Source organism: Colwellia sp. KU-HH00111 (genome assembly GCF_040362745.1).
In the GTDB taxonomy this organism is placed as follows: Bacteria; Pseudomonadota; Gammaproteobacteria; order Enterobacterales; family Alteromonadaceae; genus Colwellia.
Genome location: NZ_BAABWO010000004.1, coordinates 57,672 through 288,357, shown reverse-complemented (window position 1 = coordinate 288,357; position 230,686 = coordinate 57,672). Strand labels below are relative to the sequence as shown.

Genomic DNA, 230,686 nt, shown 5'->3' with positions numbered 1-230,686 from the left:
CTATAGAATACACAGGTTTAAGACCTGGTGAAAAGCTTTATGAAGAATTATTGATTGGTAATCAGCCGAAAAAAACTTTCCATAAGCGCATTTTAAAAGCAAATGAATTTGCCCTACCTTGGCCCGATGTAGCAAAAATGATCACGCAACTAACTGATGCCATGCGTGATGAAGATGTCATTAAAATTAGAACGTTATTACAAGGGTTTCCGTTAGAGTATATGCCAAACCCAACAGAGCAAAAGGAAAAACGCACAGAGGAGTCAAAAGCGGGCATTCAGGCAACATCCGTTGAAGAGGTTAAAGAGGATGCCTTGTGCCTAACCTAAACAGGCTTAACAGCCATTGTGCCAGGCAGAAATTTCCGCAACAATTATTAATAAGTTCTAACCGCAACCCCCGCTGAAACTTACAGCGGAGTGTGTGATACCGATTTTATTACTTTAAAAAGAATCGATAAATTAGCTTATGTATCAGCTTCCCATAAGGAGGAAAAGCATTCGCCGCAGTATTCACTTTACCTTTTTTAAACACTGACTTTGCTTTTGAAAAGGTTAAAAAGCCTTCATGTCCATGATAATGCCCCATACCCGAAGGACCTATTCCACCAAAAGGCATATCATCTTGAACCACATGCATTGCTGCATCATTGATACAAACACCCCCAGCATGAGTTTGCTCTAGAATACGTTGCTGTGAATGCTCATCGTGACTACATAAATACAGTGCTAACGGTCGCGGCCTATCATTAACATAGGCAATAGCATCATCAAGTTGGTTATAACTAACAATAGGCAATAACGGCCCAAAAATTTCTTCCTGCATTAACAGCATATCATCATTAACATTGGTTACTAAGGTGAGTGGAACTTTACCCGCATTAGTACAGTCATGCTCACTATCCTTAGTTAACGACGTTAACACCGCACCTTTACTTTTAGCATCGTTGAGCCAATGGTTCAGGCGTTGTAATTGTGCTTCATTTATAATAGCACCATAATCGCTATTATCAGCCACACTTGGGTACATCTTCAAAAATTGTTGAGTTAATGCTTGCACTAACTCATCTATACGCCCAGCAGGACAGAGAATATAATCAGGTGCAACACAGGTTTGCCCCGCATTAAGGGTTTTACCTAAAATAAAACGTAATACAGCATCTTTAATATCAATGTCATTATCAATAATAGTTGGTGATTTGCCACCTAATTCCAACGTAACCGGCGTTAAGTTTTGAGCCGCTGCTGCCATCACTATTTTACCGACACGGGTAGAGCCAGTAAAAATAAGATGATCAAACGCTTTAGCAGAAAAGTGGGCCGCTACATCAGGCCCACCATTTATCACAGCAACTTTGTCATCAGTAAAAATGCTACTGAGCATAGATTTAATAACTTCGTTAGTTGCAGGGGTAAATTCTGACATTTTTATCATTGCTCTATTACCTGCTGCAAGTGCGGTAGTAAGTGGCCCCAACGATAGAAAAAGTGGGTAGTTCCATGGCGTAATAATACCTATGACACCTAAAGGTTGGTACATTACAAAAGCTTTAGCCGGCTGAAAAAGCAATCCAACATGCCGTTTGGAGGGCTTCATCCATTTTTTTATCTGCTTAATTGCATAATTTATCCCCATAACAGTTGGCATTAAATCACCCATTTTACTGTCATCAACACTACGACAGCCAAAATCTTTGGATAACGCTTGGAGAAGGGGGGCTTGATGCGAAAGAATAGCGTTTTTCAATTGAGTCAAATCATCAATACGTGCTTGAGCAGATAAATAGGGTGCATTCATAAACGCTTGTTTTTGTTGTAGCAAAGTTTCATCAATTAGATTTATTTGCTGTTGGTCTTCAGCTGCACTGTATGGGTTTTTAGCCACGATTTATTCCTCTCAATGTTGCGCTAGTGATTAGCCACGTAACGAATAATCATTGTTATTTTTGATAAGATTGATTAATTTACTAACAGAGCTTAAACATTTTTTCTGCCAGCTGATCCGATGAGCTATCTAAGCATATTATTTTGGCTATGGCGATAGCTTTTCACTCACTCAAAAAAGAATGACACCATGAAAATTGAAAATTTGATGAAAACAGCGCTGATCACCTTAACGATGGATGCACCATTAAGCAAAGCCAAAGAGGCTTTTGACAGTAATGATATCCATCACCTTCTTGTGCTTGATGATGAGGGAGTATTAGCAGGCATAATCACCGATAGAGATTTATATAAGCATTTAAGTCCCACCGTGAGTACTCGCCAAGAAACCCACAGAGATGCTGCTTTGATGCAAAAAAAGCTCCATCAAATTATGGCAAGAAACTTAGTAACAGCGACCACAACACACTCACTGAGCGAGGCAGTAGTGCTTTTTCACGATAATCATATATCTTGTTTACCTGTGGTTGATAAACAAGATAAACCCATAGGCATCATCACATGGCGAGATATTTTGAAAGTACTCGCCCTGCAATATAAAAAAAGAATAGCCACTGACTAATCCCAATATAGTCAGTGTTCAACAATTAGGAAACGATTAGAAAAACACTAATTATCTGTCTCTTCCATGCCATCTAGCGTAACACCTGCTAACCCGCCTGTACCACCTTGGTCATTACTACGTAGTTTAATCATCAACCGTAAATCATTAGGAGAATCAGCATGGTGCAGCGCATCTGCGTAAGTAATTAAACCACGGTCATATAAGTTAAATAAGGCCTGATCGAATGTTTGCATCCCTAATTCATTCGACTTTTCCATAACCTCTTTAATACTGCCAACATCGCCTTTTTTAATTAACTCACTAATGTATGGTGAATTAAGTAAAATTTCGATGGCTGCTACCCGACTATTGCCATCTTGAGTTGGAACCAGTTGTTGGGCAATAATACCGCGCAAGTTCAATGCCAAATCAAATAACAACTTACCGTGCTGCTCAGACGGCACTAAGTGCATAATACGGTCAATGGCTTGGTTAGCGTTGTTCGCATGCAAAGTTGCAATACATAGATGCCCTGTTTCAGCAAAACTGAGCGCATGTTCCATAATCTCTTGGCTGCGAATTTCACCAATTAAAATAACATCAGGAGCCTGACGTAGAGAACTTTTCAGCGCAGCATCAAATGATTCCGTATCTAAGCCTACTTCACGTTGGGTGATCATACTTTTAGCATGTTCATGCACATACTCAACCGGATCTTCAATGGTAAGAATATGACCCCGTGCGTTACGGTTTCGATAGCCAATCAGTGAAGCCATCGAGGTTGATTTACCCGTGCCCGTACCACCAACAAATAAAACTAAACCACGTTTTGACATCACCACATCTTTTAGAATAGGTGGTAAGCCAAGTTCATCGGTATCAGGTATGTCGGTGACAATACGACGAACAACCATGCCCGCCATATCACGCTGCCAAAATGCTGAGACACGAAAACGACCAATACCGTCAATGGCAATAGCGAAATTACACTCTTTTTCTTCATCAAATTGACGAACTTGCTTTTCATTCATCGCATTGTGAACCAACCCCAAGGATTGCTCTGGTGTAAGCGCATGCTCATCAATGGGTTGTAGCTCACCGTTAATTTTTGCACTAACCGGCAACTTAGCAGTCACAAACATATCAGAAGCGTCTTTAGCGACCATTTTTTCTAATAATTGATGAAAATTCATTAGGTATTCCTGTGTTAATTGCTTAAATATATATTAGAAACTTCTAAATTGATTTTTATCAACCGCTTTTTCCATCGCTGCGCCTTTGGTTATCATGCCGCGGTTGACTAAGTTTTGTAAACACTGATCCATAGTTTGCATACCATTAGACATCCCCGTTTGAATAGCCGAATACATCTGGGCAATTTTATCTTCTCGAATCAGATTACGAATCGCTGGGGTACCGATCATAATTTCATGAGCGGCCACTCGCCCTCCTCCAACTTTTTTAATTAACGTTTGAGAAATTACCGCGCGCAGTGACTCTGACAACATCGAGCGCACCATAGACTTTTCTTCCCCAGGGAATACATCAATAATACGATCAATGGTTTTCGGTGCTGAGGTTGTATGCAAAGTTCCGAAGACCAAATGACCCGTTTCTGCTGCGGTCATCGCAAGACGAATAGTTTCTAAATCACGCATTTCCCCCACCAAAATAACATCAGGATCTTCACGGAGAGCTGAACGTAAGGCTGCTTCAAAACTTAAGGTATCTCGATGTACTTCACGCTGGTTGATCAAACACATTTTATTTTCGTGCACAAATTCAATGGGATCTTCGATAGTCAAAATATGATCGTTTTTGGAGTCATTAATATAATCAACCATGGCTGCTAACGTTGTTGACTTACCCGAGCCTGTTGGCCCGGTAACTAGCACCAAACCTCGAGGAGTTTCTGAGATCTCTCTAAATATGTCAGGACAACCTAAATCATCAAGAGATAGTATTTTACTGGGGATGGTACGAAATACTGCAGCTGGACCACGATTTTGATTAAACGCATTTACCCTAAAGCGTGCCAGATTCGGCACTTCAAACGAAAAATCCACCTCAAGGTTTTCTTCATACTCTTTACGTTGTCGATCATTCATAATGTCATAAACAAGCGCGTTAACATCTTTAGCATCAAAGGCAGGGATGTTAAGCTTACGAACATCACCATCAACACGAATTGATGGGGGCGTCCCCGTTGATAAATGTAAATCTGACGCTTCATGTTGCACACTAAAGGCAAGTAGTTCGGTAATATCCATAAAAAACCTCGATGATGTTATCTGTTAAAATATCAGTTGTTAAAGTATTATCTATTAAAATTATAATGGTTAAAGTTTTCAGTTAAACACGATGAATGAAATCAAAGAAAATATCCAAAAAATCAAACGTCAAATTGCACAGGCGGCTGAGACTCGTATTCAAACACAAATGCCCTCTTCAAATAATAGACCAAACTCTATTACTTTACTTGCGGTGAGTAAAACTAAACCCTCATCTGCTGTAGAGCAAGCCTACCAAGCTGGTCAACGTGACTTTGGTGAAAACTATGTGCAAGAAGCCATAGAGAAAATCACAACATTGTCGCATTTACCTCACCTTTGTTGGCATTTTATTGGTCCTATTCAATCAAATAAAACCAAACAAATTGCTCAGCATTTTAATTGGGTTCACAGTGTTGACAGAGCCAAAATAGCACAACGATTAAATGCACATTTAAACACTGCTAACCAGAGCAATGAATGTCAAGATACCTCGCTAAACATTTGTTTACAAGTCAATATTAGTGAAGAAGCATCTAAATCTGGCATTATGGTAGAAGACCTGTTTTCTTTAGCTGAAGTTGTTGATAACTGTGATAAACTCACCCTTCGAGGCTTAATGGCTATTCCAGAAAAGAATGCAGGTGAAGCTAGTTATAAGAAAATGCAACACTTGTTTAACCAGTTACAGGCCCAATATCCAACGGTAGACACACTATCAATGGGGATGTCGAACGATTTAGCTATGGCTATCAAACATGGCTCAACTATGGTGAGAGTCGGTACTGCGATTTTTGGTGCAAGAGCCTAATCAACTCGCTAGAATTTATTCTGAATACTTAATAGTTCATAAAAGGTAAAATTTAATGAAAAAAATAGCATTTATTGGTGCAGGCAATATGGCGCGTGCCATTATTATTGGCTTAGTTAATTCAGGAGTAGCAGCTAAAAATATAATGGTTGCCAACCCATCACCAGAAAAAAGAGTGCAACTGAGCAATGAATTTGGCGTACTACATACCAGTGACAACGTTGAAGCTGCAAACTTTGCCGACATTATTGTGTTATCGGTGAAGCCTCATTTCATTTGCGATGTTTGTCAGCAACTCACTACAGCTATTGATATTAGCGATAAGCTTTTCATTTCGGTTGCCGCCGGAACAACCGTTGTGCAAATTCAACAAGCACTTGAATGCCAAGCCGCCTTAGTACGAGTGATGCCCAATACCCCCTCTCAACTAGGTATAGGTATGAGTGGCCTCTTCGCTTCTGTTGAAGTAACAACAGAGCAAAAGGCAGCAAGTGAAAAACTAATGTCTGCGGTGGGTAAAATAATATGGTTAGACACTGAAGATAAAATTAATGATATTATCGCAGTTGCTGGCTCAGCTCCGGCCTATTATTTCTTGTTCATGGAAGCCATGGAGAAACATGCGCAAACCCTAGGGTTTACTGCACAAGAAAGTAGAATGCTAGTACAACAAACCGCTTTAGGTTCAGCACAAATGGTTGAACATAATAGTGCTGCTATTAGTACACTCAGAGAAAATGTTACCTCAAAAGGCGGTACAACGTTTGCTGCCCTTGAATCACTGCGAAACAGCGGAATTGATGAGATGGTTAGTACCGCTATGGATGCTGCAATTGCAAGAGCAGAAGAAATGGCTGCTGGAAACTAGTATTCGAATTGCGAAAATAAACTAACGTATAATGATATAAATAGTCACTTAATTTTCCCTAACGCAAAGTCGTTAAATTCCGCAGATTAAGTTACTTAGGAGATACCATGGAAGCAATAATATATTTATTAAGATTTGCCTTTGACGCCTTATTAATGATTTTGATCATGCGCGTTTGGTTACAGTGGGTCAAAGCCGATTTTTATAACCCCTTAAGCCAATTTATAGTTAAAGTGAGTAACCCACTGGTGATTCCTTTACGGCGTGTTATTCCCGGCTTAGGCGGCATAGATTTAGCAACGATAGTTGTGGCCTACATTATTGCTACATTAAAGTTTTTCACTTTGGCAGCGTTAGCAGGAGAAAACTTAGGCGTACTTGCTTTTTATATCGGCTTATTAGTGTTAGTAAAACAAGCAGGTTTTTTACTGTTTGTTATCATGATCATCATGGCAATAATGAGCTGGGTCGTTCAAGGCTACAACCCTACCTTGGCTGTATTCCATCAGTTAACTGAGCCCTTTTTAAACCCAATTAGACGTTTTATTCCCAGTATTGGCGGTTTAGATTTGTCGATGATTGTGGCGTTTTTAGTGATGAATGTTATTAATATTCTACTGTCTAATTCCTTACCTTATTGGGCGGCGTTATAACTCGATTATTTTTAGGGTATCAGTATATTTTTTCAAGCCTGTTCTATAATAAACAGGCTACTTTTTCAATCAATCAGGAGTTCAACATGAGTAAATTCATCGTTAAACTATTGCTCGCGGTAACCTTTAGTTTTTTCAGTATTAACCATGCAAATGCTGAAAACATGAAAAAGCTAGGCTCGATGAATGTGCATTACATGGCTATTGGCTCGACCTTCTTCACGCCTGAAATTGCCAAAGCATACGGCATTACCCGCAGTCGGTATAATGGCTTAATTAATATCTCAGTGCTTGATAATACCAAAACAGGGAACCCAGCTAAAACGGTGAGTATTAGTGGCCAAGCAAAAAATAATTTAGGCCAATTTAAAACCTTAACCTTTGACGAAGTAAAAGAAGGCGATGCCATTTATTATTTAGCGCAAATAAGTTATAACGATGAAGAAACCTTTCATTTTACCTTAACCATCAATGATGGCAGTGAACAACAAATCTTAAAGTTTTCACAAAAATTCTATATTGATTAGCGCCTATTAGCGCAAGAAAAAATATCATTCTCGCTCTGGGGCTAATAATTCTCACTAGTACCTGTGCTATTTTTGCCGTATTATTAGCGCCCTTAATTCTTTGTCATAGTGCCAATTTTTCATGTCCAAAATAGTTTTAGCTACCGGCAACCAAGGTAAAGTTAACGAGTTATCAAGCTTACTTGCCACACACCAAATAGAAATCGTTCCACAAAGTAACTTTAATGTACCTGATGTTGACGAAACGGGTACAACCTTTGTTGAGAATGCCATAATTAAAGCTCGTCATGCAGCTAAAATAACTGGACTTCCAGCTATTGCCGATGACTCTGGCTTGGAAGTCGATGCATTAAATGGTTCCCCCGGTGTATACTCAGCACGCTATGCAAGTGATATTGTTGGTGAACATGTCACCGATGAGGACAATACCAATAAACTGCTTGAAGCATTAAAAGACATACCTGATGAACAGCGAAGCGCGCGTTTCCATTGCGTATTGGTGTATATGAAACATGAAAATGATCCCACACCTATTATTTGCCATGGTGTTTGGCAAGGCAGCATCAGCCGAGCCAAGCAAGGTGAACAAGGTTTTGGCTATGATCCTGTTTTTTGGCAAGCCGATCTTCAGCTATCTTCAGCACAATTACCACGCGACATAAAAAACAGACTAAGCCATCGTGGCCAAGCTTTAGCTCAACTAGTTAACAAGCTATCTGCTCAGCAGGCCTATAGTGCAGGTTAATAAACATTTTCTGACGTTGCCACCGTTATCATTGTATATTCACATACCTTGGTGTGTGGAAAAGTGTCCCTATTGTGATTTTAATTCTCATGCGCTCAAGGCCGAAATTCCTGAGCAAGACTACGTACAAGCCTTAATCGCTGATTTAGATGCTGACATAGCACGTTTTAATTTATCTAATAGGCCATTACATTCTATTTTTATTGGTGGCGGCACTCCTAGCCTATTCTCAGCACAGGCAATTGAAAGCTTGCTAAGCCAAGTGCTAGCACGTTTTGAACATAGCATTCCCCCAAAAAAATCCATAGAGATCACCTTAGAAGCAAACCCTGGTACAGTTGAAGCAGATAAGTTTATTGGCTTTGCCAATGCAGGGGTCACTCGTTTATCTATTGGCGTGCAAAGTTTTGAATCAGAAAAGCTAATAAAACTGGGACGAATTCATAACGTAAACCAAGCGAAGCAAGCTGCTGAGCTTGCGGTTAAATCAGGGGTGAGCAGCTTTAACCTAGATTTAATGCACGGCTTGCCAAATCAAAGCCTTGATAATGCTTTAGACGACTTAAAAACCGCTATTAGCCTTAAACCCGATCACCTTTCTTGGTATCAACTTACTATTGAGCCTAATACTGCTTTTCATTCAAAACCACCTACGCTACCTCAAGATGAAACCTTATGGAATATACAGGATCAAGGCTTCAAACTCTTAGCCGATGCAGGTTATCAGCAATATGAAATTTCCGCGTTTAGTCAACCCGAAAAACAATGTCAACATAACCTTAACTATTGGCGTTTTGGTGACTATCTCGGTATTGGCTGCGGCGCCCATGGCAAAATTAGCGACCTAAAAACAGGATTAATTCAGCGTACAGTCAAAGTGAAACACCCTAAAGGGTATTTAGACACAAACCGCGATCCCTTAGACCATTTAATTACAGTGCCCCATGAAGAGCTGCCTTTTGAATACATGATGAACCAACTCAGATTATTCTCTTCGTTCACCCTAGCACATTATCAACAGCGCACCGGATTATCATTAGATACAGTGCTGCCAGCTTTACAGCACGCACAACATAAAAAGCTTATGTCATGCACACCCGAGGCAAAAAAGCCTGGGCTGCTCAATGATTCATGGCAAGTAACCCCGCTAGGTCATAGGTATCTTAATGATTTACTAGAGCTATTTTTATCATGACTGTAGTAAATAACGCTGAAGATCTTCACTTTATGCACAAAGCCTTTGAGTTAGCTGAGCTAGCCGAGCAACACGATGAAATTCCAGTTGGTGCTGTGGTTGTTTATAAAGGGCAAATTATTGGCGAAGGTTTTAATCAATCAATCCGGCAAAATGATCCCTCAGCCCATGCTGAAATGATGGCTATTCGCCAAGCAGGTAAGTATCTTAACAACTACCGATTGCTTGATTGCACACTATACGTAACACTTGAGCCTTGCCCAATGTGTGCGGGGTTATTGGTACATAGCAGAATCAAGCGGTTAGTTTATGCGAGTGCTGATTTAAAAACAGGTGCTGCAGGGAGTGTATTTAACTTACTAAAAAATGCACAGTTAAACCACCAAATAGCGATCACTGAAGGTGTGATGAAGGAGCAATGTAGTCAGTTATTATCAAGCTTTTTTAAACGTCGACGACTTGAAAAAAAGGCACTTAAGCAAGCGCAAAAGCCACAGACTTCTAACAAGACGCAAGATTAAACATTTATCTCTGGTGCTGTAATTCTGCTTGAGGGATAACCTTTAGCTTAATTTGCTTTGGTTTGAATTTATGATGCTTGTGTAGTAGTTTGACTGCCTGCTTGATGAGCGATTTGATTATAAAAAAATTGACGTCGTGTATTTACTTTATGGTGGCGCATTTTTAAATGATTTCGTCTTGCAGTTGCTGATATTTGTCTTCTATTTTTCATATTTTTTCTACCTTTTAATGATTCTTTAATTTAGGTTATTTAATGTTGTTCACCGTCATTATTAATATTAATTGTGACAATGAGATGACATTACAATGAAAAAAGTATAAAAAATGTATTTTAATCACTAATGTATTTTAATCACTCACGCCTTATTTTTTATTACTCTGACACTTCTAATGCGGCAGTTGATACAGTTTGCTCTTGCTTCGACTTATTATCTAACCAAGTTAATGTATCGTAGTAACGGCGAATATTATCAACATAATGAACCGGCTCTTTACCACGTGCGTAACCATATTTGGTATGTTTATAATATTTTTTTTGCTGTAAAAGTGGTAAGCGAGTTTTCACATCTACCCAACGATCGGGGTCTCCGCCTTGCTGTTGTGTAATAATTCGCGCATCATTTAAATGGCCAAAACCGACATTATAAGAGGCTAATGCAAACCATATTCGATCAGGGTTTGGTATTCTATCGGGCATTTTCGCAATCATACGTTTAAAGTATTTACTCCCACCACGAATACTTTGCTCGGCGTCTAATCGGCTTTTTATCCCCATTTGTTTAGCCGTTGCAAGGGTTAGCATCATCATACCTCGCACACCCGTATGAGAGCGGGCATGCGGTCGCCAATGCGACTCTTGATAACTAATCGCCGCAAGCAAACGCCAATCAATTTCTTGACCATATTTTTCAAACATTGGCTGGTATTGAGGTAGCTTTGTTTCCACTGCTTTGATAAAAGTGCGCGTTTCAACGTAATTAAATTGCTCTATATGGCCATAATATTTGTCATCTAGGGCTAATAAAGTACCATTGTGATGCACTTGACCAAAAAACTCGACCAAGCTTGCTAGAATAGCGTCATCACTATTTTTACTCACCATCCATGCTAATGGCTCGGCTTGTTTAATAGTAAAACCAACACTCACTTCTGGATAATATCGGCGATTAACCGCCAAGGCATTACTATCAATAAGGGTGTAGTCTATCTCGCCTTCCAATAACTTAATTAACAACTCTTCACTGTCAAATTCTGAGGTTTCAATCCAAGTAAGATCAGGATTGTTCTGCTGTAACCTTTGTAAGTTTTCTGCATGGCTAGAGTTCGCGGTAACCATCAATGTACCGGTTAAATCATCAATATCTCTGGGCCTCACATTTCCTTGTTTAAATACTAACTTTTGGCTAACACTCTCATAACTTGGCGCAAAACGAAAACGCTCTAACCGTTTATCCGTTATCGATAACCCCGCTGCTAAAAAATCTACTTCACCAGTATTTAATTTAATAAATAACTCGTCAAGGGAGTAACTTGCTACAACTTTTAATTTTAGATTCAGGTAATCCGCATATTTTTTTGCCAACTCATACTCAAATCCAGTATAGCCTTCACCACGAATTTCATCGCCTTGCAAAGAAAAACTATTCGGACCATACAGGGTGCCAACAGTGACATAGCCGCGTTCAACCATGCGGGAAAAACTGGCTGACTGTCTTTTTTCATCGCAAGAAAAAACCCCGGTCAACAATAAGATAGTAATCACTATTCGCGTAAACGTCTGAGTGAAGTTGTTATTAAAATTAGTAAATATCATCATTCAATTGTGGCGTGTATTCCTCAGTTAGCCAAGTATTTTTTCATGCTTACTTTAAATAAAACTTTCGTGTGTCGATATAACATTAGCTCAGGTTCACTGATAACTTTTTTTTATTTCTCTTGCCAAGAAGGCACTAGCCTTCTTTAATCTTGCTTTTTCCATACGCAGTTGTTTGTTTTCTTTACAAAGTTTCATTAACACACTACGTTCATCATCAGCTAAAACTACAGCTGATTGCTTATCTTCAAATTACTACTTCCAACCATAAAGTAAGTTAGGTCTGCCCCCTAAAGACTCTGCTGGCTCTAGTACGTTAGAACCCTGTTCAATGACTAAAGTCATAGCTTCTTCACTGAAAGCTAGAGTGTAAGTTTTGTATTGTCGTTTTTGACTAATAAAACACCTCAAATAATTAGGATATTATCCTTTATCAAAGTGTCCTATGCCTTTAAACCAGATCAGACCTATGTGTAGGTATAATTCACTCATGAGTGATTGGCTAACAAGTTCATCAAGTTTTTTTCTGTCTTGGATAATTACCCTAAACCACGTAGAAGGAAATCATACCGTGACGAATTGGACGTTTAAACCTGAGCGAACAAGAAATATTACCGTATTTAATAACTTTTATTGATTTCAGGGTAGGCATTAGCTATACATGTATTAACAAAAATTTAAAAAACATATTAAAATCCATAACGAAAACATATTTTTATAGCGATAAATGCAGAAGAAAGATGGATGAATAAATGCAAAAAAATAAAAGCAATGATACCAGCGTCACAATTATTGACGAAGAAGTTTGTATGGGCGATGAACAATTTATTGTTAGTAAAACTGATTTACGTGGCCACATAATATACGCCAATCGAACTTTTATGGAAATGTCAGCTTTATCTGAAGATAAATTACTTAATATTAACCACAATATTATTCGTCACCCGGATATGCCAAAAGGCGTTTTTAAGTTTATTTGGATGACGATTAAAAAAGAAAAAGAGTTTTTTGGTTTTGTTAAAAACCTACGTAGTGATGGGCGATATTATTGGGTATTTGCAAACATCACTCCAGAATATGATGTGAATGGTAAGTTATCAGGTTATTTGTCAGTAAGGCGAAAGCCTCCTATTTCTGCCTTAGATGTAATAGAACCTATTTATGAAACAATGCTAGAAATAGAGGCTTCAGCAAGTTCGAATAAAATAGCTGAAGATAACTCAATTGATTATTTGCAAAAACAATTGAAAAACTTAAATGTTGAATATCAAGATTTTGTTATTGGTTTGTTTAACTCGCAGTAGAGGAATATATGGGGAATCATAAAAATAGTCGTGTCAACAAATCAACTAAAGTTTCAGCAAATATACCCTTATTAAAAACTAAACTTAAAATTTATGCGACTTTGCTTGGATTAATTGCAACCAGCATGTTTGCGTATATTTTTTTGGAACATGGTGCAGACTACTTCCTCTTAGGAATTGCTATTATGATAGGGGTGATGTCAGTAAAAATATTTATGAGTTTTAATAAGTATTTAACTACATTAAATAATATTAACCAAGTACTAGTTTTAGCTAATAGAGGCCAATTAACAAAACGGATCACGCAAACAAAAGGACAGGGCGAGGTTGGTAAAGTTGCTTGGGAATTAAATGAACTTTTTGATATTCTAGAAAATTACTTCAATGAAGTGAACACCTGTTTTCGTTACGCCGTAGATAATGATTTTTCTAGACCAACTTTTCCAACTGCTTTGCCTGGTTTATTAAAATCATCTTTACAGCATATCAATAAGTCACTTGAAGCCATGAATAAAAATGTTGAATTTATCTCACAAAATGCCCTAACAAGTGAGTTGTATGAGCTTAACACTCAAAATTTGATTGAAGATTTACGTGGAAGCCAGCAGGATTTAACAAAAATATCAACGGAAGTCACTGAAGTTGAGTTATTGGCTGAACAAAATGTCACTTCGGCCAAAGCGAGTAGTAAAGCTGTGAAGGACATTAATTTTTCTCTTAAAAATATTAATGAAAATGCTGAATCAGTTGCCAGTGTTGTAAAAGAACTTAACAAAGATAGCCAAGAAATTTCAAGCGCCCTTTCTGCTATTACAGCTATTGCAGATCAAACTAATTTACTTGCTTTAAATGCTTCTATTGAAGCAGCTCGTGCTGGAGAACACGGAAGAGGTTTTGCTGTTGTAGCCGATGAAGTCAAAGCCTTGTCATCTCGTACCAAAGAAATAGCCGATGAAATAGCAACAATTTTACAATCTTTTTCTAAACGTGTGGCTAATATTACCGATCAAACGGAGCAATCAGTGTCGTTAACTACTTCAGCTAATGAACTAATTGATGACGTTTATGAGAATATCGAAGCATTATTGGTTTCAGCTATAAAAACTACTACGTGTGTAAATACAGCAAAAGATCAAGCTGCAGGCTCTTTAGTTAAAGCAGACTTAATGGTATTTAAACAAAATGCTTATAGAGCTATTTCAAATAATGATGATGAACATGATGAAAGTCGTAAAATTGTGACTGCCGACCACCATGATTGTTTATTTGGGCAGTGGTATTTTGGTGAACAAGGTAAGCGCTTTGAAAATACAGAGAGTTTCTCAAAAATTGATTTGCCACATCAAAAGGTGCATCAATCTATTGTGCAAGCATTGCAGGGCTATGAAAAAAATTGGCAAGGAAATAAAAGCATTAGAGATGAAATTATTGAAAATGTTTGTAATATGGAGTCATCTAGCAAAGTATTACTTAGTAGAATAGATGAAATGGTCACAGAAAAAAATCCTAAAAAATCTAGCACAAAAACCCTTTACTAGAACAAGAATTATATGTGTAAAACACTAACTCTATTGTTTTGAAGTTTAATGCTATTAGTGAAAAAAAAAGATCCATTACCTTTTTCCTTTTAAAATGCAAACATCAAACTTTAGCGCTTACCAAAAAGGAAAATTTCTACTATAATACGCGCGAAATTTTCGGTTAGTTTTTGTCGAGTAAAAAACTTAACCAAAACCCCACACAAACTTGGTGATTACCCTATGACGATGCCCAAAACGACGTTAATAAAAAACCTTCGTGGCGCTCCAGCACTTTCTGAATTTAGAGTAAATAAATTATTAGCTCAATGTGACGATTTAGCTCTGCCAGTGACAGATATTTACGCTGAATTTGCTCATTTTGCACAACTAAAAGACGCGCTATCGCCTGACGAAGAAAGCGTATTAGAAAAATTATTAACCTATGGGCCAACAATTGAAGAACATGAACCAACGGGTCAATTTTTATTAGTTACTCCTCGTCCAGGAACGATTTCTCCTTGGTCATCAAAATCTACCGATATCGCACATAATTGTGGTTTAACCAAAGTTGAGCGCCTAGAACGTGGCATGGCCTATTATATTACGTTGGCAGAAGGAGCTAACTTATCTGCTGAGCAAAAAATGCAATTAAGTGCGCTGTTGCATGATCGTATGATGGAAAGCGTGTTCGCAGAATTTAGTGATGCTAGCCAGTTATTTGCCAGTTCAGATCCAGGTAAATTAACCGCTATCGATATTGAAAACGGCGGTAAAAATGCCTTAGAACAAGCCAATATTGAATTAGGGTTAGCCCTTGCTGACGATGAAGTAAATTATTTATTTGAAAATTTCAGTAAACTCGGTCGCAATCCGCACGATATCGAACTATATATGTTCGCTCAAGCGAACTCAGAGCATTGTCGTCATAAAATATTTAACGCAGATTGGACTATTGATGGCGTAAAACAACCTAAATCATTATTTAAAATGATCCGTAATACCCACGAAGTCAACCCTGACTTTGTCTTAAGTGCATACAAAGATAACGCCGCTGTTATGGTAGGCAACAAGGGTGGTCGTTTCTTCCCTAACCCAGAAACTAACGTGTATGGCTACAACCACGAAGATATTCAAGTTTTAATGAAGGTTGAAACCCATAACCATCCTACGGCTATTTCACCTTATCCGGGTGCGGCAACAGGCTCTGGTGGTGAAATTCGAGATGAAGGGGCAACCGGTATTGGCTCTAAACCTAAAGCCGGCTTAGTTGGCTTTTCAGTATCCAATTTACGTATTCCTGACTTTGAACAAGCATGGGAAAGTGATTTTGGTAAGCCTAATCGCATTGTTTCTGCCTTAGATATTATGCTAGAAGGCCCACTTGGTGGTGCGGCATTTAACAATGAGTTTGGTCGCCCGGCCATTTTAGGGTATTTCCGTACGTACGAAGAACAAGTCAACTCATTTAATGGCACAGAAGTTCGTGGTTACCACAAACCCATTATGTTGGCTGGTGGTTTAGGTAATATTCGTGATGAGCACGTGCAAAAAGGCGATATTATTGTTGGCGCAAATTTAATTGCCCTAGGTGGCCCAGCAATGAACATTGGTTTAGGCGGTGGCGCAGCATCTTCAATGGCTTCTGGTCAATCAGCTGAAAACTTAGATTTTGCCTCGGTGCAACGTGAAAACCCAGAAATGGAACGTCGTTGTCAGGAAGTGATCGATAAATGTTGGCAACTTGGTGATGCTAATCCTATTTTATTTATTCATGATGTGGGTGCTGGAGGCTTATCAAATGCTTTCCCTGAGCTGGTGTCTGATGGCGGTCGTGGTGGTGTGTTTGAGCTTCGTAACGTACCCAATGACGAACGCAGCATGGCACCACACGAAATCTGGTGTAATGAGTCACAAGAGCGCTACGTATTGGCAGTATCTGATGCACAATTAGCACAATTTAGTGATATTTGTGCCCGTGAGCGTGCACCGTTTGCTGTTGTTGGACGTGCCACAGAAGAAGAGCATTTAACCGTAACCGACGAACATTTTGCAAACGATGAAGCGTTAAATACCCCTATCGACTTACCTCTTGATGTATTGTTAGGTAAAACACCTAAAATCTTCAAAGATGTACAAAGTGCTAAAGCTGTTGGTGATATCTTAAATGTGAAAGATATTACACTTGACGACGCTGCTAATCGTATTTTAAGCCTACCAACTGTTGCTGAAAAAACCTTCCTGATTACCATAGGCGATCGCTCTGTAACAGGTATGGTTAACCGAGACCAAATGGTTGGCCCTTGGCAAGTGCCAGTAGCTGACTGTGGCGTAACGGCTTCAGCGCTTGATTCTTACCATGGTGAAGCAATGTCATTGGGTGAACGAACACCTGTTGCCTTATTAAACTTTGGCGCTTCTGCACGTTTGGCTGTAGCCGAATCCTTAATGAATATTGCCGGTACTGATATTGCTGGCTCAAATGGAGATAGCTTAAACCGCATTAAACTTTCGGCAAACTGGATGTCTCCTGCCGGCCATCCCGGTGAAGACGCAGGTCTTTATGAAGCGGTTAAAGCCATTGGCGAAGAGCTTTGCCCTGTCCTAGGGTTAACGATTCCAGTCGGTAAAGACTCAATGTCTATGCGTACCCAGTGGACTGAAGAAAATACAAATGAGAATGGTGAAGTCAGTACTGTTGATAAATCAGTAACCTCACCTATGTCATTAATTATCACCGCGTTTGGTGTTGTTGAAGACATTCGCAAAACTGTTACTCCACAGTTACGTAATGACCTTGGTGACACGCGTATTGTTGCCTTTGATTTATCAAAAGGTAAAAACCGTCTAGGTGGTTCATGTTTAGCACAAGTCTATAAACAACTTGGTAATGAAACCCCTGATGTTGATAGCCCAGAAGTATTAAAAGGCTTCTTTAACGCCATGCAATCTTTAGTACGTAATGAAAAACTAGTAGCGTATCACGATATTTCTGATGGCGGATTATTTACTACCGTATGTGAAATGGCATTTGCCGGCCATACGGGTGTTGATATTGATTTATCAGCGTTACCTGGCGACAACGTATCAGTGTTATTTAATGAAGAATTAGGTGCAGTTATTCAAGTTCGCGAAAGTGATATTGATGATATTCACGCTATTTTAGCTGAACACGGTGTTTTAGATTACGCGACTGATATTGGTCGTATTAACAACGAAGACACTATCCGTTTCTCACGCGATAGTGAGGTTGTACTAGAGAATTCTCGCACTTATTATCGTACTACTTGGGCTAACACCACTTACAAGATGCAATCTCTACGTGATAACCCTGAATGCGCACAACAAGAACACGATGTAAAGTATGATACTGAAGATCCGGGTTTGAATGCAGATTTAAGCTTTGATATTAATGAAGATATTGTTGCTGAGCTAATTGCAAAAGATGCACAACAAGGAACCAATCCTCGTGTAGCCATTTTAAGAGAGCAAGGCGTTAATTCACACGTTGAAATGGCAGCAGCCTTTGACCGTGCAGGTTTTGTCGCTGTTGATGTTCACATGTCAGATATCTTAGCAGGGCGAGCTGATTTAGCCGACTTTAATGGTTTAGTCGCTTGTGGAGGCTTCTCTTATGGTGATGTTTTAGGCGCGGGTGAAGGTTGGGCTAAGTCCATCTTATTTAACCCAAGCGCTAAAGCAATGTTTAAGGCGTTTTTCGAGCGTGAAGATACCTTCTCATTGGGTGTGTGTAATGGTTGTCAAATGATGTCTAACTTGAAAGAGATCATTCCAGGCAGTGAAGCATGGCCACGCTTTGTACAAAACAAATCAGAACGTTTTGAAGCCCGTTTCTCACTGGTTCAAATTCAAGATAGCCCATCGGTACTATTTAAAGATATGGCTGGTTCAATGATGCCAATTGCTGTTTCTCACGGTGAAGGTCGTACTGAATTTAGCTCTGATGAAGCTATTGATGCTGCTAATAATTCAGGTACTGTATCCATGCGATATGTAAATAACTACGGTGATGTAACTGAAACTTACCCTGCTAACCCAAATGGCTCAGTTGATGGTATTACTTCATTAACCACCACCGATGGTCGGGTAACTATTATGATGCCTCATCCTGAGCGTGTATTTAGAACGGTAGCTAACTCGTGGCATCCTGACAGTTGGGGTGAAGATTCACCTTGGGTTCGTATGTTCCGCAACGCTCGAAAATTCATCGGCTAGTCCAAAGCGAGTAACGAGCAACCCAACTCACTCTTATTTATGTATAAAGGAGGCAATGATGAAATTTACCGATAGTCATTGCCACCTTGATTTTCAAGCATTTCACCAGAGTTTACCTACCCTCCTTCAACAATGCCATGATAAACATATTCATCGCATTATTGTCCCCAGTGTTACCCCTGAGCGCTGGCAAAGCGTATTATCGCTAACTGAGCAATTAAAGGCCAAGGTTAATATTGCATGCGGCCTAGGTATACATCCGTGGTTTTTGATCCCAGGTAACGAGCTCAGTGCTGAAAATATCGACCTTGACTTTCAAACAAAACAGCTCAAAAAAACACTGAAAATAGCATTGGACAATAACCACCAGCAAGTAGTTGCAATAGGTGAGTGCGGTATTGATGTGTTTAAAGCGAAAAAGAATACTCACAATGAGCAAGCATTTGCTAAAAACATTGAGCTACAACAACAGTGTTTTGAAATGCAGCTTCAGCTCGCCCAAGAACACAATTTGCCGGTTATTGTGCATCATTGTCAGTCACATCAGTATATAGTGCCGCTTTTAAAAAAATATAATGTCAGTAAAGGCGGCGTTATTCATGCTTTTTCAGGTAATTATCAGCAAGCGAAAGCTTACCTTGATTTAGGTTACAAATTAGGAATTGGTGGCACTATCACCTACCCTAGAGCAAAAAAAACCATTAATGCTGTTAAGCGTTTACCTTTAGCCAGTTTAGTGATTGAAACCGACGCGCCAGCAATGCAGCCATTAGGGCAGCAAGGAATGAACAATTCCCCCTTAAACCTGCTGATAGTATTTCAAGCGTTAGTAGCAATAAGAGCAGAGTCTTCAGACGTAGTTGCCCAGCAATTAGAGCTTAATGTTGATCAGTTGTTTTTTGCCGATGAACGCAAACTTGGCGCACGATAGCCTTGGCGGCTAAAACGGTTTAAACCGCGTGTTAACAGAAAACCAATCAAACCGGCAACAATTAGTAACGCCCGAAACAATGTTTGACTTTCATTATGATTTTTAGTCAACGAAGAGGTTAAATATGACTTTTCAATGGTAAAGCGTAAATAGCCAATTAAGGTATCGGTACGAATTTCTTTAATAAATGGCACATATTGTTGACTTTTATCTAAGGTGGTCAAGCTTTCATCTATACCGTAAAGCAACTTAATTGAACCACTTGCTTGATCATTTATTTCAGAGCTAAGCAACAGCAAACCTGTTTTATCATACCAATGCACTTGTTTAATATGATCTGCACGGGCAAGGTTATTTAAATAAGCTTGTACTTGGGCATAACGATCTTTTTTACTGATATCGGCATCTTTTTGGCTCAGCAAAACTGAAATTCCAGCAACCCCTTGCTGCAAAAATTTGTCAGCAACATCCGTAAAGTACAGCTCTACCAAGCGATTGTTTTTTTCTGTGTTGGCAACCCAAAAGCTCATCAACAACACGATAAGCAAAATAGCACTAACTAATTGCAGAATTTTATTATAAATTGGCGATAGTTTAGGGTATAAAGGCTGTTCTAATTTATTCATCATAAACTTGCATGGCGAACTAAGACATGCACTTATAATAGAGAGTTAACGTGTCTTTTTCTACTAATGTATTACCCTTATCACTTGAAAGTTATTTTGCAACTAACCCAACCGACCTCGAACTACCTGTTGCTTTTGCCTTAAATGAGGATGCCTTAACGGTAAGTAGTGACAAAAACATTAAACCATCATGCGTGGAGCTAGTCGTTTTCGCTGACTTATCATTAGCCAATTTGCTTGCTTTACAACATCACTGCCAGCTTAATATTGAAATGTTGCAAGCCATCAATACGCGCAATAAGCAAACAAGTTATCGCTTTGGTATTTGTTGTGATGATTTTATTAGCGCACGCAAAGCACTGGCTGACTTTGCCCTAGCTCAAAAGTTCGAAGCTGCATTAGTTAAAAACGCACCAAGCCTAGCCCAACCGGGCTTATTAGTAATGGATATGGACTCAACTACCATTGAGATTGAGTGTATTGACGAAATTGCCAAATTAGCGGGTGTGGGTGAACAAGTTGCTGCCGTAACTGAGCTTGCCATGCAAGGTGAATTAGATTTTGCACAGAGCCTACATCAGCGCGTGGCAACATTAGCTAACGCACCTGAGCAAATTCTTGCCGATGTCGCTAAAAATATCCCATTAATGGCGGGGTTAGAACCCCTAATTACTGAACTTAAAAAACATAATTGGCGTATTGCAGTTGCTTCAGGTGGCTTTACCTATTTTGCTGATCACCTGAAAACACTATTAGCACTTGATGATACTTTTGCCAATGTATTAGAAATTATTGACGGTAAATTAACAGGAAAGGTATTAGGCTCTGTGGTTGATGCGCAAGTTAAGGCCGATTCGCTTAATCTATTAGCTGAGAAATACCAGATACCTGCTTCACAAACTGTGGCAATGGGTGATGGTGCAAATGATCTGGTAATGATGGCAGCAGCAAGTTTTGGCGTTGCTTTTCATGCCAAGCCCATCGTATTAGCACAAGCCGATACGAGCATTAACCAACAAGGGTTAGATTGCTTACTTCATTGGCTAGCCTAACGACAAGATACAACATTGTTGTTAGGACTTTACAGCCCATGACTAAAAACGACTTCATGGGTTATATCAACATATTGAATAGCCGCAACCACACTCCAAATCTCTTGCTCTAATTGCTTACTTCGATGAATGGCATAAGCGCTGATATAACTTAACTCAGCGTTTAAATATTCAATATTGGGCTCTTTAGTACGTGAAATGTTCAATGCTATTGCAAAAAAGTGCCCTTTTTCTATCGACTTCTTAATAAAAGCTTTTCTTATTCCTGAAGTCGGTAATTCACTTTCAAACCTCACGTTAATAGAACTATCTGCCTGCACCACCTTATTACTGATGGAAATATACAGTACCTGAGCAATAGGCTCTTGATTGATGATCAATTTTTTCAAACAACTTTCAAGATAATTATCTTTATACAGCTTACTTATGATGGGATAAAAATTATAAAAGCTTTTTCTATCACTTAACTTATGCAAGCATTGCAAAAACTCATCTGCTTCGTTGTTACTTACTAACACTTCAATCTTATAACGGCTGCCACTAGTTTGCACAATTAACGCTGGTATTTGCATGCTTTGTGCATAGTGGGTTCTTAATGCTTCCGCCAAGCCCGGTATTAATAACGAATAGTCATCGGTAATTAGTTTATCTTTATTTTTGTCAATTAATACTTTAAAAAATGATCGTCCAACATGCTGATGATCTTTGACATATCCCCTTAAATTTATGACGCTTTGTTTTTTATTGGTGCGAATAACTTCGTAAGGTATTAACCTTAAATCATGGGTAGAAGTAATTTTTTGTAAAGCAGGAAAAGTAATATTTACAATATCGCCCGCACACACATCTGCGCTGCTGTCTAACTCAACTTTTAAGCCTGAAATTGAAAAATCAATTGTCTTTCCTTGCCACTGTGTATTATTACACTCTAATGTCGTTGGTGTGTTATACAAATACCGGGGTGTTTGACGCTGATTTTTATAGGTAAGACCAAGCTCATCTACTGTTATTTTTTCTTTAGAGCGCTTATGACCAAATTGTTTTAACCGATTTCTATCAATGGCTTGGGTGCTAAAGTTTTTATATTGCTCAACCGCGGTAGAATGGGTTATATCACAGGCTACCACAGCAAAGTCTAAGGCTGTGATAGTATCAATGACAGAAGCCGAGGGAGGAAGATTTATATACTGCTTTGTCAATTCTTGGCTGTTAGCTAAGGCAAAAGGTAGATAAGCTTTAGACGGCTCTACAGGGAAATAGCTTAGTTGAGTGATCGCAAACGAGCTTTTATTTGCTGCAAACGTTAAAAATGTGGACAAAAATCCATCATCAGCGTCAACTTGGTCTTCGTCTAAGGTATAAAAGAAATCTTTACCTTGGTGTTGATGAATAAAGCTATACACTAATAATGGCTTACCTTGCCTCGTTTTTTTTAACAACCTCGCTAAACGCTCTTCGTTAACTAAAAACTGCAAATTTGAGTGACTTTCTTCATCTTGCCAATATTGAAAGGTTGACTGGTTGTTATTGGTGGTTAACGCATAACGTGGCAATATCGCTTTGTTTTTGTGCTGAAAGAAAATTGGCAACTCGTTCAACTTTGGTAGCACATAATGCTCAAAAGTTCTTGCTTGTAGTGTTGAAATCGTATTTTCTAGGTTGATTTTATAGCGGCGTTTATTTGCTTGAATATAGCTGAATAAAAACGCTTTAAAAGCATCTTCACCCTCCGCTTCAATACGCTGGCAACCAACAAGTTGGGTGTTGGTATCACTTTGAATATTTTTGACTTGATAAATCAACGCCTGATCTTTTTTAAATTGAAAATTATGGTGAAGCTCGTTAAAAGTAACTTTAATTAATTGTTCAATATGTAAGGGCGTCTGACTGTTTAGTCTAAATTTCAACCCCGATATACTGATATCGATACTACTCACTGTTTTACGTTGATTGTCATCTAACACAATGGTTAACGGGGTGACATAATTCATCCGCTCTTCGATACGATCAATAGATTGATTAAGCGAAAAGATCCTAACTGGGTATTGGATTTTGTCAGCAGATTTTTTTTGCGACGAGGTGGTTGTCATTGCCTCGCTGAGTTGACTATTCTTATTTTGTTCTTTTTGATAAATAACACGAAAATTATTTTCAGTGTTTTTCACCGCATCATAAACACCAAAAGTATAACCTTTATATTGTTCAATATTTTCTTCAAATACCTTTATGGCCACATCATCGAGAAAGTGACTTTGGCCGCTGTATTCATATAACTTACAATCACCATCAACTAAACCGCGCAAGTCAATAGAGCGCGTACAAGCACTAGCTAATCGTTTCAATTCCATTTTTAATAAGAATTTTTCCGTCTTAGCCATATTCGCGGTACTTTGATTAAACTTAATATCAAAGCTTGGCTTATTGGCTTCGCCACGGAAACTATTAATTAATTTTTGATATTTGGAAAAGTCTATATTCATGAAATAATATTTTACTAACTCTTGCTGTTAATACGATGCAAAATAGCATTATAATTTGAACCGTTTATATTCAACAATAGCATTAAACCTATAATCAGTTTAAATAATTGAGTTTAAGAATAAAACAATCCATTTATAAGCTTACAAATAAAGCAACTTTTGTGCCTAAAAGCAAATAATATCAAAGGAAAAGTATGGCAAAAGCTAAAAGCGCCTACGTTTGTACTGACTGTGGTTCAGAATACTCTCGTTGGTTAGGTCAATGTACAGATTGCAAGGCATGGAATACAATTTCAGAGTTTAGGCAAGCTAAACTGCCTGTTCGCGGTGGTAATTTCTCAGGCTTTGCTGGGTCTGTTGCAAATGAGCAAGCCAGTGTTCAAACACTGGATGCAATAGATCTAGCCGACTTACCGAGGTTCAGCTCTGGCTTTGTGGAGTTTGATCGTGTGCTTGGAGGCGGGATTGTTCCCGGCAGCGCTATTTTAATTGGCGGTGAACCCGGTGCCGGTAAAAGCACCCTGCTTTTACAAACCATGTGCGCCTTGGCAAGCAGCATGCCGGCTTTGTACATCACAGGTGAAGAATCGTTGCAACAAGTTGCAATGCGGGCAAAACGCTTAGGCTTGCCAACAAACCAGTTAAAAATGTTGTCAGAAACCAGTGTTGAAAATATTTGCCATATTGCGCTTAAAGAGCAACCCAAAATTTTAGTGATTGACTCAATTCAAGTAATGCACATGAGTGATATTCAATCCGCACCGGGCAGTGTTTCACAAGTAAGAGAAAGCGCCGCTTATTTGACGCGCTTTGCCAAACAGTACCACGTGGCTATTTTACTCGTCGGCCATGTTACCAAAGATGGCTCTCTCGCTGGCCCTAAGGTGCTTGAACATTGTATTGATTGCTCAATCATGCTCGAAGGTAGTACCGACTCTAGATATCGCACCTTGCGCGGCAGCAAAAACCGTTTTGGTGCTGTTAACGAGTTGGGGGTTTTTGCTATGACAGGCTCAGGCTTAAAAGAAGTTAAGAACCCTTCGGCCATATTTCTAAGTCGTACCGAAGAGCAGACCGCAGGCAGTGTAGTAATGGTGCTATGGGAAGGTACTCGCCCACTATTAGTGGAAATCCAAGCCTTGGTTGATCATTCAGCACTTGGCAACCCACGCAGGGTCGCAGTTGGCGCTGAGCAAAACCGATTATCTATGCTGTTGGCTATCTTACATCGCCATGGTGGTTTACAGCTAAACGATCAAGATGTATTTGTTAATGTTGTCGGCGGCATAAAGGTAACTGAGACCAGCATTGATTTAGCGCTGATCCTTGCATTGGTTTCTAGCTTTAAAGATAATGCCCTACCACAAGACTTGGTTATTTTTGGGGAAGTAGGTTTATCTGGTGAAATTCGCCCTGTACCAAGCGGCCAAGAAAGGATCAATGAAGCGGCTAAACATGGCTTTAAACGCGCTATTGTTCCCTTTAACAATAAGCCCAAACAAACCATTGAGGGCATGGAAGTTATCGGCGTAAAGAAATTAAGTGAAGCATTAGAAGTCATTTAAGCACTCGGTGCTTAGTAATGAGCTCTTTTTTAATACAATAAAATAATTTTTGGTTTATTCATGAAAAAACACATAAAACATTCTCTTATAGGCATTACCTCGGTACTTTGCTCTGCTTTATTCCATCATACGGCAGTTCAGGCAACTGAACCGACTGCAAGCACTATTAGTAAAACAAACACCCCCTTAACCATTGAGCGTATTTTTAGTTCTCCCTCATTAAACGGTGTCACTCCCAAATCTTTAAAGTTTTCCCCTGATGGCTCACGGGTAACCTACTTACAAGGGAAAAGTGATGATTTAAACCGTTATGATTTATGGGAGTACAACCTAGCAAGTAAAGAAAATAGATTGTTGGTTGATTCTCAAGCGCTGTTTAGTGGCACAGAAGTTCTTTCTGATGAAGAAAAAGCCCGCCGTGAACGACAACGTATTTATGGTTTTGGCATCATGGAATATAAGTTTTCAAGTGATGGCAGCGCATTGTTATTTCCACTCAATGGTGACGTTTACTATTATCATTTAGCGACTAAAGCTGCAAAACGTTTAACCGAAACAGCTGCTTTTGAAACTGATATTAAATTTTCCCCCAAAGGTAATTATGTTTCCTTTATTCGAGAGCAAAATGTCTTTGTTTTACACATTGAAAGTGGTAAAGAAGTTCAGTTAACCAAAGATGGTGGCAGCAATAACATCAAAAATGGCATGAGTGAGTTTGTTGCTCAAGAAGAAATGGATAGAATGACTGGTTATTGGTGGTCGCCCAATGAAAAACACATTGCTTTTTTACGGGTAGATGAAAGCCCTGTTAAAACCGTTATTCGTAATGAAATATATGCTGAAAACATTGAATTGATCGAACAACGATATCCTGCAACGGGTACTAAAAATGTCATCATTGAATTAGCGGTTACCGATATTAAAGGCAAGAAAACACGTTTTATTGACCTTGAACAAGCGAGTGGAGACAATAAGCATGATTTTTACCTGCCAAGGGTAAAATGGCTACCAGACAGTAAAAACTTATCTTATCAATGGCAAAGTCGCGATCAAAAAACCTTAAAGCTCAAAGCGTATAATCTTAAAAAACGCAAACAAAAAACCTTATTAACCGAACACTCAGATCATTGGTTGAATTTGCATAACGATCTGTATTTTTTAAGTGACAATAAAACCTTTATTTGGGCTTCAGAGCGTGATGGTTTTAAACATCTATATCACTTTTCTAATCAAGGCAAATTAATCAGTCAGTTAACTAAAGGCAATTGGGTAGTTGACCAGATTGAACACATTGATGAAGAAAAGGGTGTCATCTATTTTACCGGTCGTGCCGATACTCCACTTGAACGTCATTTATATCGCGTGCCGCTAAGTGGAAAATCACCTGAGCATGTTGCTAGAGTCACTAAACGTAATGGTTTCCATAGTATTAACTTTAGTAAAGATAGCAAAACCTATATTGATAGTTTTTCTAATATATCAACACCTAAACAAGTTAGCTTACATCAAGCCGATGGCCAGCATATCACATGGTTAGAACAAAATAGCATTGATGAGCAACACCCTATTAGCCCTTACTATAACGAGTTAATTGCACCTAAATTTGGCAATATCACCTCAAATGATGGTAAATCAACGCTCTATTACAAATTATATAAACCTAAGAATATGGTGCCGGGTAAGAAATATCCCGTTATTGTGAAGGTTTATGGTGGGCCTCATGCTCAAACCGTTAAAAATAGCTGGCAAGGCGCAGATATGACTCAATATATGTTGCAACAAGGCTATATTGTCTTTCAGTTAGACAATCGAGGCTCTAATTATCGCGGCACTGACTTTGAGTTTCCTATTTACGAAAAGCTAGGCCAAGTTGAAGTAGAAGATCAAATTTCGGGGGTTCAGTATTTACACTCTCTTCCTTTTGTCGATAAAGAGCGCATTGGCATTTTCGGTCATTCTTACGGGGGGTATATGGCGCTAATGACACTATTCAAAGCGAGTGATTATTTTAAAGCCGGTGTCAGTGGTGCCCCAGTAACTGACTGGTTACTTTATGATACTCATTACACAGAGCGTTATTTAAGCCACCCAGAAATCAATGCTGCTGGCTATGAAGCCTCTAGCGTATTTCCTTATGTTAGCGGCCTTAAAAGTCCGTTAATGGTCTATCATGGTATGGCAGATGATAATGTATTATTTACTAATACCACTAAATTAATGAAAACCTTACAAGATGAAAATAAGCAGTTTGAATTAATGACTTACCCCGGCAGCAAACACAGCATGCGGGGTAAAAAAGTGAAAGTGCATTTAAATAACACTATTATGAGTTTCTTTGATAGGCATTTTAAGCAGCAGTAAGAATAATCACGGTCAGTAAAATAGCGAGTTGCGAAGATACTTAAGATCATCAAAATAATTAAGATATTTTCGTAACTCGTCGCTAAATGTGCTTAGCTATTCTGGCTCATAATCTAAATTAGCTGATAACCACCGCTCAGTTTGCTCTAGTGTAAAGCCTTTACGCGAAGCGTAGTCAAGTACTTGATCTTTTGCCAATTTAGCGACAGCAAAATATTTTGACTCGGGGTGAGCAAAGTATAAACCACTAACCGCCGCACCGGGCCACATTGCATAGCTTGATGTTAACTCCATCCCAATATTTTCTTGTACGTTTAACAGTTTCCAAATCAAGCCTTTTTCAGTATGCTCAGGACACGCTGGGTAACCAGGGGCTGGACGTATTCCTTGATAGCTCTCACGAATTAACGCGTTATTGTCCAAGTTTTCATCAGGTGCATAACCCCAATATTCTTTACGCACTTTTTCATGTAGATATTCAGCACTCGCTTCTGCTAACCTATCGGCAACAGCTTTTAATAAAATACTATTATAGTCATCGTGGTTGACATTATAGGCTTTAACTAACTCATCAACACCAAAACCTGCTGACACCGCAAAAGCTCCAACGTAATCTTCAACACCTGATTCTTTTGTAGCAATATAATCAGCTAAGCAACGATTAAATTGTGTCGCTGGTTTTTTACTTTGTTGACGCAATTGATGCAGTTTCATTAAGGTATCCGCACGTGTTTCATCGCGGTAAACAATAATATCATCAACCTCTCTGTGGGCAGGAAATAAACCAAATACCGCTTTTGCTGTGATTTTTTTATTATTAATCACATCATCAATCATCGCATTAGCATCATTGAAAAGCTTGGTCGCTTCTTCACCAACGAGTTCATGTTGTAAAATTTGTGGGTACTTACCGGACAACTGCCAGGTCATAAAAAATGGCGTCCAATCAATATAGTTACGTACTTCATTAAGATCTAGGGAATCAATTACAGTCACACCTAACTTATTGGGCTTTGTTGGGGTGTAATCATCAAAACTGATAGGAGTGCGATTAGCACGTGCATCTTCTAGGCTAATCAAACTTGAACGAGGGCCTTTTTTATAATGACGAGCACGGACGCGCTCGTATTCCTCTTTTTGCTTGGCAACAAAGCCACCTCGTAATTCATCCGACAATAGGCTACTTACTACAGAAACTGAGCGAGAGGCGTTGGCGACATACACCACTGGATGTTGGTACTGAGGTTCTATTTTAACTGCAGTGTGTGCTTTAGAGGTAGTTGCACCACCAATAAGTAAGGGTAACTCAAAGTCTTGACGCTTCATTTCTCGTGCCACGTGCGCCATTTCATCTAACGATGGCGTGATTAAGCCCGACAAACCGATAATATCAACATTTTCTTCTTTAGCTACGCGTAAAATATCTTCACAAGATACCATGACACCCAGATCGATTATGTCATAGTTATTACATTGCAATACTACGCCAACAATATTTTTACCAATATCATGTACATCGCCTTTTACCGTTGCCAATAGCACTTTACCATTTGAACTTACTTCTGTTTTTTCAGCTTCAATATACGGGTTCAAATAAGCTACAGCTTGTTTCATTACCCGCGCAGATTTAACTACTTGCGGTAAAAACATTTCACCGGCACCGAATAAGTCACCAACGATATTCATACCGTCCATCAACGGCCCTTCAATCACATCAAGTGGTCGAGTAGCTGCAAGTCGCGCTTCTTCAGTATCTTCAACGATAAATTCATTGATGCCTTTTACTAGTGAATGCGCTAACCGTTCGTTTATCGGTAATTCACGCCAGGTTAAATCAGCCTTGGATTGCTGTCCACCTGCTTGACCATGATATTCCTGGGCAATATCTAATAATCGCTCAGTTGCACCGTCGTCACTATTTTGAATAACATCTTCAACCGCAATACGCAGTTTTTCTGGAATATCTGAATATATAGCCAGTTGTCCGGCATTAACAATCCCCATATCCATACCATTTTTAATAGCATGATAAAGAAATACCGCATGGATAGCTTCGCGAACAGGATTATTCCCTCGAAATGAAAAGGACACATTAGACACGCCACCTGAAATCATCGCATAAGGTAGGTTTTGTTTTATATCTGCAACCGCTTCGATAAAATCTACCGCATAGTTGTTATGTTCATCAATGCCCGTTGCCACTGCAAAAATATTAGGGTCAAAAATAATATCTTCGGGTGGAAAGCCTATTTCATCAACTAAGATATGATAGGCTCTTTTACAGATTTCATATTTACGAACACGGGTATCGGCCTGACCGTCTTCGTCAAATGCCATAATGATAACTGCGGCGCCATAGCGGCGCAGTAACTCGGCTTGATTGCGAAAGTTTGCTTCACCTTCTTTCAAACTAATAGAGTTAACAATGCCTTTGCCTTGAATACATTTGAGGCCTGCTTCTAATATATCCCATTTAGAGGAATCAATCATAATCGGCACTTTAGCAATATCCGGTTCACCGGCAATCAAATTCAAAAATCGAACCATGGCTGATTTTGAATCGAGCATGCCCTCATCCATATTAATGTCGATGATTTGCGCACCGTTTTCGACTTGCTGTAAAGCAACCGCGATCGCTTGATCATAATTATCTTCTTTGATCAAACGTTTAAAAATGGCCGAGCCTGTGACATTTGTACGTTCACCGACATTAACAAACAATGAATCTTCTTGAATCGTTAACGCTTCTAACCCCGATAACCGGCAAGCGATCTCTTTTGCCTCAATTTTCCGAGGTTTAATGCCCGCAACTGAATCAGCCATGCCCTTAATGTGTGCCGGCGTTGTACCACAACATCCGCCGATAATATTTAAAAAACCTGATGTCGCCCACTCGGCAACATGAGTATTCATATCTTCTACGGTGAAATCATACTCACCAAAGGCATTAGGCAAACCTGCATTGGGGTGTGCTGATACTGCCACATCGCTAATTCGGCTTAATTCTTCCACGTATTGACGCAATTCAACGGGGCCTAGCGCACAGTTTAAGCCAAATGAGATAGGTTTAGCGTGACGTAATGAATTATAAAATGCCTCGGTTGTTTGTCCTGACAGTGTCCGACCTGACGCATCGGTTATTGTGCCAGATATCATCACAGGTAAACGCACATTTAATTGTTCAAACACTGTCTCAACTGCAAATATTGCCGCTTTTGCATTTAAAGTATCAAAAATTGTTTCAATTAAAATAATGTCACTACCGCCTTCGATTAACGCGGTAGTTGATTCAATATATGCCGTTTTTAATTCATCAAAGGTTACATTACGAAATGCGGGATCATTCACATCTGGCGATATTGAGCATGTACGGTTGGTTGGCCCTAACACCCCAGCGACAAAACGCGGTTTGTTCGGCGTTTTAACATTATATTCATCCGCCGCTTGACGAGCAATTTGTGCCGCTTTTAAATTAATTTCAGCACTTAAATTTGCCATATCATAGTCAGCCATGGCAATAGATGTTGCATTGAAAGTATTCGTTTCTAGAATATCTGCACCTGCTTCTAGGTATTGCAGGTGAATGGCTTTAATCACATCACTTTGTGTTAACACTAATAAGTCATTATTTCCTTTTAAATCGCTATGCCAATCAGCAAAACGCTCGCCACGAAAATCTTGCTCTTCAAACTTATAAGCTTGGATCATGGTACCCATCGCACCATCTAAGATAAGAATATTGTTGGCTAGTTGCTGCTCAAGCAGGGAGAATGATGGTGATTTTTGCATAGTGTTTCTCAATTTTTATAGATAATTTTTTAAACCGAACAACCTTGTTATCACAAGATTATAATACTGATTTATATAACAGTATCTGGATGGATTGCTTTAATGTTTGAAGCATCCAACTTATAAGGTGTTATTTGATAAACGTAGTAATTAAGCCAGTTTGTAAATAATAAACTACCGTGACTTCGCCACGACCCTACTGGCGCTTTATTTAGGTCGTTTTCTTGGTAATAATTTTTTGGCAAAGCAATATTATCGCCCTGAGCGCTATCACGCAGGTATTCTTCATGTAATGTTGTAGTGTCATATTCAGGATGCCCAGTTAAATAAACTTGCTGTTTATTTTTGCTTGCCGCTAAATAAACACCTGCCTCCGCTGATTCTGCCAAAATTTGAATTTCTGGAATACTTTGATAATCAACTTTATCGATATACCCATACCGAGAGTGTGGTACGTTAAAACTCTCATCAAAGCCACGCGTTAGTAGCTCTTTTTCATCTAGGGTTGTATGTTTAAATACTCCAGATAGTTTTTCTTTTCGCAAATGACGGTTTAAACCGTAATGATGGTATAGCGCAGCATGAGCCGCCCAGCAAGAAAACATGGTTGACGTTACATTATTTTCAGCCCAATCAAATACTTCACAAATTTTGTCCCAAAAGGTAACTTGTGAGTAATCTAACAAGGCCAATGGAGCGCCTGTAATAATCAAACCATCGTATTGCCTGTGTTTAATGTCATCAAATAAATGATAAAAATTCTCAAGATGTTCTGTTGGCGTATTTTTAGATTCATTAGCATTAATTCGAATAAATTCGACATTAATTTGCAGCGGAGTGTTCGACAACATCCGCAGTATTTGCACTTCTGTTTCAATTTTATTTGGCATCAAATTCAATATCGCCACTTGCATTGGGCGAATTTCTTGTGAAATTGCTCTGTGCTCTGACATCACAAAGATATTCTCTTTGTCTAATACCGACAAAGCCGGTAATTGATCGGGAATTTTAATTGGCATAACGTACCTATCACTGGATAAAAAATTCAAATACAACTGAAAAATATAGCATAGCACTAGAATCATCATAGTACGTGGATTGCTAGATATGTCAACATCTAAACGTTTAGATGGCTAAAACAAAATATTATTAACTAGAATCAAAACGAAAAAAAACGCTATTCTACGTCTAGAATAGCGCTTGATATTGATGTTTTTATTAAATTTCAGTGTGATATGCTACAAACTCTAGCTAAGTATCAACTGACATAAAGGTATTATTACGGTTGTGCTACCGCTTCTTTCTCTGCTGGTGCGGTTTTAGTTAAAAACATTTCACGCAGTTTTACGTCAACATCTTTAGCCATTTCTGGATGTTCTTCTAGGTATTTTGCCGCATTCGCTTTACCCTGACCAATACGTTCGCCATTACAGCTGTACCAAGCACCGGCTTTTTCTACAAAACCATTTTGCACACCTAAGTCTATCAATTCACCTAAGTTATTAATGCCTTGACCATAAAGAATTTGAAATTCGGCTTGTTTAAATGGTGGCGCAATTTTATTTTTGACCACTTTAACGCGGGTTTCGTTACCGACGATTTCATCACCATTTTTAACAGCGCCAATGCGGCGAATATCTAAACGGACTGATGCGTAAAACTTAAGTGCATTACCGCCGGTTGTTGTTTCAGGGTTGCCAAACATAACACCAATTTTCATACGAATCTGGTTAATGAAAATTAACATGGTATTGGATTTTTTTAAATTACTGGTCAATTTACGCATGGCTTGCGATAACATACGTGCTTGAAGACCCATATGCGAATCCCCCATATCGCCTTCAATTTCTGCTTTCGGTGTTAATGCCGCAACCGAATCAACCACAATAATATCAATTGCTCCTGAACGTGTTAGCATGTCACAAATTTCAAGTGCTTGTTCACCCGTATCTGGTTGAGAAACCAATAATTCATTGATATTTACGCCCAACTTTTCAGCATAAATAGGATCAAGCGCATGCTCGGCATCGACAAAAGCACACACTTTACCTTCACGCTGCGCTTGTGCAATAACTTCTAACGTCAAAGTAGTTTTACCGCTAGATTCTGGGCCGTATATTTCAACCACACGACCAAAGGGTAAACCACCAGCACCCAATGCAATATCTAGCCCCAACGAGCCAGTAGAAATTGTTTCTACGTCCATCGTATTATTGTCGCCAAGTTTCATAATTGAACCTTTACCAAATTGACGTTCAATTTGACTTAACGCTGCTGAGAGTGCTTTTTCTTTTTCGTCTTTCATTGATTGCTCCACGAACCGTAATTGGTTATTTCGTTTTAATGAAACAAGTATACTGTAAGTTCGTACAGTATCAAGTTTTTTTACAATATTTTTTAATTTGTTATTTGTTTTTACAGACCGAGACTTTTATATTCTTGATTAATAAGAATTATAATGGCAAAAGTAACTTTTTACAGTTTGAATGTAAAAAGTTACTTTTGATATAATAAACCAATTTTTAAACTAAAAAATGTTACTTAGTACTATATTATTTTCGATTATATGTGAAAGGTATGTTTAATAATACGACATGAGAGTTATCCTTTGTTTACAATTCAACTTTTTAATGAAAGGTAATTTTCAAGGTGATTGATAAGATATAATCTGAACTAACACAATTACAAGTGACTGTTATTAATGTTCGTGCTCTTCTTCTCCAGATACACCAAGCCATGCTGCTTTACCTGGGTTGAATCCTAAGTCAAAATTACCGACAACTTCACCATCATGTAAGTCAATCGTTGTTATTTTCTTTCCATTAATGATATATACAAATTCATGTGCTTTTGATGCAATGATTATTGGCTTTGCATCATCAGTAGTAGGTTCAAAAACTTCAATACGACTTTCAAACTTCCAATCTGTTTCCGCAGAAAACAAGTTTAAATAGCCCTTATTATCAAGTATCAACATATGTTCATTATGACCATCAAAACCATACGTTAATGCAGTTAAGCTTTCTTCTTGTTGCCAATTAAATGACTTTATAGTTTGTCCTGATAAATCAACTAAAAAGAAACCCGCACGCGATGAACCAATCATGATACTACTTTCTGCACTACCTTTTAATGAGCCGATGCGGATTCCATCAGGCATATCAGTTGGATTATCTATTTTCTGAGGTGTAAAAACACTCCCTTGCTGCTCAATAGATAAAACTCCATCCCCACAAGCAAATGCTATATGTGTTTCTGTTTGAAAACTACCATGTAAAGCTGGGCAAAGTGTTTCAAAGACTTGCTCTTGATGAAAGTGGTCACTATGCACTTCTAATAAAACCACCTGATCCGGTAAACTACTTTCAGCATTATTATCACGTAATGTTGTTAGCACATAATCGCCCCGAATTTCCGCAGTGCCATGCATATAAGTTTCAAAGTCATACCCTGCAATGATCTTACTCAAGCTGATGCTTTCATCACTCAATATGCTTAAACTCGCATTTGCACCTGTTTCTTTATTACCATCAAAAAAAACGGCCGCTCTATCATCACGGGGAACATAATGCGTTGGTTTTACATCACTCAAAGTAAAGCTTATCAATTCAGGCGCATCGTTATGTTGATCATAATGATCTCCATGTAATTCTTGCCAAACACCTCCATCTATGAATTCGACCGAGTCTACTGAACGTTGCACAGCAACGGCATAGCGACCTTCTGGGCTAGCGTACAAGTATTCTGCTGGGTGCGTTAAAGATACAGACTCAACTAAGCTATTATCTTCTAAATCAAAAATATGTACAATTGCATGCTCAGCATCAGCTATCGCCAAACGACCTTTGCCAACTTCACCGCCATGATCGTGATCATGCTCATCCGTTGGTGTTGGTGTGATTTCAGTAATATTTGTTTCACTGTCGCCACAGCCTGCTAGAAATAAAGCAGAACAAGCGACTATTATTGTATTTAAACGAAACTTTTTCATGATTTTCCTTTGTTAAATTGTTGAATTATTTGTTAATTAGGTAAATTAAAATGACCCACGAATACCAACAGAAATTGAGCGTCCTGCCAGTGGCGTTAAATTTTTCAAAAATGAGGTGTGCACTTGAGCGTATTCATCGGTTAAGTTTTTACCCTTGAGGTAAACCGCTAAATCATGCTGTCCAACAGTAAAATGGTAGTTAATATTTGCATCAATCATAATGTAACCGTCTGTTGTGCTCTCTAGGGTTGCCGTATGAGTTTGCTTGAAGTAGTTACTAATGAATAAGTTACTTGAAATGTTCTCACCCTGGTAACTGAATTCACTTGTAATACGTGCTGGTGGTGTACGAGGTATTTCACCCCCTGCTTTTAATCTAGCCCTTATGATGTCGGCTTGAACTCGCCATGAGAATTCATCTGTTACTTGCCAAACTACTTGCGCTTCAAAGCCATGCAATTTTACGTCTTGTGAAGTAAAAACAAATAATGGTAGTGTGTGTGCTTCCTCCTCTTCTTCATGGTTTCCATGATCATGACCACTATGGTCATGTCCGTCGCCTGCATGGAAATGGGTAGATTGCTCATAATAATAGTCATCTATTTGGTTATAAAACGCATTAAATATGAAACCAAAATCACCTTTGAATTTACGTAAACTTACATCAATATTGTTAGCTGTTTCCATTACAATGTCGTTTTCTGTCAAACCAAAGTGTGGAATTTCATCATGGTCATCATGAAGTGAAAATAATGATCCCACCTCATAGGAACCTGTTCCTATGTGTGGACCAAATGACAATAGCTCAGATGCTGACGGTGCCCGTTTTGAATGAGATAAAGATATCCCAACGTTATACCCATCCATGAAATCCCACACTAGACCCGCTGATAAACTAACTGGCGTAAATACATGCTTAACGTCAAAATTACGGGTCACTCCTTCTTGCCCATGCTCGTCGCTGTGCTGTTCATGTTCATGTTCATGTTCATGTTCATGTTCATCACTATGCTCTTCAATAAGATCGAGTTCTGGCAAGCGTACTTTAGCTGCGGTTATTTCGGTACGTTCAATACGTGCACCTAGCTGTAAAAGAACATCATTAAAGTGACGCTCTTCTATCCAGGCTAATGCAATTGAATTTGTTTCAGATGGCGGAGTAAAAGCTTCTGCACCAACAGCAGTGAAATCACTTTTTTTATAATGAACACTTAAACCACCACGCCAGTTCCAAAAGTCTTGGTGTAAAAGTTCAATACGGGTTTCAACACTTTCATTGTCAAACGTTGTACCAACTACACCTACCTCTAATTCACTATGGCGATAATCTGTATAGGCAATTTTGGTATTAACTGATTTTATTATTTCATTTTCAAAATCAAGTTTACTGAGTAGTTGCCAGCGGTTTTGCTCCATATCGGCTAGTACAGCAACCTCTTCATCACCATGACTATGACCCGGAATACCATATTTTTGATCTAAACCTTGATAGGAGATGCCAACAAATCCATTATCGAGCAAATAACTTGTTCCAATTGTAAACCCACTTGACTTAGCAGCAGAGTTCGCAATTTCATCAATACCCTTCTTTTTTGGTACATGATAGTTTTCACTATCTCGATAGAAACCATCAGCATGAAATGCAATATTTTCTGAGCCACTATTAATTGAGCCTGATATTAAACTTTGTGCATTATTACTATTGTACTCGGTAAGCCATTCACCTTTATCCTCTATAGAGCTAGGAATTCTTTCATCCACAATATTTACTACACCACCAATAGCACCACTGCCATAAAATAGCGTCGCTGGCCCACGTAATACTTCAATTCGTTCAGTTGTTGACGTTTCTGTTGATACAGCATGGTCAGGACCTACACGTGATGCATCACCAGCATCGAGCCCATTTTGTGTTACTAATACTCTAGGCCCATCTAAACCACGTATTATGGGTGTACTGGCTACGCTGCCATGAAAGTTACTATGTACACCAACTTCTCTACTTAAAGTATCGCCTAATGTGTTTTCTTGGCGCATACGAAGACTCTCACCGTGCAACACAGTAATTGGCAATGCTGATTCAATATTTGAACTATGAAAAGGTGTTGCGCTAATATCAATAATTTCAATCGCTGACTTATCAAGCGATACACTTAACTGAGCATTTTTATTTTCAAAAACATTTACAACCACATTTTCATGAGCAAGTTTCTCGGCGGATACATGCAATTCGTAAATCCCTGGCTTAGTTTCTATAGAAAAAAAACCGTTTGCATTAGTTAGCGTACTGATGGTTGTGCCCATAAGTTTAACAGCAGCGCCAGAAACAACTTCGCCCTCTTTATTAGAGACAGTTCCTTGTATTTTCTCTGCGCATACTTGATTACTTGCTGAAAGGGCAAGTAATACGCTTATAATTTTCGATAAATTTTTCATGATACCTCTTAGTTACAATAAATATAAATGTTATAATATAACAACAAGAGAATGTTATAATATAACACTTATATTTACAACCACTATAAAAAGGCTTTCACTTTTACATAAATAAGTTAATTAAATTGACAATAAGAAAATCAAAATTTATTATGGAAATTCTACCGAAGCCTCATAAGTTTCATAACCGCCCACTGAAGATTAGCACATAGTCCCAAAACAAAGAGACAATAAACAAACCCATATAATACAATAAATTTAATCACTTATAAATTTAACTTTTATTAATTCTATTCTTCATAAAATAGTTTGACTAGGATTAATGTTGAAAATACACGTCTCTGCTTTACCTTCTTCACATCAATATACTCATTCAATATTAAGAGATAATGCCCATAAATCACTGCAAAGATATAATTAAACCACCAAAAAACAATGTTACTATATAACAACGCCGGATTATTCTGTCTTTTTCTGTACAATCCGCCTTATGTACAAAACCAACAATTTTTGTGAATGAACAAAAGAATAACTAAATAATCATTGTTAGGTTTCATTATTTTATTTGTTGGTATAATTTGAGTGCTTAATTAAAACCTGCTCTTCCTTTACTTATGGAGCCTAATAGACTTACTCAAGGTGTTGGTACAAGTGAGTTTTATAATTCATCACTGGCTCTATGTAGCTATCCAAAGTATTATTGCCTTAGTAAGTGCCACAAAATTGTGAGGTTTCATAGTTATTTAATATTGCTCATAATCTTTCATCAAACAGCACAATTCTTAAAAGAGAATAAAATCAAAAACAAATTAAACAAAAGCACAATAAAAACATGACAGATTTATCACAACACACCCCTATGATGCGTCAATACCTGACGATCAAAGCCGAATTTCCACATATTTTAATTTTTTATCGCATGGGGGATTTCTACGAACTATTTTTTGATGACGCAAAAAAAGCCGCAGATTTATTAGATATCTCACTAACCGCTAGAGGAAAAAGTGGTGGTAATGCCATTCCTATGGCTGGAGTGCCTTATCACGCCGTTGAAAATTACTTAGGTAAATTAGTACGATTAGGTGAGTCAGTTGCTATTTGCGAGCAAGTTGGCGATCCTGCAACAAGTAAAGGGCCCGTTGAGCGTAAAGTTGTCAGAATAATTACCCCAGGTACAATCAGTGATGAAGCGCTTTTATCAGAAAGACAAGATAACTTGATTGTTGCGATTACCGAAAACAACGCAAAAAATAAAAAAGCGTCCGATCCCGACTTTGGTTTAGCCTATTTAGACATGAGCAGTGGTCGATTTGTAATCACCGAGCCGCAAACAAGTGAACAATTACAAGCAGAGTTACAGCGGTTATCTCCAGCTGAACTCTTATATTGTGAGTCACTATCAAGCAAGGATTTTATTTCGAATTATAAAGGTTTGCGCCGACGTCCTGAATGGGAATTTGATCTCGAAACAGCCATTAGTTTACTTAATAAGCAATTTGCAACTAAAGAATTAACTGGCTTTGGTGTTAATGATAAATTATTGGGCTTATCTGCGGCGGGCTGTTTATTTCAGTATGTCAAAGATACACAACGCACAGCGTTACCACATATCCGCTCAATCATTTCTGAGTCCGCAAGCACTGGCGTAGTGCTTGATGCCGCAACTCGACGAAACTTAGAGCTAACACAAAACTTGCAAGGTGGCAGTGACAATACCTTGGCTGCGGTTCTTGATAAATCAGTCACTCCAATGGGCTCTCGTTTGCTAAAACGCTGGTTACATTTTCCATTACGTGATTTAACCATTCTAACCAATAGACAAAATGCAATAGAGCAGATTATTGCTTCAGATTTACATCTTGATGTGCAACCCATATTGAAAGGCTTAGGGGATGTCGAACGGATCGTTTCTCGTATTGCTCTTGGCTCTGCTAGACCACGTGACTTTGCTCGATTACGTAATACCTTGCAAGCGCTCCCTGAACTTAACGCCTGTTTAGCGACTTGTAAAACAGGTTATATAAATGCGTTAGCTCAATTAATGCCACCTATGCCTTCATTGCAGCAATTACTAGAACAAGCAATTGTAGAAAACCCTCCTGTACTTATTCGTGACGGTGGCGTTATTGCTCCCGGCTATCATCAAGAATTGGATGCGCTCAGGGATTTAAGCGATGGTGCAACTGAGTTTTTAGCACAACTAGAGCAAAATGAAAAAAAACGTACGGGGATTCAATCATTAAAGGTTGGCTATAACAAGGTTCACGGCTTCTTTATTGAAATTAGCCGAGCAGCCGCTAATAATGTGCCTGACGATTATATTCGCCGACAAACCTTGAAAAATAATGAACGGTTTATTACTCAAGAACTTAAGCAGCATGAAAATAAAGTACTAAGTGCCCAAGGGAAGTTTTTAGCGTTAGAAAAACAGCTTTATCAAGAATTGTTTGAAAAAATATTACCTGAGCTTGCGCCATTACAAACCCTGAGTCAGGCCGTTGCTGAGCTTGATGTGCTCAGTAACTTTGCCGAGCGCGCAATCACTTTACAGTATGTAAAACCTCAATTAACCCAATCTCCAGGCATTAATATCGATGCAGGTAGGCATCCCGTAGTAGAGCAAGTGTCTTCGACTCCCTTTATTGCCAACCCTGTTGTGTTAACCGAACAGCGAAAGATGCTTATTGTTACCGGTCCTAATATGGGGGGTAAATCAACCTATATGCGGCAAACCGCGTTAATCGTTCTACTTGCACATATAGGTTGCTTTGTCCCTGCCAATGCCGCCACTTTAGGGGTAGTTGATAGAATTTTCACTCGTATTGGCGCATCTGATGATTTAGCAAGCGGGCGTTCAACCTTCATGGTTGAAATGACTGAAACAGCTAACATCCTGCACAATGCAACTGATAGAAGTTTAGTGTTGCTTGATGAAATTGGTCGCGGTACAAGTACTTATGACGGCCTATCATTAGCTTGGGCATGTGCTGAAATGTTAGCGCTAAATACTAAAGCGTTTACCTTATTTGCTACCCACTATTTTGAGCTGACGCTGCTTGCGCAAGAAATTTCTACCTTAGCAAATGTGCATTTAGATGCGATGGAGCATGACGACAATATTGTGTTTATGCATGCAGTGCAAGATGGCGCCGCGAGTAAAAGTTTTGGTTTGCAGGTGGCTCAGCTTGCAGGTGTGCCTAAGGGTGTTATTAATCGCGCCAAACAACGGTTAGCCGAACTAGAAAATCAACAATCTCCCTCTATTTTGTCAGCAAAAATTGATAACTTTGAGCAATTACCCTTAGTTGCTGATGAGCACCCTGCACTAGATAAATTAAGAAACATTGATGCCAATGAATTAACCCCAAAACAAGCGCTTGATATGATATTTGAATTAAAAGCCAAGCTATAAAAAACACAACTAAAAAAGGCTGCAATGCAGCCTTTTCTTCACATGCTAATGCAGTTGAATTTACTGAGCTTCAAATAACGCTTCAATGGATAAGTTTTGTTGACTTAAAATATCACGTAGTCGTCTTAATCCTTCCACTTGAATTTGACGAACACGTTCGCGCGTTAGGCCTATTTCATGACCCACATTTTCTAGCGTTTCAGCTTCATAACCAAGCAAACCAAATCGCCTTGCTATCACTTCCTTTTGCTTAGAGTTTAGCTCATTGAGCCAATCAATAATGTTATTACTCATATCTTCTGATTGTAAGCTAGTTTCAGGTCCTGAGCTTTTTTCATCAGCAATGACATCAAGCAACACCTTACTTGAATCACCTGTAAACGGCGTGTCAACTGAAGCAATGCGTTCATTCAAACGAAGCATTTTATTAACATCGGCAACCGGTTTATCTAACGATTTGGCAATATCTTCGGGCGTGGGTTCATGGTCAAGTTTTTGCACAAGCTCACGCGAAGCACGTAAATAAATATTTAATTCTTTGACTACATGTATAGGTAAACGGATAGTACGCGTTTGGTTCATTATCGCGCGTTCAATGGTTTGGCGAATCCACCAGGTGGCATAGGTTGAAAAGCGAAAGCCTCGCTCTGGGTCAAACTTCTCTACCGCACGGATCAGACCTAAATTACCTTCTTCGATTAAATCTAATAGAGGTAAACCGCGGTTGTTATATCGTCTGGCAATTTTCACCACTAAACGTAAGTTGCTTTCTATCATACGTTTTCGTGATGGCTCGTCGCCTTTTAGGGCAAGCCGAGAAAAGTACACCTCTTCTTCAGCACTAAGTAAGGGTGAAAAACCAATTTCACTTAAATAAATTTGAGTGGCATCCGCACTCGATGCTTTTTCTTCTTTATCTTCTACTATTTTGGTTTGTTTTGTTTCTTTACTCATATTTGTTCTCCCAACGATAACAAAGTGGTACTTATTATTAACTATTCACACTGAACTCCAATTTTAATTGTCTGGTTATATTCTCTTAGGAATAACTCTTATTATCTTTTAGGTAGATACTTCAAAGGGTCGATAGATTTTCCGCGAAAGCGAACTTCAAAATGAAGCATTACTCTTTGCGCGTCGGTATCACCCATAGTTGCCACGATATCGCCGACTTTCACTTGTTGCTGTTCTTTTACTAAGATTTTATCGTTATGAGCATACGCACTAAGATAATCATCATTATGTTTTATAATAACTAGCTTACCATATCCTCGTAACGCATGACCTGCGTAAACGACTTTGCCACTAGCTGCAGCTCTAATTTTAGTGCCACGGCGTCCTGCGATATCTAACCCTTTATTACCTTGTAGCTTAGAAGAAAAATGTGAAATTATCTTACCCTTAACTGGCCATCGCCATTGTTTAATTTTTTGTGAAAAATTAGTCTTAGGTAACTCACTTTGTGTTCTTTTACTCTGTACTACATTTTTACCATACCCTTGCTTTTTTGAAGATGCAATAGTCTTTTTTACTACTTTTTTACTGGTCTGATTAGAGCTTTTAGTCTGATTTTGACTAGAGTGCTTAATACGTCTAGCTTTAGCATTTTTTCCTTTATTTTTAGACACTAAAATTAATTTTTGATTTGGATAAATATTATAAGGAGGTGAAATATTATTCAATTTAGCTATTTGGCGTACATCTGAATTTGCTCGCCACGCAATTGAATATAAGGTTTCACCTGCTCGCACTATGTATTCGTGGGTGTTGATGGTATTTTGCGTTTGCTTTGTTAACGGAGTGCTACCGTAAACGGTTACAACAGGTGCTGGCTTTTCTCTTGAAGAGCACGCCATTAGACTTAACGTAAATAATAGGCAACAAAGGATCTTGAAATATGATGTTATCGGCAGATACCTAATGGACATACCTTTATTTTGTTGACTGTTATAGTGAATATCTATCATGGTACTGACTATTACTTTTTTAGCGAAAAATGAAATAAGCACAGAGGATCAAAATAACGAGCAACCAACCGAGCACGTCAACCCATTGTCGTAATTTTTGCTCCATCGCACTTCCACCCCATTGAATAATACCGGCTACCAGAAAAAAACGCAGCCCCCGACCAACAGTAGAAGCAATCAAAAAAGGTAAGAATGCCATCTGTAAAAAACCAGCGCTAACTGTGAACAATTTATAAGGTATAGGCGAAAAGCCAGCAATAAATACCACCCATACGCCCCACTTTCCAAACCAAACCATTGCGGTATCAAAACGGGCTTGGTAACCAAATTCAGTAATTAATGGTTGTATCCAAGGCTCAAACATCAGGTAGCCAAGCATGTAGCCAACACATCCTCCTAAAATCGACGCAATTGTGGTAAGACTTGCTAACCGCCATGCTTTCTGTGGCTTAGCTAGCACCATAGGGGCAAGAAGTACGTCGGGGGGAATAGGAAAAAAAACCGACTCAGCAAAGGTTAATAAAGCTAACATTGCTGGAGCAAATTTGTGCTCAGCCCATTTTAGTGTCCATTCATAAATAGCAGAAAACAATTTCATTACAATAGTGCTCCAGGCACTAAAGGCACAAAACGAACCGCTTCGACTTGTTGTTCATTATAACGCTCACCATCACGGGTGATAATTTTTAAAATTTGGGTTTGCTCACCAATTGGGATGACTAAACGACCGCCATCAACCAACTGCTCTAACAAGGCTTGAGGTACACTTGCTGCCGCCGCTGTCACAATAATGGCATCAAAAGGCGCTTTGCTTGGCCAACCTTGCCAACCATCACCATGTTTCATTGAGACATTATGTAAATCCATTGCTCTTAAACAGCGTTTTGCTTGAAATTGCAGTGATTTAATACGTTCCACCGAAAATACTTTATCGGTTAATTGCGCTAAAATAGACGTTTGATAACCAGAGCCCGTGCCAATCTCTAAAATGCTTTTGGGTTGCTGCTGGTTATCAAGCAATAACTCTGACATTTTTGCCACTATATAAGGTTGAGAGATGGTTTGCCCTTGACCAATAGGCAACGCAGTATTGTCATAGGCTTTATGAGCTAATATTTCTGGAATAAAGGTATGTCGAGGTGAGTTAGCAATGGCCTGTAATACTTGTTGGTTAGTAATCCCCTCAGCTTGAAGTTTTTGCGCGAGTATTTCACCACTGCGTTTTAACTTACGCCCTGTTTGGCCTTTTTTTGTATACGTCATCATAAGGTTACTTCACTTATCCATTCTCTGATGTTAGTTATGCTGTTATGTGCTGTCATATCTACAGTGAGGGGGGTCACTGAGACGTAATTATTTGCCACTGCATGAAAATCAGTTCCTTCACCACCATCAAGCTCTTGCCCCAAGCTCCCATACCAGTATATATCTCGCTGCCAAGGGTCTTGCATCTTTTTCATCATTTCAGCTTTGTGCCTGTGACCTAGACGGGTAACTTTAATCCCTCTTATGTCATGCATCGGCACATCAGGGACATTAATATTGAGTATCTGATCATGCCCTAGCGGATGTAATTGAATACGTTTGATAATTTTTGCAGTAATGGTCGCGGCCGTTTGATAATACTGTTCATGCTTGCCAAGTAATGACACAGCAATAGCCGGAATGCCCATATGCCGGCCTTCGGTTGCGGCAGCAACGGTTCCTGAATATAAGGTATCATCACCTAAGTTTGGGCCTTTATTAATACCTGCAACCACTAAATCTGGTGTTGATGCAACCAACTGACTAACGCCTAAATGGACAGAGTCGGTAGGCGTGCCATTAACCGAGTAAAAGCCATTGTCTAGTGCCTGTGCTCTTAGTGGGTTAAGCAAAGTTAGTGAGTTACTTGCACCGCTACAATTCCTGTCGGGTGCAACCACGGTTACCTCGAAATGTTTAATCAATTCTTGTTGTAATACTTTAATACCTAAGGCATGCACACCATCGTCATTACTTAATAAAATTTTCATTAGATATTCTGGTCCACCTTAACATTTTCATTAACAACGACTCGTTGAGTGCAATCTTGGTAGTCAAGTAACTCTCTTAAGACTGTGGTTGCATAAGAGCCTGCGGCTAAGGTAAAACTAAGGGTTACCGCCGGTAATACATTGTTTACTGGATCCTCGCTAGGTAAAACATCAATACTTGGGTCTTGAACAATAAGTCGAATTCGACGACGTTCTTGCTTTAAACCAAAGCGAGGTAAGCCTTGAGACAACACTGAGTGACGTTCAGCAACGCTTTGCTCTAAAGTTTGGGGGTCGGCACTAGTCATTAACTCTCCCGCGCCCCACATTGGTGCCGTTATATCGATATCTTTATCTGCCAAACGCTGTTTGATACTATTGTCTACCTCATCTAGGTGAAATACTGACTGAGTTCCCGCTAGCATAACAACATCACCTACCCTTGGTTTGGCAAATAGGTTGTGATTAATACGTTCATTAATCGTAGCGTTGAAAATCAAAGAACGGGCAGCCGATAAATACATACCTCGCTTTTTCTTATCTTTAACCTTAGTACCTGAAAATAATGCTGTAGCTTTATCAATATTACCACCATCAATACCAAAACGTTGTTCACCAAAATAATTGGGTACGCCTTGTTCAACAATCGTTTGCCAACGTTGTTGCAATGCTTTCAGTGCCGTTACATCACGTAAGATCAATTCAAAGCGGTTGCCGGTTAATGCGCCTGTACGCAACTTTTTGTTATGTCTGGCATAACTAATGACTTCAACCCCCTCAATAACAAGATCGCTTAAGTCATAGTTCTTTTTACCCGGAACATGAATACCAAACCACTGTTCAGTTACCGCAAATCGGTCTTTTAAGCCCGCATAAGACACTAGTTGTTCTTTTACCTGAAAGTATTTGGCTAGCTCTCTTGCTACAAAAACAGTATTCGCGCCTGTTTTTCTGATATAAATAAGTAAATGTTCACCTTCTCCGCAGGGCAAAAAAGGTAACTGTTCAATTACTTTAAAATCGCTTTGCTTAACTCTGAGTAACCCCTTAGATTGTGGTTTGCCGTGCAAATACGCAAGTTCTGGTAACATCTTATTCCTTATAAAAGTGTATATGAAACGCTTTGAAAAATATAAATAATGAATTATGGCTAGCTCGTTTGAAGCAGCACCACACAATGAACAGCAATGCCTTCTTTTCTTCCGGTATAACCTAGCTTTTCAGTGGTTGTTGCTTTCACATTGACTTGTTCAATATCACACTGTAAATCTTCGCTTAAACATTGGCGCATGGCTAATAGATGGGGGGCTATTTTCGGTGCTTGAGCAATAATGGTAATATCGGCATTACCTATTTGATAGGCTTTTTCCTTCATTAATGCTACTACATGGCGCAATAGAATTCGGCTACTAATATTTTCATATTGACCATCACTATCTGGAAAATGATTACCAATATCCCCCAAACATAGCGCACCAAGTATCGCATCACAAAGTGCATGAATAGCCACATCGCCGTCTGAGTGCGCCACAAATCCCTGCTCATAGGGAATTGCCACTCCTGCCAACATTAATGGTCCTTTGCCACCAAATTTATGTACATCAAAACCATGGCCTATACGCATGTTTTATCCTTTGCCTTTTGCTTGTTCATTTAAATAAAAACGCGCCAGTGCTAAATCTTCTGGTCGTGTTATTTTTATATTGTCTCGTCGCCCTAACACTAAGGCACTTGGTAAACCTGCACTTTCAATCGCCGAAGATTCATCAGTAATGAGCACCCCATTAGTTAATGCTTGCTCTATTGCTTGCTTTAATTCATTGGTTTTAAACATTTGTGGGGTAAATGCCTGCCATAAACAGCTGCGATCTATGGTGTTATGTACCCGCAAGCAGCCTGTTTCATTACTCTGTGGCTTAGCAGCAACTTTCATGGTATCAACAACTGGTGCAGCCAAAACTCCACCTTGGTTATTGACCAAGCAATGGTCAATTAGGTTATCTATATCTTGATGAGTAACACAGGGCCTAGCTGCATCATGGACGAGTACCCACTCCGCTTGTTGCATCACTTTTAAACTATTGAGTACTGAATCTACACGCTCTTTACCACCACAAACACAAATTACATCCGGGTTTTGAGCTAAACTAGTTGCCGCAAAATACTCATCAGTTTCACTGATGGCTACAATCACTTTGGCTATTCGTTGATGCGCCAGCAAACGATTGACTGTATGACTTAACACACTTTGATTATTAATCGTTAGGTATTGCTTAGGACATGATGCCTGCATGCGTTTTCCAACGCCAGCAGCAGGAACAACCACAACAAACTGTTGGTTTTCTGATAACAACAACGGATTACTCACAACTAAAGCAACTCCTGGGTTGTGCGGTTTTTGTTTAAATTTTCTTTATTGGGGATTAATCTAAAAAAGGTTTCATTTTCTTTGATCATACCAAGTTCATTTCTTGCACGCTCTTCTACTGCTTCAGTACCTAATTTAAGATCATCGGTGTCTGCATAAAGCAACTTATTACGTTGTTTAAGTTTTTCATTGGCTAACTGCTGGCGAATAACCTCATCTTGCAACGCTAGATAATCAGGCACACTGTTTTTACCGAACCACAGTCGGTATTGCAATAAGCTAAAAACTATCAATAACAGTGCTGTAAAAACGCGCATGATTACCTAAAAGAAATAAACTATGGTTAGTATTATATGGGCTTATTATTTATAAGGCTAATGGTTGTTTAAAGTCTTTCCAGTTAATCGCGCAAGAAACTAATAATTCTCGCAAGCTAAGCATGGCTGGCCTTAATTTCATAGTACTGTCGTGATGTTGCCAAGTATGTCCAGCACAAGCCGCAAGCATCACTTTTTTGTTGGGCTTTAATAACCTTGACGTTTTTTTACCGCCCTCATTACTTGGTGGCATAAGTGAAAACCAGCCTAACGTATTGGTGTGAATGCGACGGTTTTGATCATCAATCCTATCAATACAATCTAAACTGATGTGCTGACTATTAACAATTGGCACTACTAAACCTAGTACTAGCTTATCAGATAAATACCAGGAACAAACATCATCTGTTGATTGGTTATTGAGGGGCAATTTCGCCGCCTGTTTAGCTGACCAACTGGCATTTTGAATATCTAACGTTAACGGAGAGCCACCTTGCTGATGCACTTGCGTCATCAAATTAGCCGTGCGATTAATGTAATAAGATAAACTTTTGATACGTCCTTGAATTTTTTTCACGCTGTCAATATTTGCATTGGCAAGCAAACGCAATTCCCGCTCATAAAGCGCATTACAAATTTCTGCAAAATCATTATTTTGCTTTTGGCTTTGCCACAAGGAGTTTTGGGACATCAATTAATAAATCAATAAGTTATGTTTTAACCTTTAAGCATACTTGATAGATGATAAAAAATACAATGTCAGATAAAGAAAAACCGAGCCACTGCTGACTCGGTTTTATTTTTTTGACCCGCACTAATACGATTAATCTGATTACTTTAAGAAAAAAGTCATCAAGTTAATCGTTATTGGCCTTTAATTTCACTTAGGCCATTATAAACCGCTTTATCACCTAAAAATTCTTCAATACGTAATAACTGGTTATATTTAGATACACGATCTGAACGACATAAAGAGCCTGTTTTAATTTGACCCGCCGCAGTACCTACCGCTAAATCAGCAATGGTAGCATCTTCAGTTTCACCGCTGCGATGTGAGATTACTGCAGTATAACCAGCGTCTTTCGCCATTTTAATGGCAGCTAAGGTTTCGGTTAATGAACCAATTTGATTGAATTTAATCAAGATTGAGTTAGCAATATTCTTATCAATACCCTCTTGTAAAATCTTAGTGTTAGTAACGAACAAGTCATCACCAACAATTTGTACTTTATCGCCTAATAAGTCAGTTTGATATTTAAAGCCATCCCAATCCGACTCATCTAAGCCATCTTCAATGGACACAATAGGGTACTCTTTACAAAGCTCTCCTAAGAAATCAGAAAATTCATTTGAGGTAAATTGCTTACCTTCACCTTTAAGATCGTAAATACCTTTTTCAGAGTCAAAAAACTCTGAAGCAGCACAATCCATTGCTAAGGTTACGTCAGAGCCTAAGCTATATCCAGCAGCAGCAACCGCTTCTTTAATCACAGCGAGTGCGTCAGCATTTGACGCTAAATCAGGGGCAAAGCCACCTTCATCGCCTACAGCAGTATTTAAGCCTTTATTTGACAGCACTTTTTTCAAGGCGTGAAAGATTTCAGCGCCCATACGTAACGCTTCAGTAAAGTTTTTAGCGCCAACAGGTTGCACCATAAACTCTTGTATATCAACATTATTATCTGCATGCTCACCACCATTGATGATGTTCATCATAGGGACAGGTAGACTGTAAACACCCGGCGTGCCATTTAAATCTGCGATATGTTCAAATAGTTGTACCCCTTTATCGGCTGCAGCAGCTTTTGCTACCGCTAGTGATACCGCTAAAATAGCATTAGCACCAAATTTTTCTTTGTTATCTGTGCCATCCAATTCAATCATGATGTTATCGATATTGGTTTGTTCAAGGGCACTTTGTCCAACTAACGCTGGGGTAATGTCATTGTTAATGGCAGCTACCGCATTTAATACGCCTTTACCTAAATAACGTGACTTATCACCATCACGTAATTCTAGTGCTTCACGAGAGCCTGTTGAAGCGCCAGAAGGTGCAGCTGCACGCCCCCAAGCACCTGACTCTAGATACACATCGGCTTCAACTGTTGGGTTACCGCGAGAATCCATGATTTCACGTGCTAAAATTTTACTGATCTTTGACATTATCTTTCCTTTAAATTGAAAAAACTAAGGCACTGGTAAGAATTACAGCGCTCGCATAAAAGAGATCATTCTTTTAGCGGGTACTCATACTTACAGTTTGCGTATTTATAAAAACAAAAAGCCGCAACATAGATTACGGCTTATTATAGAATATTGATTAACTTGATTGCTGTTTTTGATGCTCAAACGCTGCAGCAACAAAGCCTTCAAATAATGGATGTCCATCTCGTGGAGTCGAATTAAACTCAGGATGGAACTGTCCGGCAATAAACCAAGGGTGATCGGCTATTTCAATCACCTCAACCAAACTTTTATCGGTTGATAAGCCCGAGAAGATCAAACCGGCTTGGCTTAATTGTTCTCGGTAGTTATTATTTACCTCATAACGATGGCGGTGTCTTTCATAAATTGTTTCACTGCCATATACGTCGCACACTTTGGTGTCTTTCACTAAGTGACACAATTGTGAACCTAGACGCATGGTACCACCTAGATCTGATGCCTCACTTCGGTATTCAACTTGACCTTCTTCATCCAACCATTCACTGATTAAACCAACCACTGGGTGTGGTGTTTCTTCATTGAATTCAGTGCTGTGGGCATCTGTTAAGCCAACCACATTGCGAGCATACTCAATTAAAGCGACTTGCATGCCTAAACAAATACCTAAATAAGGTACCTTGTTTTCACGGGCATATTGAGCCGTTAAAATTTTACCTTCAACGCCACGCTCACCAAAACCACCTGGAACTAAAATAGCATCTAAGTCTTTTAAAATGTCAACGCCTTTAACTTCAACATCTTGAGAATCAACATATTTAATATTAACGGTGACTTGGTTTTTTAATCCTGCGTGTTTTAACGCTTCATTTACCGATTTATAAGCATCTGGTAGTTCAATATATTTACCAACCATGCCGATAGTAATTTCACCTTTAGGGTTTGCTTCATGGTAGAGCACTTCTTCCCATTCAGTTAAATCAGCTTCAGGCAAGTCAAGGCCAAAGCGATTGGTTACTAACTCATCGGTTCCTTGCGCTTTTAATAAAGCTGGGATCTTATAAATACTGTCAACATCACGCATCGACACTACGGCTTTTTCTTCTACATTACAAAACAATGCTATTTTAGCGCGTTCTGAATTAGGTAAAGCGCGGTCTGAGCGACAAACTAAAATATCCGGAAAAATACCAATAGAGCGCAAGTCTTTAACCGAATGTTGAGTTGGCTTAGTTTTGATTTCGCCTGCTGCTGCAATATAAGGCACTAAAGTTAAGTGCATAAACATGGCACGTTCACGCCCCACTTCAGTAGCTAATTGACGGATAGCTTCTAAAAAGGGTTGCGATTCAATATCTCCAACCGTACCGCCGACTTCAACCATTGCTACATCGTAGCCTTCGGCTCCTTCAATTACCCGACGTTTAATGTCATTAGTAATATGAGGGATAACCTGTATGGTTGCGCCCAAAAACTCACCTTTACGTTCACGCGCTAAAATATCTTGGTAAATACGACCTGTGGTAAAGTTATTTAACTTAGTCATTTTGGTGCGAATAAAGCGCTCGTAATGACCTAAATCTAAATCTGTTTCTGCTCCGTCTTCGGTTACAAATACTTCTCCATGTTGAATTGGGCTCATAGTGCCGGGATCAACATTAATATAAGGGTCGAGTTTCAGCATAGTTACTTTTAAACCACGCGCTTCAAGGATTGCTGCCAATGAGGCTGCCGCAATACCTTTACCAAGAGACGAAACTACGCCGCCAGTAACAAATACATATCTAGTTGTCATGTCTACACCGATGTAAGGAAAACAGAAATTATGTGCTTTATATTTTATGGATTCTGCCAAGTAATACCGATAATGTTAGTCAACATCAGACTAAAAAACGAATATAAAACGAGGTAAATGCAAATAAAGCAGGACGGGAAAGTATTATACGTAAAAGCAAGGACAACAACAATAACAACCCGCTATTGAATAGTAAAAATAAGCATTTTTTTCTATCCAATTAATCGTTATGATATTGCTATTATTTTTTTATATGATGCCGCAATGACAAATCAATTAACTCGTGTTTTATCCGCTATTGACGAAATAAACCGTCAAGACACTAACTTAACAACCATCGACGGTGTAGCACACCCCAAAGAGTTACTTTATGGGCAACGAATGAGCGCTTGCCTAGCACAACATTGGCCGCAAGCAAGTGAGCTATTGCAAATAGCGGTTCGTGCTCAGCACATAAAACGCTGGCATTTAAAACGCACTGACTTTGCCACCGGCAAGGCAGGTTATTACCAATGGCGAATTGCTTTAGGAAAATTTCATGCTGAGCTCACGTCAACACTTATGCTAGAGCAAGGTTACAGCCAAGTACAAGCAACGCAAACAGCGGCGATTATTCGTAAAGAGCAATTAAAGACTAACCCTGATAGTCAGACTTTAGAAGATGTGGCTTGTTTAGTGTTTCTTAGTCATTATTTTGATGATTTTGCGCGTAAATATTTAGCACAAGACAATGAAGCTAAAGTTATTCGCATTGTACAGCTGACGTGGAAGAAAATGTCTGAAGAGGCGCATACTATTGCACTTAAACTGAGCTTACCTGAGCATTTAGCCACATTAGTAAGTAAAGCCTTAGCTTAGGGGCTTTAAAAGCGCTATTTACTCACAGGTAAACGCCACAAAAAAACAATGGGCCAAATAACCAGTAACACGACCAGCATTGTCAACATCAGATCTTGTAATAAATAGGCAGACCAAGCAACTGAAAGCACGATCATCAACAGTGCAATTCGTTTAGACTTTCTTGGAATACTGCGGTGTTGCTGCCATTCATTGATTAATGGTCCAAAGGTTTTATTGTTCAATAGTTTTCGTTGCATTCTGGGTGATGATTTAGCAAAACAAGCGGTAGCCATAATCAAAAAAACTGTAGTTGGCAAAATGGGCAGGATGGCACCTAGAATAGCGAGCCCAATACAAAAAACACCGGTTGCTTTCCACAATAACACCTTGATTTTACCCCGTGAAGAATGAGGTACAGGGCAGGCATCAAGGCTAAGTGTGGTGTCAGGCTTACTCTCTGTATTAGCATCAGCCTCACTGTTTTTTGCTAGCGATTCTTGGTTTAAATTCACAACTCGCCCCTTAGTACTAGCCATTGGTTAAATGATGAGAAGAGCACACTTTAACCTTGTTATTGGTATCTCTGCTTTTTCTTATCAAAACATTATCACTGTGCATTTGCTTGCTGTTAACTAATGATTTAGCTAAACGGTCATATAATAAAACATTAACTGAAGCAGCTAAGTTCATACAACCTAAAGTGGGCACATAAACCACTTCATCGGCACTATTGATCACACCTTGGCTAATGGTTCCGTCTTCGGGGCCAAAGATATAAAGTGCTTGCTCTGGGTGTTGAAAGTGCGGCAACGGCGTTGCGCCTTCAACTAAATCTACACAGATAATTTTAGTGCCTTCGGGTAAGTTTTGCACTTGTTTAGCGCTTTTAAAGTCATCAATGGCTAATAGCGGTATGATATCACGGGCATTTTTGGTATCGGTATTGAGCTTGTTTCCGCTAAATTTAGCCGCTTGTGCATAGCGATTACCCGTGTAGAGCACTTGATCAACGCCATAACAGCCTGCAGCACGCATCACTGCCCCAACATTACTAGGACTCTTAGGGTTAGTTAAGCCGACAGCCACGTGACTATCAGGTAAAGATGGTGTTTTGCTCATACAAGGCGTCTACTCTTTTGTTTTGCTTGCTAATAATTTTTCTTGGACTTTAACCTGTTGCCAATACTGCTCTAATTGCGCTAAATCATGCGCTAAAAAATCTTTACCTGACGCTTCTACTTGTGCCTCAACCCCATGAAATCGCTTGGTAAACTTCTTATTCGCTTGACGTAATAAGGTTTCAGGATCCTGTTTGACATGACGACATAGGTTAACCACTGCAAACATTAAGTCACCAAGCTCTTCGCCAAGTGCTACTGGGTTAACCTCTTTTGCTTCTAACTCAACTTTGACTTCAAGTACTTCTTCTTCAATTTTAGCAAATACATCCTTGGTATTATGCCAATCAAAACCAACATGCGAACAGCGTTTTTGAATTTTGGCTGCTTGCGATAGTGCCGGTAAGTGCTTTGGAATATCAGCCAAGACACTTATTGATTGTTGCTGGTTTTTTATTTGACGCTCTTTGGCTTTTTCATTTTCCCAATTAGCTTTTATTTGTGCGTCACTGGTGAGCGCTGCATTGGCAAACACATGGGGATGACGGCGAATAAGCTTCTCGCAAATAGATGCTACCACGGAATCAAAATCAAATAATTGCTGCTCTTGCCCCATTTGGCTATAAAAAATCACCTGAAATAGCAAATCCCCTAACTCTTTATTGAGTTCGGTAAAGTCCTGTTGCTCAATGGCATCAACAACCTCATAGGCCTCTTCAATGGTGTGGGCGGTAATTGAAGCAAAATTTTGTTTTATATCCCATGGACAACCTGTTTCAGGATCACGCAATTGTGACATTATCCAGCGAAGTTTTTCGATTGATGGTTTTTCTTTTAACATTTCACCTTATAACCTTTTAACGTCAATAATATCATCAAGTTGATGAAGCTTTTCTAATACTATCGTCAACAGCTCGCTGCTAGTAACTTCCATCGTTATCTTCATACTCATGGTTTGTTTGGCACTATCAGTGTTACTTTCAATACCGATAATACTAATTTTTTCATTAGCGATAATAGTTGAGATATCACGAAACAACCCTTGGCGATCACTCGCAATAATCAATGCACTTGCTTGGTAACTTTGTTTATCATCAAGCCCCCATTGCACTTCAACTAAACGCTCGGCATGTTGTTCAAGTAAATTAGCCAGTTGCTCACAGTCAGCACGATGCACCGAAATACCTCGACCTTGGGTTATAAAACCGTGTATTGCATCGCCAGGAACCGGCGAGCAGCACTTTGCCATATGCGTTAATAAATTCCCCACCCCTGAAACCGTTATACCATTATTATCTGTGCTAGGTTTTTTACCAACACTTGATTCTCTCACTAAGCTTTGCGGATCAAGCTCCGGCGCAGGCTTTAACTTTTCATCCAGTTGTTTAAAGTAATTTATTACTTGTTGCAATCGTGCATTTCCTGAACCAATTGCAGCATATAAATCATCAACACTTTTTACATTAAAGCGCTCGGCGGCGTCTTTAAGTTGACTAGAGGTTAGGGTTAAATTAAATTTTGCTATTTCAGCATCAAATAATTCTTTACCTTGTGCCAAGTGTTTGTCTCGGTCTTGCAACTTAAAAAAATGTTGCACCTTGGCACGTGCCCGGGACGAGTATATATAATTTAAACTAGGATTAAGCCAATCGCGGCTTGGGTTAGGCTGTTTGCTAGTTAACACTTCCACTTGATCGCCTGTTTTTAAGCGATAAGTAAATGGTACTATTTTATCGAATACTTTAGCACCAATACAACAATGTCCGACGTTAGAGTGAATATAGTAGGCAAAATCTAACGGTGTTGAGCCCATGGGTAAGTCAATAACATCTCCTGACGGAGTAAACACATAAATTCTATCTTCAAACACTTGGCTGCGCAGTTCATCAAGTAATTCACCACTTTCTGCCACGTCATCTTGCCATTGTAATATTTTCCGCAACCAGCCAATTTTATCATCAAAGCCGTTGCTTTTACCGCTTGCATTGCCTTCTTTATAACGCCAATGTGCAGCCACACCTAATTCAGCATCATCATGCATTTGCTGTGTTCTAATTTGCACTTCAACTGACTTCCCTTCAGGACCAACAACCACAGTGTGAATGGATTGATAGCCATTCGCTTTCGGAGTAGCAACGTAATCCGAAAACTCCTTAGCCAAATGACGCCATTGGGTATGTACTACTCCTAATGCAGAATAACAATCTTGCACTTTCTCAACCACAACTCGCACCGCACGAACATCAAACAGTTGTTCAAAATCTAACGATTTTTGCTGCATTTTTTTCCATATACTATAAATATGCTTAGGACGTCCATAAACCGTGCCGTTAATGTTTAAATCTTGCAATTGTTGATTTAAATTATTAACAAAGTCATTCATATATTGTTCGCGTTCAAGGCGTGTTTCATCAAGCAGCTTAGCAATTTTCTTATAAACTTGAGGATGAAGATAACGAAAAGAAATATCTTCTAGCTCCCATTTTAATTGTCCAATACCAAGACGGTTAGCAAGTGGCGCATAAATATTAGCACTTTCTTTTGCCGCTAATACTCGGGTTTCTTCATCGTTATTTTTTTGCTCACGAAGATCACATAAACGTTCGGCTAATTTGATAACGACCGCACGTACATCTTCTACCATCGCCAATAACATGCGGCGAATATTATCAACATTGCCCGCACTGCTTTTCTGATTCAGCCCCTTTATCGCGGCCATTTGCTCCACGCCTTGGCACAGTAGCTTAATATCCTTGCTACAGTTTTCTTGTACCCATTCTTGGTCAATTATATTGCTATCAAATAATGGCGTTAAAAACGCAGCGGTTAATGAATCAGCATCTAGATTAAGTTGAGAAAGGATCTCAACCATTTCCATTGACTTCAATAGGCTAACTTGTTGTTGCTGAAAAAACGGCGCAACTTTTTCCCATAGCTGCACTAACGCTGTTTCTTTTGCTGCGGTTAAAGATTGCTCTTGCAGCCAGTGATTAAAATCAACACTGACAACTTGGTGAGATTTACGCACCGAAACCATGACTATTCCTTGATTTTTGCTCGAATAAAGTGTCCTATGATATCAATCAAGCGACACGTTACTTTGATGAATGTAATCGTTTTAACAATACCATAGTCTCCACATGCTTTGTTTGAGAAAACATGTCAATTAAACCGATTTTTTCTATTTTATAGCCTTGAGATAGCAAAATCTGGCAGTCTCTGGCTAATGTGCTAGGTTCACAACTTACATAGAGCACCGTGGGTATTGCCATTTTGGCAATTTGCTCAACGGCTATTTCGGCGCCAGCTCTCGCTGGATCTAACAGTACTTTAGTAAAATGGTTGTTTACCCAAGGGTGTAAGCTTTCAGCCGCCAACCACTGGCTGTTTAAATCGGCTTGAAAAAAGCGGCAGTTATCCAATTTATTGTAAGCAGCATTCGCACTGGCTTTGTCTACCATCTGCTGTACACCTTCGACGCCAATAACTTTGCTTACCTTACTCGCTAGGGGCAAACTAAAATTTCCTAGGCCGCAAAATAAATCTAGTACATGATCATTGGCTTCTGGCATTAGCCAATTTAGCGCTTGCTCAACCATAGCGACATTGACCGCTTGGTTTATTTGCACAAAATCATCACTTGAAAAGCGAATGTTAATATTTTCAATTAACGGATAACTCAACTGGTTTTTTGTATTATAGCTTAGTGCAGTTTCCTCATTTTGGTCGGACTCTTGAAAACAAACCTGCCAGTGATGTTTGACCGCATATTCATGCCAAATTTGTCGATCATGATCATTAATCGCTCTGATCTGACGAACAAGCAAAACCAGTTTTTTTGCAGAGTTAGCTCCGCCTTGATTACCCAGCATGTACTCAGCATCATCTGCATATAACACTTCAATATGACCAATGGCTTTTTTTACCGTCAATCGGTCAATGAGCGTTGACAATAAGGGAAAAATATCTGCTGCTGCCTCAACCAATACCGGACATGATTTAACCGCAACAAGCTGGTTAGTGGCTTTTTGTCTAAAGCCAATAGTGGCTTTGGCTAGCTTATCAAATTGCACACCTATCCGCGCTTTTCTGCGATAATGCCATGGCGCACTCTTAATGGGAGCTTGCCAAGGTAGATGTTGGACAATCTTAGCGTCGATATCGCTACGTGAAAATAGCGAGCTTACTTTGCTATGTTTAAAATTCAGCTGCTCTGTGTACTCAAGGTGCTGTAAGTCACAACCACCACATACACTAAAGTGCTGACATTTGGCTTCTACTCTACTGGTGCTCGCTTTATTGACTGAAAGCAACTTGCCGCGCGCATATTTGTTTTTTTGTTCTACTAGTCTAATATCAACACTTTCATTAGGTAAACTGCCAGAAATAAATACCGGTTTTTTTCTATAATAAGCGACACCACAGCCATGGGAATCTAATTTATCTATATTGACGGTTAAAATATCTTTTACTTGGGGTGATGCTGGCTTGTTTGTCTTTGCTTTAAAAAAATTTGCCATGTTAGTTTGCCTAAGGTGTTTTCTTTATGCCTAACCTAAATAGCTAAAACTGAACTCAACTAAAAAGTGTAATTTATCTAAGCATATGACATTATACTGTTTATCAGGATGATCATTTTACACTAGTTATGATATGAAGTACGACTGAAAATGTATAAAATAAACCTCAAAGATTGGGTGATTTTGCTTACTATAATACCAACAGCCTTTATTGGCTTTGGTTTAGCTGGCTATTTTTCCTATATACGCAGTGTCGAGCTAGATCAATCTTTAAATTTAAGAGCGCAAAGCATTATTGAGCCTTTAGCAATCACGAGTAAAGGCGCGCTTGTTAGCAACAATCGAGCACAACTTAGAGCTATTATCAGTGAAGCCCATCGGAGCCAATCAAACTTAGTTAAAAGCATCACAGTGTTTTCTTTAGATAACCAAATGTTTGTTACCAGTGCATACAATGGCAGTAGCCATTTACTCAGATTAAAGCCAGGAGCGCAAATTCCTGCTTATACTCAAGGAGAACATGTTAACAACGCTATTATTTTCCGCACCCCAGTCATTGAAGAGAATATCGGCAATAAAGATGTTGCTACGCCTTTAGGTTATATTGCTGTTTACATTGATAAAAGTGCGATCAAATTAAAACAACAAAGTCAGTATATTATTGCCTTTTCCATCGCTATATTTTCTATTTTCCTCAGTAGCATTTTTGCACTCAAGTTAATGAAAAAAGTCACAAAACCTATCAACTCTATGGTGCATGCCATTGATCGAATTCGAGAAGGAAAACTTGAAAGTCGCGTTAGCGGACAATTGGTGAGTGAGTTAAATTTTTTAAAAAATGGTATTAATGCTATGGCACAGTCCTTAGGCAACCATCAAAATGAGATGCAAAGCAATATTGATCAAGCAACACTAGATTTGCGAGAAAGCCTAGAGCAATATGAAATACAGAACGTAGAATTGAGCATAGCGAAGAAAAAAGCACAAGAAACAAATAGAATAAAATCTGAATTTTTAGCGAATATGAGTCATGAATTACGAACACCATTAAACGGTGTTATCGGTTTTACCCGACAAGTATTAAAAACTCCCTTAAATGACTCTCAACGCGATTACTTGCAAACTATCGATCGTTCAGCACATAATTTACTCTCGATTATTAATGATATCCTCGATTTTTCAAAACTTGAAGCGGGGAAAATGGTCATTGAAAGTATTCCTTTTTCTCTCAGGGACTCACTGGAAGAAAATTTAACTTTACTAGCCCCAAGCGCCCACAAAAAAGACATTGAATTGTCTATAAACATTGACCATGCAATCCCTGATTCATTATTAGGTGATGCCATGCGCGTCAAACAAATCATGAATAATTTGGTCAGCAATGCCATTAAATTTACTGAATATGGCTCGGTAACTATTGATGTGACCTATAAAATTATTAATGCCAAACGTGCAGCGATAAAAATAACCGTTGCTGATACCGGTATCGGTATGGACAACGAGCAGCAGCAAACAATTTTCAAAGCCTTTGCACAAGCGGATCAAAGTATTACCCGACTATACGGCGGTACAGGTTTAGGTTTAGTTATTTCTCAAAGGTTAGCTTATGAAATGAAAGGCGACATTGGTTTTAGCTCTGTTGAAGGCCAAGGTTCAACTTTTTGGTTTGATTTTGAGTGTGGCTTCAACACCTTGGCGCTAGCTAGTGAGCATGAACATTCACGTTTAGCTAATAAGTCTATTTTATATTATGAGCCTCACTCTCATAGTAGAGCTGCCACAAACCAGACCTTACTTAATTGGCAAATGCAAGTCACCACAGTAGAAAGTATTGAGCTATTAAACCAATTATTGGATCAAGATAGCAGCGACCCTGTAAAATTTGACTTTGCCTTAATCGGTCATGACCATACATCCACCGCATTAAGTAGCTTAAAAAAACTCATCGTCCAGGTTAAAGCCAAAATACCTGAAGTACATATAGCGATTAACAGTAACTCACCTAGCCTGCATGATGCGCTCATTGCTAGTGGCGCACTCAGTTGTTTAAGTAAGCCGATAATAACCAAAGAACTTCATACTGTTTTACTCGCAGAGCCAGAAAGCTTATCTGCGCCAACGAAACAAATTTTACCAATAAAAGTATTAGCCGTGGATGATAATGAGGCTAACTTGAAATTGATCAATGCATTATTACTTGAACAAGTTACTGATGTTGTGCTTGCTGAAAACGGCATGAAGGCATTAACATTATGCCAGAGTGAAGTATTCTCCTTAATATTTATGGATATACAAATGCCGATTATGGACGGCATTACAACACTCAAAGCCATCAGAAATAATTCTTATAATGAACAAACGCCGATTATTGCTGTAACGGCTCATGCGTTAAGTGGTGAAAAAGAAAAAATGCAAGAGCAGGGCTTTAACGCTTACATGACCAAGCCTATTGATGAAACTATGCTCAGCCATATTATTTATGAGTATTGCGATGTTAGCTACTTTCTAAAAAGTAAACATTATGCCATACCTGAACCTGCTGCGAAAAAACTACCAGCAATTCCAGCCATTAGCTCTGATACCAGCGCCATTATTGACTGGTCCTTAGCACTAACAAGGGCCAACAATAATCAAGACCTTGCTAAAGAAATGTTAACTGGGCTTATTGCCGAGTTGCCTGCCAATCAAACAAATATTACCAGTGCGCTTGAAGCACAAGATAGCGTTGAATTGAAAAGACTCATCCACAAATTAAATGGGGCTTGTAGTTGTACAGGTGTGCCAGGATTAAGCGCAATTTGTCATGAACTAGAAACGCAATTGAAAAAAGAGGTTGAGGTCAGTGATTTAGAGCCTGAGTTTTTCGAAATTTTTGAGCAAATAGCATTAGTGTTAACGCAAGCACCTAAAATATTGTCACAGTTAACATAGAACACAATTCAATACTGATATTAGCGCTATTTGAGTAAAGCGCTCATTATGATAGCTATGCTCACATTGCTATTGTTTTTCTCGAGTTTCCCCCTTAATAATAGCGCCTGATACTAATCCCTAATATTAATCTCTAATATTAATATCAGGCGATGTATTTATATCACCATCTTCGGTAATTACTGCTACTCCTGAGCTACAGGTTAACACAGCAAGGCTGTGACCATTGTCATTGCGCACAAAAGATAATTCGTAACCAAATTTTCCAAGACTGCTAGCAGAAAATTTTTGAGCTAATGATAACTTGTTCCACCAAATAGATTGCTCAGGCGCACGTTGCCGCCTTTCGACCATGGGCTTTTCTTGTGCATGCATAACAATTCCTCATTTTCATAGCTTGGTCATATCAATCACTAAGATATGCACCTAGACTAAAGACCAGAATATTCATACTCCGATCAAAGTATAGTACATAAAACAAGCAAAAAGAAATTTAGCCTAAGTTTTTATTAATAACGGGTATAAGCCTATGAAAGTGTGACAAAAGCAGTGGCATAACGTTTTTCATCAGCAAGGGATATATGCCAAACATTTGCATTAAGTGCATGAGCCAGAGCTAAAGCTCGGCATGACAGCTCAAGAATAGGCTGTCCGCTAGCCAATGTTTTGATCTCGATATGTTGAAAGGAAACGCCATCAGCTATCCCTGTACCTAAGGCTTTTGCAGTTGCTTCTTTGCCAGCCCATCGCTTGGCAAGATAATGAGCTGCACTTATGATAGAAAGTGCATTCTTTTGACAAAAGTATTGATATTCATTAGGGGTAAGCACACGCTTAGCTAGGCGATCACGCGTCACCTCGCTCATTTCTGAAATACGGCTAATTTCTACAATGTCAGTGCCAATACCAACTATAGGCATTTTTATTCCTTAATAGCGTTAGGTGTTTACACAAAGTTGTGTGCTAAAGGGTACTTTTACATCCTAGCTTCAAGCATTAAAGACTTCATATCACGCACCGCTTTATCTAGCCCGTCAATTACCGCTCTGGCAATAATTGCGTGCCCTATATTCAATTCTATAATTTCTGAAATTGCGGCAATAGGTTTAACATTAAAGTAATTTAAGCCATGGCCAGCATTCACTTTTAAGCCAAGGCTATGCGCATATTTAATGCCTTTAATTAAACGCGCTAGTTCAGCTTGTTGCTCTGCTTCGGTTGGAGCATCAGCATATTGACCCGTATGGATCTCAATATATGGTGCACCGCTAGCTAACGCCGCATCTATTTGAACGGTATCAGCATCAATAAACAAGCTTACTTGTGTGCCAACTGCCGCTAATTTTTTAACTGCTGCTGTTACTTTATCTAGCTGACTGACTACATCTAATCCACCTTCGGTAGTAAGCTCTGCTCTTTTCTCAGGCACTAAACAGCAAAATGCCGGTTTAACATCACAGGCTATGGCAACCATTTCATCTGTAACCGCCATTTCAAAGTTCATTCGGGTATGCAGTGTTTGTTTGAGCACGTGAATATCGCGATCTTGAATATGGCGTCTATCTTCACGTAAATGAACCGTTATACCATCGGCACCAGCATGCTCAGCTACACTAGCAGCATAAACAGGGTCTGGATAATTTGTACCCCTAGCTTCACGTAATGTGGCGATATGGTCAACATTAACACCTAAAAGTAAGTCACTCATTTTATTCTCTCTATCTTGGGGTTATAGTTTGGTATGAAGTTACACAAGGCATATTATCTTTTTTCAAACAGTTTGCGACTGTTTAGTGGTTTACCATCAAGTAAATGATGAATAACATCACGCATTAACAACTTAAACGTTTGCTCTATTTCATTACTTTCTAGCACTTTACCATGATAAATATGTTCAGCAATACCCTGTAAGTGGTGGGTTTTAAACCAAGGTGTGGTAATCGTATTTATGGCATACTGATAAGCGGGTACAAAACCTTGCTCAGCAATAAAATAAAAACCCATCACCTGTTCACTGTATTTGTTAAACACCGGGCTAAAATCAAACGACAAGCCGAGTTCGGCTAACAAGCTTAATTCAAACTGCCTTAGCTGGGGCGCTATTGGCAAACCTTGAGCTAGCCCCTGCAATGTTAACTGATATTGTTGAAATAGCCCTTCACAAACAATATCATCATTTAGTAATCGTACGAGTAGTTCATTCAGATAAAAACCACTATAAAGGCTATTTTTACTTAAAGTAAAAGCATTTGCGATTGCATCAATTTGAGTTAGTCTTTTTAACGACGTGTTTTGGTTTTTGTAGCTAATTTTTAATGGTAAAAAAGGCTGTACCATACCTTTTTTAATTGAGCGTTTAGATTGCCCCACATACACAAGGCCAGATAGTTTCCCTTCATGTTCTGTCAACAATTCCAATAGTTGCTGATTTTCCTGAAACGGTCGAGAATGCAGAACAAAGGCATGTTGCTCTATTAATTGCTTAGACATAGCGTTGATGGAACATTATTTGTGACCCTATTAATCTAACGCAATAATTATAGCTTCTAACGATTAGCCGGAATAATCATCGCCATAACCTAAGCTCCTCAATGCCCGCTCATCATCAGCCCAACCAGACTTTACTTTAACCCAGGTTTCTAAAAACACTTTGCTGTCAAATAAGTTTTCCATATCTCGTCTGGCTTCTTGACCAATAGTTTTCATGCGTTCGCCTTTATTACCAATAACCATACGTTTTTGACTTTCACGCTCAACCAAAATCAAGGCATTAATATGGATGACTCCTTTGTCATCCATTTTAAATTGTTCGATTTCTACAGTAGTTGAATAAGGTAATTCTTCTCCTGTGAAACGGATCAATTTTTCACGAATAATTTCTGATGCCATAAAGCGACTTGATCTATCGGTTATGTGATCTTCTGGAAACCAAAAGACACTTTCAGGCAAACTCGCTAAACACAGTTTACTAATAGTATCCACACCATGGCCTTTACTAGCAGAAATAGGCACTATTTCACTAAAGTTATGCATGGCGCCAAGTTTTTGTAAATGAGGTAATAATTCATCTTTATCGGTAATATTATCGGTTTTGTTCACTACCAAAATACAGGGTGCGCCACTTTTTTTAATCTTATTCAGCACTAATTCGTCATCTTCTGTCCAATGCGTACCCTCAACCAAAAACACTACCAGTTCTACCTCAGCAATAGAGCTAGCGGCAGCACGGTTCATCAAACGGTTAATAGCGCGTTTTTCATCAGAATGTAAACCTGGGGTATCAACTAACACAGCCTGTCTATTTTTTTCGGTCAAAATACCTAAAATTCGATGACGGGTTGTTTGTGGCTTGCGAGATGTGATACTAATTTTTTGACCTAGTAAGGCATTAAGTAAGGTTGACTTACCTACGTTTGGGCGACCGACGATAGCGATTAACCCGGCGTGGGTGGTTTCATCATTCATTAACTATTTTACCTTAAGATTTAGCTTTTTATGTTTACTTTTGGTTGATTTTTTTTTCATTGTTTGACCAAGCTTAACAGCGTTTTTTTTAAGTTTAGTCTGCTTTTGTTGCTTAAGCACCTGCTCTAGCAATATTAACACTTGTTGAGCTGCAGCTTGCTCCGCTTTTCGTCTACTAGTTCCTTCGGCGATAACTTCATTGTCAATCACCTCAGTAGTACAACGCACAGTAAACTTTTGATTATGAGACTGTCCTTGGGTGTCGATCACATCATATTGCGGCAATGGAATTTTTCGCCCCTGAAGATATTCTTGTAAACGCGTTTTAGGGTCTTTTTGCTCGTTTCCCGGCTTAATTTCACTAAGGCGCTTATCGAACCAATTTAAAATTAGCTGCTTGCACTGTGTAATATTAGAGTCCAAATACACAGCACCTATAATGGCTTCAATGGCGTCTTCTAAAATTGACTCTCGTCTGTGACCACCACTTTTCAATTCACCCGGACCTAAAATTAGGTGTTCACCTAATTTAAAGTGCCTACCTATTTCTGCCAGTGTTACCCCTTTAACCAAGCTTGAACGCATACGTGTTAAGTCGCCTTCATCATGGTTGGGGAATTGCTCAAAAAGCGCTTCGGCTATGACAAAACCCAAGATAGAGTCACCTAAAAACTCTAATCTTTCATTATGTTGACCTTTTGCACTTCGGTGCGTTAATGCTTGTATCAGTAGCTCGGGCTCAGAGAAGTGATAACCAAGCCTTTTTGACAGTTGGCTTATCGCTAAAGCGTTTGCTTGGCTTTTATTGTTCATTAGTTAATTGCGCCAATACGGTGAAAGCGTACATTCGTTGGAACCCAACGAGGTAAAAAGCTATCCGCTGGACGCTCAAAATCAAAACTCATCCAAATAGCAACCGCTTCACCTACTAAGTTTTCTTCGGGCACAAAACCCCAAAAGCGCCCATCTAATGAATTATCACGGTTATCGCCCATAACAAAGTAATGACCTGCAGGCACCAAAAACTCATCGGCTGCGGTGCCAGCTTGCTTAAAATAATGCCCAGTTCGAGGCATAGTATATTGATCATTTAAAATGTTATGCGTTTTATTAAGCATTACTGCTTCAAATTGATTCATGCCATCTTCAGCATCAGGGCCTTGATATTTGTCGGTAAACGTATTGACAACTTGTTCAAATTCAGGACATTTGGCATCAGATGCTTGACAAGCAGCTTTGATATACAAAGATTTATTACGGTAAATAACACGATCGCCCGGCAAACCTATAACCCGCTTGATATAATCAATACGTGGGTCACGAGGGTACTTAAACACCACGACATCACCGCGCTCAGGCAAGCCAACCTCAAAAAACTTATTTCTAGCTACCGGATCTTTTAAGCCATAGTTAAATTTATTAACTAAAATAAAATCGCCATCAAGTAACGTTGGCATCATCGAGCCAGAAGGTATTTGAAAGGGTTCATAAATAAAAGAGCGTAATATCAAAACAAATGCGATAACAGGAAACACTTGCACTGAGGTATCAACTAAGGGAGATGGCTCCATCAGTGTTGCAATAGTATCAGCTGGCAAATCCGAAGCGCCTTGAGCTTTAGCTGCACTTTGAGCTTGTGCTACTTTTAATTTACGTTGCGATGCTAAATAAAATTTATCTGCACACCAAACTATGCCGGTAAGCACAGTAATTACCACTAAGATTATTGAAAAATAAACGGCCATATTGGTCCTAGTATTGTGTTGTTAAGCTAAGGCGCTAGGTAAAACAAGCACCATAAGCAATCGTTCACTTTATAAATTTGTCACTAATTGTCTAATTTAAGCACAGCTAAAAACGCTTCTTGAGGCACTTCAACATTACCTACTTGCTTCATGCGCTTTTTACCTTCTTTTTGCTTCTGTAGTAATTTTTTCTTACGACTAATATCACCACCGTAACATTTAGCTGTCACGTTTTTACGCAATTGTTTAACGGTAGTGCGGGCAATAACGTTATTACCAATAGCAGCTTGTATTGCAATATCAAACATCTGACGGTGAATAAGTTCTTTTAATTTATCAACTAACAGGCGACCACGGGAAACAGAATTACTTCGATGCGTTATCATCGCTAAAGCATCGACGCGATCGCCATTAATCATCACATCAACACGAACCATGTCAGCCGCTTCAAAACGGACAAATTGATAGTCAAGTGAAGCGTAACCGCGGCTAGTTGATTTTAACTTGTCAAAAAAGTCCATAACTACTTCAGCCATAGGTAATTCATAGGTTACTGCCACTTGATTACCATGATAAATCAGATCTTTTTGCACACCGCGTTTTTCTATACATAGGGTAATAACACTTCCTAAGTATTCTTGAGGCACCAAAATATTGGCTTGAACAATCGGCTCTCTAATTTCATCAATATTATTAAGAGCAGGTAAATCAGCCGGGTTATCAATAGATAACACATCACCATTAGTACAGGCAATTTCATAATTAACCGTTGGTGCAGTAGTAATTAAATCAAGATCATATTCACGTGCTAAGCGCTCTTGAATAATTTCCATATGCAGCATTCCAAGGAAACCGATACGGAAACCAAAACCAAGCGCCGAAGAGTTTTCTGGTTCAAAAAATAATGAGGCATCATTAAGGCTTAATTTATTTAGCGCATCACGAAAGTTCTCATAATCATCTGAGCTAATCGGGAAAATCCCTGCATACACTTGCGGTTGCGCTTTTTTAAAACCGGGCAACGGCGCATCTGTTTCTTTTTTGCTGATGGTAATGGTATCACCTACCGGTGCACCATGAATTTCTTTAATGCCGGCGATAATAAACCCAACTTCACCAGCACGTAATATATTGGTTTCTTTTTGCTTAGGTGTAAAAATACCAACTTTATCAATTTGGTGAACTTGGCCAGTAGACATGACTAACATTTTGTCGCCACGCTTTACTTCACCATTCATCACCCTTACTAATGACACAACCCCTTGGTAATTATCAAACCATGAATCAACAATTAACGCTTGCAGGTTTGCATCATAGTCACCGATTGGTGCAGGTATATTCGCAACAATCGTTTCTAAAACATCTTCAATACCAATGCCTGTTTTTGCTGAACACGTCACCGCATCAGTAGCATCAATACCGATAATATGTTCAATTTCTTCACAAACACGCTCAGGATCGGCTTGGGGTAAATCTATTTTATTTAAAATGGGCAAAACTTCTAAGTCCATTTCAATGGCGGTATAGCAGTTTGCAACTGTTTGGGCTTCTACCCCTTGCCCGGCATCAACGACTAATAATGCTCCTTCACAAGACGCTAGAGAGCGAGACACTTCATAAGAAAAATCTACATGCCCAGGTGTATCGATAAAATTTAATTGATAAGTTTCGCCATCTTTTGCTTGATAGTCTAAAGTAACACTTTGTGATTTAATAGTGATACCACGTTCGCGCTCAAGGTCCATTGAATCAAGCACTTGCGCTTCCATTTCACGATCTTGTAAACCTCCACAATGTTGAATTAGACGATCAGAAAGCGTAGATTTACCATGATCGATATGGGCGATAATTGAGAAGTTACGTATGTTTTTCATAAATGGAGTTCGAATAAAAAGTTATAAATTCAAGAATGGCGTGATTTTAACGAATTTAGCGCGCTGGGGCTATCTTTTGTTCAGAATATTCGCAACACATCAAAATTATTGCTTACATTTTAGCCATCACGTCTCTACATCCAGCGGCTTGGGTAAAACCCGTAATACTTTAGGTTGTAACTTTTCGCGCATAACTGGTCGGCTCTGCAAATACTTAGCGAGCCTATAACCTAGATACCCACCTAAGACACTAAAAGGGAGTGCAAATAACTCATGTGTAAGTATTTGTGCTTGTACCAACCATTGACCCACAGCAGAAACGCTAAAAAGCCCGACAATTGGTAATAAATAAACTTGCAATGCACTTTGTAACACATCTACTTCAGGTAACGTTAAGATCACACAATCCCCAACGTTAATATTTTGCATTGCTAAGGACTCTGTAGTGTGTAAAGTAAATGAAAGCTTTTTATGAGGGATGGCTTTAGCTACTTGGCCACTGGCGCAGGTTTCTACCTGTGAGCAACTATTACAACTTGATTTAATTTGGCTCACTACTGTAATTTTGCCATTTTCAATTGCAGTAACAGTGGCTAACTCTTCCATTAGGGTATGATCGCTTGGCGAGTAAAACTGACTGAGTTAAGAATTTTATTGGCTGTTTCCGATGGAATTTTTCCAACCACACTTACTTCAATATTATTGAGTACCTGATTCATCACTAAAGTCGCACCATCGTTGGCGAACTCTACTGCTCTTTGTTTTTCTTTACTTGGGTTCACATAGACAGAAATATCAACTAAACCATCATTAAAAAGCATAAACTCTACCGTTTGTTTACTGATATCCATACGATGTCTATCTGATTTAATCGGCGTAAAACCATCAGGTAACCAGTTCACTTGCCATGATAAATGAGTGTTTTGTTCTTGCGCTGAAACATCAATCACTTTAGGTAATTCGGTCGCTTGTAATTGTTTTAAATTTTCAGAAATGGTGTCTGTTACTTCAATGTGAGTAAATTGAATTTGCTCAAGTAATTTACCCGTGTTGGTGATCACTGCTAGTTTTAATAACAAACTACTTTTTTGATCTAACCATACCCAGTAACCAAAACGGTGAGCGTCTTTGGGAACGATACGAATCAATTGCGCAGCACGGCCTAGCACCCTATTTTTTCCTACAGAAACAAAGTGATAATTATTTTCTAAAACACTAACATCTTGGCCAAAAACGGTTGGAATTGGCCCAACTATTTGTTCGGCTTTAATAGAATAAGGTGCATATTCAGGCTCAATATAACTTACCGTATCATTAATACGTAAAATGTCGCGACGAGGGCCATTGAGCAAGGCAAGTACTTCTAGCTCTGTACTTTGTGTTGTTGTTGGTTCATTTTCATGTTCAGCACTAGACTGCTCAATAATCCCATGCAGCCAATGATAAGGCTCTGCTTGGTTATTTTTCACCACAACAAAGGAGGTGTTAAAGTTTAATTGGCGTAATGATTGAGAGAGTTGTTTAAATGATTCTTTAGCAATTTCAGCATCAGCTGAAATCGCACTAAAGCTAATCAATAAGCTAACAACAAAACTAGTAACACAACGGGAGAAGGATGAAAACGACTTCATATTTGCTCAAATACTATAGATAGTAAAAATGAATAACTGAAAGCATAATATCAAGTTATTCATTTTTTATATAGGGACTAATAAACAGGGTTAACACCCGTGTTTATGTTTAAATTATTTTTTCACTTCACTTTTTACATCTAATTCAGGTTTATTACCTTCATTAGCTTTCAATGCGCTCAGCTTAATTTGTTGTTGATGATCAGACAATAGCGCTTGAAAACGACGTTGTTGCTCAATTCTTTGCTCAAGTGCTGCTTGCTGCTTTGATTTGGTATTTTGTTGATAATTGAAACTTACCGGATTAGCAAACCCCGCTAAAGGTCGAGTTTGTACTGTTTGACTAGGAGTGATAATTTCATTGGTATCGGCTGTGTTTTGCTGAACGCCAATAATCATTAAACCTGCAGCTGAAGCGGCAATAGCCAATTGACCTACCGGCTTGATAAATTGAATAATTTTCGCTTTAACAGTATTACTTGTTTGGCTAGTTGTGGTATTTGGTGCAAGTATGGTTGGTTCTTCGTCAATAGCTGCGGCAATTTGTGCGGATATATCTAATTGTAATGTTTTGGGAATCTCATCTCGCATGACGTCACCAATTAAATGATAACTTTGCCATGTACTTGATAACTGTTCATCCTTGAGCATTTCTTCTATAGCTTGCGTTGATTGTTCATCAGTAGCACGATAATTATCAACTAACGATGAAATGGTCTCAAACTTACTTTCACTCATACTTGAACCTTTGATTTTGTACGCGATTAACCTAATTAAGTTCTACTAGCTCATCGGTACTAAAAAATTAATATATCTTTCACTTGCTGCTAACCCCACTTAAGAGGTTTTCAGCAACGGTGTTATTTTCTTATCTATGGCATCGTTATTTTCTTATCTATGGCATCACGAGCTCTAAATATTCGTGAACGTACTGTGCCCACAGGGCACTCCATAATTACCGCTATTTCTTCATAACTTAAACCTTCAATTTCTCGAAAGTTTATTGCAATTCTCAAATCATCTGGTAATTGCTCAATCGTATCAAAAATAACTTTTTTAATTTCTTTGGTCAGTAGAATTTTTTCAGGTGATGCATTCTCTCTTAAGGCGTCACCACCTTCATAGAACTCAGCATCTTCTACTTCAACATCATTACTTGGTGGTTTTCTTCCTAAAGCGACACTGTGGTTTTTAGCACAGTTAACTGCAATACGGTATAACCAAGTATAAAATGCACTTTCCCCTCTAAAATTTGGTAAAGCACGATAAGCCTTAATAAAAGCTTCTTGCACTATATCTGGCACATCGCTGTGATTACTAACATAACGAGAGACTAAATTAGCCACCTTATGCTGATATTTTGTTACTAACAGGTTAAAGGCGTTTTTATCACCCCGTTGAACCCGCTCAACCAATAATTGGTCGACGTTCTGTTCGCTCATTTGAGCCATTTCTCCTAATAATACCCACTTAAACGCTAGGGTAAAAAAACATTTTACACATTTGGCTCATAACAAACGCATCAATTAAGACTACGCATTTTGAAAAAAGTTCTGTTTTTATTTCATTTATTTTTGTTTTTAAACTTATTGTCCGTGATTAACGCTATTCTCACACCATAATAAACGTTAATATTGCACTATATTACCTGATTATCCTTGATATAGAAATCAACTCGGTTATGAATCAACAAAACAATTGTGACGTTTTAATTATTGGTAGTGGTGCTGCAGGGTTAACGCTTGCATTGCATTTGGCTAGACATGCTGATGTGGTTATTTTAAGTAAAGGTCCTTTAAATGAGGGATCTACTTATTATGCCCAAGGTGGCATAGCTGCTGTTTTTGATGAAAATGACAGCATTGCTTCTCATGTTTCAGATACGGTTATTGCCGGAGCGGGTTTATGTGATGAAAGTGCGGTGCAATATACTGCAGAAAATGCAAAGGCCTGCCTTAATTGGTTAATAGAGCAAGGGGTAGCTTTCGATAAGGAAGATAAAACTGAGCCAGCGTCGCAAAAATACCATTTAACACGAGAAGGCGGACATAGTCACCGTCGTATTCTTCATGCTGCTGATGCCACTGGCAAAGTAATACAGACCACACTAGCTGAGCGAGTGAAGCAACATTCACGTATACGCGTGTTCGAGCGCTACAATGCTATTGACCTTATTTGTGAGCCAACTAATGACAACAATGATAAAAAACAATGCATTGGCGCTTACATTTGGAACAGAAACAGTGAGAAAGTAGAAAGTATTTATGCTCAAAAAACAATTTTAGCCACAGGTGGAGCTAGCAAGGTTTATCAATATACCTCAAACCCTGACGTGGCTAGTGGTGATGGTATTGCCATGGCATGGCGCGCTGGATGTCGTGTTGCCAACATGGAGTTTAATCAATTTCATCCAACCTGCTTATTTCATCCTGACGCCGGCAACTTTTTATTAACAGAAGCGTTACGCGGTGAAGGAGCAAAATTACGGCGCCCTGACGGCAGCCGCTTTATGCCTGCTTTTGACAAGCGTGCAGAGTTAGCACCCCGAGACATTGTGGCTAGAGCAATTGATTATGAAATGAAGCGCTTAGGCGTTGACTGTATGTATCTCGACATTAGCCATAAACCTAGTGAGTTTATTAAGCAACACTTTCCAACAATATACCAACGTACCAAAGACTTAGGTATTGATATTACCAAGCAACCTATGCCTATTGTGCCCGCAGCTCACTACACTTGCGGCGGCGTTATGATAGACCAACATGGCCGAACTGATATCCACCAACTCTACGCTATTGGTGAAATGTCCTACACGGGACTGCATGGCGCTAACCGCTTAGCAAGTAACTCTTTATTGGAATGTTTAGTGTTTGCGCGCGCAGCCGCATTAGAAATTAGCGATTCTTTAGATCATAATAATTGCTTTAAAATATTGCCTCGCTGGGATGAAAGCAGAGTCACCGACTCTGATGAAGAAGTAGTTATTCAACATAATTGGCATGAGCTTAGATTATTTATGTGGGATTATGTTGGTATTGTAAGAACCACTAAAAGGCTTGAACGAGCCCTACATCGTGTTGAGTTGTTGCAACAAGAAATTGAAGATTATTATCGTAACTTCAAAGTCAGTAACAACTTACTTGAATTAAGAAATTTAGTACAAGTCGCGGAATTAATCATCCATTGCGCACTTGCGCGAAAAGAAAGCAGAGGTTTACATTACACCTTAGATTTTCCTGATACTTTGGCAGAAGCTAAACCCACTATTTTATCCGCCAAAAGCCGCCCTAATAAAAGTTTAGGGCCTAATGCGGACAAGTCATCTGAGTAATAACACGGGTTATGCGAGCAAAATCTTGCGCACTCAAACTATCCCGGAAAATAAAAAGCACTTTTTTAGCTTTATTTTTTTCCGAGTTAGTATGCAATTGATTATTTGAGATTAATTGTAAAACTAGCCAACAACCTAAAAAACTAAAACGGCTACTGGCCTGAACTTGATAGATCTGTTGCTGATCAAAGCAGCATAGTCCTTGGCTTGTTAACTCAAACATTGAAATACATGGCTTTTTGCTGACGTTAACCTGCTTAAAGCCACTTAATAATAGCACTGTAACAAAGGCGCCAGCTAAAGCGAGATGATAAGCATAAGTAAAAAGTACCACACTCATTAATAGTATGAAGGTAGCACTTCCTGCATAAAGCAAGGCTTTATTGCGCGACCGAGTCAGTGAAATACTATACTTTGACTCGGTTAAGAATAAATTGCACCATGGCGTTAAGCTCACTGTCTTCACAAACTTCATGCCCCATAAACCAAGCAAATAAGTCAGGGTCTTGCTCGGTAAGTAATCGTTCAAAAATGCGCTGTTGAGCCGCAGGTAACTGATCGTAGGCTTCATCCACAAAAGGGATAAAAAGTACATCTAACTCTAACATTCCTCGTCGACATGCCCACTTTAATCGCGCTTTGTTAACTATAGGTTGGCTAGCGGCAGATTGCGAATCAGAATTTTGAGATTTTACTTCGATTGACATATTAATTACCTAAAAAAGGATTTACGGTTTGGTGTTGCGTTCATGGCTTGGCTATAGTGTAACAACAACTGCAGTTTACTCGCTATTTAATTATGTCTTTTTTGGCCACTAAACTTGATTTTTTAACACCTAATCCCTATTTATCTTTTATCAATCCTAGTATAGCGCTCATTTATGTCATTAAATATAGAAGCAAACCTACCCAGCCTTGAACAATTACCGAACGCCTACTTAGTGGCTTTGACACATTATAGTGCTATTTCGTTGCATGGCGAAGAACAAAGCAAATATTTACAAGGGCAAGTAACCTGCGATGTTACCACCAGCACAGAACATAGTTTACTCGTGGGTGCGCACTGTAACGCAAAAGGTAAAGTATTTAGTGCATTTCGTTTAATAAATAGAGACTCAGCTCATCTATTAATTCAACCTAAAGCCAGTATCACCGCCTCTCTAACAGAACTAAAAAAGTTTGGCGTTTTTGCCAAGGTTGACATTACAACTACCGATGAATTGAGCTTTTTTGCCCTTGTAGGAGAAAGCAGTACTCGCCTTTTACAACAACGTTTCTCGCGCATACCTGATAGTTTAAACCCTGTGGTGCAATCAGAGACCACTACCCTCGTATACCTAGCAGGCAAACAAACACGCTACCTACTAATTGACTCAACAGCGACACTAACTGATATAGTTGAACAAATGAACTTGCCTATATACAGCGGCCCTGTATGGAATTTACTTGAAATCAATGAAGGTTTTGTACAACTATCTCATGAAAGCAGCGATGAATATGTGCCACAGATGCTTAACTTACAAGCTATTCATGGCATCAGCTTTACCAAAGGATGTTACTTAGGCCAAGAAACCGTTGCCCGTATGCAGTATTTAGGTAAGAACAAAAAAGCACTTTTTTGTTTAACAGGCTCATTAAATCAACCATTAACTCATGATGAAATCATTGAAAAACAATTAGGTGAAAACTTCCGCAAAGCAGGCGATATTTTGTGTGCTTATCAAGCCGACGATGGCCATTGTTATTTTCAAGCGGTTATGGGCAATGATGTCAATGATCAGGTTCAGCTTAGGCTGAAATCTCAACCGGACACTCGGCTAGCTATTCAAGCATTACCCTATACACTTAGTATTGAAGAATAGCCAAACAGCCGCTAACTAATTTAAACAATATTTAACACAATGTGGAATTATAAATGAAAATTACCAACAACTCTGTCGTCGTCATGCATTATGCAGTATCAGATAGCGAAGGCACATTAATCGATAGCTCTTATGATCATAAACCCATGTCAACGATTCAAGGCACGGGCTATTTAATTCCTGGGTTAGAAGAACAATTGCTTGGCCATCAAGCTGGCGAAAAATTTGAAGTAGCCGTCAGTGCCGACAAAGCCTATGGAGATCGCCATGATGACTACGTACAAACTGTGCCAAAAGAGTTACTTCAAGGCGTAGAAGACCTAGCTGTTGGTACACAACTACGCGCTACTACCGATGATGGCGAACAAACTGTCATTGTTATTGATGTAACTGATGAAGAAGTGACAGTTGATGGCAATCACCCATTAGCTGGGCTTGATTTACGCTTTGATGTAGAAATTTTAGAAGTGCGTGAAGCAACACCTGAAGAGCTAGCTCATGGCCATATTCATAGTGATGGCGAATCATGCTGTGGCAGTGATGACGGCGATGAAGCACAGCCTGCAAGTGAAACAAAGTCAGATTGTTGCGGTGGTGGTAGTTGCGGTTCAATTCATTAACCTGTGATAGCCAGTTTAATGGCGTGCCACTGATGAGACGTTTTTACATGGTCAATGGTCGTTGTAGCTGATCGATTTAACCAAACGGATTGCATAATCCGTTTGGTTGCCTTTTACCTGATAACAATTGATATATACAGTTAACTTTCTCTCATAATATAATCAAAAGCAGATAATGAAGCTTTGGCGCCTTCTCCCATAGCAATTACGATTTGCTTATAAGGCACGGTTGTAACATCGCCGGCAGCAAAAATACCTGGCGCACTAGTACTACATCGCTCATCAATCACCACCTCACCCTGTTGAGTTCTTTCAACAACTCCTGCTAAGAATTTGCTGTTTGGTACTAAGCCAATTTGTACAAATACCCCCGAAAGTTCATGGTACTTAACTTCGCCACTCGCTCGGTCTTCATAAGCTAGCGCCACCACCTTACCTCCCTCTGCTAAAACCTCTTTGGTTGCAGCATATTTAATGATAGTAATTTTTTCATTTGCTTGTGCTTTCTCAACCAGCACTTTATCGGCTTTTAACTCAGGTAAAAATTCAAATACCGTAACATGTTTAACCATACCCGCTAAATCTAACGCGGCCTCAATACCTGAGTTTCCACCTCCGACAACGGCAACATCTTTACCCTTAAAAAAAGGGCCATCACAGTGCGGACAATACGCAACACCTGAGCCAATATTTTCTCTCTCACCCGGTACCCCTAGCTCTCGCCATTTAGCCCCGCTAGCTACAATTACAGTTTTAGATTCAATGGCTTCACCACTTGATAAGTGTAGTGTTTTCCAGGCGGTTGAATCAGCCGTGTTCTCAATGCTTTCAACCCGTAAAAACTCTTTTATAGTGATATCATAGTCATTCAAATGCGCCTGCATATTGCCAGTTAACTCTGTTCCCGTTGTTTTAGGTACAGAAATCAAGTTTTCAATACCCACGGTATCTTTTACTTGTCCGCCAATACGGTCAGCAATCAAGGTCACATTGAGACCTTTTCGTGCCGCATAAATGGCTGCTGCTACGCCAGCTGGACCAGCGCCTATCACAGTAACATCTTGCAAAGGTAATTGTTCACTGTCGTCTGAGCCTACAATATAAGGGAAACGCTCAATTAATTTATCAACTAATTGCGCCGTATCTATTTTACCATTGGCAAATAGCTCACCATTTAAATATACGCTAGGTACACCTTGGATATTACGCTCTTCAATTAACTCGGGATATAACCCTCCGTCAATCATTTCACTGCTAATGTTGTTATTAATTAAGGCGAATTGGTTTAGAGACTGGACAACATCGGGACAATTGTGACAACTTAATGAAATAAACACCTCAAAATGCAAAGGCTCTTTAATTTTTGTCACCATATTGGTTAGGCTTGGATCAAGTTTATGTTCGGTACCTGACATATGCAATATTGCTAAAATAAGTGAATTAAACTCATGGCCGCTGGGGATGCCTGAAAAATGAATACCGCTATTTTTTCCATCAATGGCTAAATAGAAAGTGATAGGACTTCTTAAGTCTTCATCACACTCAACTAACGTTAAATGCTCAGAAACTGAGGCCAATTGACTCAAAAACGCCTTTAATTCTGTACGCTTGGCATGTTCACCTGTTTGTAAAACAAATGACACTTTGTTTTTCATTGTTGCAGTATAGGTTTTAACTGCGTTTAAAATATCGTTACTTAACATAATACTACCTTAAAATAATTGAATTAATGATGGGTCGAGGAGCGTAACTTTGAGCTGTTGGAAGATGGCGGAGCATATTAATTAAAGGTGCAAGTCCGCCAAAAAAGAGATTTTCAACTGAGCTTTTTCAGCTGTTAACTAAACAACATTAGCTAACAACTGAATATACACAGGTTTAGATTTTACCTACTAAATCTAGGCTTGGTGTTAAAGTCGCTTCACCTTGCTCCCATGCTGCAGGACAAACTTCACCGTCGTTTTCACGAACATACTGTGCCGCTTTCACATTACGAACCATATCTTTTGCACTGCGGCCTATGCCACCGGCGTGAATGTGTGCAACTTGAATAACACCGTCAGGATCTGCTAAAAATGTGCCACGGTGAGCCATATGATCTTCTTCAATCATTACATCAAAACCGCGGGTAATATGACCTGTTTGGTCGCCAATCATAGGGAACTTAATCTTACCAATTGCCTCTGAAGAATCGTGCCATGCTTTATGTGAAAAATGGGTATCAGTTGATACAGCGTAAACTTCAACACCTAATTTTTGCAGCTCTTCATACTGGTTTGCCATATCTTCAAGCTCTGTTGGACAAACAAAGGTAAAGTCGGCAGGGTAAAATAAAAAGATTGACCACTGACCTTTAACGCTTTCTGATGATACTTCTACAAACTCGCCGTTGTGAAATGCTTGTGCTTTAAATTCTGGGATTAATTTGCCTATTTGAGCCATGAGTTGTTTCCTCGTTTATGTGATAAATAATATAGCTAAATGTATTTTTCTTCGTTCAGAAAGCAGGTTTGCTTTCGATGGGGATATAATAGAATAGGCTGAATGATTAATATAATTTAAAAAATAGATGTTTACATTCTGTTTTTTTGAACGTTATTTAGCGTTTTACACATATTTGCAACTAACTCAAACAGGTAACTTACCCTGGTAACTCTGCAATCACTTATAGATAATTTTCTAAAATCCATTAAAATAACAATAAGGTTCAATCGTATGAATAGCTTAAAATGGTTTCAATAAAACAACTCACCTATGCCTTGGCAGTTGAAAAAACACTACACTTTAAAAAAGCGGCCGAGCTTTGTAATGTATCTCAATCAGCATTAAGCACCGCAATCAACGAGCTAGAAAAACAGCTAGGCACACTAATTTTTGAACGCAACAACAAGCAAGTATTAGTGACTAACAATGGCAAAAAAATACTGATTAAAGCCCAGAAAATTAAACTTGAACTCGAAGAGCTGATGCAGATATCTCGAGCCAATCAGCAGCCTTTCTCTTCTGCTATGACTATAGGTGTTATCCCCACCATCGGTCCCTATCTTTTACCCAAGGTATTACCCGAAGTTAGAAAACAATACCCCGCATTTAAATTAAAAATTATCGAAGAGCAATCACATGTATTAGTCGACAAGGTGAGAACCGGCGATATCGATGCCGCGATCCTTGCACTACCCTACCCTATAGAAGGCTTAATGAATTTTGATTTTTGGCAGGAAGATTTTTACTGGGTTTGTCATAAAGATGAAACACCGGCCAAGGTACAAGAAATCACCAGTGCTGAATTAGTTATAGACAAGTTAATGCTGTTAAAGGATGGTCACTGCTTAAAAGAACATGCATTAGCAGCGTGCAAGCTTCAAAATCAAAAAGAAGACTCAGACTTTGACTCTGCCAGTTTACATACCCTCGTACAAATGGTTGCCGGCAAACTTGGTACAACCTTAGTACCTCAAATGGCGCTAGATCAATTAATTCATAACGCTTCTGAACTAAGAGCAATTCATTTAAATGAGCCTGGCCCTCATAGAACTATCGCCTTAGTAATCAGACCAAACTATGTACGAACCGATGAATTAACCTTACTGAAAACTATTTTTACTGAGCAGCTTTCAGCAAACGTTCACAATGCTTAAGCTTACTTTAAATTACTTTAAATTAGTTTAAATTAATTTTATTGAACCCTATTATCTATTTTATCTAATTTACCCTGTTATAAATTTAAACAACAATAGTGTTGTCTTTAACAAACAAGGTGAATAGTATGAATAAACTTATCGCATACATAAAATCGACTTTCCGCACTGAAGCAAATCCTATAGAGCAACTTAGTTGTAACTATGCCAATAACTATTATGGCGATCAATGCTGCCAAGCCAAACAGCTAGTCAATGAAAAAAGAACCTGATAGAGACTCCCTGTTTTGCAGGGAGGTATTTTAATTTGCTAATCTCAGCCGCTTTCTTTATGGGCTGTGGTGCCAGTTTTAGCGGTATGCTGTCTAACTGCCTGAGCCATACCATTGTGCTATGGCATACGAGGTAACGGTTAATCTTTAAAGTTAGTAAACTGAAAAGATTGCTCTAAATCCGCTTTTTTAACAGCTTGCATCACGGCTTGTAGTTCGTCACGTTTTTTTCCGGTCACTCTAACTTGTTCGCCTTGAATCGCAGCTTGGACTTTAAACTTTTCTGCTTTAATTAATTTAACCACTTTTTTAGCGACACTTTGTTCAATGCCTTCTTTAAAAGTGACTTCTTGGTTCCAATGCCTACCCGAAGCTGATGCATCGCCAACGGTCATTGCTTTAGCATCAACATTACGTTTAGTTAATTGACTGCGTAACATGTCACATAGCTGTTTCAGTTGAAAATCACCTTCTGCTTTTAATTTTATCACTGGGCTTTTCCACTCAAAGCTAGCCTCAACACCACGAAAATCAAATCGTGTTGATAATTCACGATTAGCGTTTTCAACCGCGTTACGCACTTCTTCTAAATTAGTTTCTGAAACGATATCCATAGAGGGCATAATTTTTCTCTTCTTATTAAATTTCAAATTATCGTTATTATACCTAGCGAACCATGCCAAACAAGCAAGCGTTTACAAAAATATCATCCATAAGAAGGGTTGGCATGATAGTATCTAGCTACCATCTATTAATGCCCTATTATTTGTGAAAGCACAACACCATTTAATCTTTTTTATTATTATCCTAACTAGCGCTATTTTATTGTTTTTTTCCAGTGAGTTACTATTACCTGACACATTAAAGAAGCTGGTTTTTCGCTCTCCTCAAATCGATACTATTGGACATTTCATTGGCTTTTTTATCCTTACATGGGTGATTGCATCATTATTAAAAATGTCATTAATGGTGACTTTTTTCACCTTAAGTTTATATGCAGCATTGAGTGAACTCGGGCAATATTACTTAGGATTTCGCAATGGGGAATTAAGTGATTTTTTTGCCGATATAGCCGGCATCACCCTATATCTGCTGTTAAAGTTTTCTTACTTAAAATACAAAATCTTTATATTAAAAAAAATAATACTAACCAAACAAGCAGCCAAGGTTAAACCAATCAATACCATCATTGTTGGTCAAGGCGCTATGGGGCTGTTGTGGTATCACCATATTCAACAAGTGATAGCAAGTGACCGTCAATATCGAAACAATCAATTACATTTATTAGCGTCCAATAAAGCCCCCTCCCTTGAAGGAAAAGTCAGTACTGAGCCATATTATTTTACCGATTTGCAAGGCGTGAGCCAGCAAAATAGCGTTCACTATGCACAAATAAACACCATTCAATCGGCTGATGTAGTGTTACTGTTTGTCAAGTCGTTTCAAGTCTCGGCTGCATTAGATAGTATTGCAGCTAGGTTAAAACCCTCAGCCGCTATCATACTTGCGCATAACGGTATGGGTACATTAACTGAATTACCCGCAAGTATCACAGCAAAACATAATATCTACGCCTTACTCACAACTCATGGTTGTCTTCGTACCTCACCGTTAACCATCACACATACTGGCACTGGCTCTACTGATATTGGTTTGCTGTCAGGCGTGAAGGATGTGGGTCAACAACAAAGCATTATCGCTTTACTTAGTGCATCGCTGCCACCGGCAAACTATCATCAAGATATCAAACAAAAGCAATGGCTAAAACTTGCCATCAATTGTGTTATCAACCCATTAACGGCACTTAATGATATTGAAAACGGTCAAATAACCCATAAACAATATACTCAGCTAATACAGGCATTACTCAAAGAAGTTGTAGCGGTTGCAGCAGCAGAGGGAGTCAATTTAATACCTTGTGAATTAACACAAACAGTTGTAAACGTAGCGCAAGCAACGGCGTCAAATAGCTCTTCCATGCGCTGTGATGTGCACGCTAAACGACAAACAGAAATTGATTATATTAATGGCTATATCGCTAAACTTGGCATACAACATAATATTGCCACGCCTGAAAATGATAAACTGTGGAAGAAAGTAAAAAACCTAGCATAAAAATATGTCTGCTAGGCTTTAATACCAATAAGTACCTTAGTAGGTATTTAACTCAATTAAGGACGGTAAACTTTGACGTTCTTATAACCATTATCGATTAAGTAAAGTGCTTGTAGCTTACTCATGACGCCATGATCGCAGTAAAGCAAATACTCTTTACTCATATCTAAGTCACCAAATTGGGTCGCTAATTTATAAAAAGGAATATGCTTGATTTCAACATCATCAAGGGATAATGGTTGCTCTTCTTCTTCTTCTGGACTACGTATATCGACAACAACCGCATTCGCCGGAATGTTTTCCACCAGATCAACCGCATGAATTTCTTCTTCGGTTTCTTTGCCAATATCTCGAATATCAAACACCCGAGTTTCACTAACAACCTTATCTAGAATATCAAAATTAAAATGGCTTTCTTCTTCTTCCACTTTTGATAAAACCGCTTTAACCGTTGGCTTTTTAGAAATCACACCGCAATATTCAGGAATAGTTTTAGCAAAATCTTCTGTGCCTATGCGACGGGCAATATCAATAATATCTTGTTTATCATACGCAGCTAACGGACGTAAAATTAAGGTATCAGTAACACGGTTGATCACATTTAGGTTAGTTAACGTTTGACTAGAAACCTGACCAAGGCTTTCTCCAGTAACGAGCGCTTGTACCTTTCCTTTTTTGGCAATTTTAGCAGCCGCACGCATCATCATGCGCTTTAAAACTACGCCCATTTGGCTATTTTCTACTTGCTCTAAAATTTCAGCCACCACTGGTTCAAAGTCTACAGCAAAGAATTTCACTTTATGAGAAGCGCCAAATTTATTCCATAAATAATAGCTAACCTGTTTAACGCCCACTTCATGCGCCGAGCCACCTAAATTAAAGAAACAATAATGCGTGCGCGCTCCTTTTTTGATCATTTGATAGCTAGCAACGCCAGAATCAAATCCGCCTGACATCAGTGATAACACATCTTCTTGGGTGGCAATAGGAAAGCCGCCTAACCCTTGATGACGTTGGGTTACAATAAACAGATCTTTATTTTTAATTTCTACTCGAATGGTAACGTCAGGATTGCTGAGTTTAACTTTGGCACTATCTACCGCTTGATTTAAACCACCACCAACATATTGCTCAACTTTTAATGAGTTAAAGTCGTGCGTGCCAGTACGTTTAGCACGCACACAAAAACTTTTATTTTCGATAGTTTTAGCATGTACCGCTAATGTTTTTTCATAAATATCATGAACGTCAACAAACTCACTTTGCTGCACTTCTAAAAACATCGGTACGCCGGGAATACATTTAAGTGCTTGCACTAAACGTTCTCGGTTTTCAGGACTGTTGTTTTTCGTATTTACCTCAACATTATCCCAATTCATTCGTGTGGTAATTTGTTCATCAACACGACGTAACACATTTTTAATATTCGACTCTAATATTTTAGTAAATCGTTTACGAACCGGACGTGATTTAATGGTGATTTCAGCTTGCAGCTTTACGATAAATTTCATCGATAGTGGCCTAATAAATAGTAACAATAGAATAATGGCGCACATTATACACAAAAGCCGCCAGTTTTATGCTTTTAACTGACAGCTTTTTGATCCGATTAATATTTGATGACCGTGATTAATCGATCACTTGAATAGGGGCACTTTCTTTTGCCTTGCCTTGGTTAATAGCAATTTCAACACGGCGGTTGCGGCGACGATTTAAGGCGTTAGTATTGGGGACAAGCGGTCGGGTATCGGCATGACCTGCAACCACTAAACGGCTTTGTTCAAAATTTGGCACTTTAATCAACTCATGAGCGATAGCAACCGCCCGTTTGCTTGATAAATCCCAATTTGAATCAAATAGTTCAGAGTCTACACCACGATTATCGGTATTACCCGACACCATAATTTCACCGGGCATGGTATTTAACAACTCACCAATTCTTCTGATAATAGGCCTAAACTTAGGTTGTAAAAAAGCAGACCCCGATGGGAATGAACCGTTTTCTCTAATACGGATAATCACCTGTTGGCCTAATGACTCTAGCTCTACAGCACCATCTTGAATTTCTTTTTCCATCTGTTCAGCGATTTTTTTAACGAGATCATTCACATGCTCTTGTGCCGCTTTTTCCAGCTGCTCTTGAGCTTGTTGAATTTCTTGGGCTGTTAACGCATCTTCGGTATTTTGTGATTGACCACCTCGCTCTTCACCACGTTGCTCTTGCCGTCCTCCAGCAGAGGTTTCATCACCGGCTTGAAACTCTAACATTTGTTGAGTCATCTCTTGGGTTTGTTGCTGAATCACTTCAATAGGTGTTGGCTCAGGTTTTCCAGGGCGAAACTCTTGAGCGATAATGCTGGTGCCTTTAGGAATATCCTTGACTTCAATTTTGTTTTGGACACCAAAAGCAAATTTCATTGACCCTGCAATTTGTTTAAATTTCATCACATCCATTTCAGAAAACGACAATAACAAAACAAAGAAACACATCAATAACGACATTAAATCAGCGAAGGTTCCCATCCATGCAGGCAATCCTGGTGGTGGGCATTTACATTCGTCAGCCATGGTTACCCCTTACTAACCTTCATCCGTTGTGCCGATTTGGCGCTTGCCTTCAGCAAGGTAGTTTTTCAACAATCCTTCAATTACCCGCGGATTTTGCCCATCTTGAATACCTAACACCGCATCAAGTACCAACTCTTGGTTCATTTTTTCTTCTGCCATACGCAGTTGTAATTTAGATGCTAGCGGAATAGCAATAACATTGGCTAAGAAAGCACCATACAGGGTTGTTAATAACGCTACCGCCATCGCTGGGCCGATAGACTTGGGGTCATCCATGTTAGATAACATAGCAACCAAGCCTATCAGCGTGCCTATCATCCCCATAGCTGGCGCAACATCGGCCAGTGCCATTAACATATTTGAGCCTGTTTCATGACGTTCAGTGGTTAAATCAATATCTTTTTGTAACGTCGCTCTCACCACGTCTGCGTCATGCCCATCAACAAGCATGTCAACACCCTTTTGCATAAAAGCATTGGTGATTTCGGCTTCTTCTAGGGCTAAAAACCCCCCTTTTCGAGCTGCATCTGCCATATCAACCGCCTTTTCAATCAGCTCTTCAGGTTTTTCAAGCTTGAACATAAAAGCTTTACCAATGATTTTGCCTATGCCGAAAAATTGCCCCAAATTATAATTAGATAAGACAACAAAAATTGAACCACAAAATACGATCAGCACTGATTGTGTATCGGCAAACATCATGATATCGCCAGATAACACCATGGCCATTGCCAGCAAACCTATCGCACCTACTATGCCAATTAACGTTGCTAAATCCACAGAACTCTCCTAAAACTACAAAATCTACACGACCTATTAAAATAATAGTACATGATGAAATAATTATTCGCCATTACTTCTGTCTTTATTATCGTCCTTATACTCAATAACTTAATAGGGTCTGTTGATCTTTGCTGATTATTTTTGCAGCAGTTTATTAGCCTTTTATACAAGGCAGAGCTTATGTTGTGTAGTTGTTCTACTCTAATAAGCGATAACACAGTAGAAATGGCTAATAAACGCTGTCCTACGGATTCGTTTAAATGCTTCTTGCTCTTTGTTGCGAGGAATTTAAATAGAATAACTATTCTACATTCCTAGCGCCGCGACCAAAAAGCATTTAATTCGAACAAAATTTAAACATGAAAGGTCAACAGACCCTAGCTGATATAGAATAAATTTTGTTGAAATAAATAATCGCCACATTGACCATTGCGCCTAGCTAAGGTAAGTTTGCGCTTAGAGTTTAACTAGGGTTAAAAACATGGCAAAGAAAAAAATAGAAAACCTAAGTTTTGAAGAGTCGCTTAATGAATTAGACACCATAGTTCAAAGTCTCGAACAAGGTGATTTAAACTTAGAAGAGTCAATGGCACTTTTTGAGCGTGGTTTATCGCTAAGTAAACTCAGCCAAAATAAGTTGAACACCGCAGAGCAAAAAGTAAAAATATTACTTGAACAGCAAGGTGAGCAACAACTGCATGATTTCGACGTATCAACTAACGATTCATCTTTAGGTGAGCCTTTGTGAGTGATTTAGTTAATCATGAGTTCTTGCAACTGCGAATTAATCAGTATTTAGAACAGCAGCTTAATAAACTAACCGTTAACGATGATAGACTCCACCAGGCAATGGCTTATGGCTTGCTTATTGGCGGTAAACGCATTCGTCCATATTTAGTATATATTACAGGAGAAACCCTAGGCGTTAGCTTAGCTGACCTTGACGGTATTGCAGGTGCATTGGAATGTATTCATGCCTATTCGTTACTGCACGATGATTTGCCCGCAATGGATGACGACGACTTACGCCGTGGTAAACCTACCTGTCATAAAGCCTTTGATGAAGCAACCGCCATTTTAGCCGGTGATAGTTTGCAAACGCTAGCTTTTGATATTTTAGCTAATCATAGTTTTTCTGCCGCAACTCAGCCTAAACAACTAGCATTAATCAAGCAACTTGTTACCGCCGCTGGCTACCAAGGTATGTGTGGTGGGCAAGCGCTTGATTTAGCTGCGACCGATAAATCAATCAACTTAACTCAACTTGAGCAATTGCATTCGTTAAAAACCGGGGCACTGCTTGAAGCTTCGGTATTAATGGCGGCAGAGTGCGCCCCAGCAATCACTGAACAAGATAAGCAAGCACTAAAAGAGTACGCTCAATTGATTGGTCTCGCCTATCAAGTTCAAGACGATATTATTGATATCACATCAACGCAAGAACAGCTCGGAAAACCTTGTGGCTCAGACCTAGCTGCAAATAAAAGTACTTACCCTGCGCTCTTGGGTTTACAAGGCGCACAACAAAAAGCTGAAAACTTATTTCAACAAGCGCTTCAAGCTTTAGCTCGTTTGCCTTACAATACCCAATCCTTGGCTGATTTTGCTACTTTCATTATTAAACGTAGCCACTAATGGCGGCCATAAATCAGTTAATATAATGAACTAATATCGAAAAACTATGACTACAAACCTTGCTGATTACCCATTACTCGCACAGATAAATTCGCCAAAGGACTTACGAAATATTACTGCTGACCAATTAACAAAAGTCAGTAACGAATTGCGTCGCTTTTTATTAAATTCTGTCAGTAAAAGTAGTGGTCATTTCGCTTCAGGTCTTGGCACTATTGAACTCACCGTTGCCTTGCACTATGTTTATAACACTCCGTTCGATCATCTTATTTGGGATGTTGGCCACCAAGCGTATCCCCATAAAATTTTAACGGGTCGTCGTGATCAACTACATACTATTCGACAAAAAAATGGCTTGCATCCATTTCCTTGGCGGGAAGAAAGTGAATACGATACATTAAGTGTGGGTCATTCTAGTACCTCTATCTCAGCAGCTTTGGGGTTAGCCGTTGCGGCAGATAAAGAAGCAAAAAACAGAAAAACTGTTGCTGTCATTGGTGATGGCGCTATGACCGCTGGGATGGCATTTGAAGCGCTAAACCATGCCGGTGATATCAAAAAAGATATGCTTATTATTTTAAATGATAATGAAATGTCTATTTCAGAAAATGTTGGCGCGTTAAACAATCATTTTGCCAAAATGCTATCGGGCTCTTTATATACTGGTCTGCGAGAAGGTAGTAAACGCTTACTTGACAATATTCCTCCGATAAAAGAATTAGCCAGTCGCGCAGAAGAACATCTTAAAGGTATGGTAGTACCAAGCACCTTTTTTGAAGAACTAGGTTTTAATTACATAGGCCCTATTGATGGTCATGATGTTAACGGCCTAGTCGATACCATTAAAAATATGCGCAACCTGAGTGGCCCACAATTACTGCATATTGCCACTAAAAAAGGCAAGGGTTATCATGCTGCTGAACAAGACCCGATTAAATACCATGCGGTACCTAAATTTAATCCTTCCGATACTAATTTGCCAAAATCAAAGCCCAGTTTACCAAGCTACTCACAAATATTTGGTGATTGGCTTTGTAAAACGGCGCAAACAGACAAAAACCTAGTTGCAATAACCCCAGCAATGCGAGAAGGCTCAGGTATGGTTGAATTCAGCCAACGTTTTCCTGACCAGTACTTTGATGTTGCGATTGCCGAGCAGCATGCAGTAACTTATGCCGCAGGTCTAGCTATTGGTGGACAAAAGCCAGTAGTTGCTATCTATTCAAGCTTTTTACAGCGTGGATACGATCAATTAATTCATGATATTGCTATTCAAAATTTACCCGTTTTATTTGCTGTTGACCGTGCTGGTGTTGTCGGTGCTGATGGCGCTACGCACCAAGGCTCCTTTGATTTAAGCTTTTTACGTTGTATTCCTAACATGGTAATCATGGCTCCAGCGAACGAACGTGAATGTCAATTAATGTTAACGACAGGCTATCAGCTTAATTCACCGGCAGTAGTACGCTACCCCCGTGGAAATGGCACAGGTGAGCTACTCCCTGATGTAGATGAAACCATTGAAATAGGTAAAGCGAACGTTATTCTTAAAGCTGAAGGAGACCAGCCAAAAGTCGCTATTTTAAGCTTTGGTACTATGTTAGCCCAAGCGCATCAGGCAGCGACTGAACTTGGTGCAACACTGATTGATATGCGTTTTATTAAGCCACTTGACGTGCAGATCATTGATGAAACACAACAAACCCATGATGTAATTGTAACCATTGAAGACAATGCAATTGCCGGTGGTGCAGGTTCTGCCGTAAATGAATATGTTTTATCTCAAGGTGTTGCGACAAAGATATTAAATATCGGCATTCCAGATCATTTTATTAAGCATGGTACCCAAGAAGAAGTCCATCAGGAGTTAGGGCTAGATTCTATAGGGATAATAGCTAAAATTAGTAGCTTTATAAGTTAAGCTGATCTCGGCTTAATTCAAAGCTATCGATGAAAGGCAGATGTATTGAAAAAAATAATAATATAATCATAATGTAATTGATGAAAGTACTAGTGAAGCTGATTATAGAGTCATTAACTGTTTTCAAAGGAATGGCTTGAGTTGTTATAGTTACAAATAATTTAAATAATATTAAGGACGATAAAATGGTAAGAATACATGTATGGACAAAAAATGAAACTCACATTGGTCATGCTTCGTTAACAATAGGCACAACTTATATTAGTTTTTGGCCAGAAGGCGATGCTGTTAAAAAAGACCTAAAAATTAAAAGAAGCCAACCAGGATCTTTTATGACAAGCCTTGAAGATGACATTTATAGCGAAGGAAACCGACAACCAATAACAGTAATAGTTAATAATTTAGATGAAAAAGCTATTCTAAATTTTATCAAGGATCTCCAAGTCTCCATTCCAAGATATCAATTAGCACGAAATAATTGTTCTCATATTGTTGCTCAATGTTTACAAGCAGGAGCAACTAAACCAAGCTTTACTCCAACAGCTAAAGAATATGGTAAATTGGGTTCAATAATAGGGTATGGTATTTGGACCCCAGAGCAAGTGTTAAGATATGCGAGAGAGTTAGTATGATACATGTGTTTTATGATGATAAATTTAATATTAATTTAGGTGTTTTGAACTACTTGCATCCGTTTGATGGGATAAAATTTAAAAAAATATTTAATTCTATCAATTCAAATAAAAACATTGAAATTCATTCATCAATAGCACCTATATCTATGGATATAGTCAATGAATTTACAAATGAACTTGTCCGAATGCTCATAGTTGAAAAAGTACCTGTATTGAGGGCATTAGAAGTTCCTAATATACCATTTATTAATTTTAACTATTTAGATAGAAAAGTTCTTTTACCTATGAAATGTGGAGTAAACGCCACCTTAAAAGCGGCAAAACTAGCATTGACAGGAAAATATTGTTGGAATCTTGCAGGTGGTTATCATCATGCAAGTCAACATAGTATGGAGGGTTTTTGTATCTATAATGATATAGGCATTGCCTACCAAGAATTAATGAAATCAGGTGAGTTAACACCAGAAGATAATGTATTAATTATTGATACAGATGCTCATCATGGCAATGGTAACGCAAGAACCTTTATAGATAATGATAAAATAAAAATACTTGATGTTTATAATGAATCAATTTATCCATTAACACACTCAACCCGTGAACGAATAAATTTTCCAGTCCCTTTGCCTTCAGGGGTAAAGTCTGAACAGTATTTATTTTCTTATCAAAAAGCATTAAATGCATTAAATGCAGATTATAAAATAGCATTTATAGTCGCAGGAACTGATGTGCTTAAATCTGATAGGTTAGGTGGTATGAACTTAACTATAGGTGATGTGGTAAGAAGGGAGCATTTAACTCTGTCTAGGTTGAAAGAATTAAAACTCCCTGCTGTTTTTCTTGGTGCTGGAGGATATTCAAAAGATAGTGCTAACGCTACTGCTGCTTCAATAAGGGAATTGAGTCAAGTGTAATAGTTACCTACCCTTTCTATTTTAAATATTAGCTTTTCACCACAAAAACATGTCTACATCACTACAAGTTTTCAACATCTATTTTATTTTGCAAATTTTGCTCTAACGCGGCTTTTCGTTCGCGTTCTTGACGCTTCTCGCAGGGATTATCGCAGTTACAGGCTTTTTCAATACCTACACTGCCTAAACCACCACAACTGCCAGCAAGGGTTTTATTTTGAAAAATATACCCTACGGCCATAGCTGCGCCAACGACTAGAAAAAAACCAAAGGTGATTAAAAAGATCATCATAATAACTGCATGCCTATTAATAATTCGAAAAATTGCCAGGCTATCGCCTAACCTTTATAACTAGTATTACTTTAAATATTGCTTAAATTTTACCGTAAATTGCTCGGTAAAGCCATGCTCGGTTTTTGAAATAAACAAGGCGGCGAGCTCATGCTTCACTGCAAACTTCATCCCTTGCTCTGTCCCCATTACCATTAACGCGGTAGATAACCCATCAGCGGTCATTGATGAAGGTGCAATTACGGTAACCGAGACGAGGTTATGATTGATTGGTTTACCTGTTTGAGGGTCGATAATATGTGAAAAACGCTGACCGTCTGCTTCAAAATAATTGCGGTAGTCACCTGAGGTTGCAACGGCGTTATCTTTAGGGATGATCACTTGTTGTATTGCTCTTTGCTCACCTGAGGGGTCTAAAATCGGCTTCTCAATGGCAATAGCCCAAAGCTCTCCCGTATGTTTAAAGCCCCGTAGACGCATCTCACCGCCTATTTCCACCAAATAGTTAGTAATGCCATTCGCTTCTATTAATTCGGCCACGACATCAACGCCATACCCTTTAGCTGTGGTAGAAAGATCAACGTAAAGGTTGGGGATATCTTTTGATAACTGCTTAGCATTTAAATGCAAATTAGTTAAACCAACACGTGCATGTGTCGCAGCTAACAGCTCATCACTAGGGGCTTTTTCAGGACGTAACTCAGGACCAAAACCCCATAGGTTAACTAAAGGCCCCACGGTAATATCAAGTTTACCGCCGCTTAATTCACCGATACGAATAGACTCTTGTAACACCCTTGCAAAGCCATCAGAGACTTCAATAGGGTCTAGCGAAGTTGATTGATTAAAACGAGAAATTTCTGAATCAGCAATATAGGTCGACATTTCCTGATTTACTTGCTTAAGCGCGTCATCAATTTTCTGTTGTAGTTTCAGCGCTTCCAACTGCTTGAGGGTAGCAACCACCTTAATATTATAGGTAGTGCCCATAGTACGACCCTGCAATAAAATTTCAGTTTTGCCTGAATTATTACTGGGAAAGCAAGCGGATATACTAACAGCTAACAGCACAAGCAGCAGTTGTTTGAATTTGTTCATTTTAGTTTTCCAAATTTATTATTTATATAACCACTCTAGAAACGCCAGATTTAGATTCCGGCTTAAGAGACAACCGGAATGACGCCAAGTGCAGGTAAAGCTGTTATATAAATAATAAAGACGACCGAGGTCGTCTTTATTTAACTGTGTAATTTCCAGCTTAAGTAGCTTTTCAGCTCAAAGCTAGTTCGTTTTAGAGCAAAGAGAAGGCGCGGAGTTGACGATAGTCAATGAGCACCTTCGATGCAGCTATTAAGCGAAATAGCAAAGAGATAAAAGTTACAATATATTAGCCGCCAAAATCATCGAGTAGTATATTCTCGTCTTCTACACCTAAGTCTTTCAACATATGAATAACCGCAGCATTCATCATTGGTGGACCACACATGTAGTACTCACAATCTTCTGGTGCTTCATGATCTTTCAAATAGTTTTCATAAAGTACATTATGAATAAAGCCGGTCATACCATCCCAGTTATCTTCTGGTTGAGGGTCTGAAAGCGCAACATGCCATTCAAAGTTATCATTTTCAGCAGCAAGCATGTTGTAGTCATCTTCATAAAACATTTCACGAAGCGAACGTGCACCATACCAGAAGCTCATCTTACGTTTAGACTTAAGACGCTTAAGCTGATCAAAGATATGAGAGCGCATTGGCGCCATACCTGCACCACCACCGATAAATACCATTTCATTATCAGTTTCTTTGGCGAAGAATTCACCAAATGGACCTGAAATTGTTACTTTATCGCCTGGCTTAAGGCTAAAGATAAACGATGACATTTTACCCGCTGGTAAATGTAACTTTCCTGGAGGCGGCGTAGCAATACGCACGTTCAGCATAATGATGCCTTCTTCTTCAGGATAGTTAGCCATTGAATAAGCACGTAATGTATCAGTATCTACTTTAGATTCTACATCAAAGAACCCAAAATGCTCCCAATCACCACGGTACTGGTCTTCAATGTCAAAGTCTTTATATTTAACATGATGCGCTGGCGCTTCAATTTGAATATAACCACCGGCTTTAAATGGTACAGATTCACCATTAGGAATTTGTAGCTTAAGCTCTTTAATAAACGTTGCTTTGTTATCATTTGAGATAACTTCACATTGCCATTGCTGAACACCGAAGATTTCATCTTCAACTTCAATTTCCATGTCTTGTTTAACAGCCACTTGACATGCTAAACGGCAGCCTTCTTTTGCTTCACGCTTAGTAATATGACCTAATTCAGTAGGTAGGATATCACCGCCACCTGAATGTACTTCTACACGACACTGACCACAAGTACCACCGCCACCACACGCTGAAGGAATAAAAATACCTTTATCAGCTAAAGCGCCTAATAACTTGCCACCGGCAGCAGTTGTTACTGCTTTGTCGGCATCGCCGTTAATATTGATCGTTACGTCACCACTAGAAACTAGTTTAGATTTAGCAAATAAGATTACTAAAACTAGCGCCAGTACAATTGCGGTAAACATCGATACGCCGAGAATAATTTCCATCGACTTTTCCTTTAAACTTCTCTAAGGGTGTAACACCGAAAATCAGCATTACACCAACCAAACTTATAGGGAAATACCACCGAAAGACAAAAAGCCAAAAGCCATTAGTCCAGCAGTAATAAACGTAATACCTAAACCTTTCAAACCATTGGGTACATCAGAATACTTCATTTTCTCACGAATACCCGCAAGTAAAACAATCGCTAATGCCCAACCGATACCAGAGCCAATACCGTAAACAACTGATTCACCTAGTGTTAAGTTTTTAGCTACCATAAAAGACACAGCACCAAAAATCGCACAGTTAACAGTAATTAACGGTAAGAAAATACCCAGTGCTTGATATAAGGCAGGGAAGTATTTATCTAGTACCATTTCAAGGATTTGAACAAGCGCAGCAATTACACCAATGAAGGTAATAAATGATAAAAAGCTCAAATCAATAGATTCAGTAGGGTCGGTAATACCTAGTACACTGTCTAACGCACCTGGTGCCAAAACAGCTTGGTAGATAATTTGGTTAGCCGGTACTGCAATACCTAGTACTACAACAACCGCCACACCCAAACCAATGGCTGTATCGACTTTTTTAGATACCGCTAAGAATGTACACATACCTAAAAAGAATGATAGTGCAATGTTTTCGATAAAAATCGTTTTAACTAATAGACTTAAATAATGTTCCATTGCGATTAGTCCTTCTCTACTTGTTCAGGTTTCCACTGGCGAATAGCCCAGATAATAAAACCTATAATGAAGAATGAGCTAAATGGTAATACTAATAAACCATTCGCTTGATACCAACCGTCATTTTGAATTAATGGCAGAATTTCAACACCAAACAAGGTGCCAAAACCAAATAATTCACGGAAGAAAGCGACTGTCATTAAAATAACACCGTAACCTAAGCCGTTACCAATACCATCCCAGAAACTTACAACCGGTTTCTCTTTCATGGCAAATGCTTCAGCACGACCCATAACGATACAGTTGGTGATAATCAAACCAACAAATACTGATAGCTCTTTTGATAACTGATAAGAAAACGCTTTTAACACTTGGTCAACCACAATTACCAATGATGCAATAATCGCCATTTGCACGATAATACGTACACTTGATGGGATATGATTACGAATAATTGAAATAAACAAGTTAGAGAAAGCTGTTACTAAAACAACGGCTAACGTCATAACTAACGCATTGGCCATTGAGCTTGTTACCGCTAATGCTGAACAAATACCTAATACCTGTAAGGCAATAGGGTTATTGTCAACAATCGGTTGAGTTAATACCTTTTTTGCTTCAGATGACATTAGTTAACACCCCCTGCACGATATTTAGCAATGAAAGGTGCGTACCCTTCTTCACCAAACCAAAATTGTAATGTGCGAGTAACACCATTACTGGTTAAAGTGGCGCCTGATAATGCATCAACACCATGCATATCTCCGGCTTTCGCACCGCCTTTAACTAATCTGGCTTTTACTTCGCCTGCACTGTTGTAGATTTTTTTACCCGGCCATAGCGCTTTCCACTTAGGGTTCATTACTTCAGCACCTAAGCCTGGAGTTTCACTATGATCTGAGTAAATAACACTGCGTACGGTATTTAAATCAGCCTCTAAGCCAACATAGCCATACATTAGGTTCCATAAACCAGAGCCAACAATAGGTAACACCACTGTTTCAACTTTACCTGATTCATTACGCACCAAATAAACAACTGCGTCATGTGAGCGGCGATTGATACCCGCTATATCATTTTCTGGCTTATCTGATTTAGTGACATCACGTGCATTACGACGCTCATCAAATAACTTTGGGTTACCTTCGATGAATTCACCTGTATCTAAATCAATCATTTTGGCTTCTACTAGTTTAGCAAAAGTTGCTTTGATCGCTTTAGAGCTACCATCAGTGGTTGCTAATAAACCTGAAGCTTCTAAAATTTTAGTTTGCTGATCAAGTAGTTTATTTTCTACTTGAAGTGGCTTTAACTGAACAGCTGCAATCGATACTAGTGCCGCACAAACTAAACACACAACGAATACAAAACCAACCGTTTTGCCGAATGTTTCTTTATTACTAGACATTACGTGCAAGCCTCCGTTTAATGTTGCCTTTAACTACAAAGTAGTCAAACAATGGCGCAAATAAGTTAGCAAATAAAATGGCTAACATCATGCCCTCTGGGAATGCTGGATTGACGACGCGAACTAATACCACCATTACACCTACTAATGCACCAAACCAGTATTTACCGGTATTAGTAAAAGAAGCAGATACGGGGTCAGTTGCCATAAACATCATACCAAAAGCAAAACCACCAACAACTAAATGCCAGTACCAAGGCATAGCAAACATTGCATTAGTATCACTGCCAACAGCATTAAACAAGAATGCTGTTACTACCATGCCGCCAAACACACCTAGTACTATGCGCCATGAAGCAATCCCCTTATAAAGGATGTATGCACCACCAAGTAAAATAGCAAAAGTAGACACTTCACCAACAGAGCCAGGAATGAAGCCCCAGAATGCGTTCCACCAATCGGCATTCATTGAATATTCAACTAAACCTTGGTTAGCAGCACTAAGTGCTGTTGCACCTGAGAAGCCATCAGCAGCAACCCAAACCGCGTCACCAGATATTTCGGCAGGATAAGCAAAGAATAAAAACGCACGACCCGCTAATGCTGGGTTTAAGAAGTTTTTACCTGTGCCACCAAAAATTTCTTTGGCAACAACAATACCAAAAGTAATACCAATGGCTACTTGCCATAAAGGAATGGTTGCAGGCACGATAAGCGCAAACAATATCGAAGAAACGAAGAAGCCTTCGTTGACTTCATGTCCGCGTACGGCTGCAAAAAGTACTTCCCAGAAACCACCTACTATAAAAGTAACGGCATAAATAGGAAGAAAGAACATAGCACCGTAAAACATCATACTGAACCAACCAGATTCAGCGGTTAGCGTTCCACCTAACATGGTAAACAAAGCTGTTTGCCAAGTGTCAGGCATCGCATATCCAGCAACTAACGCGTCAACTGCTTGGAAACCAATGTTGTACATACCAAAGAACATGGCAGGGAAAACCGCTAGCCATACTGTGATCATGATACGTTTTAAGTCAATGCTATCACGTACATGGGTTTTACCTTTGTTTACTTGCCCAGGGGTAAATAAACCAGTAGCAACCGCTTCATACAAAGCAAACCACTTCTCATGTTTGCCGCCTTTTTCAAAATGCGGCTCAATATCTTCAATAAACTTTTTCAAGCCCATGACTAACCTTCCTTCTCAATTGTGGTTAGGCAATCACGAAGGTATACGCCGTAATCTGTTTTGCCAGGGCAAACAAATGTACAAAGCGCTAAATCTTCTTCGTCTAGCTCTAGGACACCAAGTTGTTGTGCTGTGTCGGTATCACCGGCAACTAAATCACGCAATAACATGGTAGGTAAAATATCTAATGGCATAACACGTTCAAAGTTACCAATTGGCACCATAGCACGTTCACTACCATTGGTAGTGGTGGTCATATTGAATAGTTTCTTCGGGAAGAAATGAGACATATAAGCACGTGTTACTGAGAATTTATTTGGCCCTGGGTACATATAGCCAATAAATTCTTTTTCACGACCCTCAAGGATCAACGACACTTGCACGTGATAACGACCTAAATAAGCGTGAACTGCCTTGGCTGTCGAGCCCATTAATAATGAACCAGAAACCACACGTAATTCACCTTCGGTTGCTTCACCTTGGGTTAATTCAGCTGTGCTAGCACCTAATACGGTACGCACTAAACGCGGGTTCTTTGCTGCAGGGCCTGCAAGCGAAATAACACGCGTATTATCAAGTTCACCTGAGGTAAATAGTTTACCAAAAGCAATAACATCTTGATAACCTAAGTGCCAAACAAATTTATCCGCACTGGCAGGCTTTAAAAAGTGAATATGTGTACCCACTAAACCTGCAGGGTGTTTGCCGGCAAATTCGTTGACTTGTACAGTACTTGCTACAGGTATATTAGCTCCTGGTGCTTTACTGACGAAAACATCGCCGTCGGTTAATCGCGACAAAATGGTTAAACCATCTTTAAACGCTTGCGCTTGCTCACCAATAACTACTTCAGGGTTAGCCGCAAGAGGATTAGTATCCATAGCACTAACAAAAATAGCTGTTGGGATAGCGTCTACCGCTGGTATTTTGCTAAATGGGCGAGTTCTTAACGCAGTCCACAAACCTGACTCAACTAAGTTATTTACCACATTGACACGTGATAACGTCGCTAGTTCACTGGTAGGGTAACTGGTAAATGTGATTTGTTCATCGCCATCAATATCGATAACGACTGATTGCAAAACACGTTTTTCGCCACGGTTAATTTCTTTAACAACACCGGCAGCTTGAGCTGTGAATTTAACGCCTGGGTTCTTTTTATCGCTAAAAATCACCTGGCCTTTTTTAACACGATCACCCACTTTTACAAACATGGTTGGACGCATACCCACAAACTCTTCACCTAATGTTGCGACGGTTTTGATGGACGAACCATCATGGATTACCTGCTGTGGTGCCCCTTTTACAGGAACATCTAAGCCTTTTTTTATTGTAATCATAAACACTTGCACTACTTTTGATGGGAGTAAAAAATCAATGTTCTATCGTTACTTGATGGTTGATACAATCCAACCAACAGCAATTAAGTAATTGATTTCAGTGTATTTCAGTAAAGAGCTAATTATTTTTTATAAAATAAAAAGACCCACTGACTCTAAGTTAAAATTTTCTGGCGCGAATATTACCACAGATACCCTTTTTTATTCTACGGTCATAACAAATATTTCTTTACAATTTAGACCATAGTTGCATTTTTTGTACAAAAAACAACCACATTATTTTTTTTAGCAACTTTTTAGTGAAAATTTCGCTCCATCAAGGAGCATTTTTTATTTAACGCACCATTTTAATGCAGTAAAAGTTACCGGTTTTTTGCCTGTACTGAAACAAAAAAACCGATGACTAAGCATCGGTTTTTGTAAATAATTCTTATTAACTAAAACATTAGCTTAAGTTATTAATTTCAACTTCTGGGCTAACGTCAGCATCGTAATCAACGCCATCAACCCCAAAGCCAAATAGCTTTAAAAACTCGTTGTGATAGCCAACATAATCAGTCATCTCATCGATAGTATCAGTATCAACAGTATGCCAAATATCTGTCACTCTTTGCTGCACACTATCTTCAAGTTCTTTATAGTTTTGTCGAAAACGTCCTTGCTCATCAAGACGAGGACTTTCACTATAAATATTCTCTTTAAATAGGTTAGAAATCTGTTCGATACACCCCTCATAGGTACCGTCAGCTTTCATCACTTTAAACATGGCTGAAATATATAAAGGCATAATTGGAATCGCTGAGCTGGCTTGGGTCACTACCGCATTTAATGAAGTAACACGGGCTTGCCCATTAAGACTAGCAGTGACTGAATTGATCGCGGTAGCTGCACGGTCAAGATCTTCCTTTGCTTTACCGATAGTAGCATGACCATAAATTGGCCAGGTTAACTCTTTACCAATGTAGGTATAAGCAACCGTTTTAACTCCTTGAGCTAAGACGTCAGCATCTTTTAGGGCATTTAACCATAACTCCCAATCAGCACCACCCATCACATCAATAGTGCCTTGAATTTCATCCTCATTCGCCGCTTCTACCGACACAGAGTCAATAATGCGTTTTGAGGTATTCAAGTTTTTGGTAGTAACACTTTTACCAATAGGTTTTAATGTTGAAGCATACACTTCACCAGTATCAGGATCAGTTCTACGAGGCGAAGCCAGCGAGTATACAACTAAATCAATTTTACCCATATCGGCTTTAATCGCTTCAATGGCTTGTGCCTTAATTGCGTGAGAGAATGCATCACCATTAATATTCTTAGAATAAATACCGGCTTCATCAGCCGCCTTTTGAAATGCCGCTGTATTGTACCAACCAGCTGAAGCCGTCTTCTTCTCTGTTGGTGGCTTTTCAAAGAAAATACCAAGGGTCTTCGCTTGATGACCAAATGCTGCTGTAATACGTGATGCTAAACCATAGCCAGTAGAGGCACCTATAACAAGAACATTTTTCGGCCCCTTGTCACCGTATGCTTGACTTTTCACATAAGCAATTTGCTCATTCACATGAGCTTCACATCCTGCTGGGTGTGCATTAGTACAAATAAAACCGCGAATTTTTGGTTTGATAACCATAAGAAAACCTTTTTAAATTGTTTTTATAAAGAATAACTTTTTATGTGCCGCCATTGTACCTTGCAATCAAATTAAAGAGGTACTACCAGACGGATAATAACGAGAATAAAAGTAACAAAGTATTTATCTCGTTGATAAAGAGCCTCGAAACTTATTTATTTAAGACTTGCAATTTGTAGTGACTTATCCACCCATACAATTGGGTGATAATGGTGCATTGCCAGCAATGTTTTGCCACTCATCTTCAGTGTAAGTATGTAACGCTAACGCATGTACTGTTCCCGCTAATTCTTCAGACAATACTGAATTAACAGCACGGTGGCGTTTAATTAATCGCTCGCCGTCAAATCGGTTAGAAACCAGAGTCACTTTAAAGTGTGATTCGCTATTGGGCGGCACATTATGATTGTTGCTTTCATTAACAACTTCTAAATGTAAAGGGGAAAAAGCAGCACGTAATTTTTCTTCAATGGTTGAGGCTATAAGCATTATCTTTCTCGGTATAATATGAACTACTGTTGAATTTCGCTAGTTTAGCCTTATCTTACCGTTATGAAAAGCCACAATCAGCTAAGTTATTCAATAAAGCAGCGTAATCTCTAGCAACAAAAACACACACGTTAACAATCAATTTATGTCACAATAGCCTATCTTTAGCCATTATTTATTATATCTACCTTTACTTATGTTAAGTCCGTTTTCTGTTAATGATAAACAATTAATTCTGTCTCGATTTCCGTTAGCACAAGTTAATCGCAGCCTACAAGCATGGGATTCAGCAGACGAATACTTGCTTAATCATTGCCAGGCGCAACAATTAATTGCCCCGAATAGTCGAGTGGTTATTTTTAATGATGCTTTCGGTGCATTGACCACACACTTTTGTCAGTTTGAGCATGACGATAGCGCCGACAACAATAAAATTGATGTTTATTGTGTTAATGATTCTTATGTTAGCTGTCAGGGCATTGCTCACAATATCAAACAAAATCAGTTAACCAATGAAAATTTAACCCAGTTATATTGTTTAGATGAATTGCCTAAAAATATTGACCTTATTTTATTCAAGATCCCAAAAAATAAAGCCTTATTAATTGAGCAGCTGATCAAAATTAAAAATACTGTCAGTGAAAAAACAGTTTTTATTGCCGCAGATCGCGCTAAAGACATTCATAGCTCAACTCTGAAATTATTTGAAAAATACTTAGGTACAACCACCACCTCGCTTGCGGTTAAAAAGGCACGATTAGTGTTTTGTCAGTTAGATCAACCCCAATCTTTTACTTCTCCTTTTCCCACCGTTTGGACATTACCTAACACCGCCTTAAAACGCGATTTTACAATCAGCAATCATGCCAATGTATATTCAAGAGAAAAATTAGATATTGGTGCACGGTATTTTATTGAAAACCTACCTGAAGTAGCAAAAAACAGTAAAGTGATTGATTTAGGTTGTGGTAATGGTGTCATTGGTTTAACTATTTTAGCAAGCCAACCAACAGCAAGTATTCAGTTTGTGGATGAATCACAGATGGCCATAAGCTCTGCCAAATGTAATGTTGAAACCAATTTGCCCGAGTTAAGGTCGCAGTGCCAGTTCCACCTAAATGATTGTTTAACAGAGGTTGAAAGTAATAGTGTAGATTTAATTTTATGTAACCCGCCCTTTCATCAGCAAGCGGCAACCACAGATCACATTGCTTGGCAAATGTTTAAAGATAGCCATAGAGTTTTGAAAAAAGGGGGAGAGCTACGCATTATTGGTAACCGACAGCTTGCGTACCATATAAAATTAAAACGTATTTTTGGTAACGAAACACTTATTGCCAGTAACAACAAGTTTGTCACCCAGTCGGCCATTAAATAACGATGTAATCTTAAAACGATGACTAAACGAGCATTTATTATGATAAGAAAATCACTTTTTATTAAGCTTTACTCCGCCATGCTAGTGTTAGCTATCACCAGCTGTGCGTCTTTACCAAGCCATGTGATCATTGCCCCAGACATAACTGCCAGCTCAGCCATCAATCATCACAACAAGCTGGCACAACTTAATGTGGTTGATATGCGCACCGCTAATCATATCGTGCAAATTGTACGAGAAGGTGATGCTGCCATTATTTTATCTGCTCAACAGCGGCTTGAAGATACCCTCAGCGAAAGCTTAACTCAGCAGTGGCTTAAACAGGGGTTAACCTTTGATGCAAATGCCAGTAATCAAATTAGTATTGCGATAGAGCAGGCACTTATTCGTGTAAATCAAGAAACCTTTAAATATCAAGCTCAAACTCATATAATCCTCAAGGTCACCCTCAACAATGGTGAAGAAACGCTCACTACCACCTTCAAAAATAGCGGAAATAGTAACGGCCCTCTGCAAGCAGATATTGCCGTGTTAGAGCGTAATTTTAATCAACGTTTAACTAACGTATTACAACAAATATTGATGAATGAACAACTAAACCACTTTTTTAAATAGCCGCTTTGCCACTAGAGATTGACCTAATGAAAAACTTATCCTACTACTTTACTCTATGCCTACTTTTGTTCAATGCCTGTTTGTTTAGCAGCGCCAGTGTAGCAAAAAATATCGCCATCGATCCCACTAACATTTATCCCAAAGTAAAATTAGAAACCTCTCTTGGGATTATTATTGTTGAGCTTGATCGGGTCAAAGCGCCGATCACCGTTGATAATTTTTTAACTTATGTAGTAAGTGGTGAATATAACAACACCGTTTTTCACCGTATAGTGGAAGATTTTATTGTCCAAGGTGGTGGGTATGACGCTGACTTTGTCCCCAAAAAAATACTTGGTGACATCATTAATGAATCGGGAAATGGGTTAAAAAATGAAATTGGTACTATTGCTATGGCCAAAGAAAGCCGCCCCCATACAGCTAACCGACAGTTCTTTTTTAACATCAACGACAACAGCAATTTAGACCCAGGAAGAAGATGGGGTTACGCGGTTTTTGGTGCCATTGTTGAAGGTGAGGAAGTGCTTGAAGCCATGGCAAAAACAAAAACAGATTATAATGATACTTTAGGGTGGGAAAATGTGCCTTTAACACCGGTAATGTTAATAAAAGCATCTTTATTACCGGCCGAATAAAATGCTAAATAAGATCATCAACTAATGTTTCTATTACCATAAAACCTACTTTTTATTACAAAAAAACTCAGTTTTTTTTGACAAAATCACAATTATCAACGATAACTAAGTTAGACGCTAATCGTTGTAGCTAGTAGCTTGAAGTTTACTTTTGTTAAAAAATCTTACCAAAAAATAACGTGTCTCACTTCGCTATCGGTTTATTAAATTTATCTAAAACATGTTGGAAAGCTACTTACGCGTCCTAAGGGTTATTGATGATAATCGAGCGGTTTATCACTGAAAAAATATCGCAAATGTGTGCCTACGTAAGTGCGGTTATTAATAATAACTTGCATTACACCGAGCTAGATCAATTCATTATCGAAACTATGGAAGAATGGGCCTCATTAAATGTAACTGATGAAACACCCAGTAGTGCTCAAGAACGGGTTTTTTGGCACCTGATACATGAAGTCAGTTTACATGGCGGACAAGCATTGCAACAAAACCTTTTCTTCAAAAGTGAAATAAGCACCTGCCTTGATTTCTTTAACGGTATTGGTAGCTACCCTATTGATTGTATTGGTTGGCGACCAATTCCTTAATATTGCTTATTTCTCTTCTGCTTATCACAACTCTCTGATAAGCTGGAATTTATAAACTAATTTTCATAAAGTAAGCTGTTCATGCCCACCTCTTCGTTTAAACAAGCCATTCTAAACAAGCGTATGCTAATTTGTATTTTTACTGGTTTTAGCTCTGGTTTGCCTTTATTTGTCCTTTATCAATTGGTTCCTGGCTGGCTTAGAGATCAAGGCGTCAGCTTAGCTGAAATAGGGTTGTTTTCTTTAATTGGTATTCCCTATGTATGGAAATTTTTATGGTCTCCTTTAATTGATAGATACTCGTTAGGGGGCTTAGGTCGAAGGCGCAGTTGGATGTTAGCTACACAAATGCTTTTATTATTATCTATTGCCGCTTTTGGTTATGTAAATCCAGTCGCTAATATCTGGTCAGTTGCTTACTTAGCAGCAGCCGTTGCTTTTTTTAGTGCTAGCCAAGATGTGGTGCTTGATGCTTATCGCCGCGAATTATTACCCGATAATGAATTAGGGTTAGGCAACTCTATTCATGTACAAGCCTATCGTTTATCGGGCTTAGTCCCTGGATCACTCGCATTTATTTTGGCTGATCATATTAGTTGGCAAGCAGTTTTTATGGTCGTTGCCGCCTTCATGATACTTGGAGTGATACTAACCTTATCTATTAAGGAATTAGATACTGAGCACAATGCTCCTAAATCATTACAAGCAGCAATAATACTTCCCTTTAAAGACTTTATTCACAGTAACGGCTTAAAACCAGCTTGTTATACTTTAGCATTTCTAGTGTTATATAAATTAGGAGATAATATGGCCACTGCGCTACAAACCCCTTTTTTTATTGACCTTGGTTTCACTAAAACAGAAATTGGCGTTATTGCTAAAACCGCTTCTTTAATTGCTATGACTATAGGGATAATTGTTGGCGGGATAGTGATGATTAAGCTCAGCATTAACCGAGCCTTATGGTTATTTGGTTTTGTGCAAATCGCCAGTATTTTAGGCTTTGCTGCCCTTGCTGAAATTGGTCATAATAACTATGCTTTAGCCATAGCGATGGGCTTTGAATACTTAGGTGTTGGCTTGGGAACAGCCGCATTTACCGCATTTATTGCCAGAACAACTAACCCAGCATTTGCTGCAACACAAATTGCGCTTTTTACCGCTCTGGCGGTGTTACCAAGAACTTTTGCTAACGCTACAACCGGTTTTATAGTTGAACAAATAGGTTGGACACAATTTTACTTTTTATGTACCGCACTGGCCGTTCCAGGAATGTTAATGCTATTTAAAGTGGCTCCATGGCATGAGAACAATCAAGATAAACCGTTTGAATTTAATTCAACTAACCCTGAATCAACAAAATAAGCAGGATTTCCAATGATCAAACTATTCTTTTTGCTACCAATTATCATGTGTACCATTTGGTGGTGGTATCTCAATAATCATGGTTATAGTGTTAAAGAGGGTCTCAAAGGTTTTATCTATATTTTATCGTTTAATACCGTGATCATACTCTTTTTTGTCGCCATGATTTATGTCACCAACTAAGGCATAGCTAACTATGTTTCCATACGTTTAACAAATGCAGTAGCAAAACGACCCGCCGCGTCGGCATCCATATTAAAATACAGTGAAGGCTCAATTAATTCCGCTTCCATTAAAGCAAAGGGTTGTTCACTGCTATCATCAGCAACACGCACAAAATCAACGCGCGCATATAATGGCATTTCACCGGTTAATGCTGTGATTGCAGCTAGAGTACTCTCACCTTGAATAACAAGTTTCTTTTCTGGGGTAATTGTTTTCAGGCGCCCACCATGCTCTTCCTGTACTCTAAAGTCATCTGCCTTAGGTGTCTTTAAAATCGCATGACTGTAGTCACCATTAAAATAAAATAATGAGAATTCACCTTCTTCGATAACACTTTCGATGAAGGGTTGTACCATGAACTCGCTATCAGAAAAAACCGACTCTAGTGCAGTGATTGAGTTTTCAGCAGTCGCTTGTTTCAACCAAAAAGTATTATCAGCATTAGCACTTATCCTTGGTTTTACTACCAGCTGTTGGCAGTTAAAATGTGAGAAAAATGATTGCAAATGTTGCGCAGAAAATTTGGATTGCCATAAGGTAGGCACAATATTCACGTGATGCTCAGCTAATGATTTCAAATAGATTTTATCGATATTCCAACGTACCGTATTTAACGAATTTTGCAGTAAAGCACTAGAGCTATCAATATCCTCAAGTACAGAGATGAAGGCACTTGCGTCTTCTTGGTAATCCCATGGGCTGCGAATAATCACCGCATCGAACTGCTGCCAATCGACATGGTTATCTCGCCATGGAACCAACTTAGTCAGCCAACCTAACTGTGCAAGCGGCTCATCGAGTAAAACATCATAACATTCAAAATCAGACAAATTGTCCATAGTTAAAATAGCACACTGCTTCATTTCAGCCCTTAAAGATATACTGTATAAAATAGTGATATTAGCAAAATAATCCGCTGTATTTAAGGTTTTTATAACAAAAATGGGTTTTAAGTCGGGTTCGCGCTTTATAAATGACCAAGGCTGGGCGGATATGACGAGATAACTAAGATAAGCAAGATAAGCAACATAACTAGGATAACTAGGATAACATTGGGTAAAAATTATAAGTTATGAGTGAATTTTGACCATGAAAGCAGTAATTGCCTAAAGTCATCAATGCCGCAGGCAGCATTTTCATTTTGATCAATATGAATATGATCATCAGTTAACATTTCAGATAATGGCTCAGCACCATTTAAACCAGCATTGGTTTGTATTTCAACATCTCCATCGCTAATAGCTACCGAATATTCATGACCCGTTATCACCACCTCATTTTGGTGGCCTTTCTCAACATTATCGATGGCAACTAACAGCTGCTTCAACTTTTCACTATCATGACCTAGCTCGACTTCAAGCCAAGGACCTAACACTTCATGTTCTAAAGAAAAGCGAGCGCGAGCTTCACCAGTAATTGCATCATGTATAAATTCATATTCCATACTAAGGCTACTTTTATTGTTTCTTACCTACAGTAATTGTAGCAAAAAATAGCGCTTTAAACGTCTAAAATAGGGAATAAGCTGCAAGTTATTCATTAGCCAATGAATTAATTTTAGCAAGAGTAGCGTAATAAAGAGCGGTTGTGGTTTTCATTAGCCTTAACAGCCATGTAAATTCAATAAATAAGACGAAAGCAAGTAACCAATACATGCTAGGTAAGAGAATGGTTACAAGTAAAGTCCCCCCTGAAAGCAAGTGCAAATAGAATAACCACTGCCCCTGTTTTTTATTCAAAAAATCATGCATGTTAGGTAAATATTGCATGGCTAAAAAGTTACTAACACAACGCTGCTGAAGGTGAGTAAAACTTAAAAATGGTAATATTTTTAATAGCATTCCTTGGATAACAGCGACTAAATACCAGTAAAGATAAAGTGCTGCAATTAATATCACCTTCTTTTGTGCTAAATTGTCAGGTAAATATTGCTCTGGCATAAAATAAAAGACATTAATAACTAATAACGTCACTGCTGATGCCTGCCAGTACCAAATACTAGTATCAGCAATTTTTCGTTTGCGTTTTGCGATAACCCACAACAAGCTGACGGCAAATATTCCATGTATTGCCACAATAAAGGTCATCAATAGCTTAGGCTGAATAGCATAAAGCACCAGTAACACAAACAAAGCAGCAGGTAAAAACTGACTGATTCGTTTTGGAAAAGATGGTGCCACATGAAACATAGGAATGACTTGAAAACTAACCGAGATGATTAATAAACTCACCCATCCCACCAAACCTAAAATAGCATGATTATTGGTGATTGCCTTCCCCGAAAGTGCCGCAGGTAAAAATGATATGTCTATTGTGATTGGCAAGGCTTGACCGAGCATTAACACGCCAAGTAGCAGTACAATAAATAAAGCAGCAATCGATAACCGAAAACCTATAATAGTATCTCCTTGGCTAAGTTTTTTAACCAATACCAAGGTCAATGCAACAATATACACACCTAGACCGCTAGCTAGTAACAACATGGTCAGCGCGGTTAATAGCACGCTAGGCCAGAGAAAATTTGCCATTAACCCTAGTGTACCCATAACCATTGCGCTATAACACACAGCAACGATTAACCGTGGTTTAGCAATACCAACGCCACCAACTACAGGTAATAATTGCAATAAAGCCCCCATCATCACCATGGTCATAAATCCCAAAGTGAAACCATGAGTTAGTGCTAACATACTTGGTTGCCAACGGCTTAGCCATAATGATTCACCGGTTAACAAGATCAAGACGGCACACAAGATAACAAAAACTGGTGCGGTGAAAAAAAATCGAAACGGTAAGTCTATGGGAGGTAAAGCGTTAAAGGACAAGCCATTCATTTATTAAGGCCTTCGCTTGATACCAAATTAACTAAATTTTGTTCAAAAGCTTGCTGATCACAATGATGAAAAATATACAAACTAATATGATCAAGGCCATGCTCAATACAGTGATATGAAAAACCTGCTTCTTTAAGTTTCACATACAGCGGAAAAGGCTGTCGCCGGTGCTTAATGACTAAGCATTGGGATTGGGTAAGCGTGGCTAAATGCGTTAATATCACCGTCATAGGCTCGGGTGGCGCTAACGCACTTACGTCTATATTAATAAACTGTAAATTTGAGTTCATGATTCTTATTGAACGTTATACATCGATAATCTGGCTTAGGTATTATCAAGTAATTAAATGACTGAACTTGCTTTAAATGATTCAATGATTTGCTCGCCCTCGGCAATATTTTGTTCCATCATAGGATAAAGCATCATTTCTTCTTTCATATTATGTTGCTGCATAGTCACCATTAAGGTTTCAGATAAACCTAAATATTCATCTTTTTGTTTAGCCGCTAATGCGTTATCCAAGTCTTGAACAATAGCACGCATTTGTTGATGTTCCATACGCATAACTTGTGTGGGACCAGCGGTCATACCTGTTGCTTGTTCAAACTTAGGAAATAACACCTCTTCTTCTTGATTAAAGTGCTTAGTTAGCTCTGAAGCAAAACCTTGCCACTTAGTCAAAGCCAAAGGCCAATCCTGTTTTGCAACAGCAGCTTCTGCTTCACTAAACAGTTCGTCACACTCACGATGCATATGGGTCATAAATTCAGGAATAGAGGTCATAGAAAATCCAATCGAAAAGTAGTTTGCAATAAACCTATTGGCACATTGCGTGAATAATTGAATTTTAACTGATAATGCAATAAATGCTTTGACCTGTATTAACAAAATAAAAAAAATCACAAAGGATTAGGATATATATTAAAGCGATAGCACTAACTCATAAGCGAAAACATAACCTGACTAATTAATACGGGTAGTTCTAACTGACTGTTCTTACTGACTGCTCTTAACGCCTAATAACTCACGAATAGAGTGGCATATTTCTTCAATACGTTCGACTTCTGCCGGAGCAATAAAAATAGTATCGTCGCCAGCAAGCGTACCTAAAATACCTGCCGACTCACCCATACTGTCAAGCATTCTTGATATCAATGGCGCACCACCAATACCGGTTTTTAAAATGATTTGCATACCATTATGCTTAACACTTAACACCACAGATTCTATTGAATTTTTTGACTTAGGTACCGCAAGCTCATCAGGTAAAATGTAGATCATTTCGTTATTAGCATTACGGGTCTTCACCGCACCTAATTTAGATAACAAACGCGATATTTTAGCTTGCGACATATTGTCAAAGCCCTGTTCAGATAATGCTAGAGCTAACTGTCCTTGCGAACCGTAACACTGATCTTTTAGTAATTGTCTGAACGCATGCACCAAGTTCGATTCGTTTTGTTTTCTAAGTGTGGTCATTTTAAGGCAGTCTCAAAATAAGTTAAGTACAAAAATATTGACACTATTCTACACTATTTAACGCCAATTAGCATAGCTTGCTTGACTGTACATAAAGACTAGATCAAACTGTTTTAGTAAAATAAATAATAACATAGTAGTAACATTTAAATAACAAACTGACTTCTACTAAATTACCGAGAATTTCCACTATGAAAAAAATAGCATTATCCTTACTTTCTAGCGTCTTATTTTTAGGTGCTAACACAGTGAGTGCAGATGAAGGTATGTGGCAACCTAATCAATTACCGACCATTGCCAAACAATTAACCAAAGCCGGACTTAAACTTAACCCAGAAGATTTAACCAACTTAACTGGCTTTCCAATGGGTGCTATCGTAAGTTTAGGCGGTTGTACTGCTTCTTTTGTCTCAGATCAAGGCTTAGTGGCCACAAACCATCATTGTGTTTATGGCTCTGTTCAATACAACTCTACGGCAGAAAACAACTTACTTAAAAATGGTTTTTTAGCAAAGTCATTTAAAGAAGAATTACCGGCAACTCCAGGTAGCCGGATTTATGTGACCGAAGAAATTAACGAGGTAACACAATTAATCAATGCCAGCTTAACAGACACCATGTCAGGAAGTGAACGTTATAAAGCCATTGATAAAAACTCTAAATCTTTAGTCGCTGAATGTGAAAATGATGATAGATACCGCTGTAGCGTGGTAAATTTTCATGGCGGCCTAGAGTACTATTTATTTAAACAACTCACCATTCGTGATGTGCGTTTAGTGCATGCACCAGCCAGTAGTATTGGTAAATACGGCGGCGATATTGATAACTGGATGTGGCCACGTCACACGGGTGATTATGGATTTTACCGTGCTTATGTAGGTAAAGATGGACAACCTGCTGATTACAGCGAAGATAATGTACCTTATCAACCAAAGCATCACTTAAAAGTGAATAAAAGCAGTGTTGATGAAGGTGACTATATTATGGTGCTAGGTTACCCAGGTAGAACCAATCGCTACCGCACCGCGTATGAAGTTGAAAACCAATTTACTTGGGTGTACCCGCAAGCAAAAGCTTACCGCGAAGAAATAATTGAGCTAATACATCAGCACTCTGAAGAAGGTAGCGAAGCACGCATTAAATATGAAAGTACCCTAGCCGGTTTAGCCAATTATGCTAAAAATTACGGTTCGATGATTCATAGTTATAACAAAGGCAGTTTTTATACGCGTAAACAAGCGCTAGAACAAAACTTAACTGCCTGGTTAAACGCTGATAGCAAGCGCAAAGCTCAATATGGTGATTCACTAACTGGATTGAACGAACTACTAAAATCGGACAACAAGCAACAAGCCCGTGATTTAATTTTAGGATACCTTCGTTATAGCAAAATGTTAACAACAGCCAATAATTTATATCGATTAGCTATTGAGAACGAAAAACCAAATATTGAACGCGAACGTGGTTACCAAGAGCGAGATATTGCTCGATTTGAACAAGCAATGAAAGCCGTTAACCGCCGTTATGATGCTAATATAGATCAAGAAATCATTGTGGCTATGCTAAGCCACTATATCGCATTACCAAAATCAGATCGCTTGAGTTCAATTGACAAGTTCTTTGGTTTGAAAAATGTTTCTGCGGCAAACTTCAATGAAAAGAAATTACGCAAAAAACTATCGCGTATGTATAAAAAAACTAAGCTTGATAATCAAGAGCAACGTTTAGCTTTGATGAAAAAAACCGTAAGCGATTTTGAAAAAAGTAAAGACCCGTTTATCAAATTAGCGGTTGCCAGTTTTGAGCAACGTAAAGCAATTGAAGATAAATCAAAAGAATTAGCAGGGGATATACAAGCCTACCGTCCTAAGTACATGGCTGCGCTTATTGCATATTTTAAAGATAACAATATGCCCGTCTATGCCGATGCTAACAGTACTCTGCGTATTACTTACGGTAATGTGAAAGGTTACTCACCACAAGATGGCTTAACAGCAACCCCTTACACTACCTTAGAAGGCATTGTAGCTAAGGACACAGGCGTAGCTCCGTTTGATGCACCAAAGAAACAATTGGATTTAATCAATAGTAAACACTATGGTGAGTATGCCAAAAAAGCGATTGGCTCGGTTCCAGTTAATTACCTTGGCACCTTAGATATTACCGGTGGTAATTCAGGCTCACCAACACTAAACGACAAAGCTGAATTTGTTGGTTTAGTGTTTGATGGTGTTTATGAAAGTATAATTGGCGATTGGGATTATGACACTAAATTGAATCGTTCAATTCACGTTGATATTCGTTATATGCTTTGGGTAATGGAGCATGTAGATGGGGCAACTAATTTAATTGAAGAAATGGATATTGTCGAATAAGTATTGCTTCTAACGTCAAGTTTACAATATAAAAAATCCGGCAAATGCCGGATTTTTTTTGACCGCTGTATGACTCCACTCCTGCTATTTAACAGCTAATTATTCTTTTGATTTATCCGTCACATCACCCTGGGGTTGCTTTCTTTGTTGTTTTGCAACCACCACGGTTTCAACCGTTCTTTCGACAAAAGGATCGGGACTAAACATTTGCACAAAGATACCAAAAGCAACAGCAATTCCGCGCCGTTTTTTAGCAAAATTAATTAATACTTTCGCCACTAACGCAAACACAATAAACACAAGCCAAGGGGCTAGTACGATATATAAAGCATTTTCCATTTTAAATTCTCTCAAAAAATTGAAATGTTCCCTCTATTGTTGAAGGACACAAATTGTGTTCAATTAAATTAAGAAATGATCAATGCTATTTTTTGTCGTGCTGCTTGATAAGCCTTCTGACTATGAAAGCTAGAATTTTGTTGTGCTTGAAATGCACTTAAAACAGAGTTTTGTTGTTGATAATAATGTTGATACGCTGCATTTTCACAACGGTCAAATGATATTAAACAATCACTGTTAATGAGCTGGCTCAGCTGCTGAAAAACACTTTCAAACTGAGACGAAGATTGGTTTTGGAGTAATTCTATGAGCTGAATGTGAGTGTTGTGTTTAACTTCACTTTCATTTGCGTTAATCACAAACGCATCAACAGATAGCGTTTGTTGTTCAGCGCTATCAACAGCCAAAGAAGAAGGCGTATGACTGCCATTAAAGAATAATGGAATAGCTGCAACTGTTTGTGCTGATACCACAGAACAAATAATAATTAAAAATTTTATCAAAAGCTGTTGCAAGCTATCCCTCTTACCTTGTTAACATTACCTCTATAAATAACATAGGGATGAGTAGCGTTAATTCAAGTAACCTAACTGATATTTTCCATCAACACTCGCCTTACTCTGTTAAAGTTTGCCACTGTGTCATCGCCTCAGGCTGACCATTTTTAGCTTTGATATATAAATTCAGTAGTCTCATTTCATTGCTTTGTTTTGATTCAACCGGCTCAGCAAGTACTTCAATTAGTGACACACCAGCACGCTGCTGAAAATCTAAAAAGCAGCTTTTAAAGTCAGCTACTGTGCTGCAGGTTTGAGATTGGCCTTGGTAAGCTGAAATAATATGGTGTACATCAAAGTTTTCATCGTTGCAGTGATAAATTTTTCCATCACCACTTTTACCTAGATGGAAAATATTATTACGCATATAAATAATAGTAACATCGGTCTGATCCTTTAAAAAATGAATCAACTCGTTGAGCTGAAAATGAAAACCGCCGTCACCTATAATAACCACTGCACGCTCTTGTTTCGCACCATCGATACTTGCCTGTTCTTTTAGTCGTTGACTGACAACACGCGCATAGGGTAAAGCTGTTCCCATTGCGCCATACCATGGGTTAGTCAGCCAAGAGCGCCCTAACACCGATGCTCTTACCTTTAAGCTATAACTAGCAAAATAAGAGTTACCTACTTCTGGTAAGTACACTAATGGCATTGGCTGCTGCGCCTGAATTTCATTTAAAGTGCTTGCTAGGTTATTAAAGTCAATTTTATCGTCTGCTGGCACTGGCTCAACGTGCTCACTCAGTGGTTTAAAATCAAAGGTATTGATGTCACTACTAAGTAATAATTCAAACACCTCTATTAAATCTTTTTCTAATAAAGCGCCACCTTTCAACAAGGTTTTATTTGCAAAATCTTCAATACAATGCGTGCCGGTAGCAAACGCAACATTACTGTCTTGCGAAAAAATACTGGTGGCAACATCAATGACATAATCAACGTCTTTTTCAATGTAGTGTCGTCCAGCAGTTTCTGTAAATATCCCATTATAAGATCCTAAACATAAAGGCGCATATTCATCAAATAAGCCTTTGGCAAACCATGTGGTGGCATAGGGAATATTGAACTTCTGAGAAAATTCGAGAATAAGCTGTTTGAGTTTTTCGTTGTGCTTTAGTCTGTCACCAAGGTATAACAGCGGTTTTTTCGCGTGTTGTAATTTACCAACAATTATATCAGCCACTAACGGACTTCCCGATAACACATTATCACCCGAACAAATAGTTGCTTTATCGCTTGGCAAGGTCATGGGTTGAGTTTTTGAAGCAATTTGATCTCGAGGTATTTCAATAAAAACTGGTTGCTTATTTCTATAAGCTTCTGCCACTATTTGATAAAACCGTTGTCCGGCAAGATTCGGCTGGCCCGGTACTCGTTGGCCTTGTAGTCGCTCTACGCGCATTCCTAACGCTGAAAAAGCTTCTAGGGCATTATCATATTCCATTTTCCATGAAGCATTGGGGTGAATAGTATGGTGAATCGCTAATTGATTGACTTCACTCTCTGCCGGAGCTCCTGAAATAAATACCACAGGTAAACTCTCTGTAACCGCTAACGCTGCGGCACTGGTACAAGGTAAACTGCCAACCATATAGGTAGTTAAACAAAAGCCTATGCCATCAATTTCTGCTTGCGCACACGCAGAAAAACCAGCGTGCATTTCATTACTTGATGGGTAGACATCAACTTTTCCCTCCAACGCGCCAATAATATTGGCAGCAAAATCCCCGCCAACACCATAGATATGATTACCACCAAAAAACTTAATCACTTGGGCCATGGTATCGCCTAAGCTAGGCAGTTTCTCATTATAATCTTTACCAAAATTCATTTCATAGGGCATTATTTTTTCTCACACTTTCATAACTTTTATTGCGGTTACTCTAATATGAGGAATAAATAAATCTGTGATCAGGATCAAGTTTTTGTCTGGTGAAGGCAAGACAACTTTTTTCAGAGTGTTCTCTCTTGTTTACAGCCAGCGTAAACTACCTTGAATCTTTAGAGGAAGTTACTCAGAATTTATTGAGCCATAATGACGAGTATAAATCTTTTGGTATAGGGCTTTACCATTAATACGCTCGAATGCGCGATCATATCTTTTAGCAAGTGCTAAATGCTTAAAGTTTTTATGTTTTGAGAACAATGAATACAGCTTCATAGGTGCTTCAGGTAATCGAATAATTCTAATGCTATCGAGCAGGTTCATTTTACCAGCAACATAACTCATGTTCGCATAGATGGGTGAGTACGCCGCATCAATATGCCCTTTTAATAGTCTCTGAATGTTGCGCTCCCAGGTGTTATTCCCGTAAATTTCTGTAAAAACAATATCATTGCTTTTCATAAAAGGAGAAACAATGGCCCCTTTGACATATCCAATAGATAAATTAGCAATATCATCAACCGATTCAATTTGAGTAAGCGGGTGCTGATTTAAAACAGTAATCACCGGATGCATAGAAATATAACTATTACTGGGATAAGAAAAATCCTCAGCTCTTGCAGACGTGTGGCCAAATAATGCGGCTCCAGCAATTTGGCCCTCTTTCATCGTTTTAAGTATTCTAGCCAAAGGCATATTAACCAAGTTAAACGTGACGCCCATTGAGGGACCAATATGTTCAGTTAAAAACTCGGGTAAGGGCCCTTGAGCCTGGCCTTCTGCGTTTGCATAAATATGAGGACCTAAAACGAAATATCCCAAGGTTAAGCTTTCAGCTTTTGCTGTAGATAACTGTAATAAAAACAATAAAAGCAATAAGATGATGCTCCTTAGCATACTGTCTCCCTTGCTCTGACGCTACTCACTTAAGTATGAATGCTTTTTTTCATTTGGCAATAATTATTCACCCCCCCTCAGGCGTCTCATCCTGAAATGAAGTGGTTTGGCTATTTTACATTTTCTGACAAATCCCAACAGTTTTTGCACATTTCATTTACTGATTTAAACACGCTTAATTCCGATAATAAGCATCATATAAAAACAGTCGACACGACAGGAATCATCATGACATTAACTCGAATCAGCAAAGCACTCACATTAACCAAGAAGGCAATGCTCAAAACAAAAGAAAACAACGTCTATTTAAGCACAGTAGCGAGTGCGGTTATTTTTAGTTTGTATACTGCACCAGTCTTATCAGCTAAACAGCTTGAACAAAATACTGACCCTAGCAGCCTTAATTCTGCTGTAAAAAATGATAGTGATAATCCACATGAAGTTATACAAGTAATTGGTAGACGTAACCAAGCAAACAGTGAAATGAGTTCAGCAACAGAGCAACTAATGAGTGTTGCCGGCATTGGTAATGATCCGCTGAGTGCTGTTTATAGTTTACCCGGTATTGTTTACGCCGGAGGTGATACTGGCGCACCGGCAGTGCGTGGCTCTTCTCCTGACGATAATGCTTTTTATATTGATGATATGCCCGCTGGCTATATTTTCCATTTATTTGGCGACAGTATTTTTAATGAAAATTTAGTGCGTGATTTTAGCTTAAAGCCAGCAGCATTTGGCAGCGCCTATGGTAATGCTACCGGCGGTGTGTTTGATGTTAAACTGAGAGATCCACGCCATCAAGATATTGAAACAACGTTAGATCTTAGTATGTTAAAAAGCAGTATAATGGCCGAAGGCTCTGTCAGTGAAAATTCAGCTTTTTACCTTTCATACCGTCGTAGTCAAATTCATCTATTTTTACCCGAAGGTGAAGAAGATGAAGGCTATACCATTTTTAAAGCCCCGATCAGTGATGATTATCAAGCAAAATACCAATGGCTAATTGGTGACGCCCACAAACTTACGTTCAGTGCTTCAGGTGCCAGTGATACTGGCGGAGTTAATATTTCTGAGAACTCTGAAACAGGTCGCATTGATCCCGACGCGATTGGGGATTTAAAAATATCAACACGCTTTGATGGCCAAAATATTTCATGGCAGTACTATGGTGACGACCATAAAATGATGCACTTGATTCTAGGGCACAATGTCAACAACACCAAAGAGCAATTTGGCCAAGGACAATTTGCTGATGTAAATGAAGAAAGTTATGATCTGAGGTTTTTCTATCAACTTGCTTGGCTTGAAGATCACAAGCTAGGGTTTGGAATTGATTATAGTAAAACTGACGTTAAGTATAGCTTTGATCTTATTCCTTATTTCTGTACTGAATTTGATAGTGATTGTAATTTATTTAAAGGGGAGCGAATTCAAGACAACACATCGCTTACTGAGCAAAACATCGCTATTTATCTCGATGAAACTTGGGATATGAACCCTAACTGGCAACTTATTATCGGAGCAAGGGCAGAACGTAATGATTATACCGAACAAAGTTTTATTCACCCTCGATTTTCTCTTAACTGGTTAGCCAGTGATAACTTAACCATAAAAGCAAAGGCAGGAACTTATAGCCGCTTCCCTGATGTTGATACCGCGATAAAAAAATTGGGTAACCCCAAAATCAAATCGCCTAAAGCCACCCATTACTCACTTGGTTTTGAATATGATATCAATGACTTATGGTTTGCCTCCATTGATATCTATCATAAATCGTTAAGTGCGTTGCCCCGCTCTACCGATGCGCTAACCATAAATTCAGCCACTGATGAAGATTTACACTACACGGCAGATACTTCGGGCACAGCTCATGGCGTAGAATGGCTAGTAAGACGTGAGCGTCAAAACGGCTGGTTTGGTTGGGCATCATTAAGTTGGTCTCAAAGCGACCGTACCGATGATTTAACTAAGGCAACCACTGATTATTATCTTGATACCCCTTTGATTGCTAATGTGGTAGGAAATTATCAATTAAACGCTCGTTGGAACTTTGGCCTGCGCTTTACTCTGCGTAGTGGTGCTAAATACACACCGATCACAGGACTTAGAGAAAATCCAGATTATGACGATCATTATTTAGCAAATTATGGTGAAGTTAACTCAAAAACTTTGCCTGTCTACCATCGCTTAGATTTAGAGGCTAATTACAATACAACTTACGGGGGCTATGACGCACAATGGACCTTTGCTGTTATAAATGCTCTTGGTCAAAAAAATGTTTCAGGTTATTACTATGAGCCTGAGGATAACGATAGCCCAACTAGCTATAAAGTGAGCGGTGAAGAAGATATTGGCATATTTCCTTATATTGGTTTGAAGATGACTTTTTAATATTGGCAAGGATTACACTTTTTATTCACTATCACGCTTAAACCTAGGTCTATTTCTAGACCTAGGTTTAAGCTTAGTTGTCATAAAATATTAAAGATAACCTAACTCAATGTTATTTAAAAAAACCAGGAGATAACAATGAAAACTTTAATTTTAACGTTAGTATTTCTCACGGGTTGTTCGAGTCAAGGAATAGACAGAGCAAACCAAAACAAAATCACCAAAGAGTTCTTCGCTTTGGTAATCTCAGTTGAGCAGGTGAAGCTATCTTCAGAGCTGTCATCAGGTATTATTGGTGGAGCAACAATTGGTGTTCTTGATGAACTCGATGGTAATCATGAAGAAATGATTGCCGGTGGACTTGCTGGAGCATTGGTTGGCGGTTTATTAACAGCACTGTTTGAAGGCAACAATAAAGCGTATCAATATAAGTTAAATTCTGAGCAAGAAGGTGATTTTAGTATTATACAAAAACAGTACATTGAGACAAAAACCGATTGCGTAAAAGTGACAATAGCCAATAAAGCGTCAATATTAGCGGTGCCAGAAGATAACTGCAAAACACTTTAAATGGTATAATGTAGCTTTATTATGAATAATAATTAGCCGTGTCTTTATGTTGAATAGCAAGCAGCACTTTTCAAACACAGAAAATATAATAAATAAGATACCTTAGTTGTATGATAAATAGTTTCATTAAAATCGGCATATGTATAATAACATTACTATCACTTAGCGGTTGTAGTAGTGCCTCATTCAACGATTTATTTAGTCACTACAATCAACAAATGCTGGGTGTCAAACAAGCACAGCAACAGGGCGACTTTCAAACTGCCATCAAGCTAATTCCTTCACGTAGTCACAATAATGCCAGCTACGGGTTAAGCTTGCTTGAAAAAGCCCGTTTAGCATATTTAGCAAATAACCATGAACAAAGCCAAAAATATTTTGCACAGGCCTATTCGCTTATTCAACAAGCTCAACAAGCCGCTAAAATAGAGCTTAGTAGAAGTGTTGAAAATGTGGCAGCGGTATTGAGCAACGACAATGCTACTCGTTATGACATTCCGCTTTACGAGCAAAGCATGTTAAATAGCTACCAAGCATTGAATTATTTAGCTCAGCAAAATTTATCTGGCGCCTTGGTAGAAATAAGGCGTGCTAATTTAGTTCAACAACAGGCGTTAAAAGACCACGCTCATCTTATTTACCGCAGCGAAGAGAATATGACAAAGCAAGGGATAACGATGAACGGTTTAACAAACCAATACCCTGCAATGAATGAGGCAATTGGTCAGTTAAAAAATGGTTTTCAAAATGCGTATACTTTCTATTTATCTGCGCTAATTTATGACGCTGTAGGGCAATATAACGATGCCTATATAGACTATAAAAAAGCGCTAGAAATATACCCTAACAACTATTACCTTCAACAAGATATCTGGCGCTTAGCTAATAGTTTACAAATGACAGACGACATCAGCCAGTTTAAAAAAAGCTTTAGACGAGATGTTACCCTAGTTGACAATTTCACGTTAAAAAATCAAGGGCAAGTGGTAATTATTGTTGAAAATGGCATTGTACCTGCTAAACAAGAGCTGTCATTAAATTTACCGATTTACACTAGTCATAATGAGATGCGTTACTACAGTATTGCTGTCCCTAGTTATCAAAACTACTTGGAGGCATATACACCAGTAATGCTTAACTATCAGGGTAAACGTTATCAATCTGAAGAAATTGTGCGTATATCATCATTAGCGGCAAAACAATTAAAAGATCAGCTGCCAAGGTTAATAACCAGACAAATAGTGCGCTTGATCGCAAAAGAAAAAATAAGAAAACAGATGGAACTCAAAGGCGGTGATATCGGCAATATTTTTGCGAATATCTATAATATGGCAACAGAAAAAGCTGATACCCGGAGTTGGAGCACATTGCCCGACAGTATTCATATATTGAAGGTAAACCTTGACGCCGGCCAACATGAATTAGGGCTCAATATTAATGGCATACATCAAGGGGTAAACGTTACAATTAATACCAATAAAACCACCTTGGTTAGGCTTACAGCTATAGGTTCTTACGTTGATCATCAATCACTGAATTTATAGTATCTCTATTGAAAAATTATGTAAAAAACAGGAGCATCACATGAATAAGCAACACTGTATTATAGTCATACTAATATGCCTAACTCTAGCAGCTACTGGCTGTAAGAACCTACCACCGGTGACATCAGGGATAGGTAGTAGTCAAATACTTCCGGGGCAAGCGTACGCTGAGTACCTAAAAGTAGACAATGAAAAACTAGCAGCAAAGCTTTATATTAGCGATATTAAAACGCGAACTAATAATGATTTATTGGCAATAAACTTGAGCCTGAGCAGTCACTATAAAAAGTCGCAGCAACTACAATATCAATTTCAATGGTTTGATCAAGCAGGCTTTATTATTGAAGCTGGCAAAAGCCCTTGGCAACCACTCGAATTACATGGCATGCAAACCATAACGGTGGCAGGCTTAGCGCCAACAACACAAGTAGTAAAATTTAGCCTTTATGTACGTGAAGTACCTGAAAAGTTTTTTAAATATTAATCTCTATCGCATTGCATAGAATAAGGACAATATTATGAATAAATTAGTTTTCGCCACCGCCATCACTTTAGCGATGATTTCCCTGAGCGGTTGCACCAATAAATCAGTAGTACGTTATGGTGATGCGACAGCAGTAGAAACCAACGATATTAATTTTGGCTCAACTGATTTACAAACAGTTGCGGGTCAAATGACTGATTCTTTATTGCTATCACCCGTTGTTGGTACCTTAACAGCTAATACACGGCCAATTATTTTTGTTGAAAGTCTTAAAAACAAAACCAGTGAACATATTGATACTGAATCAATCACTGATTCTATTTCAACCAAATTATTACGCTCAGGAAAATTTCGTTTTGTCGATATGGGTCGTGTAAAAGCCGCGCAAGCGCAGATGGATTTTCAACATAGCAGCGGTATGGTAGATACCAGTAAAGCGGTCGCATTTGGTAAACAAGTGGGCGCGCAATATATGCTGTATGGCAACCTTGCTAGCATTGTTAAATCAAATAAAGACCAAGCAGATGTTTATTATAAATTTACCCTTCGTTTAATGGATTTACAAAGTGGCTTAGTTGAGTGGGCTGACGAAACTGAAATTCGTAAAACCAAAGGTAAAGAATATATTAGTTGGTAGAGTATTATGAAATCATTAACCATGAAAACCTTTGTTGTATTGGCTATTTTACTGGTGTTCAGCAGCATCAATAACGCCAACGCAGATTACAATAGAAACAAAGCGGTACCAGTTGAGAAGGTACTATTCGGCCATGTTATCTCTGTGCGTAACATTAGTTATGAAGAACTAACAAAAGATAGCAACAATGGCTGGCATACCTTTGGCGGAGCACTGGTTGGAGGCATTATTGGCAATCAATTTGGCGGCGGCAGTGGCAAAGATGTTGCCACTATTTTAGGCGCTATTATTGGCAGTTCTATGGCTAAAAATCGCCATCATCCACCTAAAAAAATCACCATAAACTTAGTTGAATTGATGATTAAAGTCGAAAGTGGTGAGCAATTCATGGTGATTCAGGATTTTGATAAAAACATGGTGTTTCATCCTGATGATAAAATCAGAATGATCTACCTTGCAAACAACACGGTCAGAATTGATAAACAACGCTAATTTTTTACACTTTTTAAACACTTTCAACACCTGCAAATGATAAGAATAGCAGTACAGTGTGGTAACCTATCAAGTTCTATTTGTTACTCACTTATTTGCTATCCTATGTTGAACAAGCTCACTGACATGCGCCATTTAAAAACTTTTTATAGCGGTTTATTAGGGCTGCTTTACTTAATAGTAATCAGCACCAGCTATGCTAACCAAGCGCAGAGCATCAACATATCCGACGCTAACGCCCCGATGGTCAAAGATGACTTTCAATGGCAATTTATGGTGGATCTTTCCCTAGTTGACAGCCAAATAATCTTAACAAATGTAGAGCAAACTGAGCCTTGGGACTATTTTCAATTAGGGCTATTGCTAGATATTTCCTATAAAGGTTTTTTCTTACAAACAAACTCTAGACGCTCTTCTACTGTTTTTGGTGGTGGTGAGTTTGGCTATCAAATTACCGTGCAAGACGATTGGCAACTTGATCTCATTATCAAAGGCTATATTCAAGGGTATAACCCTGCTGACATCATTAAAGATCAACAAGAAGACATCCCACAGCTTTCAGGGCTGGTGGTTCGAAACCCTACCGGTGGTATTGCATTACGCTATTCACATTTTTTTGATAACGCTGTTTTTTATGTCGACCTTGCTGCCGCTCGTGCTTTAGGCAATGACAATAGAGATGGTGCTCGAGGAATCATTGTCGATAGTTTTTATAGTTATTTATTGCCTTATCGTAATTGGGACTTCTATCTTGGTGCGGGACTTACCTATTATGAGCAAGCACTTGTTGACTATTATATTGGTGTTGATGCGAGTGAGGTGACTAACAGCCGTTCTTTATATGAAGCAAGTGGCGGATTTAGAGGGCAACTAGAAATTTACGCACAATACCCTTTATCGCAAAGCTGGTTTTTTAATGCCAGCGTCACGCAAAACTTTTACAATAACAAAGTAAAACAAAGCCCATTAGTAGACAAAAACCGGTTAACCCAATTAATGGTTGGGGTATTATATGTATTCTAGCGTTAGCAAAGGAATTGCACTGCTTTTTTATATAACCTTCACGCTGCCTATACCGATAGCTAACGCAGCAGAACACCCAGTAACTGTTGATGAAATTCAATTCAAAATGCAACCACAACAGTGCGTGACACTGCGCCAAGGGCGAGCGTGTTTTGCCACCATCACAGTACAATGGCAGAAAAACACACCGCAATCAGTCTGTCTATATCAACACAATAAGCAGCAGCTAGGCAATAAACAACCATTGCACTGCTGGAAACCAGATCGACAAGGTCTAACAACAATCGAATTTCAATCAACTAAGAGCCTAACTTACCAATTGCGTGCTCAAGAGAGTAATACCTTGCTTGCTGAAACAGAAGTTATGGTAGGCTGGCTGCATAAAAACACCAACAGAAGGCGTCACTGGCGTTTATTTTAATCATTGTACAGGTAACAGTATGACTACCATCTTATTAGTTGAAGACGATATTAGCTTAGCCAGCTGGGTAAGTGAATTCCTAACAGAGCAAAATTTTACTGTTATCCATCTAGCACGTGGTGATTTAGTGCTTGATAAAATTAATAACCATCCAATAGATTTAGTGCTCCTTGATGTTATGTTGCCCGGTTTAAACGGCATTGAAGTTTGTCGCCTTATTAGGCAACACCGCCAAGTACCCATTATCATGTTAACCGCCCGAGCCGATGAATATGACGAAGTTATTGGGCTTGAAGCAGGTGCTGACGATTATGTTATTAAACCAGTTAGGCCCAGAGCTTTATTGGCGAGGATCACGCGACAGTTATCCAATCAACAACAAGAAACCAATACAAAAAACATTATGACTTTCGGTGAACTCACCATAAACCAAGAGGCTAAACGTGTTACTTATTTAAAAAAAGAAATAGAGCTATCTTCGAGCTTGTTTTCCTTTTTAACTTTTTTAGCTGAACATGCAGGCACAGTGGTCGATAGAGATTCCGTGTTTCTAGCACTTAGGAAGCGTGAATATGACGGTTTAGACCGACGCTTTGACGTAATGCTATCCAGTTTACGAAAAGTCTTTAATGATGATCCATTAAAACCCAAAAAATTTAAAACCATTTGGGGCAAAGGTTATTTGTTTGTTGCCGATGCTTGGGGAGCAGATGTTGAAATAGAGCAAATACAACCCACGAACAAGCAAGAAAGCTAACCATGCGCGGCCTTTATCTAAGTATTATGTTTACAGTACTCGGCTCCCTGTTTTTTGTCGGTTGGGGGTTAGATAAACTCGCACAGCACGCAGGTTCAGGCCAAGACGGTAAACAAGAAAACCAAATCACCCTACTCTATCGCCAGTTAGCACAAGGGTTAACGCAGCAACTTAACTCGCTACCTGAAACAGCTCTAACAACTACCGTGCATCAATTTCAGCAGCAATATCAAATCCCTAGCCATCTTGTTCTTAGTGCTGATATTGCTTTGCCTAACACCTTATTAACTCAACTTGAGCATGATGGTAGCCTGTTACTTGCCTCACAAAATGACCAATATTTATTGGGAAAACTTGATCAGCATCCAACCTATATGTTGCAACTGCACTTCCCTTTAGAGCAAGAAGAAAGCCAACCTTTTCACTACGTGTTGACCATAGCTTTATATTTGGGTATTTGTGCCATCGTGCTTTTATGGGTGTTTCCGTTAAGCAGACGATTATTTTTATTAAATAATGCCGCAGCAAAAATTGGCAATGGCCAGCTAAATGTTCGCATCGCACCCAGTCGGTTTTCTTATATAAAAATGCTAGAAAACAGCTTTAATACTATGGCCAGTCAAATTGAAAAATTGGTTGCCGACAACAAAATTCTCGCTCGTAGTTTATCTCATGATATCCGCACGCCCATTGCTTGCTTACGCTTTGGTTTAGAAGCCGCACTTGACAGTAAAACCTTGGCTAAGAAAGATAATTACCTCACGCGTATGGATAACGAAATAACCAACATGGAAGATATGACTAGCGCTTTTCTCGAATACGCTTCCATGGAACGTCAAGCCTTTCACTTAAATAAACAAAATACCGATATCAAGGCATTAATAAACTCAGCCATTGACGATTGCAGCATATTAGCTCACAAAAAAAACATCTCGGTACGCCTAGTATCAACAACACCAAATATTCAATGCGCTGTTGATAATCATTGGTTTTATCGCGCGCTAGTTAATTTAATCAGCAATGCGATTGGCTTTGCCAATAAACACGTTCTATTGAGCCTCAGTTACCGCAACCAAGCACTGATATTAACCATAGAAGATGATGGTAAAGGGATTGCAAGCGACAAGCTTGATGTGATTTTTACGCCCTTTGTTAAGCTAGAAGCCGAGCGCTCACGTGAACAAGGTCACTTTGGTTTAGGATTAGCCATATGCGTTAAAGTTATTGACTGGCATCAAGGCACCATTACTGCAAGTAATGCTCAAAAATTACCGGGTGCCTGTTTTACCGTAACGCTTCCTACTACTCTCTAACCTGCGAATCCCGAACTAGTAAATTAGCATGTTTTCATTCCTTTAGTTCTCCATAATTTTGTGGTGAATTTTGTTGTGGTGAATTTTGTTGTGATAGTTTCGTGATAATTAAGTAATCAAACCGTGATAAGTCCGTGATCTTGTCGTAACAACTCCCCTGCATACTTTCCATTGAGTTCTAAAACAAACCGAAAACAACACTTAAAGAGAAGGTATCCCTGTCATGAAAACAATAACCAGAAACATCACAACTTTACTTAGCGTTAGCGCAATAGCTTTTACAAGCTCAGCTGCTATGGCGCAAGACTTATCAATTACCATCACTAACTTAACACAAGGCTTACACTTTACCCCTGTAATTACTGCAGCACACACCAGCGACAATCATATGTTTATGATTGGCACTGCGGCAACAGCTGAGCTACAAGCTATGGCAGAAGGTGGGGATATTTCAGGTTTAGCAAGTATATTAACTAACGCCGATGCCAATATTAGCGAAAACCCAGCTGGCGGGTTATTAGCGCCGGGCATGTCTACGAGTTACACCTTAAGCAATGATGCAGCCAATACGCATTTGTCAATGACCACTATGGTACTTCCTTCAAACGACGGTTTTGTTGGTTTAGATAGTTGGAAAATTCCAACCGAGGCTGGGACATACACAATAATGTTAAATGCTTATGATGCCGGAACCGAAGCCAATAACGAATTAGTAAACGGTGGCGGTGCTCCTGGTGTGTTAGGTATTCCAGCCGCGCCCGGTGGCGACTCAGGTAGTAATGGCACAGGCGTTACCGACACAGAAAGTAACACTATGATTCATATTCACCGTGGAAGTTTAGGTGATGATATGTCAGATGGCGGTAACAGTGATTTAAATAATAGTATTCACCGTTGGTTAAACCCTGTTGCAAAATTAACCGTGACTATTCAATAAGGAGTAAATCATGTTGAGCCTTTCTTTAAAAAATATAAACTTTTTGCATCTTGCCAGCAATAGCGCAGCAACTAAACGTAAAACGCTGTTGGCTACTTCCTTGCTACTCGCTCTATCTGCTTGTGGTCACGATGATGATAAAACAATTGAAACACCAACACCGCCAACAGCTCCAGCTGAATACAGCTACAGTGTTACCTTAACTAATTTGACTTACGCACAACCCTTATCCCCACTTGGCGTTGTTCTACATGCTGACACCAAAATGTGGACAGTAGGTCAAGCCTCTTCTGTTGCCTTAGAAAAATTAGCCGAAGGTGGCGACAATACAGATTTCATTGCCGATACGGCTGCACTGGCTTCAAACAGTGGCGATGGTGTAGTTTTACCGGGAACAGCAAGTACGATAGAAGTATCGACAACCGACCGAAATGCAACTTTTTTTACTGCGGCAACCATGTTAGTGAATACAAATGATGCTTTCTCTGGTCTAACTGGTATAGATATTTCAACAATGGCAATAAATGACTCTACATCCTGGAACTTAGCTGTTTTTGATGCGGGTACAGAGGCCAACACTGAAATGATGGGAAGCATTCCTGGGCCTGCAGATGGTGGGGTTGGTTTTGATGCAATTCGTGATGATGTTGACTTTGTTGCCTATCATTCAGGGGTTGTTAGTCAAGATGATGGATTATCTAGCTCAGTTTTAACGCAGGCACATCGTTTTGATAACCCAGCGATAAAAATAACTATAACACGAATAAAGTAAGGTGAACTTGGCCAGTTAGCTTGGTTCTACTTACTAACTGGCCAAAATATGAAAGACAAAGTTTTAATTGTTGAAGACGAATATGATATTGCCAATTTAATTCAAGTGCACTTATCAGAATTAGAAATTGATAGTGACATTTGTTGTCATGGGCAGCAGGGTTTAGAGCAAGCACTAAAACAAAACTATCAACTAGTGATGCTTGATGTGATGTTACCAGGCACTAATGGTTTAGATATTTGTCGCCAGTTAAGACAAGAAAAACCGTTACAGGCTATTTTAATACTGACATCAAAAACATCAGAAACCGATAGGATTTTAGGACTTGAATTAGGGGCTGATGACTACATGACCAAACCCTTTAGCATTAGAGAACTACAAGCAAGAGTGCGTACTCAATTAAGGCGTGTTCATGCTTTAATAGAAAGAAGCAATGGGATTGTCAATGAATCCAGCAGCCAAAACGCCCAGCAACAAAATGGCAGTACATGCTTGGGCAAGCTGTTAGTGGATCAACGTTATCATCAAGTGACATACAACGACAATGCCATAAACTTAACAGCAACGGAATTTGAATTACTCGACTTTTTATGTAAAAACCCTGACCAAGTATTTTCCCGTTCGCAACTATTAGACGGTGTTTGGGGTTATAACCACAGTGGCTACGAACACACAGTTAATTCTCATATCAACCGATTACGCAATAAATTAGAAGAAGATTGCGCCGAGCCGAAAATAATCCAAACCGTATGGGGCGTGGGATATAAATTAAACTCTGCTGGCGTTCATTAAGCACTATTACAATTGAGTTACTCTATGAAAATATCACTATATCAAAAACTTGCTTTATCAGTGTGCGTCTCCTTTATGGTACTAGCATCATTGCTTTTTTATTGGAGTAATTCATTAGCAGAGCATTCAAAATTTCAAGCCGAGCAAAAACTACATATTCAACTGGCTGAACATTTAGCCCACGATAATCCCTTGCTGCAAGATGGGGTTTATGACAAAGCCGCATTAGAGAACTTGTTTCATACCCTGATGCTATTAGGCCCTGCGTTTGAGTTTTACTTTCTTGATCCTGCTGGCAATATCATCACCTATTCTGCCGAAGCCAGTAAAATAAAGCGTAAGAATGTTGAATTAAGTCCCTTAGTCAATTTAATTGCAAACCCTACTGCTGTGCCAGTTTTTGGTGATGATCCACGTGACTTAAACAAGCAAAAAATTTTTTCAGCCGCGCCTATTTATCGTGGTGACAATTTGCAAGGCTACTTGTATGTCATTATTGGTGGAGAAATTTATGACTCTATTTTTAGCCAAGTTAAAAATGATGAGCACCTGCAACAATTTGGAGCGCTATTTATTGGCGCAGCTATGCTATTGCTACTGATTTTATTAGCCGTGTTTCGTTATTTCACTGCACCTATTAAAAAGTTAGTGACTGAAATGCAAGCACTCAAATCGGTCAAGTTTGATCAAAATAAGGTAACCCTCAGTCATTGGCAAACGAATCAACACAATGAAATTGATATGCTCGGAAATACGTTCAATTCAATGGTTGAACAAATCAATCAGCAACTGAGCCAATTAACCGAAAATGATCGGGTCAGGCGAGAGCTGTTAGCGCATTTATCCCATGATTTACGCACCCCATTAGCAACTATGCAAGGATATATTGAAACACTCGTCATCAAAGGTGAAGCTGTTGAGGAGCCAGAACGTACAAATTACCTCGCAACGGTGCAACGCAATAGCATGCAATTAAAACGATTAATCGACCAAATTTTTGAACTTGCACATCTAGAAGACGGTCAAGTTAGCGTTAACTTAGAAACCTTTGCCATTGGTGAGTTACTACACGACATCATGGCAAAGTTTTCACTTAAAGCAAAAAGTAAACATATCCGTTTGAGCTTACAGCCCCAACAATGCCGTTTTATTGTTTACTCAGACATAGCTAAACTTGAACGTATTATCACTAATTTGTTAGAAAATGCCATAAGACACACTGATAAAAATGGCGAGGTTGCTATTATTGTTAGCCAACACACAGACAAAATAAAAATTTGTGTTACTGATAACGGCTCAGGTATCAGTAAAGAAGATATCGCCTATATTTTTGACGCACGCTATCGTGCTAGCAATGCGATAGAAGATAGTACTACCCATGCAGGTTTAGGGTTAGCGATTAGTCAAAAACTCAGCAAAATCCTTAACTCTGAGTTGTTCGTCGACAGCAAACTCGGCCAAGGCAGTCGCTTTTCATTATCGCTACCGTTAGTCTCTCATTAATCACAGTGCTAGCGACAGCCCTATTAAAAAAGGCAAGTGTACTAATACTGATTTTGCGCGGTTAAGGCTAAAATGTTTTCTTGCGCATCAACGAGTTGTTTATTCACCATTTTATGATGTTTGACCGCTTGCGCTAATGCAATATGACAAATAGCGCTATGTTGCTCAGCAATCATAATACCTGTCTCACCATCAATAATAGCTTGCATGGCAGCAACACCCATTTTAGTTGCTAGTAATCTATCCTTAGGGACTGGCGAGCCGCCGCGTTGAATATGCCCCAACACACAGGCAGTACACTCAATGGCGGCTTGTTGTTTCAACTCTTTTGCTAATTCCATAGCCCCTCCGGGCCATAAATTTTCGGCAATGACTATAATATAACTACTATGGCGATTTTCTTGTGCGCATTTAATTTCATCAGCCAGTTGTTGCAGTTTTGCCTGCTTATCATCAACTGAGAAATTCTCAAAAGAAAGCACTTGTTCTGCACCACAGGCAATGCCAACATTAAAAGTAATATGACCACTATGACGGCCCATTAATTCAACAATAAAAACTCGCTCAAACGCATCGGCAGTATCACGAATTTTATCAATGGCCTCAATACCGGTATTAACCGCTGTTGCAAAACCAATAGTAAAATCAGTACCATCAAGATCATTATCAATAGTACCGGGAATGCCAATTAATTGTCCCTGCCAATGCTGTGCTAAAGAGAGCATGCCATTAAAAGAGCCATCACCACCAATAACCACCAAAGCATCAATATTATGTGCAGTTAAGGTTTTAGCGGCTTGTTTAATACCTTGTTCGCTATACATTTGCTGACAACGAGCACTTTTTAAAATAGTGCCACCGCGATGAATGATGTTACTAACATCATCTAAGGTTAACTTGATTGTAGGTTGAGTATTATCAGCGCAAACTAGACCATTAAAGCCATGATAAAACCCAATGACGTCAATGTGATAATGATGGGCAGCTAGTACAATTGAGCGAATAGCTGCATTCATTCCTGGCGCATCGCCACCACTGGTTAAGATCGCAATACGTTTATGTTTTGCCCTACTAGTCATACCGATATTCCATTTTCTCAAAAACACTTAATTTAAGAAAACTATATCAGCCTAGCAGAAAAATCGCTTTGTTTTTTTCATACTGTTTTGATAGGATAAGCGTCCTATTTAATTGGATTAAATTATCAACTCAACAAGGATATGAAATGAGTGAAGTCATTCTCTGTAATAAACCGTTTAACGCCTCCCTTTTTAAACAACAATGCGCTATTGACACCGACCCTGTTGGCTCGTGTGACATGCCTGAATTATCATTGCTAAAACCCTATAGACCTTATCAATTAAAACCCAGTCAAAACCACTTGTCACGCTCGTTAGTTAATCAATTATCGGTAGGTAATAGAGCCAAAACCATCACGGATTTTTCATTGGCAATGGGTAGCGAAGCAGTAACTGCCTTAGCCAAAGTAAAAGACGACTTTAAAAATCAAGAATCTGCTTTTATTGGCTCAGGGGTAGGAGTGGCAAGTAGTCGTTTAGACGGTTTTGCTAAAGCAGTTAAAAGATATGAAGAGGCATTAAATCGTTACCAACAGAATAAAAACACAGGTAATCGTATGCATGTTAAAATGGCATATAATAAAATGTCATTACAATTCAGCCGTGAATTTAATCACGCGCAAAATCAAGCAACAAATGCTAATCGCTCACCTTTATTTAACATGAAACGAGCATTAAACATTGCCAAAGATAGTCGCAATGAGAGCAGTATTGCTAAATTACAAGTAACGAACCAAGCACAAGTTAACTCATTAGCGCGCTTTGGAAGCCACGCTAAATTTCTAACAAATAACCTTGCAGCGATTGATTTTACTTCTCGTAGCGCAGGTATCATTAACACGGCGAAATATGGAGGCAACTGGCATAAAGAAATGTTTGTTGAATCCAGTGGTTTTGCTGCAGGTGGTGGTATGGGCATTCTTGCTTCTAGGGTCGGTTTTGGGCTTGTTAGTGCTTTACCAATGGTCGCTGCGTTAACACCTATGGGATTAGTTATATTAGTAGGTGTAGGTTTAACTGTGGCTAGCATGTCAATTCTAACAGACAGTGGCTCTAAGGAACTTGCAGAAAGTTACTATGACAGCATTATGAAATGGTTGCTAAATTAATGGTTGTATATAAATGGATAGAAGGATTTGCTTTTTTTGGCATGTTATTCAGTTGCTTACTATGGGTGATATTTGCTTGGGTAACTATGCGAAAACTGCGTAAAAATCCTGACATCAAAAATAATTTGGGTATGGAGTTAATTAGTGGTTACGATGCTTTTAATGTCGCTCATGCACTTGTTTTTGATAAATATAGAAATAAGAAAGTAAAGTCTTCACTTGATGTTTTTGATGCTGACTTACCTTTGATCTATAAGCATACTACAAAGTTTGATAGGTTATTGGCACGAGTTTTTTATCTCTTAATGCTGTTATCAGGTTCTTTATTATTTTTAGTTAGTCTTATTAATTTTTTCATAAAACAATAAATGCTAACAGTAAATAGTATTAAGAGTAACTAACCGACACAGGAATCGTTAGCACCTTACTACCTTTATGTTTCAGCCAGAAGTAAATCCCAACAAAACTCACAAATACACCAACAATATATATACTGGAGAGCAAAGGTGTCGCTAAAAAGTTACCTACTTGGAAGCACAAGGTTGCCATTAAATAAGCCAGCACAAAACTCCAAATAGCGGCAAAACCTGCCCAGCGCGCGCCCACTTCATTTTTGATTGCGCCCATAGCTGCAACACATGGCGTGTACAACAAGATAAAGAGCAAATAACTAAATGCACCTAACTGACCAACAAATGCAGCTTGCATGACTTGATAAGTGGTTAATTCAACTTGTTGTTCTTGAGCTACCACCGCTAAATCACTTAAATCTCCTACATCAATCCCTAAAGGATCATCAGGGGCTATACCTAGTAAGTTTTCTTTAATGCTGGCGGTTGCCTCATGCCAACTAGCGATTAACGAAGGCTCGGCCCCATCTTCAGAAGAGGTTGGCGAATATAAACTATTAAACGTTGCAACCAAGACTTCTTTAGCAAAAATACCGGTAATTATACCCACACCGGCTTGCCAGTTATCTTCTTTTATACCCATAGGTGCCAATACTGGCATCACCACCTGTGCGCTTTGGCTCAATATTGATTGTTCACTGTCTTGGTGTCCAAAACTTCCATCAGTGCCAATAGAATTAAAGAAATTAAGTAAACACACCACAATAACAATGGTTTTACCCGCGCCAGTAACAAAGCCATAAGTACGCTGCCAAACACGTTTAGTCATTGCGCCAAAGCGAGGCACTTCATAAGGCGGTAACTCCATAATATTCAATGAGCTAGTACCACAAAGTACCGTTTTCTTTAATAAAAACCCGGTAAAAATAGCGGCAGCAATACCGATTAAATACAATAAAAACACTAAGTTTTGGCCACTATCAGGGAAGAAAGCGGCAGCAAATAACGCATAAACAGGTAAACGCGCACCACATGACATAAAGGGTGCCATCATAATGGTAGTAATACGCTCACGTTCACTATCTAGCACGCGTGCCGACATGACCGCAGGCACAGTACAGCCAAAACCAACAATTAGCGGCACAAACGCTTTACCGGGTAAACCAATTTTTTGCATCACACTATCAACAACAAAAGCAGCCCGAGCCAAATAGCCTGAGTTTTCTAACAACGACAAACCGATAAATAAACAGGCAATCACTGGAATAAAGGTAGCCACCGTTTGTATACCACTACCAACACCTTCAACAATGGTAAGCACCCACTGCGGCAAGCCTAAAGGGTCAAGGTAGTGCAATGGATAATCAACAAACAAGGTACCACTTAGAATATCAAAAAAGTCGATAAATGCACTGCCAACATTAATAGCAAACATAAACAGCAAATACATCATGGCGAAAAACACTGGGATACCGACCACAGGGTGGAGTACAACATTGTCTAATGTATCAGAAAAACTCGCACCACCACGTTCACTACTAACTCTTAAAAGTAGATCCGCAATGTAATCTTGCCTTGCTTGAATACTTGCACTGGTTTCAGTAATGACAGGTCGACCTTGTTCAGCTTGTTCTTTGTCATTAGTGTGAGTAGCAGTTGGTACTTGTAATAACGCTTGCTCGACTTGCACTAAAGCGTTTTTATGTTGGGCACTAATAGCCACAACCGGACAGCCTAACTCATCACTTAACTTGTTAATATCGACCGTTTGATGTTGTTGTTTGTCTGTTTTATTAAGCACTACAATCATAGGCATGCCTAATTCAAGTAGTTGTGTTGTTAAATAAAGGTGACGACTTATTTGATTGATATCGACCACATTAATTAAACAATCAATATCATTTTTTTGAATGAACTGCTGCGAAATTGTTAAGTCTTGTCCTTGCTCGCCACGCTGGGTAAGAGAGCTTAAACCGGGTAAGTCAGAAAGAAATGCATCAACACTATTGAGTGTTAATTGTGTTTTTTTTGCCGCAACGGTAATACCAGAAAAATTACCAACATTCTGTTTAGCCGCATTTTTATCACGAGATGATAATAAATTAAAAAGCGTGCTTTTACCTGAATTAGCAAAACCAACCAGCGCATAATGCCGACCAGGTAATGGCATGGAATTCTGTGCACACGACGAAGAATTAGAACAACAACTCATGAAAATAACTCGTATAACGTTTACTGAAGGTCAGTTAATTTAACTTAATATAAATGCACAGTAGGGGCAAAATCAAATGCGCAAGCAACTAGGCAACAGCCACCTGAATTTGCTCTGCAATAGCACGTTGAATGCTGATTTTAGTATTGTGAAGTTTATACGCTAAAGGGCCATTAAAAGGTGCCTTGTGGGCAAGTGCGACTTCAGTGCGTAACGAAAAACCTTGCTCTAGTAATTGGGCAGATAACGCTTCATCCTTGGGTAAGGCACAAATTTTAACAACCTGATTTTTTGCTACATCAACTAAAGTCATTTTATTACCTTTCTCAGTGCACTTATCATGGCGAGATTTAACTAACTTGCATGATCAGTAAAATACCTAGGGGAACTCTCATTCTTAATGAGAATTACTATTATTTGCATTTTACACTGAGATTGATAAAGACACAATGAAAATAGTTATTATTTACATCATAATTGATACTGATCAATGAATTTTAACTAATATGAACCTTGGTCTGAGCTCAATCGCCCAGACCAACATCCATTTTATTCATCACCATCGCTTGAGCCTAACGCCACAGCGTCTGTTGCTTCAAGCTTAGGTAATTCAATCTCAATTTGGTCGACACGCTGTAAGCCTCGAGGTAGCTTATTGCCTCGTCGTCCTCTTTCACCACGATAATGGTCAATATCGGTTGCTTTTAACGTCAATTTGCGACGGCCCGCATGCAAAGTTATCGATGCGCCATCAGGCACAATAGCCAGTAAGGTGACATACTCTTCACGTGCTTTTGACCGTGCTGAAGGAATGTTAATAATTTTATTACCTTTACCTTTGCTGAGTAAGGGTAGGTTTTTAACTGCAAAGACCAACATTCGCCCTTCTGTGGTGATGGCCAAACAAGCATCATCATCAATATTCTCAACTAACTGCGGCGTTAATACTTTTGCTGATGGAGGAAGAGAAATTAATGCTTTACCATTTTTATTACGACTGATCATGTCACTAAAGCTACTAATAAAGCCATAGCCTGCATCACTGACTAACAAGTACTTGGCCTCATCTTCAGCCATAACACAATGAACAAAGGTTTCACCAGAGGCTAAATTAAAACGTCCAGTTAAGGGTTCACCTTGGCTCCGTGCAGTTGGTAAAGTATGTGCATCTGTGGTGAATGCCCGGCCAGATGAGTCAATAAAAGCAACAGGTCTGTTACTGCGCCCCTTGGCTGAGCATAAATAATTATCGCCAGCTTTATAGTTAAGGCTTGTTGCATCAATATCATGACCTTTGGCACATCGAGCCCAACCTTTGTCAGATACCACTACCGTGACTGGCTCGCTTGGCACCAAATCTTTTTCTGTTAAGGCTTTTGATTCACTGCGTTCAACCAGTTTAGAACGACGTTCATCGCCATATTCTTTGGCGGCTGCAAGGATCTCTTTTTTCATTAAGGTATTCATACGTGCTTTTGAATTGAGCGTTTTTTCTAGATATTCTTGCTCATTTCGTAACTCATCTTGTTCGGCACGAATTTTAATTTCTTCTAATTTGGCTAGCTGTCTTAATTTTATTTCTAAAATTGCATGGGCTTGTATTTCAGATAAACCAAAGCGAGACATCAATTCAGCTTTTGGTTCATCAAAACTTCGAATAATGTCAATTACTTCATCAATATTTAAATACGCAACCAATAAGCCATCTAAAATATGTAAACGGGCGAGTACTTTGTCTAGCCGATATTGTAAACGTCTACGCACTGTTTCACGACGGTATTCAAGCCATTCTGATAAGATTTCTCTCAAGTTTTTAACCGCGGGACGATTGTCTAAGCCGATCATGTTAATATTAACGCGATAGCTTTTCTCTAAATCGGTACTAGCAAATAAATGTTGCATTAATTGCTCAGTATCAACGCGATTAGAACGAGGCACAATCACCAAACGAACCGGATTTTCATGATCAGACTCATCACGAAGATCAATTACCATTGGCAGCTTTTTAGCCGTCATTTGTGCCGCAATTTGTTCTAATATTTTCCCACCTGAAGCTTGATGTGGCAAGGCAGAGATCACAATTTCACCTTGCTCAACCTCATACACTGCCCGCATTTTTATGCTACCACGGCCGGTTTGGTATATTTTTTCAATATCAGTTTTTGGGGTTATTATTTCTGCATCGGTTGGATAATCTGGTCCCTGAACATGTGCCAACAAATCAGACACTTCCGCTTTGGGTTGCTCAATTAAATGCACGCAAGCATCAGCAATCTCACGCACATTATGAGGTGGTATATCGGTTGCCATACCAACAGCAATACCTGTGATACCGTTAAGCATAATATGAGGTAAACGCGCAGGTAACGTTTTAGGCTCTTTCATAGTGCCATCAAAATTTGGCACCCAATCTACCGTACCTTGACCTAGCTCTGCGAGTAATACTTCACTAAACTTAGATAAGCGAGACTCAGTATAACGCATGGCAGCAAATGATTTAGGATCATCTGGAGCCCCCCAGTTACCTTGGCCATCAACCAACGGATAACGGTATGAGAAGGGTTGTGCCATTAACACCATGGCTTCATAACAAGCACTATCGCCATGGGGATGAAATTTACCTAATACATCGCCCACAGTACGTGCCGATTTTTTATATTTTGCAGCAGCTGATAGCCCTAGCTCTGACATAGCATAAACAATACGGCGTTGTACTGGCTTTAAGCCATCACCTATATGCGGTAAAGCACGATCCATTATTACGTACATGGAATAGTTTAAATAAGCTTCTTCAGTAAAGCGTCTTAGCGGGACTTGTTCAACCCCATCTGGACTATATTCGAGCACATCAGACATGAAATGACTTCCTAGTATCGCATACTTTCATGCGATTAATTCTTCTTATAAATTGTGATAAATACCTGTATCAAATACAGCTTATATGATTTTAATAGCCAAGTGAATTCAAAACATTAGCGTTGTCGCCTTTCTTGCACATCGCTAATAGTTTCATAACTAACCATTTGATTTTGCCCTTTAGCTTTTGCTTGATACATTGCCAGATCAGCGGCATGAATAATATCGTCAAATACAGCCTTAGTCTCTTGCAAATTGGCAACACCAATACTAATGGTTAACTGATAATTGACTCCTTCTTGGTCAAAAGCGTGTTGCGTTATTTTTTCAATCACTCTTACGGCAATGGCTTTGGCCTTATCCATATCAGTATTAGGCAGTATAGCAACAAACTCCTCGCCGCCTAAACGGGCAAAAACATCACGAGAGCGCATAGTTTCGCTGACTAACCCAGCGATTTTTTTTAACACTAAATCACCAATGTGATGACCAAAATCATCGTTAATTTGCTTAAAATTATCAATATCAAAAAGTACAACGCTTAACGGTTGCGCTTTTTCATTCGCAAGTTCAACCAACTTAGCACCTTTATTAAATAATTCTGTTCTATTTAATAAACCTGTTAAATTGTCAGTTTTAGCCAAAATAAGTAGCTTATGCCTGATTCTCAACTGACGTAAAAAAAGCAAAATAAACAGTAAAATGGTACAGAAAATTAAAATAAAATTTCGCTGTTGATCTTTTTGCTGCTGGTTTACATCACCAATTTGCAGCGCCTTTAACTGGTTTTGATTATCTAATAACGCATTGGCTTCTTTTTTATGGGCAATTTCATACTTTTGAGTCAAGGATTTTACAGTATTTTCACGCTTAGCATCACTGTAATTGTTATATTCATCAACAAAAGCTTTTTTAGCCAAATAAGCATTATTGTAATCTTCTATCGCTGCGTAACTATTAGCTAAGATCAGATTAGCATGAGAAAAAAACGGCGTATTAAGTTGTTTTTCAACTATATGCTTTCTTAATGACTTTGCTTGTTCAATTAATGAGATAACCGCTTGATGTTGTTGCTCTTCTTGCTTAATAGTTGCTTTCGCTAATAGAATTAAATACTGCTCAGCATAATTAAACATGGCACCTTCAACATTAATTTGCTGTAACAAGCTGCGTGTTTTGATAGAGCCTTTTGTTACAGCCTCAGCTAAAACCTGTACTTGAGCGTTAAGTGGGTATTCACTTACTTGAGTTAAGCCGGTACTTTCTTGTTTTTCATCCGCTGCAGCTAAGGGGTATGAACAAAGTGCTATTAACAGCCCAAAAATCACTCTGATTGAACATTTACTCATAAACTGCACACCTTATTTTTCCCTTGCTTTTTAGCAAGATAAAGCAAGTTATCCGCTTGATTAATTAATGCAGTTAACTCGTACTTTTTATCTAGCGGCACATCAGCACTACAAACAACGCCAATACTTACACTGGTAGTTAAAGGGGCTTGTGAACTATCTTTTAGCTGCCACTGATAGCCTTCAACCGAAGAGCGAAAACGTTCCGCAATCATTTTAGCTTGCGCGGTTGAGGTATTAGGCAAAAATACAATAAATTCTTCACCACCAAAACGACCAAATAAATCAGTTTTTCGTATAAAGGTAACACCAAGCTCTGCAACTTTTTTCAAAACTTGATCACCAACACTATGGCCAAACCGATCATTTACTTTTTTAAACTGATCGATGTCAATCATGATGACACTAAAATCTGCCTTTCTAGCTTTAGCCTTTTGTAGTAACTTCCGCCCTTTTCTCATCAATTTTCTACGATTAGAAATCCCGGTTAACATATCAGTGCTTGATGCTTTGTATAGCCTTCGTTGACCTTGAACCAGCTTAGCTAATAGCCAAGCAAAAATTAGCGCTACAATAGCGATAAGAAATAAATAGCGCTTTTGTTGAGACTTTTTTTGCTCTGCTTCTTGCAAAGAAACCTCTTGTAGCGTTTGCTTATTTTTTAGCACTTGTTTGTGTAAATCAGCTTGCTTGGCTTCTAAAGCTAAACGTACTTCAGCAATAGACTGCGTATGTTTTTTTTCACGTAACAGCTGAGTCAGCGATAGCCGCTGTGCTTGCAACTCATAGGCCTGTTGATAACGTCCTAGTTTATGAAATGTTTTAGATTTCAAGTTGATAATATTGATACGGGTATACATTTTAAGCTGACTTAAAGGCATGTATTGCGCCAGGATACTTTCTACTTTGGACATGCTTTCAAGTGCTTCTTGGTAATGTTCAAGCTCATATAGCACAAATGCTTCATCGGTATAATATTGCAGTTTAATATCATATTGCTCAATGCCTTCCATGTACTGCTTTGACAATAATAAATACTGATAACTAGCTTCATGATTAGGGTTTTCTTTTTTTAAATTTGCCCATGACAGTCCAGAATAAGTGCTATACATCAATTGATTAAGCGCTACGCCTTCGGATTCTTTAATGATAGTTTTGTATATACTTATTGCTTGTTCATATTCTTTTTCATACAAGTGATTCATGCCAATATTGACTAATGCACTCAAAGAAGAATTAGTTTTTTTTGCTTTTTTATAATGTTGGTAGGCTTGATGGTAGTAAACCATGGCTTGTTCACTTTGGTTTAGATACACATATAAAATGCCTAGCTCAGAATTTACCATGCCCTTTAATTCATCATCATCTGTTTGCTTGGCAATATTGTAAGCATCATTTAACACAATTAATGAGTTTTCATAACGATCGGTCAGGTAATAAATTGCGCCTAAATTCGCCAATCCTGTGGCAATTAGTACGTTATCATGAAGTGATTTAGCTAATTCAAGCCCATTTTCATAATCTTTAGTGGCTAATTCTGTCTCACCTATACTTTCATAAGCAAAGCCACGACTATAGAGTAACTCAGAAATTAACAAGCTCGGGCTAGAAAGTTTTAAGGTTAGCGCTAAGCCGTCAGATGCCGACTGTTTAGCTAAATGATATTGTGCCTGTAACAGGTAAGTATCGGTTAATAGGTTTTGGTAGGTGATTTTTTGTTTTAGCGATAATTGCTGAAACTGTTTTTCAAACCGCTTTAATTGCGTCTGCGCTAATGGCACATTACTATCAATTAAGGTTTCTATTTTTTCTGCTGCCTTATCAAAAGCAGGAACGCCTGCTTCTGCCCCTTGAGGTACAGCAGCCATACTCGTTTGAATAACGATAAAACAATAAAACAGACTGAGTAACAATTTTACCAAAAATTTAACCGTCAAGGCAGTAACCTTTCAATATTATTATTGTAAAGTCAGTATAAATCTTTTTATCTACGAATTAAAAGCTAAACCCGCTTAATAAAAAAAGCAGCTGCTAATGATAGTAAAAAAGAAGCTAACAAACACGCCAGCAAGCCTTGTTTATCGGTATACAAGGCTTGATAAAGTAACCCAGAAAGCACTGTACCTAATAAACGTCCCAGCGCATTAGCGGTATAATAAAACCCCACATCCATTGAAACGCCATCTTCTTTTGCCAGCGCAACAATAAGATAGCTATGCAACGATGAGTTGATAGCAAAAATACCACCAAAAACTAATAGCCCGAGTAATATAACAATTTCAGCATATGGGCTGATAGCCAGGCTAATAAAAACCATCAAGATGACAACAGCTAAAATTGTTGACCATAAGGCAATTAAACGACCATTAACGTCAATTTTTTCTGCCGTGTCGCCATTGCGTTTTTCTCCATTGAATAAGTTAGGCGTATAAGCCTGTACCGCACCATAGGCAATTATCCAAAGCGCAAAGAACGCGCCAACACTTTGATGTTGCCACTCTAATTGACTAGCCAAAAACACCGGCAGAGCGATAACAAACCAAACATCGCGAGCAGCAAATAAACATAATCGCGCTGCTGACAGGTAATTTAGCGAACGATTTTTAGAGAAAATATCGGTAAATTTAGGTTTGAATTTTGCTATGCCAAAGTCTTTTTTAAGTAACGTGACACTCAATAGGGCAACAACAGCCAATACTGCGGCCATTAATAGCACTCCCCCTTGAAAGCCTAATGTTGTTAGTAAAAAGCCCCCTAGAAAAAAGCCAACCCCTTTTAACGTGTTTTTAGAGCCCGTTAGCAAGGCCACCCACTTAAACAAGGTGCCTTCACGATCTCCCGCTGAAACATTGGCAACCAACAGTTTAATACTGCTTTTGGCGCTCATTTTATTGAGATCTTTAGCCACACCTGACAACGCTTGTGCCGTCATTAAGTATATAACTGACAAATACTCGCTTGGTATCGCCAGCATTAACAAGGCAAACACCTGCATGAACAAACCAATATTCATGGTTTTATTCAAGCCCACGCGTGCGCCCAACCAGCCACCAATAAGGTTAGTAATAACCCCAAAGACTTCGTAAAAAACAAACAGCATTGCTAAGGCTAAAGGCGCGTAACCTAGCTGATAAAAGTGCAATAATATCAACATGCGCAATGCGCCATCGGTTAGGGTAAATGCCCAGTAATTACCGGTAATTACTGCATATTGTTTAACAGCTAACGGTAGGTTTTGTATTTTTGCAAACATTTACACACTTAACGCAATTAATTTCATTAACTCTGCGCTTCTATTGGCATAACCCCATTCATTGTCATACCAAAGATACATTTTGAGCTGAGTATCACTAACCACCATGGTAGAGAGTGCATCAACAATTACCGATCTCGGATCGGTTTTATAATCTACCGACACTAATGGGCGCTCTTCATAACCTAAAATATTTTTTAATTCACCTTGTGCAGCTGTTGCCATTAGCTGATTTATTTCATCAACGGTCACGGCACGTTGCATTTCAAAGACACAATCAGTTATTGATGCATTTGCTAAAGGTACACGCACTGCATGGCCGTTAAGTTTGCCTTTTAATTCAGGAAAAATATCGGTAATGGCTTTGGCCGAGCCGGTTGACGTTGGAATGAGTGATTGTCCGCACGCCCGAGCACGACGTAAATCTTTGTGCGGCGCATCTAAAATGGTTTGGGTGTTGGTGATATCGTGAATAGTGGTCATGCTACCATGTTTGATCCCGATATGATCTTGTAGCACTTTGACTACAGGGGCTAAACAATTAGTTGTACATGAGGCTGCAGTAATAATAGCGTGCTTGTCAGCTTGGTATAAATGCTGATTAACACCCATCACTATATTCACAACATCTTGGTCTTGCTCTGATACTTTCATTGGTGCCGTAACCAAGACCTTTTTAACACCTTGGTCAAAATAGGCTTGCAGCTTATGTTTGTCACGCATCACCCCAGAGGCTTCAATAACTAAATCACAGTGCGACCAATCAGTGTCTGAAATAGCGCGATTATTTGAAATAGTAATACGCCGATCATTAACAAGTATTTGACCCTTATGTGCTTCGCCCTCACCTCTCTGCTCGCTCTTTGCCTCAAGGTGCCAACGTCCATGGATTGAGTCAAAATTAAGTAGATGCGCTAAGGTTGGAGCATCTCCAGCGGGATCGTTAATCTGAATGAAATCTACTTCAGGCCAGTCAAATGCTGCGCGCATGATCAACCTTCCCATACGGCCAAAACCGTTAATACCTACTTTTATAGTCATGATTTTTCTTTTTAAAGGTTATCTAAACAAATAAACCCAATGGATAATAAGGGTTTACACATGAAATAATTTTAGCGCATTTTTATAACATAATGATATGACAAAATTATGACATTGATTGTTTATAACAAGAAATAAAGCACGGTAGGAATAGTTGCCAAACTGGCTAAATTACCGATTAACACGATTGATGCAACTTGTTTAGGTTGCTGATTGTATTTTTCAGCCACCATAAAGTTAAGCACTGCTGGCGGTAATATTCCAAAAATCAATAACTGGCCATATTGTAATTCAGTTAAATGTAAAAACGGTGCAACCAATAACACCAAAATAATCCCCGTGACCGGGCAAATAATGGCACCAACTAGCCCTATTTTCCAGTCTTGTAGGTTTACAGACGTTAACCTTACCCCAAGCGAAAATAACATTAAGGGAATAGAAACCATACCTAACATCTCTATTGAAATAGTAACTACTTCAGGTAACACTAAACCGCTAACACTTAAGCACAACCCCACCACCACAGCAAAAACCATAGGAATTTTTACGATAGAAAATAGCGAAATCTTCCTATCCATCATTTTCATACCTAAACTAAAATGTAAGGTGTTTTCCACAATAAATAACATCACCGCGGCAGGAAGCGCTTGCTCCCCAAAAGCAAACAAAGCTAAGGGCAAGCCAATATTACCAGAATTAGAAAACATCATTGGTGGCACAAAGGTTTTAACATTAAAGCCCATGAGTTTAGCAACCGGCCACGCTAAAAACCCAGAGAATATCACCACAAACGCGCCCCCTATAGCGAGTTGTGAATAGGTGTCAACTTGAAAACTTTTGTCAGCTAATACATGTAAAATTAACGCAGGAACAAATATATCTAAATTAAGTTGGTTAGCCGAAACCATGTCGGGTGCATGCTTTCTACCATAAAAAAAACCAATGGAAACAATAGCAAAAAGCGGAAAAATAATGGTGAATATTTGTGAAAACATGGTTACTCTTTATAAACGTTTTAGCTCAATTACACTACCGCCATATCACCCTTAGTTTGCAGCCATTCTTTGCGATCACCTGATCGTTTTTTAGATAGCAACATATCCATCATTTCAATGGTTTCGCTGTGTTCATCATCAAAGGCAGTCAGTTGAACTAAGCGGCGAGTATTGGCATCCATAGTGGTTTCTCTAAGCTGTAGCGGGTTCATTTCACCCAAACCTTTGAACCGTTGCACGTTGACTTTACCACGCTTTTTCTCCGCTTCTATTCTATCAAGAATGCCGTCTTTTTCAGCTTCATCAAGGGCGTAAAAAACTTCTTTGCCCACATCTATTCTGTACAATGGCGGCATGGCTACGTATACGTGCCCTGCTTGTACCAAGGGTAAAAAATGCTGGGTGAACAAGGCACAAAGTAAGGTGGCTATGTGCAGACCATCCGAGTCAGCATCTGCTAGGATACAAATTTTACCGTAACGTAGTTCTGATAAATCGTCGCTGTCGGGGTCTATCCCTAGGGCAACTGAAATATCATGTACCTCTTGTGAGGCGAGTATTTGTCCTGATTCAACTTCCCAAGTATTTAAAATTTTACCGCGCAGCGGCATAATGGCTTGTGTTTCACGATCGCGTGCTTGTTTTGCACTGCCGCCCGCTGAATCGCCCTCTACTAAAAACAATTCAGTGCGCGATAAATCTTGGCTACCACAATCGGTTAATTTACCCGGTAATGCCGGCCCTTGGGTAATTTTTTTACGCACAACTTTTTTGCTAGCACGCATGCGTTTTTGTGCATTACTGATACAAAATTCGGCTAAAAGCTCAGCAATATCGGTATGTTCATTTAACCATAAACTAAACGAGTCTTTGACAACGCCTGTGACAAAAGCAGCACATTGGCGCGAGGATAAACGCTCTTTGGTTTGCCCGGCAAATTGTGGGTCTTGCATTTTAATCGAGAGGATGTAACTACACTTATCCCAAATATCATCGGGAGTTAATTTGACTCCCCGAGGAATAAGGTTGCGAAATTCACAAAATTCACGCATAGATTCTAATAAACCTTGGCGCAAACCATTTACATGTGTACCGCCAGCAATAGTGGGAATTAAATTTACATAACTTTCACCAATACCTTCCCCGCCTTCGGGTAGCCAAGTTACCGCCCAGTCGGCTGCTTCATTTTGCGCTGAGAAAGTGCCAACAAAAGGTTGTTCAGGTAAGCTCACATAATCTTTAACCGACTCTTTTAAATAGTCTGTTAAGCCATCTTCATAGCACCATTGATACTTTTTGTTTTCAGTTTTGTCATGAAATTTAATCGTTAAACCTGGGCATAAAACGGCTTTGGCTTTGAGTAAGTGTGTCAGTTTTAAAACCGAAAACTTTGGTGAATCAAAATAGCTGGGATCTGGCCAAAATTTAACTCGAGAGCCAGTGTTACGCTTACCTACCGTGCCTGTTTCAGTAAGCTCTTCAACTTTGTCTCCATTCTCAAATGCCATTTCAAAGACTTTACTATCACGCTTAACAGTGACATCAACCCGCGTTGATAGGGCGTTAACCACTGAAATACCCACACCGTGCAAACCACCGGAAAATTGATAGTTTTTATTGGAGAACTTACCACCCGCATGAAGTTTACAAAAAATAAGCTCGACACCTGACACTCCTTCTTCTGGATGAATATCGGTTGGCATGCCTCGACCATCATCAATAATTTCAAGTGATTGATCCGTATCTAATACCACCATAATATTTTGCGCATAACCTGCCAGCGCTTCATCCACAGAGTTATCTATAACCTCTTGGCCTAAATGATTGGGACGAGTGGTGTCTGTGTACATACCAGGGCGGCGGCGAACAGGCTCTAGGCCGCTAAGAACTTCGATGGAATCTGAATTATATTGGTCGGTCATGGTTTATCTATCTTATTATTTTTTAAGGCTATGTCGTTAACTCTGGTTCAAGGGGGGTAAAACATCCCCACACAAAATATCACATTGAGCCTGAGCTAAGTGCATAAGCACCTTGTTTTTATGTTGGAAATTATATAACTAAAATTAAGTTATAACTGCAAAAAATCAGCAATTATCGGTAATTTTGTTTCAAAGCCAACAAAGCTATGATCACCACCCTGCTCTATTATTAGACGGCAGTGTTGATACTTTTCAACGGCTTGTTGATAATCTAACACTTCATCACCTGTTTGTACCATTACTAGGTAATTATTTTTTTGTTGTTCATCAATATTAGGTGCGCTTTGTTCAATCATTTTTAGATCGTGCATATGTTCTGTGGTTACTTGATAGGTAATTCCAGTGTAAGGATTTTTTTGCTCGCCAATATAGTCTTCCAGTAGCTCATAGGGTTTTATCGCGGGGTTTATCAATACCACAGCTAATTGGTATGTGTTAGCGAGGTAACTAGCAAAATAGCCTCCGAGTGAAGAGCCTATTAACAACCATTGAGTAGCTTTAGGGCCATCATGAGTACCCAAAGGCGTAGCGTCTTCTATTATTGATTCTAGCTGCAAAATAGCGGCTTTAGGTGAGGTTGCCAATTGCGGACAAATAAAATTAATACTGGGATAGTATTGCTGAAAATATTGACGTGTGAGCTCAGCTTTATGTGATAAAGGGGATGAATTAAAACCATGGATAAAAAGGATATTTGTTTGCATATTAGTTTGGATTCCAGCTTAAAACACTACTAAAATGACGCTTTAGGCCACTCCACAGATGTGACATGGTTTGTTATGGCGAAATAATTTCACTTTCAATCGCCCCGTTGCAATGCAAGTAAAATAGCCGGTAACTTGGCTCGATTGAACCGGGCTTCTCCTTAGTTTCACCAAATTGGATTGAGGTTGCAGGACAAGTATAAATATCAATATTCTGTTTAGACAATTTACTCGCGCGGTGAACATGACCGCATGCAATTGCTTTAATATTACCCTTGTTTTGATTTAACTGAGTAATGTTTTGCCAAAAACCATCTTGATTTAATAAACCATGTTTATCAATGTAGTAGCCAATATTAATGGGATGATGATGCATCATCAGTAATTGATGTTTATCAGGCTCTATACGTTGTGATAACCCATACAAACTTTCGTCATTCACCAAACCTGATGGCGTATCACTTTTACTGTCAATTAATTGAATTTGCCAATTGTCATGATTAATCGTTCTTTCACTATTAAATGCCGGGGCTTGCAGGTACTTGGTTAATAACTGCTTATCATCGTGATTACCTGCCAAAAAAAATACTGGCATTGCGAGTTGTGCTTGTTGAACCGCATCTACAAAATGTTGATAGGAATGTTCAGAGTGATCTTGGGTGAGATCTCCGGTAAAAACCGCACAGTGAACATTACTACGTTTTTTAAGATCCGCCAAAACGGTTAATAAGTTTTGCCAAACACTGGCGCCAAGGTGTTTAGCCTGCTTGTCAGCAAACAGATGACAATCACTGAACTGGGCGATAATAAGCGGGGAATTTTGATTAGTTATTGACAATTTTTGAGCTCTACCTTGACTTGACCATGGGCTAAACAGAGTTGCAACCATTCATTTAAAAATTGATTGATTTGCTGCTTTTCATCTTGCTGGTGCATATGCTTATTGGGGTAATCATAACGAGGTTTTACCTGCTGAATACCTTGACTACTAATCACTTCTGCCATGCGTGCATCATGATATAAGCGGATAGACATTCGTGGGTGATATGAATGTTTACTTAGTTGTTGGGTAGGTGTTTTTTGTTCAAATGTTAGCAGCGAAGTATAGGGGGTTACTTCTTTTACAACAATAACATAGGCTAAGCGATCATTAATAAAAAAGTCGCGTTGCTGGTGACGTTGTGTCTTATTGGCCTGCAATTTCAATAGCAAATTATAGTTATTAGCGCACAGTGTCATCAAACTAACAAGGTTAGGTTGATAGCGCTGACGGCTATTGACTTTACTATTTGGAAAAAAACTCAATTATTAACCCCTTAACGTACTATAGTTTATCGTTTCGATTGTCGGATTGAAATCCGCCCTACATTGGTTGTTCATCCTGTAGGGAAATGCATTACTCGTGTTCCTAGTGCTCCTAGCGCCTCTAGTGACTCTGTTGTATTTGTCGGATTGAAATCCGCCCTACATTGGTTGTTCATCTTGTAGAGAAGTGTATTACTCGTGTTCCTACTGCTCCTAGCGCCTCTAGTGACTCTGTTGCATTTGTCGGATTGAAATCCGTCCTACATTGGTTGTTCATCTTCTAGAGAAAATGTATTGCTCGTGTTCCTACTGCTCCTAGCGCCCCTAGTGACTCTGTTGCATTTGTCGGATTGAAATCCGCCCTACAAGTTTTGATAATTTAATGCTAACCATTGTAAGCCAATTACCGTGGCAGCGTTACTAATTTTCCCTTGGTTTAATAACGCTAATGCCTGTTCTCGGGTGATTAGATGTAACAAAATATCTTCATTTTCATCTTCTAAACCATAAATACTGCCCGGTATGACCTGCTTGCTGTCAAACCTTGCCCAATATAAGTGAATACGCTCGCTCATACCACCGGGGCTAGATAAGTATTGCATTATTGGCTGCACATCCGCAGGTGCTAAGCTAATATTAGCTTCTTCTTTTGTTTCGCGCACAGCAACATCTACTGGGCTTTCGTTTTCATTGAACATGCCCGCGACAAATTCTAGCATCCACGGAGTTTCGCCAGAACGTATCGCACCTGCCCTAAACTGCTCTAATAACAGAAGCTTATCTTGAGCTGGATCATATAACATCACAACTACAGCATCACCACGTTCAAATACTTCTCGGGTAAAGGTATCACTTTGTTTTTGAGCAAACAGCTTATGGCTGAGCTGGTATTGGTTAAGCTTGAAAAAACCCTGATATTTTGTGTCGATTGCCGTTATTGATACATCCTGCAGCCCATATTGCAATATCAAGGGGCGTTCACTCTTAATCTTTTGCATAAACACTCTCTTTTTAATAATAATTTGTTACACTAGTAAACACTTATTTTATTTGGTTAATTTTAAAACTTCGGTAACATAACCTCGCATAAAAACAACATTGTAAAATTATATAAGGGGAACAAAGCTCCCCAAGGGACGTTCTACTCATGAAAAAAACATTAAGCACACTAATTATAGCCATTGCGAGTGCGTTAACAGTTAACACCGCACAAGCCGACGATTTACTATCAGTTTATCAGCAAGCATTATTAAACGACACGGTAGTGTTAAAAGCACAAGCCCAATCTGAAATAGTAAAAGAAGATATTATTAAAGCACGTGCGGCACTATTACCACAAATAAGTGCCTATGGTAGCTATAGTGATGGCGAAACAGAAAGTTACAACGAAGGCAGTGTAATAACAACTGAATTTAACTCATTAGGTTATGGCGCTAGCTTGAATATGCAACTTTACCACCATGATACATGGTTAGGTTTAGATATTGCCGAAAAAACAGCTCACCAAAGTGATTTAAGCTATCAGGTAGCCAAGCAGGATCTTATCGTCAGAGTCACACAAGCCTATTTCAATGTGTTAAAAGCCAAAGATGACTTAGTTTTTGCTCAAGCTGAAAAAGCAGCCATCGCTCGCCAGCTTGAACAAACCAAACAACGCTTTTCTGTGGGCTTAACCGCCATAACCGATGTGTATGAAGCACAAGCACAATTTGACAACGCGGTAACTGAAGAAATTCGTGCAAAAAATGCTATTTTTAGCGCTGAAGAGTCATTACGTGTAATTACCAATGTCTACCCTGACAATATTAATGCTTTAAACACCGAGCGTTTTAGTACAACGCTACCAAGTCCGAACAGTGCCAATGCTTGGCAACAAACCGCTGAAGCAAAAAATCTGGATTTAATTACAGCGAAAGTAGGCATTGAAATTGCGAAGCAAGCCATTGATTCAGCCAGAGCAGGTCACTACCCTACCCTAGATTTTGGAGCTACTTATGATAGCAGTGACGCCGAATCAAAAGGGCCTTTAGGGCAATTTGATAACCCTGCTTTAAATGACTACTCTATTGGCCTAAGACTTAACGTACCACTTTATTCAGGTGGTGCAATTGAGAGTAGTGTTCGTCAAGCTCAAAAACGCTTTGTGCTAGCTAATCAAGACTTAATGCAAGCACATCGCAACGTTGTTCGCACTACTCGCAATGCATACAATACCGTAGTGGCAACCATTTCAGGCATTAAAGCATTTGAACAATCAGTATTAAGTGCTGAAAAAGCACTAGAAGCAACTGAGGCTGGCTTTGAAGTAGGTACTCGTACAATTGTTGATGTATTAGATAGCACGCGTAATCTATATAATGCTAAACGTAACTTATCATCTACTCGTTATGCTTATATTCAAAATGTTTTATTATTAAAACGTGCTGGCGGCAGTATTACCGAAGACGATATTACCGCAATCAATTCAGGTTTAATTGCCGGTAAGTAAAACCCTTTTCAGGGCGAGACTTCTAATTAAACAAAAAGCCGCTGACCTTAGCATAAGGTTAGCGGCTTTTTTATTGCCAGATAGGTTCAGCTACAACTGTGATAACACCAGAATATTTATCAAGTACCTCAATACAGCATTTACGACAATTGCTCTGCTATGCTCAAATAGGCTTTATTTAATCTTTTGAATAATGTGTTACTTTTTTGTATGGTATAACAATAAGAAATGATAACAATTGGATAAAATGTATCATGGGTTTTTGGATTAGAAACGCTATTATAGCAGTCATACTAATTGGGCTTGGGGTTGCCTTTTTTCTTTACCAAGACGTGTTACTTGGTGATAACACCTCTGAGCCAAGCACTGTTGCCTCATCACCAAAAAATGAAGAAACGCAAACCTCTGATGAGGATGCAAAAAAAACAGCTAATGCTGATAGCAATACAACGGAATCTGCACCTAAAAAGCCAAAAAAAAAATCAACTAACGCTGCTGCAGATGGCCTTTCAAACTTTTATGCTAAGGTCTATGGCGAAAGCAGTGAAAGAAAAATTAGAAACAATGTGATTTTTTTACCCGAACCCGAAGGCGATTTAATTAAGATATTACAAGAGAAAAAAACAAAAACTCGCCCATTCAGCACAAGTTGGGGCGGCAGCAAAAAATCTCGCCCTTTTCGAAAAGGAGAAGCGCTTTATCAAAAGCTTTCTGAATTCTCAACGGCTGAAGGGCTTGATATTATTTGGTGGATCAATAAAGACTTTATCGTTAAAGATTACTTTCGCATCAATAACAACCTATTAAAAACAGCCAAACAAGTGGGTCAAGCCATAGCCGGCCACTTTCCTGAAGGGGTAAACTGCTATTTTTGTTATCAACAACGTACTTTAGTTTTTGTTAACGAGCCGCCCAGTTATCTAAACGATGAGTGTATTTTGCTATAACAATCAAGTATATACTAAGCATGTTATTGTTAGATAAACTTTTGCCATAATGCCATCACCTTGTCTTGCCCTGTTAAAGCAGATTTTTCCATTAGCGAACTGTTATTTTGCAAGGTTGCTTTATGGCCATACATTCTGAGCGTTTGATAACCATCAATCAACAAGTCGCGTTCGGCTGTTGTCAATATATTATGACGGGCTAGCGCTTTAAATATGCCAACATTGTCACAACGCTCGGTTAAGCTTGTATGCTCATAACTGTTAGCTAACACAAGATATTGCGCTAAAAACTCGATATCAACTAAGCCTCCTTCGCCTTGTTTTATATCAACTAGATCATCAGTAGACTTATCAAGGTGATTACGCATTTTTTCACGCATACTTTTTACATCAGCTTTTAATTGTTCAATCTCTCTAGGTTGTCGTAAAATTTGCGTTCTAATTTTGATAAACTCATGTTCAATAACTTGATTACCATAAACAACGCGAGCACGAACTAAGGCCTGATGCTCCCAAGTCCATGCATCTTGCTGCTGGTATTGTGCAAAGGTGTTTATGTGTATCACTAACACCCCAGAGTTACCCGAGGGACGTAAACGCATATCTAATTCATATAAAATACCACTGCTCATCCGAGTGTTAAAAATATGCATAATGCGTTGTGCTAGTTTCATATAAAACTGGCTTGCCGGCACCACTTTATCACCACTTGCTAAGCCAGTTGTTTCATCGCCTTCAGGGCTATGATGAACAAATACTAGATCAAGATCAGAGCCATAGCTTAATTCATTGCCACCTGTTTTACCGTAAGCAATTACCGCAAAGCCTTTAGAGTTGGTGCCCACGGTTGATTTTGGCACACCGAAACGGTTAGCAACTTGTTGCCAGGCAATATTAATCACTTCATTGATGATAGCTTCTGCTAACGCCGTTAAGTGTTGGCTGACATGCTTAACATCTAAGGCGCCAGTGATATCGGCCGCCGCAATACGTAATTGCTGGGCTTGTTTAAAAAGGCGTAGCCCATCCATTTGCGCTTCAAGATCTTCTTCTGGGATCCGCAGCATACTTTCACGAAGTTCAAGCCCATAAGCAGATAACTTAGGCGGGTTATGTAATAAGGTTGGATCAATCAACTCATCAAGTAGAATTGGATATTTAGCAATGTAGTCGGTTACCCAACTACTAGCTTGACATAAATGTATGAGCTGTTTAAGTGCCCCTTCATTTTCAAATAACAACTCTAAATAAGCAGTACGGGTGACTATTTTTTTAAATACATGAAACACCCGTTCAAGCACAAATTCAGCTTGGTGGGTTTGTTGAAGGTGGCAAATTAATTGCGGAATTAATTTATCTAATACTTGCCGACCTCGATTACCAATGCTTCGCTTGCCAACATCATCTCGAAAGTCTGACAACAAACGCCAAACTCTATCACTTTTCCAAGACTCACCTTGATGATCCAATTTTTCTTGTTCAAGCCAGGCTATAGACTCTTCATCACTCCAACGACTATTCCACAGAGTACTCCAGTGCTGATCTTCCGCTTGATGATTTGGACTATCGATACCAATTAACTGTTCAAATTTTTCATGAACGTTATTCATATGCTCTTGTAATACCTGCATAAAATCATGCCAACAGCCAATATTTAATACCGTTAGGATTCGCTGTTTGTCTAACTCACACTCAGGTAACGTTTGCGTTTGTTTGTCTGCTAAGGCTTGGATAATATTCTCGACTCTACGCAGAAAACAATAGGCATTTTCTAACACGGTTTTACTGTCGGGTGTCATTTCAGACGCTATCACTAATTCAGGTAATACAGTTAGCAAGCTTCGATGTTGCAAAGTTTTTACTCTACCGCCACGAATTAATTGAAACACTTGCACAATAAATTCTATTTCTCTAATGCCACCAGCACCAAGTTTTATATTATTTACTAATTGCTTACGTCTAACCTCTTGAGAAATCATCGATTTCATTCTTCGCAAACTGTCAATAACACTAAAATCAATATAGCGACGATAGACAAATGGGCGCAATAACACGGCTAATTTTTGATGATAGTGATCTTGACCATTTAGAGGTGGGATTACCCGCGCCTTAAGCATGGCATATCGTTCCCAATCTCGTCCCTGCTCTTGGTAATAATCTTCCATCGCATTAAACGTAAGTACTAGCGGTCCACTGTCACCAAAGGGTCTTAATCGCATATCCACCCTATAAACAAAACCATCCGCGGTATGTTGATGTAATGAGGTAATAAGTTTTTGTGCTAGACGGGTAAAAAATTGTTGATTATCTAAGCTACGACGACAGCCAACTGTTTCTCCGCTATGAGGATAGGCAAAAATCAAGTCAATATCTGAGGAGAAGTTTAGCTCTTTTCCGCCAAGTTTTCCCATACCGTAAACAAGCAGCGACTGAGCTTCGCCCGTTTTACTGGTGGGAGTTCCCCATTTATTTTGACAAAACTGGGTTAACCAATCTAGACTGCATTGAATCAAGGCATCTGCTAGTAATGACAAGCGTTCTAGAGAATTTGTCAACGCAATATCTAACACTAAATCAGCAACTGCAATATTGACCATTTGCTGTAATCGAAAGCGCCTTAATAACCGGTGCAACTGCTCTTCACTTTGGCAATCACTCAACAAGGCTTGCAGTAATTTGCTGTAGTTCGGAGTAGTGAGCAAATAAACATCTTTACTTACAAATAATTCTACAACTAATTCGGGTGCTCGCAGCGCACTAGATAAAACAAAATCGCTCAGTGCGATAGCCACTTTAAAGTGTTCAAGCTGCTCAGAGGTTAACGTTTGAAAACTTTGAGGATGCTGCTGACTAAACTGCTGCCAACTTTTTTGTTGCTGCTGTGATAATAACTCATTATCATTGAGCTGAGATAAAGTGAGAAAAGACAAACGCGCTCCTTTTTGTGGTCAATATAAATAACCAAGACAATAGACACAATATGTTGTTAGTGTTATTAATATAGCATTAATGCCATATAGGTATAACTTAAGAATAACATAGCATTTATACGGAGATGATGGCAGCAATGCAAAGCCTAAAACATTCTTTTCCCCTGCAATATTTTAATAAGCTTGCTACTAGCACCCTGTTAGTAATAACGCTTTTTTTATTATCTGCCTGTGGAGATCCAATTAAAGAACAAGCATTACAACAACTCCCTATTACTGAGCAAAGAGTAACCCAGTTGGGGGATGCTTTAAATAGTGACCAAGTACGCAATGCTAACCTTATTAAGCAGTATGCAGATAAAGTACTTGATCTAAAACCTAATCTAGCACCTTTAATTAATGAATTTAAAAAAGATGCAACCACTCAAGGGCCTATGTATCAGGCATTGCTTGATCGTGTCAATACCGCCAAAAACCAGCCACAAATGTTTGCTAGCAGCCAAGCGCTCTATGACGAATTACTCAATATTTATCAGGCGGCTGATCCTGTACTGTTTTCTGATGCGTTAAGTGATCCATTAAACGTATTATCAGATATGTCTGATGGCCAATTACCGCGTGTTAACTCATTATCCAAAGCACAAAGTCAACAAGCAAATAACGCACAAGATTTTGGCACAGGTGAACAGCTCATCGGTAACCCTAGTTATGGTCATTGGCAAACCGGTAGTAACGGTATGTCATTTTGGGCATGGTATGGCATGTATTCAATGATGGGCGATTTATTTGGCCGCCGTACTTATTACAACGATTGGGGTCGTTCGCGTAACTACAGCTATTACAACGATTACGGCAGAACGCGTTATAGCTCACCAAATCAGTTGAAAAACCAAACCAAGCTTGAGCAACGCACTAAAAAATCATTTGCGAGCCAAGGAAAGAGATACACTAGCCCTTATAGTAAAAATCGTACCGGCTCATCAAGTTTATCAAGCAAAAGCAAAACGGCACAAACCAGCGCTAATCGGTTTAAAAGTAACACAGCTAAAAAAAGCAGCTATGCCAGCAAGTCTAAAAAAAGCTCTAGCTTTAGAAACTCGAACACCAATACATCACGCGGCTTCAGTCGTGGTAAGTAATAAGCAATAGGAATAGAAAACATGATAAATACATTAATTGAACTCGTTGGTGTTAATCAGGAGTTACTCATTTATTTAGCGATAGATGTCACCATTGCTATTATCCTTTTAGGTGCTATGCGTTTTTTATTGGGGCTAACTAGCCAAGTAAATAGCACTGATGAACTCGCTCACAAAGACAATTTTGCTTTTGGTGTCAGTGTCGCAGGCAGTATTTTGGCCTTAGGTATTGTATTAACGGGTGCAATCACTGGAGAAAATGCCTCAAGCTATATGATGGAAATCATCGGCATGTTGTCCTACGGCGTATATGGCTTAGTACTAATTAAAATAGGCCGAGTTATTCAAGATAAAATTGCGTTACAACATTTAAATAAAGCCCTATTGATAAAAGAGCAAAATCTAACCATTGGTATTATTGATGCCGCTGGCGCAATTGCCACCGCTATTATCATTCGTGCTGTATTACTTTGGGTTGATGGGCTAGAAGTTGCAACTTTCATCGCCATCACCTCGGGCTTCATTGTAGCGCAAGCTGTTTTAGTATTAGTAACCCGGATCAGAGAAAGTAATTACGCGAAAAACAACCAAGAAGACTGCTTACAAGAAGCATTGAGTGAAGGGCAATTAGCCTTAGCCATTCGTTATGCTGGTCAAGTTATTAGTACAGCACTTGCAGTTACTGCTGCAAGCCATTTTCTTGTATACAGCCCAGAAACCTTAGTAGTCAACCTTATCGGTTGGTTGGTGTTCGGCATTATCATGACCTTGTTGGTCGCACTGCTAACATCACTCGCCAAACGTATTGTCTTGTGGGGTATTAACTTAGTAGAAGAAGTGGATCAACAACATAATATTGGTGTTGCCAGCATTGAGATGGCCACTAGTATAGCTATAGCATTGATTTTATCGGCCTTGATGGCATAAAACGCCTCTCTAACACAAGATGCCAGTAAGTACTCCATGCTGGCATCTTGTTATTAACGCTGCTAAAGCAATACCGCCAAGCATCGACCACCTCAACCTCGATACAACCGAGTAACCTCTCTACTTTATGAACAACAAATATGCAAACCGCACACTAATTATTGACGATACTTTGCTTATTCTAACCATGGCGATTTTAGCTGGGTGTGGAATAATTTACGAATATCTACTGTCCCATTACGCGGGTAGAGTGCTTGGTGTTATGGAAAGCACCATATATACCATGATAGGACTCATGATAGTCTCTATGGGATTAGGGGCTTTTGCTGCACGTAAAGTTCGCTGTGCATTTAATGGTTTTGTCTGCTTAGAGCTGATCATTGCCTTGTTGGGTACTAGCGCTATTTTATTTATTGCAGCGCTAATCGCTGTTACTCAAACCTTACCTCATATTATTTCCGATATGTTTGCCCTGCCCCCAGACATGCTGCCTCAAGGAGGGATATTTAATCAATTAAGTTTTCTTGCTATGAAAAGTCCCTACCTGTTTGGTGTGGTGATTGGTTTTTTTATTGGTATGGAAATCCCACTCATTGCCCGTATTAGAGAGCAGATTCATGGCCAGCATTTAGCCAATAATCTAGGCACTATTTATGGTGCCGATTATATCGGTGCTGGCCTTGGTGCGGCTATATGGGTACTATTTTTATTAAGCATAGATATCAGCAAAGCAGCGGCTTTAACTGCTAGCTTAAATTTAATTACTGGCACCTTTTTTATTGTCCGCTATTGGCACAAGTTGCAGTGGCGCAAAACATTTGTCGGCTTTCACCTGCTGTTAGCTGGCATTATTGTGTTGATGTTCAACTATGGCAATCAATGGCTCAACCAAATGAATAGCCTGCTTTATTTAGACAAAGTGGTACATAGCCAAAAAACACGCTATCAACAATTAACTTTTACCGAAAGAAATATGGGCTTAAACTCTGTTCATACCTTGTCTGGTAGCGCTCAAAAAAGCGTGATCAATTTTTACCTTAATGGTCGCTTGCAGTTTTCATCTATCGATGAACATATCTATCATGACTATTTAGTCGCACCGGTATTAGCGGGCTCGGCTCGCCAAGACAATATCTTAATCATTGGTGGTGGTGATGGTTTAGCACTGAGAGATGTATTAAAGTACTCGCCTAAGCATGTGACATTGATTGATTTAGATGCAGAATTAATTGATATCTTTCAATCACCACAGCAGCACTTAAATGCAAGTCTCGCACAAAAAATCAGTCGTCTAAATAATAAGAGCTTACAAGATAAACGTGCCACCATTTTGCGTAGTGATGCTTTCATTAAAATAAACGAACTGTTGAACTCAGGACAAGTATTTGATGCGATTATTGTTGATTTGCCTGATCCGAGCCACCCCGATCTCAACAAGCTTTATTCAGTTAATTTTTATGCTCGATTAAAGCAATTACTTGCCGGTGATGGTTTGATCGCGGTTCAATCCACAAGTCCGTATCATGCCAAAGACTCTTTTATTTCGATTGGTAAAACCTTAAGTGCTGGTGGGTTTGTGCATGTACAACAATACCATGATAATGTGCCAAGCTTTGGCGAATGGGGCTGGACTATTGCATCAAAAATGGGCGCTAGCCCGCTTGCAAGATTAAATAACCTAACAGAACTACCTGTGAAGCATACTTGGTTAAATCTTGAAATGCTAAAAGCAGCCTTTATTTTTCCAAATGGTTTTTATCAACACCAAGATAGTGTAGATATCAACATATTGGGTAGCCATACGCTCTATCAATTGCATCAACAAGCTTGGCAAGACCAACAAGGAATTGATTAGGTATAGATTACAACTGAACAAAATTGTGATAAAAAATAAAAAATGAAATAAAGTCTTGACATATTATGTCAAAGTGCTAAATTTAACCCGTGACATAATATGTCATATACACAGATATAAAATAAGGATAGGAAATACATGAACATTCATACTATAGCCGATCATTTAAACAGTTTGGCCGATAACTCAGACACAGGGATGAATTTTGACTGTCAACCAATTTCAGGTGAAGTCGATGTACTGCAAATCACAATTTCGGGTCGAGAAGAGTTGCCGATTTTTGTTTCAGTTACTGACGACCAAATACTGTGTATCAGTTACCTTTGGGGTACAGATGAAGTTAAACCAGATAGCTTAACCGCAATGCACGAAAGCATGTTAGAGATGAACATTCCCATGCCGTTATCATCATTTTCAAAAATAGGTGATAAATATGTTGTCTTCGGTGCGCTTTCTATAAATTCAAGTTTCGACGATATAGAGCACGAGCTAGCCGTTTTAAGCAATAACGCCGTTGAAGTTATTGATGACATGAGTGATTACCTTTTATAGATTAATTTTAAATTGTAACGACGCTTGATAAAGGATTGAGTTCAACTTATTCGATCAAATCCTTGCGCTGCATAACAATATTAATGGAGAAAAAACATGAGTATATTTAAAAAGATTATGACCGCAATTCGTGGCGGTGCCTCTGAAGCAGGCGAAGCTATTATTGATGCTAATGCAACCCGAATTTTCGAACAAGAAATCCGTGATGCTGAGAATCATTTAACCAAAGCCAAACGTGATTTAACCGGAGTTATGGCTGAGCAAATGTCTGCTCAACGCGAAGTAGCGCGTTTACAAAAAGAAATTGTTGAGCATGAAGGTTATGCAGGACAAGCGCTGGATAAAGGCGATGAAGCTCTCGCACTTGCCGTAGCAGAGAAAATTTCTAACTTAGAAAGCGAATTAGCGACCCAGCAACAGGCTCATGATAGCTTTGCCGGTAACGCTGAAAGATTAAAAGAGTTAGTTAAGAAAAGTGAACGTCAAGTGACCGAGCATAAGCGTCAGTTATCAATGGTAAAAACCACTGAAAGTGTACAAAAAGCCACATCAGCTATCACGGATAACTTCTCATCAAGTAATTCAAAATTGTTGAGCGCAAAAGATTCATTAGAACGAATTAAAGCTAAACAACAAAAATTTGATGACAAGATGAAAGCTGCTGAAGTACTTGAATCAGAAGACTCTGATACGTCACTAGCAGCGCAACTAAAAGCCGCAGGCATAGGCTCTCAAGATAGCAGTGCGAATTCAGTACTAGATCGCATTAAAGCCAAGCAAAAATAATATTGATTAGTTACAAATATTATAGTGATGAGGTTTTAGTGGTGAGTTGGTAACAGCTCGCCACTTATTGGTTTGCATATTCGTAACAGAAGGTAAGGTAATACCTAATGAGTTTTTTAAAAAAAATATTCAACAAAACAGAAGAAACACAGCGAAAATTAACAGATGTTAGTCAGCTATTAGTTGGTGATATTATCGTGTTAACCGACAGCTTCGCTTTACCTGAAGTATTACGCGGCCAACAGTTACAAGTTACGGCCGTAAATACCTATGAATATGAGCACGGACCTCAACTAGAGTGGACTCTGCAAGGCAGTAATTCGTTGCTACTATTTTTGTCATTAGATGTTGATGATGCAACCGAGTTAAAATTTGCCTTAAAAGTTGAGCGTGATGATGTAGAAACCTTATTTGATTTAGATCATTTTTCTGAAATTTTTGATGAACCCGGGCAAGCATTCCTCGATAAAAAAGCCGATAATGCACTCACCTCGAGTTGGACTAGTGAACAGTATCAGCAAAGCACGTTTGCTAAAGTCGGTTATTTTCATCGTAAAGATCACCGCAGTGAAAACCTTAGTGCTTATGAAGGTAAAGATGCCGGCGAACAATTTGAACTTTATGCCTTGTTCAACGAAGATCAAAGTAAAGGACTTGATGTCGAAGTTTGGCAAGACGGAGAAACCGATGTTTTTCTTACTATTTTTAGACCACTCTCAGATATTGTAGAAATGTATCCTGCAAGTTAAGACCTAAAGTAGAGATTATCATGACTAAAGAAATGCCAGAAAAATGGCAATCGTCTGTAAAAGCGATAAAAGCAGTACAAGTTGCGTTTGATATGGATGAAAAAATCCAATTATCAATTAGAAAGCAGGCACTTGAGGCAGGTTTAAGCCCCTCAGATCAAATCCGAGATATTTTAGGCTTAACCATCAACAAGCGACCTAAGCGCCCACGCCTTACGGTCAGTTTAGCACCTGATGACTACCAAGTACTGGCAGAAAAATACGGTTTACAAGCTGAACAACAACTTGAAATTAAAAGAAAACTAATGGATGAGTTGATTGACTACGTCAATTCAGAAAAAGAAATACGCTAATACTGGGATAATAGCTTTTAACACCTTACTTGCTATTCTCTAGGGTTGTTGAGCCTAGTTGTTGTTGATACAGCGCATAACCTCGGGCGGCTTTACTTAAGCCACTAGGCTCCATATTAACTACTGTTTTCAATAGCTCTGCTAAATCAAACAACGCTTGTTCACTACCTCGCACTAATTCAATTTCTAGTTCGTTGATTGCCACACTAGGTTGCCCTGCTTTTGTCATGATTTCACCTTCATCTAAGGCGAGTTCAATTACGCTTTCATCTTGGTGAATAAGCCAAGTCTGACGTACAAAGTTAGTTGAAAATACCACCTTTAGTTGTTTTTCTAATAACGCTACGTCGGTATTTTCTGGCCAAATTGCCTGGTCAAACAAAGATAAGTTCAACTGATTACTAGGAATATCAATATTAAATTCAGGTCTTTGATGCAAACAACCCTCGACTTTGCCTGCTGTTTTAATAGTTTGCACAAATAATTGCCCTTTTTGTCGAATTCGCAAGCCTACTTCCATTTTTCTTAAGGTGAGATCATCACTTTCATAATAATCATTGAACAACTCACTTTTGTGCATTTCAAACAATAGCTTATGCTCTTTAAGCAGAGCGGATATTTCAGCAATAATTGGCTCATAACCAACAGTATTGTTACTGTCACTATGACTTAATAATTGATATTTTAATTCTATTTCTGTCGACATTTTTATCAAACTTCAAAGTTATTAGGTGAGTTATTCATCATAGTACATAGTTTATCATACCTGATATGATAGACACCCAAATTTATATTACTATCAAAAGCTTGATATCAAGACGCCAAACACATAATATCGTCCTTTTAATGATTTACTTAGTGGTTGCAGTATGAATATTTTGACTAAATATCTAAGACATATAATTAAGCAAATAGTTGTCGGCTTTTTCATCGTCTTTTCTGTCCTTACATTTGCGCAAGCCCAAGAAGAGCTTTCATCAGAAAATAACTTAGCCGCAGGTAGCCAAGCATTCATCTCAGACGATTTAACTATTTTTATGCATGCCGGCCCCGGCACCAACTACCGCATTCTAGGCACCATTACTGCCGGCAGTAAAATTGAAATAACAGGCAAGTCTGATAAAGGCTACAGTGAAATAAAAGATGATAAAAACCGTATTACTTGGGTAGATAGCAAATATATCACCACAAAGCCTGGCTTACGGTTTGTCGTGGCCAATGTTAATGAAAAACTAGCCCGTGCTAATGATTATAACGCACAACTTGATGGTGAAATTAATGAGCTAAAAAGCAATATTGCCGTGAGTAATCAAGACAGAAAAGCACTAACCACCGAATTAGAAAAAGTCAAAAAACAACTTAAAGAAACGCAAAGTAAGGTTAGCACTCAAGATACAAAAATGTTGTCACAACGTTTTTACAATGGGGCCATAGTACTTGGTGTAGGCTTGTTTTTTGGTTTAATTCTGCCTCGATTCTTTAGCCGCCGCCGTAGCTCAATGGACAGCTGGAGCTAACATCCCATCAAGTTTAGCACCTTAATTTGAGGTGCTAAATAGTTTAACTAGCAACACCTTATTAAAATACGGATTGATTTTTCCAGCAGGTTAACCAATAAAACAAGCCTCAATCAACTGCGCATGTAAAATGCTCGTTTTTATACACAAATGCACTGTTTCAACTGTATAAAATAGCCATAAAAACACGTATACTCTTCTTTTTTCGTCATATGACTCTTTATCAATACCTGCTATATATCATCAAAAAACAGGATCTTTTTTGTCATGCGCTTTTTCAACTACCTCTTTAAACAGTTACTTATAGTTAATTGCTTTGCTTTAAGTTGTTCCGCCTTATCTGAGCCTTGGATAGACACCAGTGATATTTACTTAAAAGCCCACATTCAGCTACTTGCAGATACTGGATTTATTACGGTTCCAGTAACCACCTACCCGCTAATATGGAGCGATATCATTCGTGATTTACATAACATTAATCAAAGTGAGTTAACAACTAATCAACAAAATGCCTATCATTATATAAAACACCAATCTAAGTTAGCGCGAAAGAATCAAACACGTATAAAAGTACACATAGGCATTGATGACAAGCGCTTTGTCAGTTTTGGCGAGATGGTTGGCGATAAAAATAGCATAAGTGTTCACTCAAGTATGATGGTCGGCAATTTTGCGGCTAAAATTGCACCCAGCTATACAAGCAACCCCATTGATAGTGACAAAAATCGCTTGGATGAAAGCTATGTAGCTGCTTTTTTAGGTAACTGGGTGGTTGCCTATGGCCGACAAAATCGTTGGTATGGCCCTACTTGGGATACCAGTTTAAGCCTCACCAACAATGCGAGGCCAATAACAGCGCTTTCGTTATCACGTAAGTCAGCAGAAGCTTTCATTGTTCCTTTTACCGAATTTGATATTCCATGGACGATGACTACATTTATGGGACAAATGGATGATGAACGTACCATAGAAGATACCTTGCTTTGGGGCTTTAGATTGAACGTTAAACCTTTTAAGAATTTAGAGTTGGGGATAACACGTTTAGCCCAATGGGGAGGTAACGGACAAAAACAAGGTTTTTCTAGTTTTTGGAATATATTAATCGGGCGCACTAATTGTGGTGTTGATGGTGTAGTTTGTGAGGGAAAAAATGACACGCCAAATCAACAAGCGGGTTACGACTTTCGTTATAGCTTTAGCCTTTTTAATGTGCCTATGAGCCTTTACGGACAAAATTTTGCAGAGGATGGCAATGCAGATTCAGGCTCATATTTAACCAAAATCCAACCCCAAATTGGATTAGATATTAACGTTAGCCCATTCAATAAAGCCAGTACTTTTTTTATTGAGTTTGCAGATACTTACGCTGAGTGTGGCAAGTATATTTCAGCCGGCAATGGCAACTGTTTCTATGAACATCAACGCTACCGCACTGGTATGCGTTATAATAGGCGTACTATAGGTAGCGCTTATGATAATGACTCAAAGACCTATGTATTAGGTGCAATTTCACAACTTTCTACCCACACTAGGCTCACGACTAAACTACGTTATTTAGACCTTAATTACGACAACAGTGATAAAGCCGCTGATAATCCTATTATAGGTAATCCTATAACGAGTATCGCTGAACAAGTGTGGATGATGTCAGCAAGCGCACAACACGATTATCAAAACTGGCGCTTTACTTTAGCCGCTCAAATTAGCCATTCAAATTTTCCCGGCACCAATAATATGAATAGCAGTGATGATATTAATGCGTCAATTGCCGTAGAATATAATCTTTAGATCTCAGTAAGTACATTTGATTATCGCTTTACCTGCCGCTCTCCTTTTATGGATAATGACTCGAGTAGGCTAAGCAATGAAATCTAAGCAATAGTGATGAACCTATAAATTAAAATAATGATACAATTATCAATTAGACAATAATAAACTTTCACCGATATGCGAATTAACTAATGAAAACAACCAAAACTTATGCACCTCGTTGGTATAATACTTATGCCATTCATTTTTTTCGTTTAATTGTTACCAAACTATTACCTGCTTCATGGTTTAGAACCGCATTACCTGAGCCTTCAAAACGTAAAGCCGTTGATGGATTTTTTAAATTAGAAACGGTTAGCCATTGTTGGGGGTATTCAAACATGCTCACTTATCAATTGAGCTCTTTTGTAAACTATCCACCAACCAAATGTGAAGTTACCGTGACTGTTTTTTATGCAAAAGAAGATAGCAAAAGCCAAGCAGTGATCGATTTCTTCAGTCAAAAAGAGGTGAACAACGTCACTTGGAACTTCCAAGCACTATCTAAAGGTAAGTTATTTAGACGAGGTATAGGCCGTAATATGGCAGCACGCACCTCAAATGCCGACTGGTTATGGTTTACCGACTGCGATATTATTTTCCATGAAAACTGCCTTGATTCACTCGCCGAGCAGCTACAAGGCAAACAAGAAAGCTTGTATTACCCAAGACAAGAAAGAACAACTGAAATGTTAACACAAGATGATCCTATGCTGCGTCAGGATAGCGAGCCTCAAGTAGTTGATATTAATAGCGATGGTTTCAGCTTACATTCTCGCGATAAAGCTAAAGGTGCGTTTCAAATTGTTCATGGTGATGTTGCCCGTGCTATTGGTTATTGTGAAAAATTAAAAATGTTTCAAACTGAAGATGATCGCTGGCGAAAAACTTATGAAGATACGGCCTTTAAATGGTTAATTTCTAGTGAAGGTATCCCGCTCGATATTGATGGTGTATTTCAAATCCGTCATGTGCAAAAAGGCCGCTATGCCAAAGACTCTAATGTATCAAAAGTTCGAAGTAAGATAAGACGACTACAAGAATAAATATCTGCTAAGTGAATGTTGCATTTATGACTATTTAATACAATACGCTACACGTATACATAGTAAAAAGGTTATCCATTGAAATACAGAAAAGAAATAGACGGTTTAAGGGCAATAGCCGTAATACCTGTAATATTATTCCATGCAGGTATTTTTGGATTCAGCGGCGGATACATCGGTGTTGATATATTCTTTGTGATTAGTGGTTACTTAATTACCACAATTATTTTAGATGAATTGGCCAAAAACAAATTCTCAATTAAAAGCTTTTACGAACGTCGAGCCAAAAGAATTTTACCGGCTTTATCTGCAGTGTTAATTGTTACCACGGTATTGGCCTACATTTTAATGCCTGCCAATTTACTAAAGTCATATGCTAATAGTTTAATGTCTGTCGTTACTTTTACCTCAAACTTCCATTTTTTCACCACAAGTGGCTATTTCTCGACGGTATCAGACCAAAAACCCTTATTGCATACCTGGAGCCTTGCTGTAGAAGAGCAGTTTTATTTGTTTTTTCCTCTGATGCTGGGTTACTTATGGGTTAAGGGCAAAAGATATATTGCTAAGGTAATTTTTATTTTATCAATAGCGTCCTTATTACTCGCTCAGTTTCTTGCGGTGAACAGTTTCGCTGACGCCAACTTTTATCTTATCTTCAGTCGCGCTTGGGAGCTTTTTGCGGGTGCGTTAATAGCATTAACAAGTATACAAAACCGGCCCATTAAAAACTGGCTGCGAGAAGCATTAGGTTTTATTGGTTTATTCTTAATTGCTTACTCAATATTTATCTTTGATAACACTACCTTATTTCCAAGCTTTTATACTTTGGTGCCTATTATTGGCACAGTACTTATTATCATTTTTAGTACCGAAAATACCTTAGCCGGCAAGTTACTTTCTAATCGTTTATTTGTCGGCGTGGGTTTAATCTCTTACTCATTATATTTGTGGCACCAACCCTTCTTTGCCTTTTTGCGTTTAAAATCAATTGGTGAGCCTGAGCAACAGTTATTTATTGCCGCCATCGTACTCACGTTCATCTGTGCTTGGTTAAGCTACCAATATGTTGAAAAGCCTTTTAGAAGAAAGCCGGTGAGTAACGCTAAGCCAAGGTTCACTATTTTGCAGTACGCCAGTATGTCTATTGTTTTCTTTATTGTTATTGGTTTAATTGGTGTATCTAAACGAGGTTTTCAGTCAAGATTTGGCGATAGTAGCTATGTTGAGTCCATTAAATTCAGCCCTAAACGAAAAGCTTGTCATTACGACGGCCGTCATTTTGAACAACCCAAAGATTCTTGTCGATATTTTGGTGAAAATGTTACTTGGTCAACGTTTGGTGACAGTCATACAGTAGAGCCTGCTTATGCATTAGCTAAAATGCTCGAACCGAAAGACACAGGGTTATTGCATTTAAGTTTCAGTGGTTGTTTGCCATCCCTACTCTTTGATGTAAAAGGCTCAGCTTGTAGTGAATGGGTAAAAACAGCCTTAAGTTATTTAGAGCGCAACCGTACTATTGAAAATGTTTATATCGGTTTTAATTACAATGGCTTTTTATTTGGTACCCACCGCAATCATTACCCTGAACTCCCAAATAAAGATCCAAGCTTGTCATTAACCGCTGAGTATAGTCATTTGAACGCAGAACAAACAAGAGAGCTTTACTGGCAAGGCCTGACTCAAATGGTTGATCGCTTGATCGCATCAGGAAAAACAGTTTACCTACAGTATCCTATACCTGAACTGCCAACACATATCAGCACGTTGTTAACACCTTTTTCAATTTTTGGTGGCGGTTTACGATTTGATTTACAAAACACTACAACTGCAGAATATTATTTTACTCGTAATCAGTTTATATTAGAGAAGTTGAACTCTCTTGAGTATGGTAAGCACCTTATTGCTGTAAAACCGTTTGATTTATTGTGTCATACCACGCATTGCCCAGCGGTAAGCGATGGAAAATCACTTTACTTTGACGACGGACATTTAAGTGTTGCAGGTGCAAAAAAATTAATATTAGCGAGTGGTATTGTCGATTCAGCTGAGTAAAGTGCAGCCAGAAAAATTGCCATCACCAATCACTTATTCACCTACAAATAACAATTTAGAGCTTTAAGAAGTCGTTATGATCAATTATTTTTTTATATCCTCACCTTTGCATTTCTTTATTGCGACTAATTTGGCGATATCTCATAAAACAGATACTAATATTGCACTTTTTATCAGCAAAAATGCACAAACAGCTAAACAATATGCAAAAGCGACCAAACATTTTAACAATCTTTTTCAAGACACTTATGATTTAACCATCAATGATGATCAGCAAAAGTTTAAGCAACGCAAGCTACGCTTTGCTGAAATTGAAAAAGTGATTATATCAACACCCCCAAATAGAATATTTACCGGTAGTGATAGAAGAATGGAATTTCAATTTGCTATGCATAAAGCAAGACAAGTGAATGCTGAAGTAGAAGGTATTTATATCGATGATGGTACGGTTAGCTACCTTGGGCACAAATCAATTAACAGCATATTTCATAAGACTATTGACCCCTTACTAAAAAAAATAGTCTATGGCGCATGGTGGAAAAATGCTTTAACAACAGGGAGTTCAAGCTGGATCTCTAAAGCTTACCTAGCTGTGCCTAAAGATGCTCATCCTTTATTACAAACTAAAGAGTTAATTCCTCTTGAACAGGACGTTTTCTCAACGGATGAATTTCTCAAAGTAAATGACTTTTTAATCGCTAACTATGACGCATTAAATGCGATAGATTTTACAAAAATAAAAGCCGTGCTTTGCCTCCCTAATGAGTCATTCTATTTAAAAAACTCACAGTTTTTACAGCAAATTAATCAAACAATACTTCAGCACTTCGCCGCTGAAGAAATTGCAATAAAAGCACACCCTAAAAGTAAAGACATGGCATTATTAGCGCAAGTATTCCCTCAAAGTATTTCGTTACCTAGTACCTTAGGTATGGAGCTACTTTTACCTAAATTATCCGACAACACGTCAATTATTGGTGATGTATCAACCGCACTGTTGACCGCAAAATGGCTTAAACCAAAAGTCACTGTACAAGCGTTTGAAATGAACAGCGATATCTCTAAAAACTTAAAAAATTTATTTAAGCGCTTAGGAATAAACTTTCTGACCCTTGAGTCTGTTTAATTCATTGAACAATATTGCTATGTTCACCCAAATTGCCAGAGGAAATTTTACATGTTTAAAATATTAGATTGCACCTTACGTGACGGCGGCTATTACAATCATTGGGATTTCTCTCCAGCGGTTGTGCAAGCTTATATCCAAGCCATGGTAGCAGCAAAAATAGATTATGTTGAGCTGGGGTTACGCAACTTTGCTCAACCAGGTTTTAGAGGTGCGTTTGCCTACACATCTGAAGACTTTCTTAACCGTTTAGAATTACCTGAAGGCCCAACTTACGGTGTTATGGTTGATGCAAAAACCATATTAAGCTCACCATTATCTGTTGAAGATGCGATAGATTCCCTCTTCGTCAATAGCTCAAAAAGTAAAATAGGGTTAGTGAGAGTTGCCGCCCATTTTCACGAAGTTGAGCACTCTGGTGCTATCATTGAGGCACTTAAAGAAAAAGGCTACATGGTGGGTTACAACTTAATGCAGGCCGGAGGAAAATCATCTGAATTGATTGCTAAAATGGCTAACATAGCACAAACTTGGCATGGCTTGGATGTATTATATTTTGCTGACTCACTTGGTAATATGGATGGTGACGAAGTAAAAAGAATCGTCGCGGCCCTAAGAGAGCATTGGCATGGTGAATTAGGCATTCACACCCATAATAATATGGCCAAAGCTCTCGACAACTGCCTAACAGCACGCAGTGTTGGCGTAAAATGGCTTGATAGTACCATTACAGGGATGGGACGTGGCGCAGGTAATGCACAAACAGAAAACTTATTGGCTGTTGTTTCCCAAGAAAATGACAAATATAGCGCGACTCCTGTCTATGAATTGGCAATTCGATACTTTGAAGGAATGCAAAAAAAATGTGGTTGGGGCAGTAATTTATTGTACTTTTTAGGGGCTCAACACAACTTACATCCAACTTACATCCAAAATTTATTAGCTGACAGCCATTTTGGTACCGACGAAGTCATTGGTGCGATTGATTATTTAAGCCAACAAGACAATAAATCCTCATATAGTGGTGACGTTTACCGAGCTGCATTATCTTTTTCTGGTGAAAATAAACAGCTAAGTGGCAGCACCGATTTATGTGCGTTGGCCTTACAACAAGAAGTATTGATTATTGCAAACGGTCCTGGTCTACATCAATATTTAGCTGACGTCATTGCTTATATTGAAAAGAAAAAACCTATTGTTATTGCCATTAATGTCATCGCTGAACTCGGCGATTATGTTAATTATTATTGCTTATCCCACAACAACAAATTCCTTTCCGAATCAGAATCTTACAACACCCTTATCAAACCGGTGATTTTACCAAAACACAGGTTTAGTCAAGTAGAGTTGGCGCTTTTCTCTGAAGAATGTCAACTTATAGATTATGGTCTAGAAGTACGAACAGGACAATTTACAGCCAGCGATAAAAGTTGTGTTGTGCCGTTTGATATTACTGTAGCTTACGCTTTTTCAGTTGCTGAAATTATGAAAGCTAACAACGTAACCTTAGTTGGATTCAACGGCTATGAAAGTCATGACACCCGTCAACTTGAAATGCTTGAAACGATTAATTTAATGCATAATTTTAAGATAACAGATGATTTAGTGGCATTAACGCCAACGACATATCCACTCACTCAAGGATCAATTTATGCGCCCGTTTAACGAGTATGACCTGCTCATTTTTGATTGTGATGGAGTAATTCTTAACGCTAACACGTTAAAAATTGAGGCAATGAGAAATGCGTTAATTGAGTCAGGCATATCAACTAATGAAGTAGAGACATGTACAACTTTCTTTAAGAATAATTTTGGAAAATCAAGGTTCTACCATGTGGATTATTTCGTTGAGAAACTGATAAAAATTGAAGCGGCAAATGTTGAACTGTTTAAAATTAACTTATTAGCGTCTTACTCTAAACAGTGTAAATGTTTATATTTACTCGCCGAACTTACGCCTTTTGTAAGTGACGTCCTTGGCGCTAGTAGCAGCACAAAATATGTGGCAAGTGGCTCTGAACAACAAGAGTTAAGAGATGTGTTTAAACAGCGAAAATTAGATACCTACTTTAAAGAGATTCTTGGTTCTCCTGAAAAAAAAGTGAACCATGTTACTAATATTCTTGCTAGCTATCCTTCAGCAAAGGCGGTGATGATAGGTGATGCTATTTCAGATTTAGAGGCCGCAAAAGATAATAATATTGATTTTATTTTTTACAGTCCATTCTCAAATGTTGAAGAAAAAATGCGTGATTTGTGTGTAAAATTTAATTATCGAATTGTTGATTCCTTTGAAGAGGTGTTAAAAGAGCTATGAATGAAAATAAATTTGCCGTTGTAATACCAGCAAGATACCAGTCCTCTAGATTCCCAGGTAAACCCTTAGTTGACCTGTGTGGCAAGCCTATGATTCAACATGTTTGGGAACGTTGCTGTGAAGCCGTTGGCGCAGAAAAAGTATACGTTGCTACCGATAGCGATCAAATAGAGTCTGTGGTTGAAAGCTTTGGCGGCGCAGTAATCAGAACAAGTAGCGACTGCCTTACCGGTACGGATAGACTTGCAGAAGCAAATCGCCAATTAAACTGTGATTTCATCATCAATGTTCAAGGAGATGAACCACTTATTTCTCCCGCTGATATTAACACAGTCGCGCAAGCTTATTTAGCCGGTGACGGCTCGGTTGTAAATGCTATGTGCAAAATAATAGACGAACGAGAGTTTAGATCTTTTACCGTGCCCAAAGTTGTGTGTGATCAATCAAACAAACTGCTTTATATGAGCCGCTCTGCTATTCCATTAACAAAAAACAATGAGTTTAAGTTTTCTTATAAACAAGTTTGTATTTATGCATTCTCTAAAGAACACCTTGAGTTCTTTATCTCTCATCAGAGTAAAACTCCATTGGAAGAAATCGAAGATATCGAAATTCTTAGATTTTTAGAATCTCAATATCCCGTACAAATGATAGAAGTAGACAGTGGGTCAATGGCCGTGGATATCCCTGAAGATGTTGTGCGAGTAAAAGCTGCACTGCTAAACAACTAATACATCGTTATTTACATTGGCGTTAAATTAACAATAAAATCACTACTTACGGTGTGAAAATGAAAATATATGTACTCACTGTTGGCAATGAGCAAAGGCTTGCTCATATTGCCAAACAATTACAAGATGTAGAATATGAGTTAATATATTCAGAGTCTGAAGAACAACTCAAAGAATACAATCAAACGTATGCACAAAGGCAGTTAAGGTTTACTACTAGAACTTTAGGTCTTGGAGAAATGGGTGCTTGGCGAATTCATGTTAGAGCATGGGAAAAAGTTGCTCAAAACGAATGCCCCTGTTTATTAATTGAAGATAACGCTCTCATTCATTCTAACTTAGTCGAGAGGCTTCCACAAATACTTGAAGACACGCAGAATTATGGCATGATTTCATTTGCAGAACATCCAAGAAGAAGTGCTGAAACATCGCCTTATGAAGTAAATCGCTGGGGCTTACCACTTTATATGTATGGTGTAACGCCATTTTATGCAGATAGAGCTTTAGCTAGGGTAAATAAACTAGGTTATACCTTTGCCGTAGACAGTTGGTTGCGAAGAAAAAAAATAACCCAATTTAAGGTTTTTGCTGCCCCTTATAAAATAGCATCAAGAACACCAAGAAGCTTGTTAAGTAGTTATGCGCAAAAGAACATTCCAAAGAAATCATATAAACTCTCTCATATGTTGCATAGAATTGTTAACAAGATTAAATATAGAACTTAATTAACCCTACCCATCTTGAGCAAATATCTCTAGTGAAAACTGTATGCAAACTCGCATACCTATCACTGGTAAGCTAGACTGTTGCGTTAATGAGTGAATTTAGGAGCAAAAAATGCGCGTTATCACCTTCGGTACTTACGATGTTTTTCATGTTGGTCATGTCAATATTATTGAAAGAGCAAGGTTACACGGAGATCATTTAATTGTAGGGGTATCATCTGATAAATTAAATATATCAAAGAAAGGTCGGCCACCTGTCTATTGTGAAGATGATCGCCAACATATTATCCGATCAATGCGTTGTGTTGATGAAGTATTTCTAGAAGAGTCTTTAGAATTAAAAGCTGATTATATTAAATATTATAATGCCGACATTTTAGTGATGGGTGATGACTGGCAAGGTAAGTTTGACCATTTAAAAACACTTTGCCAAGTCGTTTATTTACCAAGAACTCCCTCTATTTCAACGACAGAAATTATCGAAGTGGTAAAAACTAAACGGCTATAATTTCAAAAAAACTTAGCTATAGAGCCTTAACTTAAACGTTTATATAACAAAAGCATCTAGCTTTGTAATTTTTTTCATTTGACAGGGTTAGAGTATATGCGCTATTAATAGTCCATAGTCAATTTTCAACAAACATTTAACTAATAAAATGATTACATTAATTAAGCACAATAAACTCAACCTCCTCCTCGCACTCATTATGCGCGGCTAGGTTTTATTGCTTATTTTGTTACTACAAACATTTTATTAGAAACAAAAAATAAGATATTCAAATGAAACCCGCGCTCACCAACGCGGGTTTTTTTACGTCTATGCGTTGGTTAGCTTTAAACAAATAAGCGTAAATAACATTAGGCAAATAAAGGATAAATACACATGAGTAACACGGCATCCAACTCTCAAGATTCCTCGTCCAACATCTTATTACCCAAAGACAAGGTCATTATTTTTGACACCACTTTACGAGATGGTGAACAAGCGCTAAATGCGAGCTTGTCTGTACATGAAAAATTGCAAATTGCCTTATCATTAGAGCGATTAGGAGTAGATATAATGGAAGTGGGCTTTCCTGTTTCTTCTCCCGGTGATTTTGAATCGGTACAGCAAATTGCCCGTACTATCAAAAACGCTCGTGTTTGTGGCCTAGCTCGCGCTGTTGAAGCTGATATTGATGCCTGTGCTCAGTCATTAAAAGTCGCGGATCAATTTCGTATTCATACGTTTATTTCTACATCTGACGTACATGTTCAGCAAAAATTAAAAAAGGAATTTGCTGACGTGCAGGCCATGGCGGTTCATGCGGTAAAATATGCTAGAAAATTTACCGATGACGTAGAATTTTCATGTGAAGATGCAGGCCGAACCCCTATTGATAACTTATGCCGCATGGTTGAAGCCGCCATTGATGCCGGCGCAACCACAGTCAATATTCCAGATACGGTAGGTTATACTTTACCTTTTGAATTTCAGGGCATTATCACAAATTTATTTAATCGCGTACCTAACATTGACAAAGCAATTATTTCGGTGCATTGCCATAACGACTTAGGTTTAGCCGTAGCGAACTCTATGGCAGCAGTACAAGCTGGCGCTCGCCAAATTGAATGTACAATAAATGGTATTGGCGAGCGCGCAGGTAACTGTTCATTAGAAGAAGTTGCCATGATCATGAAAACTCGCGAGGCCTTGTTAGGCGTTCACACTAGCATTAAGCACCAAGAAATAGCCCGTAGCTCAAAACTAGTAAGTACTTTATGTAATATGCCGGTGCAATTAAACAAAGCAATTGTTGGCGGCAACGCATTTAGTCACTCTTCGGGTATTCACCAAGATGGTATGCTAAAAGCAAGCAATACTTATGAAATAATGACCCCTGAAAGTGTTGGTATTGCTAAAACCAAGTTAAATTTAACGTCTCGCAGCGGGCGTCATGTGATTAAACATCGCATGGAAAGCTTAGGCTACCAAGAAAACGATTACGAACTTGAGAAGCTTTACACTGACTTCTTAGCGTTAGCTGATAAAAAAGGCCAAGTCTTTGATGACGACTTAGAGGCATTACTTTTTAATATTCAGCAACAAGATACCCAAGACTTCTACCGTTTAGACACAATCAACGTGCAATGTGGTGACGGTGAATTTTCAACCGCTAGTATTAAATTATTAGCTGGCGATGAAAGCAGTAGAATACACGCGGCTACGGGTAATGGCCCTGTAGATGCTCTTTATCAGGCTATAAAGCAAACAGTAGATGTTGAGTTTGAAGTCAGTGATTACAAAATATCAAATAAAGGCTCCGGTGAAGATGGCTTAGGCCAAGCTGATTTAGTGATCACCTGGCAAGGAAGAAACTTCCACGGTTACGGCCTTGCAACAGACGTTATCGAAGCTTCTGGTCAAGCTTTAATTCATGCACTAAATAGTATTCATCGAGCAATAACAATTGCAGAGCTAAAAGCGGCAAAATAAATATTAGGTAAGCTTGGCTAACTAATGATTTAGACAAGCTAAAATACAGAGAGATATAAGGTAAAAACATGTCCAACATAGCAATTTTAGCCGGTGATGGTATCGGTCCAGAAGTGATGGTTGAAGCCAAAAAGGTATTAACCACAATTTCAAAAGTATTTGATATAGAAATAAATACCAATGATTATGACATTGGCGGTGCCGCCATAGACAAGCACGGCAATGCCCTACCCGATTCGACCATGCAAGGGTGCGAACAAAGCGATGCCATTTTATTTGGCTCAGTTGGCGGCCCTAAATGGGCAAATTTACCCCCAACTGAACAACCAGAGCGTTGTGCACTGTTAGGTTTACGTGGTCATTTTGATTTATTTTGCAACATGCGACCTGCCACGTTACAGCCATCATTATCATTACTGTCTACGTTACGCAGTGACATTTCTGAACAAGGCTTTGATGTTTTAGTTATTCGCGAACTGACCGGTGATATTTATTTTGGCGAGCCTAAAGGGCGCAAGGGCGAAGGCGAAGAAGAAACAGGCTTTGATTCAATGTTTTATTCTCGTCGCGAAATCAAGCGCATTGCTCACCTTGCGTTTAAAGCAGCTAAAAAACGCAATAATAAAGTGACCTCGGTAGATAAAGCTAACGTGTTAGCCACCAGTCAATTATGGCGTCAGGTGGTTGAAGAAGTCGCCGTTGAATACCCTGACGTTGAATTAGAGCATTTGTATGTTGATAATGCCGCGATGCAATTAGTGCGAGATCCCAATCAATTTGACGTGATGTTATGTCCAAATTTATTTGGTGATATTTTATCTGATATTTGTGCAATGATTACAGGTTCAATGGGCTTATTACCTTCAGCCAGCCTAAATGAACAAGGTTTTGGTATGTATGAGCCAGCAGGCGGCAGTGCGCCGGACATCGCAGGTCAAGGTATTGCCAACCCAATAGCCCAAATTTTATCAGCAGCCTTAATGCTGCGATACAGTTTACAACAAGATGCCGCCGCCAACGCTATTGAATACGCGGTTGGCAAAGCCTTAGATAATGGCATTTTAACAGCAGATCTTTTACCTGCAGGTGAGCGGGCAGCAGCAAAAACCACGAGCGAGGTCGGAGATTATATCTGCCAGCAAATTATTAATTCAACAAACAAGGAAACTAAGTAATGACTAGCCCAGCAGTTAATAGCTCTCCTAAAACTATGTATGAAAAGTTATGGCAAAATCATTTAGTAGAAGACGTTGAAGGTGAAACCCCCTTATTGTTTGTTGATCGACATTTGATCCACGAAGTGACTTCACCACAAGCGTTTGCTAATTTACGTTTTCATAATCGACCAGTGCGTCATCCTGAGCGCACTATTGCGACCATGGATCACAATATTTCAACGCGATCTATTAAAATTGACGCCGCTGGTGAAGGCGCAGCAAATCAATTACGCGCATTAGAAAAAAACTGTAAAGACTTTGGTATTGAATTATTTGGCATGGGTCATAAAAACCAAGGTATTGCCCACGTTATGGGGCCTGAGCTAGGTTTAACCCTGCCAGGTACAATTATTGTTTGTGGTGACTCTCACACCGCTACTCACGGTGCATTTGGCGCACTTGCTTTTGGCATTGGTACCTCAGAAGTAGAGCATGTTTTTGCCACACAAACATTACGCCAGAACAAAGCAAAAACCATGAAAATTGAAGTGAAAGGTCAGGTAGGCACAGGCATTAGCGCCAAAGATATTATTCTTGCCATCATAGGCAAAACCGGTAGCGCTGGCGCAACGGGCTATGTCGTTGAATATTGCGGCGAAGCCATTGAAGCCCTATCAATGGAAGAGCGCATGACTGTGTGCAACATGAGTATTGAATTTGGTGCTAAAGCTGGCTTAATTGCCCCAGATCAAACCACCTTTGCTTATGTTGAAGGCAAAGAATATGCACCTAAAGGGGATGTATTTGCCCAAGCGGTTGCCGATTGGAAACAATTAAAATCAGACGAGGGTGCAGTCTTTGACAGTGTCTTAACCCTTGAAGCAAAAGACATTAAAGCACAGGTAACTTGGGGAACAACACCGGGTCAAGTAACGAGTGTTGATGCCACAGTTCCTTCGCCTAGTGACTTTAGCGACCCAGTCGAGCAAGAATCATGTAAACAAGCGCTCGAATATATGGACTTAACCGCTGGCACTAAAATAACCGATATCACGGTCAATAAAGTGTTTATTGGCTCTTGTACTAATTCTCGCATTGAAGATCTGAGAGCCGCAGCAAGTGTCGTTCAAAGCTATACCGACAAAGGACAAAGTGTTCAAAACACCGTAGATGCCATTATTGTACCCGGTTCATATCGAGTAAAAGCACAAGCAGAGAGTGAAGGGTTAGATAAAATATTTAGCCAGGCAGGTTTTGAGTGGCGCTTACCTGGTTGTTCTATGTGTTTAGGCATGAACGACGACGTACTTGAAGCGGGTGATCGCTGTGCTTCAACCAGTAACCGAAATTTTGAAGGTCGCCAAGGGCGTGGTAGTCGAACGCACTTAGTCAGTCCTGAAATGGCTGCAGCAGCTGCCATTACTGGTCATTTTGTTGATTTGAATAAATAATAAACCGTCATTCCGGTGATCTCTTAAGCCGGAATCTCGATTAAAACACTGACTCTCCGATTAAGACAGCTCGGGGATGAAAGCAAACAATTAAAGGTTCCATCATGGAAAAATTTACCATACATACGGGCTTAGTTGCGCCATTAGACATCGCTAATGTCGATACGGATCAAATAATCCCAAAACAGTTTTTACAAAAAACTGAACGTGTTGGCTTTGGCAAACACTTATTTCACGACAGTCGTTATTTAGATCACAGCGGCAAAGAGCCCAACCCTGAGTTTATTTTAAATAAGCCACAATACCAAGGCACTAGTATTTTGCTAGCCCGAGAAAATTTTGGCTGTGGCTCAAGTCGCGAGCATGCTCCTTGGGCGCTGGAAGAATTTGGTTTTAAAGTGATTATTGCTCCCAGCTTTGCCGATATTTTTTATGGTAACTGTATCAATATTGGTTTGTTACCAATAAAGTTAACCGAAGCTGAGGTTGAACAATTGTTTGCCGAAACAGACGGTGCTGAATTAAACTTACGTATAGACTTACCAAACAACACAGTCAGTTTTACCAACGCTAATAAGCAAGCAATCACGTTCAATTTTAGCTTAAGCAAGTTTCAACAATACAGCCTAGAAAATGGGGTTGACAGTGTGGGATGGACCTTGAAGAAGCTTGATAAAATAGAAGCTTTTGAAGCAAAAATGCCATGCTGGCAATAAGCAACTGATGGTATAAGGCTTTATCACAATGAGTAGCGCTACTTGTTGTGATAAAGTATTCCCAGCTCATCTTCTTTATTTGAGCGATTACATCAAATAAAAAAACATAGCCAACATGCTACACATAATGTAGCATGAATACCATATTCATTTACTGTATGGTAATTCCATGGCGATTCCACTACCCGGCACACCGGTCAGAGGCTCAACAACAGGTAAGCCAATTATGGCTTTGTTTGATTTATTAGGGCGAACATGGTCGTTAGGTATCCTTTGGAATTTACAGCAAGGGCCTGCAACATTTCGTGAACTCCAACACCGTTGTGAGCAAATATCACCAACCTTACTCAATAGCCGCTTAAAAGAGCTTATTACTTTGCACTTGGTGGAGAAGCAAGCATGTGGCTATCAATTAACTCAAAGTGGTTTAGCACTGATCAACATTATATTACCACTAGGTGATTGGTCAAAAAACTGGGCAAAACAAGTACAGGAATACACTTTATGACCTTTGCATACACTCATATGCCCCTTGATAGATGTAGTAATCAACGTAAAAATACCTCATGGCTTAAAGCACAATACCATAAAGAAAGTACGCTGTTTTGTGTGATCAATGACGGTTTATGCTTTTTTAAACAGGGTGAAATTACTCCCTTATTCTTATCTAAAGCTGAACTAACACCTTTACAAATTGAGCAATGTATCTTTTTAGGAAAAAGTGATGAACACGCCATTTTTGCTGTCGATCACAACAAACTGAGATTCTCTACTCAAGAAATGCTACTAACCCAAGGGCAATGGCTAGCTCTGAGGCAAAATAGCAGCCTACTCAACCCATATGATGCTGGCATTTTAGCCCTAGCTAAAGGCTTAGTTTACTGGCATAAAAGCCATCAATTTTGTGGACAGTGTGGCAATTTACATCGCTCTGTGGAAGCTGGGCATGCCAGAAAATGCACGCATTGTAGAAATATGACCTTTCCGCGCACAGATCCTGCGGTGATCATGCTGGTAGAGAAAATGTTCGCTGATGGCATACCACGGTGCTTACTAGGTAGACAAGCAAGCTGGCCTGAAGGGGTATATTCAACTTTAGCTGGTTTTGTTGATCCTGGAGAAACACTTGAAGCGGCAGTTATTCGAGAAGTACTTGAAGAGTCAGCAATTGTTGCAGAGAATCCCACGTATATAACCTCCCAGCCTTGGCCTTTTCCTGCGTCGATCATGTTAGGTTTTGTTGCCCAAGCTACATCGGAAAAAATTGATACACGTCAGGACAGTCTTGAGCATGCCCAATGGTTTTCACGAGCACAAATTGCAGAATTTGTCGTTAATAAAGCGGCTATTATTCGCGAAGGTGAGCTAAACACACAGTCTACTGATGAACCAACAAGTCCAAAAGGAAACAATGCGCCATTAAAAATGAGTAGCAGTGACTCTATCTCTTCTTACTTAATTCAGGCATGGTTAAATAAAAAGATTGGTAAATATTAGCTCGATGCCCCAAGCCGAAAACTTTATTTACCTTAAAAACACAATACTCTTTAGTTATATGAGATAATTGAGTTCGAATCTACAATCACCTATGGTTAAATATGAAACTTTTAGTGCGTAACCTTTCACGATCAACGACCGAGCAAGAAATTCGTACGCTCTTTTCTGCTCACGGCACAATTACTGAATGTAGCTTGGTATTAGACCAAGAAACGGGTAAGTCTAAGGGCTTTGCATTCGTTGAAATGCCAAATGACAGTGAAGCAAAATTGGCACTCGATAGCTTACACGAAACCCGAGTGGCGAAAAATAAAATCCGAGTGAAAATTGCGCAATAGCAATGTATCTAAAAGCCGACTTAAATGTTAATAAAAATCGGCTAATTATAAAACCCTACTGAGCATGTTCCTCGTTAAATAGCGTTTTACGCCTAAGTTATCACCAACTGGTTAACGCAGGTAAACTGAAGGTTTCTCCTTTAAAGGTAAGGATCACTTGTTGTGGTAGGATTTTATCAATAATCAACCCATCAGTAATACTATCACCTTCATAGCGATCTCTACCGTTAACATTAACCCATCCTTGGCCGTCTGAAGCATAGATGTGCTGCTCGAATGTTAAGTTTGGTAAACTGTCTTGTATCCATGCTGGCATTTGCGTTATTGACCTTATCTCACTATTTGATTTTGGAGCTAAAGTTGGTTGCGCTTGTGTGCTCGCTACATTATTTGTGTCTTCGATAGCCGCCTGAAAACGTGCCAGTAAATCCTCAGAAACACCGTCAACAGCTTCTACTTGATAAGTTTTTTCTTGAGACTGAACGGGCTCATTATTGTCACTAAGCTGTGTCGGTATTTGTTTCGGTATTTGTGTCGTGGGCGCGGGCTGAGACTGAGTTGCGTTAACCTGCTCTACAGGCATGGTTGAGGTGAAAGGCGCTGTTGTTTGTGTTTGTGTAGGTATGGTTGATTCAGTTATTTTAGGTGCAGTTGTATGAGTCGCTGAAGTGTTGGTGGCTGTAGTGATTAGGCTTGCCACTAACTCAGGCTCAGGTTGTGTTACTGCTGCATTTTCTGGCACAGTATTTACAGCGGGGCTTGCTTGCTCCTCAATGCCCTCTAACTGTGATTGCTGAATTTTGGAGGGCTTTGCAGTTGTTACCAATTCACTATGCTCTTGTGATTTTTGACTGCCTCCAAGCCAAATTCCGATCACTAACACCGCCAATAATATGCTTGCCGCTGAAGCAATTTGAATACTGCTATTTTTCCACCAAATGACTTGTTCAAAATCATCACCTAGCGCATGGCTTGCCGCTTTAAGGACAATTTTTTTATCTACCACTGCATTATTACTATTGTAGGCTTCCATTAAAGCACTATGACATAGCAAATTAATCAACCTTGGTATGCCTTGGGATAATTTATGTATGGTAACTAAAGCCCCTTTATTAAAAAGCGCTCGGTGACAATCAGCCACTGAGAGTCTGTGTTTTATATAGGCAGATAACTCTTGAAGATTTAGCGGCAACAAATGATATCGAGCCGTGATACGCTGCGCTAATTGTCGCAAATCACGACGTTTTAACAGCTGTTGTAACTCGGGTTGACCAATTAAAATCACTTGCAGCAGCTTTTTAGTGTCAGTTTCTAAATTGGTGAGTAATCGAAGCTGCTCTAACACTTCAGCTTCTAAATGCTGTGCTTCATCAACAATCAACAAGGTATTAATATTTTGAGCATGATTCTTTAATAGCTTTTCGGCAATTTTATCCGTTAAGCTTTTGATAGTTGCACCGGTTTTGCGATAACGAATTTTTAGCTGATCACAAATAGTTGCCAGTAACTCTTGGCTTGATAAGGTTGGATTTAAAATAAAAGCCAGTTGGGTGTTCTCTGGTAAATCAGCCATCAAACAACGGCTAACAGTGGTTTTTCCGGTGCCAACTTCGCCTGTCAATAAGACAAAACCGCCGTTGTCTCCTAAAGCAGAGCCGCCCAAGCCATAACTTAAATGGGTAAGCGCCTCACGATGCCGATCACTCATAAATAAATAACGAGGATTAGGGGCGATAGAAAAAGGTAATTCACTTAACGAAAAAAAATTTGTGTACATAAAAACGTTGCTTCAACTTGAGGGCGATAATGCTGAGCTAAAATTAACCTGTTGATGGCACTATGTCTACGAATATTGTGGTAAACTTTGCTTAATTGTTTAACTATCTTGGCTATTTTTTTAGTATGAATAACCCCATTTCAAATATTACTGAACTTGATGTTTATCTTGTTGGTGGTGCGGTAAGAGATAAGTTATTGAATAGAGCCGTTAAAGATCACGACTATTTAGTGGTGGGAGCAACGGTTGAGCAAATGCTGTCACTTGGTTTCACCCAAGTTGGCAAAGACTTTCCTGTTTTTTTACATCCTATAACCAAAGACGAATACGCCCTTGCCCGTACCGAGCGTAAACAAGGCCAAGGCTATACGGGCTTTGCTTGTTATGCCGAGCCTGATGTTACTCTTGAGCAAGATTTATTACGTCGCGATCTAACCGTAAATGCCATAGCCATGAGCGAAGATGGCACTCTCTTTGACCCTTATAATGGAAAGCTAGATCTAGAAAAAAAAGTGCTACGTCATGTTAGCCATGCGTTTGTAGAAGACCCGTTAAGGGTGTTACGCGTAGCACGCTTTGCTGCGCGTTATCATCACTATGGTTTTACCATCGCCGCAGAAACTCTTGAGCTAATGACTCACATCAGTAACAGTGGTGAACTAGCTACCCTAAGCGCAGAGCGTGTTTGGCAAGAAATGCAACGTAGCCTTAGCGAAGGTACGGCTGATGAACAGCGCCCTGACGTATTTTTTAAAGTACTACATCAATGCCACGCATTAAAAGCCTTATGGCCCGAGCTAGATGCTTTATGGGGCGTGCCAAACCCAGCATTATGGCACCCTGAAATATGCAGCGGTGTTCATACTATGATGGTACTGCAGCAAGCAGTGAAGCTAACGCCAAATCATCAAAATAAAATTGCCATTCGGTTTGCTGCTGTTTGTCATGATCTAGGAAAAAGCTTAACCAAAAGCGAGCATTGGCCAAGCCACCGTGGGCATGAAAAAGCAGGGTTACCGTTGGTTGAAAAAATCGCGAAACAACTAAAAGTGCCTAACTATTGCAAGCAACTTGCGCTTAAAGTATGTGAGCATCATTTACATTGTCATAAAGCGTTTCAGTTAAAGGCTAGCACTTTATTGCGCATTTTTAATCAACTGGATGTTTGGCGAAAACCACAAGAGTTTGATGACTTTTTAATTGCCTGTAAAAGCGATTTTCTCGGTCGTCTTGGTTTTGAAAACCGCCCTTACCCACAAGCAAAATATTTAAAAGATGCCATGCTCGCCGCCTGTAATGTCAATGCTAAAGCCTTTGTTGACCAAGGGCTTAAAGGTGTTGCTATAAAAGAGGCAATGGCAAAAGAAAGGTTAAATGCCATTAAAACTGTAAAAGCGCAATATCAGTTAGATTAGTTAGAATTCAGCTTGTAAACAACAGGTAAAAATAAATAATCAAACATTGGCTTCATTCACCTTTGTTTTATTTAGCGCATTTAGTAAAATAGACAATCTATAACGATTCGGTAAAGGCTAGTGATGAAACGCGTTGTTTTATATATTTCAGATAAATGTCCCCATTGTCGTGAAGCTCAAAACTACTTGGATGAGCATGGCATACAATACAGATTGACTAATGCGAAAATGCAACGCGGTAGAAAAGAGCTTGACGCTATCGGTGCGCGCTCAGTACCCGTCCTTAAAATTGGTAATGAAGTGATGATTGGCTGGAACCTTAAAAACTTTAAAAAGCTCTATGGCAAAGGTTAAGTTGTGACTATTACCTAAAAGCAGCTTAGTTATCTCTCAAACCACTGGTGACAAAAGACCTTTTGATGAGTATTAGGTCAACCCTTCATCAACGGTTTTAGCATGCCCTCTAAACCATTTAACTTAATTTCATACATTAGCGCCAGTTGCTGTCCTAATTTTCCTTCAGGAAAACCTTGAGTGTGAAACCACACTAAATATGGCTCTGGCAGTTGTAATAACTTTCTACCGGCATATTTGCCAAACGGCATGGTTTGATTGACTGCCTCAATTAACGTTTGTTGGTTTGATATCACTCGATTACCTCTTGTTTCCTTCTTATATCAAAGAAAATACTGTCATAAATTTGCCATTAAAGTGACATAAATATGTCATCAAGCAAGCCTAAAATCACCGGAATTATATAACTATTTTTAATGAATAAGGAAACGCCATGTCATTTATTAGAAAACGTAGCGCTGCCCATAAAAGCTATATTCCTGATAACGCACGTGATAATCAATATATTTTGGCTGAATTTGCCATTACCGATGAGCTGATCAAACGTTTTTCAAATAATCACAACCGACCGAACCAGCCTAAGCGAGAAGGTTACTATGAGTTTTATCAAACATTAGCCAAAACATTGTTTGACCTATCCGAACAGTATGAGCTAGAAAACTGCCAATTTATTGCTAACGATAAACTGGCTCGCGTACGTTTTAACCAAGAGATGCATCAATGGCAAACTAATCAGCAGATTATTTTTTACTATAACCCTGAAAACCACCAATTGAAAAAATCTTTTTTTGATGCCAGTAAACGGGTCAAAAAAATTGGCTTGCTTTTTTTGACCTGCGGTCGAAATATTAGAGAGAACGCTGCTAGCTTTCACAGTAAAGTTTCACAGTTAGTGCAAGCTTATGCTAAACAAATAGCTATTGACGAATCAGACATCCGTTTTCGTGATCATCAGCATATCACTTATGATTTGTTTGCTAGAGAGAAAGCTCAGAGCCAAAATAAAAATTTAGCCACACAAACTCATAAGCTTCGTTCAATTGTCAAACGCTATCAAAGCCAAGGGGTTGACCTACCGCAGTATCATAGTGCAATGACCTATGTAATCGTCAACTTACCTATTTCTAATAGATTGCTCAATAGAGTTGAGGTTGATCCAAATTCTTATGATCCTTATAACCCCTTGTATACCTATTTAACCGAAGCTTTTACCCAAGCATCTAAGCTTTACAACTTGAATAACGGGGCGTTAATTGCTAATGGCTTACTACCCATTGTGCGCTATAGTATTCATGATATTGTTTCTCGCATTGGCGAATTGCAAATGCTGGGCTATAACCCAGAGCAAAATCCGTGCGGTATTATCAGTAAATGGGATGCAAATGAGCTGGCAGATAATGTTAAATTAGTGTTTGTGGCTACGCATAAAAATCAAACTGAACACGGATTTGGCCGCTTTTTAAATCAAATAGAACAAACATTGAAGTTATTGACCACTGAGCTTGAAATGGAACCAAGCAAAGAAGAATTGATTATAAGATTTCACCAACATGTGGCCTATAACTTTTAGCTTTAATTGATAGTGTTTAATAGCAAGTACATTAATTAATTGCTCACTTAGCGAGAATTAAAAGACTTAAAAGCAAGGCATTGATTGAAGATAATGGTTATTCAGGTGTAGTAGCCATATCTAAGCTAACAATTTTGAATATAGGTTCTGACTTAATCATACAATCGACAAGGTCAATAATTAGCCAAAAGCGGCTCTAAGCGGATGGAATCAGGAACACACAGTTCATTTGACTTTAAATTAAAAAGCTTTTGTAAATGCACGAGGGATGATTAATGAGACTCACCCTAGTCTATTTATGTCATGTAGCTAATTTTTAGTAGCCTGTAGAGAATCATTACACAATCATTACACAATCATTATGAAATCCTTAAGTTTAATTTTGGATTTTTTATTATTATTTTTAATCTAAGTAAATTTAAAATTCTGGAAAAGAAAGAGATAAACGTATTGTAATGAAAAGCCTTATTTTTAGAGGCTGTTTCGGTATGTCCATAGTCAATGAATGATTTGAGACAACATGAACTAATGTGGATTCATGTTGAATCCACTAAATATACTTTTGCAAATTAATTGGAAAAAGTTCTATACATAGAGGAAATCATTAATCCTATTTTAAACTCCTTGGATGAAAGTGAAATTCCACAAAATAGTCTAGACTTAACGAATCACTAGGAATAACAAAAAGTAACTCCAATGATGAAGATTATGACTCACCAGATGATCGCGTTCTCCAACTCCGCTGTAGCAAACTTCGAGGAGAAACTATCTGCGCAGCTTGGTGCGGCCTATCCGAGGCTCGCGCCCGATCCTGATATTCGCAGGGACTTAGTTGGCAAGTGGTGCCACGAGGCACGTAGTGAAGGGTTTGTCACACGAAGCCAACTACATCAGTGGGTGATGCTGCGTGCCGAGCACGAACTACCTCTACACCAACTAAGCTGGGCGGCACCAATTCTGAACGATCGAAGCCTCACACCGTCCCAGAAAGGTGCGTTGCTCGACGAACGTGCCGTCGTGGTGGAGGCGCAGGTATGACGCACCGTCCCGTTCGCCCGTTGGACAAGAATGCTGTCAAGAAAGCGAACGACGCATTCTACGCCGCGCATCCTGAGATGGTAGACGAACAGGGTAGTCACATCCCGCTCGACCCGTCGTCGCGCGAGCACGCGGCGATGCGCAGCGAGTGGATAGATTTGTACGAGGTTTCCGGCGGTCCGCAAGAGGAGGAGGAGGAGGAACACGAGGCCGACTCACCGATAGTCCCGTGCCGAGATTTCTGGATCGGATTCCAGTTTCTGTGCGAGGACGGTGAGTTCCCGCTGGCAGGCGTAGAGATCACTGTTATAAAACCAGACGGCGAGGATAGCCTGCGAACCGCGGACAAGAACGGGTTGATCATGCTGCGCGGCTGCGCTCCCGGCTCCTACGAACTGGAGACATTTCTTTATGAGCGCTCACTCAGCGATACCTTCGAGCATGTGGGCGGCTACGCGGCTCCCGCCCCCGTCACAGCCTCCCAGGCAACTCCTCCGTCGCAAGAGACGCGGCATGAGGAAGATGCTCGGCGACGCGGCGCCGCGAACAATAACGATCACCTCCCTACCGCTGATGCCGAAACCCGCCGCGAACGCGCTCTTCCGTGGACACCACGCACGATTGCAGTCGTAGAGCAGCGTAAGGTCCAAGATGGCGATTCTCTAGTCTCGTTGGCTGAAGGAGCCGGTCTGATCTGGGAGGACATCGCAGACTTCAACTTCGGTACGCACGAACAAGACGAAGTCAACGCCCAGTTGCGCGACCTTACAGGCTGTACAATAAGCGACCAGCGCGGCAACTACAGCTTTAGTTCCACCGATGATCCTGGCCTGATCTGGATCCCGAAGCCATTCAAGGCTGAGGGGCTCGCTACCGGCAAGGTGCATGTGTTCCGTGCCCGCCCGATCGCTCGGCCTGTCAAGCTGGAAGTGCAGACGGTGGACGATCTTGGCTACCGGATCGGTGGGATTGACTTAGTGCTGGTGCAGGTGAACGGAGCCGAGACCGCCGTGACGACTGACGCCGAGGGCTACTGGTCCGACACGCTCGTACTGCGCGGCGTGGTCGATGTCTACCATGCCGATAGAACACGTGCTCATTTCCACCGACGCGGCTATACCGCCGCCGATCAGAAGGACGGCTCGGAGGCTGGTGCGGTCCCCGCCGTTTTTGCCCGGCTCGACCCGATACTGGCGCGCCGCACCATTTCTGAAATCCACGTGCCCGGCCGCAACGGAGCAGAGGTAGTCGCCCGCCACGACACCCTGCGCCGCCGCTACGGCCGGCTTCCCGTCGACATGACCGCCGCGAGGGAGGCTCTGAAGGACCTCAACGTACCGGCCGGAGAGTCTGGCGGCGAGATGCCGTCGGCGGCTGGTGACAGCGACGACCCAACCGGCGCGACGCCTTGGCGTGAGCAGCGGGTGGCGGTTGACAACGTATGGATGCTAGGATTCAACACAAGTAAGCCGAATTATTGCAACTTGGAAGCATTTTTCAAAGGTTTAACCGGGTGGTTGAAGGATCGTCACGGCACAACCGGTATCTCGGCCCGCGGCTTTTATGTCATGGCATTGGTGCGCAACGAGCTCGTGGTGTTGAGACCCGACACCTCTGGGGGGTATGTCGAGGAGGCGCGGGTTAAGTTCGACCTTAACGAATTTCAGACCCATCGTAACCTCAGCGGCGCCTACGCTGCCTTCGAGACCGGCGGATCAATGGCGCAGTTCCTTGACATGGAAACCCGCAGCTTCAGCTTCGGCTACCAGAAAGAGGGGGTAGACGGCATAATACCCCTCGCCACCTGTTGCGCTGACGAGGGCGAGGCGCAGAAGCTGCGGGACGTGATGAACCGGATGGGCGACAAGGTGGCAGTGCTTTACATGCTACCACACTCAGATGAGATCATGCTCCACCAATTGCTGGTCGGTGGAACTGGCTTGCTAGAGGACTACCCTGCAGACTCCGCGCTGGCGGCAAGAATTCATGCCCGTAACCTGAAGATCGTCAGCAAGCACGGGTGGCTCTATCAAAAGGTGATCGACCGCTACATAGACGATATCGACGACATCAAGAGCCACGATGAATTACGCAAGAAGGGACCACCGCCGGAGCCATTCCGCTTCCCGAGTCCTGCCGGCGTCACACACGGGCGCCAACAGGAGATCTGGGAGGAGCATAACGTCTCAAGTTACCGCGCCTGGAAAAAAGTCAACGAGGTGCTTGGCGATCTGACCGACCAGCACATCGGCGGTTCGATGTTCCTACGCGCGAAATTTGAGGTCGCCGGTTGGCAGGGTGCAACTGGGGGAAAGGCTGGTGCTAAGCTTTCCTGGTCGGCCGACCTCGGTTCGGACGGTTTCATCAGCAGATCAGAATCTGCGTATGAGGTCGATGTGGGTGCCGACGCTAAGACTGGAACAACGAAGCTCGGAGCCCACTACAAGGTCGAAGTCAATGCCGAAACTGGCGAAGAGAAGCAGACGGCCACCGTGTCGCTCAGTCGCGGCGGCAAGTCTTGGGGGCTGGAAGCGGCTAGCGATGGCGAGGTGAAGGTGACAGGCCCAGGGGGCATCTCCGCGGGCTGGAACCCGCGCTCGGCGCAATTGGGCGTAGGCGTCTGTCTGCCACTGCACGATTGGATGAAGACAGATAAAATGAAAGCGGCTGAAGGGAACGTGTCAGGTGATAAATTCAATAGAAAGATGGAGGCGACGCTATGCATAGGCATCTACTTTCAGCTATTGCGCTCAGAGCACGTCCTCGCCTATTTGGTTCGTGCGCCCGGTTTCTTTGAGTCCAGAGCGATCCCGGACATCGTCGCTTCTAACTGGAACGGCCTCTCAGGCTTTGAGCGCGCTCAGATGATCGCCATAGGCTGGAAGAACGAGAAAAATGGAGAACAGTGGGACAGACGGCTACCCGCGGACTTTCCGGAGGCCACTAAGAAGCCCTACGCACAACTCGAAGGGCACCAGAAAGAAGCTGCGGTAAAACTGCGGTTTGGCTTAACTGGTTCGCCCTCTTGGGAAGCCGTCTGGTACGGTGAACAAATGGCGGCTAAAAGCCTAGCGAATCGACTAAAAACTGGTCGCTGAGGGTCGTAACCGGCAGTGGTGTGACTGTTAAAAAGTCTAAAGGCTTTATTGTAACCGCAACAGAGTATAAAGCGTTAGATGTTGGCAGAGTTCGTCGAGGAATTGACGTAATGTTAACTAAAGGTGAAAAGCAGTTATAGTTACTTACTGTTCATTTTTAGTCTGGTTGTTTTGATAGAACATTAGATAGCGACAGCGTTGATTTGATGCCTATTGGCTCTAAGAAATCTAAAGGAGCCTGTGTGAAGCTCAGTGAGCAAATTAAGCCACTGGAAAGGTGGATTGATTCACGTGCGAGTGAAGATGTTCCATTTATCGTATTAGGTGTTTTCAACCGAAGATTTAATCATGATATTACTTTTGAATATTCTGAGGAATCCGGATTATGGCAAGCTATTGATGATGAGGGGGTGAGGATATGTGGGCTCCAACTACTGGAGCTACACCTAAATATTGGGGTGGTTCAAAGACTTTATTGGTCACATTGTATTTGATCCTAAAGCCAAACAGTATTATGTTAATGATTCATTCCGCCAGCTGGTATTTGATCAGGAATATAGCCGCAAGGCAAGTACCTATCTAAGTGACCATTGCCCCATATCGGTTGAGTTAAACTTATAAACAATAGCAAGGAGTAGTTATGAAAAATATGTTGATGCTGGCGTTTGTTATATTCGCAGGCTGGAAGTTTTACAATGATAGTCAGGTTAAAGTCACTAAGCCTGAACCACAAGTAACGCGCACAGTACCTAGTAAACGCGCTACAAAAGCTAGCCCACCACAACCCAAGTTTTCTTGTGATGGTCGACAGCATTGTTCGCAAATGTCTTCTTGTGCTGAAGCTACGTATTTTATACAGCACTGTCCAAATACTAAAATGGATGGCGATCGAGATGGCATACCTTGTGAAAGGCAATGGTGCGGTTAGGTAAGGACGATTTATTTGAAATGACTGACAACTACAAATAGGCTTAGAGAACTGCCATCATTAATTCAGAACTTTGTGTCGGTTGAACGGCAAAACAGCTACGAGTATCAACAATTACCTTATGACTTCAGTTAGCCAATAGCTGACGTTGCGCTTTGAGAATCCATGATCAATATTCATGGGGTAAGTTTAACTAAAATTTACTGCTTGTTTGTGGGACTGGTTTAAGCCTAATAACTGCTATTGGGTTGTAATTTAATGACCTAAATATTGTCTATAAATCAGAGTAGATAATTTAAACTGACTTCCACACAATACCTTCACAAAGTTGATTTCAACTTTGACGATTTAGTATATAATTTTGATAAATATTACTTAATCGCTTCATTATGAAACTTGCTTACTCTTTAATATTATTTTTGGTTATCTACTTTATTCATTCAAGTACAATAAATGCTCAAGGCTTCGAACAACAGTCTGTACTAAAAATCCCTAAATCTCGATCAGCTTTCGATATATCTCATGATTATCATCTCGCTTTATTGAATATGGCACTTGTTAAAGCAGCTAAGAACAGAGAAGTCCCTAAGTTTGAAATTTTAAAAGAAAGAATGTCACAAGGTCGTGCCAGCACTGAGTTGATGAAAGATGAAAGCATAGATGTTTATTGGTTAGGCTTCGATAAGGAAGTAAATGAACAATTACGAGCGATCAAAATTCCAACTACTCGTGGTTTAATTGGCTATCGAAAATTCATCATCAATAAAGAATCAGTGAAAGCTTTTGAAAAGGTAAAATCTGTTGATGATTTGAAAAAATTTACCGCTTGTCAAGGTGCCCATTGGCCTGATACTAAAATTTTAGCCGAAGCTCAATTATCTGTAACTACCTCTACTATCTATGAAAATTTATTCAAGATGCTCGATGCCAAACGATGTGACTACTTCCCACGTGCTGTTCATGATATTAAAAACGAGCTTTTCCATATTAAGGAGTTATATCCAAATTTGATTCAATATGACCGTATACTATTGCATTACCCATTTGCCGTTTATTTTTATACTAATAAATCCAATGAAATCTTAGCACGTTGGATTGAAGAAGGGCTGGAAGAACTTTCTAAACAAGGAGCTATTGAAGCATTAATGGAAAAACACCCTTTAACTGCGCATATTTTTCCCCTAAAAGATGAAACACATACATTATATCTTTATTTTGATAATTTTCTGCTCGATCACAATACGAACGTTAGGGATCGAAAACTCTGGTTTATACCTGAAGATTTTGGCATTGAAACAAATTTAAAATAAGAGGGTTTTAGCCACATAGGAATTTTAATTTGTTTGGTGAGCTTGTCCATAATTAAGAATGAGTATAATGTTATTAGTGAAGTGATGAGCGACTGCTTAGTCAGCACTTTTTGCCTGTCTACTTATTCGATTAATTGGTAATAATTGTAGTCAAATAATGCATATGTCTATCTGAGGGTAATGTCCGTTTTCGTATCATCGCTGACCTAATCAACTGTGTAATTGGTATAACTTCAAAACCAGCAAAGCCAACAGTTTTAGTTAACTGCTGGTTTTCTCTGCTAGAGGCTTTTTCTGAAGCTTTCTTTGTAGGGTGCGTCTGTGCATAGACAGCTGCCTAGCCGTAGCCGAAATATTACCACCGTTAGCTTTCAGTACTTGCTGAATATGTTCCCACTGCGCCTGTTCAGCAGACAGCGTTTGCCCATCAACATCAGTATCTGTGGTAATGTCTGACACTTTACTTTCATTTAATGCTGCTAGTAATGTTTGGGTATCTAGGGGTTTGGTTAAATAGTCATCAGCACCTAATTTAATGGCATCAACGGCAGTAGCAATACTCGCAAAACCTGTTAATAAAATAATACGGCTTTGACTACGTAATTGCCTAATAGGCTTAATAATACCTAAGGTGGTTTCATGCGCTAATTTCATATCAAGTAAAACATAATCGGGCAGATGGCGATGGCAAGCTAATAACGCTTCAGAATTAGTTTCAACGTGTACACAATCAAAACCATGTTTAGTGAGCCGCCTAATAATGGTATTAGCAAAAAGGGTATCATCTTCTACCAGTAATAATTTCTTCATTGGTTAACCGTCCTTTAAAATCGGTAGGCTTAATGTGACTAAAGCCCCACCTTGATTGTGATTGGTTAATACTAACTTACCACCCAAACGTTCTAAACTAGCATGACTTAAAAAGACAGCCATGCCTAGCCCTTGCTCACTGGTTACTGGCTTTGTTCCCAGTTGTTTTAATTTTTCTAAGGTAAAACCTAAACCATAATCGCGAATAACAAACTGCCAATTACCTGCTTGAACTTGGCTAATTAATGTAATTTTATGGCTATTGTTGGCTTTAGTGGCCCTGACAGCATTGTTTAATAAATTAATAATTGCAGGTAATAATGCCGCATCCGCCTTTATTTCGACTTCTTGAGCTTGTTGCTCGGTTAACTCAACTTCTATTTCTGGGTGATTAACGCGTAAATTCTCTAATACCTGTGCAAGTAGTTCGCTAACAGTAATTGCGGTGATCGTTTGCTCTTTAATATCAAATACCATAGCACGGAAGGTATTCAGACTTTGGGTACAACGTGCTAGTTGACTTTGCATATCGTCAATTATGTCATTGTTGGGAAAGTCTTCACTGAGCTCATCAACCAATAATTGTACGGTAGCTATTGGGGTAGCCAATTGGTGAGTGACTTGTGCTGACGCAACACCTAATGATGTCACCTGTTCTTGCTTTAATAGGTTTTCACGATAAGCAGCAATAGCCAACTCTCTTTGATTAATGCTTCGTGCCATTTTGCCAACAACAATGGCTACCACTAGTGCAGAAAATAAAAAGTTGATCCCCATACCAATAAAGTGCCCTTCCATATTACCGTGCATCACACTCATAGGTAAAAACCATAATAAAACGCTATAAGAGCCAATGGCTAGTAATGCCACTAAAGCCAGTAAGATTGGTGTTAACGTTACCGCAGCAATAGCAATAGGAATTAATAATAACGACACAAAAGCATTGGTCGCACCACCACTAAAAAAGAGTAACAAGGATAAAAATAATATATCGGCACATATTTGTATTAACAGAGCTGAAGGACTGGCTTGGGATTTGTTGCGATAAATAACAAAACTCACAAGGGTAAATATTAACTCCAACGCAATAACACTAAATAAAGGTGTCCAAGGTAGTTGATACTGCAAACCAATATTGACGAATAAAATTAACAGCAATTGCAGTATAATTGCAGCAGCGCGTAAAATAAGCACCATATGCACTTGGTTATTGGCTTTATTTTCTTCTGTCGAATGACTTATTTTAAAAAAGGGTGACATAAATTATTCGTGTCTCAAGTGTATCTCGTTTGTTCATAATATTATATTATCCTTATTCTTATCGAGTGTTTTGAGCGAAATCATAAAAATGACAATGAATATCAATAACAACCCTCAGCAAATCGCTACACTAGCAGGCGGCTGCTTTTGGTGTATAGAAGGTGCTTTTTCTCAAGTAAAAGGCATTATTTCAGCTACATCAGGTTATATGGGCGGCCATTCTAAGGCACCAAGTTATGAAGAAGTTTGCTCTGGCGAAAGTGGACACGCTGAAGTGGTGCAATTAACTTTTGATCCGAGCATGATTAGTTATCAAGAAATATTAGAGATATTTTTTACCCTGCATGATCCAACCCAGTTAAATCGTCAAGGTAATGATATTGGCACGCAATACCGATCGGCTGTTTTTTACCATGATGAGAGTCAAAAGCACACTGTAGAGCAAATAATTACTGAAATGAGTGATGCACAAATGTTTGAGCAAGCGATAGTTACCCAAGTATGCCCTATTGATGAGTTTTATTCTGGTGAAGATTATCATCAAGACTATGTAAACAATAACCCTGAAAATGCTTACTGTCAGGCGGTTGTTTCACCTAAGCTTGCCAAGTTTAGAAAAACCTTTGTCAGTAAGTTAAAATAACACGTCTCTTAGACAAGCCTTTAATAATTATTTGAAAATTAAAGGCTCTTTTCAAGTTTCAACTAGCAATTTAGCCATTAATTAAATAATGAACATAAATGCTAGCAGCATACCCTAAAGCAATTGCCCAGCTCCATTTCATATGGCTAAAGAAGCTATACATGCCTTTAGATTGCCCCATTAATGCAACACCTGCTGCCGAACCAACTGAAAGTAAACTACCGCCCACGCCAGCGGTCATGGTGATTAATAACCATTGATAAGTATCCATTTCTGGGTTCATAGTTAAAATAGCAAACATAACAGGAATATTATCTACAATGGCAGAAAGAATACCCGCTATTATATTGGCATTGGTTGCACCTAGACCATCATAAAGTAAATGAGATACATTAGCCAAATACCCAATAGTACCTAAACCACCGACACAGAAAATAACCCCAAAAAAGAATAATAAAGTATCCCATTCGGCTCTAGCCACTTTTGAAAAAATATTAAATTCAGTTGTGTTATCTTCTAATTTTTTTTCTGACACTTTTAAATAATAAGAGAAGAAAAAAAGGTACGACATACCTGTCATCATACCTAGAAATGGCGGTAAATGTAAAAATTGCTCAAAGGAGACAGCCGTAATAATAGTACAGAGGAAGAGCAAACAAATCACCACTGCCCCTTTTTTCATAATAACATTATCACCTGAAGCTTGTGGCGTTTCATTTGGTATCGCTAAACTCATAATAAAGCCAGGTATGAGAAAATTCACTAGAGCCGGTATAAATAAAGCAAAGAATCCAAAAAAGTCTACATTACCTGATTGCCACACCATTAAAGTTGTTATATCACCAAAAGGACTAAATGCCCCTCCAGCATTAGCAGCAACAACAATATTAATAAATGCTATCGATACAAATTTAGGCTTATCTGAACCAACAGCTAACACAACAGCGCCCATCAATAATGCCGTCGTTAAGTTATCAGCAATAGGAGAGATAAAAAAGGCTAAAAAGCCTGTGATCCAAAATAATTTTCGGTAACTATACCCTCGCTTTACTAACCAAGCTCTAAGTGCTTCAAACACATTACGTTCGGTCATCGCATTGACATATATCATCGCGGTGAGTAAGAAAAGCAATAATGCTGAATACTCTAATAAGTTATGATTCAAGGCATGCTCAACAAGCATAGTTCCATGCTCTACACCTTTTGCAAGCAAGGCAACTAAAACCCAAATGATACCAGCAGCAAGTATAACTGGCTTTGATTTGCGAAGATGTATAAACTCTTCAGCTATCACCAAACCATAACCAATAATAAAAACAGCTAAAGCTGCAAATCCCAACATTGACGAGGTCATATTGAGATGACCTGTCGAATCCGAAGCCCAAGCGGGTGTCACGCCAAGACAAAATAACAGTATGGCGGTAAATATATTTTTCAAAGTAACCTCTCTCAGTTTTAATATTGTATAAATTTTTTTGCAAGCTCAGCTAGCCGTTATCCTTGTCTTCCTTCGATGATACTATTGATTCACTTAGCGCCTCTGATAGTGTGGAAAACACTCTGCATTTTTTTCCATCAGGTAAAAACTCAGCTTTTGATAATGTTTTTAAAGGTTGAAATTGAAAGTCAGCTAAATATAAACGAGTGTTTGTTTTTGCACATTTCTCAATCAACTTGTATAAAGCAGCAACTCCACCTGAATCTAAAACAGAAACACCATCAAAATATAAAACTACACCTTCTTGATCGTTACTAAGGTGGGACAATTCACCAAAAATACGATCTGCAGCAGCAAAAAAAAGAGGCCCATTAATCTTATAAACTTTCCACTTGTCAGGAAGACTAATATGAATCAGGCGTTTATGTTTCGTAATATCATGTACTTTGGTCATATCTGCCATTTGTTTCATAAATAATAAAGATGCTAGAACAACCCCTGCAACAATAGCGACAACCATGTCTACAAAAACGGTCAATAAAAAACAACTCAGCAACACAACTACCTCATCCGCTGAAGCTTTCTTAATTAAGTGGATGATTTTATCAGACTCGCTCATATTCCATGCAACCACCAGTAGTAGTGCAGCCATTCCAGCCATTGGTATATAAGATAAAATTGAAGAAAAAGACAAAAGAGAAAACAGTATAACAACAGCATGAATCATTGCTGAAATAGGCGTTACACTACCTGCTTTAAAGTTTGCTGCTGAACGTGCAATGGCTGCAGTTGAAGTTATCCCACCAAAAAAGGGGGTAATTACATTACCTATCCCTTGTCCTAACAACTCACTATTGGCACTATGTTTAGTGCTTGACATACCATCAAGTACTACTGCACATAACAAAGATTCAATTGCACCTAGCATAGCGATTGCAAAGGCATCTGGCACTAAATCCTTAATTAACCGCCAAGAAAATACTAGCGGCTCTTCACGTAGCCAAGGTAATTCAAAACTAGGCATTTCCGACGGTATTCCATGGCCTATAGCACCATCAGGCAAAGTAAAACTGAATATTGAAGCTATAGTCGCGACATTAGTGCCATGAGTATTTAATATATATGCAATAACGCTAGCAACTATAATGGCAATAAGGTGAGCAGGTATCACTGTTTTTAACCTTGGCCAAACGATCATAACCAACAATGTACAGCTACCTACAAATAAAGTAGGCAATGATAAATTGTGGAGTTGTTGCAATATTACGCTTACTTTACCAACAAAATGTTCTGGCATATCTGTAATTATTAAACCGAAAAAATCTTTCACTTGAAAAACCGCGATAACAACAGCGATTCCTCCAGTAAAGCCTAACGTTACCGATTCGGGGATATATTGTATATATCGCCCTAATCTAAGAAACGCCATAACAATTAAAAAGCCCCCTGATAGAACACTTGCTAGTAAAAGCCCTGATAAACCATACTGCTGCACAATAGGGTATAAAATAACAACAAAAGCAGCAGTAGGCCCTGAAACGCTATAGCGTGAACCACCTGTAAGAGGAATAATAAAACCCGCAATAATTGCAGAATAAAGTCCGTACTGAGGAGCAACACCTATTGCTATAGCTAGCGCCATTGCCAAAGGTAAAGCAATAATACCGACGGTCAGCCCGGCAAGTGCATCTTTAAGAAACCAATTAAGTGTGTAGGGACTGGCTTTAAATGACTCTCGAAGAGCATTACCAATTCGCAAAGAGAATAAGTGCTTTCGATATTTCATCAACGAATGACCTTTTTTGTATTTATAATTTTCATGCAAATAACAACGTTGCAATTATATTACAATTTAAATACAATACAATTACAATCATATGTTAATCAAATTACAATATGATTAACATGTAGCTATAATTACATTTAAAGACAAAGTGAAATTGGAGACAATATGGAAAAGAGAACAGCTAGACTGACTATTCTTATCGATCCTAAAAAGAAAGCGACTTTTGAAGAATTGTGTGCTTTAGATGATGTAAATGCCTCTCAAAAAGTGAGACAGATGATCAGGGAATATATTGAAGAAAAATTAGGTGAAGACTGGCGTGACAGTGTATTTTAAACAAACTTACACATACCGTGTCCTAACGTTGCGTTAGGCCTATTAAAGTAACCATAACGCGCATAAAATGTTTCTTTCCCCTTAACAGCTAACAAGCCAATAGTAGCACCTGAAATGGCAGCATTTGATAGATAACCTTCTATTGCTGTCATTATCCTATCGCCAATACCAAAACCTTGATAATCAGGGTCAACCGCAATATCTTGGACGTAAAAATACATGACACCATCACCAACTACGCGTCCCATACCAACAAGTACATCTTGATCATAGATAGCAACATGAAATAAGGAGTTATCTAAACTCCTTTGTGCAGACGCTTTATCAATTGATTGCCAGCCAACCTTTATTCTTAAGGCTACAAAGTCTTCAACCAACGGGCTGGCTATTTGCGTATTCAACCTAGTTGCTATGGTCATATTACTGCTTTCATTTGCTATCATTTTTACTGAAAACGCATTGATAAATCAACTGCTTGCACATGCTTAGTTAACGCACCACTTGAAATAAAATCAACCCCAGCCTTAGTATATTCTTGCAATATCTCTATAGTCATATTGCCTGACACTTCCAATTTTGCTTTACCACGCGTCGCCGCTACTGCTTGCTCTATCATGGTTGGGGTGAAGTTATCTAGCATAATAATGTCGGCACCAGCATCTAGCGCCTGTTGAAGTTCGTCCATAGATTCAACTTCAACTTCAACGGTTTTATCACTATGGTTTTTCTTTGCTGTCGCAACAGCTTGGGCAATACCACCACAAGCAGCAATGTGATTTTCTTTAATCAAAAAAGCATCAAACAAGCCAATTCTATGGTTAACACCACCACCACAAAGTACTGCATATTTTTGTGCTGAGCGTAAGCCTGGTAAGGTTTTTCGCGTATCTAATAACTTGGTCTTAGTTCCTGCCAGTTCTTTTACATATTGGCTAGTGAGTGTTGCTGTGCCCGATAAAGTTTGTAAAAAGTTAAGGGCTGTGCGCTCACCGGTTAATAAGGTACGTGCATTGCCGCGTAACTCAAACAAGGTGGTATTAGCTTTAACTACTTCGCCGTCATTAACAAACCAGGTAATCTTAGTTGCTTGTTCGTTAACCTGCCCAAGTGACTTATCTAACTGAGTAAACACTTCATTGACCCATGCAACACCACTTAAAACACAGTCTTCACGGGTAATAACCGTTGCAATCGCTAGTTCATTTTCAGGTATTAACATTGCGGTAATATCTTGCTCAACACTTGGTGTTTGCTGGTCAAAAGCACCTAAATCTTCTTTAAGCGCCCAAGTCACAGTAGTTGATATATCGTGTTTTAGCTTTTTCATCTCAGAAGAAAGAGCGGAATTAAATGTTTCAGAGTTAAGCATTGGTTATTCCAGTTAATTCAAATTAAAGGTATTCGCGTAAGGTAAGTTGTTTGCCCGTTTGGCTAAACTCGACTTTTTTCAAAGCACTCATGCCCAACAAAATTTCATCACTTTTCATTGCAGGGTTTATATGTGCGGCGACATTATATAGGAAAATATTGCCAATGCTAAGGTGATCTATTTTTGTTCGGTAAACCGTGACAGAGCCATTCGCTGTTTGCACCGGATAACTGCCAAAACTTTCCAGCTGCAATTTATCGGCAATATGAGCAGGAATAGATACTTGAGTTGCTCCTGTATCAAGCAAAAAAGTAACAGAAAGCTCATTAATAGTGCCTTTACTGACGTAATGCCCTTGCCTATTTTGTTTTAATACAACCTCTGCCTGCCCTGAACTATTAAGACCTACTTGTGGTTGGTTATTAGGATTGTACTGTTTATCAAGCACATCTTGAAAAAAGAACATCAATAACGCAATTGCGATAATCCAAGCAAGCCAAACAAATATCTTGGCAATTTTGTTTGTTGAGTCTGCTTCAGTCATAATATAATCATTCTTATGTCGGCTGTATCCATAGATAAGGCTATTGTATGTCGTTAACCTCACATAAAAAAGTGATAAAAGGTAATAATTTGCGAACAAGTTATACGCTAACTCAAGGTTACCTTGATGGTGTCGAGCATAAAAAATCTAGCTTTTTCACGCCTCGCGATGAAAATGACAATGTCAGCTTATTAGTGGTCCATAATATTTCGCTACCTGCTGGCCAGTTTGGCGGTGAACATATTAGCGACCTATTCTTAGGAAAGATTAATGCCGAGGCTCACCCTAGCTTCGCCGAGCTTGCCGAATTACAAGTATCTGCCCATTGCTTAATCAGGCGTGATGGCAGTATTATTCAATATGTTTCTTTTAATGATAAAGCTTGGCATGCCGGCGTTTCTTGTTTTGATGGCAGAGATAAATGTAATGATTTTTCTATTGGAATAGAGCTTGAAGGTAGCGACGATATTGACTATGAAGACGCTCAATATCTGCAACTTGCCCATTTAGCTCACAGTTTACAACAACACTACCCGTTAATTAGTAATGATAACATTGTCGGGCATTGTGATATTGCACCGGGCAGAAAAACAGATCCCGGCAAAGCATTTAAATGGCATTATTTTCATCAATGCCTACAAGAACTTAATGCAAGCACATGTTTATTCGATATAAAATAAAAAATAACAACATAACAATAAAAGGTTTCCAATGAGTCTACTCAGTTTACTGATTGCATTAGCGGCAGAAAAATCACTCGTCACTTCTATTTGGTGCTTTGATCATTATTATCAACACTATGTCCGTTTTTTTCAAAGCAATGCAACATTGGCAAAAATGAATAATAGTAACCTTAGCTACTCACTGTTTATTCTTTTACCTGTTGCTTTAGTCTATATTGTGTTGGAATTGGTTGATGATGGACTATTGCATTTTATTATTTCCACACTCGTACTTATCACCTGCTTCGGCTGTGTCAAAATAAGGGCGGTTTATAAGCAGTATCTGCATGCTTCTTTTCGCGGCGAACAAACCACTTCTGCGCTTTACCACCAGCAACTTTTACAAGACAAAAACTTACCACAAATGGGTTTTGGACAAGCGCTGATCTGGCTTAATTATCGCTACTATATTGCTATTATGTTGTTTTTTATTGCCTTTGGCGCTGCAGGTGTAGTGTTTTATCGACTTTTAACGGCGGTTATCGAACAACAAAATGGCTGCGCATTAGATGTTAACAGTAATGCTGAAACATCATCTAGCCAAACACAAGACAACGAGGGGGCTGAACACCAAGAGCAAACGGTACAAAGTACAGATTCTTCTTCAACAACAGCACAAACACACAACCATTCGTCCTCAATATCATCAGGGTGTAACAATTATAACGCCTTACTTTTTTACCTTGATTGGTTACCCGTTCGCATTACCTCATTTGGCTATATGTTTGTTGGCCACTTCTCAAAAGCGCTGCCTATGTGGTTAGAAAGTTTATTTGATGGTAACAAGCCAACCCATCAAATATTAATTGATGTTGCCCAAAAATCTGAAGATATCATGGTAGATGAAAACGACTGCACAGCAGAGCCCTGTTTACTTGTTCGTTTAGCTAAACGAACGGTATTATTATTATTAGCCACTATTTCTGTATTAACGATTATGGGGGTTTTCATCTAGCTACTACATAGTGATTGCTACTAGCATATAAGTACGCCTTACCTGCCTTTCAGCTAAGGCGTAACATATCATATCAGCTTCACCACCTCGGCTTAGCCACTATTTTTCTGTCGTTTAATAATTGGTAATACCATTAATTTTAAACAGTCAAATTAAACATTTGTTTTAAGTTTTTACTCTACTTACTTTCTGTTTTTAATTCTTTAATGCCCTTGCATTATCAGCCATATTCAACTAAATTACCTTGAATATATCGCATTAATTTGCTATTTTGTTGGTCAAAATTCAAATGGTAATACCAATTTACCAAGATAATAACTAACAATATTTCACCTTTAATTGCCCCCTAACGAGCATGATAAGGGAGAAGATAAACGAATTAAGGTTTAACTGTTAATGCCAAAACCATTAAAACAACAAAAGTTATCTGACATTATTTTGTCTCAGTTAGAAACTATGATTATAGAAGGTAGCTTAGAGCCTGGAGAAAAATTGCTACCAGAAAGAGAGTTAGCATTGCAATTTGAGGTTTCTAGGCCTTCACTTCGTGAAGCGATTCAAAAATTAGAAGCAAAAGGATTAGTCACTCGCAAACAAGGCGGTGGCACTTTTGTCAGTAAAGCTATAATGAAGTCATTTGCTGATCCATTATTTGACTTAATGGCCAATTCTAATGAGTCACAATTTGATTTATTAGAATTTAGGCATGGCATGGAAGGAATGGCTTCTTATTACGCAGCAATGCGCGGTACCAAGGCTGATTTTGATCAGATTCAAGCCAAGCATGATCACATCGGTAATTGCCAGCTAGAAGACGATTATCGGTTAGAGGCCAAAGCAGTTTATGAGTTCTATGTCGCAATTTGTGCAGCATCTCATAATACGTTGATTCTGCACACTGCGCGCAGTATGTCAGCGTTATTAATAGATAACATAGAACAAAACTTAACTATGTTAGCAAAAAGACCAGATATTTTTAGCAAGATCACTGATTACAGAAAAAATTTGCTCGATGCTATTACTAGCGGACAGCCTAAAAAAGCATGGGGGGCAAGTCATCGCCACCTTGCTTTTATTGAGGAAGTATTGTTAAAGCTGACTCAAGAACATAGTCGCATGGAACGATCTATGCGACGCATGTAATACCAAAACATAGAGTTACGAGTTGCGAACACGAACCATGCTAGTCATGTTCTTCAACGCTAATTAACTCGCTACTCGTGACTAACAACGATAAATAATATTGGAGACAACACAATATGTCAGATCTACCAAACATTGATATTGATTCATTAGAAACCCAAGAGTGGTTAGAATCAATGGAATCGGTATTAGAAAACGAAGGTCCAGAACGCGCTCATTTTTTACTTGAAGCGTTAATTGACCGTGCTCGCCGTGGTGGTACTCATCTACCTTTTGATGCAACAACCGCCTACGTGAATACTATACCGCCAGGGCAAGAGCCGCATATGCCGGCAGATCAAACTATTGAGTCTCGTATTCGTGCGGCAATCCGTTGGAATGCACTAGCTTTAGTGTTACGTGCTTCGAAAAAAGACTTAGAGCTTGGCGGCCATATTGGCAGCTTTGCATCATCAGCAACCCTTTACGATGTAGGCTTTAACCACTTTTTTAAAGCGGCAACTGACAAAGATGGTGGCGACTTTATTTTTGCTCAAGGTCATATTTCTCCGGGTATTTACGCACGCTCTTTTCTTGAAGGCCGATTAACAGAAGAACAAATGGCAAACTTCCGTCAGGAATGTGATGGTAAAGGCCTACCCTCATACCCACATCCTCACTTAATGGATGACTACTGGCAGTTCCCTACTGTTTCTATGGGCTTAGGCCCTCTACAAGCCATATACACAGCACGTTTCCTAAAATATTTAACCAACCGTGGTATTAAAGATTGTTCTGGTCAACGCGTGTATTGTTTCCTAGGCGATGGTGAAACTGATGAGCCTGAATCATTAGGTGCTATCGGCTTAGCTTCTCGCGAAGGCTTGGATAACTTAACGTTTGTTATCAACTGTAACTTACAACGTTTAGATGGCCCTGTTCGCGGTAACGGTAAAATCATTCAAGAGCTTGAAGGTACTTTCCGTGGCGCAGGCTGGGAAGTGGTGAAAGTAATTTGGGGAAGCTACTGGGATCAACTACTTGCCCGTGATACTTCAGGTAAATTATTACAGTTAATGAATGAAACCGTTGATGGCGAATACCAAAACTGTAAAGCCAAAGGTGGCAAATACACCCGCGAGAACTTTTTTAACAAATATCCTGAAACCGAAGCTATGGTTGCTAACATGTCAGATAAAGACATTTGGCGCTTAAATCGCGGCGGTCATGACCCAGTAAAAGTTTACGCAGCTTATGAAAGAGCAATGAACACCAAAGGTCGCCCAACCGTTATTCTTGCTAAAACCGTTAAAGGCTTTGGTTTAGGTGCTTCAGGCGAAGCGTTAAATATTGCTCATAATGTTAAAAAAATGGACCTTGAATCAATCAAGCATTATCGTGATCGTTTCAATATGCCCATTAGTGACGAAGATATTGCTGACTTACCTTTCTTCAAATTCCCAGAAGATAGCGAAGAATACAAGTACATGAAAGCACGTCGTGAAGCTTTAGGTGGTTCATTACCGGCTCGTCGTCAACAACCTGAAGAGTCAATGGAAATTCCACCATTGAAGTCTTTTGAAGCGATAACAAAAGGCTCTGGTGATCGCGAAGTGTCATCAACCATGACCTTTGTTCGTGTCTTAAACAGCTTATTAAAAGATAAAAAAATCGGTAAGCGTATCGTACCTATTATTCCAGATGAAGCGCGTACCTTTGGTATGGAAGGCTTATTCCGTCAAGTGGGTATTTACGCTAACGAAGGTCAAAAATACGTACCACAAGATGCTGACCAAGTGGCTTATTACCGTGAAGATAAAAAAGGTCAAGTATTACAAGAAGGCATTAACGAACTTGGTGCTATGGCATCTTGGGTTGCCTCTGGTACTTCTTACTCAACCTGTAACGCAACGACCATTCCTTTCTATGTGTATTACTCAATGTTTGGTTTCCAACGTGTCGGTGATTTAGCATGGGCGGCAGGCGATAGCCAAGCACGTGGTTTCTTATTAGGTGCAACAGCCGGCAGAACAACACTCAATGGCGAAGGATTACAGCATCAAGATGGACACTCTCACATTCAAGCTGGTGTTATTCCAAACTGTGTCACTTATGACCCAACTTACGGTTATGAAATCGCCGTTATCATCCGTGATGGTTTACGTCGAATGTACGAAGAAAACGAAAATGTTTTCTACTACTTAACCTTAATGAATGAAAACTATCAGCATCCTGCTATGCCTGACACTAAAGATATTAGTGATCAGATCATCAAGGGAATTTATCAACTAGAGCAAGTACCAGCAAAAGCCAAAAAAGCCGTTGCTAATGTACAATTAATGGGCTCTGGTACTATTTTACAAAAAGTCCGTCAAGCTGCGCAAATTCTAGCAAACGACTTTAATGTATCAAGTGATGTTTATTCTGTGACTTCATTTAACGAATTAGCTCGTGACGGTCAAGACGTTACTCGATGGAACATGCTTCACCCGGAAAGTAAGCAAAAAACACCTTATATAACCAATGTAATTACTAAAGCAGCGGGCCCTGCAATTGCAGCAACTGACTACATTAAAAATTATTCAGATCAAGTTCGTGCGTACATCAATACCGAATACCGTGTATTAGGTACTGACGGTTTTGGTCGCAGTGATAGTCGCGATAATTTACGTCAGCATTTTGAAGTTGACCAGCACTACATTGTGGTTGCCGCTTTATTTGAACTAGCTAATCGTGGTGATATTAAATCAAGTGTTGTTAGTGAAGCAATTAAACGCTTCAATATTAACAGCGAAAAACTTAACCCACTTTACGCTTAATTTTTGACTAGAGAAGGAAAAGTAAAATGTCTAATGAAAAAATTCTAGTCCCTGATGTTGGCGGCGAAGAAGTTGAGATTATTGAAATATGTGTTGCTGTAGGCGATGCGCTTGAAGCTGATGAAGGTATAGTCACCGTTGAAACTGATAAAGCATCAATGGATATTCCTGCACCATTTGCCGGTACATTAGCAAGTCTCAGTGTATCCGTGGGTGACAAAATTAAAGAAGGCGATGTCATTGGTGAAATAACAGCCGCAGGTGAATCAGCAGAAGTTGAACAAGCTCCTGCTGCTGAAGCTGCACCGGTTGTTGCAGCCAAAGAAGAGAAGCCTGTAGCTGAAGTAACAGCTCCTTCAGCTGCTCCGGCTCCAACAGCATCAGCCGTGATTGAAGTGGCGGTTCCTGATATTGGTGAAGACGGTGAAGTTGATGTCATTGAAGTGTTGGTAAGCGTTGGTGACACTATCGAAGAAGAAGATGGTTTAATCACCCTTGAAACTGACAAAGCCACCATGGATGTACCTTCAACCCACGCAGGTATCGTTAAAGAAGTATTCATTAATGTCGGCGATAAAGTTAAGCAAGGCAGTGTTGTTATTAAGCTTGAAACTTCAAGTGGTGCTCCTGTTGATACCCCTGAAAAAGCAGATTCAACTCCCGAAGCGCCAGTTGCACCAGCTGCTCCAGCAAAAGTAGCGCCAACAACCGCGCCAGTGAGCTCACCTGTGCCACATCACCCACAAGCAGGTTCGACAACTAAAGGCACTATTTACAGCTCACCATCAATTCGGCGTATTGCTCGCGAGTTTGGTGTTGATTTAACCTTGGTCAAGGGTACAGGTAATAAAGGCCGTATTTTAAAAGAAGACGTTCAGTCTTATGTAAAATATGAGCTTTCTCGTCCTAAAGCTAATGCCGGTAGCTCAGTTTCAGCCGGTGAAGGTGGTTTACAAGTCGTCAGTGCAAAAGCTATTGATTTCTCAAAATTTGGTGAAATTGAAACTAAGCCGTTAACGCGTATTCAAAAAATATCAGGACCTTTCTTACATCGTAACTGGGTAACCATTCCTCATGTTACTCAGTTTGATGAAGCTGATATCACCAATGTTGAAGCTTTCCGTAAAGAACAAAATGTTGTTTGCGAAAAACAAAAGCTTGGTTTTAAAATTACGCCGCTAGTCTTTATATTAAAAGCTGCTGCCGATGCCCTTCGTGCGTTCCCTGTGTTCAATTCAAGCTTGAGTGAAGACGGTGAAAGCTTGATCTTGAAAAAATACATTCACATTGGCGTTGCTGTAGACACACCAAACGGCTTAGTGGTTCCTGTGGTGCGAGATGTGGATCAAAAAGGCATTCACCAGTTATCACGTGAATTACTTGAAATCAGTGTTAAAGCACGCGATGGCAAGTTGAAAGCGGCAGATATGCAAGGCGGTTGTTTCACTATTTCTAGCCTTGGCGGAATTGGTGGCACAGCCTTTACACCGATTGTTAATGCGCCAGAAGTTGCTATCTTAGGTGTGTCAAAATCAGAAATGAAGCCGAAGTGGAATGGCAGCGAGTTTGAGCCTAAGCTGATGCTACCGTTATCAATGTCATACGACCATCGTGTAATTGACGGCGCCATCGCAGCACGCTTTACTGTGCACTTAGCTGGTGTGATGTCAGACATTCGTAAGTTAGTGCTGTAATAACAGCACTAATAATTTCAATAAATATTGGCGAAATCCGACAGTTAAGCGTAGAATTTCGCCCATAAAAAATATTTACACAAATTAGAAACTTTAAACAGTTTTATTGAGGAATAGTATGAGTAACGAAATTAAAACTCAAGTTGTAGTTCTAGGTGCTGGCCCTGGTGGTTATTCAGCAGCATTTCGTGCAGCAGATTTAGGTTTAGACGTAGTATTAGTTGAAAGTCGCGCTACTTTAGGTGGTGTTTGTTTGAACGTTGGTTGTATCCCATCTAAAGCACTGCTACATGTGGCTAAAGTCATTGATGACGCGGCAGCAATGGCATCTCACGGTGTTACTTTTGGCAAACCAGAAATCGATTTAGATAAGATCCGTGGTTGGAAAGAAGACGTTATTGGTCAATTAACGGGTGGTTTAGGCGGCATGTCTAAAGCACGTAAAGTTAAAACCGTCACAGGGTTTGGTAAATTCACTTCTGATAAAACCATCGAAGTTGAAGGTAGCGATGGCAACACCACCATTACCTTTGATAATGCAATTATTGCCTGTGGTTCTTCAGTGATTGATTTACCATTCATTCCAAATGATGACCCTCGTGTTATCGATTCTACCGGCGCTTTAGAGCTTCAAGACGTTCCTGACGAAATGCTAGTGCTAGGTGGCGGTATTATTGGCTTAGAAATGGGCACGGTTTATTCAGCGCTTGGCTCTAACGTAAGCGTAGTAGAATTTGCTGATCAATTAGTACCTGCTGCTGATAAAGATATTGTTAAAATCTATAACAACTACAACAAGAAAAAATTCAACATCATGTTGTCTACTAAAGTTGTGGCTGTTGAAGCAAAAGATGACGGTTTATATGTTACTTTTGAAGGCAAAAAAGCCCCTGCTGAGCAAGTGCGTTACGACAAAATTTTAGTTGCTGTTGGTCGTAAACCAAACGGCCATTTAGTTGCTGCTGATAAAGCAGGTGTTAATGTTGACGAACGTGGCTTTATCAACGTTTCAAAAGAAATGCGCACTAACGTACCTCACATCTTCGCTATTGGTGATGTGGTTGGTCAACCTATGCTTGCGCATAAAGCCGTTCATGAAGCACATTGTGCTGCTGAAGTTATCTCAGGTAAAAAACATGAGTTTGACCCTCGTTGTATTCCTTCAATTGCGTATACTGATCCAGAAATGGCTTGGGTGGGCGTTACTGAGCGTGAAGCAAAAGAGCAAGGTTTAAACATTGAAGTAGCTAACTTCCCTTGGGCCGCTTCTGGTCGTGCTATCGCTTCTGCACGTACTGAAGGTAAAACTAAGATGATCTTTGAAAAAGAAACAGGTCGTGTGCTTGGTGGTGCTATTGTTGGTATCAATGCTGGCGAAATGCTTGGTGAAATTTGTTTAGCGGTAGAAATGGGCGCTGATGCTGAAGATGTTGGTTTAACGATTCATGCTCACCCAACGTTGAACGAATCAATTGGCTTAGCAGCTGAAATTTTTGAAGGTTCAATCACAGATTTACCCAATGCTAAAGCTGTGAAAAAGAAAAAGTAGAAAATAAATACCCTATGAAGGGGGGAATGTATTACCCGTGTCAGAATAAATTCTAACCTTCATTGGACATTTGAAATTTAACAGCTGAGTGACCTTAATCATCAAGCTGTTACTTAAAGCCATTATTGTAAAATAATGGCTTTTTATTTACCCCACCCAAACTATCTCAAGGTGCTTATTTCTTTACAAATTTCCTCGATAAATAATTGTTAAATCTTCAGTTCACTTTTTACTCTCATAGTTCTGTTTTATACTGCCTTTAATATCTTAAACCTAACTTATTAAACCTAACTTATTAAACCTAACTTATTAAACCTAACTTATTAAACATAGTGAGCATTCTCTTGACATTTAACTCTTCAAATAAAGTGATTTTAGCTACATCACTGGCAGCAACACTATTACTCAACGCCTGTGTTACCACACAAAAAACTCAAACAGCAAAAGAAAATACGAACACTATCCAAAACCAAATAACAAGTTTCTCCCCCAGAGCAGAGACCCAATATCTGAGCCAAGAACAAGCATTTAAACGTTCTGAGCGTGTGTCCAATGTAAACTATAAATTAAATTTCAATTTAACAGGCGACGAAAGTTTTTCCGCAAGTTCAATTATTAACTTTGATCTTTCCGACAATAACAACCCACTTACCGTAGATTTAAGCGACGCAAACATTAGCAGCCTTGTGATTAACAACATCAGCATGACTGCTGAAGCGATTACCACCAACTACAACAACGGGTTTATTACCTTACCCGCTAAGCAGCTAGTAAAAGGAAATAATACAGTCACCGTTAACTTTACTCGCAAACACAGTACTAATGGTGAAGGGCTACATCGCTTTAAAGACCCTGTCGACGGTAAAGTGTATCTGTATTCTCATTTTGAACCCGCAGCAGCACAACAAATGTTTGCCCTATTTGATCAGCCCGATCTTAAAGCAACCTTTGAACTAACCGTTTCTGCACCAAAAGATTGGACGGTATTCTCAGCAACCAAAGAAACAAGTGCAACCCCACAAGGTGACTTTACGCTTTGGCATTTTCCTAAAAGCTTAACCTTAAGCCCTTATAATTTTTCTATGCATGCTGGCCCCTATAAAATGTGGCAAGACAATAGCGGTAAGTACCCTCTGCGTTTATTTGCCCGTCAGTCGGTAGCAGAGCAAATAACACCTAAGCACTGGTTCACTTATACGCAACAAGGTTTTAAATTTTTTGATGAGTATTTTGGCCTACCTTACCCATTTGAAAAATATGACCAAGTATTAGTACCAGACTTTTTATATGGTGCAATGGAGAACTCAGCTGCGGTTACTTTTTCTGAAAGCAGCTTTTTAACCAATGGAGAAATGAGCCAAAGCCGCCGCCAAAGGCTTGCTAGTGTTATCATGCATGAAATGGCACATCAATGGTTCGGCAATTTAGCCACGATGAAGTGGTGGAACGGTTTATGGTTGAATGAAAGTTTTGCCGCGTTTATGGCAACACTCGCTACCAGTGAAGCAACCGAGTTTGATAATGCATGGCGAAGTTTTTATGCTGGTGGTAAACAAGCCGCCTATAGTGCCGATCAACAAGTCACTACTCACCCCATTGAAGTACCTGTACCATCAACCGCTAATGCCTTTGATAATATTGATGCCATTACTTACTCGAAAGGCGCGTCTGTACTTAACCAATTACGCCATTTATTAGGTGAAAAGACCTTTCAACAAGGTATTCATAATTACCTCAAAGACAATGCTTATCAAAATGCCGTGTTAGATGATTTTATTAACAGCTTAGCCAAAGCCAGTGGCAAAGCTTTAAACCAATGGCAGCAAGACTGGTTGTATCAAGCTGGTGTTAATACCATCGAAGCAAGCTACCAATGTGAACAAGGAAAAATTACGTCTTTTGAACTACTACAATCAGCTGACGACAGCCAACCAACATTACGTGAGCAAAAAATTCAATTAGCACTTTTTAATGCCACTAATCCTGGTTTTAAATTAACTAAAAAAGTTGCCGTTATTTATCAAGGTGAAACTACCAATGTAGCTGAATTAATAGGGGCTACATGTCCTGATTTAGTTTACCCAAACTATCAAGACTGGGCTTTTGTCAAAGTGAACTTAGATGAACGCTCTTTCAATACTAGTAAGCAATATTTAGCACAAATTGAAGATCCGTTGTTGCGTTCAATGTTATGGCAAAGCGTGTGGGACAGTGTCAAGGATGGCAACTTACCTCTGAATGAATACTTCGACGTTGCACTTGCCAATGCACCACTTGAGCAAGATTACACCACGTTGGGGCAAATTCTCTCACAAATATCATCAGCACAAGCCTACTTAAACAAAGGGCTAGGCAGCCAAAATGCCTATGTTAGTGATATCGCCTCACAACTTGAAGAAATTTCATGGCAAAGCACATTAGCCAATAGCGATAACAAGAATATGCAACGTCGTTGGTTCAACAGTTATATAAACTTTGCTCATTCACCAGCAGCGTTAGATAATTTATTTAAGTTACTATCAGGACAACATTCTCTAGAAAACTTAACCATTAGCCAAGACATTCGTTGGGATATTATTGCCCAATTAAGCCGCTTTCAACATACAAAAGCAAATGAATTAATAGCTCATGAGCTAACCATAGATGGTTCAGATACTGGTGAAAAATCGGCACTTTATGCGCAAGTGATTGCCCCTGTTGCTCAAGTTAAAGTTGATTGGTTAGCAAAGATTCAGCAGAAAAATAGTGACATGCCTTTTTCTAAATTACGTACCGCAATGTCAGCGCTTTATCCAAGCGAGCAAAACCACTTAAGTGAACAAAGTGCCACACAACGCATTAATTTATTAAGTGAAATAGACCAACACAATGGCCCTGTTTTTATGCGTAGTTACAGCAGCTTAATTCCTGCCACTTGCAGTGAGCAGAGTGTTGCTAGATTAGCGCAAGCGCTTAAAGACTTTAGCGGCTTATCAGCTGGTACTAAACGCAGCTTATTAATAAAGCATCAAGAAGATAAACGCTGTGTAATGATTAAGCATACTTTATCTCTGTAATTCTTTAATACTCCTGTAAATCTTAGAACGCGTTATACTAAAAGACAGAACAAGTTACTTGTGCTGCCTTTTAGTATCTCAATAGGAATGCTGATGAAAAAAAATCTTACCGTTGTCATGTGTTTCATATTACCTCTCAGTATTACTGCATGTGCTGGCTCATCAACAAAACAGCCCAACAGTAATGGTACAATACAGTGGGACTTTGATCATCAACTACAATTTAGACAAACTCAATTGGCAGCAAACCGCTACCAACTTGAAATAATCCCTAAAAACCGAGGGAATTTTGCGGCTATGTCCACTTTTCTGCTGAGAAAATCTTATCAACTTTGCCGTCATCACACTTATCAGCTCCAAATTCTACAAGGCATTGAAGGCTTTGATGATAGGCGTGCTATGCCCAATTATATTTTTCCTTCACTGGTCGCCAACGTTGAATGCACAGAGGCAGTAGAGTCAAAAGCAAAGACAAAAACAGAGGCAGATACAGAGGAGCGATGAACTATTCTCAGGTAGTTAACCCCTTTATTAATGGCATAAAAAAAGAGCTATCATTTTTGTTGAACACAAATTCTCATTTGTTTAACAAAAATAAATAACCCTTAGGCTTTTCACTTAGTTTGTTACTTAGGCAAGTAACAAGCTAATAGTCTAACTGAATTTATACTCTTTTCACTGGAATGAACTGAGTGGTCATTTCTTCAGTTGGCGGAGTGAACTTAGTTAAGTCAATACCCTCTACTGCGCTCTTGTATTCTTCCATAGTAGGGAAACGACCAAGTACGGTTGAAAGTACAACTAACGCTGATGAACCAAGTAAAGATTCACCTTTCTTCTCAGCAGTATCAGCAACAACACGGCCTTGGAATAAGCGTGTTGACGTAGCGATTACTGTATCACCCGGTTCTGCTTTTTCTTGGTTACCCATACATAAGTTACAACCTGGGCGCTCTAGATATAAGATGTTTTCGTACTTAGTACGTGCAGCACCTTTAGGGTTAGCATCGTCAAATTCAAAACCAGCGTATTTTTGTAGAATATCCCAATCGCCTTCAGCTTTAAGTTCATCAACAATATTGTACGTAGGTGCAGCAACCACTAATGGAGCTTTAAACTCTACTGTACCATTTTGCTTTTCAAGGTTACGTAACATTTGTGCGACGATTTGCATGTCACCTTTATGAACCATACATGAACCAATAAATCCTAAATCAACAGGTTTGCCGTCGTAATATGATACTGGACGGATAACATCGTGAGTGTAACGCTTAGATACGTCTTCGTTGTTAACATCAGGATCAGCAATCATTGGTTCAGAAATTGAATCAAGATCCACAACTACTTCAGCGTAGTATTTAGCGGCATCGTCTGGCGCAAGTGCAGGTTGTTCACCCGACTTGATACCCGCAATACGCTCATCAGCAAGTGCGATTAGCCCTTTAAGCGTACCTGCTTGGTTTTCCATGCCCTTGTCGATCATTATCTGAATGCGACTCTTAGCCAATTCAATAGACTTGATAAGTGTTTCGTCGTTTGAAATACAGATTGACGCTTTCGCTTTCATTTCTGCAGACCAATCAGTAAAGGTAAACGCTTGGTCAGCCATTAAGGTACCAATATGTACTTCGATGATACGACCTTGGAATACGTTTTCACCACCAAATTGCTTAAGCATTTGTGCTTGAGTTGCGTGTACCACATCACGGAAATCCATGTGGCCTTGCATATTACCTTTGAAGGTTACTTTAACAGACTCAGGGATTGGCATTGCTGACTCACCCGTTGCCAGAGCGATTGCAACCGTACCTGAATCGGCACCGAACGCTACACCTTTAGACATACGGGTATGCGAATCACCACCAATAATGATAGCGCGGTCATCAACGGTAATGTCATTCAATACTTTATGAATAACGTCAGTCATTGAATGATATACACCTTTTGGATCACGTGCTGTGATTAAGCCAAACTTGTTCATAAATGCCATTAATTTAGGCGTGTTAGCTTTAGCTTTGCTATCCCAAACTGATGCCGTGTGACAACCTGATTGGAATGCACCATCAACAATTGGAGAAATAGTAGAAGCAGCCATCGCTTCTAATTCCTGACATGTCATAGGGCCAGTTGTATCTTGTGAACCTACAATGTTTACTGTTACACGAACGTTAGAACCTGCATGTAGCGGTGTGCTTGATGCAACACCAACGGCATTACGGTTAAAGATTTTTTCAACCGCTGTTAAACCTTGGCCTTCGTGTGAAATTTCTTTTGATGCTGCGTAAACAACAGGGGCTTCAACACCTAACGCTTCTGCAGCAAATGTTTGTAGTTTTTTACCGAATGTTACTGCGTAAGAGCCACCCGCTTTCATGAACTCAACTTTTTGAGGAGTAAATGCTGAAGATACGTCAACGAGCTCTTTGTCACCGTTGTATAATTTTTTAGCTTTAGTATCGATAGTTAAAACGGTACCTGTAGCAACTGAGTAGGCTTCTTCTAATACCGGGTCGCCATTTGCGTCAGTAACATTGTTACCGTTTGCATCAACTTTGTTTACCCAGTTTTTAAGATCAAGACCAATGCCGCCAGTTACATCAACTGTAGTCAAGAAAATAGGCGCAATACCATTAGTACCTGCAACAACTGGCGCAATGTTAATAAATGGCACGTAAGGGCTCGCTTGCTTACCTGCCCAAAGTGCTACGTTGTTAACGCCAGACATACGAGAAGAACCAACACCCATAGTACCTTTTTCAGCGATAAGCATTACTTTCGCGTTAGGGTGTTTAGCTTGTAGTGCTTGAATTTCTTGTTGTGCTTCTGGTGTGATCATACACTTGCCGTGTAATTCACGATCAGCACGAGAGTGAGACTGATGACCAGGCGATAATAAATCAGTAGAGATATCACCTTCACCGGCAATATAAGTAACGACTTCAATTTTTTCTTCAACATCAGGCAGTTTAGTGAAAAACTCTGCTTGAGCGTAACTTTCTAAAAGATCTTTGGCAATGGCATTACCGGCTTTGTAAGCTGCTTCAATACGAGCCGTATCAGCGTCGTATAAAAATACTTGCGTTTTCAGTACATCAGCTGCAGGTGATGAAACAGAAGTATCATCGCTTAGTGCTAGATCAAGTAACACTTCAATTGAAGGACCACCTTTCATGTGAGAAAGTAATTCAAAAGCAAAGGTAGGTGTAATCTCTGCTACCGTAGAATCACCTAAAATGATTTCTTTTAAAAAGGCCGCTTTTACACCTGCTGCGCTTGTTGTACCAGGCAGCGTATTATAGATGAAGAAATTAAGAGAATCTTCGCGGTGTGCATTATTTTGATCTTTTATTTGCGCGATAATTTCTGATAATAAATCAGCGCTATCAATTGGCTTAGGTGCTAAACCAAGCTCATTTTTACGGGTTTCAATTTCGGCGATATATTCTAAATACAGGCTCATTTGATACTCTCTCTAGCTATTATTAATGGTGATAATCTATTAGTGATAACAATCTAATTGGAAGGATAAATTTTTGCCACTATTTTACCTTATTTACAGCTAACTACCAATCATTTGCTTAAATAAGCACTATTCATCACAATAATGGCAACTAGAAAATATAGTTATATGACTTATATCGCATAATTAGTTATAGGGAATGTGTTTTTTGAAATGATTTACGATAAAGCTGCCAAGTCGCTCAAAAGGATTTTATCTCCTATACTATCAATCGAACTATCAAGCAGCTTTCCTGTAACTGACGAGCTTAATCATTTAAATAGCTATTTTAAGCGGCCTGAATTATTAAATTTTACTTGTTAATACCTTATACAAAACTCATATATTTCCGACAATATTAATAACAGATAAAAACCAACTAGTATTATAGTCGTACAACAAAAAACAAAAAATAGTGTAAATGATTGATAAGTAGCAACTATAGAAAGAGTAGATATTGAAAATAACCATGATGAATAATACGTAACACCAAAAAGTGTCGACAATATTGTATTATTACTAAGTATTTTTAATCCTAGAGACTTAAAACGCTTTGTCTTAAATTGGCTCTATATTTGTGAGTCATCACTAAAGTGACTAGTGTCTCCTAATAAAAAGGTGAATATCGTGCTTCAAGAATATCGTAACCACATTGCAGAGCGAGCTGCCCAAGGTATCGTACCTAAAGCTTTAGACGCTGCACAGACAGCAGCATTAGTTGAATTAATTAAAAATCCTCCCGCTGGCGAAGAAACATTTCTAATCGATTTATTAACCAATCGAGTGCCTGCTGGTGTTGATGAAGCAGCATACGTTAAGGCAGGCTTTTTAGCTGCAATCGCTAAAAAAGAAACCACCTCACCTATTTTAGATGCTGCCAAAGCTACTGAACTACTTGGCACCATGCTAGGTGGTTATAATATTCAGCCTATGATTGATCTGTTAGATTGTGCTGAGTTAGGCAACATTGCCGCACAAGGTTTATCAAAAACATTATTAATGTTTGACGCTTTTCATGATGTCAAAGAAAAAGCAGATGCTGGAAACGAACAAGCGAAAGCGGTAATGCAATCTTGGGCAAATGGCGAATGGTTCACCAATAAGCCTAAAGTGGCAAATAAAATTACCGTCAAAGTATTTAAAGTACCTGGCGAAACCAACACTGACGATTTATCACCAGCGCCTGATGCATGGTCTCGACCAGATATTCCTTTACACGCCAAAGCGATGCTAAAAATTGCCCGTGAAGGTATCACCCCTGACGAAGACGGGGTTGTTGGCCCGATAGCTCAACTTGAAGAGCTACAAAAAGAGGGGATTCCTCTGGCCTATGTGGGTGATGTAGTCGGTACTGGCTCATCTCGTAAATCAGCTACTAACTCGGTATTATGGTTTATGGGTGATGATATTCCATGTATTCCCAATAAGCGTGGTGGTGGTGTTTGTTTAGGCGGTAAAATTGCCCCTATTTTCTACAACACCATGGAAGACTCAGGTGCTTTGCCTATTGAGTTAGACGTGCAAAAAATGAACATGGGCGATGTTATTGATATCTACCCATACCAAGGCGTTGTAAAAAATGCGGCTGGTGAGGTAATTTCTGAATTTACGCTTAGCCCAGTATTATTAGATGAGGTGCGCGCAGGCGGCCGTATCCCGTTAATCATCGGCCGAGGTTTAACCACCCGTGCTTGTGAAGCGTTAGGCTTACCTGCACCAGAATTATTTGCTAAGCAGCCCTCAGTTGCTGCATCAAACAAAGGGTTTACACTTGCCCAAAAAATGGTCGGTAAAGCTTGTGGGATTGACGGTATTCGCGCCGGTCAATACTGTGAGCCTAAAATGACCACTGTGGGCTCACAAGATACCACTGGCCCAATGACCCGTGATGAACTTAAAGATTTAGCCTGTTTAGGTTTTTCTGCCGACTTAACTATGCAGTCTTTCTGTCATACTTCCGCTTATCCTAAACCTGTTGATGTGATTACTCATCACACCTTGCCTGATTTTATGATGAACCGTGGTGGTGTGTCTCTTCGCCCCGGTGATGGTGTAATTCATTCATGGCTAAACCGCATGTTATTACCTGACACTGTTGGTACAGGTGGTGATTCTCATACACGTTTCCCATTAGGGATTTCTTTCCCTGCTGGCTCTGGTTTAGTTGCTTTTGCTGCGGCTACCGGTGTTATGCCACTTGATATGCCTGAATCAATTTTGGTTCGCTTTAAGGGAGAAATGCAGCCGGGAATTACCCTACGTGATTTAGTTCATGCTATTCCTTATACCGCCATTAACAAAGGCTTACTAACGGTTGAGAAAGCAGGAAAAATCAATGAATTTTCTGGTCGTGTGCTAGAAATTGAAGGCCTTAAAGGTTTAACCGTTGAGCAAGCATTTGAATTATCTGATGCTTCAGCTGAGCGCTCTGCTGCTGGTTGTACAATAAAACTTGAAGAAGAAGCCGTTGCTGAATACTTAAATTCAAACATCGTGATGCTTAAATGGATGATCAGTGAAGGTTACGGCGATGTTCGCACCATTACTCGTCGCATAAAGGCGATGGAAGCATGGTTAGCCAACCCTTCATTAATGGAAGCAGATGCCGATGCTGAATATGCTCACATTATTGAAATTGATTTGAATGATATTAAAGAGCCTATTGTATGTTGTCCTAACGATCCTGATGATGCGAGATTACTATCTGAAGTTGCGGGTGTAGACGTTGATGAAGTATTTATCGGCTCCTGTATGACCAACATCGGCCATTTCCGCGCCGCAGGCAAATTGATTGAAAACTTTAATGGTTCGTTACCTACACGTATGTGGGTTACTCCGCCAACTAAAATGGATAGCGCGCAACTCAAAGATGAAGGTTACTTCAATATATACGGTAGAGCGGGCGCTCGCGTTGAAACACCAGGCTGTTCACTGTGTATGGGTAACCAGGCACGTGTCGGCGATAATACAACCGTACTATCAACATCAACCCGTAACTTCCCTAACCGTTTAGGTACAGGAGCAAATGTTTACCTAACTTCAGCTGAATTAGCTGGCGTTGGTGCTATTTTAGGTAAGTTGCCAAGCCCTGCTGAGTATATGGAGTACGCCGCTAAAATTAATGCCACTGCCGCAGATACCTACCGTTACTTAAACTTTGACAAAATGGAAGAGTACACCAAAAAAGCGGATACTGTAATTTTGCAAGTTGAAGCTTAATTTGACCTTTTCTTGTCATTAAGTTTCACTATTTCGTTGTTGAAAGTACTCACCTATAGTCATAGGCTCCGTGCTTCCGCCTAGAAATAGCATCACTTAAATTAAAGCAAAATCCAAATAGTTAAAGAAAAATACCATCTTGATTACTCAAGGTGGTATTTTTTTGTCTGTAATATGTTCAACAAATTTTGTTTCTGCTAGAATGCGCGCTCAAAACTTGATCTAGATCAAAGATTCAACATCAGGTTATTAATCTACAGCACTGGATTTACGTTCCAGCAAGTTCACTAGAGAAAACATATGAGTTCACAACACCTAGCGTCGAAAACAACAACCGACAAACAAAACCCTAACATTCATGTTTGCGCGTTATATAAATTTGTCCGTCTTGAAAACTATAAAGCATTACGTGAGCCTTTACTCGCTAAAATGATAAGCCTTGATGTTAAAGGCACGCTGCTATTAGCAGCAGAGGGCATTAATGGCACGATAGCAGGCAATCAATCGTCAATCGAACAAGTGTTAGCTTTTCTCGCAGAAGACGAACACCTAAATCATATTTCATACAAAATATCTTATATCGATGAAAACCCCTTCCACCGTACTAAAGTAAAACTAAAAAAAGAAATTGTCACTATGGGTGTTGAAGGTATAGATCCTAACCAAGTGGTTGGAACTTATGTAAAACCCAAAGATTGGAATGCTTTAATTTCAGATCCTGAAGTAGTATTAGTGGATACCCGCAATGATTACGAAGTAGAAATTGGCACCTTTAAAGGCGCATTAAATCCTGATACTGAAACGTTTCGTGAATTTCCACAGTATGTTAAGGAAAACTTGGATCATACTAAACATAAAAAAGTGGCGATGTTTTGTACTGGTGGCATTCGTTGTGAAAAATCAACTGCCTACTTAAAAGAGCAAGGCTTTGAAGAGGTTTATCACCTTGAAGGCGGCATTTTGAAATATCTTGAAGAAGTGCCCAAAGAGGAAACCTTATGGCAAGGTGAATGTTTTGTCTTTGATGGTCGCGTCGCGGTAAACCACGATTTAACTCAAGGTAAATATGATCAATGCTTTGCCTGTCGTTTTCCGTTAACCGAACAAGAAAAGCAAAGTGAGCATTATGTTAAAGGCGTTAGTTGTCACCGCTGCTACAACAAAATAAGCGAACAACAACGCCATCGTTTTGCTGAACGTGAGCGCCAAATAGCACTAGCTGCCAAACGCGGTGAAAACCACCTAGGTGGTGATGTAACAACAATAATAAATGAACGCCGCCAAAACAAAGCCCTTAAAAAGTCTAAACAAGGGTAGCCGTTACTCACTCACTTCAACAATATCGTCTTTTAAACTTGCAACGAATTGAGACACATCAATTCGTTCTTGCTCTGGAACGTTTAAGGCTTCCATTGTTGCTGTGGCATGTTCTAAAAACACATGCCAGTCAAGCTCACTTATTTTCATTCCTTGATGAGATAACTTCATATCGCGCCCAGTATAATGCACTTGGCCGCCAGCATTAGTACATAAATAGTCAATTAACAACTGTTTTTCTTTCTCAAGACGATCGGTGACACGATGATCCCAAAAACGCCTTAACAGGTTATCTTCTTGTAATCTTGGTAATAAATTATTGACGAAGCCAGCAACCCCATCATAGCCTCCGAGACGTTCATACAATGATTTTTCACTCATTTTATAATCCTTTGTTTGTTTACTATATTGTTAAATGCGCTCAAGCATTTATCCTAACAACAAGCCTAAGTGGCTTTTTAACGATTTTCAATTGGCGAAAAAATGAAACATAATGTGCATAAATGCACAGGGGAGCTAAGACAGTGAATTGGGACGATTTAAAAATTTTTTTAGCCGTTGCTCGTTATAAAACTATTAGTCAAGCGGCAAAAAAAGCCTCGATGTGCAACATTCCACCGTATCAAGGCGCATTAAAGCTTTAGAAAAAAATGTAGGTGTCAGTTTATTTAGCCGTGCTAATAATGCTTGTGAGTTAACCCAAGCAGGGAAAAAAATAGCGGCTGCTGCACTGAATATAGAAAAAGAAATTACCAGTATTGATGGCACACTAACGGGCAAAAACGATTCGTTAATTGGACCACTTCGCGTCACTACAATCAACAGTATGTCTGCAACCATACTCATGCCAATATTTCACAAGTTTTGTCAGCTTTATCCTGATATTGATTTACATGTTATTGTATCCAGCGACACTATTAACCTAGTGAAGAGAGAAGCTGATATAGCCATTAGGTTAACTAACACCCCACCTCAGATGCTTATAGGTAAGCGTATCGCTACAGTTGCATCAACTATATATGGTAGCGTTAACTACCTAACGTCTGAAAAACATTCCACAGATAGTTTAAAGTGGCTAGGAGCACAATGCTGTGATTATCATAAATCATGGACCAAACATTCATGTGGTAACAAAAATCATCAATTTAACAGTAATGATGCCATGACGATTTTATCTGCGGTACATGCCAATTTAGGCGTAACTTTTCTACCCTGTTTTATCGGTGATGAAGATCCCTTACTCATGCGCTATTGCGAACCAAAAACTGAATTCGATTTAGGGTTATGGGTGCTATCGCATCCAGAGCTAAAAAATAATGCGCGTGTATCAGCATTTCGTCATTACCTTGAAGCATCCATTAATGAACAGAGTCAATTGCTTGCAGGAAAACAAGTTTAAGCCTTATAAATAAGTGGCAACTCAATTAATGTAATTTACTTATACTCAATAACTTATGACTTTTCATAAGCAAGTATCGACGGACGAACTATTTTGATAAAGCCGCTAAAGATTTTTCTAGTTGCTCTAATTTTTGCTGAATTTTAATATTTTGAGCAAATATCTGTTCGTTTTGCTTTCTAAGTTCTCTGTTTTTTATATTAGTATCAGCAAAACCGAATATTTTATTAGCAAACACTGCACCAACACCACCTAAGATCCCAACTCCTAAAATAAACATCACAAACACCGCGGCTCTACCAATAAAGGTAATAGGGTAAACATCACCAAAACCAATGGTCGTAGATGACATTAGCATCAACCACAAAGCATCGGCATAATTTTGCACTGGTGAATCAACCGCATTAGTTTCAGCAAGTAAAGCAACATAACCTAACGCCATGTTTAGTATGGAAAATACGGCTAAAGAAAAAGAGCCTAAAATTGCATAATTATAATTTTTAACGCCAAATTCATCCACTTTATAAAGATTGCTTTTTTCCATCGCATTTTGCAAGATAATCATATTTTTCTCTATTAATGTTCTGCCCAAGGCAAAGTTAGTGGTTATAAAAAGTTTTATGGTGCCATCAGCAATAAAACTAATAAAGGCTTTTTAATAATAAAACTTAAATCATTAGCATTAGACCTACTCAATCTAACAACCCAAAACCATAATTAACATGCTAAGTAAACGTATACAACAAATTGAAGTGAAGCAAAATATTTTTATTTTTCTTATAGCTATCATAATAAAATGTGAAAAAAATCATCATCTAAATAGAAATAACACCAAATCACTGCTAAGGTGAATGGTACAGAAATCAATCATTATGTGACAAAATGCCGACCACTTCAAAAAAGCTGTTTTATTGGTTATCCATTATTTTTGCTTATTGCTTTATAGCCAAACTAGGACAGCAGCTTACTTTTGAACACACTGGCATTACACCAATGTTGCCTGCCACTGGTCTGGCAATTGCTGCTGTTTGTTATTATGGTTTATCCTATTGGCCTGCAATATTTATTGCCACCCTGATAGTAAATATCACTTCGGGTATCCCTATATTCGCCAACTTTACCATAGCTGTAGGTAACACCTTAGAAGCAAGCACCGCTTGTTGGCTAATAATTCGCTATCTTGGCAGCTCGCCATTTAGTTCCGTGGTGAAAGTCGCTAAGTTTTCCTTGATCATCACAGTAACAACCATGATCAGTGCTTCAATAGGAATGGCAGCACTATTTATTGATAACGACATGAGTTTAACCATTTACCCCGCTCAGTGGTCGGCATGGTGGTTAAGTAGTTTAGTTGGCGGGTTAATCATCAGCCCATTTTTATTAATATGGGGGCAACTCGATAAAGCACAATTAAAAACCTTTTCCAAAGTTGATAGCCTTTTGTGGATAATCACTGCATCGAGTATTCTTATAGTGTTTAGTGATATGCTCATTGTAGGAAAAGAGCATTACCCTTTTGCGTTTATCTACTTACCGATAACGCTTTGGGCTGGTTACCGGTTTGGTCATTTAGGGGCAACCTTATATATTGTGATTATTGCGTTGTTTGCCATTATTGGCACCAAAAATGGCTACGGCCCCTTTGCAATAGGCAGTGAAATTGAAGCTGTTTTACTTTTACAAAGTTTCATTGCCGTTATGATGCTAGCTACCTTAATTATTACTGCAAGTATACAAGAAAAGAAAGTTGCCAATAAACAGCTAGCGAAAAGTCAGTTAGCCCTTAAAACGTTAGTGGCTCAACAGTCGGGCGATTTACAACAAGCCGCCGACGAACTCAAATTAGCTGAAATTGTGTTTCAAGAAAGCATTGTACCAATCATTATTGCTGATGGTAATGCTTTAATCTTACGGGTAAATCCTGCTTTCACCAACGTTACCGGCTATTCAATTGATGAAGTGGTAGGCAAAAATCCACGTTTGTTACAATCAGGAAAGCACGATGAGGTTTTTTACAAAAACTTATGGAGTAGCATAACCGAGCATGGCAGCTGGCAGGGTGAAGTTTGGGACAGACGGAAAAACGGTGAGGTTTACCCTTCTTGGTTGACGATGGCTGCGGTGCGTGATGAGCAGTTAAAAATAGCACAATACATTTGTATATTTGACGATATATCGGCAAAAAAGGTAGATGAAGACAGAATATTCAAGTTAGCGCACTTTGATATTGTTAGCGGTTTACACAATCGCGCGTCATTCCATGAACAACTAGAATTAGCGATAAACTACGCAGATCGTCAACAACATAACTTATCTTTATTGTATTTAGACTTAGACAATTTCAAACTCATTAATGATGCTTCAGGCCATTTAATTGGTGATTTACTGTTAAAACATGTAGCACAACGGCTAAAGCATCTCATACGAGATGAAGATTCTATTGCTAGAATTGGTGGTGATGAATTCGTCATCTTGGTGATGGGGACTAACAATAGCAAAAATGTCGCCGGTATTGCTGAAAAAGTATTGAAGGAAATTGCCAAACCAATTTTATTAGGCAACACCGAAGTGGTAGTAACTAGCAGTATCGGCATTAGTACCTACCCTGTTGATGGAACCGACGCCGATAGCTTATTGAGAAATGCTGATATTGCAATGTATCGAGCAAAAGACAGTGGCAGAAATCGTTTTCAATTTTTTACCGCTGAAATGAACCTTCAAGCTGAAGATAGGTTGTTATTAGAAAATGATATGCGTAAAGGAATAGCCGCGAAAGAATTTGTTTTACATTATCAACCCCAGGTTGATTTAGCGAGTAACAAAATTATTGGCTGTGAAGCGTTAGTTAGATGGCAGCATCCCACCCGAGGATTAATACCGCCTAACCTATTTATTCCTATTGCTGAAGAATCAGGACTGATTAAAGAACTAGGTTTATGGGTAATGGAAGAAGCTTGTAAGCAACAAGTACAATGGTGTGAACTCGGCTTGCCTAAGTTAAAAATGGCAATCAATATTTCTAGTCGACAATTTCTGAGTAACAACCTAACGAAACAAGTTGAAGAGGTAATTAAACTTACAGGTATAACACCCGCTTATTTAGAGCTTGAGCTAACAGAGAGCAGCATTATGGAGCATGTTGAAGAAAATATACAAGTGCTGCAATACTTAAATAACATGGGAGTGTTACTCTCTATTGATGACTTTGGCACAGGCTATTCATCAATGGCGTATTTAAAGCGTTTTCCAATTAACAAGTTAAAAATAGATCAAAGCTTTGTTGCTGACCTTGCAACAGATACCGATGATGCGGCCATTGTTGAAGCAATTAATGTTCTTGGTCATAGCCTACATCTCACCGTTATTGCCGAAGGGGTTGAAACCAAGGCACAATTAGACTTCTTAAATTTAATTGGTTGTGACCAAATTCAGGGCTACTATTTTAGCCGCCCTATCGATGCGGCTGCCTTTGAAAAGGTGTTATCGGCACAAGTCTAAGTGTTAGCTCGGTTTTCATATCAAATCATCATTTTTTGCTGGTGCGCTTTCTAGAAAATTTCCTTTTATTGTATCGAGGCGCTGATTTAGGCAAGCCACTCAAGGATATATCTTTTACATCAACAATAAGTTGCTGCAAATTAGCCTCCACCCCCGACATAAAAGAGCGGTAATTAAAGCTTTGTACACTTATAGCTTCTAGTTGAGCTTCCCATAATGCTGTCATATCGGGTTGCGATATTTGCATTGGTAATGCTGTTATGAGTTTTCGCCCGATGTCTGTGGCAATAATCTCTTTACCTTTTCGTGTTAAAAATTGACGGGTAAATAATAACTCGATAATACTGGCTCTCGTTGCTTCAGTGCCTAAACCGTCAGATTCTTTTAAGGCTTTTTTAATTTGCGCATCATTCACATAGCGAGCGATACCCGTTAGCGCGGCTAGCAGCGTTGCATCAGTAAAATGTTTAGGCGCGGTAGTATTTTTCTCTACAAGTTCCCCTCGTATGCAATGAACGTTCTCCCCTACTTTTACCTTAGGTAATGACTTGGCGGCAAAATCAGCTAGCGATGGGGTCGCCGTTGATGATGCAAGGTCTGATTTTTTATTGACGCCGACAAATAAATCTTTCCAACCGTTATTTATCACATCTTTTTGTTTACTAATAAACAGTCCTCCGGCTATTTCGGTGTTTATTTGTTTATCAAAAAAAGCAAAATCAGGATAAAACTGGGCCACATATTGCCGAGCAACTAACTCATATATTTTCACTTCATCTGCTGACAACACACCTGTAGCTCTTTTTTTAGCGGTAGGGATAATAGCGTGATGGGCACTTACTTTTTTATCATTCCACACTTTGCTTTTTCTACTCAGATCCGCCTTATTTAGTGCCGTTGCTAATGTAGACGATAATGCGCTAATGGCATCAGTAACAGCAGCCACATCATTAAAGTGCTCAGAAGGTAAATATTGACAATCAGATCGCGGGTAAGTTATTAACTTATGCTTTTCATATAACTGTTGGCATATGTCTAACACTTGCTTGGCACTCATGCCAAACATTTTAGCCGCCGCAATTTGCAAGCCAGACAAGCTAAAAAGCAGCGGAGGTTTTTGTTGTTTGTTATCTTGGCTTACCTTAACAATTTTTCCCGGTTGGTCGTCTATGCGTTCAACAACATTAACTGCCAGTTTTTTCGACAACACTCGGCGCTCTTCATCCATATAAGGTTCACAGGCCTTGCTAGGCTGCCACTTTCCTTGATACTTTTCACCGTTAGCCGTCGCAATATTTGCAAGTACTTGATAAAAAGGTTTTGAGGTAAAGTTTTCTATCTCAATATCACGATTAACTACTAATCCCAAAATTGGAGTTTGCACCCGCCCTATTGATAACACGCCTTGGTAGCCCGACTTTTGCCCTTGCAAAGTACACAGCCGCGTCATATTTAAACCATAAAGCCAATCTGCTCTTGCCCTTGCTAGCGCCGAAACCGCTAGAGGAATGTAATCACGATTAGGTTTTAGGTTTTTGACTGACTTTTTAACCGCTGCTAAGTTCATATCACTAATTAAACACCGCTGAGCATTGGCTATTTTCGTTTTAGATGCACCGCAATAACTTATTGCTTCATCCACTAAAATTTGACCTTCTCGATCAACATCACCAGCATTAACAATAATATCAGCTTGTTTAATCAGTTTTTTAATAACGCCAAGCTGTTTTCGCGTTTTTGTTTTCGGTTTTAACTGCCACTGCTGTGGAATAATGGGTAGGTGTTCAACTTCCCATTTTTTATATTTAACGTCATAATCTTGTGGTGGTGCTTGCTCTAATAAATGACCAATACACCAAGTGACCACATCGCCATTGCCTGATTCAATATAGCCATCATTTTTTTTATGCGGCTTAGGTAATACCTCAACTATCGCTCGCGCTAAACTGGGTTTTTCTGCAATATATAACTTCAACGAGGCAACACACTTAACAAAATAATAAGATAAGCATACCGCAACAACTGTTTTTATGTACAGTTATTTTTTACTGCTGTGTATTTATTTTTCTGCTTATTTAGTTACACCCTGTGACATGAGTTTCTTTTGCACTTTTTTCATGTGCTGACGAAAATTTTTGTCAAACTTACTTTCTCCGCATGCAAATACAGAACTAGAGCCCTCAACTGGGCTACCAAGAAATTGTGATCTTTCAATAGTACACGTACCGTTATCGTGCTTAGTCATAGCGATATCATTCGACATTTTTACGGTATTTTTTCTGCGGACTTGCTCTGGGGATAATGCTGCCTTCGAGTGAGGTACTGTTGCTTGCTGCGCATGCATAACAGATGGTGACCTAAATTGTTGTAACTTGGTTAACTCCTCCGTCATCACTTTATCGGTAATACGATTACGTAAGCGGCCGAGTTGTTTATACGCTGAGAATTTAGCTTGCTTTGATTGATGAAGAGTCGCTTTATTCTGAGCAGTGTCAACAGATGGTAAACTTAATTTTTTGGGTTTTTCCTGCTGATTACCGGCGACTTTTTTTAACTCTGTTGTTATAGCTTCAACCGAATTTTGCTCAATTACTTGTGGGCTACTCTTAGCTTTTTCAGTCTCAATTGTAGGTTTTCGTTCCAGCTTTTTTTTAGGTGCATGATACAAATAACTTTTGATCGCCTTGTCAACAGGAGCTACCAACTTGATCTGTTTTTCTTGTGCGAAATAAAGCAATAAAGCCACTAACAACAAATGAGCAAGTACCGAAATAACAATGCTAAGGTAATGCCTTTGTTGTGAATCAGGACTTATTGCAGCAACCGGAGTGGGCGCATGAGCAGGTTCATTCCCTTTTATTACTAATCCATCTAACAATTTCGTAGTACTTTTTCTATAACAGCCAGTAGGTATTAAATAGACACTACATAAGTCAAATGGTTCATAAATAACTAAAAAGCAGCCGAAGCTGCTTTATGTTTGACAGGTCTATTTGAATAAATAACTACACCATATCATCAAACGGATTAGTAGTTGGTAAACCAATTTTATGTTTGAATTCATTAAAGCTTAGACTGTCATCAGTAATATCGATGCTATTTTCATCGAGCAAACCTTCACCAAACTTGTAAATGATATCAAATTCGCCTTGGTTAGCGCGTTGACGATAGGTATCTTGTGCTTGTTCAACTAAGGTGAGCTTTTGTTGATAGTCTTGCATGGCTTGCTCGCCGTAACGTTTTGCCATCATAGCTAACGTTACTTTTGCTGATAAAACAACCGCGGTGGCATTATTACCGCCAAAGCCTTTCGAGTTAATAAAAGCAACGTCCATATCTTCACAATGCCAATGTTCGGTTGCAATGTTTAAACGATTGTTATGAACATCATCAGCGACTTTATCAATTGTGGTAACACCAGGCATAATATTATCACTAAAAACACCTAGTGCCATTGCCATTTGGTCGCCACTGGCCGGCCCTATGGTGTGACCGACAAAGGCTTTTGGCGCAGCTACTGGCCAATTAGTAATATCAAAGCTGGTTGCTATGCGATCATATATTAGTGATTCTGTTACACGGTTTTGTGGGGTACTTGAACCATGGGCTAGAATAAAGCTGCGTTGCTGTAGAGATTCTTTACCAACAATAGTTTGCGCTAATGCGACTGATTTTGCCATGGTAATATAATTACCTGGGCCAGGTGCTGTAATAGATTTTTTATAACCGTCTGCGTTAACAAAAACATCGGCAACTGATGCCATGACTTTGGCGCCCATTTCCATGGCAAGTGCATCATCCATCAACACCACAAACTGTGCACCTTCACCAATAGTAAAACCACAATTCTCACCAAACGGTCGGCTAGTACGACGATGGTTGGCTTTATCGCTCTTGTCTAATTTTTTCAGGCCTTCTTCATTAGCTAAGGCGCTCATATTACCAAAGCCTTCAATCACCTCTTGTGTTACTGGCGCTTCAGCGCTGCCAACCACAGCAACGCGAATTCGCCCTGCTTGCATATCTTGCACTGCCGAACGCAAATTATAAAGAAAGGTTGCACATGCACCTGATGAAGAAAATGTAGTACCCACATTGCCGGTCACATAAGCATTGATAAAGTCAGTAGACATAGTATTTAACCCTAACGCTAACTGCTTAGTGCTAACGCGAGAGCCTGACAGTCTACTTTTCAATAATCCGCCTAAACCTTCTTGTTGCATTTGTCCAACCACAGACGCTGAATAGGTGCCCACTTGATCGGGACTAATTTTATCTAAAATAGCATCCCACTCAATGCCCGTAGAACGTATTGCATCTGTTGCAGCAAAAATGGTGGCTTGTAAACCTCGAGGTTGGTAACGACTATTATAAAGCGCTCCTGGTTCAAAACCTGTTGGCATTTGACCTGCGGCTTTAATAGGATTGTCACGATAAGCATCATGAGAAATAGTTAAGTGTTCTGGAATTTCTACACTCACTTTACCTGCGCCTAGGTCGGTAACCTGCCAAGCATGAGGCAAAGGATGCGGTAACTCTTTCGCTCGTAATTCAAAAGTAATAGTTTTATCGATAGGGCGTACATGCATTTTTTGATGCCAATGGGTGGCATCAACATCAAAATGATTTTTTTCAATTTTTCTAATTAACGTCCCCGCTATTATTTGTTGCCCAAATTTAGCTTCTACTTCATTAGCAGCAACAATCTCGCCTTGTTGATCAACTAATTGGCTACCTTTTAATGTCACCAACTTCATTAAACTGGCTAAACCGACAAAGGTTTCTTCACGCGCCTGTGCATTAATTTTATCTATAACGATACGTCGAAAGCCTTGATGAAATGATGTGCGACCTGCAGCATTAATACCGCCCATGCCAATAACTACCGGTAATGATGATGTCATAACAAACCTAATTTAATTAACTACAATAAACCTAATAACACCAGTTTAAAGGCAATTAATTTAAAACAACAATCTATTCTGGCCATAAAATATGCCATAATGGCCACAACAATAGTTAATTTACCACAAGTAAACGATGGATCACCAAGTATCAACAGAGCAACTGCACGTTAGCTTAATAATTTATCAGCATGTTTTAGCGACAGGGTTAACATTACCATTAGAAATGTTACTTGCTGGCGAAGCTTTTGCACGACGCTATAACAAAGGCTCTATAAGATTGCATACTCAATTAGTCAGCCAAGAAGCTAGCGCAGTGACCTCTAGAGCAGGTATACAGTTTTTACCTGATGTTACTATTGCACAGCTAAGTGGCACTAAAGCAACAATACCCGATATTATTTTAGTGCCCAGCTTGTGGCGGAATCCAAGGCCAATATTAAAAAAACACAGTAAACTTATTGCTTGGTTGAAACACTGCTGGCAACAAGGCTCAACATTACTTGCTGTAGGTACCGGCGTTTGTTTTTTGGCTGAATCAGGTTTACTAGATGATCATAGTGCAACCACTCACTGGCATTATGTGGATCAATTCAAACGCGATTATCCAAAAGTTGCGCTAAAGCCTGACTTTTTTATTACCCAATCAGAGCGTATTTACTGCGCCGCCAGTTTAAACGCGTTAGCTGATATTATTGTTCATCTTATCAATCAACATTATGGCCGGGCTGCGGCGCAAAATGTTGAGCGTAATTTTTCTCATGAAATAAGAAAACCTTACGAAGAACAGCGTTATTTAGAAGGCGCTGTTGACAGACATGCTGACGAGCTTATTGCACAAATTCAATTTTGGCTGCGCACCAATTTAAATAGTGATTTAAGTTTGGCTGAACTGGCACAAGAATTTGGCCTAAGCCAGCGCTCTTTTACCCGCCGCTTTAAAATGGCTACAGGCCTACGTGCTACCCAATATTGGCAACAATTACGCATAGAAACCGCAAAAGAACTTTTAGCATCGAGTAATTTATCGATACAAGAAATTGCCTATCATGTGGGTTATCAAGATCAGGGGCATTTAACCCGATTATTTAAACAAAGCTTGGCATTAACACCTAAAGATTATCGCGCTATGGTGCGTAAGAAGCTGTTTAGCCAAAGCTAAGTTGTATTTTAAAGCAAGCTTAGGCAAAATAACCCGGTCCAATTAAATTATCAGAGAATATAATGAGCGAACAATTATCTACAGCCTTATCCATTGCACAAAAGCAAATCACTCAAATGCTAACCATGCAAGATGCGATGAACTCCCGTGTTAGCGAAAGCTGGCGCAGCAATGGTTACGAATGGTATCGCGCTATTTGGGTAGAGTGCGCTGAAATGCTTGATCATCATGGTTGGAAATGGTGGAAGCACCAAGAAATTGACGTTGCTCAAGTACAACTTGAATTGGTAGATATTTTTCATTTTGGCTTAAGTCTACGACTAATGTCAGGTGCCAGTGTTGAACAAATTTCTAAAAAGCTTGCTAAAGAGCTTCATCAAGGCACTGGAGAAAATGACTTTAAAATTGCATTAGAAAGCTTAGCTTCTGCTGCTGTTACCGATAAGGCCTTTGATGCCAAAGCATTAGCTGACTGTATGTCTCTGATGAACATGGATTTAGATGAGTTGTTTCGCCAATATGTTGGCAAAAACACGTTAAACTTTTTCCGTCAAGATCATGGCTATAAAGACGGCAGCTATATTAAAGTTTGGCACGGTCAAGAAGACAATGAAGTATTAGCCAATTTAGTTAACACCCTAGATGCCAGTGCTGATGATTTTCAAACAATATTATATGCCGCGTTAGCGGAAAAATACCCAAAATAATTAGCAAGTCTCCATCTTAATCGCTAGCACTTACCCGCGATTTAGTTTAAAAATTTAACTAAAGTCTCCTTTGGCACAAATTCTGCTTAATCAAGATTAAGTATTCACTTTACTCACTTTTGTGGGTAAAGCGTCAAGAATTTGAATTGCTGGAGATTTTTATGGAACTTATTTTATTTGCGCTAATCAGCCTTATTGTTATTGTTGGTGTTTTGGCAAGCCGTTTAAATGACAACAGTTTTCCTTTTCCTTTTGATAGCAAGCCTGCAGTTTTCACCCCCGCAGAGAAAAATTTTCAAAATTTAGTTGAACAAGCCATGGGTAGTAATTATCGCATTCTAAATCGCGTAAAATTAG

At 39.2% G+C, this 230,686-nt stretch carries 202 protein-coding genes and 1 pseudogene (2 of these 203 only partly in view); 103 read left to right on the top strand and 100 right to left on the bottom strand.

What is annotated here, in order from left to right:
- Positions 1-329 carry the 3' portion of a polysaccharide biosynthesis protein gene (locus ABXG98_RS09980; RefSeq protein ID WP_353538524.1) on the top strand. Its footprint begins 1,618 nt before the window's first position, so the window shows 329 of its 1,947 coding nt (coding positions 1,619-1,947); its start codon lies off the left edge, out of view; it ends in the stop codon at positions 327-329.
- A 109-nt stretch (positions 330-438) separates the two neighbouring features.
- Here ABXG98_RS09980 and ABXG98_RS09975 read toward each other — a convergent pair whose 3' ends face one another.
- Positions 439-1,884, bottom strand: a complete 1,446-nt coding sequence (locus tag ABXG98_RS09975) for a coniferyl aldehyde dehydrogenase (RefSeq protein WP_353538523.1) — start codon at positions 1,882-1,884, stop codon at positions 439-441.
- Positions 1,885-2,073: 189 nt separating this feature from the next.
- Here ABXG98_RS09975 and ABXG98_RS09970 point away from each other — a divergent pair, with 189 nt between their 5' ends.
- Positions 2,074-2,505, top strand: coding sequence for a CBS domain-containing protein (locus tag ABXG98_RS09970; protein WP_353538522.1), 432 nt, complete (start codon positions 2,074-2,076; stop codon positions 2,503-2,505).
- A 47-nt stretch (positions 2,506-2,552) separates the two neighbouring features.
- On the opposite strand, the gene ABXG98_RS09965 is transcribed toward ABXG98_RS09970, so the two are convergent.
- Both ABXG98_RS09965 and ABXG98_RS09960 read right to left on the bottom strand, forming a co-directional pair.
- Positions 2,553-3,680 carry a PilT/PilU family type 4a pilus ATPase gene (locus tag ABXG98_RS09965; protein WP_353538521.1) on the bottom strand — a complete coding sequence of 376 codons (1,128 nt, stop codon included), beginning with the start codon at positions 3,678-3,680 and terminating at the stop codon, positions 2,553-2,555.
- A gap of 33 nt (positions 3,681-3,713) precedes the next feature.
- Entirely contained in the window at positions 3,714-4,757 is a 1,044-nt protein-coding gene (locus ABXG98_RS09960; protein WP_353538520.1) for a type IV pilus twitching motility protein PilT, read from the bottom strand.
- A 91-nt stretch (positions 4,758-4,848) separates the two neighbouring features.
- On the opposite strand from ABXG98_RS09960, the gene ABXG98_RS09955 reads away from it, so the two are divergent.
- From ABXG98_RS09955 to tadA, 7 genes are all read left to right on the top strand, one after another.
- Positions 4,849-5,568 carry a YggS family pyridoxal phosphate-dependent enzyme gene (locus ABXG98_RS09955; protein WP_353538519.1) on the top strand — a complete coding sequence of 240 codons (720 nt, stop codon included), beginning with the start codon at positions 4,849-4,851 and terminating at the stop codon, positions 5,566-5,568.
- A gap of 55 nt (positions 5,569-5,623) precedes the next feature.
- Entirely contained in the window at positions 5,624-6,436 is an 813-nt protein-coding gene (gene proC / locus ABXG98_RS09950; RefSeq protein ID WP_353538518.1) for a pyrroline-5-carboxylate reductase, read from the top strand.
- 107 nt (positions 6,437-6,543) lie between these two features.
- Positions 6,544-7,089, top strand: a complete 546-nt coding sequence (locus ABXG98_RS09945; protein ID WP_353538517.1) for a YggT family protein — start codon at positions 6,544-6,546, stop codon at positions 7,087-7,089.
- Between the two features lie 86 nt (positions 7,090-7,175).
- On the top strand, positions 7,176-7,616 hold the full coding sequence (locus ABXG98_RS09940; RefSeq protein ID WP_353538516.1) for a DUF4426 domain-containing protein: 441 nt from the start codon (positions 7,176-7,178) through the stop codon (positions 7,614-7,616).
- Positions 7,617-7,737: 121 nt separating this feature from the next.
- Entirely contained in the window at positions 7,738-8,361 is a 624-nt protein-coding gene (gene rdgB / locus ABXG98_RS09935) for an RdgB/HAM1 family non-canonical purine NTP pyrophosphatase (protein ID WP_353538515.1), read from the top strand.
- Positions 8,362-8,371: 10 nt separating this feature from the next.
- On the top strand, positions 8,372-9,556 hold the full coding sequence (hemW, locus tag ABXG98_RS09930; protein WP_353538582.1) for a radical SAM family heme chaperone HemW: 1,185 nt from the start codon (positions 8,372-8,374) through the stop codon (positions 9,554-9,556).
- Positions 9,553-10,077, top strand: coding sequence for a tRNA adenosine(34) deaminase TadA (gene tadA, locus ABXG98_RS09925; RefSeq protein WP_353538514.1), 525 nt, complete (start codon positions 9,553-9,555; stop codon positions 10,075-10,077). The genes hemW and tadA overlap by 4 nt, the downstream gene beginning before the upstream one ends.
- A gap of 68 nt (positions 10,078-10,145) precedes the next feature.
- Here tadA and ABXG98_RS09920 read toward each other — a convergent pair whose 3' ends face one another.
- Positions 10,146-10,289 carry a hypothetical protein gene (locus ABXG98_RS09920; protein WP_353538513.1) on the bottom strand — a complete coding sequence of 48 codons (144 nt, stop codon included), beginning with the start codon at positions 10,287-10,289 and terminating at the stop codon, positions 10,146-10,148.
- Between the two features lie 162 nt (positions 10,290-10,451).
- Positions 10,452-11,891, bottom strand: coding sequence for a membrane-bound lytic murein transglycosylase MltF (gene mltF / locus ABXG98_RS09915; protein ID WP_353538581.1), 1,440 nt, complete (start codon positions 11,889-11,891; stop codon positions 10,452-10,454).
- A 752-nt stretch (positions 11,892-12,643) separates the two neighbouring features.
- Here mltF and ABXG98_RS09910 point away from each other — a divergent pair.
- The 4 genes and pseudogenes from ABXG98_RS09910 (at position 12,644) to ABXG98_RS09895 (ending at position 19,879) form a co-directional block, all read left to right on the top strand.
- Positions 12,644-13,195 carry a PAS domain-containing protein gene (locus ABXG98_RS09910; RefSeq protein ID WP_353538512.1) on the top strand — a complete coding sequence of 184 codons (552 nt, stop codon included), beginning with the start codon at positions 12,644-12,646 and terminating at the stop codon, positions 13,193-13,195.
- Positions 13,196-13,998: 803 nt separating this feature from the next.
- Positions 13,999-14,733 (top strand): annotated as a pseudogene (locus tag ABXG98_RS18990) (methyl-accepting chemotaxis protein); the annotation flags it as partial.
- A gap of 228 nt (positions 14,734-14,961) precedes the next feature.
- Entirely contained in the window at positions 14,962-18,948 is a 3,987-nt protein-coding gene (gene purL / locus ABXG98_RS09900; protein WP_502901554.1) for a phosphoribosylformylglycinamidine synthase, read from the top strand.
- A gap of 58 nt (positions 18,949-19,006) precedes the next feature.
- Positions 19,007-19,879: a TatD family hydrolase gene (locus ABXG98_RS09895; RefSeq protein ID WP_353538510.1), complete on the top strand. Its 873-nt coding sequence runs from the start codon at positions 19,007-19,009 to the stop codon at positions 19,877-19,879.
- Here ABXG98_RS09895 and ABXG98_RS09890 read toward each other — a convergent pair.
- Positions 19,837-20,508 (bottom strand): hypothetical protein, encoded by a 672-nt coding sequence (locus ABXG98_RS09890; protein ID WP_353538509.1) that lies wholly within the window; start codon positions 20,506-20,508, stop codon positions 19,837-19,839. The two genes, ABXG98_RS09895 and ABXG98_RS09890, sit on opposite strands and share 43 nt — an antisense overlap.
- 47 nt (positions 20,509-20,555) lie before the next feature.
- On the opposite strand from ABXG98_RS09890, the gene serB reads away from it, so the two are divergent.
- Complete coding sequence (serB, locus tag ABXG98_RS09885; RefSeq protein ID WP_353538508.1) at positions 20,556-21,557, top strand: phosphoserine phosphatase SerB; 1,002 nt, start codon at positions 20,556-20,558, stop codon at positions 21,555-21,557.
- Between the two features lie 29 nt (positions 21,558-21,586).
- On the opposite strand, the gene ABXG98_RS09880 is transcribed toward serB, so the two are convergent.
- The gene (locus tag ABXG98_RS09880; protein WP_353538507.1) at positions 21,587-24,037 is read right to left on the bottom strand and encodes a PilZ domain-containing protein; all 2,451 of its coding nucleotides are present in this window, start codon (positions 24,035-24,037) and stop codon (positions 21,587-21,589) included.
- 194 nt (positions 24,038-24,231) lie between these two features.
- On the opposite strand from ABXG98_RS09880, the gene radA reads away from it, so the two are divergent.
- Together radA and ABXG98_RS09870 are read left to right on the top strand one after the other, a co-directional pair.
- The gene (gene radA / locus ABXG98_RS09875; protein ID WP_353538506.1) at positions 24,232-25,602 is read left to right on the top strand and encodes a DNA repair protein RadA; all 1,371 of its coding nucleotides are present in this window, start codon (positions 24,232-24,234) and stop codon (positions 25,600-25,602) included.
- 60 nt (positions 25,603-25,662) lie between these two features.
- Positions 25,663-27,963 (top strand): S9 family peptidase, encoded by a 2,301-nt coding sequence (locus ABXG98_RS09870; protein ID WP_353538505.1) that lies wholly within the window; start codon positions 25,663-25,665, stop codon positions 27,961-27,963.
- A 96-nt stretch (positions 27,964-28,059) separates the two neighbouring features.
- On the opposite strand, the gene metH is transcribed toward ABXG98_RS09870, so the two are convergent.
- The 5 genes from metH to ABXG98_RS09845 form a co-directional block, all read right to left on the bottom strand.
- Positions 28,060-31,752: a methionine synthase gene (gene metH, locus ABXG98_RS09865; protein WP_353538504.1), complete on the bottom strand. Its 3,693-nt coding sequence runs from the start codon at positions 31,750-31,752 to the stop codon at positions 28,060-28,062.
- A 71-nt stretch (positions 31,753-31,823) separates the two neighbouring features.
- On the bottom strand, positions 31,824-32,771 hold the full coding sequence (locus tag ABXG98_RS09860) for a homoserine O-succinyltransferase (protein WP_353538503.1): 948 nt from the start codon (positions 32,769-32,771) through the stop codon (positions 31,824-31,826).
- A gap of 260 nt (positions 32,772-33,031) precedes the next feature.
- Complete coding sequence (gene recA, locus ABXG98_RS09855) at positions 33,032-34,057, bottom strand: recombinase RecA (RefSeq protein ID WP_353538502.1); 1,026 nt, start codon at positions 34,055-34,057, stop codon at positions 33,032-33,034.
- A gap of 393 nt (positions 34,058-34,450) precedes the next feature.
- A complete protein-coding gene (locus ABXG98_RS09850) occupies positions 34,451-35,743 on the bottom strand; it encodes a hypothetical protein (RefSeq protein ID WP_353538501.1) in 1,293 nt (430 codons plus the stop codon).
- A gap of 45 nt (positions 35,744-35,788) precedes the next feature.
- A complete protein-coding gene (locus ABXG98_RS09845; RefSeq protein ID WP_353538500.1) occupies positions 35,789-38,179 on the bottom strand; it encodes a TonB-dependent receptor in 2,391 nt (796 codons plus the stop codon).
- Positions 38,180-39,011: 832 nt separating this feature from the next.
- Here ABXG98_RS09845 and mutS point away from each other — a divergent pair.
- Positions 39,012-41,591 carry a DNA mismatch repair protein MutS gene (mutS, locus tag ABXG98_RS09840; protein WP_353538499.1) on the top strand — a complete coding sequence of 860 codons (2,580 nt, stop codon included), beginning with the start codon at positions 39,012-39,014 and terminating at the stop codon, positions 41,589-41,591.
- Between the two features lie 60 nt (positions 41,592-41,651).
- Here the strand turns inward: mutS and rpoS are convergent, their stop codons facing one another.
- From rpoS to pyrG, 12 genes are all read right to left on the bottom strand, one after another.
- Entirely contained in the window at positions 41,652-42,545 is an 894-nt protein-coding gene (gene rpoS, locus ABXG98_RS09835) for an RNA polymerase sigma factor RpoS (RefSeq protein ID WP_353538498.1), read from the bottom strand.
- A 101-nt stretch (positions 42,546-42,646) separates the two neighbouring features.
- Positions 42,647-43,447: a peptidoglycan DD-metalloendopeptidase family protein gene (locus ABXG98_RS09830; protein WP_353538497.1), complete on the bottom strand. Its 801-nt coding sequence runs from the start codon at positions 43,445-43,447 to the stop codon at positions 42,647-42,649.
- 130 nt (positions 43,448-43,577) lie between these two features.
- On the bottom strand, positions 43,578-44,156 hold the full coding sequence (locus ABXG98_RS09825) for a YqaA family protein (RefSeq protein WP_353538496.1): 579 nt from the start codon (positions 44,154-44,156) through the stop codon (positions 43,578-43,580).
- Positions 44,156-44,821 carry a protein-L-isoaspartate(D-aspartate) O-methyltransferase gene (locus ABXG98_RS09820; RefSeq protein ID WP_353538579.1) on the bottom strand — a complete coding sequence of 222 codons (666 nt, stop codon included), beginning with the start codon at positions 44,819-44,821 and terminating at the stop codon, positions 44,156-44,158. The genes ABXG98_RS09825 and ABXG98_RS09820 overlap by 1 nt, the downstream gene beginning before the upstream one ends.
- Entirely contained in the window at positions 44,821-45,573 is a 753-nt protein-coding gene (gene surE, locus ABXG98_RS09815; protein ID WP_353538495.1) for a 5'/3'-nucleotidase SurE, read from the bottom strand. The genes ABXG98_RS09820 and surE overlap by 1 nt, the downstream gene beginning before the upstream one ends.
- Positions 45,573-46,664, bottom strand: coding sequence for a tRNA pseudouridine(13) synthase TruD (gene truD, locus ABXG98_RS09810; RefSeq protein WP_353538494.1), 1,092 nt, complete (start codon positions 46,662-46,664; stop codon positions 45,573-45,575). Before truD ends, surE begins: the two co-directional genes overlap by 1 nt.
- Before the next feature lie 59 nt (positions 46,665-46,723).
- Positions 46,724-47,197, bottom strand: coding sequence for a 2-C-methyl-D-erythritol 2,4-cyclodiphosphate synthase (gene ispF / locus ABXG98_RS09805; RefSeq protein ID WP_353538493.1), 474 nt, complete (start codon positions 47,195-47,197; stop codon positions 46,724-46,726).
- A gap of 3 nt (positions 47,198-47,200) precedes the next feature.
- Positions 47,201-47,941, bottom strand: coding sequence for a 2-C-methyl-D-erythritol 4-phosphate cytidylyltransferase (ispD, locus tag ABXG98_RS09800; protein ID WP_353538492.1), 741 nt, complete (start codon positions 47,939-47,941; stop codon positions 47,201-47,203).
- Positions 47,942-47,943: 2 nt separating this feature from the next.
- Positions 47,944-48,258, bottom strand: a complete 315-nt coding sequence (ftsB, locus tag ABXG98_RS09795; protein ID WP_353538491.1) for a cell division protein FtsB — start codon at positions 48,256-48,258, stop codon at positions 47,944-47,946.
- A gap of 49 nt (positions 48,259-48,307) precedes the next feature.
- Positions 48,308-48,949, bottom strand: a complete 642-nt coding sequence (locus ABXG98_RS09790) for a hypothetical protein (RefSeq protein ID WP_353538490.1) — start codon at positions 48,947-48,949, stop codon at positions 48,308-48,310.
- A 173-nt stretch (positions 48,950-49,122) separates the two neighbouring features.
- Complete coding sequence (gene eno / locus ABXG98_RS09785; protein WP_353538489.1) at positions 49,123-50,421, bottom strand: phosphopyruvate hydratase; 1,299 nt, start codon at positions 50,419-50,421, stop codon at positions 49,123-49,125.
- A 157-nt stretch (positions 50,422-50,578) separates the two neighbouring features.
- Entirely contained in the window at positions 50,579-52,216 is a 1,638-nt protein-coding gene (gene pyrG / locus ABXG98_RS09780; protein WP_353538488.1) for a CTP synthase, read from the bottom strand.
- A 264-nt stretch (positions 52,217-52,480) separates the two neighbouring features.
- On the opposite strand from pyrG, the gene ABXG98_RS09775 reads away from it, so the two are divergent.
- Positions 52,481-53,074, top strand: coding sequence for a DUF4202 domain-containing protein (locus ABXG98_RS09775; protein WP_353538487.1), 594 nt, complete (start codon positions 52,481-52,483; stop codon positions 53,072-53,074).
- Between the two features lie 14 nt (positions 53,075-53,088).
- Here ABXG98_RS09775 and ABXG98_RS09770 read toward each other — a convergent pair whose 3' ends face one another.
- The 5 genes from ABXG98_RS09770 to rlmD are packed head-to-tail and all read right to left on the bottom strand — an operon-like array spanning position 53,089 to position 58,694.
- Positions 53,089-53,568, bottom strand: a complete 480-nt coding sequence (locus ABXG98_RS09770) for a YbaN family protein (protein WP_353538486.1) — start codon at positions 53,566-53,568, stop codon at positions 53,089-53,091.
- A gap of 16 nt (positions 53,569-53,584) precedes the next feature.
- Positions 53,585-54,175 (bottom strand): RNA methyltransferase, encoded by a 591-nt coding sequence (locus ABXG98_RS09765; protein WP_353538485.1) that lies wholly within the window; start codon positions 54,173-54,175, stop codon positions 53,585-53,587.
- Positions 54,176-54,184: 9 nt separating this feature from the next.
- Entirely contained in the window at positions 54,185-55,015 is an 831-nt protein-coding gene (gene mazG / locus ABXG98_RS09760) for a nucleoside triphosphate pyrophosphohydrolase (protein ID WP_353538484.1), read from the bottom strand.
- A gap of 6 nt (positions 55,016-55,021) precedes the next feature.
- Positions 55,022-57,211 carry a GTP diphosphokinase gene (relA, locus tag ABXG98_RS09755; RefSeq protein WP_353538483.1) on the bottom strand — a complete coding sequence of 730 codons (2,190 nt, stop codon included), beginning with the start codon at positions 57,209-57,211 and terminating at the stop codon, positions 55,022-55,024.
- Positions 57,212-57,269: 58 nt separating this feature from the next.
- On the bottom strand, positions 57,270-58,694 hold the full coding sequence (gene rlmD / locus ABXG98_RS09750) for a 23S rRNA (uracil(1939)-C(5))-methyltransferase RlmD (protein ID WP_353538482.1): 1,425 nt from the start codon (positions 58,692-58,694) through the stop codon (positions 57,270-57,272).
- Between the two features lie 150 nt (positions 58,695-58,844).
- Between rlmD and barA the strand changes: the two genes are divergently transcribed.
- The gene (barA, locus tag ABXG98_RS09745; RefSeq protein WP_353538481.1) at positions 58,845-61,625 is read left to right on the top strand and encodes a two-component sensor histidine kinase BarA; all 2,781 of its coding nucleotides are present in this window, start codon (positions 58,845-58,847) and stop codon (positions 61,623-61,625) included.
- Between the two features lie 126 nt (positions 61,626-61,751).
- Here barA and ABXG98_RS09740 read toward each other — a convergent pair whose 3' ends face one another.
- The 12 genes from ABXG98_RS09740 to rpoE form a co-directional block, all read right to left on the bottom strand.
- A complete protein-coding gene (locus ABXG98_RS09740) occupies positions 61,752-62,000 on the bottom strand; it encodes a hypothetical protein (RefSeq protein ID WP_353538480.1) in 249 nt (82 codons plus the stop codon).
- 152 nt (positions 62,001-62,152) lie between these two features.
- Positions 62,153-62,545 (bottom strand): holo-ACP synthase, encoded by a 393-nt coding sequence (gene acpS, locus ABXG98_RS09735; protein WP_353538479.1) that lies wholly within the window; start codon positions 62,543-62,545, stop codon positions 62,153-62,155.
- A gap of 56 nt (positions 62,546-62,601) precedes the next feature.
- Positions 62,602-63,333, bottom strand: a complete 732-nt coding sequence (gene pdxJ, locus ABXG98_RS09730; RefSeq protein ID WP_353538478.1) for a pyridoxine 5'-phosphate synthase — start codon at positions 63,331-63,333, stop codon at positions 62,602-62,604.
- 53 nt (positions 63,334-63,386) lie between these two features.
- Positions 63,387-64,115 carry a DNA repair protein RecO gene (gene recO / locus ABXG98_RS09725; RefSeq protein ID WP_353538477.1) on the bottom strand — a complete coding sequence of 243 codons (729 nt, stop codon included), beginning with the start codon at positions 64,113-64,115 and terminating at the stop codon, positions 63,387-63,389.
- A 63-nt stretch (positions 64,116-64,178) separates the two neighbouring features.
- A complete protein-coding gene (era, locus tag ABXG98_RS09720) occupies positions 64,179-65,090 on the bottom strand; it encodes a GTPase Era (RefSeq protein WP_353538476.1) in 912 nt (303 codons plus the stop codon).
- 3 nt (positions 65,091-65,093) lie between these two features.
- Positions 65,094-65,903, bottom strand: coding sequence for a ribonuclease III (gene rnc, locus ABXG98_RS09715; RefSeq protein ID WP_353538475.1), 810 nt, complete (start codon positions 65,901-65,903; stop codon positions 65,094-65,096).
- Positions 65,903-66,835, bottom strand: coding sequence for a signal peptidase I (gene lepB / locus ABXG98_RS09710; RefSeq protein ID WP_353538474.1), 933 nt, complete (start codon positions 66,833-66,835; stop codon positions 65,903-65,905). Before lepB ends, rnc begins: the two co-directional genes overlap by 1 nt.
- Before the next feature lie 83 nt (positions 66,836-66,918).
- A complete protein-coding gene (lepA, locus tag ABXG98_RS09705) occupies positions 66,919-68,709 on the bottom strand; it encodes a translation elongation factor 4 (protein ID WP_353538473.1) in 1,791 nt (596 codons plus the stop codon).
- A 126-nt stretch (positions 68,710-68,835) separates the two neighbouring features.
- A complete protein-coding gene (locus ABXG98_RS09700) occupies positions 68,836-69,315 on the bottom strand; it encodes a SoxR reducing system RseC family protein (RefSeq protein WP_353538472.1) in 480 nt (159 codons plus the stop codon).
- Complete coding sequence (locus ABXG98_RS09695; RefSeq protein ID WP_353538471.1) at positions 69,315-70,340, bottom strand: MucB/RseB C-terminal domain-containing protein; 1,026 nt, start codon at positions 70,338-70,340, stop codon at positions 69,315-69,317. Before ABXG98_RS09695 ends, ABXG98_RS09700 begins: the two co-directional genes overlap by 1 nt.
- A 114-nt stretch (positions 70,341-70,454) precedes the next feature.
- Positions 70,455-71,078, bottom strand: coding sequence for a sigma-E factor negative regulatory protein (locus ABXG98_RS09690; RefSeq protein ID WP_353538470.1), 624 nt, complete (start codon positions 71,076-71,078; stop codon positions 70,455-70,457).
- Between the two features lie 134 nt (positions 71,079-71,212).
- A complete protein-coding gene (gene rpoE, locus ABXG98_RS09685) occupies positions 71,213-71,782 on the bottom strand; it encodes an RNA polymerase sigma factor RpoE (protein WP_353538469.1) in 570 nt (189 codons plus the stop codon).
- 239 nt (positions 71,783-72,021) lie between these two features.
- Between rpoE and nadB the strand changes: the two genes are divergently transcribed.
- Entirely contained in the window at positions 72,022-73,671 is a 1,650-nt protein-coding gene (nadB, locus tag ABXG98_RS09680; RefSeq protein WP_353538468.1) for an L-aspartate oxidase, read from the top strand.
- On the opposite strand, the gene ABXG98_RS09675 is transcribed toward nadB, so the two are convergent.
- Both ABXG98_RS09675 and ABXG98_RS09670 read right to left on the bottom strand, forming a co-directional pair.
- The gene (locus tag ABXG98_RS09675; RefSeq protein WP_353538467.1) at positions 73,646-74,137 is read right to left on the bottom strand and encodes a protein YgfX; all 492 of its coding nucleotides are present in this window, start codon (positions 74,135-74,137) and stop codon (positions 73,646-73,648) included. The genes nadB and ABXG98_RS09675 overlap by 26 nt on opposite strands.
- Positions 74,079-74,279 (bottom strand): FAD assembly factor SdhE, encoded by a 201-nt coding sequence (locus ABXG98_RS09670; RefSeq protein WP_353538578.1) that lies wholly within the window; start codon positions 74,277-74,279, stop codon positions 74,079-74,081. Before ABXG98_RS09670 ends, ABXG98_RS09675 begins: the two co-directional genes overlap by 59 nt.
- A gap of 273 nt (positions 74,280-74,552) precedes the next feature.
- Between ABXG98_RS09670 and ygfZ the strand changes: the two genes are divergently transcribed.
- Positions 74,553-75,533, top strand: coding sequence for a tRNA-modifying protein YgfZ (gene ygfZ / locus ABXG98_RS09665; protein ID WP_353538466.1), 981 nt, complete (start codon positions 74,553-74,555; stop codon positions 75,531-75,533).
- Between the two features lie 53 nt (positions 75,534-75,586).
- Positions 75,587-76,153, top strand: a complete 567-nt coding sequence (locus ABXG98_RS09660; protein ID WP_353538465.1) for an FKBP-type peptidyl-prolyl cis-trans isomerase — start codon at positions 75,587-75,589, stop codon at positions 76,151-76,153.
- A gap of 140 nt (positions 76,154-76,293) precedes the next feature.
- Here the strand turns inward: ABXG98_RS09660 and ahpF are convergent, their stop codons facing one another.
- Together ahpF and ahpC are read right to left on the bottom strand one after the other, a co-directional pair.
- The gene (gene ahpF / locus ABXG98_RS09655) at positions 76,294-77,856 is read right to left on the bottom strand and encodes an alkyl hydroperoxide reductase subunit F (RefSeq protein WP_353538464.1); all 1,563 of its coding nucleotides are present in this window, start codon (positions 77,854-77,856) and stop codon (positions 76,294-76,296) included.
- 175 nt (positions 77,857-78,031) lie between these two features.
- Positions 78,032-78,595 carry an alkyl hydroperoxide reductase subunit C gene (ahpC, locus tag ABXG98_RS09650; protein ID WP_353538463.1) on the bottom strand — a complete coding sequence of 188 codons (564 nt, stop codon included), beginning with the start codon at positions 78,593-78,595 and terminating at the stop codon, positions 78,032-78,034.
- A gap of 287 nt (positions 78,596-78,882) precedes the next feature.
- Here ahpC and ABXG98_RS09645 point away from each other — a divergent pair, with 287 nt between their 5' ends.
- Positions 78,883-79,791 (top strand): hydrogen peroxide-inducible genes activator, encoded by a 909-nt coding sequence (locus tag ABXG98_RS09645; protein WP_353538462.1) that lies wholly within the window; start codon positions 78,883-78,885, stop codon positions 79,789-79,791.
- Positions 79,792-79,919: 128 nt separating this feature from the next.
- A complete protein-coding gene (locus ABXG98_RS09640; RefSeq protein ID WP_353538461.1) occupies positions 79,920-80,063 on the top strand; it encodes a hypothetical protein in 144 nt (47 codons plus the stop codon).
- A 140-nt stretch (positions 80,064-80,203) separates the two neighbouring features.
- On the opposite strand, the gene ABXG98_RS09635 is transcribed toward ABXG98_RS09640, so the two are convergent.
- Positions 80,204-80,686: a YajQ family cyclic di-GMP-binding protein gene (locus ABXG98_RS09635; protein ID WP_353538460.1), complete on the bottom strand. Its 483-nt coding sequence runs from the start codon at positions 80,684-80,686 to the stop codon at positions 80,204-80,206.
- A gap of 145 nt (positions 80,687-80,831) precedes the next feature.
- On the opposite strand from ABXG98_RS09635, the gene ABXG98_RS09630 reads away from it, so the two are divergent.
- Complete coding sequence (locus ABXG98_RS09630) at positions 80,832-82,178, top strand: 2-dehydropantoate 2-reductase (RefSeq protein WP_353538459.1); 1,347 nt, start codon at positions 80,832-80,834, stop codon at positions 82,176-82,178.
- A 56-nt stretch (positions 82,179-82,234) separates the two neighbouring features.
- Here ABXG98_RS09630 and thiI read toward each other — a convergent pair whose 3' ends face one another.
- The 3 genes from thiI to pomA all read right to left on the bottom strand — a co-directional run bounded on the left by thiI (position 82,235) and on the right by pomA (position 85,526).
- Positions 82,235-83,689, bottom strand: a complete 1,455-nt coding sequence (gene thiI, locus ABXG98_RS09625) for a tRNA uracil 4-sulfurtransferase ThiI (protein WP_353538458.1) — start codon at positions 83,687-83,689, stop codon at positions 82,235-82,237.
- Positions 83,690-83,807: 118 nt separating this feature from the next.
- On the bottom strand, positions 83,808-84,746 hold the full coding sequence (locus ABXG98_RS09620) for a flagellar motor protein MotB (protein WP_353538457.1): 939 nt from the start codon (positions 84,744-84,746) through the stop codon (positions 83,808-83,810).
- 12 nt (positions 84,747-84,758) lie between these two features.
- The gene (pomA, locus tag ABXG98_RS09615) at positions 84,759-85,526 is read right to left on the bottom strand and encodes a flagellar motor protein PomA (RefSeq protein ID WP_353538456.1); all 768 of its coding nucleotides are present in this window, start codon (positions 85,524-85,526) and stop codon (positions 84,759-84,761) included.
- A 484-nt stretch (positions 85,527-86,010) separates the two neighbouring features.
- Between pomA and ABXG98_RS09610 the strand changes: the two genes are divergently transcribed.
- The 5 genes from ABXG98_RS09610 to ABXG98_RS09590 all read left to right on the top strand — a co-directional run bounded on the left by ABXG98_RS09610 (position 86,011) and on the right by ABXG98_RS09590 (position 90,634).
- Entirely contained in the window at positions 86,011-86,277 is a 267-nt protein-coding gene (locus tag ABXG98_RS09610) for an exodeoxyribonuclease VII small subunit (protein ID WP_353538455.1), read from the top strand.
- Positions 86,274-87,164 carry a (2E,6E)-farnesyl diphosphate synthase gene (gene ispA, locus ABXG98_RS09605; RefSeq protein ID WP_353538454.1) on the top strand — a complete coding sequence of 297 codons (891 nt, stop codon included), beginning with the start codon at positions 86,274-86,276 and terminating at the stop codon, positions 87,162-87,164. The genes ABXG98_RS09610 and ispA overlap by 4 nt, the downstream gene beginning before the upstream one ends.
- Before the next feature lie 46 nt (positions 87,165-87,210).
- On the top strand, positions 87,211-89,085 hold the full coding sequence (dxs, locus tag ABXG98_RS09600) for a 1-deoxy-D-xylulose-5-phosphate synthase (protein ID WP_353538453.1): 1,875 nt from the start codon (positions 87,211-87,213) through the stop codon (positions 89,083-89,085).
- A 185-nt stretch (positions 89,086-89,270) separates the two neighbouring features.
- Complete coding sequence (locus ABXG98_RS09595; protein ID WP_353538452.1) at positions 89,271-89,717, top strand: hypothetical protein; 447 nt, start codon at positions 89,271-89,273, stop codon at positions 89,715-89,717.
- Positions 89,714-90,634, top strand: coding sequence for a histone deacetylase family protein (locus ABXG98_RS09590; RefSeq protein WP_353538451.1), 921 nt, complete (start codon positions 89,714-89,716; stop codon positions 90,632-90,634). Before ABXG98_RS09595 ends, ABXG98_RS09590 begins: the two co-directional genes overlap by 4 nt.
- A gap of 61 nt (positions 90,635-90,695) precedes the next feature.
- Here the strand turns inward: ABXG98_RS09590 and nqrM are convergent, their stop codons facing one another.
- The 10 genes from nqrM to bolA form a co-directional block, all read right to left on the bottom strand.
- Complete coding sequence (gene nqrM / locus ABXG98_RS09585) at positions 90,696-90,926, bottom strand: (Na+)-NQR maturation NqrM (protein WP_353538450.1); 231 nt, start codon at positions 90,924-90,926, stop codon at positions 90,696-90,698.
- 66 nt (positions 90,927-90,992) lie between these two features.
- Complete coding sequence (locus tag ABXG98_RS09580) at positions 90,993-92,024, bottom strand: FAD:protein FMN transferase (RefSeq protein WP_353538449.1); 1,032 nt, start codon at positions 92,022-92,024, stop codon at positions 90,993-90,995.
- A gap of 289 nt (positions 92,025-92,313) precedes the next feature.
- Positions 92,314-93,537 (bottom strand): NADH:ubiquinone reductase (Na(+)-transporting) subunit F, encoded by a 1,224-nt coding sequence (gene nqrF, locus ABXG98_RS09575; protein ID WP_353538448.1) that lies wholly within the window; start codon positions 93,535-93,537, stop codon positions 92,314-92,316.
- Between the two features lie 63 nt (positions 93,538-93,600).
- Positions 93,601-94,224, bottom strand: coding sequence for an NADH:ubiquinone reductase (Na(+)-transporting) subunit E (nqrE, locus tag ABXG98_RS09570; RefSeq protein WP_353538447.1), 624 nt, complete (start codon positions 94,222-94,224; stop codon positions 93,601-93,603).
- Positions 94,225-94,229: 5 nt separating this feature from the next.
- Positions 94,230-94,853, bottom strand: coding sequence for an NADH:ubiquinone reductase (Na(+)-transporting) subunit D (locus tag ABXG98_RS09565; RefSeq protein ID WP_353538446.1), 624 nt, complete (start codon positions 94,851-94,853; stop codon positions 94,230-94,232).
- Positions 94,853-95,632 (bottom strand): Na(+)-translocating NADH-quinone reductase subunit C, encoded by a 780-nt coding sequence (locus tag ABXG98_RS09560; RefSeq protein WP_353538445.1) that lies wholly within the window; start codon positions 95,630-95,632, stop codon positions 94,853-94,855. Before ABXG98_RS09560 ends, ABXG98_RS09565 begins: the two co-directional genes overlap by 1 nt.
- On the bottom strand, positions 95,625-96,827 hold the full coding sequence (locus ABXG98_RS09555) for an NADH:ubiquinone reductase (Na(+)-transporting) subunit B (RefSeq protein ID WP_353538444.1): 1,203 nt from the start codon (positions 96,825-96,827) through the stop codon (positions 95,625-95,627). The genes ABXG98_RS09560 and ABXG98_RS09555 overlap by 8 nt, the downstream gene beginning before the upstream one ends.
- A 2-nt stretch (positions 96,828-96,829) precedes the next feature.
- Positions 96,830-98,167 (bottom strand): Na(+)-translocating NADH-quinone reductase subunit A, encoded by a 1,338-nt coding sequence (locus tag ABXG98_RS09550; protein ID WP_353538443.1) that lies wholly within the window; start codon positions 98,165-98,167, stop codon positions 96,830-96,832.
- 445 nt (positions 98,168-98,612) lie between these two features.
- Entirely contained in the window at positions 98,613-99,803 is a 1,191-nt protein-coding gene (gene fabV / locus ABXG98_RS09545; protein ID WP_353538442.1) for an enoyl-ACP reductase FabV, read from the bottom strand.
- Positions 99,804-99,986: 183 nt separating this feature from the next.
- The gene (gene bolA / locus ABXG98_RS09540) at positions 99,987-100,292 is read right to left on the bottom strand and encodes a transcriptional regulator BolA (protein ID WP_353538441.1); all 306 of its coding nucleotides are present in this window, start codon (positions 100,290-100,292) and stop codon (positions 99,987-99,989) included.
- Between the two features lie 196 nt (positions 100,293-100,488).
- Between bolA and ABXG98_RS09535 the strand changes: the two genes are divergently transcribed.
- The 5 genes from ABXG98_RS09535 (at position 100,489) to ABXG98_RS09515 (ending at position 104,872) form a co-directional block, all read left to right on the top strand.
- Positions 100,489-101,670, top strand: a complete 1,182-nt coding sequence (locus tag ABXG98_RS09535) for a methyltransferase (RefSeq protein WP_353538440.1) — start codon at positions 100,489-100,491, stop codon at positions 101,668-101,670.
- Between the two features lie 39 nt (positions 101,671-101,709).
- Positions 101,710-102,285, top strand: coding sequence for a YajG family lipoprotein (locus ABXG98_RS09530; protein WP_353538439.1), 576 nt, complete (start codon positions 101,710-101,712; stop codon positions 102,283-102,285).
- A 26-nt stretch (positions 102,286-102,311) separates the two neighbouring features.
- Entirely contained in the window at positions 102,312-102,920 is a 609-nt protein-coding gene (locus ABXG98_RS09525) for a peptidylprolyl isomerase (protein ID WP_353538438.1), read from the top strand.
- 257 nt (positions 102,921-103,177) lie between these two features.
- Entirely contained in the window at positions 103,178-103,507 is a 330-nt protein-coding gene (locus ABXG98_RS09520; RefSeq protein WP_353538437.1) for a hypothetical protein, read from the top strand.
- Positions 103,508-103,588: 81 nt separating this feature from the next.
- On the top strand, positions 103,589-104,872 hold the full coding sequence (locus ABXG98_RS09515) for an AmpG family muropeptide MFS transporter (protein ID WP_353538436.1): 1,284 nt from the start codon (positions 103,589-103,591) through the stop codon (positions 104,870-104,872).
- Positions 104,873-105,066: 194 nt separating this feature from the next.
- Here the strand turns inward: ABXG98_RS09515 and ABXG98_RS09510 are convergent, their stop codons facing one another.
- From ABXG98_RS09510 to argR, 6 genes are all read right to left on the bottom strand, one after another.
- Complete coding sequence (locus ABXG98_RS09510) at positions 105,067-105,960, bottom strand: ATP-grasp domain-containing protein (RefSeq protein ID WP_353538435.1); 894 nt, start codon at positions 105,958-105,960, stop codon at positions 105,067-105,069.
- Between the two features lie 200 nt (positions 105,961-106,160).
- Positions 106,161-106,541, bottom strand: coding sequence for a YacL family protein (locus tag ABXG98_RS09505; RefSeq protein WP_353538434.1), 381 nt, complete (start codon positions 106,539-106,541; stop codon positions 106,161-106,163).
- Positions 106,542-106,629: 88 nt separating this feature from the next.
- Positions 106,630-107,931 carry a hypothetical protein gene (locus ABXG98_RS09500; RefSeq protein WP_353538433.1) on the bottom strand — a complete coding sequence of 434 codons (1,302 nt, stop codon included), beginning with the start codon at positions 107,929-107,931 and terminating at the stop codon, positions 106,630-106,632.
- Positions 107,928-108,221, bottom strand: coding sequence for a DUF2249 domain-containing protein (locus tag ABXG98_RS09495; RefSeq protein ID WP_353538432.1), 294 nt, complete (start codon positions 108,219-108,221; stop codon positions 107,928-107,930). Before ABXG98_RS09495 ends, ABXG98_RS09500 begins: the two co-directional genes overlap by 4 nt.
- A 53-nt stretch (positions 108,222-108,274) precedes the next feature.
- Positions 108,275-108,715, bottom strand: a complete 441-nt coding sequence (locus tag ABXG98_RS09490; RefSeq protein ID WP_353538431.1) for a hemerythrin domain-containing protein — start codon at positions 108,713-108,715, stop codon at positions 108,275-108,277.
- A gap of 213 nt (positions 108,716-108,928) precedes the next feature.
- A complete protein-coding gene (gene argR, locus ABXG98_RS09485; protein ID WP_353538430.1) occupies positions 108,929-109,411 on the bottom strand; it encodes a transcriptional regulator ArgR in 483 nt (160 codons plus the stop codon).
- Positions 109,412-109,602: 191 nt separating this feature from the next.
- Between argR and ABXG98_RS09480 the strand changes: the two genes are divergently transcribed.
- Entirely contained in the window at positions 109,603-111,786 is a 2,184-nt protein-coding gene (locus ABXG98_RS09480; RefSeq protein ID WP_353538429.1) for a S46 family peptidase, read from the top strand.
- Positions 111,787-111,885: 99 nt separating this feature from the next.
- On the opposite strand, the gene ABXG98_RS09475 is transcribed toward ABXG98_RS09480, so the two are convergent.
- The 4 genes from ABXG98_RS09475 to ABXG98_RS09460 form a co-directional block, all read right to left on the bottom strand.
- Positions 111,886-112,125 carry a hypothetical protein gene (locus ABXG98_RS09475; RefSeq protein ID WP_353538428.1) on the bottom strand — a complete coding sequence of 80 codons (240 nt, stop codon included), beginning with the start codon at positions 112,123-112,125 and terminating at the stop codon, positions 111,886-111,888.
- A 68-nt stretch (positions 112,126-112,193) separates the two neighbouring features.
- Entirely contained in the window at positions 112,194-112,628 is a 435-nt protein-coding gene (locus tag ABXG98_RS09470) for a hypothetical protein (RefSeq protein WP_353538427.1), read from the bottom strand.
- A gap of 112 nt (positions 112,629-112,740) precedes the next feature.
- A complete protein-coding gene (locus ABXG98_RS09465) occupies positions 112,741-114,531 on the bottom strand; it encodes a thiamine pyrophosphate-dependent enzyme (RefSeq protein ID WP_353538426.1) in 1,791 nt (596 codons plus the stop codon).
- A 168-nt stretch (positions 114,532-114,699) separates the two neighbouring features.
- Positions 114,700-115,470: a substrate-binding periplasmic protein gene (locus tag ABXG98_RS09460; protein ID WP_353538425.1), complete on the bottom strand. Its 771-nt coding sequence runs from the start codon at positions 115,468-115,470 to the stop codon at positions 114,700-114,702.
- Between the two features lie 228 nt (positions 115,471-115,698).
- On the opposite strand from ABXG98_RS09460, the gene ABXG98_RS09455 reads away from it, so the two are divergent.
- The 14 genes from ABXG98_RS09455 (at position 115,699) to ABXG98_RS09390 (ending at position 129,106) form a co-directional block, all read left to right on the top strand.
- Positions 115,699-117,861: a TonB-dependent receptor gene (locus ABXG98_RS09455; protein ID WP_353538424.1), complete on the top strand. Its 2,163-nt coding sequence runs from the start codon at positions 115,699-115,701 to the stop codon at positions 117,859-117,861.
- A 138-nt stretch (positions 117,862-117,999) separates the two neighbouring features.
- A complete protein-coding gene (locus ABXG98_RS09450; protein ID WP_353538423.1) occupies positions 118,000-118,431 on the top strand; it encodes a hypothetical protein in 432 nt (143 codons plus the stop codon).
- Positions 118,432-118,541: 110 nt separating this feature from the next.
- Positions 118,542-119,975 carry a COG3014 family protein gene (locus ABXG98_RS09445; protein ID WP_353538421.1) on the top strand — a complete coding sequence of 478 codons (1,434 nt, stop codon included), beginning with the start codon at positions 118,542-118,544 and terminating at the stop codon, positions 119,973-119,975.
- 40 nt (positions 119,976-120,015) lie between these two features.
- A complete protein-coding gene (locus tag ABXG98_RS09440) occupies positions 120,016-120,459 on the top strand; it encodes a YcfL family putative periplasmic lipoprotein (protein ID WP_353538420.1) in 444 nt (147 codons plus the stop codon).
- 34 nt (positions 120,460-120,493) lie between these two features.
- Positions 120,494-121,096: a penicillin-binding protein activator LpoB gene (lpoB, locus tag ABXG98_RS09435; protein ID WP_353538419.1), complete on the top strand. Its 603-nt coding sequence runs from the start codon at positions 120,494-120,496 to the stop codon at positions 121,094-121,096.
- A 21-nt stretch (positions 121,097-121,117) separates the two neighbouring features.
- Positions 121,118-121,588, top strand: a complete 471-nt coding sequence (locus tag ABXG98_RS09430) for an outer membrane lipoprotein (protein ID WP_502901553.1) — start codon at positions 121,118-121,120, stop codon at positions 121,586-121,588.
- 126 nt (positions 121,589-121,714) lie between these two features.
- Positions 121,715-122,611 carry a MipA/OmpV family protein gene (locus tag ABXG98_RS09425; RefSeq protein WP_353538417.1) on the top strand — a complete coding sequence of 299 codons (897 nt, stop codon included), beginning with the start codon at positions 121,715-121,717 and terminating at the stop codon, positions 122,609-122,611.
- Entirely contained in the window at positions 122,601-123,032 is a 432-nt protein-coding gene (locus tag ABXG98_RS09420) for a DUF3019 domain-containing protein (protein ID WP_353538416.1), read from the top strand. The genes ABXG98_RS09425 and ABXG98_RS09420 overlap by 11 nt, the downstream gene beginning before the upstream one ends.
- A 19-nt stretch (positions 123,033-123,051) precedes the next feature.
- On the top strand, positions 123,052-123,789 hold the full coding sequence (locus tag ABXG98_RS09415; protein WP_353538415.1) for a response regulator: 738 nt from the start codon (positions 123,052-123,054) through the stop codon (positions 123,787-123,789).
- A gap of 2 nt (positions 123,790-123,791) precedes the next feature.
- The gene (locus ABXG98_RS09410) at positions 123,792-125,102 is read left to right on the top strand and encodes a sensor histidine kinase (RefSeq protein ID WP_353538414.1); all 1,311 of its coding nucleotides are present in this window, start codon (positions 123,792-123,794) and stop codon (positions 125,100-125,102) included.
- A 223-nt stretch (positions 125,103-125,325) separates the two neighbouring features.
- Positions 125,326-126,039, top strand: coding sequence for a spondin domain-containing protein (locus ABXG98_RS09405; RefSeq protein WP_353538413.1), 714 nt, complete (start codon positions 125,326-125,328; stop codon positions 126,037-126,039).
- A 10-nt stretch (positions 126,040-126,049) separates the two neighbouring features.
- The gene (locus tag ABXG98_RS09400; RefSeq protein ID WP_353538412.1) at positions 126,050-126,811 is read left to right on the top strand and encodes a spondin domain-containing protein; all 762 of its coding nucleotides are present in this window, start codon (positions 126,050-126,052) and stop codon (positions 126,809-126,811) included.
- Positions 126,812-126,859: 48 nt separating this feature from the next.
- Positions 126,860-127,603 carry a response regulator transcription factor gene (locus tag ABXG98_RS09395; RefSeq protein ID WP_353538411.1) on the top strand — a complete coding sequence of 248 codons (744 nt, stop codon included), beginning with the start codon at positions 126,860-126,862 and terminating at the stop codon, positions 127,601-127,603.
- Between the two features lie 24 nt (positions 127,604-127,627).
- A complete protein-coding gene (locus ABXG98_RS09390) occupies positions 127,628-129,106 on the top strand; it encodes a HAMP domain-containing sensor histidine kinase (protein ID WP_353538410.1) in 1,479 nt (492 codons plus the stop codon).
- A gap of 41 nt (positions 129,107-129,147) precedes the next feature.
- Here the strand turns inward: ABXG98_RS09390 and ABXG98_RS09385 are convergent, their stop codons facing one another.
- Complete coding sequence (locus ABXG98_RS09385) at positions 129,148-130,185, bottom strand: 6-phosphofructokinase (protein ID WP_353538409.1); 1,038 nt, start codon at positions 130,183-130,185, stop codon at positions 129,148-129,150.
- 146 nt (positions 130,186-130,331) lie between these two features.
- Here ABXG98_RS09385 and ABXG98_RS09380 point away from each other — a divergent pair, with 146 nt between their 5' ends.
- Positions 130,332-131,294 carry a hypothetical protein gene (locus ABXG98_RS09380; RefSeq protein WP_353538408.1) on the top strand — a complete coding sequence of 321 codons (963 nt, stop codon included), beginning with the start codon at positions 130,332-130,334 and terminating at the stop codon, positions 131,292-131,294.
- Positions 131,279-131,662, top strand: a complete 384-nt coding sequence (locus tag ABXG98_RS09375) for a hypothetical protein (protein WP_353538407.1) — start codon at positions 131,279-131,281, stop codon at positions 131,660-131,662. Before ABXG98_RS09380 ends, ABXG98_RS09375 begins: the two co-directional genes overlap by 16 nt.
- A 19-nt stretch (positions 131,663-131,681) precedes the next feature.
- On the opposite strand, the gene feoB is transcribed toward ABXG98_RS09375, so the two are convergent.
- From feoB to ABXG98_RS09310, 13 genes are all read right to left on the bottom strand, one after another.
- Complete coding sequence (gene feoB / locus ABXG98_RS09370; RefSeq protein ID WP_353538406.1) at positions 131,682-133,814, bottom strand: ferrous iron transport protein B; 2,133 nt, start codon at positions 133,812-133,814, stop codon at positions 131,682-131,684.
- A 130-nt stretch (positions 133,815-133,944) separates the two neighbouring features.
- The gene (locus ABXG98_RS09365) at positions 133,945-134,169 is read right to left on the bottom strand and encodes a FeoA family protein (protein WP_353538405.1); all 225 of its coding nucleotides are present in this window, start codon (positions 134,167-134,169) and stop codon (positions 133,945-133,947) included.
- Positions 134,170-134,405: 236 nt separating this feature from the next.
- Positions 134,406-136,712: a DNA topoisomerase IV subunit A gene (parC, locus tag ABXG98_RS09360; protein ID WP_353538404.1), complete on the bottom strand. Its 2,307-nt coding sequence runs from the start codon at positions 136,710-136,712 to the stop codon at positions 134,406-134,408.
- Between the two features lie 116 nt (positions 136,713-136,828).
- On the bottom strand, positions 136,829-138,061 hold the full coding sequence (locus ABXG98_RS09355) for a GGDEF domain-containing protein (protein ID WP_353538403.1): 1,233 nt from the start codon (positions 138,059-138,061) through the stop codon (positions 136,829-136,831).
- Entirely contained in the window at positions 138,058-139,998 is a 1,941-nt protein-coding gene (locus ABXG98_RS09350; RefSeq protein WP_353538402.1) for a tetratricopeptide repeat-containing diguanylate cyclase, read from the bottom strand. The genes ABXG98_RS09355 and ABXG98_RS09350 overlap by 4 nt, the downstream gene beginning before the upstream one ends.
- Before the next feature lie 65 nt (positions 139,999-140,063).
- Positions 140,064-141,314 (bottom strand): organoarsenical effux MFS transporter ArsJ, encoded by a 1,251-nt coding sequence (arsJ, locus tag ABXG98_RS09345; protein WP_353538401.1) that lies wholly within the window; start codon positions 141,312-141,314, stop codon positions 140,064-140,066.
- Entirely contained in the window at positions 141,315-142,355 is a 1,041-nt protein-coding gene (locus ABXG98_RS09340; RefSeq protein WP_353538400.1) for an ArsJ-associated glyceraldehyde-3-phosphate dehydrogenase, read from the bottom strand.
- 122 nt (positions 142,356-142,477) lie between these two features.
- A complete protein-coding gene (locus ABXG98_RS09335; RefSeq protein WP_353538399.1) occupies positions 142,478-143,350 on the bottom strand; it encodes an AEC family transporter in 873 nt (290 codons plus the stop codon).
- Positions 143,351-143,379: 29 nt separating this feature from the next.
- Entirely contained in the window at positions 143,380-145,272 is a 1,893-nt protein-coding gene (gene parE / locus ABXG98_RS09330) for a DNA topoisomerase IV subunit B (protein ID WP_353538398.1), read from the bottom strand.
- 149 nt (positions 145,273-145,421) lie between these two features.
- A complete protein-coding gene (locus tag ABXG98_RS09325) occupies positions 145,422-146,036 on the bottom strand; it encodes a YqiA/YcfP family alpha/beta fold hydrolase (RefSeq protein ID WP_353538397.1) in 615 nt (204 codons plus the stop codon).
- A 73-nt stretch (positions 146,037-146,109) separates the two neighbouring features.
- Positions 146,110-146,874: a metallophosphoesterase gene (locus tag ABXG98_RS09320; protein WP_353538396.1), complete on the bottom strand. Its 765-nt coding sequence runs from the start codon at positions 146,872-146,874 to the stop codon at positions 146,110-146,112.
- On the bottom strand, positions 146,865-147,341 hold the full coding sequence (locus ABXG98_RS09315) for a DUF1249 domain-containing protein (RefSeq protein WP_353538395.1): 477 nt from the start codon (positions 147,339-147,341) through the stop codon (positions 146,865-146,867). Before ABXG98_RS09315 ends, ABXG98_RS09320 begins: the two co-directional genes overlap by 10 nt.
- Before the next feature lie 362 nt (positions 147,342-147,703).
- Positions 147,704-148,339 (bottom strand): NUDIX domain-containing protein, encoded by a 636-nt coding sequence (locus ABXG98_RS09310; RefSeq protein ID WP_353538394.1) that lies wholly within the window; start codon positions 148,337-148,339, stop codon positions 147,704-147,706.
- Between the two features lie 149 nt (positions 148,340-148,488).
- Between ABXG98_RS09310 and tolC the strand changes: the two genes are divergently transcribed.
- Both tolC and ABXG98_RS09300 read left to right on the top strand, forming a co-directional pair.
- Positions 148,489-149,829: an outer membrane channel protein TolC gene (gene tolC, locus ABXG98_RS09305; protein WP_353538393.1), complete on the top strand. Its 1,341-nt coding sequence runs from the start codon at positions 148,489-148,491 to the stop codon at positions 149,827-149,829.
- 254 nt (positions 149,830-150,083) lie between these two features.
- Positions 150,084-150,776 (top strand): TcpQ domain-containing protein, encoded by a 693-nt coding sequence (locus tag ABXG98_RS09300; RefSeq protein ID WP_353538392.1) that lies wholly within the window; start codon positions 150,084-150,086, stop codon positions 150,774-150,776.
- Positions 150,777-150,805: 29 nt separating this feature from the next.
- On the opposite strand, the gene glnE is transcribed toward ABXG98_RS09300, so the two are convergent.
- Positions 150,806-153,706, bottom strand: a complete 2,901-nt coding sequence (glnE, locus tag ABXG98_RS09295) for a bifunctional [glutamate--ammonia ligase]-adenylyl-L-tyrosine phosphorylase/[glutamate--ammonia-ligase] adenylyltransferase (protein ID WP_353538391.1) — start codon at positions 153,704-153,706, stop codon at positions 150,806-150,808.
- Between the two features lie 128 nt (positions 153,707-153,834).
- On the opposite strand from glnE, the gene ABXG98_RS09290 reads away from it, so the two are divergent.
- The 7 genes from ABXG98_RS09290 to ABXG98_RS09260 all read left to right on the top strand — a co-directional run bounded on the left by ABXG98_RS09290 (position 153,835) and on the right by ABXG98_RS09260 (position 160,067).
- Positions 153,835-154,845, top strand: a complete 1,011-nt coding sequence (locus ABXG98_RS09290) for a hypothetical protein (RefSeq protein ID WP_502901549.1) — start codon at positions 153,835-153,837, stop codon at positions 154,843-154,845.
- Between the two features lie 24 nt (positions 154,846-154,869).
- Positions 154,870-155,772: a DUF350 domain-containing protein gene (locus ABXG98_RS09285; protein ID WP_353538577.1), complete on the top strand. Its 903-nt coding sequence runs from the start codon at positions 154,870-154,872 to the stop codon at positions 155,770-155,772.
- A gap of 127 nt (positions 155,773-155,899) precedes the next feature.
- The gene (locus tag ABXG98_RS09280; protein WP_353538389.1) at positions 155,900-157,627 is read left to right on the top strand and encodes a polyamine aminopropyltransferase; all 1,728 of its coding nucleotides are present in this window, start codon (positions 155,900-155,902) and stop codon (positions 157,625-157,627) included.
- A gap of 138 nt (positions 157,628-157,765) precedes the next feature.
- On the top strand, positions 157,766-158,179 hold the full coding sequence (locus ABXG98_RS09275; RefSeq protein ID WP_353538388.1) for a YjfI family protein: 414 nt from the start codon (positions 157,766-157,768) through the stop codon (positions 158,177-158,179).
- Positions 158,180-158,275: 96 nt separating this feature from the next.
- Positions 158,276-158,965 carry a PspA/IM30 family protein gene (locus ABXG98_RS09270; RefSeq protein ID WP_353538387.1) on the top strand — a complete coding sequence of 230 codons (690 nt, stop codon included), beginning with the start codon at positions 158,276-158,278 and terminating at the stop codon, positions 158,963-158,965.
- 107 nt (positions 158,966-159,072) lie between these two features.
- Positions 159,073-159,714, top strand: coding sequence for a hypothetical protein (locus tag ABXG98_RS09265; RefSeq protein WP_353538386.1), 642 nt, complete (start codon positions 159,073-159,075; stop codon positions 159,712-159,714).
- Positions 159,715-159,734: 20 nt separating this feature from the next.
- On the top strand, positions 159,735-160,067 hold the full coding sequence (locus ABXG98_RS09260) for a hypothetical protein (protein ID WP_353538385.1): 333 nt from the start codon (positions 159,735-159,737) through the stop codon (positions 160,065-160,067).
- Between the two features lie 25 nt (positions 160,068-160,092).
- On the opposite strand, the gene ABXG98_RS09255 is transcribed toward ABXG98_RS09260, so the two are convergent.
- The gene (locus tag ABXG98_RS09255; protein WP_353538384.1) at positions 160,093-160,773 is read right to left on the bottom strand and encodes a CYTH domain-containing protein; all 681 of its coding nucleotides are present in this window, start codon (positions 160,771-160,773) and stop codon (positions 160,093-160,095) included.
- A gap of 163 nt (positions 160,774-160,936) precedes the next feature.
- Here ABXG98_RS09255 and ABXG98_RS09250 point away from each other — a divergent pair, with 163 nt between their 5' ends.
- The 17 genes from ABXG98_RS09250 to ABXG98_RS09170 all read left to right on the top strand — a co-directional run bounded on the left by ABXG98_RS09250 (position 160,937) and on the right by ABXG98_RS09170 (position 179,031).
- A complete protein-coding gene (locus ABXG98_RS09250; RefSeq protein ID WP_353538383.1) occupies positions 160,937-161,584 on the top strand; it encodes a TIGR04211 family SH3 domain-containing protein in 648 nt (215 codons plus the stop codon).
- Between the two features lie 267 nt (positions 161,585-161,851).
- Positions 161,852-163,372: a capsule assembly Wzi family protein gene (locus tag ABXG98_RS09245; RefSeq protein ID WP_353538382.1), complete on the top strand. Its 1,521-nt coding sequence runs from the start codon at positions 161,852-161,854 to the stop codon at positions 163,370-163,372.
- A gap of 173 nt (positions 163,373-163,545) precedes the next feature.
- The gene (locus ABXG98_RS09240; RefSeq protein WP_353538381.1) at positions 163,546-164,439 is read left to right on the top strand and encodes a glycosyltransferase family 2 protein; all 894 of its coding nucleotides are present in this window, start codon (positions 163,546-163,548) and stop codon (positions 164,437-164,439) included.
- A 78-nt stretch (positions 164,440-164,517) separates the two neighbouring features.
- Positions 164,518-166,497, top strand: coding sequence for an acyltransferase family protein (locus ABXG98_RS09235; RefSeq protein WP_353538380.1), 1,980 nt, complete (start codon positions 164,518-164,520; stop codon positions 166,495-166,497).
- A 76-nt stretch (positions 166,498-166,573) separates the two neighbouring features.
- Positions 166,574-167,623, top strand: coding sequence for a polysialyltransferase family glycosyltransferase (locus ABXG98_RS09230; protein ID WP_353538379.1), 1,050 nt, complete (start codon positions 166,574-166,576; stop codon positions 167,621-167,623).
- Positions 167,624-167,674: 51 nt separating this feature from the next.
- The gene (locus tag ABXG98_RS09225; RefSeq protein WP_353538378.1) at positions 167,675-169,288 is read left to right on the top strand and encodes an aldolase catalytic domain-containing protein; all 1,614 of its coding nucleotides are present in this window, start codon (positions 167,675-167,677) and stop codon (positions 169,286-169,288) included.
- Positions 169,275-169,940, top strand: coding sequence for an HAD family hydrolase (locus ABXG98_RS09220; RefSeq protein WP_353538377.1), 666 nt, complete (start codon positions 169,275-169,277; stop codon positions 169,938-169,940). Before ABXG98_RS09225 ends, ABXG98_RS09220 begins: the two co-directional genes overlap by 14 nt.
- Positions 169,937-170,671 (top strand): 3-deoxy-manno-octulosonate cytidylyltransferase, encoded by a 735-nt coding sequence (kdsB, locus tag ABXG98_RS09215; RefSeq protein WP_353538376.1) that lies wholly within the window; start codon positions 169,937-169,939, stop codon positions 170,669-170,671. The genes ABXG98_RS09220 and kdsB overlap by 4 nt, the downstream gene beginning before the upstream one ends.
- Before the next feature lie 59 nt (positions 170,672-170,730).
- Complete coding sequence (locus ABXG98_RS09210) at positions 170,731-171,396, top strand: glycosyltransferase family 25 protein (RefSeq protein ID WP_353538375.1); 666 nt, start codon at positions 170,731-170,733, stop codon at positions 171,394-171,396.
- Positions 171,397-171,508: 112 nt separating this feature from the next.
- Positions 171,509-171,904: an FAD synthase family protein gene (locus ABXG98_RS09205; RefSeq protein WP_353538374.1), complete on the top strand. Its 396-nt coding sequence runs from the start codon at positions 171,509-171,511 to the stop codon at positions 171,902-171,904.
- A gap of 375 nt (positions 171,905-172,279) precedes the next feature.
- Positions 172,280-173,872 carry a 2-isopropylmalate synthase gene (gene leuA / locus ABXG98_RS09200; RefSeq protein ID WP_353538373.1) on the top strand — a complete coding sequence of 531 codons (1,593 nt, stop codon included), beginning with the start codon at positions 172,280-172,282 and terminating at the stop codon, positions 173,870-173,872.
- Between the two features lie 68 nt (positions 173,873-173,940).
- Positions 173,941-175,047 (top strand): 3-isopropylmalate dehydrogenase, encoded by a 1,107-nt coding sequence (gene leuB, locus ABXG98_RS09195; protein ID WP_353538372.1) that lies wholly within the window; start codon positions 173,941-173,943, stop codon positions 175,045-175,047.
- Positions 175,047-176,480, top strand: a complete 1,434-nt coding sequence (leuC, locus tag ABXG98_RS09190) for a 3-isopropylmalate dehydratase large subunit (RefSeq protein WP_353538371.1) — start codon at positions 175,047-175,049, stop codon at positions 176,478-176,480. Before leuB ends, leuC begins: the two co-directional genes overlap by 1 nt.
- Positions 176,481-176,584: 104 nt before the next feature.
- Positions 176,585-177,196, top strand: a complete 612-nt coding sequence (gene leuD / locus ABXG98_RS09185; protein ID WP_353538370.1) for a 3-isopropylmalate dehydratase small subunit — start codon at positions 176,585-176,587, stop codon at positions 177,194-177,196.
- A 169-nt stretch (positions 177,197-177,365) separates the two neighbouring features.
- A complete protein-coding gene (locus ABXG98_RS09180; protein WP_353538369.1) occupies positions 177,366-177,704 on the top strand; it encodes a winged helix-turn-helix transcriptional regulator in 339 nt (112 codons plus the stop codon).
- Entirely contained in the window at positions 177,701-178,693 is a 993-nt protein-coding gene (nudC, locus tag ABXG98_RS09175; RefSeq protein WP_353538368.1) for an NAD(+) diphosphatase, read from the top strand. The genes ABXG98_RS09180 and nudC overlap by 4 nt, the downstream gene beginning before the upstream one ends.
- 101 nt (positions 178,694-178,794) lie before the next feature.
- On the top strand, positions 178,795-179,031 hold the full coding sequence (locus tag ABXG98_RS09170) for an RNA recognition motif domain-containing protein (protein WP_353538367.1): 237 nt from the start codon (positions 178,795-178,797) through the stop codon (positions 179,029-179,031).
- A 100-nt stretch (positions 179,032-179,131) separates the two neighbouring features.
- On the opposite strand, the gene ABXG98_RS09165 is transcribed toward ABXG98_RS09170, so the two are convergent.
- On the bottom strand, positions 179,132-180,808 hold the full coding sequence (locus tag ABXG98_RS09165) for an AAA family ATPase (RefSeq protein ID WP_353538366.1): 1,677 nt from the start codon (positions 180,806-180,808) through the stop codon (positions 179,132-179,134).
- Between the two features lie 125 nt (positions 180,809-180,933).
- Between ABXG98_RS09165 and ABXG98_RS09160 the strand changes: the two genes are divergently transcribed.
- Together ABXG98_RS09160 and ABXG98_RS09155 are read left to right on the top strand one after the other, a co-directional pair.
- A complete protein-coding gene (locus ABXG98_RS09160; RefSeq protein WP_353538365.1) occupies positions 180,934-182,223 on the top strand; it encodes a multifunctional CCA addition/repair protein in 1,290 nt (429 codons plus the stop codon).
- A gap of 123 nt (positions 182,224-182,346) precedes the next feature.
- Positions 182,347-182,577, top strand: coding sequence for a glutaredoxin family protein (locus tag ABXG98_RS09155; protein ID WP_353538364.1), 231 nt, complete (start codon positions 182,347-182,349; stop codon positions 182,575-182,577).
- Positions 182,578-182,654: 77 nt separating this feature from the next.
- Here the strand turns inward: ABXG98_RS09155 and ABXG98_RS09150 are convergent, their stop codons facing one another.
- On the bottom strand, positions 182,655-182,870 hold the full coding sequence (locus ABXG98_RS09150) for a DUF3820 family protein (protein WP_502901552.1): 216 nt from the start codon (positions 182,868-182,870) through the stop codon (positions 182,655-182,657).
- 140 nt (positions 182,871-183,010) lie between these two features.
- Between ABXG98_RS09150 and ABXG98_RS09145 the strand changes: the two genes are divergently transcribed.
- From ABXG98_RS09145 to ABXG98_RS09120, 6 genes are all read left to right on the top strand, one after another.
- Positions 183,011-184,147, top strand: coding sequence for a DUF3083 family protein (locus ABXG98_RS09145; RefSeq protein ID WP_353538362.1), 1,137 nt, complete (start codon positions 183,011-183,013; stop codon positions 184,145-184,147).
- 696 nt (positions 184,148-184,843) lie between these two features.
- On the top strand, positions 184,844-185,185 hold the full coding sequence (locus tag ABXG98_RS09140; RefSeq protein ID WP_353538361.1) for a hypothetical protein: 342 nt from the start codon (positions 184,844-184,846) through the stop codon (positions 185,183-185,185).
- A complete protein-coding gene (locus ABXG98_RS09135; RefSeq protein WP_353538360.1) occupies positions 185,182-188,283 on the top strand; it encodes a hypothetical protein in 3,102 nt (1,033 codons plus the stop codon). Before ABXG98_RS09140 ends, ABXG98_RS09135 begins: the two co-directional genes overlap by 4 nt.
- 242 nt (positions 188,284-188,525) lie before the next feature.
- Positions 188,526-188,777, top strand: a complete 252-nt coding sequence (locus tag ABXG98_RS09130) for a hypothetical protein (RefSeq protein ID WP_353538359.1) — start codon at positions 188,526-188,528, stop codon at positions 188,775-188,777.
- Between the two features lie 146 nt (positions 188,778-188,923).
- Entirely contained in the window at positions 188,924-189,211 is a 288-nt protein-coding gene (locus ABXG98_RS09125) for an excalibur calcium-binding domain-containing protein (protein ID WP_353538358.1), read from the top strand.
- Between the two features lie 389 nt (positions 189,212-189,600).
- Entirely contained in the window at positions 189,601-190,521 is a 921-nt protein-coding gene (locus ABXG98_RS09120) for a transporter substrate-binding domain-containing protein (RefSeq protein ID WP_353538357.1), read from the top strand.
- 261 nt (positions 190,522-190,782) lie between these two features.
- Here ABXG98_RS09120 and ABXG98_RS09115 read toward each other — a convergent pair whose 3' ends face one another.
- Together ABXG98_RS09115 and ABXG98_RS09110 are read right to left on the bottom strand one after the other, a co-directional pair.
- Positions 190,783-191,331 (bottom strand): response regulator transcription factor, encoded by a 549-nt coding sequence (locus tag ABXG98_RS09115; RefSeq protein ID WP_353538356.1) that lies wholly within the window; start codon positions 191,329-191,331, stop codon positions 190,783-190,785.
- A 3-nt stretch (positions 191,332-191,334) separates the two neighbouring features.
- A complete protein-coding gene (locus ABXG98_RS09110) occupies positions 191,335-192,591 on the bottom strand; it encodes a sensor histidine kinase (protein WP_353538355.1) in 1,257 nt (418 codons plus the stop codon).
- An 88-nt stretch (positions 192,592-192,679) separates the two neighbouring features.
- On the opposite strand from ABXG98_RS09110, the gene msrA reads away from it, so the two are divergent.
- Positions 192,680-193,234, top strand: a complete 555-nt coding sequence (msrA, locus tag ABXG98_RS09105) for a peptide-methionine (S)-S-oxide reductase MsrA (protein ID WP_502901548.1) — start codon at positions 192,680-192,682, stop codon at positions 193,232-193,234.
- A gap of 70 nt (positions 193,235-193,304) precedes the next feature.
- On the opposite strand, the gene nhaD is transcribed toward msrA, so the two are convergent.
- Both nhaD and dauA read right to left on the bottom strand, forming a co-directional pair.
- Positions 193,305-194,663, bottom strand: a complete 1,359-nt coding sequence (nhaD, locus tag ABXG98_RS09100) for a sodium:proton antiporter NhaD (protein WP_502901551.1) — start codon at positions 194,661-194,663, stop codon at positions 193,305-193,307.
- A gap of 58 nt (positions 194,664-194,721) precedes the next feature.
- Positions 194,722-196,458 carry a C4-dicarboxylic acid transporter DauA gene (dauA, locus tag ABXG98_RS09095; RefSeq protein ID WP_353538575.1) on the bottom strand — a complete coding sequence of 579 codons (1,737 nt, stop codon included), beginning with the start codon at positions 196,456-196,458 and terminating at the stop codon, positions 194,722-194,724.
- Positions 196,459-196,623: 165 nt separating this feature from the next.
- Between dauA and ABXG98_RS09090 the strand changes: the two genes are divergently transcribed.
- Positions 196,624-196,794 carry a ribbon-helix-helix protein gene (locus ABXG98_RS09090; RefSeq protein WP_353538353.1) on the top strand — a complete coding sequence of 57 codons (171 nt, stop codon included), beginning with the start codon at positions 196,624-196,626 and terminating at the stop codon, positions 196,792-196,794.
- Here ABXG98_RS09090 and ABXG98_RS09085 read toward each other — a convergent pair.
- From ABXG98_RS09085 to ABXG98_RS09075, 3 genes are all read right to left on the bottom strand, one after another.
- Positions 196,791-197,213, bottom strand: a complete 423-nt coding sequence (locus ABXG98_RS09085) for a GNAT family N-acetyltransferase (protein WP_353538352.1) — start codon at positions 197,211-197,213, stop codon at positions 196,791-196,793. The genes ABXG98_RS09090 and ABXG98_RS09085 overlap by 4 nt on opposite strands.
- Before the next feature lie 26 nt (positions 197,214-197,239).
- The gene (gene nadC / locus ABXG98_RS09080; RefSeq protein ID WP_353538574.1) at positions 197,240-198,121 is read right to left on the bottom strand and encodes a carboxylating nicotinate-nucleotide diphosphorylase; all 882 of its coding nucleotides are present in this window, start codon (positions 198,119-198,121) and stop codon (positions 197,240-197,242) included.
- A gap of 64 nt (positions 198,122-198,185) precedes the next feature.
- Positions 198,186-198,707 carry a retropepsin-like aspartic protease family protein gene (locus ABXG98_RS09075; protein WP_353538351.1) on the bottom strand — a complete coding sequence of 174 codons (522 nt, stop codon included), beginning with the start codon at positions 198,705-198,707 and terminating at the stop codon, positions 198,186-198,188.
- 47 nt (positions 198,708-198,754) lie between these two features.
- On the opposite strand from ABXG98_RS09075, the gene ampD reads away from it, so the two are divergent.
- The 8 genes from ampD to ABXG98_RS09035 all read left to right on the top strand — a co-directional run bounded on the left by ampD (position 198,755) and on the right by ABXG98_RS09035 (position 211,128).
- Positions 198,755-199,387 carry a 1,6-anhydro-N-acetylmuramyl-L-alanine amidase AmpD gene (ampD, locus tag ABXG98_RS09070; RefSeq protein ID WP_353538350.1) on the top strand — a complete coding sequence of 211 codons (633 nt, stop codon included), beginning with the start codon at positions 198,755-198,757 and terminating at the stop codon, positions 199,385-199,387.
- A 31-nt stretch (positions 199,388-199,418) separates the two neighbouring features.
- Positions 199,419-200,384: a beta-lactamase regulator AmpE gene (gene ampE, locus ABXG98_RS09065; protein WP_353538349.1), complete on the top strand. Its 966-nt coding sequence runs from the start codon at positions 199,419-199,421 to the stop codon at positions 200,382-200,384.
- Between the two features lie 396 nt (positions 200,385-200,780).
- Entirely contained in the window at positions 200,781-201,527 is a 747-nt protein-coding gene (pdhR, locus tag ABXG98_RS09060; protein ID WP_353538348.1) for a pyruvate dehydrogenase complex transcriptional repressor PdhR, read from the top strand.
- Positions 201,528-201,643: 116 nt separating this feature from the next.
- Positions 201,644-204,325 carry a pyruvate dehydrogenase (acetyl-transferring), homodimeric type gene (gene aceE, locus ABXG98_RS09055; RefSeq protein WP_353538347.1) on the top strand — a complete coding sequence of 894 codons (2,682 nt, stop codon included), beginning with the start codon at positions 201,644-201,646 and terminating at the stop codon, positions 204,323-204,325.
- A gap of 26 nt (positions 204,326-204,351) precedes the next feature.
- Positions 204,352-206,019, top strand: coding sequence for a dihydrolipoyllysine-residue acetyltransferase (gene aceF, locus ABXG98_RS09050; protein WP_353538346.1), 1,668 nt, complete (start codon positions 204,352-204,354; stop codon positions 206,017-206,019).
- Positions 206,020-206,137: 118 nt separating this feature from the next.
- Positions 206,138-207,568, top strand: a complete 1,431-nt coding sequence (gene lpdA, locus ABXG98_RS09045) for a dihydrolipoyl dehydrogenase (RefSeq protein ID WP_353538345.1) — start codon at positions 206,138-206,140, stop codon at positions 207,566-207,568.
- A 344-nt stretch (positions 207,569-207,912) separates the two neighbouring features.
- Positions 207,913-210,624: an aminopeptidase N gene (gene pepN / locus ABXG98_RS09040; RefSeq protein ID WP_353538344.1), complete on the top strand. Its 2,712-nt coding sequence runs from the start codon at positions 207,913-207,915 to the stop codon at positions 210,622-210,624.
- 93 nt (positions 210,625-210,717) lie between these two features.
- Positions 210,718-211,128 (top strand): hypothetical protein, encoded by a 411-nt coding sequence (locus ABXG98_RS09035; RefSeq protein ID WP_353538343.1) that lies wholly within the window; start codon positions 210,718-210,720, stop codon positions 211,126-211,128.
- Between the two features lie 160 nt (positions 211,129-211,288).
- On the opposite strand, the gene ABXG98_RS09030 is transcribed toward ABXG98_RS09035, so the two are convergent.
- Positions 211,289-214,084, bottom strand: a complete 2,796-nt coding sequence (locus ABXG98_RS09030) for a bifunctional aconitate hydratase 2/2-methylisocitrate dehydratase (protein WP_353538342.1) — start codon at positions 214,082-214,084, stop codon at positions 211,289-211,291.
- A 666-nt stretch (positions 214,085-214,750) separates the two neighbouring features.
- On the opposite strand from ABXG98_RS09030, the gene acnB reads away from it, so the two are divergent.
- Both acnB and trhO read left to right on the top strand, forming a co-directional pair.
- On the top strand, positions 214,751-217,342 hold the full coding sequence (gene acnB / locus ABXG98_RS09025; RefSeq protein WP_353538341.1) for a bifunctional aconitate hydratase 2/2-methylisocitrate dehydratase: 2,592 nt from the start codon (positions 214,751-214,753) through the stop codon (positions 217,340-217,342).
- 300 nt (positions 217,343-217,642) lie between these two features.
- The gene (trhO, locus tag ABXG98_RS09020; RefSeq protein WP_353538340.1) at positions 217,643-218,659 is read left to right on the top strand and encodes an oxygen-dependent tRNA uridine(34) hydroxylase TrhO; all 1,017 of its coding nucleotides are present in this window, start codon (positions 217,643-217,645) and stop codon (positions 218,657-218,659) included.
- A gap of 3 nt (positions 218,660-218,662) precedes the next feature.
- On the opposite strand, the gene ABXG98_RS09015 is transcribed toward trhO, so the two are convergent.
- Positions 218,663-219,040 carry a group I truncated hemoglobin gene (locus tag ABXG98_RS09015; protein WP_353538339.1) on the bottom strand — a complete coding sequence of 126 codons (378 nt, stop codon included), beginning with the start codon at positions 219,038-219,040 and terminating at the stop codon, positions 218,663-218,665.
- A 223-nt stretch (positions 219,041-219,263) separates the two neighbouring features.
- Between ABXG98_RS09015 and ABXG98_RS09010 the strand changes: the two genes are divergently transcribed.
- Entirely contained in the window at positions 219,264-220,058 is a 795-nt protein-coding gene (locus ABXG98_RS09010) for a LysR family transcriptional regulator (RefSeq protein ID WP_353538338.1), read from the top strand.
- Between the two features lie 88 nt (positions 220,059-220,146).
- Here the strand turns inward: ABXG98_RS09010 and ABXG98_RS09005 are convergent, their stop codons facing one another.
- Entirely contained in the window at positions 220,147-220,623 is a 477-nt protein-coding gene (locus ABXG98_RS09005) for an ion channel (RefSeq protein WP_353538337.1), read from the bottom strand.
- A 317-nt stretch (positions 220,624-220,940) separates the two neighbouring features.
- On the opposite strand from ABXG98_RS09005, the gene ABXG98_RS09000 reads away from it, so the two are divergent.
- Positions 220,941-223,556: a bifunctional diguanylate cyclase/phosphodiesterase gene (locus tag ABXG98_RS09000; protein ID WP_353538336.1), complete on the top strand. Its 2,616-nt coding sequence runs from the start codon at positions 220,941-220,943 to the stop codon at positions 223,554-223,556.
- A 28-nt stretch (positions 223,557-223,584) separates the two neighbouring features.
- On the opposite strand, the gene ABXG98_RS08995 is transcribed toward ABXG98_RS09000, so the two are convergent.
- From ABXG98_RS08995 to ABXG98_RS08985, 3 genes are all read right to left on the bottom strand, one after another.
- Positions 223,585-225,531, bottom strand: coding sequence for a DNA topoisomerase III (locus tag ABXG98_RS08995; protein WP_353538335.1), 1,947 nt, complete (start codon positions 225,529-225,531; stop codon positions 223,585-223,587).
- A 96-nt stretch (positions 225,532-225,627) separates the two neighbouring features.
- The gene (locus ABXG98_RS08990) at positions 225,628-226,434 is read right to left on the bottom strand and encodes a hypothetical protein (RefSeq protein ID WP_353538334.1); all 807 of its coding nucleotides are present in this window, start codon (positions 226,432-226,434) and stop codon (positions 225,628-225,630) included.
- Between the two features lie 127 nt (positions 226,435-226,561).
- Positions 226,562-228,460: a beta-ketoacyl synthase gene (locus tag ABXG98_RS08985; RefSeq protein WP_353538333.1), complete on the bottom strand. Its 1,899-nt coding sequence runs from the start codon at positions 228,458-228,460 to the stop codon at positions 226,562-226,564.
- A 136-nt stretch (positions 228,461-228,596) separates the two neighbouring features.
- On the opposite strand from ABXG98_RS08985, the gene ABXG98_RS08980 reads away from it, so the two are divergent.
- The 3 genes from ABXG98_RS08980 to ABXG98_RS08970 all read left to right on the top strand — a co-directional run.
- A complete protein-coding gene (locus ABXG98_RS08980) occupies positions 228,597-229,622 on the top strand; it encodes a GlxA family transcriptional regulator (protein ID WP_353538332.1) in 1,026 nt (341 codons plus the stop codon).
- Positions 229,623-229,684: 62 nt separating this feature from the next.
- Positions 229,685-230,329, top strand: coding sequence for a dUTP diphosphatase (locus ABXG98_RS08975; protein WP_353538331.1), 645 nt, complete (start codon positions 229,685-229,687; stop codon positions 230,327-230,329).
- Positions 230,330-230,490: 161 nt separating this feature from the next.
- A protein-coding gene (locus ABXG98_RS08970; protein ID WP_353538330.1) for a DUF2726 domain-containing protein crosses the window boundary here: on the top strand, positions 230,491-230,686 show its 5' portion. The gene runs 455 nt beyond the window's last position; the window shows 196 of its 651 coding nt (coding positions 1-196); its start codon is at positions 230,491-230,493; its stop codon lies off the right edge, out of view.

What these genes read in the sequence shown, in the direction of transcription:
- ABXG98_RS09970 (WP_353538522.1), top strand. Translation starts at nt 2,074, where the DNA reads ATGAAAATTGAAAATTTGATGAAAACAGCGCTGATCACCTTAACGATG.
- ABXG98_RS09965 (WP_353538521.1), bottom strand. Translation starts at nt 3,680, where the DNA reads ATGAATTTTCATCAATTATTAGAAAAAATGGTCGCTAAAGACGCTTCT.
- ABXG98_RS09960 (WP_353538520.1), bottom strand. Translation starts at nt 4,757, where the DNA reads ATGGATATTACCGAACTACTTGCCTTTAGTGTGCAACATGAAGCGTCA.
- ABXG98_RS09955 (WP_353538519.1), top strand. Translation starts at nt 4,849, where the DNA reads ATGAATGAAATCAAAGAAAATATCCAAAAAATCAAACGTCAAATTGCA.
- proC (WP_353538518.1), top strand. Translation starts at nt 5,624, where the DNA reads ATGAAAAAAATAGCATTTATTGGTGCAGGCAATATGGCGCGTGCCATT.
- ABXG98_RS09945 (WP_353538517.1), top strand. Translation starts at nt 6,544, where the DNA reads ATGGAAGCAATAATATATTTATTAAGATTTGCCTTTGACGCCTTATTA.
- ABXG98_RS09940 (WP_353538516.1), top strand. Translation starts at nt 7,176, where the DNA reads ATGAGTAAATTCATCGTTAAACTATTGCTCGCGGTAACCTTTAGTTTT.
- rdgB (WP_353538515.1), top strand. Translation starts at nt 7,738, where the DNA reads ATGTCCAAAATAGTTTTAGCTACCGGCAACCAAGGTAAAGTTAACGAG.
- tadA (WP_353538514.1), top strand. Translation starts at nt 9,553, where the DNA reads ATGACTGTAGTAAATAACGCTGAAGATCTTCACTTTATGCACAAAGCC.
- ABXG98_RS09920 (WP_353538513.1), bottom strand. Translation starts at nt 10,289, where the DNA reads ATGAAAAATAGAAGACAAATATCAGCAACTGCAAGACGAAATCATTTA.
- mltF (WP_353538581.1), bottom strand. Translation starts at nt 11,891, where the DNA reads ATGATATTTACTAATTTTAATAACAACTTCACTCAGACGTTTACGCGA.
- ABXG98_RS09910 (WP_353538512.1), top strand. Translation starts at nt 12,644, where the DNA reads ATGCAAAAAAATAAAAGCAATGATACCAGCGTCACAATTATTGACGAA.
- purL (WP_502901554.1), top strand. Translation starts at nt 14,962, where the DNA reads ATGCCCAAAACGACGTTAATAAAAAACCTTCGTGGCGCTCCAGCACTT.
- ABXG98_RS09895 (WP_353538510.1), top strand. Translation starts at nt 19,007, where the DNA reads ATGAAATTTACCGATAGTCATTGCCACCTTGATTTTCAAGCATTTCAC.
- ABXG98_RS09890 (WP_353538509.1), bottom strand. Translation starts at nt 20,508, where the DNA reads ATGATGAATAAATTAGAACAGCCTTTATACCCTAAACTATCGCCAATT.
- ABXG98_RS09880 (WP_353538507.1), bottom strand. Translation starts at nt 24,037, where the DNA reads ATGAATATAGACTTTTCCAAATATCAAAAATTAATTAATAGTTTCCGT.
- radA (WP_353538506.1), top strand. Translation starts at nt 24,232, where the DNA reads ATGGCAAAAGCTAAAAGCGCCTACGTTTGTACTGACTGTGGTTCAGAA.
- ABXG98_RS09870 (WP_353538505.1), top strand. Translation starts at nt 25,663, where the DNA reads ATGAAAAAACACATAAAACATTCTCTTATAGGCATTACCTCGGTACTT.
- metH (WP_353538504.1), bottom strand. Translation starts at nt 31,752, where the DNA reads ATGCAAAAATCACCATCATTCTCCCTGCTTGAGCAGCAACTAGCCAAC.
- ABXG98_RS09860 (WP_353538503.1), bottom strand. Translation starts at nt 32,771, where the DNA reads ATGCCAATTAAAATTCCCGATCAATTACCGGCTTTGTCGGTATTAGAC.
- recA (WP_353538502.1), bottom strand. Translation starts at nt 34,057, where the DNA reads ATGAAAGACGAAAAAGAAAAAGCACTCTCAGCAGCGTTAAGTCAAATT.
- ABXG98_RS09850 (WP_353538501.1), bottom strand. Translation starts at nt 35,743, where the DNA reads ATGAAAAAGTTTCGTTTAAATACAATAATAGTCGCTTGTTCTGCTTTA.
- ABXG98_RS09845 (WP_353538500.1), bottom strand. Translation starts at nt 38,179, where the DNA reads ATGAAAAATTTATCGAAAATTATAAGCGTATTACTTGCCCTTTCAGCA.
- mutS (WP_353538499.1), top strand. Translation starts at nt 39,012, where the DNA reads ATGACAGATTTATCACAACACACCCCTATGATGCGTCAATACCTGACG.
- rpoS (WP_353538498.1), bottom strand. Translation starts at nt 42,545, where the DNA reads ATGAGTAAAGAAACAAAACAAACCAAAATAGTAGAAGATAAAGAAGAA.
- ABXG98_RS09830 (WP_353538497.1), bottom strand. Translation starts at nt 43,447, where the DNA reads ATGGCGTGCTCTTCAAGAGAAAAGCCAGCACCTGTTGTAACCGTTTAC.
- ABXG98_RS09825 (WP_353538496.1), bottom strand. Translation starts at nt 44,156, where the DNA reads ATGAAATTGTTTTCTGCTATTTATGAATGGACACTAAAATGGGCTGAG.
- ABXG98_RS09820 (WP_353538579.1), bottom strand. Translation starts at nt 44,821, where the DNA reads ATGACGTATACAAAAAAAGGCCAAACAGGGCGTAAGTTAAAACGCAGT.
- surE (WP_353538495.1), bottom strand. Translation starts at nt 45,573, where the DNA reads ATGAAAATTTTATTAAGTAATGACGATGGTGTGCATGCCTTAGGTATT.
- truD (WP_353538494.1), bottom strand. Translation starts at nt 46,664, where the DNA reads ATGTTACCAGAACTTGCGTATTTGCACGGCAAACCACAATCTAAGGGG.
- ispF (WP_353538493.1), bottom strand. Translation starts at nt 47,197, where the DNA reads ATGCGTATAGGCCATGGTTTTGATGTACATAAATTTGGTGGCAAAGGA.
- ftsB (WP_353538491.1), bottom strand. Translation starts at nt 48,258, where the DNA reads ATGCGCGTTTTTACAGCACTGTTATTGATAGTTTTTAGCTTATTGCAA.
- ABXG98_RS09790 (WP_353538490.1), bottom strand. Translation starts at nt 48,949, where the DNA reads ATGTCCCAAAACTCCTTGTGGCAAAGCCAAAAGCAAAATAATGATTTT.
- eno (WP_353538489.1), bottom strand. Translation starts at nt 50,421, where the DNA reads ATGTCAAAGATCAGTAAAATTTTAGCACGTGAAATCATGGATTCTCGC.
- pyrG (WP_353538488.1), bottom strand. Translation starts at nt 52,216, where the DNA reads ATGACAACTAGATATGTATTTGTTACTGGCGGCGTAGTTTCGTCTCTT.
- ABXG98_RS09775 (WP_353538487.1), top strand. Translation starts at nt 52,481, where the DNA reads ATGACAAATCAATTAACTCGTGTTTTATCCGCTATTGACGAAATAAAC.
- ABXG98_RS09765 (WP_353538485.1), bottom strand. Translation starts at nt 54,175, where the DNA reads ATGAGCAAAACACCATCTTTACCTGATAGTCACGTGGCTGTCGGCTTA.
- mazG (WP_353538484.1), bottom strand. Translation starts at nt 55,015, where the DNA reads ATGTTAAAAGAAAAACCATCAATCGAAAAACTTCGCTGGATAATGTCA.
- relA (WP_353538483.1), bottom strand. Translation starts at nt 57,211, where the DNA reads ATGGTTTCGGTGCGTAAATCTCACCAAGTTGTCAGTGTTGATTTTAAT.
- rlmD (WP_353538482.1), bottom strand. Translation starts at nt 58,694, where the DNA reads ATGGCAAATTTTTTTAAAGCAAAGACAAACAAGCCAGCATCACCCCAA.
- barA (WP_353538481.1), top strand. Translation starts at nt 58,845, where the DNA reads ATGTATAAAATAAACCTCAAAGATTGGGTGATTTTGCTTACTATAATA.
- ABXG98_RS09740 (WP_353538480.1), bottom strand. Translation starts at nt 62,000, where the DNA reads ATGCATGCACAAGAAAAGCCCATGGTCGAAAGGCGGCAACGTGCGCCT.
- acpS (WP_353538479.1), bottom strand. Translation starts at nt 62,545, where the DNA reads ATGCCTATAGTTGGTATTGGCACTGACATTGTAGAAATTAGCCGTATT.
- pdxJ (WP_353538478.1), bottom strand. Translation starts at nt 63,333, where the DNA reads ATGAGTGACTTACTTTTAGGTGTTAATGTTGACCATATCGCCACATTA.
- recO (WP_353538477.1), bottom strand. Translation starts at nt 64,115, where the DNA reads ATGTCTAAGCAATTAATAGAGCAACATGCCTTTGTTCTGCATTCTCGA.
- era (WP_353538476.1), bottom strand. Translation starts at nt 65,090, where the DNA reads ATGAATGATGAAACCACCCACGCCGGGTTAATCGCTATCGTCGGTCGC.
- rnc (WP_353538475.1), bottom strand. Translation starts at nt 65,903, where the DNA reads ATGAACAATAAAAGCCAAGCAAACGCTTTAGCGATAAGCCAACTGTCA.
- lepB (WP_353538474.1), bottom strand. Translation starts at nt 66,835, where the DNA reads ATGGCCGTTTATTTTTCAATAATCTTAGTGGTAATTACTGTGCTTACC.
- lepA (WP_353538473.1), bottom strand. Translation starts at nt 68,709, where the DNA reads ATGAAAAACATACGTAACTTCTCAATTATCGCCCATATCGATCATGGT.
- ABXG98_RS09700 (WP_353538472.1), bottom strand. Translation starts at nt 69,315, where the DNA reads ATGGAAGAGTTAGCCACTGTTACTGCAATTGAAAATGGCAAAATTACA.
- ABXG98_RS09695 (WP_353538471.1), bottom strand. Translation starts at nt 70,340, where the DNA reads ATGAAGTCGTTTTCATCCTTCTCCCGTTGTGTTACTAGTTTTGTTGTT.
- ABXG98_RS09690 (WP_353538470.1), bottom strand. Translation starts at nt 71,078, where the DNA reads ATGAGTGAAAGTAAGTTTGAGACCATTTCATCGTTAGTTGATAATTAT.
- rpoE (WP_353538469.1), bottom strand. Translation starts at nt 71,782, where the DNA reads ATGAGCGAACAGAACGTCGACCAATTATTGGTTGAGCGGGTTCAACGG.
- nadB (WP_353538468.1), top strand. Translation starts at nt 72,022, where the DNA reads ATGAATCAACAAAACAATTGTGACGTTTTAATTATTGGTAGTGGTGCT.
- ABXG98_RS09670 (WP_353538578.1), bottom strand. Translation starts at nt 74,279, where the DNA reads ATGTTAGAGTTAGATGTACTTTTTATCCCTTTTGTGGATGAAGCCTAC.
- ygfZ (WP_353538466.1), top strand. Translation starts at nt 74,553, where the DNA reads ATGTCATTAAATATAGAAGCAAACCTACCCAGCCTTGAACAATTACCG.
- ABXG98_RS09660 (WP_353538465.1), top strand. Translation starts at nt 75,587, where the DNA reads ATGAAAATTACCAACAACTCTGTCGTCGTCATGCATTATGCAGTATCA.
- ahpF (WP_353538464.1), bottom strand. Translation starts at nt 77,856, where the DNA reads ATGTTAAGTAACGATATTTTAAACGCAGTTAAAACCTATACTGCAACA.
- ahpC (WP_353538463.1), bottom strand. Translation starts at nt 78,595, where the DNA reads ATGGCTCAAATAGGCAAATTAATCCCAGAATTTAAAGCACAAGCATTT.
- ABXG98_RS09645 (WP_353538462.1), top strand. Translation starts at nt 78,883, where the DNA reads ATGGTTTCAATAAAACAACTCACCTATGCCTTGGCAGTTGAAAAAACA.
- ABXG98_RS09640 (WP_353538461.1), top strand. Translation starts at nt 79,920, where the DNA reads ATGAATAAACTTATCGCATACATAAAATCGACTTTCCGCACTGAAGCA.
- ABXG98_RS09635 (WP_353538460.1), bottom strand. Translation starts at nt 80,686, where the DNA reads ATGCCCTCTATGGATATCGTTTCAGAAACTAATTTAGAAGAAGTGCGT.
- thiI (WP_353538458.1), bottom strand. Translation starts at nt 83,689, where the DNA reads ATGAAATTTATCGTAAAGCTGCAAGCTGAAATCACCATTAAATCACGT.
- ABXG98_RS09620 (WP_353538457.1), bottom strand. Translation starts at nt 84,746, where the DNA reads ATGGCTGACGAATGTAAATGCCCACCACCAGGATTGCCTGCATGGATG.
- ABXG98_RS09610 (WP_353538455.1), top strand. Translation starts at nt 86,011, where the DNA reads ATGGCAAAGAAAAAAATAGAAAACCTAAGTTTTGAAGAGTCGCTTAAT.
- dxs (WP_353538453.1), top strand. Translation starts at nt 87,211, where the DNA reads ATGACTACAAACCTTGCTGATTACCCATTACTCGCACAGATAAATTCG.
- ABXG98_RS09595 (WP_353538452.1), top strand. Translation starts at nt 89,271, where the DNA reads ATGGTAAGAATACATGTATGGACAAAAAATGAAACTCACATTGGTCAT.
- ABXG98_RS09590 (WP_353538451.1), top strand. Translation starts at nt 89,714, where the DNA reads ATGATACATGTGTTTTATGATGATAAATTTAATATTAATTTAGGTGTT.
- nqrM (WP_353538450.1), bottom strand. Translation starts at nt 90,926, where the DNA reads ATGATGATCTTTTTAATCACCTTTGGTTTTTTTCTAGTCGTTGGCGCA.
- ABXG98_RS09580 (WP_353538449.1), bottom strand. Translation starts at nt 92,024, where the DNA reads ATGAACAAATTCAAACAACTGCTGCTTGTGCTGTTAGCTGTTAGTATA.
- nqrF (WP_353538448.1), bottom strand. Translation starts at nt 93,537, where the DNA reads ATGGAAATTATTCTCGGCGTATCGATGTTTACCGCAATTGTACTGGCG.
- nqrE (WP_353538447.1), bottom strand. Translation starts at nt 94,224, where the DNA reads ATGGAACATTATTTAAGTCTATTAGTTAAAACGATTTTTATCGAAAAC.
- ABXG98_RS09565 (WP_353538446.1), bottom strand. Translation starts at nt 94,853, where the DNA reads ATGTCATCTGAAGCAAAAAAGGTATTAACTCAACCGATTGTTGACAAT.
- ABXG98_RS09560 (WP_353538445.1), bottom strand. Translation starts at nt 95,632, where the DNA reads ATGTCTAGTAATAAAGAAACATTCGGCAAAACGGTTGGTTTTGTATTC.
- ABXG98_RS09555 (WP_353538444.1), bottom strand. Translation starts at nt 96,827, where the DNA reads ATGGGCTTGAAAAAGTTTATTGAAGATATTGAGCCGCATTTTGAAAAA.
- ABXG98_RS09550 (WP_353538443.1), bottom strand. Translation starts at nt 98,167, where the DNA reads ATGATTACAATAAAAAAAGGCTTAGATGTTCCTGTAAAAGGGGCACCA.
- fabV (WP_353538442.1), bottom strand. Translation starts at nt 99,803, where the DNA reads ATGGTTATCAAACCAAAAATTCGCGGTTTTATTTGTACTAATGCACAC.
- bolA (WP_353538441.1), bottom strand. Translation starts at nt 100,292, where the DNA reads ATGCTTATAGCCTCAACCATTGAAGAAAAATTACGTGCTGCTTTTTCC.
- ABXG98_RS09535 (WP_353538440.1), top strand. Translation starts at nt 100,489, where the DNA reads ATGTTAAGTCCGTTTTCTGTTAATGATAAACAATTAATTCTGTCTCGA.
- ABXG98_RS09530 (WP_353538439.1), top strand. Translation starts at nt 101,710, where the DNA reads ATGATAAGAAAATCACTTTTTATTAAGCTTTACTCCGCCATGCTAGTG.
- ABXG98_RS09525 (WP_353538438.1), top strand. Translation starts at nt 102,312, where the DNA reads ATGAAAAACTTATCCTACTACTTTACTCTATGCCTACTTTTGTTCAAT.
- ABXG98_RS09520 (WP_353538437.1), top strand. Translation starts at nt 103,178, where the DNA reads ATGATAATCGAGCGGTTTATCACTGAAAAAATATCGCAAATGTGTGCC.
- ABXG98_RS09515 (WP_353538436.1), top strand. Translation starts at nt 103,589, where the DNA reads ATGCCCACCTCTTCGTTTAAACAAGCCATTCTAAACAAGCGTATGCTA.
- ABXG98_RS09510 (WP_353538435.1), bottom strand. Translation starts at nt 105,960, where the DNA reads ATGAAGCAGTGTGCTATTTTAACTATGGACAATTTGTCTGATTTTGAA.
- ABXG98_RS09505 (WP_353538434.1), bottom strand. Translation starts at nt 106,541, where the DNA reads ATGGAATATGAATTTATACATGATGCAATTACTGGTGAAGCTCGCGCT.
- ABXG98_RS09500 (WP_353538433.1), bottom strand. Translation starts at nt 107,931, where the DNA reads ATGAATGGCTTGTCCTTTAACGCTTTACCTCCCATAGACTTACCGTTT.
- ABXG98_RS09495 (WP_353538432.1), bottom strand. Translation starts at nt 108,221, where the DNA reads ATGAACTCAAATTTACAGTTTATTAATATAGACGTAAGTGCGTTAGCG.
- ABXG98_RS09490 (WP_353538431.1), bottom strand. Translation starts at nt 108,715, where the DNA reads ATGACCTCTATTCCTGAATTTATGACCCATATGCATCGTGAGTGTGAC.
- argR (WP_353538430.1), bottom strand. Translation starts at nt 109,411, where the DNA reads ATGACCACACTTAGAAAACAAAACGAATCGAACTTGGTGCATGCGTTC.
- ABXG98_RS09480 (WP_353538429.1), top strand. Translation starts at nt 109,603, where the DNA reads ATGAAAAAAATAGCATTATCCTTACTTTCTAGCGTCTTATTTTTAGGT.
- ABXG98_RS09475 (WP_353538428.1), bottom strand. Translation starts at nt 112,125, where the DNA reads ATGGAAAATGCTTTATATATCGTACTAGCCCCTTGGCTTGTGTTTATT.
- ABXG98_RS09465 (WP_353538426.1), bottom strand. Translation starts at nt 114,531, where the DNA reads ATGCCCTATGAAATGAATTTTGGTAAAGATTATAATGAGAAACTGCCT.
- ABXG98_RS09460 (WP_353538425.1), bottom strand. Translation starts at nt 115,470, where the DNA reads ATGCTAAGGAGCATCATCTTATTGCTTTTATTGTTTTTATTACAGTTA.
- ABXG98_RS09455 (WP_353538424.1), top strand. Translation starts at nt 115,699, where the DNA reads ATGACATTAACTCGAATCAGCAAAGCACTCACATTAACCAAGAAGGCA.
- ABXG98_RS09450 (WP_353538423.1), top strand. Translation starts at nt 118,000, where the DNA reads ATGAAAACTTTAATTTTAACGTTAGTATTTCTCACGGGTTGTTCGAGT.
- ABXG98_RS09445 (WP_353538421.1), top strand. Translation starts at nt 118,542, where the DNA reads ATGATAAATAGTTTCATTAAAATCGGCATATGTATAATAACATTACTA.
- ABXG98_RS09440 (WP_353538420.1), top strand. Translation starts at nt 120,016, where the DNA reads ATGAATAAGCAACACTGTATTATAGTCATACTAATATGCCTAACTCTA.
- lpoB (WP_353538419.1), top strand. Translation starts at nt 120,494, where the DNA reads ATGAATAAATTAGTTTTCGCCACCGCCATCACTTTAGCGATGATTTCC.
- ABXG98_RS09430 (WP_502901553.1), top strand. Translation starts at nt 121,118, where the DNA reads ATGAAAACCTTTGTTGTATTGGCTATTTTACTGGTGTTCAGCAGCATC.
- ABXG98_RS09425 (WP_353538417.1), top strand. Translation starts at nt 121,715, where the DNA reads ATGCGCCATTTAAAAACTTTTTATAGCGGTTTATTAGGGCTGCTTTAC.
- ABXG98_RS09420 (WP_353538416.1), top strand. Translation starts at nt 122,601, where the DNA reads ATGTATTCTAGCGTTAGCAAAGGAATTGCACTGCTTTTTTATATAACC.
- ABXG98_RS09415 (WP_353538415.1), top strand. Translation starts at nt 123,052, where the DNA reads ATGACTACCATCTTATTAGTTGAAGACGATATTAGCTTAGCCAGCTGG.
- ABXG98_RS09410 (WP_353538414.1), top strand. Translation starts at nt 123,792, where the DNA reads ATGCGCGGCCTTTATCTAAGTATTATGTTTACAGTACTCGGCTCCCTG.
- ABXG98_RS09405 (WP_353538413.1), top strand. Translation starts at nt 125,326, where the DNA reads ATGAAAACAATAACCAGAAACATCACAACTTTACTTAGCGTTAGCGCA.
- ABXG98_RS09400 (WP_353538412.1), top strand. Translation starts at nt 126,050, where the DNA reads ATGTTGAGCCTTTCTTTAAAAAATATAAACTTTTTGCATCTTGCCAGC.
- ABXG98_RS09395 (WP_353538411.1), top strand. Translation starts at nt 126,860, where the DNA reads ATGAAAGACAAAGTTTTAATTGTTGAAGACGAATATGATATTGCCAAT.
- ABXG98_RS09390 (WP_353538410.1), top strand. Translation starts at nt 127,628, where the DNA reads ATGAAAATATCACTATATCAAAAACTTGCTTTATCAGTGTGCGTCTCC.
- ABXG98_RS09385 (WP_353538409.1), bottom strand. Translation starts at nt 130,185, where the DNA reads ATGACTAGTAGGGCAAAACATAAACGTATTGCGATCTTAACCAGTGGT.
- ABXG98_RS09380 (WP_353538408.1), top strand. Translation starts at nt 130,332, where the DNA reads ATGAGTGAAGTCATTCTCTGTAATAAACCGTTTAACGCCTCCCTTTTT.
- ABXG98_RS09375 (WP_353538407.1), top strand. Translation starts at nt 131,279, where the DNA reads ATGGTTGCTAAATTAATGGTTGTATATAAATGGATAGAAGGATTTGCT.
- feoB (WP_353538406.1), bottom strand. Translation starts at nt 133,814, where the DNA reads ATGCCATTACCTGGTCGGCATTATGCGCTGGTTGGTTTTGCTAATTCA.
- ABXG98_RS09365 (WP_353538405.1), bottom strand. Translation starts at nt 134,169, where the DNA reads ATGACTTTAGTTGATGTAGCAAAAAATCAGGTTGTTAAAATTTGTGCC.
- parC (WP_353538404.1), bottom strand. Translation starts at nt 136,712, where the DNA reads ATGTCTGATGTGCTCGAATATAGTCCAGATGGGGTTGAACAAGTCCCG.
- ABXG98_RS09355 (WP_353538403.1), bottom strand. Translation starts at nt 138,061, where the DNA reads ATGAGTAAATGTTCAATCAGAGTGATTTTTGGGCTGTTAATAGCACTT.
- arsJ (WP_353538401.1), bottom strand. Translation starts at nt 141,314, where the DNA reads ATGTTTGCAAAAATACAAAACCTACCGTTAGCTGTTAAACAATATGCA.
- ABXG98_RS09340 (WP_353538400.1), bottom strand. Translation starts at nt 142,355, where the DNA reads ATGACTATAAAAGTAGGTATTAACGGTTTTGGCCGTATGGGAAGGTTG.
- ABXG98_RS09335 (WP_353538399.1), bottom strand. Translation starts at nt 143,350, where the DNA reads ATGTTTTCACAAATATTCACCATTATTTTTCCGCTTTTTGCTATTGTT.
- parE (WP_353538398.1), bottom strand. Translation starts at nt 145,272, where the DNA reads ATGACCGACCAATATAATTCAGATTCCATCGAAGTTCTTAGCGGCCTA.
- ABXG98_RS09325 (WP_353538397.1), bottom strand. Translation starts at nt 146,036, where the DNA reads ATGCAAACAAATATCCTTTTTATCCATGGTTTTAATTCATCCCCTTTA.
- ABXG98_RS09310 (WP_353538394.1), bottom strand. Translation starts at nt 148,339, where the DNA reads ATGCAAAAGATTAAGAGTGAACGCCCCTTGATATTGCAATATGGGCTG.
- tolC (WP_353538393.1), top strand. Translation starts at nt 148,489, where the DNA reads ATGAAAAAAACATTAAGCACACTAATTATAGCCATTGCGAGTGCGTTA.
- ABXG98_RS09300 (WP_353538392.1), top strand. Translation starts at nt 150,084, where the DNA reads ATGGGTTTTTGGATTAGAAACGCTATTATAGCAGTCATACTAATTGGG.
- ABXG98_RS09290 (WP_502901549.1), top strand. Translation starts at nt 153,835, where the DNA reads ATGGCAGCAATGCAAAGCCTAAAACATTCTTTTCCCCTGCAATATTTT.
- ABXG98_RS09280 (WP_353538389.1), top strand. Translation starts at nt 155,900, where the DNA reads ATGAACAACAAATATGCAAACCGCACACTAATTATTGACGATACTTTG.
- ABXG98_RS09275 (WP_353538388.1), top strand. Translation starts at nt 157,766, where the DNA reads ATGAACATTCATACTATAGCCGATCATTTAAACAGTTTGGCCGATAAC.
- ABXG98_RS09270 (WP_353538387.1), top strand. Translation starts at nt 158,276, where the DNA reads ATGAGTATATTTAAAAAGATTATGACCGCAATTCGTGGCGGTGCCTCT.
- ABXG98_RS09265 (WP_353538386.1), top strand. Translation starts at nt 159,073, where the DNA reads ATGAGTTTTTTAAAAAAAATATTCAACAAAACAGAAGAAACACAGCGA.
- ABXG98_RS09260 (WP_353538385.1), top strand. Translation starts at nt 159,735, where the DNA reads ATGACTAAAGAAATGCCAGAAAAATGGCAATCGTCTGTAAAAGCGATA.
- ABXG98_RS09255 (WP_353538384.1), bottom strand. Translation starts at nt 160,773, where the DNA reads ATGTCGACAGAAATAGAATTAAAATATCAATTATTAAGTCATAGTGAC.
- ABXG98_RS09250 (WP_353538383.1), top strand. Translation starts at nt 160,937, where the DNA reads ATGAATATTTTGACTAAATATCTAAGACATATAATTAAGCAAATAGTT.
- ABXG98_RS09245 (WP_353538382.1), top strand. Translation starts at nt 161,852, where the DNA reads ATGCGCTTTTTCAACTACCTCTTTAAACAGTTACTTATAGTTAATTGC.
- ABXG98_RS09240 (WP_353538381.1), top strand. Translation starts at nt 163,546, where the DNA reads ATGAAAACAACCAAAACTTATGCACCTCGTTGGTATAATACTTATGCC.
- ABXG98_RS09230 (WP_353538379.1), top strand. Translation starts at nt 166,574, where the DNA reads ATGATCAATTATTTTTTTATATCCTCACCTTTGCATTTCTTTATTGCG.
- ABXG98_RS09225 (WP_353538378.1), top strand. Translation starts at nt 167,675, where the DNA reads ATGTTTAAAATATTAGATTGCACCTTACGTGACGGCGGCTATTACAAT.
- ABXG98_RS09220 (WP_353538377.1), top strand. Translation starts at nt 169,275, where the DNA reads ATGCGCCCGTTTAACGAGTATGACCTGCTCATTTTTGATTGTGATGGA.
- kdsB (WP_353538376.1), top strand. Translation starts at nt 169,937, where the DNA reads ATGAATGAAAATAAATTTGCCGTTGTAATACCAGCAAGATACCAGTCC.
- ABXG98_RS09210 (WP_353538375.1), top strand. Translation starts at nt 170,731, where the DNA reads ATGAAAATATATGTACTCACTGTTGGCAATGAGCAAAGGCTTGCTCAT.
- ABXG98_RS09205 (WP_353538374.1), top strand. Translation starts at nt 171,509, where the DNA reads ATGCGCGTTATCACCTTCGGTACTTACGATGTTTTTCATGTTGGTCAT.
- leuA (WP_353538373.1), top strand. Translation starts at nt 172,280, where the DNA reads ATGAGTAACACGGCATCCAACTCTCAAGATTCCTCGTCCAACATCTTA.
- leuB (WP_353538372.1), top strand. Translation starts at nt 173,941, where the DNA reads ATGTCCAACATAGCAATTTTAGCCGGTGATGGTATCGGTCCAGAAGTG.
- leuC (WP_353538371.1), top strand. Translation starts at nt 175,047, where the DNA reads ATGACTAGCCCAGCAGTTAATAGCTCTCCTAAAACTATGTATGAAAAG.
- leuD (WP_353538370.1), top strand. Translation starts at nt 176,585, where the DNA reads ATGGAAAAATTTACCATACATACGGGCTTAGTTGCGCCATTAGACATC.
- ABXG98_RS09180 (WP_353538369.1), top strand. Translation starts at nt 177,366, where the DNA reads ATGGCGATTCCACTACCCGGCACACCGGTCAGAGGCTCAACAACAGGT.
- nudC (WP_353538368.1), top strand. Translation starts at nt 177,701, where the DNA reads ATGACCTTTGCATACACTCATATGCCCCTTGATAGATGTAGTAATCAA.
- ABXG98_RS09170 (WP_353538367.1), top strand. Translation starts at nt 178,795, where the DNA reads ATGAAACTTTTAGTGCGTAACCTTTCACGATCAACGACCGAGCAAGAA.
- ABXG98_RS09165 (WP_353538366.1), bottom strand. Translation starts at nt 180,808, where the DNA reads ATGTACACAAATTTTTTTTCGTTAAGTGAATTACCTTTTTCTATCGCC.
- ABXG98_RS09160 (WP_353538365.1), top strand. Translation starts at nt 180,934, where the DNA reads ATGAATAACCCCATTTCAAATATTACTGAACTTGATGTTTATCTTGTT.
- ABXG98_RS09155 (WP_353538364.1), top strand. Translation starts at nt 182,347, where the DNA reads ATGAAACGCGTTGTTTTATATATTTCAGATAAATGTCCCCATTGTCGT.
- ABXG98_RS09145 (WP_353538362.1), top strand. Translation starts at nt 183,011, where the DNA reads ATGTCATTTATTAGAAAACGTAGCGCTGCCCATAAAAGCTATATTCCT.
- ABXG98_RS09140 (WP_353538361.1), top strand. Translation starts at nt 184,844, where the DNA reads ATGATGAAGATTATGACTCACCAGATGATCGCGTTCTCCAACTCCGCT.
- ABXG98_RS09135 (WP_353538360.1), top strand. Translation starts at nt 185,182, where the DNA reads ATGACGCACCGTCCCGTTCGCCCGTTGGACAAGAATGCTGTCAAGAAA.
- ABXG98_RS09125 (WP_353538358.1), top strand. Translation starts at nt 188,924, where the DNA reads ATGAAAAATATGTTGATGCTGGCGTTTGTTATATTCGCAGGCTGGAAG.
- ABXG98_RS09120 (WP_353538357.1), top strand. Translation starts at nt 189,601, where the DNA reads ATGAAACTTGCTTACTCTTTAATATTATTTTTGGTTATCTACTTTATT.
- ABXG98_RS09115 (WP_353538356.1), bottom strand. Translation starts at nt 191,331, where the DNA reads ATGAAGAAATTATTACTGGTAGAAGATGATACCCTTTTTGCTAATACC.
- ABXG98_RS09110 (WP_353538355.1), bottom strand. Translation starts at nt 192,591, where the DNA reads ATGTCACCCTTTTTTAAAATAAGTCATTCGACAGAAGAAAATAAAGCC.
- msrA (WP_502901548.1), top strand. Translation starts at nt 192,680, where the DNA reads ATGACAATGAATATCAATAACAACCCTCAGCAAATCGCTACACTAGCA.
- dauA (WP_353538575.1), bottom strand. Translation starts at nt 196,458, where the DNA reads ATGAAATATCGAAAGCACTTATTCTCTTTGCGAATTGGTAATGCTCTT.
- ABXG98_RS09090 (WP_353538353.1), top strand. Translation starts at nt 196,624, where the DNA reads ATGGAAAAGAGAACAGCTAGACTGACTATTCTTATCGATCCTAAAAAG.
- ABXG98_RS09085 (WP_353538352.1), bottom strand. Translation starts at nt 197,213, where the DNA reads ATGACCATAGCAACTAGGTTGAATACGCAAATAGCCAGCCCGTTGGTT.
- nadC (WP_353538574.1), bottom strand. Translation starts at nt 198,121, where the DNA reads ATGAAAAAGCTAAAACACGATATATCAACTACTGTGACTTGGGCGCTT.
- ABXG98_RS09075 (WP_353538351.1), bottom strand. Translation starts at nt 198,707, where the DNA reads ATGACTGAAGCAGACTCAACAAACAAAATTGCCAAGATATTTGTTTGG.
- ampD (WP_353538350.1), top strand. Translation starts at nt 198,755, where the DNA reads ATGTCGTTAACCTCACATAAAAAAGTGATAAAAGGTAATAATTTGCGA.
- ampE (WP_353538349.1), top strand. Translation starts at nt 199,419, where the DNA reads ATGAGTCTACTCAGTTTACTGATTGCATTAGCGGCAGAAAAATCACTC.
- pdhR (WP_353538348.1), top strand. Translation starts at nt 200,781, where the DNA reads ATGCCAAAACCATTAAAACAACAAAAGTTATCTGACATTATTTTGTCT.
- aceE (WP_353538347.1), top strand. Translation starts at nt 201,644, where the DNA reads ATGTCAGATCTACCAAACATTGATATTGATTCATTAGAAACCCAAGAG.
- aceF (WP_353538346.1), top strand. Translation starts at nt 204,352, where the DNA reads ATGTCTAATGAAAAAATTCTAGTCCCTGATGTTGGCGGCGAAGAAGTT.
- lpdA (WP_353538345.1), top strand. Translation starts at nt 206,138, where the DNA reads ATGAGTAACGAAATTAAAACTCAAGTTGTAGTTCTAGGTGCTGGCCCT.
- ABXG98_RS09035 (WP_353538343.1), top strand. Translation starts at nt 210,718, where the DNA reads ATGAAAAAAAATCTTACCGTTGTCATGTGTTTCATATTACCTCTCAGT.
- ABXG98_RS09030 (WP_353538342.1), bottom strand. Translation starts at nt 214,084, where the DNA reads ATGAGCCTGTATTTAGAATATATCGCCGAAATTGAAACCCGTAAAAAT.
- trhO (WP_353538340.1), top strand. Translation starts at nt 217,643, where the DNA reads ATGAGTTCACAACACCTAGCGTCGAAAACAACAACCGACAAACAAAAC.
- ABXG98_RS09015 (WP_353538339.1), bottom strand. Translation starts at nt 219,040, where the DNA reads ATGAGTGAAAAATCATTGTATGAACGTCTCGGAGGCTATGATGGGGTT.
- ABXG98_RS09005 (WP_353538337.1), bottom strand. Translation starts at nt 220,623, where the DNA reads ATGATTATCTTGCAAAATGCGATGGAAAAAAGCAATCTTTATAAAGTG.
- ABXG98_RS09000 (WP_353538336.1), top strand. Translation starts at nt 220,941, where the DNA reads ATGCCGACCACTTCAAAAAAGCTGTTTTATTGGTTATCCATTATTTTT.
- ABXG98_RS08985 (WP_353538333.1), bottom strand. Translation starts at nt 228,460, where the DNA reads ATGACATCATCATTACCGGTAGTTATTGGCATGGGCGGTATTAATGCT.
- ABXG98_RS08980 (WP_353538332.1), top strand. Translation starts at nt 228,597, where the DNA reads ATGGATCACCAAGTATCAACAGAGCAACTGCACGTTAGCTTAATAATT.
- ABXG98_RS08975 (WP_353538331.1), top strand. Translation starts at nt 229,685, where the DNA reads ATGAGCGAACAATTATCTACAGCCTTATCCATTGCACAAAAGCAAATC.